This is a genomic window from Williamsia sp. Y853, assembly GCF_056786495.1.
The window spans coordinates 688,127-918,812 of the sequence record NZ_JBXCJC010000003.1 but is presented as its reverse complement, the minus strand read 5'-3'; the positions used below and the strand labels follow the sequence as shown (position 1 = coordinate 918,812).

206 protein-coding genes, 1 tRNA gene, 3 pseudogenes and 1 riboswitch are annotated in these 230,686 nt (G+C 63.3%); of the genes and pseudogenes, 124 read left to right on the top strand and 86 right to left on the bottom strand.

Annotated elements, in window-relative coordinates:
• Positions 1–282 precede the first annotated feature (282 nt).
• From AC1TPF_RS20435 to AC1TPF_RS20425, 3 genes are all read left to right on the top strand, one after another.
• Complete coding sequence (locus AC1TPF_RS20435) at positions 283–438, top strand: hypothetical protein (RefSeq protein WP_482139850.1); 156 nt, start codon at positions 283–285, stop codon at positions 436–438.
• Between the two features lie 117 nt (positions 439–555).
• A complete protein-coding gene (locus AC1TPF_RS20430) occupies positions 556–2,088 on the top strand; it encodes a flavin monoamine oxidase family protein (protein ID WP_482139848.1) in 1,533 nt (510 codons plus the stop codon).
• Positions 2,089–2,235: 147 nt separating this feature from the next.
• Entirely contained in the window at positions 2,236–4,242 is a 2,007-nt protein-coding gene (locus tag AC1TPF_RS20425; RefSeq protein WP_482145126.1) for an HAD-IIA family hydrolase, read from the top strand.
• Between the two features lie 31 nt (positions 4,243–4,273).
• Here AC1TPF_RS20425 and AC1TPF_RS20420 read toward each other — a convergent pair whose 3' ends face one another.
• Positions 4,274–5,128 (bottom strand): shikimate 5-dehydrogenase, encoded by an 855-nt coding sequence (locus AC1TPF_RS20420; protein WP_482145125.1) that lies wholly within the window; start codon positions 5,126–5,128, stop codon positions 4,274–4,276.
• Between the two features lie 51 nt (positions 5,129–5,179).
• Between AC1TPF_RS20420 and AC1TPF_RS20415 the strand changes: the two genes are divergently transcribed.
• The 15 genes and pseudogenes from AC1TPF_RS20415 (at position 5,180) to der (ending at position 21,811) form a co-directional block, all read left to right on the top strand.
• The gene (locus AC1TPF_RS20415; RefSeq protein ID WP_482145124.1) at positions 5,180–5,464 is read left to right on the top strand and encodes a hypothetical protein; all 285 of its coding nucleotides are present in this window, start codon (positions 5,180–5,182) and stop codon (positions 5,462–5,464) included.
• 11 nt (positions 5,465–5,475) lie between these two features.
• Positions 5,476–6,294 (top strand): TlyA family RNA methyltransferase, encoded by an 819-nt coding sequence (locus AC1TPF_RS20410; RefSeq protein WP_482145123.1) that lies wholly within the window; start codon positions 5,476–5,478, stop codon positions 6,292–6,294.
• A gap of 5 nt (positions 6,295–6,299) precedes the next feature.
• Positions 6,300–7,295, top strand: a complete 996-nt coding sequence (locus AC1TPF_RS20405) for an NAD kinase (RefSeq protein WP_482139963.1) — start codon at positions 6,300–6,302, stop codon at positions 7,293–7,295.
• Positions 7,295–9,070, top strand: coding sequence for a DNA repair protein RecN (gene recN / locus AC1TPF_RS20400; RefSeq protein WP_482145122.1), 1,776 nt, complete (start codon positions 7,295–7,297; stop codon positions 9,068–9,070). The genes AC1TPF_RS20405 and recN overlap by 1 nt, the downstream gene beginning before the upstream one ends.
• A gap of 92 nt (positions 9,071–9,162) precedes the next feature.
• Positions 9,163–10,350 (top strand): putative cytokinetic ring protein SteA, encoded by a 1,188-nt coding sequence (gene steA / locus AC1TPF_RS20395; protein WP_482139837.1) that lies wholly within the window; start codon positions 9,163–9,165, stop codon positions 10,348–10,350.
• Positions 10,351–10,436: 86 nt separating this feature from the next.
• The gene (locus AC1TPF_RS20390) at positions 10,437–11,360 is read left to right on the top strand and encodes a copper transporter (protein ID WP_482139835.1); all 924 of its coding nucleotides are present in this window, start codon (positions 10,437–10,439) and stop codon (positions 11,358–11,360) included.
• Positions 11,361–11,593: 233 nt separating this feature from the next.
• Positions 11,594–13,360 carry a CTP synthase gene (locus AC1TPF_RS20385; protein WP_482145121.1) on the top strand — a complete coding sequence of 589 codons (1,767 nt, stop codon included), beginning with the start codon at positions 11,594–11,596 and terminating at the stop codon, positions 13,358–13,360.
• Positions 13,357–14,004 carry an NUDIX domain-containing protein gene (locus AC1TPF_RS20380; RefSeq protein WP_482145120.1) on the top strand — a complete coding sequence of 216 codons (648 nt, stop codon included), beginning with the start codon at positions 13,357–13,359 and terminating at the stop codon, positions 14,002–14,004. The genes AC1TPF_RS20385 and AC1TPF_RS20380 overlap by 4 nt, the downstream gene beginning before the upstream one ends.
• 16 nt (positions 14,005–14,020) lie before the next feature.
• Positions 14,021–14,947 carry a site-specific tyrosine recombinase XerD gene (gene xerD, locus AC1TPF_RS20375; protein WP_482145119.1) on the top strand — a complete coding sequence of 309 codons (927 nt, stop codon included), beginning with the start codon at positions 14,021–14,023 and terminating at the stop codon, positions 14,945–14,947.
• A 138-nt stretch (positions 14,948–15,085) separates the two neighbouring features.
• On the top strand, positions 15,086–15,982 hold the full coding sequence (locus AC1TPF_RS20370) for a ParA family protein (protein ID WP_482139961.1): 897 nt from the start codon (positions 15,086–15,088) through the stop codon (positions 15,980–15,982).
• Positions 15,983–15,984: 2 nt separating this feature from the next.
• Positions 15,985–16,947: a segregation and condensation protein A gene (locus AC1TPF_RS20365; RefSeq protein ID WP_482145118.1), complete on the top strand. Its 963-nt coding sequence runs from the start codon at positions 15,985–15,987 to the stop codon at positions 16,945–16,947.
• Positions 16,940–17,743: an SMC-Scp complex subunit ScpB gene (scpB, locus tag AC1TPF_RS20360; RefSeq protein WP_482145117.1), complete on the top strand. Its 804-nt coding sequence runs from the start codon at positions 16,940–16,942 to the stop codon at positions 17,741–17,743. The genes AC1TPF_RS20365 and scpB overlap by 8 nt, the downstream gene beginning before the upstream one ends.
• 902 nt (positions 17,744–18,645) lie before the next feature.
• Positions 18,646–19,692: pseudogene (locus AC1TPF_RS20355) on the top strand (pseudouridine synthase); the annotation flags it as partial.
• A gap of 26 nt (positions 19,693–19,718) precedes the next feature.
• The gene (gene cmk, locus AC1TPF_RS20350) at positions 19,719–20,387 is read left to right on the top strand and encodes a (d)CMP kinase (protein WP_482139959.1); all 669 of its coding nucleotides are present in this window, start codon (positions 19,719–19,721) and stop codon (positions 20,385–20,387) included.
• A complete protein-coding gene (der, locus tag AC1TPF_RS20345) occupies positions 20,384–21,811 on the top strand; it encodes a ribosome biogenesis GTPase Der (protein ID WP_482139824.1) in 1,428 nt (475 codons plus the stop codon). The genes cmk and der overlap by 4 nt, the downstream gene beginning before the upstream one ends.
• A gap of 58 nt (positions 21,812–21,869) precedes the next feature.
• Here the strand turns inward: der and AC1TPF_RS20340 are convergent, their stop codons facing one another.
• The 3 genes from AC1TPF_RS20340 to AC1TPF_RS20330 all read right to left on the bottom strand — a co-directional run bounded on the left by AC1TPF_RS20340 (position 21,870) and on the right by AC1TPF_RS20330 (position 24,308).
• Positions 21,870–23,441 (bottom strand): HNH endonuclease signature motif containing protein, encoded by a 1,572-nt coding sequence (locus tag AC1TPF_RS20340; protein ID WP_482145116.1) that lies wholly within the window; start codon positions 23,439–23,441, stop codon positions 21,870–21,872.
• A 64-nt stretch (positions 23,442–23,505) separates the two neighbouring features.
• Positions 23,506–23,856, bottom strand: coding sequence for a DUF4180 domain-containing protein (locus AC1TPF_RS20335; RefSeq protein WP_482139820.1), 351 nt, complete (start codon positions 23,854–23,856; stop codon positions 23,506–23,508).
• Entirely contained in the window at positions 23,853–24,308 is a 456-nt protein-coding gene (locus AC1TPF_RS20330) for a helix-turn-helix domain-containing protein (protein WP_482139818.1), read from the bottom strand. Before AC1TPF_RS20330 ends, AC1TPF_RS20335 begins: the two co-directional genes overlap by 4 nt.
• Positions 24,309–24,498: 190 nt before the next feature.
• On the opposite strand from AC1TPF_RS20330, the gene AC1TPF_RS20325 reads away from it, so the two are divergent.
• Positions 24,499–24,572: transfer RNA gene (locus tag AC1TPF_RS20325), tRNA-Pro, on the top strand.
• 64 nt (positions 24,573–24,636) lie between these two features.
• On the opposite strand, the gene AC1TPF_RS20320 is transcribed toward AC1TPF_RS20325, so the two are convergent.
• From AC1TPF_RS20320 to AC1TPF_RS20305, 4 genes are all read right to left on the bottom strand, one after another.
• Positions 24,637–25,959, bottom strand: a complete 1,323-nt coding sequence (locus AC1TPF_RS20320) for a flavin monoamine oxidase family protein (RefSeq protein ID WP_482145115.1) — start codon at positions 25,957–25,959, stop codon at positions 24,637–24,639.
• 73 nt (positions 25,960–26,032) lie between these two features.
• Positions 26,033–26,851 carry an Fpg/Nei family DNA glycosylase gene (locus tag AC1TPF_RS20315; RefSeq protein ID WP_482145114.1) on the bottom strand — a complete coding sequence of 273 codons (819 nt, stop codon included), beginning with the start codon at positions 26,849–26,851 and terminating at the stop codon, positions 26,033–26,035.
• A 120-nt stretch (positions 26,852–26,971) separates the two neighbouring features.
• Positions 26,972–27,493: a methylated-DNA--[protein]-cysteine S-methyltransferase gene (locus AC1TPF_RS20310; protein ID WP_482145113.1), complete on the bottom strand. Its 522-nt coding sequence runs from the start codon at positions 27,491–27,493 to the stop codon at positions 26,972–26,974.
• 215 nt (positions 27,494–27,708) lie between these two features.
• Positions 27,709–28,158 (bottom strand): DJ-1/PfpI family protein, encoded by a 450-nt coding sequence (locus AC1TPF_RS20305; protein ID WP_482145112.1) that lies wholly within the window; start codon positions 28,156–28,158, stop codon positions 27,709–27,711.
• Between the two features lie 368 nt (positions 28,159–28,526).
• Between AC1TPF_RS20305 and AC1TPF_RS20300 the strand changes: the two genes are divergently transcribed.
• From AC1TPF_RS20300 to crtI, 5 genes are all read left to right on the top strand, one after another.
• A complete protein-coding gene (locus AC1TPF_RS20300) occupies positions 28,527–29,729 on the top strand; it encodes a M23 family metallopeptidase (RefSeq protein ID WP_482145111.1) in 1,203 nt (400 codons plus the stop codon).
• 178 nt (positions 29,730–29,907) lie between these two features.
• A complete protein-coding gene (locus tag AC1TPF_RS20295) occupies positions 29,908–30,678 on the top strand; it encodes a class I SAM-dependent methyltransferase (RefSeq protein WP_482145110.1) in 771 nt (256 codons plus the stop codon).
• A gap of 100 nt (positions 30,679–30,778) precedes the next feature.
• Positions 30,779–31,357 carry an isopentenyl-diphosphate Delta-isomerase gene (idi, locus tag AC1TPF_RS20290; RefSeq protein WP_482145109.1) on the top strand — a complete coding sequence of 193 codons (579 nt, stop codon included), beginning with the start codon at positions 30,779–30,781 and terminating at the stop codon, positions 31,355–31,357.
• A gap of 42 nt (positions 31,358–31,399) precedes the next feature.
• A complete protein-coding gene (locus AC1TPF_RS20285; RefSeq protein WP_482139804.1) occupies positions 31,400–32,320 on the top strand; it encodes a phytoene/squalene synthase family protein in 921 nt (306 codons plus the stop codon).
• Entirely contained in the window at positions 32,317–33,900 is a 1,584-nt protein-coding gene (gene crtI / locus AC1TPF_RS20280; protein WP_482145108.1) for a phytoene desaturase family protein, read from the top strand. The genes AC1TPF_RS20285 and crtI overlap by 4 nt, the downstream gene beginning before the upstream one ends.
• A 43-nt stretch (positions 33,901–33,943) precedes the next feature.
• Here crtI and AC1TPF_RS20275 read toward each other — a convergent pair whose 3' ends face one another.
• The 6 genes and pseudogenes from AC1TPF_RS20275 to AC1TPF_RS20250 all read right to left on the bottom strand — a co-directional run bounded on the left by AC1TPF_RS20275 (position 33,944) and on the right by AC1TPF_RS20250 (position 42,474).
• The gene (locus AC1TPF_RS20275) at positions 33,944–35,449 is read right to left on the bottom strand and encodes a phytoene desaturase family protein (protein ID WP_482145107.1); all 1,506 of its coding nucleotides are present in this window, start codon (positions 35,447–35,449) and stop codon (positions 33,944–33,946) included.
• Positions 35,446–36,594: a glycosyltransferase family 2 protein gene (locus AC1TPF_RS20270; RefSeq protein ID WP_482145106.1), complete on the bottom strand. Its 1,149-nt coding sequence runs from the start codon at positions 36,592–36,594 to the stop codon at positions 35,446–35,448. The genes AC1TPF_RS20275 and AC1TPF_RS20270 overlap by 4 nt, the downstream gene beginning before the upstream one ends.
• Before the next feature lie 78 nt (positions 36,595–36,672).
• Entirely contained in the window at positions 36,673–37,791 is a 1,119-nt protein-coding gene (locus AC1TPF_RS20265; RefSeq protein WP_482139797.1) for a polyprenyl synthetase family protein, read from the bottom strand.
• 146 nt (positions 37,792–37,937) lie between these two features.
• The gene (gene rox, locus AC1TPF_RS20260; RefSeq protein ID WP_482145105.1) at positions 37,938–39,365 is read right to left on the bottom strand and encodes a rifampin monooxygenase; all 1,428 of its coding nucleotides are present in this window, start codon (positions 39,363–39,365) and stop codon (positions 37,938–37,940) included.
• A 170-nt stretch (positions 39,366–39,535) separates the two neighbouring features.
• Positions 39,536–40,680 (bottom strand): annotated as a pseudogene (locus AC1TPF_RS20255) (LLM class flavin-dependent oxidoreductase).
• A 192-nt stretch (positions 40,681–40,872) separates the two neighbouring features.
• Positions 40,873–42,474 (bottom strand): alkaline phosphatase D family protein, encoded by a 1,602-nt coding sequence (locus AC1TPF_RS20250; RefSeq protein ID WP_482145104.1) that lies wholly within the window; start codon positions 42,472–42,474, stop codon positions 40,873–40,875.
• Between the two features lie 226 nt (positions 42,475–42,700).
• Here AC1TPF_RS20250 and AC1TPF_RS20245 point away from each other — a divergent pair, with 226 nt between their 5' ends.
• Genes AC1TPF_RS20245 through AC1TPF_RS20230 form a run of 4 tightly spaced genes read left to right on the top strand, consistent with a single transcriptional unit; the run spans position 42,701 to position 45,264 of the window.
• Complete coding sequence (locus AC1TPF_RS20245) at positions 42,701–43,966, top strand: MFS transporter (RefSeq protein ID WP_482145103.1); 1,266 nt, start codon at positions 42,701–42,703, stop codon at positions 43,964–43,966.
• Positions 43,967–43,974: 8 nt separating this feature from the next.
• Positions 43,975–44,352 (top strand): ArsR/SmtB family transcription factor, encoded by a 378-nt coding sequence (locus tag AC1TPF_RS20240; RefSeq protein WP_482145102.1) that lies wholly within the window; start codon positions 43,975–43,977, stop codon positions 44,350–44,352.
• A 46-nt stretch (positions 44,353–44,398) separates the two neighbouring features.
• Positions 44,399–44,848, top strand: a complete 450-nt coding sequence (locus AC1TPF_RS20235) for a helix-turn-helix transcriptional regulator (RefSeq protein WP_482145101.1) — start codon at positions 44,399–44,401, stop codon at positions 44,846–44,848.
• A gap of 5 nt (positions 44,849–44,853) precedes the next feature.
• Complete coding sequence (locus tag AC1TPF_RS20230) at positions 44,854–45,264, top strand: VOC family protein (RefSeq protein WP_482145100.1); 411 nt, start codon at positions 44,854–44,856, stop codon at positions 45,262–45,264.
• A gap of 24 nt (positions 45,265–45,288) precedes the next feature.
• Here AC1TPF_RS20230 and AC1TPF_RS20225 read toward each other — a convergent pair whose 3' ends face one another.
• Positions 45,289–46,386: an ATP-binding protein gene (locus tag AC1TPF_RS20225; RefSeq protein ID WP_482145099.1), complete on the bottom strand. Its 1,098-nt coding sequence runs from the start codon at positions 46,384–46,386 to the stop codon at positions 45,289–45,291.
• A 156-nt stretch (positions 46,387–46,542) separates the two neighbouring features.
• Between AC1TPF_RS20225 and AC1TPF_RS20220 the strand changes: the two genes are divergently transcribed.
• Positions 46,543–48,927, top strand: coding sequence for an ATP-binding cassette domain-containing protein (locus tag AC1TPF_RS20220; RefSeq protein WP_482145098.1), 2,385 nt, complete (start codon positions 46,543–46,545; stop codon positions 48,925–48,927).
• A 134-nt stretch (positions 48,928–49,061) separates the two neighbouring features.
• On the top strand, positions 49,062–49,694 hold the full coding sequence (locus AC1TPF_RS20215) for a class I SAM-dependent methyltransferase (RefSeq protein ID WP_482139780.1): 633 nt from the start codon (positions 49,062–49,064) through the stop codon (positions 49,692–49,694).
• Positions 49,695–49,703: 9 nt separating this feature from the next.
• Here AC1TPF_RS20215 and AC1TPF_RS20210 read toward each other — a convergent pair whose 3' ends face one another.
• The 3 genes from AC1TPF_RS20210 to AC1TPF_RS20200 form a co-directional block, all read right to left on the bottom strand.
• The gene (locus AC1TPF_RS20210) at positions 49,704–51,029 is read right to left on the bottom strand and encodes a TerD family protein (RefSeq protein ID WP_482145097.1); all 1,326 of its coding nucleotides are present in this window, start codon (positions 51,027–51,029) and stop codon (positions 49,704–49,706) included.
• Between the two features lie 487 nt (positions 51,030–51,516).
• Positions 51,517–53,193 carry a UvrD-helicase domain-containing protein gene (locus AC1TPF_RS20205; protein WP_482145096.1) on the bottom strand — a complete coding sequence of 559 codons (1,677 nt, stop codon included), beginning with the start codon at positions 53,191–53,193 and terminating at the stop codon, positions 51,517–51,519.
• 1 nt (position 53,194) lies between these two features.
• Entirely contained in the window at positions 53,195–54,832 is a 1,638-nt protein-coding gene (locus AC1TPF_RS20200) for an ATP-dependent nuclease (RefSeq protein WP_482145095.1), read from the bottom strand.
• Positions 54,833–55,148: 316 nt separating this feature from the next.
• On the opposite strand from AC1TPF_RS20200, the gene AC1TPF_RS20195 reads away from it, so the two are divergent.
• On the top strand, positions 55,149–57,545 hold the full coding sequence (locus AC1TPF_RS20195) for a Tex family protein (RefSeq protein WP_482145094.1): 2,397 nt from the start codon (positions 55,149–55,151) through the stop codon (positions 57,543–57,545).
• Between the two features lie 15 nt (positions 57,546–57,560).
• On the opposite strand, the gene AC1TPF_RS20190 is transcribed toward AC1TPF_RS20195, so the two are convergent.
• The gene (locus AC1TPF_RS20190) at positions 57,561–58,352 is read right to left on the bottom strand and encodes an MBL fold metallo-hydrolase (protein ID WP_482145093.1); all 792 of its coding nucleotides are present in this window, start codon (positions 58,350–58,352) and stop codon (positions 57,561–57,563) included.
• A 40-nt stretch (positions 58,353–58,392) separates the two neighbouring features.
• Here AC1TPF_RS20190 and AC1TPF_RS20185 point away from each other — a divergent pair, with 40 nt between their 5' ends.
• Positions 58,393–60,372 carry a phage holin family protein gene (locus AC1TPF_RS20185; RefSeq protein WP_482145092.1) on the top strand — a complete coding sequence of 660 codons (1,980 nt, stop codon included), beginning with the start codon at positions 58,393–58,395 and terminating at the stop codon, positions 60,370–60,372.
• Between the two features lie 16 nt (positions 60,373–60,388).
• On the opposite strand, the pseudogene AC1TPF_RS20180 reads toward AC1TPF_RS20185, so the two are convergent.
• Positions 60,389–61,434 (bottom strand): annotated as a pseudogene (locus tag AC1TPF_RS20180) (aldo/keto reductase).
• A gap of 161 nt (positions 61,435–61,595) precedes the next feature.
• Between AC1TPF_RS20180 and AC1TPF_RS20175 the strand changes: the two are divergent.
• On the top strand, positions 61,596–62,204 hold the full coding sequence (locus AC1TPF_RS20175; RefSeq protein ID WP_482145091.1) for a TetR/AcrR family transcriptional regulator: 609 nt from the start codon (positions 61,596–61,598) through the stop codon (positions 62,202–62,204).
• Positions 62,205–62,229: 25 nt separating this feature from the next.
• On the top strand, positions 62,230–63,390 hold the full coding sequence (locus tag AC1TPF_RS20170; protein ID WP_482145090.1) for an endonuclease/exonuclease/phosphatase family protein: 1,161 nt from the start codon (positions 62,230–62,232) through the stop codon (positions 63,388–63,390).
• Between the two features lie 106 nt (positions 63,391–63,496).
• Here the strand turns inward: AC1TPF_RS20170 and AC1TPF_RS20165 are convergent, their stop codons facing one another.
• A complete protein-coding gene (locus AC1TPF_RS20165) occupies positions 63,497–65,920 on the bottom strand; it encodes an ATP-dependent Clp protease ATP-binding subunit (protein WP_482139765.1) in 2,424 nt (807 codons plus the stop codon).
• A gap of 160 nt (positions 65,921–66,080) precedes the next feature.
• Here AC1TPF_RS20165 and AC1TPF_RS20160 point away from each other — a divergent pair, with 160 nt between their 5' ends.
• Positions 66,081–68,408, top strand: a complete 2,328-nt coding sequence (locus AC1TPF_RS20160) for a galactose oxidase-like domain-containing protein (RefSeq protein ID WP_482139763.1) — start codon at positions 66,081–66,083, stop codon at positions 68,406–68,408.
• A gap of 5 nt (positions 68,409–68,413) precedes the next feature.
• Here the strand turns inward: AC1TPF_RS20160 and AC1TPF_RS20155 are convergent, their stop codons facing one another.
• The gene (locus tag AC1TPF_RS20155) at positions 68,414–69,226 is read right to left on the bottom strand and encodes a hypothetical protein (protein WP_482139761.1); all 813 of its coding nucleotides are present in this window, start codon (positions 69,224–69,226) and stop codon (positions 68,414–68,416) included.
• Between the two features lie 164 nt (positions 69,227–69,390).
• On the opposite strand from AC1TPF_RS20155, the gene AC1TPF_RS20150 reads away from it, so the two are divergent.
• From AC1TPF_RS20150 to AC1TPF_RS20140, 3 genes are all read left to right on the top strand, one after another.
• Positions 69,391–69,741 carry a cupin domain-containing protein gene (locus AC1TPF_RS20150; protein WP_482139760.1) on the top strand — a complete coding sequence of 117 codons (351 nt, stop codon included), beginning with the start codon at positions 69,391–69,393 and terminating at the stop codon, positions 69,739–69,741.
• A gap of 79 nt (positions 69,742–69,820) precedes the next feature.
• Complete coding sequence (locus AC1TPF_RS20145; protein WP_482139759.1) at positions 69,821–70,201, top strand: ArsR/SmtB family transcription factor; 381 nt, start codon at positions 69,821–69,823, stop codon at positions 70,199–70,201.
• A complete protein-coding gene (locus tag AC1TPF_RS20140; protein ID WP_482139757.1) occupies positions 70,198–70,671 on the top strand; it encodes an SRPBCC family protein in 474 nt (157 codons plus the stop codon). Before AC1TPF_RS20145 ends, AC1TPF_RS20140 begins: the two co-directional genes overlap by 4 nt.
• Before the next feature lie 49 nt (positions 70,672–70,720).
• On the opposite strand, the gene AC1TPF_RS20135 is transcribed toward AC1TPF_RS20140, so the two are convergent.
• On the bottom strand, positions 70,721–72,268 hold the full coding sequence (locus AC1TPF_RS20135; protein WP_482145089.1) for a hypothetical protein: 1,548 nt from the start codon (positions 72,266–72,268) through the stop codon (positions 70,721–70,723).
• A gap of 100 nt (positions 72,269–72,368) precedes the next feature.
• Positions 72,369–72,773: an NTP pyrophosphohydrolase gene (locus AC1TPF_RS20130; RefSeq protein WP_482139754.1), complete on the bottom strand. Its 405-nt coding sequence runs from the start codon at positions 72,771–72,773 to the stop codon at positions 72,369–72,371.
• Between the two features lie 79 nt (positions 72,774–72,852).
• Here AC1TPF_RS20130 and AC1TPF_RS20125 point away from each other — a divergent pair, with 79 nt between their 5' ends.
• Positions 72,853–73,839, top strand: coding sequence for an LLM class F420-dependent oxidoreductase (locus AC1TPF_RS20125; protein WP_482139752.1), 987 nt, complete (start codon positions 72,853–72,855; stop codon positions 73,837–73,839).
• Positions 73,840–73,858: 19 nt separating this feature from the next.
• On the opposite strand, the gene AC1TPF_RS20120 is transcribed toward AC1TPF_RS20125, so the two are convergent.
• Positions 73,859–74,518, bottom strand: coding sequence for an SRPBCC domain-containing protein (locus AC1TPF_RS20120; RefSeq protein ID WP_482145088.1), 660 nt, complete (start codon positions 74,516–74,518; stop codon positions 73,859–73,861).
• Between the two features lie 103 nt (positions 74,519–74,621).
• On the opposite strand from AC1TPF_RS20120, the gene AC1TPF_RS20115 reads away from it, so the two are divergent.
• Positions 74,622–75,116: a DsbA family protein gene (locus tag AC1TPF_RS20115; protein ID WP_482145087.1), complete on the top strand. Its 495-nt coding sequence runs from the start codon at positions 74,622–74,624 to the stop codon at positions 75,114–75,116.
• A 22-nt stretch (positions 75,117–75,138) separates the two neighbouring features.
• Here the strand turns inward: AC1TPF_RS20115 and nhaA are convergent, their stop codons facing one another.
• Complete coding sequence (gene nhaA, locus AC1TPF_RS20110) at positions 75,139–76,545, bottom strand: Na+/H+ antiporter NhaA (RefSeq protein ID WP_482139748.1); 1,407 nt, start codon at positions 76,543–76,545, stop codon at positions 75,139–75,141.
• A gap of 119 nt (positions 76,546–76,664) precedes the next feature.
• Between nhaA and AC1TPF_RS20105 the strand changes: the two genes are divergently transcribed.
• The 3 genes from AC1TPF_RS20105 (at position 76,665) to AC1TPF_RS20095 (ending at position 80,317) form a co-directional block, all read left to right on the top strand.
• Positions 76,665–78,212 (top strand): carboxylesterase/lipase family protein, encoded by a 1,548-nt coding sequence (locus tag AC1TPF_RS20105; RefSeq protein ID WP_482139746.1) that lies wholly within the window; start codon positions 76,665–76,667, stop codon positions 78,210–78,212.
• A gap of 93 nt (positions 78,213–78,305) precedes the next feature.
• Complete coding sequence (locus tag AC1TPF_RS20100; protein ID WP_482145086.1) at positions 78,306–78,794, top strand: PH domain-containing protein; 489 nt, start codon at positions 78,306–78,308, stop codon at positions 78,792–78,794.
• On the top strand, positions 78,791–80,317 hold the full coding sequence (locus AC1TPF_RS20095; protein ID WP_482145085.1) for a PH domain-containing protein: 1,527 nt from the start codon (positions 78,791–78,793) through the stop codon (positions 80,315–80,317). Before AC1TPF_RS20100 ends, AC1TPF_RS20095 begins: the two co-directional genes overlap by 4 nt.
• On the opposite strand, the gene AC1TPF_RS20090 is transcribed toward AC1TPF_RS20095, so the two are convergent.
• Entirely contained in the window at positions 80,286–81,125 is an 840-nt protein-coding gene (locus tag AC1TPF_RS20090) for an HAD family hydrolase (RefSeq protein WP_482139741.1), read from the bottom strand. The genes AC1TPF_RS20095 and AC1TPF_RS20090 overlap by 32 nt on opposite strands.
• 118 nt (positions 81,126–81,243) lie before the next feature.
• Here AC1TPF_RS20090 and AC1TPF_RS20085 point away from each other — a divergent pair, with 118 nt between their 5' ends.
• Together AC1TPF_RS20085 and AC1TPF_RS20080 are read left to right on the top strand one after the other, a co-directional pair.
• The gene (locus tag AC1TPF_RS20085; RefSeq protein WP_482145084.1) at positions 81,244–82,188 is read left to right on the top strand and encodes a sterol desaturase family protein; all 945 of its coding nucleotides are present in this window, start codon (positions 81,244–81,246) and stop codon (positions 82,186–82,188) included.
• A 45-nt stretch (positions 82,189–82,233) separates the two neighbouring features.
• Positions 82,234–83,748, top strand: a complete 1,515-nt coding sequence (locus AC1TPF_RS20080) for an ATP-dependent DNA ligase (RefSeq protein ID WP_482145083.1) — start codon at positions 82,234–82,236, stop codon at positions 83,746–83,748.
• A gap of 28 nt (positions 83,749–83,776) precedes the next feature.
• Here the strand turns inward: AC1TPF_RS20080 and AC1TPF_RS20075 are convergent, their stop codons facing one another.
• The 3 genes from AC1TPF_RS20075 to AC1TPF_RS20065 form a co-directional block, all read right to left on the bottom strand.
• Complete coding sequence (locus AC1TPF_RS20075) at positions 83,777–84,694, bottom strand: SDR family NAD(P)-dependent oxidoreductase (protein ID WP_482145082.1); 918 nt, start codon at positions 84,692–84,694, stop codon at positions 83,777–83,779.
• Between the two features lie 104 nt (positions 84,695–84,798).
• Positions 84,799–86,217 carry an acyl-CoA reductase gene (locus tag AC1TPF_RS20070; protein WP_482139735.1) on the bottom strand — a complete coding sequence of 473 codons (1,419 nt, stop codon included), beginning with the start codon at positions 86,215–86,217 and terminating at the stop codon, positions 84,799–84,801.
• Positions 86,214–87,578: a hypothetical protein gene (locus AC1TPF_RS20065; RefSeq protein ID WP_482145081.1), complete on the bottom strand. Its 1,365-nt coding sequence runs from the start codon at positions 87,576–87,578 to the stop codon at positions 86,214–86,216. Before AC1TPF_RS20065 ends, AC1TPF_RS20070 begins: the two co-directional genes overlap by 4 nt.
• A gap of 155 nt (positions 87,579–87,733) precedes the next feature.
• Here AC1TPF_RS20065 and AC1TPF_RS20060 point away from each other — a divergent pair, with 155 nt between their 5' ends.
• The 3 genes from AC1TPF_RS20060 (at position 87,734) to AC1TPF_RS20050 (ending at position 91,401) form a co-directional block, all read left to right on the top strand.
• Positions 87,734–88,357: a TetR/AcrR family transcriptional regulator gene (locus AC1TPF_RS20060; RefSeq protein WP_482139731.1), complete on the top strand. Its 624-nt coding sequence runs from the start codon at positions 87,734–87,736 to the stop codon at positions 88,355–88,357.
• 243 nt (positions 88,358–88,600) lie between these two features.
• Positions 88,601–89,878 carry a cytochrome P450 gene (locus AC1TPF_RS20055; protein ID WP_482139729.1) on the top strand — a complete coding sequence of 426 codons (1,278 nt, stop codon included), beginning with the start codon at positions 88,601–88,603 and terminating at the stop codon, positions 89,876–89,878.
• A gap of 131 nt (positions 89,879–90,009) precedes the next feature.
• Positions 90,010–91,401, top strand: a complete 1,392-nt coding sequence (locus AC1TPF_RS20050; RefSeq protein ID WP_482145080.1) for an ABC transporter substrate-binding protein — start codon at positions 90,010–90,012, stop codon at positions 91,399–91,401.
• Positions 91,402–91,505: 104 nt separating this feature from the next.
• Here the strand turns inward: AC1TPF_RS20050 and AC1TPF_RS20045 are convergent, their stop codons facing one another.
• From AC1TPF_RS20045 to AC1TPF_RS20035, 3 genes are all read right to left on the bottom strand, one after another.
• On the bottom strand, positions 91,506–92,144 hold the full coding sequence (locus AC1TPF_RS20045; RefSeq protein WP_482145154.1) for an FMN-dependent NADH-azoreductase: 639 nt from the start codon (positions 92,142–92,144) through the stop codon (positions 91,506–91,508).
• A gap of 99 nt (positions 92,145–92,243) precedes the next feature.
• On the bottom strand, positions 92,244–92,996 hold the full coding sequence (locus tag AC1TPF_RS20040) for a dienelactone hydrolase family protein (RefSeq protein ID WP_482145079.1): 753 nt from the start codon (positions 92,994–92,996) through the stop codon (positions 92,244–92,246).
• A gap of 56 nt (positions 92,997–93,052) precedes the next feature.
• Positions 93,053–93,418 (bottom strand): YybH family protein, encoded by a 366-nt coding sequence (locus AC1TPF_RS20035; protein WP_482139725.1) that lies wholly within the window; start codon positions 93,416–93,418, stop codon positions 93,053–93,055.
• 91 nt (positions 93,419–93,509) lie between these two features.
• On the opposite strand from AC1TPF_RS20035, the gene AC1TPF_RS20030 reads away from it, so the two are divergent.
• From AC1TPF_RS20030 to AC1TPF_RS20015, 4 genes are read left to right on the top strand one after another with little or no spacing between them, the layout of a single operon-like run.
• Positions 93,510–94,388 (top strand): LysR family transcriptional regulator, encoded by an 879-nt coding sequence (locus tag AC1TPF_RS20030; protein WP_482145078.1) that lies wholly within the window; start codon positions 93,510–93,512, stop codon positions 94,386–94,388.
• Entirely contained in the window at positions 94,388–95,029 is a 642-nt protein-coding gene (bluB, locus tag AC1TPF_RS20025; protein WP_482139722.1) for a 5,6-dimethylbenzimidazole synthase, read from the top strand. Before AC1TPF_RS20030 ends, bluB begins: the two co-directional genes overlap by 1 nt.
• Positions 95,030–95,089: 60 nt before the next feature.
• On the top strand, positions 95,090–95,440 hold the full coding sequence (locus AC1TPF_RS20020; RefSeq protein WP_482139720.1) for a GntR family transcriptional regulator: 351 nt from the start codon (positions 95,090–95,092) through the stop codon (positions 95,438–95,440).
• Between the two features lies 1 nt (position 95,441).
• Positions 95,442–96,434 (top strand): DUF1648 domain-containing protein, encoded by a 993-nt coding sequence (locus AC1TPF_RS20015; RefSeq protein ID WP_482139718.1) that lies wholly within the window; start codon positions 95,442–95,444, stop codon positions 96,432–96,434.
• Between the two features lie 116 nt (positions 96,435–96,550).
• Here AC1TPF_RS20015 and AC1TPF_RS20010 read toward each other — a convergent pair whose 3' ends face one another.
• From AC1TPF_RS20010 to AC1TPF_RS19990, 5 genes are all read right to left on the bottom strand, one after another.
• Positions 96,551–97,213, bottom strand: a complete 663-nt coding sequence (locus AC1TPF_RS20010; protein WP_482145153.1) for an isochorismatase family protein — start codon at positions 97,211–97,213, stop codon at positions 96,551–96,553.
• Between the two features lie 14 nt (positions 97,214–97,227).
• Positions 97,228–98,754, bottom strand: a complete 1,527-nt coding sequence (locus tag AC1TPF_RS20005; protein WP_482139716.1) for a sugar ABC transporter ATP-binding protein — start codon at positions 98,752–98,754, stop codon at positions 97,228–97,230.
• Positions 98,751–99,788, bottom strand: a complete 1,038-nt coding sequence (locus AC1TPF_RS20000; protein WP_482139714.1) for an ABC transporter permease — start codon at positions 99,786–99,788, stop codon at positions 98,751–98,753. The genes AC1TPF_RS20005 and AC1TPF_RS20000 overlap by 4 nt, the downstream gene beginning before the upstream one ends.
• Positions 99,789–99,840: 52 nt before the next feature.
• The gene (locus AC1TPF_RS19995; protein ID WP_482139712.1) at positions 99,841–100,971 is read right to left on the bottom strand and encodes a substrate-binding domain-containing protein; all 1,131 of its coding nucleotides are present in this window, start codon (positions 100,969–100,971) and stop codon (positions 99,841–99,843) included.
• A 71-nt stretch (positions 100,972–101,042) separates the two neighbouring features.
• A complete protein-coding gene (locus AC1TPF_RS19990) occupies positions 101,043–101,786 on the bottom strand; it encodes a maleate cis-trans isomerase family protein (protein WP_482145077.1) in 744 nt (247 codons plus the stop codon).
• A 359-nt stretch (positions 101,787–102,145) separates the two neighbouring features.
• Between AC1TPF_RS19990 and AC1TPF_RS19985 the strand changes: the two genes are divergently transcribed.
• Positions 102,146–102,559: a GlcG/HbpS family heme-binding protein gene (locus AC1TPF_RS19985; RefSeq protein ID WP_482139708.1), complete on the top strand. Its 414-nt coding sequence runs from the start codon at positions 102,146–102,148 to the stop codon at positions 102,557–102,559.
• 57 nt (positions 102,560–102,616) lie between these two features.
• Positions 102,617–103,453, top strand: coding sequence for a mycofactocin-coupled SDR family oxidoreductase (locus tag AC1TPF_RS19980; RefSeq protein WP_482139706.1), 837 nt, complete (start codon positions 102,617–102,619; stop codon positions 103,451–103,453).
• Positions 103,454–103,699: 246 nt separating this feature from the next.
• On the opposite strand, the gene AC1TPF_RS19975 is transcribed toward AC1TPF_RS19980, so the two are convergent.
• From AC1TPF_RS19975 to AC1TPF_RS19960, 4 genes are all read right to left on the bottom strand, one after another.
• Complete coding sequence (locus tag AC1TPF_RS19975; RefSeq protein ID WP_482139704.1) at positions 103,700–104,125, bottom strand: cupin domain-containing protein; 426 nt, start codon at positions 104,123–104,125, stop codon at positions 103,700–103,702.
• Between the two features lie 61 nt (positions 104,126–104,186).
• Complete coding sequence (locus AC1TPF_RS19970) at positions 104,187–104,972, bottom strand: 2OG-Fe(II)-dependent halogenase WelO5 family protein (protein WP_482139702.1); 786 nt, start codon at positions 104,970–104,972, stop codon at positions 104,187–104,189.
• Between the two features lie 135 nt (positions 104,973–105,107).
• On the bottom strand, positions 105,108–106,340 hold the full coding sequence (locus AC1TPF_RS19965; RefSeq protein ID WP_482139701.1) for a CaiB/BaiF CoA transferase family protein: 1,233 nt from the start codon (positions 106,338–106,340) through the stop codon (positions 105,108–105,110).
• A gap of 140 nt (positions 106,341–106,480) precedes the next feature.
• On the bottom strand, positions 106,481–107,152 hold the full coding sequence (locus AC1TPF_RS19960) for a GntR family transcriptional regulator (RefSeq protein ID WP_482139700.1): 672 nt from the start codon (positions 107,150–107,152) through the stop codon (positions 106,481–106,483).
• A 166-nt stretch (positions 107,153–107,318) separates the two neighbouring features.
• On the opposite strand from AC1TPF_RS19960, the gene AC1TPF_RS19955 reads away from it, so the two are divergent.
• Together AC1TPF_RS19955 and AC1TPF_RS19950 are read left to right on the top strand one after the other, a co-directional pair.
• Positions 107,319–108,242, top strand: a complete 924-nt coding sequence (locus AC1TPF_RS19955) for a hydroxymethylglutaryl-CoA lyase (protein WP_482145076.1) — start codon at positions 107,319–107,321, stop codon at positions 108,240–108,242.
• Between the two features lie 45 nt (positions 108,243–108,287).
• Positions 108,288–108,611 (top strand): DUF4286 family protein, encoded by a 324-nt coding sequence (locus AC1TPF_RS19950; protein ID WP_482139698.1) that lies wholly within the window; start codon positions 108,288–108,290, stop codon positions 108,609–108,611.
• 113 nt (positions 108,612–108,724) lie between these two features.
• On the opposite strand, the gene AC1TPF_RS19945 is transcribed toward AC1TPF_RS19950, so the two are convergent.
• From AC1TPF_RS19945 to AC1TPF_RS19935, 3 genes are all read right to left on the bottom strand, one after another.
• Complete coding sequence (locus AC1TPF_RS19945) at positions 108,725–110,899, bottom strand: glutamine synthetase III family protein (RefSeq protein ID WP_482139697.1); 2,175 nt, start codon at positions 110,897–110,899, stop codon at positions 108,725–108,727.
• Positions 110,900–111,065: 166 nt separating this feature from the next.
• Entirely contained in the window at positions 111,066–111,605 is a 540-nt protein-coding gene (locus AC1TPF_RS19940; RefSeq protein WP_482139696.1) for a GNAT family N-acetyltransferase, read from the bottom strand.
• Positions 111,606–111,636: 31 nt separating this feature from the next.
• A complete protein-coding gene (locus AC1TPF_RS19935; protein ID WP_482139695.1) occupies positions 111,637–112,074 on the bottom strand; it encodes an NUDIX hydrolase in 438 nt (145 codons plus the stop codon).
• An 83-nt stretch (positions 112,075–112,157) separates the two neighbouring features.
• Here AC1TPF_RS19935 and fadD8 point away from each other — a divergent pair, with 83 nt between their 5' ends.
• The 8 genes from fadD8 (at position 112,158) to AC1TPF_RS19895 (ending at position 122,818) form a co-directional block, all read left to right on the top strand.
• Positions 112,158–113,783, top strand: a complete 1,626-nt coding sequence (gene fadD8 / locus AC1TPF_RS19930) for a fatty-acid--CoA ligase FadD8 (protein WP_482145075.1) — start codon at positions 112,158–112,160, stop codon at positions 113,781–113,783.
• A 123-nt stretch (positions 113,784–113,906) separates the two neighbouring features.
• Complete coding sequence (locus AC1TPF_RS19925) at positions 113,907–117,617, top strand: nitrate reductase subunit alpha (protein WP_482145074.1); 3,711 nt, start codon at positions 113,907–113,909, stop codon at positions 117,615–117,617.
• Positions 117,617–119,281: a nitrate reductase subunit beta gene (gene narH / locus AC1TPF_RS19920; protein WP_482139692.1), complete on the top strand. Its 1,665-nt coding sequence runs from the start codon at positions 117,617–117,619 to the stop codon at positions 119,279–119,281. The genes AC1TPF_RS19925 and narH overlap by 1 nt, the downstream gene beginning before the upstream one ends.
• The gene (gene narJ, locus AC1TPF_RS19915) at positions 119,278–119,922 is read left to right on the top strand and encodes a nitrate reductase molybdenum cofactor assembly chaperone (RefSeq protein ID WP_482139691.1); all 645 of its coding nucleotides are present in this window, start codon (positions 119,278–119,280) and stop codon (positions 119,920–119,922) included. The genes narH and narJ overlap by 4 nt, the downstream gene beginning before the upstream one ends.
• A gap of 5 nt (positions 119,923–119,927) precedes the next feature.
• On the top strand, positions 119,928–120,674 hold the full coding sequence (narI, locus tag AC1TPF_RS19910; RefSeq protein ID WP_482139690.1) for a respiratory nitrate reductase subunit gamma: 747 nt from the start codon (positions 119,928–119,930) through the stop codon (positions 120,672–120,674).
• Positions 120,671–121,885, top strand: a complete 1,215-nt coding sequence (locus AC1TPF_RS19905; RefSeq protein ID WP_482145073.1) for a nitrate/nitrite transporter — start codon at positions 120,671–120,673, stop codon at positions 121,883–121,885. Before narI ends, AC1TPF_RS19905 begins: the two co-directional genes overlap by 4 nt.
• An 8-nt stretch (positions 121,886–121,893) precedes the next feature.
• On the top strand, positions 121,894–122,307 hold the full coding sequence (locus tag AC1TPF_RS19900; protein WP_482145072.1) for a helix-turn-helix transcriptional regulator: 414 nt from the start codon (positions 121,894–121,896) through the stop codon (positions 122,305–122,307).
• Positions 122,308–122,389: 82 nt separating this feature from the next.
• Positions 122,390–122,818: a VOC family protein gene (locus AC1TPF_RS19895; protein WP_482139687.1), complete on the top strand. Its 429-nt coding sequence runs from the start codon at positions 122,390–122,392 to the stop codon at positions 122,816–122,818.
• Between the two features lie 69 nt (positions 122,819–122,887).
• Here AC1TPF_RS19895 and AC1TPF_RS19890 read toward each other — a convergent pair whose 3' ends face one another.
• A complete protein-coding gene (locus tag AC1TPF_RS19890; RefSeq protein WP_482145071.1) occupies positions 122,888–124,087 on the bottom strand; it encodes an RtcB family protein in 1,200 nt (399 codons plus the stop codon).
• A 108-nt stretch (positions 124,088–124,195) separates the two neighbouring features.
• Between AC1TPF_RS19890 and AC1TPF_RS19885 the strand changes: the two genes are divergently transcribed.
• Positions 124,196–124,762, top strand: a complete 567-nt coding sequence (locus AC1TPF_RS19885; RefSeq protein WP_482145070.1) for a DUF1990 family protein — start codon at positions 124,196–124,198, stop codon at positions 124,760–124,762.
• A 91-nt stretch (positions 124,763–124,853) separates the two neighbouring features.
• Here AC1TPF_RS19885 and ppk2 read toward each other — a convergent pair whose 3' ends face one another.
• Both ppk2 and AC1TPF_RS19875 read right to left on the bottom strand, forming a co-directional pair.
• Positions 124,854–125,717 carry a polyphosphate kinase 2 gene (gene ppk2 / locus AC1TPF_RS19880; protein WP_482139684.1) on the bottom strand — a complete coding sequence of 288 codons (864 nt, stop codon included), beginning with the start codon at positions 125,715–125,717 and terminating at the stop codon, positions 124,854–124,856.
• Between the two features lie 17 nt (positions 125,718–125,734).
• Positions 125,735–128,923 (bottom strand): ATP-binding protein, encoded by a 3,189-nt coding sequence (locus AC1TPF_RS19875; RefSeq protein ID WP_482145069.1) that lies wholly within the window; start codon positions 128,921–128,923, stop codon positions 125,735–125,737.
• Positions 128,924–129,011: 88 nt separating this feature from the next.
• Between AC1TPF_RS19875 and AC1TPF_RS19870 the strand changes: the two genes are divergently transcribed.
• Positions 129,012–130,061, top strand: a complete 1,050-nt coding sequence (locus tag AC1TPF_RS19870; protein ID WP_482145068.1) for an LLM class flavin-dependent oxidoreductase — start codon at positions 129,012–129,014, stop codon at positions 130,059–130,061.
• A 61-nt stretch (positions 130,062–130,122) separates the two neighbouring features.
• The gene (locus AC1TPF_RS19865) at positions 130,123–131,283 is read left to right on the top strand and encodes a hypothetical protein (protein WP_482145067.1); all 1,161 of its coding nucleotides are present in this window, start codon (positions 130,123–130,125) and stop codon (positions 131,281–131,283) included.
• Between the two features lie 19 nt (positions 131,284–131,302).
• Here the strand turns inward: AC1TPF_RS19865 and AC1TPF_RS19860 are convergent, their stop codons facing one another.
• The gene (locus AC1TPF_RS19860; RefSeq protein ID WP_482145066.1) at positions 131,303–132,871 is read right to left on the bottom strand and encodes a hypothetical protein; all 1,569 of its coding nucleotides are present in this window, start codon (positions 132,869–132,871) and stop codon (positions 131,303–131,305) included.
• 178 nt (positions 132,872–133,049) lie between these two features.
• Here AC1TPF_RS19860 and secA2 point away from each other — a divergent pair, with 178 nt between their 5' ends.
• The 8 genes from secA2 to gcvP all read left to right on the top strand — a co-directional run bounded on the left by secA2 (position 133,050) and on the right by gcvP (position 142,878).
• Positions 133,050–135,560 (top strand): accessory Sec system translocase SecA2, encoded by a 2,511-nt coding sequence (gene secA2 / locus AC1TPF_RS19855; RefSeq protein ID WP_482145065.1) that lies wholly within the window; start codon positions 133,050–133,052, stop codon positions 135,558–135,560.
• A 46-nt stretch (positions 135,561–135,606) separates the two neighbouring features.
• Complete coding sequence (locus AC1TPF_RS19850; protein WP_482139678.1) at positions 135,607–136,206, top strand: CDP-alcohol phosphatidyltransferase family protein; 600 nt, start codon at positions 135,607–135,609, stop codon at positions 136,204–136,206.
• 51 nt (positions 136,207–136,257) lie between these two features.
• Entirely contained in the window at positions 136,258–136,662 is a 405-nt protein-coding gene (gene gcvH, locus AC1TPF_RS19845; RefSeq protein ID WP_482145064.1) for a glycine cleavage system protein GcvH, read from the top strand.
• 304 nt (positions 136,663–136,966) lie between these two features.
• Positions 136,967–137,425 carry a glycogen accumulation regulator GarA gene (gene garA / locus AC1TPF_RS19840; protein WP_482139676.1) on the top strand — a complete coding sequence of 153 codons (459 nt, stop codon included), beginning with the start codon at positions 136,967–136,969 and terminating at the stop codon, positions 137,423–137,425.
• Between the two features lie 35 nt (positions 137,426–137,460).
• Positions 137,461–138,150 carry a transcriptional regulator FtsR gene (ftsR, locus tag AC1TPF_RS19835; protein WP_482139675.1) on the top strand — a complete coding sequence of 230 codons (690 nt, stop codon included), beginning with the start codon at positions 137,461–137,463 and terminating at the stop codon, positions 138,148–138,150.
• A gap of 112 nt (positions 138,151–138,262) precedes the next feature.
• Positions 138,263–138,781, top strand: a complete 519-nt coding sequence (locus AC1TPF_RS19830; RefSeq protein ID WP_482145063.1) for a bifunctional nuclease family protein — start codon at positions 138,263–138,265, stop codon at positions 138,779–138,781.
• Positions 138,782–139,166: 385 nt separating this feature from the next.
• Complete coding sequence (locus AC1TPF_RS19825) at positions 139,167–139,745, top strand: MerR family transcriptional regulator (RefSeq protein WP_482139951.1); 579 nt, start codon at positions 139,167–139,169, stop codon at positions 139,743–139,745.
• 28 nt (positions 139,746–139,773) lie between these two features.
• Positions 139,774–139,868: riboswitch (glycine riboswitch) on the top strand.
• A gap of 193 nt (positions 139,869–140,061) precedes the next feature.
• Positions 140,062–142,878, top strand: a complete 2,817-nt coding sequence (gcvP, locus tag AC1TPF_RS19820) for an aminomethyl-transferring glycine dehydrogenase (protein WP_482145062.1) — start codon at positions 140,062–140,064, stop codon at positions 142,876–142,878.
• A gap of 43 nt (positions 142,879–142,921) precedes the next feature.
• On the opposite strand, the gene AC1TPF_RS19815 is transcribed toward gcvP, so the two are convergent.
• From AC1TPF_RS19815 to AC1TPF_RS19775, 9 genes are all read right to left on the bottom strand, one after another.
• Entirely contained in the window at positions 142,922–144,133 is a 1,212-nt protein-coding gene (locus AC1TPF_RS19815; protein WP_482145061.1) for a substrate-binding domain-containing protein, read from the bottom strand.
• A gap of 145 nt (positions 144,134–144,278) precedes the next feature.
• Positions 144,279–146,462, bottom strand: a complete 2,184-nt coding sequence (locus AC1TPF_RS19810) for a malate synthase G (protein ID WP_482145060.1) — start codon at positions 146,460–146,462, stop codon at positions 144,279–144,281.
• A gap of 99 nt (positions 146,463–146,561) precedes the next feature.
• On the bottom strand, positions 146,562–147,470 hold the full coding sequence (locus AC1TPF_RS19805; RefSeq protein WP_482145059.1) for a 3-methyladenine DNA glycosylase: 909 nt from the start codon (positions 147,468–147,470) through the stop codon (positions 146,562–146,564).
• Positions 147,467–148,543, bottom strand: coding sequence for a hemolysin family protein (locus tag AC1TPF_RS19800; protein ID WP_482139669.1), 1,077 nt, complete (start codon positions 148,541–148,543; stop codon positions 147,467–147,469). The genes AC1TPF_RS19805 and AC1TPF_RS19800 overlap by 4 nt, the downstream gene beginning before the upstream one ends.
• Complete coding sequence (locus AC1TPF_RS19795) at positions 148,536–149,927, bottom strand: hemolysin family protein (RefSeq protein ID WP_482145058.1); 1,392 nt, start codon at positions 149,925–149,927, stop codon at positions 148,536–148,538. Before AC1TPF_RS19795 ends, AC1TPF_RS19800 begins: the two co-directional genes overlap by 8 nt.
• Positions 149,928–150,043: 116 nt before the next feature.
• Complete coding sequence (gene guaB1 / locus AC1TPF_RS19790; protein WP_482145057.1) at positions 150,044–151,486, bottom strand: GMP reductase; 1,443 nt, start codon at positions 151,484–151,486, stop codon at positions 150,044–150,046.
• Between the two features lie 122 nt (positions 151,487–151,608).
• Entirely contained in the window at positions 151,609–153,051 is a 1,443-nt protein-coding gene (gndA, locus tag AC1TPF_RS19785; RefSeq protein WP_482139666.1) for an NADP-dependent phosphogluconate dehydrogenase, read from the bottom strand.
• Between the two features lie 100 nt (positions 153,052–153,151).
• Positions 153,152–154,099 carry a M56 family metallopeptidase gene (locus AC1TPF_RS19780; RefSeq protein ID WP_482145056.1) on the bottom strand — a complete coding sequence of 316 codons (948 nt, stop codon included), beginning with the start codon at positions 154,097–154,099 and terminating at the stop codon, positions 153,152–153,154.
• 19 nt (positions 154,100–154,118) lie between these two features.
• Positions 154,119–154,520 carry a BlaI/MecI/CopY family transcriptional regulator gene (locus AC1TPF_RS19775; protein ID WP_482139949.1) on the bottom strand — a complete coding sequence of 134 codons (402 nt, stop codon included), beginning with the start codon at positions 154,518–154,520 and terminating at the stop codon, positions 154,119–154,121.
• A gap of 318 nt (positions 154,521–154,838) precedes the next feature.
• Here AC1TPF_RS19775 and AC1TPF_RS19770 point away from each other — a divergent pair, with 318 nt between their 5' ends.
• The 8 genes from AC1TPF_RS19770 (at position 154,839) to AC1TPF_RS19735 (ending at position 161,290) form a co-directional block, all read left to right on the top strand.
• A complete protein-coding gene (locus AC1TPF_RS19770; protein WP_482139664.1) occupies positions 154,839–155,270 on the top strand; it encodes a PaaI family thioesterase in 432 nt (143 codons plus the stop codon).
• An 8-nt stretch (positions 155,271–155,278) separates the two neighbouring features.
• Entirely contained in the window at positions 155,279–156,538 is a 1,260-nt protein-coding gene (locus AC1TPF_RS19765) for a DUF6986 family protein (protein WP_482139663.1), read from the top strand.
• Between the two features lie 295 nt (positions 156,539–156,833).
• Positions 156,834–157,136 carry an urease subunit gamma gene (locus tag AC1TPF_RS19760; RefSeq protein ID WP_482139662.1) on the top strand — a complete coding sequence of 101 codons (303 nt, stop codon included), beginning with the start codon at positions 156,834–156,836 and terminating at the stop codon, positions 157,134–157,136.
• An 8-nt stretch (positions 157,137–157,144) separates the two neighbouring features.
• A complete protein-coding gene (locus AC1TPF_RS19755; protein WP_482139947.1) occupies positions 157,145–157,474 on the top strand; it encodes an urease subunit beta in 330 nt (109 codons plus the stop codon).
• Entirely contained in the window at positions 157,474–159,195 is a 1,722-nt protein-coding gene (locus AC1TPF_RS19750; RefSeq protein ID WP_482139661.1) for an urease subunit alpha, read from the top strand. Before AC1TPF_RS19755 ends, AC1TPF_RS19750 begins: the two co-directional genes overlap by 1 nt.
• Complete coding sequence (locus AC1TPF_RS19745) at positions 159,195–159,857, top strand: urease accessory protein UreF (protein ID WP_482139660.1); 663 nt, start codon at positions 159,195–159,197, stop codon at positions 159,855–159,857. Before AC1TPF_RS19750 ends, AC1TPF_RS19745 begins: the two co-directional genes overlap by 1 nt.
• A gap of 67 nt (positions 159,858–159,924) precedes the next feature.
• Positions 159,925–160,602, top strand: a complete 678-nt coding sequence (gene ureG, locus AC1TPF_RS19740) for an urease accessory protein UreG (RefSeq protein WP_482139659.1) — start codon at positions 159,925–159,927, stop codon at positions 160,600–160,602.
• A gap of 7 nt (positions 160,603–160,609) precedes the next feature.
• Positions 160,610–161,290 carry an urease accessory protein UreD gene (locus AC1TPF_RS19735; protein WP_482145055.1) on the top strand — a complete coding sequence of 227 codons (681 nt, stop codon included), beginning with the start codon at positions 160,610–160,612 and terminating at the stop codon, positions 161,288–161,290.
• A 1-nt stretch (position 161,291) separates the two neighbouring features.
• On the opposite strand, the gene AC1TPF_RS19730 is transcribed toward AC1TPF_RS19735, so the two are convergent.
• Both AC1TPF_RS19730 and AC1TPF_RS19725 read right to left on the bottom strand, forming a co-directional pair.
• Positions 161,292–162,824: an NAD(P)/FAD-dependent oxidoreductase gene (locus AC1TPF_RS19730; protein ID WP_482145054.1), complete on the bottom strand. Its 1,533-nt coding sequence runs from the start codon at positions 162,822–162,824 to the stop codon at positions 161,292–161,294.
• A gap of 134 nt (positions 162,825–162,958) precedes the next feature.
• Entirely contained in the window at positions 162,959–163,630 is a 672-nt protein-coding gene (locus AC1TPF_RS19725) for a GNAT family N-acetyltransferase (RefSeq protein WP_482139656.1), read from the bottom strand.
• 130 nt (positions 163,631–163,760) lie between these two features.
• On the opposite strand from AC1TPF_RS19725, the gene AC1TPF_RS19720 reads away from it, so the two are divergent.
• From AC1TPF_RS19720 to recD, 9 genes are all read left to right on the top strand, one after another.
• Positions 163,761–165,020 (top strand): NAD(P)/FAD-dependent oxidoreductase, encoded by a 1,260-nt coding sequence (locus AC1TPF_RS19720; protein WP_482145053.1) that lies wholly within the window; start codon positions 163,761–163,763, stop codon positions 165,018–165,020.
• Between the two features lie 11 nt (positions 165,021–165,031).
• The gene (locus tag AC1TPF_RS19715) at positions 165,032–165,820 is read left to right on the top strand and encodes a DUF1365 domain-containing protein (protein ID WP_482145052.1); all 789 of its coding nucleotides are present in this window, start codon (positions 165,032–165,034) and stop codon (positions 165,818–165,820) included.
• Positions 165,820–167,082 carry a class I SAM-dependent methyltransferase gene (locus AC1TPF_RS19710; RefSeq protein WP_482139653.1) on the top strand — a complete coding sequence of 421 codons (1,263 nt, stop codon included), beginning with the start codon at positions 165,820–165,822 and terminating at the stop codon, positions 167,080–167,082. The genes AC1TPF_RS19715 and AC1TPF_RS19710 overlap by 1 nt, the downstream gene beginning before the upstream one ends.
• A gap of 7 nt (positions 167,083–167,089) precedes the next feature.
• A complete protein-coding gene (locus AC1TPF_RS19705) occupies positions 167,090–167,842 on the top strand; it encodes an SDR family NAD(P)-dependent oxidoreductase (protein ID WP_482145051.1) in 753 nt (250 codons plus the stop codon).
• Positions 167,843–167,923: 81 nt separating this feature from the next.
• Positions 167,924–168,427 carry a pyridoxamine 5'-phosphate oxidase family protein gene (locus AC1TPF_RS19700; RefSeq protein WP_482139651.1) on the top strand — a complete coding sequence of 168 codons (504 nt, stop codon included), beginning with the start codon at positions 167,924–167,926 and terminating at the stop codon, positions 168,425–168,427.
• Positions 168,428–168,453: 26 nt separating this feature from the next.
• The gene (locus tag AC1TPF_RS19695) at positions 168,454–168,891 is read left to right on the top strand and encodes an acyl-CoA thioesterase (RefSeq protein WP_482139650.1); all 438 of its coding nucleotides are present in this window, start codon (positions 168,454–168,456) and stop codon (positions 168,889–168,891) included.
• A gap of 73 nt (positions 168,892–168,964) precedes the next feature.
• Positions 168,965–172,252 carry an exodeoxyribonuclease V subunit gamma gene (recC, locus tag AC1TPF_RS19690; protein WP_482145050.1) on the top strand — a complete coding sequence of 1,096 codons (3,288 nt, stop codon included), beginning with the start codon at positions 168,965–168,967 and terminating at the stop codon, positions 172,250–172,252.
• A 3-nt stretch (positions 172,253–172,255) separates the two neighbouring features.
• A complete protein-coding gene (locus AC1TPF_RS19685) occupies positions 172,256–175,558 on the top strand; it encodes a UvrD-helicase domain-containing protein (RefSeq protein ID WP_482145049.1) in 3,303 nt (1,100 codons plus the stop codon).
• Positions 175,555–177,396, top strand: a complete 1,842-nt coding sequence (gene recD, locus AC1TPF_RS19680) for an exodeoxyribonuclease V subunit alpha (RefSeq protein WP_482145047.1) — start codon at positions 175,555–175,557, stop codon at positions 177,394–177,396. Before AC1TPF_RS19685 ends, recD begins: the two co-directional genes overlap by 4 nt.
• Here the strand turns inward: recD and AC1TPF_RS19675 are convergent.
• Positions 177,376–178,170, bottom strand: a complete 795-nt coding sequence (locus tag AC1TPF_RS19675; protein WP_482145046.1) for a PIG-L family deacetylase — start codon at positions 178,168–178,170, stop codon at positions 177,376–177,378. The two genes, recD and AC1TPF_RS19675, sit on opposite strands and share 21 nt — an antisense overlap.
• 122 nt (positions 178,171–178,292) lie before the next feature.
• On the opposite strand from AC1TPF_RS19675, the gene AC1TPF_RS19670 reads away from it, so the two are divergent.
• The 5 genes from AC1TPF_RS19670 to AC1TPF_RS19650 all read left to right on the top strand — a co-directional run bounded on the left by AC1TPF_RS19670 (position 178,293) and on the right by AC1TPF_RS19650 (position 182,723).
• Positions 178,293–178,550 (top strand): LapA family protein, encoded by a 258-nt coding sequence (locus AC1TPF_RS19670; RefSeq protein WP_482139645.1) that lies wholly within the window; start codon positions 178,293–178,295, stop codon positions 178,548–178,550.
• 77 nt (positions 178,551–178,627) lie between these two features.
• The gene (locus AC1TPF_RS19665) at positions 178,628–180,298 is read left to right on the top strand and encodes an alpha/beta hydrolase (RefSeq protein WP_482145045.1); all 1,671 of its coding nucleotides are present in this window, start codon (positions 178,628–178,630) and stop codon (positions 180,296–180,298) included.
• A gap of 48 nt (positions 180,299–180,346) precedes the next feature.
• Positions 180,347–180,940 (top strand): sulfite oxidase-like oxidoreductase, encoded by a 594-nt coding sequence (locus AC1TPF_RS19660; RefSeq protein WP_482139643.1) that lies wholly within the window; start codon positions 180,347–180,349, stop codon positions 180,938–180,940.
• Entirely contained in the window at positions 180,937–181,653 is a 717-nt protein-coding gene (locus AC1TPF_RS19655; RefSeq protein ID WP_482139642.1) for a ferredoxin reductase, read from the top strand. Before AC1TPF_RS19660 ends, AC1TPF_RS19655 begins: the two co-directional genes overlap by 4 nt.
• Positions 181,650–182,723 carry a threonine aldolase family protein gene (locus AC1TPF_RS19650; RefSeq protein ID WP_482145044.1) on the top strand — a complete coding sequence of 358 codons (1,074 nt, stop codon included), beginning with the start codon at positions 181,650–181,652 and terminating at the stop codon, positions 182,721–182,723. Before AC1TPF_RS19655 ends, AC1TPF_RS19650 begins: the two co-directional genes overlap by 4 nt.
• Here the strand turns inward: AC1TPF_RS19650 and AC1TPF_RS19645 are convergent.
• Genes AC1TPF_RS19645 through AC1TPF_RS19630 form a run of 4 tightly spaced genes read right to left on the bottom strand, consistent with a single transcriptional unit; the run spans position 182,698 to position 186,032 of the window.
• Complete coding sequence (locus AC1TPF_RS19645; protein ID WP_482139640.1) at positions 182,698–184,068, bottom strand: TIGR01777 family oxidoreductase; 1,371 nt, start codon at positions 184,066–184,068, stop codon at positions 182,698–182,700. The genes AC1TPF_RS19650 and AC1TPF_RS19645 overlap by 26 nt on opposite strands.
• 31 nt (positions 184,069–184,099) lie before the next feature.
• Positions 184,100–184,711 carry a TIGR03086 family metal-binding protein gene (locus tag AC1TPF_RS19640; protein ID WP_482139639.1) on the bottom strand — a complete coding sequence of 204 codons (612 nt, stop codon included), beginning with the start codon at positions 184,709–184,711 and terminating at the stop codon, positions 184,100–184,102.
• A complete protein-coding gene (locus tag AC1TPF_RS19635; protein ID WP_482145043.1) occupies positions 184,708–185,463 on the bottom strand; it encodes a class I SAM-dependent methyltransferase in 756 nt (251 codons plus the stop codon). Before AC1TPF_RS19635 ends, AC1TPF_RS19640 begins: the two co-directional genes overlap by 4 nt.
• 41 nt (positions 185,464–185,504) lie before the next feature.
• Positions 185,505–186,032, bottom strand: a complete 528-nt coding sequence (locus AC1TPF_RS19630) for a VOC family protein (RefSeq protein ID WP_482139637.1) — start codon at positions 186,030–186,032, stop codon at positions 185,505–185,507.
• 26 nt (positions 186,033–186,058) lie between these two features.
• Between AC1TPF_RS19630 and AC1TPF_RS19625 the strand changes: the two genes are divergently transcribed.
• Positions 186,059–186,898, top strand: a complete 840-nt coding sequence (locus tag AC1TPF_RS19625; protein ID WP_482139636.1) for a helix-turn-helix domain-containing protein — start codon at positions 186,059–186,061, stop codon at positions 186,896–186,898.
• A gap of 8 nt (positions 186,899–186,906) precedes the next feature.
• On the opposite strand, the gene AC1TPF_RS19620 is transcribed toward AC1TPF_RS19625, so the two are convergent.
• Complete coding sequence (locus AC1TPF_RS19620; RefSeq protein ID WP_482139635.1) at positions 186,907–187,287, bottom strand: hypothetical protein; 381 nt, start codon at positions 187,285–187,287, stop codon at positions 186,907–186,909.
• Between the two features lie 158 nt (positions 187,288–187,445).
• On the opposite strand from AC1TPF_RS19620, the gene AC1TPF_RS19615 reads away from it, so the two are divergent.
• Positions 187,446–189,107: an FAD-binding dehydrogenase gene (locus AC1TPF_RS19615; protein ID WP_482145042.1), complete on the top strand. Its 1,662-nt coding sequence runs from the start codon at positions 187,446–187,448 to the stop codon at positions 189,105–189,107.
• Between the two features lie 3 nt (positions 189,108–189,110).
• Here the strand turns inward: AC1TPF_RS19615 and AC1TPF_RS19610 are convergent, their stop codons facing one another.
• From AC1TPF_RS19610 to AC1TPF_RS19595, 4 genes are all read right to left on the bottom strand, one after another.
• On the bottom strand, positions 189,111–189,392 hold the full coding sequence (locus AC1TPF_RS19610; RefSeq protein ID WP_482145041.1) for a hypothetical protein: 282 nt from the start codon (positions 189,390–189,392) through the stop codon (positions 189,111–189,113).
• Complete coding sequence (locus AC1TPF_RS19605) at positions 189,389–189,544, bottom strand: hypothetical protein (RefSeq protein WP_482145040.1); 156 nt, start codon at positions 189,542–189,544, stop codon at positions 189,389–189,391. The genes AC1TPF_RS19610 and AC1TPF_RS19605 overlap by 4 nt, the downstream gene beginning before the upstream one ends.
• A 39-nt stretch (positions 189,545–189,583) precedes the next feature.
• The gene (locus AC1TPF_RS19600) at positions 189,584–190,546 is read right to left on the bottom strand and encodes a DUF222 domain-containing protein (RefSeq protein WP_482145039.1); all 963 of its coding nucleotides are present in this window, start codon (positions 190,544–190,546) and stop codon (positions 189,584–189,586) included.
• A 185-nt stretch (positions 190,547–190,731) separates the two neighbouring features.
• Positions 190,732–191,874, bottom strand: coding sequence for a hypothetical protein (locus AC1TPF_RS19595; RefSeq protein ID WP_482145038.1), 1,143 nt, complete (start codon positions 191,872–191,874; stop codon positions 190,732–190,734).
• A gap of 161 nt (positions 191,875–192,035) precedes the next feature.
• Here AC1TPF_RS19595 and AC1TPF_RS19590 point away from each other — a divergent pair, with 161 nt between their 5' ends.
• From AC1TPF_RS19590 to AC1TPF_RS19575, 4 genes are all read left to right on the top strand, one after another.
• The gene (locus AC1TPF_RS19590; protein ID WP_482145037.1) at positions 192,036–192,494 is read left to right on the top strand and encodes a cupin domain-containing protein; all 459 of its coding nucleotides are present in this window, start codon (positions 192,036–192,038) and stop codon (positions 192,492–192,494) included.
• A gap of 203 nt (positions 192,495–192,697) precedes the next feature.
• Entirely contained in the window at positions 192,698–193,519 is an 822-nt protein-coding gene (locus AC1TPF_RS19585) for an SDR family oxidoreductase (RefSeq protein WP_482139631.1), read from the top strand.
• A 38-nt stretch (positions 193,520–193,557) separates the two neighbouring features.
• Positions 193,558–194,781, top strand: coding sequence for an acyl-CoA dehydrogenase family protein (locus AC1TPF_RS19580; protein WP_482139630.1), 1,224 nt, complete (start codon positions 193,558–193,560; stop codon positions 194,779–194,781).
• Positions 194,778–195,809, top strand: a complete 1,032-nt coding sequence (locus AC1TPF_RS19575; RefSeq protein ID WP_482139629.1) for a phosphotransferase family protein — start codon at positions 194,778–194,780, stop codon at positions 195,807–195,809. Before AC1TPF_RS19580 ends, AC1TPF_RS19575 begins: the two co-directional genes overlap by 4 nt.
• A 54-nt stretch (positions 195,810–195,863) precedes the next feature.
• Here the strand turns inward: AC1TPF_RS19575 and AC1TPF_RS19570 are convergent, their stop codons facing one another.
• Positions 195,864–196,538 (bottom strand): winged helix-turn-helix transcriptional regulator, encoded by a 675-nt coding sequence (locus tag AC1TPF_RS19570; RefSeq protein ID WP_482145036.1) that lies wholly within the window; start codon positions 196,536–196,538, stop codon positions 195,864–195,866.
• Between the two features lie 173 nt (positions 196,539–196,711).
• On the opposite strand from AC1TPF_RS19570, the gene AC1TPF_RS19565 reads away from it, so the two are divergent.
• Entirely contained in the window at positions 196,712–197,533 is an 822-nt protein-coding gene (locus AC1TPF_RS19565) for a class I SAM-dependent methyltransferase (protein ID WP_482145035.1), read from the top strand.
• 64 nt (positions 197,534–197,597) lie between these two features.
• Here the strand turns inward: AC1TPF_RS19565 and AC1TPF_RS19560 are convergent, their stop codons facing one another.
• From AC1TPF_RS19560 to AC1TPF_RS19550, 3 genes are all read right to left on the bottom strand, one after another.
• Complete coding sequence (locus tag AC1TPF_RS19560; RefSeq protein WP_482145034.1) at positions 197,598–198,800, bottom strand: polysaccharide deacetylase family protein; 1,203 nt, start codon at positions 198,798–198,800, stop codon at positions 197,598–197,600.
• 131 nt (positions 198,801–198,931) lie between these two features.
• Positions 198,932–199,642 carry a rhomboid-like protein gene (locus AC1TPF_RS19555; protein WP_482145033.1) on the bottom strand — a complete coding sequence of 237 codons (711 nt, stop codon included), beginning with the start codon at positions 199,640–199,642 and terminating at the stop codon, positions 198,932–198,934.
• A gap of 29 nt (positions 199,643–199,671) precedes the next feature.
• A complete protein-coding gene (locus tag AC1TPF_RS19550; RefSeq protein WP_482139623.1) occupies positions 199,672–200,298 on the bottom strand; it encodes a QsdR family transcriptional regulator in 627 nt (208 codons plus the stop codon).
• A gap of 64 nt (positions 200,299–200,362) precedes the next feature.
• On the opposite strand from AC1TPF_RS19550, the gene AC1TPF_RS19545 reads away from it, so the two are divergent.
• Together AC1TPF_RS19545 and AC1TPF_RS19540 are read left to right on the top strand one after the other, a co-directional pair.
• Positions 200,363–201,595, top strand: coding sequence for an acyl-CoA dehydrogenase family protein (locus AC1TPF_RS19545; RefSeq protein ID WP_482145032.1), 1,233 nt, complete (start codon positions 200,363–200,365; stop codon positions 201,593–201,595).
• On the top strand, positions 201,595–202,743 hold the full coding sequence (locus AC1TPF_RS19540; RefSeq protein WP_482145031.1) for an acyl-CoA dehydrogenase family protein: 1,149 nt from the start codon (positions 201,595–201,597) through the stop codon (positions 202,741–202,743). The genes AC1TPF_RS19545 and AC1TPF_RS19540 overlap by 1 nt, the downstream gene beginning before the upstream one ends.
• A gap of 13 nt (positions 202,744–202,756) precedes the next feature.
• Here the strand turns inward: AC1TPF_RS19540 and AC1TPF_RS19535 are convergent, their stop codons facing one another.
• Complete coding sequence (locus AC1TPF_RS19535) at positions 202,757–203,041, bottom strand: 4a-hydroxytetrahydrobiopterin dehydratase (protein WP_482139620.1); 285 nt, start codon at positions 203,039–203,041, stop codon at positions 202,757–202,759.
• A gap of 148 nt (positions 203,042–203,189) precedes the next feature.
• Here AC1TPF_RS19535 and AC1TPF_RS19530 point away from each other — a divergent pair, with 148 nt between their 5' ends.
• The 6 genes from AC1TPF_RS19530 (at position 203,190) to AC1TPF_RS19505 (ending at position 208,863) form a co-directional block, all read left to right on the top strand.
• Positions 203,190–204,317, top strand: coding sequence for a beta-mannosidase (locus AC1TPF_RS19530; protein WP_482139619.1), 1,128 nt, complete (start codon positions 203,190–203,192; stop codon positions 204,315–204,317).
• A 31-nt stretch (positions 204,318–204,348) separates the two neighbouring features.
• The gene (locus AC1TPF_RS19525; protein ID WP_482139618.1) at positions 204,349–204,858 is read left to right on the top strand and encodes an SRPBCC family protein; all 510 of its coding nucleotides are present in this window, start codon (positions 204,349–204,351) and stop codon (positions 204,856–204,858) included.
• 72 nt (positions 204,859–204,930) lie between these two features.
• Positions 204,931–205,452, top strand: a complete 522-nt coding sequence (locus AC1TPF_RS19520; RefSeq protein WP_482145030.1) for a hypothetical protein — start codon at positions 204,931–204,933, stop codon at positions 205,450–205,452.
• Between the two features lie 190 nt (positions 205,453–205,642).
• Positions 205,643–206,134, top strand: coding sequence for a MarR family winged helix-turn-helix transcriptional regulator (locus AC1TPF_RS19515; RefSeq protein ID WP_482145029.1), 492 nt, complete (start codon positions 205,643–205,645; stop codon positions 206,132–206,134).
• Positions 206,127–207,725, top strand: coding sequence for an MDR family MFS transporter (locus AC1TPF_RS19510; protein ID WP_482139615.1), 1,599 nt, complete (start codon positions 206,127–206,129; stop codon positions 207,723–207,725). The genes AC1TPF_RS19515 and AC1TPF_RS19510 overlap by 8 nt, the downstream gene beginning before the upstream one ends.
• A 277-nt stretch (positions 207,726–208,002) precedes the next feature.
• Positions 208,003–208,863, top strand: coding sequence for an alpha/beta fold hydrolase (locus tag AC1TPF_RS19505; protein ID WP_482139614.1), 861 nt, complete (start codon positions 208,003–208,005; stop codon positions 208,861–208,863).
• A 2-nt stretch (positions 208,864–208,865) separates the two neighbouring features.
• Here the strand turns inward: AC1TPF_RS19505 and AC1TPF_RS19500 are convergent, their stop codons facing one another.
• Positions 208,866–209,309 carry a MarR family winged helix-turn-helix transcriptional regulator gene (locus AC1TPF_RS19500; protein ID WP_482139613.1) on the bottom strand — a complete coding sequence of 148 codons (444 nt, stop codon included), beginning with the start codon at positions 209,307–209,309 and terminating at the stop codon, positions 208,866–208,868.
• Positions 209,310–209,387: 78 nt separating this feature from the next.
• Here AC1TPF_RS19500 and AC1TPF_RS19495 point away from each other — a divergent pair, with 78 nt between their 5' ends.
• The 3 genes from AC1TPF_RS19495 (at position 209,388) to AC1TPF_RS19485 (ending at position 213,575) form a co-directional block, all read left to right on the top strand.
• Positions 209,388–209,759, top strand: coding sequence for a cupin domain-containing protein (locus tag AC1TPF_RS19495; protein ID WP_482145028.1), 372 nt, complete (start codon positions 209,388–209,390; stop codon positions 209,757–209,759).
• 112 nt (positions 209,760–209,871) lie between these two features.
• Positions 209,872–211,605, top strand: coding sequence for an ABC transporter ATP-binding protein (locus AC1TPF_RS19490; protein ID WP_482139611.1), 1,734 nt, complete (start codon positions 209,872–209,874; stop codon positions 211,603–211,605).
• Positions 211,602–213,575 (top strand): ABC transporter ATP-binding protein, encoded by a 1,974-nt coding sequence (locus AC1TPF_RS19485; protein ID WP_482145027.1) that lies wholly within the window; start codon positions 211,602–211,604, stop codon positions 213,573–213,575. Before AC1TPF_RS19490 ends, AC1TPF_RS19485 begins: the two co-directional genes overlap by 4 nt.
• A 42-nt stretch (positions 213,576–213,617) precedes the next feature.
• Here AC1TPF_RS19485 and AC1TPF_RS19480 read toward each other — a convergent pair whose 3' ends face one another.
• Positions 213,618–213,764 carry a nuclear transport factor 2 family protein gene (locus tag AC1TPF_RS19480; RefSeq protein ID WP_482145026.1) on the bottom strand — a complete coding sequence of 49 codons (147 nt, stop codon included), beginning with the start codon at positions 213,762–213,764 and terminating at the stop codon, positions 213,618–213,620.
• Between the two features lie 31 nt (positions 213,765–213,795).
• Positions 213,796–214,821, bottom strand: coding sequence for an LLM class flavin-dependent oxidoreductase (locus AC1TPF_RS19475; protein WP_482145025.1), 1,026 nt, complete (start codon positions 214,819–214,821; stop codon positions 213,796–213,798).
• Positions 214,822–215,004: 183 nt separating this feature from the next.
• Here AC1TPF_RS19475 and AC1TPF_RS19470 point away from each other — a divergent pair, with 183 nt between their 5' ends.
• Entirely contained in the window at positions 215,005–216,123 is a 1,119-nt protein-coding gene (locus tag AC1TPF_RS19470) for a phosphotransferase family protein (protein ID WP_482145152.1), read from the top strand.
• The gene (locus tag AC1TPF_RS19465) at positions 216,120–217,235 is read left to right on the top strand and encodes an Rv3169 family protein (protein WP_482145024.1); all 1,116 of its coding nucleotides are present in this window, start codon (positions 216,120–216,122) and stop codon (positions 217,233–217,235) included. The genes AC1TPF_RS19470 and AC1TPF_RS19465 overlap by 4 nt, the downstream gene beginning before the upstream one ends.
• A gap of 27 nt (positions 217,236–217,262) precedes the next feature.
• Here the strand turns inward: AC1TPF_RS19465 and AC1TPF_RS19460 are convergent, their stop codons facing one another.
• Positions 217,263–217,733 carry a MarR family winged helix-turn-helix transcriptional regulator gene (locus AC1TPF_RS19460; protein ID WP_482139606.1) on the bottom strand — a complete coding sequence of 157 codons (471 nt, stop codon included), beginning with the start codon at positions 217,731–217,733 and terminating at the stop codon, positions 217,263–217,265.
• Positions 217,734–217,850: 117 nt separating this feature from the next.
• Between AC1TPF_RS19460 and AC1TPF_RS19455 the strand changes: the two genes are divergently transcribed.
• The 3 genes from AC1TPF_RS19455 (at position 217,851) to AC1TPF_RS19445 (ending at position 219,794) form a co-directional block, all read left to right on the top strand.
• Positions 217,851–218,315 carry a DoxX family protein gene (locus tag AC1TPF_RS19455; protein ID WP_482145023.1) on the top strand — a complete coding sequence of 155 codons (465 nt, stop codon included), beginning with the start codon at positions 217,851–217,853 and terminating at the stop codon, positions 218,313–218,315.
• Between the two features lie 100 nt (positions 218,316–218,415).
• Positions 218,416–218,895, top strand: coding sequence for a nitroreductase family deazaflavin-dependent oxidoreductase (locus AC1TPF_RS19450; protein WP_482139604.1), 480 nt, complete (start codon positions 218,416–218,418; stop codon positions 218,893–218,895).
• A 23-nt stretch (positions 218,896–218,918) separates the two neighbouring features.
• Complete coding sequence (locus AC1TPF_RS19445) at positions 218,919–219,794, top strand: hypothetical protein (protein WP_482145022.1); 876 nt, start codon at positions 218,919–218,921, stop codon at positions 219,792–219,794.
• A gap of 33 nt (positions 219,795–219,827) precedes the next feature.
• On the opposite strand, the gene AC1TPF_RS19440 is transcribed toward AC1TPF_RS19445, so the two are convergent.
• The 3 genes from AC1TPF_RS19440 to AC1TPF_RS19430 form a co-directional block, all read right to left on the bottom strand.
• Positions 219,828–221,045 carry a cation:proton antiporter gene (locus AC1TPF_RS19440; RefSeq protein WP_482139602.1) on the bottom strand — a complete coding sequence of 406 codons (1,218 nt, stop codon included), beginning with the start codon at positions 221,043–221,045 and terminating at the stop codon, positions 219,828–219,830.
• Positions 221,046–221,185: 140 nt separating this feature from the next.
• The gene (locus AC1TPF_RS19435; protein WP_482145021.1) at positions 221,186–221,575 is read right to left on the bottom strand and encodes a DUF732 domain-containing protein; all 390 of its coding nucleotides are present in this window, start codon (positions 221,573–221,575) and stop codon (positions 221,186–221,188) included.
• Between the two features lie 44 nt (positions 221,576–221,619).
• Positions 221,620–223,014 (bottom strand): hypothetical protein, encoded by a 1,395-nt coding sequence (locus AC1TPF_RS19430; protein ID WP_482145020.1) that lies wholly within the window; start codon positions 223,012–223,014, stop codon positions 221,620–221,622.
• A 166-nt stretch (positions 223,015–223,180) separates the two neighbouring features.
• Here AC1TPF_RS19430 and AC1TPF_RS19425 point away from each other — a divergent pair, with 166 nt between their 5' ends.
• Complete coding sequence (locus tag AC1TPF_RS19425; protein ID WP_482145019.1) at positions 223,181–223,612, top strand: DUF309 domain-containing protein; 432 nt, start codon at positions 223,181–223,183, stop codon at positions 223,610–223,612.
• Here the strand turns inward: AC1TPF_RS19425 and AC1TPF_RS19420 are convergent.
• Entirely contained in the window at positions 223,575–225,113 is a 1,539-nt protein-coding gene (locus tag AC1TPF_RS19420; RefSeq protein ID WP_482145018.1) for a flavin-containing monooxygenase, read from the bottom strand. The two genes, AC1TPF_RS19425 and AC1TPF_RS19420, sit on opposite strands and share 38 nt — an antisense overlap.
• A gap of 60 nt (positions 225,114–225,173) precedes the next feature.
• On the opposite strand from AC1TPF_RS19420, the gene AC1TPF_RS19415 reads away from it, so the two are divergent.
• Positions 225,174–226,265 carry an AraC family transcriptional regulator gene (locus AC1TPF_RS19415; RefSeq protein ID WP_482145017.1) on the top strand — a complete coding sequence of 364 codons (1,092 nt, stop codon included), beginning with the start codon at positions 225,174–225,176 and terminating at the stop codon, positions 226,263–226,265.
• On the opposite strand, the gene AC1TPF_RS19410 is transcribed toward AC1TPF_RS19415, so the two are convergent.
• The gene (locus tag AC1TPF_RS19410; RefSeq protein ID WP_482139596.1) at positions 226,168–226,998 is read right to left on the bottom strand and encodes a HugZ family pyridoxamine 5'-phosphate oxidase; all 831 of its coding nucleotides are present in this window, start codon (positions 226,996–226,998) and stop codon (positions 226,168–226,170) included. The two genes, AC1TPF_RS19415 and AC1TPF_RS19410, sit on opposite strands and share 98 nt — an antisense overlap.
• Positions 226,999–227,065: 67 nt before the next feature.
• Here AC1TPF_RS19410 and AC1TPF_RS19405 point away from each other — a divergent pair, with 67 nt between their 5' ends.
• On the top strand, positions 227,066–227,779 hold the full coding sequence (locus AC1TPF_RS19405) for a VOC family protein (protein WP_482145016.1): 714 nt from the start codon (positions 227,066–227,068) through the stop codon (positions 227,777–227,779).
• Between the two features lie 80 nt (positions 227,780–227,859).
• Here the strand turns inward: AC1TPF_RS19405 and AC1TPF_RS19400 are convergent, their stop codons facing one another.
• The gene (locus tag AC1TPF_RS19400) at positions 227,860–229,005 is read right to left on the bottom strand and encodes a thiolase family protein (protein WP_482139594.1); all 1,146 of its coding nucleotides are present in this window, start codon (positions 229,003–229,005) and stop codon (positions 227,860–227,862) included.
• A gap of 16 nt (positions 229,006–229,021) precedes the next feature.
• Positions 229,022–229,450, bottom strand: a complete 429-nt coding sequence (locus tag AC1TPF_RS19395) for a Zn-ribbon domain-containing OB-fold protein (protein ID WP_482139593.1) — start codon at positions 229,448–229,450, stop codon at positions 229,022–229,024.
• A 274-nt stretch (positions 229,451–229,724) separates the two neighbouring features.
• On the opposite strand from AC1TPF_RS19395, the gene AC1TPF_RS19390 reads away from it, so the two are divergent.
• Complete coding sequence (locus tag AC1TPF_RS19390; RefSeq protein WP_482139592.1) at positions 229,725–230,645, top strand: tyrosine-protein phosphatase; 921 nt, start codon at positions 229,725–229,727, stop codon at positions 230,643–230,645.
• Positions 230,646–230,686: the final 41 nt, after the last annotated feature.

Here is a 230,686-nt window from a genome sequence, read left to right as displayed (position 1 = left end):
TCTGAGTGGTGACGGTGACCGGCTGCAATCATGGGTCTGCTGAATCCCGCGTAATCCTCGCTGATACCAGTTTGCCGCTGACAAAACAACAACTGGCACTGGGTTTTTCGGTCTGGTGCCGAAAATGTGAGCCCCAGCACGGGGGGGTTTGAGTCCGTTATGTCTGGGTAAACAGATACAGCGGGTTGCGGCACACAAGTGCTGAAACAGTCAAAGCCCCAGCGAGTGGGAGTAAGGGCCCCGGGCCCTGTCGCCCCCACCGCACCTACGTCTGGAGTTCATTTGATCACCATCGGAGCTATCCTTCTCATCCTCGGCTTCATATTCAGCGTCCCGATTCTCTGGACAATCGGACTGATCTTGGTTGTTGTCGGCGCGGTTCTGTGGGTGCTCGGTGCCACCGGACGCAAGGTCGGAGGTCGAGCTCACTATTACTGAGTCTCGAAGCTGGTGAGCCCAAGTCCTCTGGGGTCTACGGACCCCCGAGGACTTTTCACTGCCTAGACTGGGTCGCTTGACCCACTTTTTTCTCTTCGCCGGGTTACGATTCCGGCCATGTTCACCCACGATGCGAACAGTGCAGGTCAGCGACCACTCACGGCGGCTTCGATGACCAGGCGGCAGCTCCTCGGAGCTGCCGCTCTGGGAACCGTCGGCTTCTCGGTCGGTGCGAGCCTGCTCGGCGCAGGCGCGGCGTCTGCCGGCCCGGGCGGCAGTCCCGGCTCCCAGACGTATGACGTGGTGGTGGTCGGTGGCGGGTTGTCGGGCTTGGCTGCGGCCAAGTCGGTCGCTGCATCCGGTCGGTCGGTGCTGGTTCTCGAGGCGCGCGAACGCGCAGGTGGGCGGGTGCACAACATCTCGACACCCAAGCTGGGTGTGACCCTCGATGCCGGCGCGGAGTTCATCGGACCGACGCAGACGCATATCGCGGCGCTGGCCCGCGAATACGGTGTCGCCACGTTGCCCACGTACAACGAGGGAGACAGCGTCTTCTGGAACAGCGGACAGCGGTCGACCATGCCCAGTGCGCTTGGCCTCCCCATCGATCCGGCCACCCCGGAGGCCGGTCTGGCCTTGGTGGAGCTTGAACTACAAGGACTGCTCAACTTTCCGGTTGGCGAACCGTGGAAGCATCCCGACGCCGGTTATCTGGACTCGGTGACGTGGAAACAGTGGCTGGAAAGCCGGACGATGTCGCCGACCGCACGCATGTTGCTGGGTCTGGCCAGTTCGGCTGCGCTGTCGGCGGAAGCCGATGAGTTCTCTGCGCTCTACTTCTTCAACTACGTGGCAGCTGCGGGCGACGAAGCGAATCCGGGCAGTCTCATCCGACTGCTGAGCACCGCAGGCGGCGCGCAGGAACGACTGTTTGTCGGCGGCGCGGCGCTGATACCACTTCGAATGGCTGCCGAACTCGGTGAGCGGATCGTCTACAACGCGGCAGTCCGTTCGATCGGGTGGGCCGACGATGTTGCCACGTTGTCCACTGATGTTGGAATTATCAAGGCGCGCAAGGTGATTGTTGCCATGTCGCCGGCGATCAGCGGTCAGATCGACTATCTACAGGGCTTGACGGCGCAGCGTGCGGGATTGCACGCCGGCTACCGGATGGGTGCGGTGAGCAAGTTCGCCGCCGTCTACAGCAAGCCGTTCTGGCGGACCAAGGGGTTGTCGGGACAGGTGATCGGAAACGGTGAACCGATCGACGTCTGCTTCGAGAACTACGCCGAAGGCAACCACGTCCTGATGGGCTTCATCTCGGGTGATGCCATGCGTCGGCTGGACCAGGCGCCCGAGGAGCAGATCGTCGCCGAATGCACCGAGAACCTTGTCGACTACTTCGGGCCCGAAGCGCGCGATCACCTCGACCACGGCATCTTCAAATGGGACCTCGAGCCCTGGTCACAAGGGGGACCGGTGGCAGTCAGCAGTCCGGGCACGCTCACGCGGTACGGCCGGGCACTACGGGCGCCCGTCGGTCCGATCCACTGGGCGGGCACCGAGACGGCCGATTACTGGACCGGATACATGGATGGGGCCGTTCGGTCCGGCCAGCGCGCCGCCGGTGAAGTGCTGAGCCGGTTGTGACGGAATGCTTTTCTCGAATTAACTGTTTGACGTAGTAAGCGGCTATCCTGGCTAGCGGCCATTCGGCCATTCCAACCGAACTACATAGCGTGAATCCATCGATTCTGCGGTCTCCGCAGGTGGTGTGATCGTGACGAAAAGGCAGACGTGAACGACAGACGTAACGGCAACGGCAGCAGTCGAGGCAACTCCAACACCGGTCGGCCCACCGATCGCCGCGATGGATCCGACCGCAGTGGATCCGACCGGGGTGGCTTCGTACGCAGTGGTGCTGACCGGGGCGACCGCAACTTCCGAAACGATTCGAACGCTCGTCGTGGCACCGGCTCGGCCAACCGCCCGCCGGAGCCCCCGCTTCCCGAAGATGTTCGCCCGCAAGACCTCGACACCGAGGTACGGCGCGACCTGCTCAGTCTCGACAAAGCAAACTCCGACACGGTTTCACGCCACCTGATCATGACGTTCCGCCTGCTGGACGAAGATCCGCCGCTGGCCCTGGAACATGCCCGTGCCGCCCGGCGCCGTGCCGGTCGTATCGCCATGGTGCGCGAAGCCGCCGGCCTCGCCGCCTACAACGCCCAGGAATGGGCCGAGGCACTGTCCGAACTGCGCGCCGCCAAGCGGATGTCGTCAGGCAGTGCACTGCTGCCGATGATCGCGGACTGCGAGCGCGGCCTGGGCCGTCCCGAGCGTGCGATCGATGTGGCACGCAGCGACGAGGGCCGCACCTTGACCGGTGAGGTCGCTGCTGAGATGCGGATCGTCGAGTCCGGTGCACGGTTGGACCTCGGTGACTTCGAGAAGGCCATCGTCACACTTCAGACCAGTGATCTGGACCCGTCGCGGGTCGGTACCGAAGCTGCCCGCTACTTCTATGCCTACGCTGCGGCACTGCTCGCAGGCGGCCGCCGTGAAGAGGCGATCACCTGGTTCATGAACGCTGCCTCGGCCGACGACGACGACATCACAGACGCCGAAGAGCGCCTGATGGAACTGTCCGAGCCCGAGTCGGAGCCGGAGTCGGTGGACGAGGGGCTGTCCGCACAGGTGCCATCGCAGGTTCGCTCCGAGGCCACGGCAGCCGTTGCCGAACAGGCAACAGCTGTCGAGACGGTCCGGCCCAAGCTCGTCCCGGCCGTGCCCGCCGCAGCCGGTGATCGGTTGCGCGATGCCTACGACGCGCTGCTGCTCGATCTCGACGGCACGGTCTACGCAGGCAAGCTGGAGATCCCGGGAGCCAAGACGGCACTGGACGCCGGAGATCAGAAGAACTACTACGTCACCAACAACGCCAGCCGGTCGCCGGAAACGGTCGCAGAACACCTGCGCGAGTTGGGTTTTGCCGCGGAGCCTGATGAGATCGTCACCAGCGCGCAAACCGCTGCCCGGCTGCTGGCCGAGCGACTGCCGATGGGTTCTCGGGTGCTGGTCGTCGGCACCGAGGCGCTGGTTCACGAGATCCGTTCGGTCGGACTCGGCGTGACCCGCAGCGCCGACGATCGTCCGGCCGCTGTGGTGCAAGGACATTCGACCCAGACCGGGTGGGAGATCCTCTCCGAGGCGGCTCTGGCACTGCGCGCAGGCGCCCTCTGGGTGGCCTGCAATGTCGACGCGACGGTTCCGACCGAACGCGGTCTCCAGGTGGGCAACGGATCGATGGTCGCCGCGGTGGCCCATGCCACCGGCCTGCAGCCACTGGTCGCAGGTAAACCCAACGCTCCGTTGATGATCGACGCCGTGAACCGCAGCGGAGCGAAGACGCCGCTGGTGGTCGGGGACCGTCTGGACACCGACATCGAAGGCGCCAACGCGATCGATGCCGACAGCCTGTTGGTGCTGACCGGTGTCAGCACCGCTGCCGACGCGCTCAACGCACCCGAAGAGCAGCGTCCGACGTTCGTCTCTGCTGATCTGAGCGGACTCAACGCCGCTGCCGACGACGTCATCGTGGGACCTCGCGCGGGCTGGCACGTCAGTGCACTCGACAGCACGCTGACCGTGGTCGCGACCGACGACGACGCCGATCCGGCAGGCGTCCTCTACGCGGTCCTGCATGCCGCCTGGTCGAACGAGCTCACCGCAGCAACGTGGACGGTCGAAGCCGCTGAAGAGAAGGCACAGGATGCGCTGAAGGGCGCAGGCCTACTCGCCTGACCTGATCTGGCCTGAACAGAACTGATCGCGCTCAGCCTCTGGAGAACTCCGAGGCGGCGGTGATCTGTGCGTCGGTGGGTCGCACTCCGGTGTAGAGCACGAACTGCTCTGCGGCCTGGAGTGCGATCACCTGCGCGCCGGTGATCACCGTCTTCCCGCGGGCGGCGGTGATGAACTGTGTCTGTGAGGGCATCGCCACCACGTCGAAGACCGCGTGGGCCGCCTCGACCGCGGCTGCGGTGAACGGCATCCCCTCGGCATCCGGGCCTGCGGCCATCCCGATCGGCGTCGTATTCACCAGCAGCTCGGCGTGTTGCGTACCCAGATCGGGTTTCCAGGTGAAGCCGTATCGCTCCGCCAGCGCGGCTCCTGTCGACTCGTTGCGCGCCACCACAACGGTGTCCGTGAAGCCTTCGTCGCGCAACGCGGCGACCACTGCCTTGGCCATCCCGCCGCTGCCCGCGATCGCAACCGAGCTGCTGGTGGGGATGCCGCTGTTGCGCAACAGATTTGCTGCGGCCTGATAGTCGGTGTTGTAGGCGTGCAATGTGCCGTCCTCGTTGACGATGGTGTTCACCGAATCGATCGCGGCCGCTGAATCATGCATCACGTCAACGAGGTCGATGACCGCTTCCTTGAACGGCATCGAGATCCCGGCGCCGCGTATGTCGAGTCCCCGGATCCCTGCGACCGCCGCCGGTAGATCCGTTGTGTGAAATGCCTTGTAGACGTAGTCGAGATCGAGTGCGTTGTAGAGGTAGTTGTGGAACTTGGTGCCGATGTTGCTCGGCCGTCCCGACAACGAGATGCACAGCCGGGTATCGCGGCGCAGGACTCGAGCGTCGGGTGCGGTCGGATCCGGAGGCGTTCCGGTGTTGGAGGTCATCACTGGACGCTAACAATCAACTGGCCCGAGATCGACTAACCTTGGCAGGCGATGAACCAACCCCTGCCCGGACCCAGACCAACTCCTGGACCAACTCCCGGACCCCGACCGACCCCGGGCCCCATCCCGGCCCCGGTCGCACCCGCTGCTGCCGTCGATCCGGACACGATCAGGCGCGATGTTGCCGCGTTGCTCGAGCAGGCCGACGACGTGGCTGCTACGGCAGACGAGAGCACCGGCGGTGAAGCGCTGGTTCAGCTGGCCAAGCAGGCTCACCTGCTGGAACAAGCACATACGGTGATCACCGACGCCCTGGAGAAGGTCGATCGTGTCTGAGCGTGTGCGCAATGGCGCGTAGGGCACGCCTCGATGCCGAGCTGGTCCGTCGGGGTGAGGCCCGGTCCCGGGACCACGCACGGGACCTGATCGAGGCGGGTCTGGTCAAGGTCAACGGCACGGTGGCCTCCAAACCGGCAACCAATGTGGACCTCGGCGCACCGATCGTGGTGGCAGAGACCAACGATGAGGGCTGGGCCTCGCGTGGTGCCCACAAGTTGCTCGGAGCGCTGGCGGCCTTCGAGCCGCTCGGTGTTTCCGTGACCGGCAAACGATGCCTCGATGCGGGTGCCTCGACCGGCGGGTTCACCGACGTCCTGCTTCGTCGCGGTGCCGCCGAGGTGGTCGCGGTCGATGTCGGTTACGGCCAGCTCATCTGGCGCATCCAGAACGACGAGCGCGTGCATGTGCACGATCGCACCAATGTCCGGAACCTGACCGCCGAGCAGATCGGCGGTCCGGTGGATCTGGTGGTGGCCGACTTGTCGTTCATCTCGCTCAACCTCGTGCTGGCGGCGTTTGCAGATTGCGCCAACGTCGGGGCCGATCTACTGCCCATGGTCAAGCCGCAGTTCGAGGTGGGCAAAGACCGGGTGGGATCCGGGGGAGTGGTCCGCAGTGCCGCACTTCGTGCCGAAGCGGTCACTGCCGTCGCGGAGACCGCCGCGGGCCACGGCCTGCAGACGCTCGGTGTTGTGGCCAGCCCGTTGCCGGGCCCGTCTGGCAATGTTGAATACTTCCTCTGGCTGCGTAAGCAGACCGAACCCGCTGTCGTAGATGACAATGTGCGCATGGCAATTGCCGAGGCGATCGAGAAAGGGCCCCAGTGAGTGATCTGGCGGGTGACCCTGTTGCAGAGGTGTCGGTTGTAGAGGTGGAGACGCCGGAACGCGAGTTCCTGGTTGTCGCCCACACCGGCCGCGACATCGTGCGCGAGACCATGGCGGTCATCGCCAAACGGTGCGCGGACGCCGGTATCGGCTTGCGTGTCATCGATCACGACATCCTGCCCGCACCTCCGGGGCCGCCCTATCTGGGCACCGTCTACCCCCTCGACCTCGAAGAACTGCGCGATATCGGTGCCGATGTCGCCGTGACTCCGGCCGGTGAACAGTCGGCGGCAGGCTGCGAGGTCGTGATCGTGCTCGGCGGTGACGGCACATTCCTGCGGGCCGCCGAACTCGCGCATCCACTGTCCGTGCCGGTGCTCGGAATCAACTTGGGGCACATCGGTTTCCTCGCCGAGGCCGAGGCGAATCGGGTTGATGAGGTGATGACCAAACTCGTCGACCGCGATTATTCGATCGAAGATCGCATGACGCTCGACATCAGCATCCGGGTCGAGGGGCGGGTGATCGCCCAGACCTGGGCTCTCAACGAGGTCAGCATCCAGAACCAGTCACGGCAGGGCGTTCTGGAACTGATCACCGAGGTCGACGGACGTCCGGTCTCCGCATTCGGTGCCGACGGCATCCTGGTGTCGACGCCGACAGGGTCCACGGCTTACGCGTTCTCCGCGGGCGGTCCGGTGATGTGGCCTGATCTCGAGGCCATCCTGCTGGTGCCGTCGAACGCCCATGCTCTGTTCGCGCGGCCGATGGTGACCAGCCCGCGCTCGCTCGTCGCGGTCGAGGTGATGGCACGTGGGCAAGACGCACTTGTCGCCTGCGATGGTCGCCGCAACATCGAAGTACCGGCCGGTGGCCGGATCGAGGTCGTCCGTGGCCGTAAGCCGGTGCGCTGGATCCGTATCGATTCCGATCCATTTGCCGACCGGTTGGTGCGTAAGTTCGAACTGCCGGTCACCGGGTGGAGGGGAAGGCAAATCTAGTGCTCGAAGAAATCTCGATCAGCGGTCTGGGAGTCATCGACAAGGCCAGCGCCGAGTTTCATGAAGGCCTGACAGTGCTGACCGGCGAGACCGGTGCAGGCAAGACCATGGTGGTCACCAGCCTGCATCTGTTGTCCGGTGCGCGGGCTGATCCAGGCCGCGTCCGCACCGGCCAGAGGCGGGCTGTGGTGGAAGGCCGTTTCCGAACAACGGGGACCGATGCCGCAGAGGTCCTTGATTCATCCGGCGCCGAGTTGGACGACGACGGCACGGTGATCGCTGTCCGCACGGTCAATGCCGATGGCCGGTCCCGGGCTCATCTCGGTGGCCGGTCGGTCCCGGTCGGACTGCTCGGTCAGTTCACCAGCGGCCAGTTGGCGATCCACGGCCAGAATGACCAGCTCCGGTTGCTGCGCGCAGAACATCAGCGCGATGCGCTCGACCGTTTTGCCGCCGGCGCGGTGACCAAACCACTCAAGGCGTATCGCGAGGCGCGCGAGCGGTGGGTGACGCTCGCCGATCAGCTCCGTGAGCGACAGGCCAATTCCCGGGAGATCGCACAGGAAGCCGACCGACTCCGGTTCGGCGTGGACGAGATCGACAAGGTGGCGCCGCAGCCCCGGGAAGACGCGGAGCTCGCCGCAACCGTCCGCCGACTCGGCGATCTGGAGACCGTGCGTGCCGCGGCCGCCGCAGCGCTCGTGGCCATCACGGGCACAGACCCGGACGCCGACGGACAACTCGGTGGTTCGGTGCTCGACGGACTGGGTGTGGCCCGAGCCAACGTCAGCACGACCAACGACGACACCCTGCGTGGTCTGCTGCCGCGGATCGAAGAAGCCCTCAGCGTCGTCGGGGACATCGGCGAAGAACTCAGCGGGTTCCTGTCCGGCCTACCCACCGATGCGGCAGAGCTGGAGCAGCTGTTGCAGCGTCAGGCCGAACTGAAGTCGCTGGTCCGCAAATACGCCCCGGACATCGACGGTGTGATCGCCTGGGCCGATGCCGCCCGGTCGCGATTGACCGAGATCGGTGACTCCTCCGAATCCCTGGAAGACCTCGCGGCGCGGGTGACCGCAGCCCGCGACGACGTCGGTGTGGCGGCAGGCAAACTCACCAAGGTGCGCGTGAAGGCCGCGAAGTCATTGGCCACGAAGGTCAGTTCCGAACTGACCGGCCTGGCCATGGGCGACGCTCAACTCGAGGTCAGTGTGTCGCCCGACGATGCGACCGGCAACGATCGCCGGTCCCTCGAGATCGACGGACGTCAGGTCCATGCCGGACCGGACGGCACGGACAAGGTGGAGTTCGGCCTCACCGCACATGCCGGGGCGCCGGTACGACCGATCGCGAAATCGGCATCCGGTGGTGAGCTCTCCCGCGTGATGCTGGCGTTGGAAGTGGTCCTCGCCGGCCCGGGCGGCGGCTCCACGATGGTGTTCGACGAGGTCGACGCCGGTGTCGGTGGCCGCGCGGCCGTCGAGATCGGGCGCAGACTCGCCCGCCTGGCACAGGCACACCAGGTCATTGTGGTCACCCACCTGCCGCAGGTGGCCGCATTTGCCGACAATCACCTGTTGATCGGAAAACAGACCTCGTCGGGGTCAAAATCGGTCAAGGCTTCATCTGTGACGAGTTCGGTGGCTGTCCTGGACCGGGACGAGCGGGTAGCCGAGTTGGCCAGAATGCTTGCCGGACTGGGTGATTCGGATACGGGGCGGGCCCACGCCGAGGAACTTCTCGGTACCGCGGAGCAGGAGAAAGCGGCGTTCTGAACGCGATACACGTGTTGCTCGTGTGACAAAAGTGGCGTGTGTTACGGCGCGCCTCCAACAAAAGTGTCGAGTAGTGGTTCAGTGTTTCCCGCATGAGGATGCCTGCCCTGCTGTCACGCACAACCGAAACTCTGCCTGGGATCAGCGGTATCGCCAGGATCGACAAGAACACCAAACGACTGCTGTCCAGAGTCGGCCCCGGGGACATCGTGATCCTCGACGAGGTCGACCTGGACCGCATCACCGCCGACGCACTCGTCGCCGCTGATGTGCTGGCCGTCGTGAACGCTTCGACGTCCATCTCCGGTCGTTTCCCCAACCTCGGACCCGAGCTGCTGGCAGCTTCGGGCATCACCCTGATCGACGATGTCGGCGTCGAGGTCTTCAAGCGCATCAAGGACGGCGCCAAGATCCGCGTCAACGAAGGTGGCCTGTACTCCGGCGAGCGCAGGCTCGCGAAGGGCACCGAACTCGGCGAACGCGAGATCGCCGACCTGATGATCGACGCCAAGACCGGTCTGGTCGATCACCTCGAGGCCTTCTCCGGCAACACCATCGAGTTCATCCGCAGCGAGTCGCCACTCCTGATCGACGGCGTCGGTGTGCCCGATGTCGACATCCGCATCGAGGGCCGCCACGTCGTGGTCGTCTCCGACGGACCCGATCACGCGGCCGACCTCAAGCGGCTCAAGCCGTTCATCAAGGAGTACCAGCCGATCATGGTCGGTGTTGACGGTGGCGCCGACACGCTCATGGACATGGGCTACCGCCCGGACCTGATCGTGGGCGACCCCGAAGGGATGCGGGCGGCAACACTCAAGTCCGGCGCCCAGGTTGTCCTGCCCGCCGACCCGGACGGCCATGCCCCGGGACTCGAGCGCATCCAGGACCTCGGAATCGGGGCGATGACGTTCCCGGCCGCCGGATCCGCAGCCGACCTCGCGCTGCTGCTCGTCAACCATCACGAAGCCGCGCTGATCGTCACCGTCGGCCACCCCGCCTCGATCGATGAGTTCTTCGACCGCAGCCTTCGGGAGTCGAATCCATCGACCTTCCTCACGCGGCTCAAGGTCGGCGCAAAACTCGTCGACGCAAAAGCTGTCGCCACCCTGTACCGTTCGCGGGTTTCCGGCGCGGCCATCGCGCTGCTGATCCTGGCCGCACTGGTGGCCATGATCGTTGCCGTGATGATGTCGAGCAATGGCTCGGAAGTGACCGACTGGATCGTCGACCAGTGGGACCGTCTCACCGACTGGGTCCAGCGCGTGTGGAATGAATGATCGCCGCCACTGACCTCTGACCTCCACCGAACCCGCAGGGGTTCGCCCTGGCTGGTCCGATCCAATACCCTTGGAATGAGATTTTTGTGATTTCGCTTCGCCAGCACGCTATTTCGCTGGTTGCGGTGTTCCTTGCCCTCGCCGTCGGGGTGGTGCTGGGATCCGGATTTGTTGCTGACACGTTCGGATCGGCCAGTGACACCCAGGACGAGCGGGAGCAGGAGCTGCGCGACGAGAACCAGCAGCTGACCAACAACCTCAACGCCGCCAACAACTTCGACACCGCGATCGCGGGACGATTGTTGGCGGGTTCCCTGACCGATCGTCCGGTGTTGATCATCACCGCGCCGGGCGCCGACGAGGGTGATGTGGCCGCGGTCAAGGACAACCTGAACAAGTCGGGAGCGATCCTCAGTGGACAGGTGGCACTGACGGACACGTTCGTGAGTGATCAGAGCGCCGAGAAGATGCGTTCGATCGTCGACCAGTCGATACCCGCAGGCAGCACGTTGAACGCCGAATTGACCGACTCTGGTGGTCGCGCCGGTGATCTGCTGGGGCTGTTGCTCAATCTGTCACCGGACGAGGCTGAGCCGCAGGTCGACTCCGTTGCCACCGACGCCGGTCTGGCAGCACTCAAGCAAGGCGGATTCATCGACTACGCCGAAGGTACGGTAGCGCCGGCTCAACTCTCGATCATCGTGACAGGCAACAAGTTTGCCGATGACTCCGGTGCGCGTGGACAGGTGATCGCGCGCTTTGCGGGCGCCTACTCAGAGCGTGGCGCCGGTACTGTCCTGGTGGGCCGGACAGGTTCGGCCGAGGGGTCGTCGCCGATCGCGGTGGTCCGGGCCGACCCGGCGTTGAACGCAGAGGTCTCCACCGTCGACAACGTCAATCAGGCAACGGGGCGGATCACTGCCGTCCTGGCGCTGACCGACGAGCTCGGCAACAAGCACGGCGCCTATGGCACCGGCCCCGGCGCCACCGCAATCGCGCCGGAGAGCTGAGCCGGATCTGAGCTGGATGTGAACGACCTGGAGATCTGACCGAAGGACCTGCAGACGACGCCACGTGTCATCTGCGCCACATTGGGTGCAGGGCACGTGGCGTTCGTGTCTGCATCGCCCGATTCTGGGCAACCGACGCGTCGTGTCAACAGCAAGAAACCCGGCCATTGGTGTTACCGTGGAGTCCCGTAGGTAGGCAAGGATTTCTTGCCGCAGTACTAACGGGAGAAGCGTTGCGTCCATTACGTCATGTGCGGTCAGGCACAAAGCACATCTTCGTGACCGGGGGCGTTGCATCGTCGCTCGGTAAAGGTTTGACGGCTTCGAGCCTCGGCCAGTTGCTCACGGCGCGCGGACTGCGCGTCACGATGCAAAAACTAGATCCTTATCTCAACGTTGATCCGGGAACGATGAATCCGTTCCAGCACGGTGAGGTGTTCGTCACCGAAGACGGCGCGGAGACCGATCTCGATGTCGGCCACTACGAGCGCTTCCTCGACCGGGACCTCTCCGGATTCGCGAATGTGACCACCGGACAGGTGTATTCCACCGTCATCGCAAAAGAGCGTCGCGGTGAATACCTCGGTGACACCGTGCAGGTGATCCCGCACATCACCGACGAGATCAAGCGCCGCATCCTGGCGATGGGCCAGGCCGACAACGACGGCCAGATCCCCGACGTCGTCATCACCGAGATCGGTGGCACGGTCGGCGACATCGAATCACAGCCATTTGTCGAGGCGGCACGTCAGATCCGTCACGACGTGGGCCGGGACAATGTGTTCTTCCTCCACGTGTCGCTGGTCCCGTACCTGGCACCCTCGGGTGAGCTGAAGACCAAACCCACCCAGCACTCGGTCGCCGCGCTGCGCAGCATCGGTATCCAGCCCGACGCGCTGATCCTGCGTTGCGACCGCGACGTCCCCGAGGCGCTGAAGAACAAGATCGCGCTCATGTGTGACGTCGACATCGAAGGCGTCATCTCGACACCGGACGCGCCGTCGATCTACGACATCCCCAAGGTGCTGCACGCCGAGCAGCTCGATGCGTACGTCGTCCGCAAGCTCGGTCTGCCGTTCCGGGACGTCGACTGGACCGTGTGGGGCGAACTGCTCAAGCGGGTCCATGAGCCTCGCGAAGAGGTCACGATCGCGCTGGTCGGCAAGTATGTCGAACTGCCGGACGCGTACCTGTCGGTGACCGAGGCCATCCGCGCCGGCGGTTTCGCACATCGGGCTCGCGTGAACGTCGTCTGGGTGCAGTCGGACGACTGTGCCGACGACGCCGGAGCGCAGGCAGCGCTCGCCGATGTCGACGGCATCCTGATCCCCGGTGGATTCGGAATTCGCGGTATCGAGGGCAAGGTCGGCGCCGTCCGATATGCGCGCACCCACAACGTCCCACTCCTGGGACTGTGCCTGGGCTTGCAGTGCATCGTCATCGAGGCCGCGCGTACCGCAGGGCTTGCTGATGCGAGCTCCACGGAGTTCGATCCCGAGACCCCGTACCCGGTGATCTCGACGATGGCCGATCAGGAAGACGCCGTCGCCGGTGAGGCCGATCTCGGCGGAACAATGCGGCTCGGCGCCTACCCGGCGACGCTGGAGCGCGGTTCGGTTGTGGCCAATGCCTATGGCTCCATAGATGTTTCAGAACGCCACCGGCACCGTTTCGAGGTCAACAACAGCTACCGTGACAAGATCGCCGAAAGCGGTCTGGTGTTTTCGGGCACTTCGCCGGACGGCCACCTCGTGGAGTTCGTCGAGTACCCGCGTGAGGTTCACCCGTTCCTGGTCGGCACACAGGCCCACCCCGAACTGAAGAGCCGCCCGACGCGTCCGCATCCGTTGTTCAGCGCATTCGTGCGGGCCTCGCTGCGGTACAAGATGGCCGAGCGTCTCCCGGTGAATGTCCACGGTGACGAAGAAGTCGATCCCGATCTCGATTCCGTTCTCGACGTGACCGCTGCCGAGGCCGGCGCCAAAGAGGCCGGCATTTGAGCGAGCGTCACGAGTTCCGGACTCTCGGAACCGACGTTCACTACGACGGGGCGATTGTTGCGCTCCGCGTCGACGAGGTCGCGATGCCGGGTGGGACCACCGCCAAGCGTGAGGTCGTCGAACACCACGGTGCGGTGGCGGTGGTCGCGGTGAACGATCAGGACGAGATCGCGATGGTGCTGCAGTACCGCCATCCGATCGGCCGGCGTCTTCTCGAACTCCCTGCGGGCCTGCTCGACGGGGGCCCGCAGGAGAGTCCCGTCGACGCGGCCCGGCGGGAACTGCTCGAGGAGACCGGGCTTGCCGCCGCTGCGTGGCAGGTCCTGGTGGACATCGACGTCTCACCCGGATTCACCGACGAGGCACTGCGGGTGTATCTGGCCACCGGGATAACGGAAGTGCCGCAACCGGATCCGGAGCACGAAGAAGCCGACATGACGCTGCATTGGGTGTCGCTCGATGATGCGGTGCGACAGATCTTGTCGGGCGAGATCGTCAACGCGACGGCCGCGGCCGGGATTCTGGCCCTGTCCGCCACACGGTCACAGTCGATTCCGTTGCGTGATGTCGACGCGCCCTGGACCGACCGTCCGGTGGCGTTCGCCAACCGCAAGGCCGAGCGCGACGGGGCCGGTCGATCGTGAACGCGCGCCGAACCTCATGAGCCTCGCGGATCAGGTGCAGGTATACCTGGACCACCTCGAGGTCGAACGAGGTTCGGCGCGTAACACTTTGCAGTCCTATGCCCGGGATCTGCGGCGGTATCAGGAGTATCTGAGCTCGCGTGGGATCGATGCGCTCACCGACGTCACCGAGGCAGACATCCGAGAGTTTCTGGTTACGCTACGCCGCGGTGATGCCGACAACGGCAAGCCGCCGCTGGCCGACAGCTCGATCGCGCGAACCCTGGTGGCCACGAGAGGTTTTCACAAGTTCGCCGCCGCCGAGGGAATCGTGCCGGACGACGTCGCGCATGGTGTGGCTCCGCCCAAGGCGCCGCGCCGGCTCCCGAAGAGCCTCCCGGTCGACGAGGTGCTCGCGATCCTGGCCGCCAGCGGCGGTGAGGACGTTGCGGACGATCCGAGGTCATTGCGGAACCGGGCGTTGCTCGAACTGCTGTACAGCTGTGGTGCCCGTATCTCGGAGGCGGTCACCCTCGACGTCGACGACATCGATACCGAGTCCCGGTCCGTGGTGTTGCGGGGCAAGGGTGGCAAAGAGCGGAACGTGCCCGTGGGGCGTCCGGCCATCGCCGCACTCGACGCCTACCTCGTGCGCGGCAGGCCCGCGCTCGTCTCCAAGTTCAACCCGGCGCTGTTCCTCAACTCGCGCGGCGGCCGGCTCAGTCGTCAGAGCGCCTGGCAGGTTCTGGTCGATGCATCCGAGCGGGCCGGATTGGACAAGGCGGTATCACCGCACACGTTGCGACACAGTTTCGCCACGCATCTGCTCGACGGTGGCGCGGACGTCCGCGTGGTGCAGGAGTTGCTCGGGCATGCGTCGGTGACCACCACGCAGGTCTACACACTCGTGACCGTCGGAACGATGCGTGAGGTGTACGCCCTCGCGCACCCGCGCGCTCGATGAGTCCGGACCGTCAATATCAGGCTGCGGACCCTCGTAGCGGTGAGCCTCCACAGCGCCGACGCGCCGACCCACTAGGCTCTGGGTGTGACAACGCCGCAGCCACCTGAATACGGGCGCGGGCGTGATGCGAATCAGTTGATGATCTCGGCGCCGCCACGCGGTGTAGAGGAACTTGACCGCGAAAAGCCCAGCGCACCCGGAGAGCTCGGGCCGACCGGTCGCGAACTGCGTCCGGTGCCCGAACCGACGCCGCTTGATCGGCATGGTCCTGCCACGGTGGTCGCTGTCTGCAATCAGAAGGGTGGCGTGGGTAAAACCACGTCGACCATCAACCTGGGTGCTGCGCTGGCCGAATGTGGCCGTCGGGTGCTGCTGGTCGATCTCGACCCCCAGGGCGCGTTGTCTGCGGGCCTCGGCGTGCCGCACCATGAACTCGACCTGACGGTCCACAACATGCTCGTCCCACCGCAGCTCTCGGCCGAGGATGTCCTGATGCGGACCCGGGTCGAAGGCATGGACCTGTTGCCCTCCAACATCGACCTGTCTGCGGCGGAGATCCAGTTGGTCAACGAGGTGGGCCGTGAGCACACACTCGGCCGCGCGCTGCATCCGCTGCTCGACCGCTACGACTACGTGCTCATCGATTGCCAGCCGTCGCTGGGACTGCTCACCGTCAACGCGCTTGCCTGCGCCGACACAGTCCTCATCCCGATGGAGTGCGAGTACTTCAGCCTGCGTGGACTGGCGCTGCTCAACGACACCATCGACAAGGTTCGCGACCGTCTCAACCCGCGGCTCACACTCGGCGGCATCCTGGTGACGATGTTCGACGCCCGCACCCTGCATTCCCGCGAGGTGATGCAGCGCGTGGTCGAGGTGTTCGGCGACAAGGTCTACGACACCGTCATCAGCCGGACCGTGCGATTCCCCGAAACCAGTGTCGCCGGTGAACCCATCACCTCGTGGGCACCGAAATCTGGCGGCGCCAAGGCGTATCGGGCACTGGCCCGCGAAGTCATTCACCGCACGCGCTAGAGATGACCGAACCTTCAGAGACCGAGCCTTCAGAGATCGGGTCCTCTCAGGTTGAGACGCCGGAAGATGACACGCCAGGAGTTGATCCGGCGGCAGCGACGCCTGCGCCCGAGCCCGCGACAGAGCCCCTGGCGGAGCCCGTGACAGAGCCCGTGACAGAGCCCGTGATTACCGGGAAATCGCGGTTTCAGGTCAAGCTGACGAACTTCGAGGGGCCGTTCGATCTGCTCCTCAACCTCATCGGCCAGCACCGCCTCGACGTCACCGAAGTCGCTTTGCATGAGGTGACCGACGATTTCATCGCCTACACCAAGCTCCTCGGCGCCGAGATGGAACTCGACCAGACCACGGAGTTCTTGGTGGTGGCGGCGACGCTGCTCGACCTGAAGGCCGCACGTCTGCTGCCCTCTGGTGAGGTCGAGAACGACGAGGACCTGGCGTTACTCGAAGCCCGCGACCTGCTGTTCGCGCGACTACTCCAGTACCGGGCCTACAAACAGGTCGCGATGCTCTTTTCGGAGCTGGAAGCTGCTGCGCTGCAACGTTACCCGCGCGGTGTCTCGCTCGAAGCCCGATTCGAGTCGTTGCTGCCCGAGGTGACCATCGGTGTCAGTCCGGCGGTGTTTGCCGAGGTGGCGGTGGCCGCGATGACACCCAAACCGGTTCCGAAGGTGGGGCTCGGGCATCTGCACATCGAAAAGGTGTCGGTACCTCAGCACGCGTTGCGGATAGGGGAGATCTTGCGGCACGCCGGTGCCGGGGTGTGGGTGAGCTTCACCGATCTGGTTGTCGAATGCGGTAGCGGCCTCGAGGTGGTGGCCCGATTCTTGGCACTACTGGAGCTGTTCCGCGAGCGGGCCGTGGCGTTCGAACAGCCCGAGGCCCTCGGATCGTTGTTGGTGACCTGGACAGGCGAACTCGTAGACGCTCAAGTGATCGTCGAGAAGGGCGAAGACTATGGCTGAATTACCGGCTGAAGAAGTACCGGCCGAAGAAGTGCCGGCTGAAGAGCCGCAAGAGACTCCTGTGCCCGACGTCGACGAGGTGTCGGATGCGTTGGCCGATGCTCTGTCCGAGGACGATGCTCCCGACACGTCGGATGACGACCTCCCGGTCGAAGACCTCCTCGCCGACGACGAACTCCGGTCGGCACTCGAAGCGATGTTGCTCGTGACAGACACACCGGCGCCCACTGATCAGCTGGCGTCGGTGCTCGAAGAGAAGACTTCGCGGGTTCAGACGATGCTGCGGCAGATGTCGAATGAACTGACCGACCGAAACAGTGGCATGGATCTTCGCTACGCAGGCGACGGCTGGCGGCTCTATACCCGCAACGAGTACGCGCCCTATGTGGAGCGGCTGCTCCTCGACGGCGCGCGGACGAAGCTGACACGCGCGGCGCTCGAAACCCTGGCCGTGGTGGCCTATCGCCAACCTGTCAGCCGGTCGCGGGTCAGTGCGGTGCGCGGGGTCAATGTCGACGGTGTGGTCCGCACGTTGCTCGCGCGCGGACTGCTTGCAGAAGTCGGAACGGACTCCGATTCGGGCGCAGTGACGTACGGCACGACGGAACTATTTTTGGAACGTCTGGGGTTGGCTTCTTTGGACGAGTTACCGGATCTCGCGCCGTTGCTACCTGACGTGGACGTCATCGACGCCCTCGGAGATGAGATCATCAGCGACCCGCGATTCGCCAAACTGGCAGGTAACCCGTCAGACTTGAAGTACAAAACCAACAACATCACCGTCGACGACGATTGAGCTGCGCATTGCAGATCGATCAATACGACGGGAATTAGGGATAGAGAATGGCACCCGCTAGCCGAGACGGCAGACCGGACAGAGACAACAACAAAGGCAAAGGGCGAGCTCCTCGTGAGGGCGGACGGTCGTTCGACGACCGTGACCCCAAGCCTTACTCCGAGCGTGGCAGTCGACCCACCGGAGATCGTGGCGGCAGGCCCACCGGTGAACGCGGTGGTCGGCCTACGGGTGACCGTGGCGGACGCCCCACAGGCGGCGAGCGCGGCGGACGGCCCACTGGCGGCGAGCGCGGTGGACGCCCCACGGGAGATCGTGGCGGACGGCCCAGCTTCGGTGAACGCGGCGGACGGCCAGACGGTGAACGCGGTGGTCGACCTACGGGTGACCGCGGTGATCGCGGCGGACGCCCCACTGGCGGCGAGCGCGGTGGACGGCCCACTGGCGGCGAGCGCGGTGGACGCCCCACAGGAGATCGTGGCGGACGGCCCAGCTTTGGAGATCGCGGCGGTCGGCCTTCGGGCGAGCGTGACGGTCGGTCCAGCGGCGGCGATCGTGGTGGCAGGCCCACCGGAGACCGCGACGGACGGCCCAGCTTCGGTGATCGCGGCGGTCGGCCTTCGGGCGAGCGTGACGGTCGGTCCAGCGGCGGCGATCGTGGTGGCAGGCCCACCGGAGACCGCGACGGACGGTCCAGCTTCGGTGATCGCGGCGGTCGGCCTTCGGGCGAGCGTGACGGTCGGTCCAGCGGCGGCGATCGTGGTGGCAGGCCCACCGGCGATCGTGGCGGGCGGCCGACAGGTGAGCGTTATGGAAACCAATCGCATGATCGTGGCGGCAAGCCGTCGTACGAGCGTGGCGAAAAGCCGTCGTACGAGCGTGGTGGAAAACCGGCATACGAGCGGAGTGAAAAGCCCGCTCACGAGCGTGGCTCGCGGCCCAGCGGCGAAGACTTCGGTCGTCCGACCGGTGACCGGACCGCGAACCCGAGCACTGAGCGCAGCGGCAACGCGACCGGCGGAAGGCCCGCGGGAAAGGCGACCAAGGGTGCCGCCGAAGCACGATTCAAGAAGACTCATCGCAAGGGCTTCAACCCGGAGCGCGGAGCTCGTTCGGCCCCTGACGCGAAGAGCGGCCAGGCTCGGCTGAACAACGCAAAACCTGCCCGCGACCAGAATCCGCTGGATGCTTCGGAAGATGGCGCCACTTATGTCGAGGGTGGATTGCGTCTGCAGAAGGTGCTCGCGCAGGCCGGAGTCGCCTCACGGCGCGGTGCCGAGGAATTGATCGCGGCTGGTCGTGTCGAGGTCGACGGTGAAATCGTCCTCGAACAGGGTCTGCGTATCAATCCCGAGACTGCGGTGGTCCGCGTTGACGGATCCCGTGTGGTGGTCAACGAGGAACATCAGTACCTCGCGCTCAACAAGCCCAAGGGCTGGCAGTCGACGATGTCCGACGAGTTCGCCCGTCCGTGTATCGGTGACCTGGTGGCCGAGCGCGTCATGTCGGGACAGAGGCTGTTCCACGTCGGACGCCTCGACGCCGAAACCGAAGGACTCATCCTGCTCACCAATGATGGTGAGCTGGCGCATCGTTTGATGCACCCGTCGTTCGAGGTTCCCAAGACCTACATGGTGACCGTGCGCGGAGAGGTGCATCGCAACCTCGGTCGCACCCTGCGCGACGGTATCGAGCTCGACGACGGCCCGGCCAAGATCGACAAGTTCGCGTTGCTCGATGTGAACCAGGGCATTTCGCTGCTCCGTCTGACGCTGCACGAAGGCCGTAAGCACATCGTCCGTCGAATCCTTGACGCTTCCGGCTTCCCGGTTATTCGACTGGTGCGCACCGACATCGGTGCAGTCAACATCGGCGAACAGCGTCCGGGCACCTTGCGGGTCATGGGCAACGATGAGATCGGCGCGCTCTACAAGGCGGTGGGATTGTGACCAGCCCAGGGGCGATCACGTCCGGTGTGATCGCCATCGATGGTCCGGCCGGAACCGGTAAATCGAGTGTGGCGCGCCGCGTGGCAATCGCGTTGGACGCAAACTACATCGACACCGGAGCCATGTATCGGGTCGCGACCCTGCGCGCACTGCGGGCGGGTGTGGCACTGGACGATCCGGACGCGATCGACAAAGCGACTGAGGGTGTGCGCATTTCCGTCACCAGTAGTCCGACCGAGCAGGTCGTGTTGATGGACGACGAGGATGTCTCTGATGAGATTCGTCGCGACGAGGTGACTCGCGCGGTGTCGGCCGTCTCGGCCGTGCCCGCGGTGCGTACTCGTTTGGTTCAGGCGCAGCGTGATCTGGCACAGAACGGACTCAGCGTGCTCGAGGGCCGAGACATCGGGACCGTTGTGTTCCCCGATGCCACGCTCAAGGTGTACCTGACCGCAACGCCTGAGGTTCGTGCGCAACGGCGGCATGATCAGAACCTCGCCGCAGGAATTGACAGTGATTACCAGACGGTGCTCGCGGACGTGATCCGTCGGGACCATCTGGATTCGACACGGCCGACGTCGCCATTGCGGCCGGCCGATGATGCCGTACAGGTCGACACCACCGACATGGGCATCGAAGAGGTGATCGCCAAGCTGGTTGAGTTGGCGCGCAACCGGATTGGGGTAGAAGCATGAGTGACAATTTTGACGGGGCAGCAATCTCGTCTGACGGAATGTGGTCGGATGAATCCGACTTCGAGCTCGTAGAGCTCTCCGATCTCGGCGTCGACGGCGCACCCTTGGCGGTGCCCGTTGTCGCAATCGTCGGTCGCCCGAACGTGGGCAAGTCGTCGCTGGTGAACCGCATCCTGGGGCGCCGTGAAGCGGTGGTCGAGGATATCCCCGGTGTGACCCGCGACCGTGTCTCCTACGAGGCATCGTGGGCCGGACGGCGGTTCATGGTGCAGGACACCGGCGGTTGGGAACCCGACGCCAAGGGTCTGCAGCAGTCCGTGGCTCGCCAGGCCGAGATCGCGATGAAGACGGCCGACGCAATCGTTCTGGTTGTCGACACCACCGTGGGCGCCACCGCCACCGATGAGGCTGTGGCCAAGGTGCTGCGGCGCTCGAAGACTCCGGTGTTGTTGGCGGCCAACAAGGTTGATGACGAGCGGCTGGAATCGGAAGCGGCTGCCCTGTGGTCGCTGGGACTGGGGGAGCCGTTCACGGTGTCCGCCGCCCACGGTCGCGGTACCGGTGACCTGCTCGACCGGATCCTCGAAGCCCTTCCTGAAACGCCCCGCGAATCCACCACGATGGGTGGCCCGCGCCGAGTTGCGTTGGTGGGCAAGCCCAACGTGGGCAAGAGCTCGCTGATGAACAAGCTCACCGGTGAAGAGCGTGCAGTGGTCGACAATGTCGCCGGAACCACGGTCGACCCCGTTGACGAACTGGTCGAACTCGGTGGACGGGTCTGGAACTTCGTCGACACCGCCGGCTTGCGCAAGAAGGTGACGCAGTCGAGCGGACATGAGTTCTACGCGTCGCTGCGTACCCGGTCGGCCATCGAGGCCGCCGAGGTCGCGGTGCTGCTGATCGACGCGTCGGAGCCGATCACCGAGCAGGACCAGCGTGTTCTGACGATGATCATCGAAGCCGGTCGCGCACTGGTGATCGCGTTCAACAAGTGGGATCTGGTTGACGAGGATCGCCGACTGCAGTTGGCCAAGGAGGTCGACCGCGACCTGTCCCGCGTGCCCTGGGCCCGGACGGTCAACATCTCAGCCCACACCGGTCGGTCGGTGGCAAAGCTGGTGCCGGCACTGGATACGGCGTTGGCGTCATGGGACAAGCGGATCTCGACCGGGCAGCTCAACAACTGGCTCAAGGATGTCATCGCGGAGACGCCGCCACCGATGCGTGGTGGTCGTCTGCCTCGCGTGATGTTCGCGACCCAGGCTGCCACCCGGCCGCCGACGTTTGTCTTCTTCACCACGGGCTTCCTGGAGGCCGGCTACCGCCGGTTCCTGGAGCGAAAGCTGCGTGAGGCCTTCAACTTCGACGGTTCACCCGTTCGGGTGAACGTCCGAGTTCGCGAGAAGCGCGAGCGCACGAAGTAGGACGAGACAGCTTGCACCCCTGCCCCGATCAACATTGTTGGTCGGGGCAGGGTTATGTTCAGGCAACTTTGAGCCACTTGAAGTTTCGCCATCCGTAGTCGATGTTGAACACCTGCGCCTCGGCAGATTCCTTATCGAACACGGTGCGGGCGCGTTGCAGGAACCATTCGGCGTCCGCGTCGCTGTTCGGATTCCACATCTCCGGGTTTGTGAAGTATTTGTCCGGGAAATGAGTGTTGTTGGGCTGCGGCAGATCCAGGCTTCCGCGTTGACGCCAACCGACCCGGCCCTGCCAACCCGGAGGGCCGTTATCTGCGTTGATGATTTCGGTGATCCATCCGGTATCACCGTCGTTGACCTGGGCATGATCGGGCCCGCAGACCAGGGTCAGCACGGTGATATCGGTACGACCACCTTTGGCCCACTCCCGAATGTGGTGGACCGCGCATTCGGAGGCCGGGGCATCACAGCCCGGACGAGAACAGCCCCGCTCCGAGGCGATCAGAGCGAGTCTCTGATCAGCGGTGGCCAGGCGTTCTTCACGACCCAAATACAGCGGACGATGCTTGTCGTCGAGCAACGCCAGGAACTTGCGGCTCACTCCGGCCAACTTCAGGGCGTCCTTGACGGCCAACACCCCACCGGATGCGGTGGTGGCCAGACCGGTTTCTTGTTCAAGTTGTTCCAACGTCATCGTCACGATGACCTGCGCCGGCAGACCCCGGTGAGTACCGAGTTTGCCCTGCCCGACAACCATTTCCATCAACTTCTTGAACGCATCATGATTGCGTTGTCCCGGAGTGCGGGTATCGCGCTCGGCTGCCGCGCGGAGTGCGTCTTTGTCTGCCTTGTCGGCGTTGCCGGTCGGTGAGTCCGGATCGTTGGGGTTGTTCATGCCCTTGGCTGCCCACTTCGCCGCCACCACATCCCACAATGCTTTGGTCGCCGGGTCGAGAGTGCCTTTGATCCCGGCCAAGTGATCCGCGCCTTGCTTGGATACCGACAACTCCCGCTTCTGCGCGCGGTCGCTGTCGTCGAACTCGCCGTCCGGGTTCAGATGGGCATGTAGGTGCAGACCAACCTTTTTCAGTTCGTCCGGATCCATCGTGCGGGCGGCCTCGGCCATCAGCCTTTCTCCGTCGGACCACAATTCGAGGTTGCTGCGAATACTGCCGGGCAGGTTACGCAAGGTGTCGTCGATGACGTTGTAGTGCGCCACTCCGATCGCACCATCACGCAACGCCGACCACGTGTTCGGGTACACCGGTGCAACCACCTCGCCGGATGGGGTGTGCCATTCACCCAGCCGTTCAGCCCTTTTCGACCGGGCACTGGCCTGGGCCGCCGAAACGCGCAAGTGCTGCCGCAGAAACTTGTTGTGCTTGAGCCCTTGTTTTGCCGCCACCGATCGTTCGCGCAACTCGACCGCCACGCGGATTTTGATGGCTTCATCACGGCGGGTTTGGGTTTCGATCGCTTGGGCGAGTTCGACGGTCTCTTTGTCCGACAGGTTCGCGATCGATACGTCAACAAGCCTGCGGGACAACATCTCACGGACAGCAACGATCTCTTCCGTATCAAGGGCCATGCCCTCGATACGGTTGATGAGATTTGCCACCCCCGCGGTCATGGAACAGTTCTATCAGCACCCACCGACAAGTCCTTGACCAGGGGTTTTTCCAAAGGTGGTGCAGTCAGGCAAGTCTGGCTTGTATGTCGCCGATCGAGTCGACAAACCACACATGACGACCGCGGTTGGATTCGCGCACAAACGCGGCCAGCGACTCACTGCGTGAGACCTCCGTGGAGATGTCGCCGACGATGGCGATCACAACGCGGTACTGAACCATCTTCTGGAGGTACTCACCTGCGACGCCCGTACTGAGGTCCAGGAAGCCTTCTGGCAAACGATTGATGGGTATCGCGACCGCTGCCACCTTGTGTCCCCACGTTGCGCCGATGGCGTCGAGAGCTGCCACGGTTTCACCGGTGGCGGGATAGACCATCAGCTCATCGCCGTTTTGGGTCTGCTGGAACATCGTCATGAGAAGTTGCCTCCTTCAGTCAGGTCGCGGAGCAGGATCAGGACGTCTGCGGTGTCGCTGATGCTGCCTTGCGCAATCACTTTCAGTGAGCGGCCGTCGGGGCCGGGGGCCGTGGTCAGGCGTAGTGGGTGACCGCGGTCCCGGCCGCCCGCCGCGGCGGTGAGCACTGTGGCGATGCGGTCCCAGTCGCCTGGTTTGAGGTTCTCGAGGTCGACAACAACCGTGCTGTGCTCGGTGACCCCCGCTTCTGCAGGTGACTCGGCCGTTGGTCCCGGGACGGTGTTACCTGCACCTGCGACGAACGCGGCCAGATCCGTTCGGGTGATCCGATACTGCTTGCCCACGCGGGCGGCACGGAGCCGCCCATCACGGATGTATGCGCGGATGGTTCGCACATGCAGTCCGAGCTCATCGGCCACCTCGTCGGCGGACAGGTAATTCGACGGTGTCACAGTAGGTCAATATACAGACAGATAGGGATGTTTAGGTAATTCGTCGGAGGAGCTGATGTGGGTGATTGTCGGACCTGCTGGATTTCCCGGCGCGCTGACGACTGAGGCTCGACAGGGCTTCTACCAGGCGACTTTCGCTGCGGGTGGTGCCTGAGGTAATCTCATTCAGCGCCCTTAACGGGGAGTGCCACGGGCTGTGGCGCAGCTTGGTAGCGTACTTGACTGGGGGTCAAGTGGTCGCAGGTTCAAATCCTGTCAGCCCGACAGAAGTCAGAGCAGGTCAGAGGCGGTTTCGGAGAAATCCGGAGCCGCCTTTTTCGTGCACGGATCAGCTCCAGATCTCCGTGAACGACACAACGCGACCCAGGATCTGTTCTGCTGCCCGATGTCCCGACTTCAGCGCGCCGGTCACCGTCGCGGGGTCGTCGGTCCAGGTGGCCTCGCCGGCAAGGTGCAACACGCCGTCTATCGGCGTGGACAGGACATTGTGATCCTGCCGGTCCGAGCCGACCGTCATGTACGCATACGAACCGCGCGCGTAGGGATCGTCCTGCCAGCGAGTGACGTGAACCCGGTCCGGTTGCACAACGCGGTCGCCGTATAGCCCTCGCAATGCATCGAGAACAGAGTCGGCGATGCGCGTATCCGACCATTCGCGAGTCGCTCTGGCGCAGGGGCCTGCCGCGAACGTCAGGAGCGTCGGTGAACCGTTCAGGGCGGTCATGTCGTACCAGGAATGCCACCACCGACCGGCCTCGCCCTGTCGGCGAATCGCATAGACGTCGTCGTCCCAGAATTTCTGCGGAAACCGCAGGACCACCTTCTCGAATGCGTTCATCTCCAGCCGATTCAAAGCACCTGAGAGCGGTTCGGGCAGTGGCGGATCGAACACGAACTCGGGCGACTTCAGCACTCCGATCGGAGCCGTGATTACAACCCGGCCGGCCGAGAAACGTCCCCGGCCGGTCTCGATGGTGACACCGGTCGGCGACCACCGCACGCAGGTGACAACGTGGTCCAGTCGCACATCGAGGCCCTTCGCCAGCTGTACGGCGAGTTCGTCGTAGCCGTCGGGGAACACCACTTCGTCGCCCTCGATCGCATCGTCGTCGAGACCGTGCGCGTCGAGGTCGTCGATCCACACACCCAGTTGTTCCTCGGCCCGGTGTTGCAGGAACTCGCGGACTCGCATCGAACGGTCCTCGTCCCACTTCAGTTGCGCCAAGGTGCTTTCCACCGCCTCGCCGAAGGAGGTGTGCAGCTCCGCGGAAGAGATGGTGGTCGCCAGCTGATCGCTGAACAAATGGATGTCCGCCGAGAAACGCTGGGCGGCTTCGTCACCCAATCGCGAGCCGGCGGGGGAGTAGTAGGCGATGGGCCGCCCATCGGGCTGATAGCTGCCGACGGTGAACTCAAGCGTGCGCATACCGAAGGCCTTGACGGCATCGGCAACCGGATTCCCATCGACCCCGTGGATCCAGGACGCGCCGTAGTCGACGACCTCACCGTCAGCGCGGGAGGTCCACACGCGCCCTCCGAGGCGGTCTCGGGCCTCCAGGATCGCCACCCGTTGGCCGTTGTCGGCGAGGATTCGCCCGACGGTCAGTCCGGCGATACCGGCGCCGACGATCAGTGTGTCGAAGTCTGTCAACGGAGTTCCGATCTGTCGGTGCGTGAATGCGATACCAGCCGCGGTGCCGGCTGCTGCCTTTCTGATGAGTTGCTCACGATTGCTCCCGCGAACACCACCATGTCGTGCGCCCGCCGACGGTGCCGCGTGACATCGGCGCCCCACACCGGGGGCACACGGCGCCGGTCTTCCGATACGGGATGATCTCCCCGGTGTGGACGCCGCCCTTCTTGGTAGCGGATCGGATGGCACGGCGCAGGGCAACACGTAGGTTGTCGAGGTCGTCGGTGCTCAGGGTCTTGGCGCGGCGTGTCGGCGACAGCTCGCACTGCCACAGGACCTCGTCGGCGAGCAGGTTCCCGATCCCGGCGATGGCCGCCTGGTCGAGCAGCCTGGCCTTGAGAGGCGCTCCGCTGGAACCGATCCGATGCCGAAAGTCCTCGCGCGAGATCTCCGCGGCATCCGGGCCGAGTGCGTCGATATCGGGTTCCAGGCGCACGCGGCCGAGGCGGCGTTTGTCGAAGAGTCGGAGTTGGCCTCCGTCATCGAACGTCATGGCGAAGCGCGTCCACTCGGGTTTGTCGGTGTCCCGCTCACCGACGTGCGGATCGCCGCCGCCGTAGATCGAGGTCTGCTCACCGTCGGGCGCCGTGACGATGATGCGCCCGCCCATACCGAGGTGGATGCCGAGCCTGGGACCCGCTGACCCGTCCGCGGTCTCGGTCTCGCACCACATGGCTTTGCCGCGACGACGGGCTTCGGTGAGCCTGCCGCCCTTCAGCGCCCGGGCGATCTCACCCGGGCGGTGCGGTCGACACTCGAACGTGTCGGTGTCATCGATATCGACGATGACCCGGTTCAGCGCCTTCTCTACGACCTGTCTGGCGTTCTCGACCTCGGGAAGTTCCGGCATTCGTCCGGTATACCCGGCGCGGCGCACTCATGTGCGGAAGTCGCGGGTGCTCAGCATGGCGCTATCACGATCGGTGAGCGCGCGTTCCAAGTCTGGTCCTCGGGCTGTGGCTGTTCGTGGTCAGAACAGCGTGGGCGGAGTCGCGCCCTCGAAGTCGAGTAGCCATCGTTTTGTCTGCAGGCCTTGCCCGGTGTCGCCGCCCGAGTAGCCGCCCAGGCCATCGGCGGCGACCACTCGGTGGCACGGGATGAGCAGTGGCACAGGGTTGACGCCCATGATGGTGCCGATGCTTCGCGCGGAGACGCCGGTACTGCTCCGCGCTGCGAGTTCGCCGTAGGTGATCGTCGCTCCTCGCTTCGCGGTCTTCTCGAGTGTGGTGAGGACGGCTCGGGCGACGTCGGACATGTCGTGCATGTCGATCGGAAGATCGAACTCGGTCAAGTTCCCGTCGAAGTAGGCCTGGAGCTGGGCAAGCCCCTCGACAAGTAGATGATCATCGGGCGCATTTCTCGATGGCGGAGGAGTCCACCGCCACGCCACCCGCACGATCGCCTCGCCGCTACTGGCAAGGGTGATCGAGCCGATGGGCGTTGACAGCGAGCCCGAGGTGATCCCGTCAACCCGCTCATCTTCGTGCGTCATGTGGGCCGAGGATAGTCTCGAAAGTTCGTGACGAGACGCCAGCTATTTCAAATCAGAGTCCGTTTACGTCCGCGAATCGATCGTGCGTCGGGTCGGTTTGGATTTCGAGTTCGATCAGATCGGCGGCTCGTTGAGCCGTCTCCGCGCCGCAAAGCGAGCCGATCAAAGCTGCGGTCATGTCCATGCCCGCCGCGACACCGGACGAGGTCCAGCGATCACGGTCCTGCACCCAGCGGGCACGGGGGAGCCACGTCACCGTGTTCCCGTGTTCCTGTGCCCATCGGAACGCCACCTTGTTTCGAGGTGGCTTGGTACCCGTCGAGGAGCCCGGCAGCCGCAAGCACCGCAGAGCCCGTACATACCGACGTCACCAGTCGGCATTGCGCCGCGTACTGGCGCAACCAGTCGAGGAAATCGTTGTCCGACACCAGTGATCGGGTTCCGATCCCTCCGGGGATGAGCATGATGTCGGCAGGTGGCGCGTGGTCGTATGTACGACTCGCATTGACAGTCACGCCCTGGGAGCTGGCAATCGGCCGCGTCGCGGGCCCGAGGAAGCTGACGTCGAATTCGTCCGGCAGAACACTGAGCAACTCGACCGGACCGAATACGTCGAGCAGTTCAAAGCCGTCGAACAAAACAATGGACACTGTGCGTTGGGGCATGCGACGACATTACCGCCCGATTCTGGGAACAACGGACCTATTAGATCTCTTTGATTGACTGGCGTGAAAGCGAGGCTTGACCGCATTTACCCGAACCGCGTCAGACGAGATCGACTGTGCAACAAGGAATCTAGTTCCATGGGTTAAACGGGCGTAGGTCTGAATCCCGTCAGTGGGACAGAATTGTGCCAGATAAGCTGTTCTTGTCCGGAATGCGGCTTCTTTGCTGTTACGCTCCACGCATTCGCGACGTTGCATGCTTCGAGCGTCGATGTTCAATCGACCTGAAAGTGGCCGTCGACATGCCGGAAATAACGACGTCAGCCCGATGGACTGTGCTGATGCTCTCCGTGGCAAGCCTTTTGATCGTGACAGCGTGCACGGAGGCGGATAGCGCATCAACCGCGGGCCCGTCGTCCTCCGCTGCCGGCTCGGGGATGCTTCCCGGTTATCAGGATCAGACCACGTTGGAGTTCTCGCCGTTGATCATCAGCGTGCTCTCTCCGGAGGTCATTCCGGTGAAGGGGTCGGACGGGCAGTATTACGTCGCATATGAACTCAGCGTCTTCAACGCCGCGCCGCGCGATGCGACGATGACGACGATCGAGACCCTTGCCGAGAACGAAGGTGGGGAGGTCCTCGCAACGTCGGACCAGCAGGAGATCGCCGCCAATACGATGCTGGTGGCCAGTACCGCGGTCGGAACGTCTGATATCCCGGCGGGCCGGACCGCGATCGTCGTCGCTCGCGCGGTTTACCCGACGGCAGAGGCGATTCCGGCAGCGTTCACCCATCGAATCGCCGCCACCTTTGCTCCCGCGGCACCCGACGCGCCGCGACTGGCCTCGAAGTACCCCGACGAGGTCGAGCAGATCGGGGGCGCGGTGACAACGAGTTCGGAATCACCGTTGGTGATCGGGTCGCCGGTGGCGGGCGACAACTGGTTCGCGAACAACGGATTGGATGCGGCGGCGCTGAACGCTCACAGTGACGTGGTGATCCCCGTGGGTGGACGGGTCGCTGCTGCAGAGAGATTCGCGATCGACTTCATGGGGATTGATCCGACAACGATGACGTCGTACCGCGGTGATCCCACCTTGAACGAGAGCTACCTCGCGTTCGACCAGCCGCTCCTCGCGGTGGCGGATGCGACGGTCGTGCGCGTGGTTTCCGGGCTGCCCGATGTCGCACCGAAGACCCTTACACCGGTCGACGTGATCGATGATGCCACTGGAAATCAGGTCGTCCTCGACCTTGGCGATGGCGTGTACGCCCTGTACGCACACATGAAAGACGGCCCTGCGATGGTGAAGGTCGGCGACAAGGTGACGAAAGGCCAGGAGATCGGACGCCTTGGCAATTCGGGTAACACCAGCGAAGCGCACCTGCATGTTCAACTCCAGCGAGGCAGCGTGCTGTCGGCGGAGAACGTGGCATGGGTGATCGACAGCTTCACTGTCACAGGCGTACTGGGACCTGATGGCGACAGTGTCGTCGCACCTGCGGTGGCGGGTGTGCGAACCAACGAAGTTCCTGTGATGGGCACCATCTCCCAGTTTCCCGCACTCTGAGGATAGGAACTTCTCGTGAGCCGCGGGATGAACGCCGACCGCGACGTCATCTTCGTCGACCAGCGCGGGACCATGCACAGCGAGCCGCAGATGAGCCCACCGGATTCTACGGTGTCGTGACGTCGGCAATCGCAGGCAATCCCTCGTGGGCGGAACACCTGCGGACTACTCTCGGGCCATGTCGTTCGAGGTTCCGCCGGATGCTTACGCCCGGTTCATGGGTCGCTACTCCGAACCTCTGGGCGCCGTATTCGCTGATGCCGCCGGGGTCGGGGGAGAGCAGCGCGCACTCGATGTCGGGTGTGGTCCGGGAGCACTCACCGCGCATCTGGTGTCGCGACTCGGGGTCGATCACGTGTGCGCCGTCGATCCGTCGTCGTCCTTCGTCGACGCCACTCACGCCAGATTTCCCGGGATCGATGTTCGCCCGGCGGTAGCAGAGGACCTACCGTTCGAGGCGAACTCATTCGACGTGACGCTCGCGCAGTTGGTCGTGCATTTCATGACCGATCCCGCACTCGGACTCACCGAGATGGCCCGCGTGACACGGCCGGGCGGGACGGTCGGAGCCTGCGTCTGGGACTTAGGCCCGAACGAGCGAGGCCCGATCTCGCTGTTGTGGAGGATGGTTCGCGAACTGGACCCGGATGCTCAAGATGAGTCCGACCTCGCAGGCGTCCGGCAGGACCAATTGGCGTCACTGTTCAGTAGCGCCGGAATCCGCGATATCGAGCCCAGCGAACTCACTGTCTGTGTGACATACGACAGTTTCGACGAATGGTGGGAACCCAACACCTACGGGATCGGGCCCGCGGGTATCTACGTCGCCGGACTTTCGCCGGAGCGGCGAGACGCTTTGCGCGAGCGATGCGCCGCTGCCCTGCCGGATGCGCCTTTTGATTTGGAGGCCACTGCCTGGTGTGCGGTCGGCAGGTCGCGGAACGCCTGACCACCGTCATTCGGGCTGGTCCTCACGTGAGACATCCACGGCATTGTCGGTTCCGAATATGGGGTGAGAAACTTCAGATACCCGAGTGAACGAGGTATGCATGACCGACGACCTGGTCGTCCTGGCCGACGCCGACGGACAACCGTGTGGGACCGCCGACCGGACGACCGTGCACACCACGGATACGCCGTTGCATTTTGCCTTTTCTTGCCATCTGGTGGACGAAGGTCATCTCCTGATGACCCGACGCGCGTTGAGTAAGCGCACCTGGCCGGGTGTGTGGACGAACTCATTCTGCGGACATCCGCGACCCGGTGAGTCGGTCGAGGACGCAATCCACCGATATGCGCAGCGCGAGTTGGGTATCGACGTCGAGGGGTTACGGTGCGTGCTGCCGGACTTCCGCTACCGGGCGGTCGACGCCAGTGGTGTGGTGGAGAACGAGATATGCCCGGTCTTCGTCGCGAGTCCGGTGGGAGAACTCCGCCCGGACCCCGTCGAGGTCGCGGAGTACGCCTGGTCCGCCATCTCCGACGTGTGGACGCTCGCCGAACGCACCCCTTGGGCGGTGAGTCCGTGGTTCGTCGAACAGGTCCGCTCATTGCCGGGACCGGACCCGTACGGTCGCGTTGCCGAAAGCCCATCCGGATTGCCCGCCGGCCCGAATAGAGGGCAGTAGGTGAGTACGAGAGCAAGCGATCCGAGGGCAAGGACAGGTCTGATGGTTCAAACACGGAGGCGAAACGTAGACGCGTTGCAGCCCTATCTGCGGTACGACGCAGCCGCTGACGCCAGTGCCGCGCTGGTGATTCGCCGGTACTCGTCGTCTTTCGGGCTCGCGACGCGGTTGCTCGGCGGGCAGGTCCGACAGGATGTGTGCAACATCTATGCGCTGGTACGGGTGGCCGACGAGGTCGTGGACGCGCCGCGGCCGGGTCAGGGCAGCGTTGATCGGCTGATCGAACTCGACAAGCTCGAGCAGGAAACGTACGCGACGTTGGAGACCGGGTCGAGCACCAATCTTGTTGTCCACGCGTTCGCGCGCAGTGCCCGGCGGGTCGGCATCGGACAAGAGTTGATCGCCCCCTTCTTCGCGGCGATGCGCTCGGATCTCCAGCACGTGGACCACGATTTCGCGAGCCTCGCGACTTACATCTACGGCTCGGCAGAAGTGGTCGGCTTGATGTGCCTGCGGGCCTTCGTCGCCGGTGAACCGAACCCGGCGCCGCTCTACGACGAGCTCGCTCCCGGTGCCAGGAGACTTGGCGCGGCCTTCCAGAAGATCAATTTCTTGCGAGATTTCGGCGACGACACCGACGGGCTCGGACGGCGTTACCTCGTCGGACTCCAGCCTGACGAACTCGACGAGGAAATCTGGCACAACTGGATCGACGACGTCGAACTGGATCTGTCTGCGGCCGCAGAGGTCATTCCCTGGCTACCGCGCGGCTGCCGTGTGGCGGTGTGCACCGCCCACGATCTGTTCGCTGAATTGACCCGCCGCCTGCGGGCGACGTCACCGGCCGAGGTGCGGCGCCGCAGAGTGCGCGTGCCCACGCCGGAGAAGATGCGCATCGCTGCCTCGGCCGCGCTTCACCGCGGTCGACCTGTCATTTTCGAGAAAGAGAGCAGTCTTTCGTGACCGCCACACCGAAAAAGGTAGTCATCATCGGCGGTGGTGTTGCCGGGTTGGCGACTGCCGCCCTGCTCGCGCGAGACGGACACGACGTCGACCTGGTCGAAAAGAACGATGAACTCGGCGGCCGTGCCGGGTCATGGGAGCACGAGGGTTTCCGCTTCGACACCGGCCCCTCCTGGTGGCTGATGCCGGAGGTGTTCGACCACTTCTTCGAACTGCTGGGCACCTCGACCTCAGAGCAGGTCAAGCTGGTGCGTCTCGACCCCGGGTATCGCGTGTTCTTCGAGGGCTTCGACGAACAGATCGACGTCGAGGGCGACGAATCGAGCAATCTCTCGATGTTCGAAACCATCGAACCGGGCGCAGGCGTAGCACTGAGCCGTTACCTCGACTCCGCCCGCAACGCATACGACATCGCCGTGAAGCGCTTCCTGTACACCAGTTTCGACTCTCCGCGCGCTTTCCTCAGTCGCGAGGTACTGCGAAACCTTCCGACGCTGGCGGTGCTGCTCACCAAGTCTCTTGAGTCGTTTGTCTCGCAACGGTTTTCCGATCGGCGGTTGCAGCAGGTGCTCGGCTATCCCGCGGTGTTCCTCGGATCATCACCCGAGCGCACGCCGGCGATCTATCACCTGATGAGCTGGCTCGATCTGGCCGATGGTGTCCGCTATCCCGATGGCGGCTTCACAACGTTTGTCGATGCGCTCTCCAGGCTCGCCACTGAGCAGGGGGTGCGGGTGCACACCGGTACGTCGGCGACCGCGATCCTTACGCGGCCGCGAAAAGGCCGAGCGCGCACGGGACGCCGCCGACATGAGGTTGTCGGGGTTCGGGTGCAGGATCGCCGCGGTGGTGAACGTGAAATCGCAGCAGACATCGTGGTCGGTGCCGCGGATCTGCACCACGTCGAGACCAAACTCCTGCCGACCAACCTGCAGACATTTCCCCAACGATGGTGGGACAAGGCGACATCGGGGCCCGGAGCGGTGCTGGCCTATCTCGGTGTGCGTGGCGATTTGCCTGAGCTGGCACATCATTCGCTGTTTTTCACCGATGACTGGACGACGAACTTCGACGCGATTTTCGAGCAGCCCACCCATATGCCGGATCCTGCGTCCCTGTACGTGTGTCGGCCGTCCGCGACGGACGACTCGGTGGCGCCTGCCGACCACGAGAACGTCTTCATCCTGGTTCCGTCGCCCCCGGACCCGAGTCTTGGGCACGGCGGTATCGACGGTAACGGTGATCCCGACATCGAAAAGGTCGTCGACCAGGCGATCGCGACGGTGGCGCAATGGGCGGGGATCCCTGATCTTGCCGAGCGGATCGTGGTGCGCCGCACCGTTGGACCGGCCGACTTCGTCGACGACGTCAACTCGTGGTCGGGCAGTGCGCTCGGACCGGCACATACGTTGCGCCAGAGCGCATTCCTGCGCGCAACCAACCGATCGCGCAAGGTTGAGGGTCTGTTTTACGCGGGTTCGAGTACGCGTCCGGGGATCGGCTTGCCGATGTGCCTGATCAGCGCCGAACTCATCCGCAAGCGACTGCGGGGCGACCGGTCGGTCGGGCCGTCCAGCTGAACCTCGCTCGGTGAATCCCCGCCTTCCACGAGGGCATCGGGATTCACCGGACCGGCGGCCGGTCGGCCGGACCGATGAGGTCTGAGACGATTCGCGCCGACATCATGACCAGCGGGAGTCCGCCTCCGGGATGAGCCGAGCCGCCCACCAGGTAGAGGCCGGGTACCGGTGAGGTGTTCGGCGGCCGAAGGAATGCCGCGCGCGCCCCGTTCGACGACGACCCGTAGATCGAACCGCCCGGAGTCAGTGTGCGCCGCTCCAGATCGGCGGGTGACACCACGATCCGGTGGCGTACTTGCGATCGCACATCGAGGCCGCGGTCGGCCATCACCTGCATCACGTGATCGGCGTGCGCGTCGACGACTCCCGGTGCATCCCAATCCATTCCGTGCTCGGGATCATGGCGGGCCGCGTTCACCAGCACAAACCATGCACCCGTCCCGGGACCGGGAACGATGGCGGGGTCGTCGGGTGCCGAGATGTACACCGTCGGACGATCCACTGGCCGCGGGGGTCCCTTGAACCCGAAGACCGCATCGAACTCGGCGTCGTAGTCCTCGGCGAACAGCACCGTGTGGTGGGCCACCTCGGGTGGATCGTCGAGCGCGAGCAGGATCGCAAACCCCGACAACGACGGCGTGGCGCTGCGCAGGCGCGCTGCCACCCGGCGGGTGGTGCGCGAGGGGATGAGATGTTCATACACCTGTGTGGCATCGGCGTTCGCGACCACAAGATCCGAGCTCCGGACGGTCTCATCCGCGAGCTGTACTCCGGTGATATGTCCGCTCGAATCCGTGGTGAGGCGGGTGACCTCGGTATTGCATTCGATGGTCCCGCCGAGAGCAATGAACCGATCGCGGATCGCGGTGGCGATCACGCCAAGGCCGCCTGCGATGTACCACGACCCCCACGCCTGCTCCGACCACGGAACCGACGCGAGGGCCGCGGGCGCGCGCCGGGGATCGGATCCGGTGTAGGTGGCGTACCGGTCGAGCAACTGCACAAGACGTGGGTCCTGCACGTAGCGGCGACCGAGTCCGCGCAGAGAACGCCACGGTGCGATGGTGGCGAGGTCAGACCATGCCCGGAACCCGCCGAGTAGCCGCCGGATCTCCAAGGGAGACTCCAGGAATGGTTCATGCGTGACGTCCCAGATAGCCTCCGACCGCTTGAGCAACGCCGACCACTGCGCCCCACGGCCAGGGCCCAGCATCGCATCCATGGCGGCAGGGATCTCCTCGAGCGAGCCCGGCATGTCCAGCTCTGTGCCATCGGGGAACCGGTATCGAGCGGCCGTCGAAAGCCGTTGCAGCGACAGCGCATCGTGCACTGATGCGCCGGTGGAGGTGAACAATTCTTCGAGCACATGCGGCATCGTCACCAAGGACGGACCGGTGTCGAAACGAAAACCGCCGTGTTCGATGACCCCGAGCTTGCCGCCGATGTCGGCAGCCTGCTCGAGCACGGTGACGTCATGTCCGCCGGCCTGTAACCGCAATGCGGCAGCCAGACCGCCGACTCCGGCACCGACAACGATGACCCGGCTCATCTCTTCACCACGATCGATCGACCTTTCCACTGTAGGAGCCCCCTGCGGCGCGCGACCGCGGAATCCGCTGTGAGGGCGGCAAACGTGAGGACCGAGACCGGATGGGCCAACGCGTCCGGCCAAGCTCGTCCACCGGTGGTACGCGCGGCGACCACCCGTGAGGTAACACCGGCGACGTATCCGACTGCGCCAGTGCGTGATCCGGTCAGTGCGCCCAGAAACGGGACCACATACATCAGCACGAGCAACGCCATGACCGCAAGTGAGCCCGGTGCCGAACCGAACGCGTTCCACAACGACTTGCCATATCCCGCGCGCACAGCGCGCCACCCCTCGTACATTCGACAGGTCGCGATCTGGCTGCCGTCCGCCGCGACTCCGCGACCGCCGGCCCGCTTCACTGCCCGCAAGAGTGCGATGTCCTCGAGTATTTCGTCGCGCACGGCGGCGTGTCCGCCTGCGCGTCGGTATGCGTCGGTGTCGACAACGATCAGCTGCCCATTCGCAGCCGACATGGACGGACGGGGCGATCGTTCGGCGATACCCAGGGGGAGGGTGCTCATCCAAGACCATTGCAGCAGTGGTTGCACCAGGCGCTCGCCGACCCCGACGGCAATCTGCCGGGGATAGGGGCTCAGCAGATCGAGTCCGGTTCGCCGCAACAACGCCACCGAGGACGTGAAAGCGCACGATTCGAGCACGACGTCCGCATCCACGAACACAAGAACGCCACTGGGCGGTGCCGATTGGGATTGGGCCAATTCGGAGAGCTGGTGGCAGGCCCATGGCTTGCCCAGCCACCCGGGCGGAAGGGGCGCCCCGTCGACGATCTCGAGCCGGGCATCGCGCCGCGCAAGCGCCGCGAGGACGGTACCGGTGCCGTCGGTGGATCCGTCGTCAAGCACGATGACCCGCGCCTTTCCGGGCCACTGGTCGACTGCGGCCAGGACGCCGGTCACGCAACGCTCCGCCACCGCCACTTCGTCTCTCATGGGGATGAGGACGGTCAAGGGTTCGGCATCCGCAGAGTCGGTGGGTACCGGTCGCCGGATCCGGATCGCGTTGTCGACGGTCAACGCCAGTGATGCCGCTGCCAACGCGGTGCCGATCGTCACCAATCGCTGCGCAATGTCATTGCGTCGCATCGAAGCTCTTCTGCAGCAAGTTTCTCCGCGGGTGTTGTCGAGTGTGAGGTCCTTCCTCCGACCATATCGACTCGGCCATCAGGATTGGCGCCACACACACCGCTCGACCAGACCGGTCAATGCTGTCCGGGTCAGATCATCGACCGGCAGCGACTCCACGATGCGCATCGCGTCGTCGGTCAGCTCGGTGATCTTCTGCTCGATTGCAGAGTCAGCTCCGGTTGCGACGAGCACGGACCGGATCGCTTCGAGATCGTCGTCGTCGACGTTCGGGTTGCCCAGACAATCGTGGAGTAGCTCCCTTTGCGACCAGTTACCTCGCGATTCGGCCACGGCCATCAGTAGCGTGCGCTTGCCCTCGCGGATGTCGTCGATCGCCGGTTTGCCGGTGACCTCGGGATCGCCGAAGACACCCAGCAGATCGTCGCGAAGCTGAAACGCTTTGCCCGCTGTCAGTCCGATCTGGTCGTAGAGATGCAGGAGAAGCTCGTCCGCTCCGGCCAGGGAGCCGCCGAGGCGGAGCGGATGGCTGATTGTGTATTTGGCGCTCTTCAACCGAAGGATGAGGTCGGTGCGAGACCGGGAGATGTCCGCTTCGGTCTGACTGAGCATGTCCAGATACTGGCCTGCGTAGGCCTCGTCACGCATCTGCGACCACATGGCCCGGACCGCGCGACGCGAATGGACGTCCAGGGAATCGGTGGCCATCACGGCCAGATCGTCGGACCATGACAGGCACATGTCGCCGACGAGGATTGCGACGGCCGAACCGTGATTGTCGCTGTCACCCAGACGATGCTGTCGGGCGTGGTCGTCGGTGAACTGTCGATGCATGGTCGGGAGTCCGCGACGGGTGTCGCTGTTGTCCATCAAGTCGTCGTGGATCAGTGCCGCGAGATGGAACAGTTCGATTGCCGCGGCCATCTCCGGAATCCCCGTGACCTGATCGCCGCCGGTCGCACCGTATGCACCCCACATACAGAACTGTGCCCGGATCCGCTTGCCCCGGGCCAGCGTGTCCGTGATCGCGGTGGTCAGCGGCGCGACTTCTGCACTCAGGCCGCGTAAGAAGTTGGAGTGATCGAACACGTGAGTGCTCAGGGCCTCGTTCGCGAGTGCCGTGATCTCACGGTGCCGGTCGCGGACGAGCTCATCGATGGTCGGCGTGATGGTCGTCTGGTGCTTCATCGACTGCATATCTCGTTCTCCGTGTCCGGGCGTCAGTTCGGCAAAAACTTGGTGCACTGACCGTTCGGAACAGATGGCGGTATCGGATGGGTGCTGATCACGATGACGATGGTGATTGTGACGTTGAAGCCGATCTCTGAAGCCGCCGTCAAAAGCTAGGTGGCGGCAGCGCCAAACCATCGGGGCAGGTGATCGAGGAGTTCTTGCTGGTCGTCGCCGATCCAGGCCACATGACCGTCCGGGCGCAGCAATACCGCGGGCACGTCCAACTCTTCGCTTGTGTCGACGACGTGGTCGACCCGATCTGCCCAACCCGCTGCCGACAGTCGGCCGGCCTGGTCGAGGAGTAGCCCGCGACCGTCATGCATCAGCCCGTAGAGGCGACCGTTCTTCAGCTCCAGGTCGCGCAAACGCCGGCCGACGAGCTCATGGCCCCCACCGAAGTCGTAGCGGATCCCGATGGCTGTGATGATCTCGGTGATGAACGTGTTCGCATCGTCGAAGTCCATCAGTGACGAGAACAGTTCCCGCAGCGCGGTCGCGCCGGGATCAGTTGCCATCAGCGCCATCTGGGCCCGGGTGTTCTTCAACACGGCCGCGCCCACGGGATGTCGTTCGGATTCGTAGGTGTCCAGCAGGTCTTGTGGTGCCCAGCCGTTGATCTCGGCGGACAACTTCCAGCCGAGATTGAATGAGTCCTGAATACCGAGGTTCAGTCCCTGGCCGCCGACCGGCGGGTGGATGTGCGCCGCGTCGCCCGCCAGAAACACCCTGCCGACCCGATACCGGTCGGCCTGCCGGGTGGCGTCACTGAATCGGGACAACCATCGCGGAGAATGCACACCGAAGTCGGTGCCTGCAGTCGCCCGCAGCTGTTGTCTGAGTTCGTCCAGAGTGGTTGGAGTGGTGCGGTTCTCGGCCACCGCCGCCGCGGGTACGACGACCCGGTACAGACCGTCACCCAGCGGTCCGACGCCGAACCGCAGCTGAGTTTTACGGATTTCGGTCATCACAGCGACGAGAGTCTCTGGATCCGCCGTCAGCTCAACCTCACCCAACAGTGTGTCGACGCTGGAGTTTTCGCCGGGAAATGCCACGTCAAGGAGTTTGCGCACCGCGCTCCGGCCGCCGTCGCAGCCGACGACGTAACGCGAGCGCAGTGTTGTCCCGTCGGCCAATTCGACGCTCACTCCGTGGTCGTCCTGGTCCAGTCCGACCAGTTCACGGCCGCGCTGGATCTCGGCCCCGAGTCCGATGGCGCGCTGCGCCAGTAGTCGGTCGGTGACAGGTTGCGGGATTCCGAGAACATAGCCATGCGCGGTGTTCAGATGGTTGGGCGGTGGCTTGGCAATGCCCGCGAAGAATCCGCCGACCGGGTACTTTTTGCCCGCTTCGAGAAACTGTTCCAGCACACCGCGCTGATCCAGCACCTCGATGCTGCGCGCGTGCAGACCGAGCGCGCGGACGATCTTCGTCGGCTCGGTGTCTTTCTCCAGGACCACGGTGTGCACGCCGTGTAATCGCAGTTCGGCCGCCAACATCAAGCCGGTCGGGCCACCGCCGGCAACGATCACATCAATCATCGAATTCCCATCAGCAGAGCCATATTTCACGACTTCGCAAATCCTGAGCACAGTGTGTTCTGGCTACGACGAGAGATTCTGCAGCACCACCGGGGTCTTGCGGCAAGCCCCCGGTTGCGCTATATCTTGGAAGAGGCAGGGATCGGGCAACCGACCTGCTTTTGTGCTTGTCAGAGCTTCTTCAGGGTGCGCACAACCTTTAGGAAAGGCAAGTTCGACTCGGCGGTTTTGCGCAGGCTCGGCTGCAAGAGGCTGATATTGATCACGACGATGTACTGCATTCCGCAGTCGCGCAACTGCGCGACTTGTTCGGCAATCTCACTCGGCGTTCCGGTCAAAAAGATCTCCCGAATGAGTGATGCCGGGACCCGTGCCGCATGGGACAGTGCTGTTTGCTTGTCCAGCGTGAACGGCAGGTGATCCTGAGGGCCGGTGAAATCGGCTCCTAGTGGATGTTGCACACCGTGGCGCGCAAAGACCTCGCTCGGTGCGTACAGAGCGAGTGCCTTCAATGCCGTCGAGTCCAGTGCGCCATCGATGGACGCTCGATTTCGGCCGGTGACTACGGGCATCCACAATGCCGGCGTGATTCCCATCGGGTCGCGACCGGCATCAGAAGCGGCGGCGCGAACGACATCGAGGTGCTCCGCATAGTCCTTGGGCCGTGTGAACAAACTGGGGAACCATGCATCGGCGTAGCGTCCAACTGCTCTGAGCATTCGTGGACCGTGTGCTGCGATCCACACTTCAGGCCATCTTCCCCGGTAGGGAGGCAGTTCGAACAGCGCATCGTGGAGCGGGAAGAACGGCGAGTCCCTGTTGACGAGTTCGCCCTTGGAGTCCCAGAGTGCCCGAATGGTCGCGAGCGCTTCCTCGAACCGTGCGACAGGTTTCGACCACTCCACGCCATAGGGCTCGTTACCTTCGCGTTCGCCTGTCCCTATGCCGAGTATCGTGCGGCCGCGGGTCAGATGATGCAACGTGGCGGCCGCTGTGCGGTGACAGCCGGATTGCGACGTCCGGCATCAGTTACTCCAACTCCCAAGTTCAGGCGGCCAATTCGATTCCTCGCGGCGAGGTATCCGAGCGCAGTCCACGGTTCCATGAACGCGTCGGGCTTGGGGACGATTTTTGCCGCGCCGACGTACGCCGGCACCCATAACGACCGGGGGAACAGTCCATTGAGGTGATCGGGGACCCAGAACGAATCAGCACCGCTCGCAGCGGCCCCGACGTAGCTTGCTCGCGTCAGTAATTCGGCCCGCGATCTTGAGGCCACGATCATGTCCATAACGCCAACTCGAAGTCGCGACATCAGACGTCCCCTTGCAGTTTTCAGCTGTCCGGGTTTTGTGGCAATCAGCCAGTTGTATTCGTTGTTGTTTCGCCGATCGGGGCGACGTACTTCAGCTCATGAGTATGCCTGAGTGCGACGCTCTCACATTGCCCGATCGGGCAGACATTGCCGGCGCGATATCCGTGCGGTCGACTGTGCTGTGTACTGGGGTTACGACGCGGTGAGTACCTTGGAGAACAGGCTGGCGCCCTGCTTATCACGCAGATTCACCGTGAATGTCCGGTTCTCTGGGTCGATGGTCACCTCGCCGAAATGCTGAAAGCCCTCCGCAGGAGAGATGTTTGATTCTTTGGGGGCGTGTACGAACTCGTACTGGGCACCGAATGTGCCGTCCAATGGACTTTCGGGAAACGCGCCGGCGTTGAGTGGGCCGGACACGAATTCCCAGAAGGGGGCGAAATCGGAGTATCCGGCGCGACTCGGATCGTAGGAAATTGCCGCGGTGTAGTGCACGTCGGCAGTCAGGTACACGATATTCGGGACGTTCTTGGTCTCCGACAAGATCTTCGCGAACGCGATCTCGCGACCCAACGGTGCACCTGGATCGCCCTGGGCCACCGCCTCCATCGATTTTGGTCCGTTGCCGGGGTCGGTTGCCTTATCGGGCACCACAATGGAGATGGGCAGGTCGTTGGCGACGACCTTCCACCTCGCTTTCGACGTCTTCAGCCCGTCGATGAGCCACCGGGTCTGCTTCGCGCCCAACACCCCTTCTGGGCTGTTGGTACTCCAGGCATTGGGATTCGGGTCCTTGTAGCTGCGCATGTCCAGCACAAAGACGTCCAACTCGGGACCGTACGAGATCTTTCGGTACAACCGCCCGTCGACTGCCTCGCTTGGCAGCACCGGCTGCCACTCCTGCCAGGCCTGTGCGGCGAAACCGGCCAGCTTGTCCACATCGTTTTCGGTGTATCCCTTGCGGTCTTGTCCGGCCAATGATTCGCCGGGGAACCAGTTGTTCACCACTTCGTGATCGTCCCACTGCACCACCTGTGGCACGTGCGCGGCGAAACGGCGGTAGTTGCTGTCGGTCATGTTGTAGGCGTAGTTACCGCGGAAGTCGTCGAGTGTCTGTGCCACATGCGATTTCGCCTCCGATGTGACGTTGACATAGGTTCCGCCATCACTCTGCTGCTGAGTGCCGGGCACCGGCCCGTCTGCGTAGATCGCATCACCGGAGTGGATGAAGAAGTCCGGTTCCAGATCGGCCATCGCGCCGAAAATCGTCATACCGCCGAGGCTTTCGTTGATGCCCCAGCCCTGTCCGACAACGTCGCCAGACCAGAGGAAATGAACTGGTGCCGACTTCTGGGGGACGGTGCGGAATACGCCGGTCGCGGCCTCGGATTTCGCGCCGTCCTCGCCCTCCAAAGTGACGCGGTAGTGCACGGTTTGCCCTGGCTCGAGGCCGGTCAACCGAATCCGGCCGGTGCCGTCGGAGGTCGGGGACAGCACAGGTCCGGTGAATCGTTGTGTGTTGGCGAAGGACTCGGTCGCCGACGTCTCGACGATCATCGTCGATTGAGCGTCTGACCGTGCCCAGATCAGTGCGCCGTCCGTGCGTGGATCGCCAGAGGCGATGCCGTGGGTCAGGCGTGGACGCGCGACCACCAATCCGGTCGACAGCGGCGCCGCCGACGAACCTGAGTTTCCGCAGGCGGCAAGTGCGCCTCCGGCGGGAACAAGAAGGGCGCCGATGGCGGACGCGCGGAGCAGGGTTCGGCGGTTCATCACCGGAGTTTTCTGACGCATCGCTAAAGGTTGTCTTGGGTAGGAAGCGCATGACCGAACTCCAGGCACCCGGGCAGCGAACGGGAGATTTCGGACAGATGAAGCTTGCCGGCTCAGCCGAGACTGCCCTGATCAGCCGAGACTGCTTTGCGCGTGTCAGACCCACTGTCGTCGACCCCCGATAGGTTGTATAGTTGCGCAAGTATGCACGTATTAGACACGACGAGCCCAGGTGGGATGGGGGATCGTGCTTGAAGTTCTGGCTGTGCGAACGTTCCGCAGGCTGTTCGCTGCGCAGCTTGTCGCGTTGGTGGGCACGGGGTTACTGACAGTTGCACTTGGTTTGCTCGCGTTCGACATTGCAGGTAGCGATGCAGGCGCGGTGTTGGGTACGGCGTTGGCGATCAAGATGGTTGCGTATGTTGTTGTGGCGCCGGTGATGTCGGCGGTGGTCGATAGGATTCCCCGCAAAGTCGTGTTGGTTTCTGCGGATGGCGTGCGCGCGATGATCGCGATGCTGCTGCCGTTTGTGGATCAGGCCTGGCAGATCTATGGACTCATCTTTGTGTTGCAGGCGGCGTCGGCGACGTTCACCCCGGCATTTCAGTCACTCATCCCGTCGGTGCTCCCCAAGGAGGACGACTACACGCGGGCGTTGTCATTGTCGCGGTTGGCGTACGACCTGGAATCGTTGGCGAGTCCGGTGATCGCGGCGGGATTGTTGACGTTGATCACCTACAACTCACTGTTTGTCGGCACCGCACTCGGGTTCGTGCTGTCCGCAATATTGGTGGCCACCACCGTTCTGCCGTGTGTGCAACCGGGGGATCGGTCAGGACCGTTGATGCGTAGAGTTACCTTCGGATCTCGAATCATGGTGGCAGATCCTGTCTTACGCTCCCTGCTTGCGCTCAACATGGTGGTTGCCTGCGCGTCGGCGATTGTTCTCGTGAACACCGTTGTCTACGTGCGCGGAATGCTCGGCGGCTCCAACGCGGGCGTGGCCTTGGCGTTGGCCTGCTTCGGGATCGGTTCGATGGCAGCGGCCATCGGTGTGCCACTTCTGCTGCACGTGCTCGGGGTGCGCCGCGTGATGATCTGTGGCGCAGCCATTTTGCCGGTTGGCCTGGCTGTGACCGTGGTGATGCTGTACTCATCACCGCCACCCGCGGTGGGATGGACGGTGCTCGGCACGGTGTGGGTGGTGTTGGGTGTCGGAACCTCGCTGGTCAACACGCCGGCGGCGCGATTGATTCGGGATGGGTCCACGCAGCAGAACTGGGCTCAGGTATTCGCAGCCCAGTTCTCGTTGTCCCACGCGTGCTTTTTGCTGACCTACCTGATCGCGGGCTGGGTTGGATCGCAGGTGAGTCAGTCGGCGGCCGCGATCGTGTTGGCCCTGATGGCTACACTTGCCACCACTGGCGCGGCGCTGATCTGGCCGGCACGTCCGGTACATCCGGCGCACAGACCGGTAGGGGACAAACAGGATGCCCGGAGTGGCGCGACGTGAAAAGGGCGATGACTGCGATGGCAAAGAAGTCACCAGCAGTGCAGGACGTCCCGACAAGTCTGGCGCACCCAGCCGCGCCTGGTCAGGCACATCTGGACGCCGCGACAAGCACCTTTCGCATGCTCTCGGATCCAACTCGCCTGCATATCTTGTGGTTGCTCACCCACGGCGAGGCCGATGTCTCCGCTCTCATCGAGTCTTCTGGAGCATCGCGGACGGCTGTCAGCCAGCATCTGGCGAAGCTGCGATTGACCGGTTTGGTCGACACTCGTAAGGAAGGCAGACGTGTCATCTACCGGATCCGTGATGGCCATCTGGCACGCCTGGTCGCTGAGGGTATGAACCATGCTGATCACGTCGTCACCGGCGAACCCCCGCACGAGTAGGGCTTTGCCCTCGACCCAGCAGTGAACGCGTGGCACGATTGGACGCGTGACCAGCGCGCCCACTCATACGCAGAAGCTGACTGATCTCGCATTGCTGCGCCGCGTGCGCGACCGCATCGACAGGGAACACGCGCAGCCATTGAACGTGGAAGAACTCGCGCGTGGCGTGAACATCTCCGCCGGCCACCTGAGTCGTGAGTTCAAGCGTGCTTACGGTGAATCGCCCTACTCCTATCTGATGACCCGGCGCATCGAGCGCTCGATGGCCTTGCTTCGTCGCGGTGATCTGAGTGTCACCGAAGTCTGCTTCGAAGTCGGCTGCTCATCGCTCGGCACCTTCAGCACCCGTTTCACCGAGCTCGTCGGAGTGCCGCCGAGTGTCTATCGCCGTGAGTCGGCCGGCGGGTCCGCCGGGATTCCGTCATGTGTGGAGAAGCAGGTGAGCAGACCGGTCAGGAATCGAGAAGCGCGCACCGCCGACCCACAGCTAGCGTGAAACCCATGGAAATCACAATTCATTCAAGCTTCCTTCCGCACAATGATGCTGAGGCCGCGTTGGGCTTCTACCGCGACACGCTCGGCTTCGAATTGCGCAACGACGTCGGCTACAACGGGCTGCGCTGGCTCACGGTTGGTCCGGTCGGCCAGCCCGACGTGAACATCGTCCTGTCCCCGCCGGGTGCCGACCCCGGAACCACCGACGAAGAACGCCGGACCATCGAAGAGATGATGGCCAAAGGCACGTACGCGAGTCTGTTGCTGGCGACCAAGGATCTCGATGCCACCTTCGAGAAGGTGCAGGCCGGCGGCACCGAGATCGTTCAAGAGCCGACCGAACAGCCATACGGAGTCCGCGACTGCGCTTTGCGTGATCCGTCGGGCAACATGGTGCGGATCCAAGAACTGCGCTGAACTCCTGCGGCCGGGTCGCCGATGTCAGCCGACGGCGGCCGACATCGGGACCTGGACGTCGGCCCCGCCTTCCTCTGTGATGCGTGCACCCATTTGTGTGAAGGTCGGGGAGGTGATGAAACCACCCGCGAACAGTGCTTGACCTTGGCGGAACTCCGGGGATTCGGCGAGCATGTGTTCGGGCACGAACCCGAACACGTCGGCCAATTCTGCGAGATCACGCGGCGCGTTCATCCGCATCAGGCACAGGTTGTCGCACTGGGACAGCACGTTCGGGTGGATCTTCGTTGGGCGCTGTGTCGACAGGAGCAGCCACAGTCCGAACTTGCGTCCTTCGGCGGCGATCTGGACCAACTGATCGATCAGAGCCTTTTCGACAGCGGATGTCGCGACAGGCGGACAGATATTGTGCGCTTCGTCGATGACGATCAGGATCGGACGGCGTTCTTCCCGTTGTGCCCACAGTTGTTCGAGCACACTGAGTGCGGCCACTTTGGGTTCAGCTGCGTGCGAGAATCCGCCGAGGTCGAGAACGGTGGCGCGGGGCCGCGAGGCAACGATGTCGGTGACCGGCACGGCACCGCGAGACCAGAGGTCCCAGTCGAGCACCTGCAGGTTCTCGATGCGGGTGGCGAGTCGCTGCTTGCCGGGATCGTCGGAGTCACGTAATGAGGCCAGGAAGGTCTGCTCGTCAAACCCTCCGGCGGTATTCGCGTCGGCATGTAGGAGCACGTTGTACTCGTCGGCGTCCGCAATCGGATCGATCTGGAGCACAGCCGCTTTGGCCGCCATTGACAGGGCCAGGAACCGTGTTCGAAGCTGTTCGCTATTGTGGTTGGTGGAGTGCAGAACCCGGATATCGGATTCTGAGATCTTGCGGGCGACATCGGGGTCGGCGCCGTCGCGGATGTCCTGCAGCCGAGTGAAATCCGCATTCGGGTCGAGGATGAGCAGCGGCAACTCGGTGTGGAGGATCAGTTGTTCGAGAATCACTCCGAGGGCGTAGGTCTTACCTGAGCCGCTTTGTCCGCACCAGAACGTGTGCCGGTTGAACTTTGCGGCCGAGATCGTCACCTCGACATCGGGGTCATTCTTATCGGTTCCGACCTTCATGGTCACCATCGTTGCGCCTTTCTCCAGACTGTGCGGATCACAATATCCCGCAGGGGCTTCATGGAGATTTTCATAGGCCATGCCTGTTCGACTGAGTAAACGTCGGGCAACATGGTCGTAGTCCGGAAACGACGCTTGTCCGCAGATATGGAGACTTGACCAAACATGGCCACCAAGAAGCAGACCCAGTCGTCAGAAGTGCATGTGGCCGACAGTCACGACATGATTCGGGTGCAGGGTGCCCGCGTCAACAATCTGAAAGACATCAGCGTCGAGATTCCGAAGCGCCGGCTGACGGTGTTCACCGGGGTGTCCGGCTCGGGTAAGAGCTCGCTCGTGTTCGGCACCATCGCCGCGGAGTCGCAGCGGATGATCAACGAGACCTACAGCGCGTTTGTGCAGGGGTTCATGCCCACCCTCGCGCGGCCCGAGGTCGACGTCCTCGACGGTCTCACCACCGCGATCATCGTCGATCAACAACGGATGGGTGCTGATCCGCGGTCGACGGTCGGTACGGCCACCGATGCCAACGCGATGCTGCGCATCCTCTTCAGCCGAATCGGCAAGCCGCATATCGGCTCACCCCAGGCGTTCTCGTTCAACGTCGCGTCGATCTCCGGAGCGGGCGCGGTCACCATCGAAAAGGGTGGTCGAGAGACCAAAGAGCGTCGGAGCTTTTCGATCACCGGTGGTATGTGCCCGCGATGCGAGGGCCGCGGATCGGTCTCCGACATCGACCTGACCGCGCTGTACGACGAGACCAAGTCGCTCAACGAAAGTGCCATCACGATCCCGGGTTACAGCATGGATGGCTGGTACGGCCGCATCTATCGCGGCTGCGGCTATTTCGATCCCGACAAGCCGATCAGCAAGTTCACCAAGAAGCAGTTGAACGATCTGCTCTACCGCGAGCCGACCAAGATCAAGGTCGACGGGATCAACCTCACCTATGCGGGACTCGTCCCGCAGATCCAGAAGTCGTTCCTGTCCAAGGACGTTGACGCGATGCAACCGCACATCCGCGCGTTTGTGGAGCGTGCGGTCACGTTCACCACCTGTCCCGACTGCGACGGCACCCGGCTCAACGAAGGAGCCCGATCGTCGAAGATCAACAAGGTCAACATCGCTGACGCCTGTGCGATGCAAATCAGCGACCTTGCCGACTGGGTGCGCGGACTCAAAGAACCGTCCGTCGCGCCGCTGCTCACAACATTGCAGCGGACTCTCGACTCGTTTGTCGAGATCGGCCTCGGCTATCTCTCGCTGGACCGCTCGTCGGGCACGTTGTCGGGCGGTGAAGCCCAGCGCACCAAAATGATTCGACACCTCGGATCGTCGCTGACCGACACCACCTACGTCTTCGACGAACCATCCATCGGGTTGCATCCCCATGACATCGAGCGGATGAACACGCTACTGCTGCGTCTGCGGGACAAAGGAAATACGGTGCTGGTCGTCGAGCACAAGCCGGAGACCATCGCGATCGGTGACCATGTGATCGACCTCGGTCCGCGGGCAGGCAGCGACGGTGGCCAGGTGATGTACGAGGGCACGGTCGAGGGGCTGCGGGCCAGCGACACGATCACCGGCCATCACCTCGACGACCGGGCCTCGCTCAAGACCGAGGTGCGCACCGGCTCCGGTGTTTTGGAAGTCCGCGGCGCGTCCACCCACAACCTGCGCGACGTGGATGTCGACATCCCGCTCGGTGTGGTGGTTGTCGTCACCGGTGTGGCGGGCTCGGGCAAGAGTTCATTGATCCACGGTTCAGTGGCAGGCAACGAAGGCGTGGTCACCGTCGACCAGTCCGAGATCCGCGGCTCACGCCGCAGCAACCCGGCGACGTACACCGGCCTCCTCGAACCCATCCGTAAGGCGTTTGCCAAGGCCAACAACGTGAAACCGGCTCTGTTCAGCGCCAACTCCGAAGGCGCCTGCCCGACCTGCAAGGGCGCCGGCGTGATCTACTCAGACCTCGCGATTATGGCCGGTGTGGCCACTCCCTGCGAAGAGTGTGAAGGCAAGCGTTTCCAGGCCGCGGTACTCGATTATTTCCTCGGGGGACGCGACATCAGCCAGGTGTTGGAGATGTCGGTGGCTGAAGCCGAGACGTTCTTCGGTGATGGCGAGGCGAAAATACCGGCCGCGCACAAGATTCTGGAGCGACTGGTTGACGTTGGTCTGGGATACATCAAACTCGGCCAACCGCTTCCGACGTTGTCCGGTGGTGAACGGCAACGGCTCAAGCTGGCGACCCAGATGGCAGGCAAGGGCGGGGTCTATGTGCTCGACGAGCCGACCACCGGTCTGCACCTCGCCGACGTCGAGAACTTGCTCGGGCTGCTCGACCGGTTGGTCGACTCCGGCAAGTCCGTCATCGTCATCGAGCACCATCAGGCTGTGATGGCGCATGCCGACTGGATCATCGACCTCGGTCCCGGTGCGGGGCACGATGGCGGACAAATCGTCTTCGAAGGTTCACCGGCCGACCTCATTGCCGATCGGTCGACGCTGACCGGTGAACACCTCGCTGCCTACGTGGGGAGTTGAGCGACTTGCGCCGCGGACCCTCGGTAGCAGCTGACCGGGCTCACATGGCACTAGGGTTGTAGGGGAGTGGCAACGTCGTCCTACTTGGGCCGACGTTGTTGGAGCACCGGTCTGATCCCAGGGAGTTACGAAAAGTGAGCGACGACGTGCCACGTGATCGTGTGCCGACCAAGTGGGAAGAGATCACTGCGGCTGATCCCACACATTCGACTCGGTACGCCGAGCGGTTTCGGTCGATGGCTGCCAAAGGCCAAGACATCGTGGGTGAAGCGCGGTTGATCGATGCGATGCTGGTCCGCGGTGGGCGGATCCTCGATGCAGGTTGTGGACCGGGCCGTCTCGGTGGGCACCTGTATGCGACCGGGCATCAGGTGGTCGGGGTTGATGTCGATCCGGTGCTCATCGCTGAGGCCGAAGCGGATTATCCGGGCCCGACGTGGATTGTCGGTGATCTGGCCGAACTCGATCTGCCGGGCCAGGGGATAGCCGCAGACTTCGACGTCATCCTGTGCGCGGGCAACGTGGTCACGTTTGTTGCGCCGTCAACCCGACGCGATGTACTCAGCGGATTCGCGCGGCATCTGGCTCCAAATGGTCGGGTGGTCATCGGATTCGGTGCCGGCCGGGACTACGAGTTCTCCGACTTCTTCGCCGACGCCGAGGCGAGTGGTCTGGTGGTCGACCTGTTGATGTCCACGTGGGACCTACGTCCGTTCTCCGACAACTCCGACTTCCTGGTGGCGGTGTTCTCGAAGCCGCAGCAGTGACGAGTGCGTCTACGTGGGGCACTTCCCGCTGTATTTGTTGAGGCCAAGGCCCTTGTTGGCTTTCTTGCTGCGGCCTTTCGGTCCGTCGGCGGGTGAACGCACCCAGTTGCTCTTCGAGTCCAGGCCGGGCATCTTCTCGCTACCGACCCGGCTGTAGCGGGTTTCCCCGTCGACGGTCAAAACGCCGTCCTGGACATCGATGTGGGCAACAGTCGCCCAGAACGAGTTCTTGCTGTTGCCGACGTAGACCAGGATCTCGTCGGCATCAGCGTCAGGCAGACCACCTTTGCCGGCGCGACCGTAGCGGATCGCCACCCGTGGTCGACCGAACTTGTCGATGGCGCCACCGCCGTTGTCAACGCTCTGATAGATGTTGACGAGCAGGTCGCCATTCTCATTCGGGATGACCCGAACCTGTTCTGTGGCAGGCTTATTGCCTTTACCCGGACCTTTGCTGTCTCCGTAGTGGTGCATGAACGGCCACTTCTTCAGGTTTCCCTGATGGCCTTTGTCGCCGCTGATGACGACGTAGTCGTTGGTGACTTCGTTCCGGCAGAAGAAATACACATCAAGGTCGCCGGTGCCGTATTTCGTGACATTGCCGTTGTCGTCGTAGGTCGCGCCGCGGCCATCCCATTCCAGCCCGACGGTCAACACCCAGTTGGTGTCGCCCTGGGACTTTCGGAGATCGATCTTCGCGATCTGGCTTGGAGAGTCCTTGGTGAGAGCGACCTTCACCTTGTCGAATGAAATCGTGGACGATGCCGCCGGCTGCTGCGATTCTGTCGCCGCGACAGATTCCACGGGCGGAACCACGTCAGACGGGGTCAGATCGGGCGCTGCGGGTTCCTCGACATCGATGCCGTGCTCGATCGCGAGTGCAGCAAGACCTTGGCTGTATCCCTGGCCGATGGCGTCGATCCGCCAGCCGGCACCGCGACGGTACAGCGCAACAGCCTGAAGGACGGTCTCGGTTGTCAGGTTCGCAGGAGCGAAGCGAAACTGTTCGGAGCTACCTGCAATCTCGATCGAAAGTCCCGGTACCGCACCGAAATCGATGTTCTGGGCCTCGGTGCTCGCGGTGATGAGTATGCGGTGAATGTCGCTCGGAATCGCGGCGAGATCGACTGTGATGCTGTCGTCCGACGTCAATGTAACGCCGAAGGCCTTCGGGTTGTTGAAGAAGACGAAGTCGCCATCGGAACGTACTTTGCCGTCATCGGCGAGCAACACCGCAGCGATGTCGACCAGCCCGGATTGCCCGGTCGTGGATATGCGGACGACGTAACGATCATCGGACAGATCCGTTCTCGAGCCCTTGGCTATCTCCAGCACAGATCAGTCCCGTTCTGTAGTACCTGGTCAACGGTTCGTCGGTTTCGTTCATGTTGGCATACGGTCTAACCGCGCGAAGATAGCGTCGTTCGTGCAGCGTCGGATGTGAATGCTGTGAAGTCCGCGAATGCGCGTATCGCCGAAGGACTGGATTCGCAAGACGAACCGGCGGCAGCGGTCAGGCTGCGGGATGAAGGTTCGAGGGCACGTTCGTTGAATTGCGCGCAGCGCTCCACACGACGGTCGGAGTGTGCAAGACATCTCGATGAAACGCGGTCGACCGACTATATTGATCCGCGGTGGATTGGTGGTGACCTGGCCGAGCGCAGTGCCGGGCGAGGGGATAGCCGCGGACCTCGGTTTCCATCGGCTCGACCGGAGTAGGCGGGATGGCTTCTCGTCCACAATGAAACATGGCGAGATGCTTCGGCAGTGTTGGCGAATTTGGGCATGCGTCGACTTTCGTTCCGCGTTAGATAGTTGCGTCTCACCGCTCTCTGATGCGCTTCCAATCCGCGGTATCTAGCCACTTCTTACCCTGATTTCTATTGACATATGCGCCGTCTAGTAGTTGCCAAAATCGGGACGGACTTCTGATCCAGGTTTCATTCTGGTTGTTGGGTACATCTTTCGCTACTGTCAGAAATGATCCGTGGCGCGCCCGGGAGAGGATGACGGACAAGATGCGGGCTTCTTCCGTGATCTCTTCGGAAGTCTTAGCGTCGTAATAGGGGATATGATCATCTTCTAAGCCCAGAGCTATTACCCAATCAAACTCCTGACCTTTCCCTGCGTGTGCAGTTAGGAGATGAACTCCGTTGGTGTCGATCAGGTTCGTATCGGCAACGCGGATTCGTTTTTGAATATTGGCTGGATCTTCACCTGAGCAGAGGAGGTCGTGGCACCAGTCAATAGCGTCAGCAAGCGCCTTTTTGGTATCTGGATCATCGATCGTTTCGAAGCCCGTTCGCAGGCGAAGTTCAGCGCGCAGATTTTCATGTTTCTTGAGGTCCGTCGGATCGAGAGAGGTCAGGGTGGATCTGACAAGTCTTGCGACCTCTTGATCCAAGACACCATCATCCCAGCGGTAGAACGGAATGTCGCTTGCGGAGAGTCTGGCATCAACGAATCGGCGCCTACTTGTGATCCTAGCTATCACGGCAATACGGCACCCTGGTGCTCTCTTTAGAATGTAACGACACAAGTTGGCAAGCCCTTCAGCTTCGCTAGTAGCGTCTTGATAGTCGAGTTTGGCGACGAGGCCGCCACCCGGCCATGATTCAGGGCGGGCCGCACTCAGTTCGGTTCCTCCGGTGACTTCAGCTAACGCGTTGACGGCGCGAAGTACCGCTGGCGAGGAACGGTGGGATTTGGAGAATATGATCGGCTGTCCGCATTCAGCCTGAACTGCAGCGTAGACCCTATTTGGTTCGGCGCCGACGAAGCTGTAGATGCCTTGCGCTAGGTCGCCCGCGTAGGTGGTCATGCCCCCGCCAATGCGGTTGATGATTCGCAACTGTTGTGGTGTAAGGTCCTGAAATTCGTCGACAATTACCGCCGCGAAGTGGTTTCGATAGAGTTCGGCGACGGCATCATTGGCTAGAATTAGTGATGCCATACGTGGTAGGTCTTCATATGTGAGACGGTTTTCATTGATTCGTGTTCGTTCGAGATCTATTGCGACATTTTCTCTTAGTTCATAGAGGTGGGCTTGGACTTCTTTGTCAGTGATGTCCTCAAGTTTGACGGCCTGCAAGACCTTTTGTATCCTTTGCGCATTCTTATATGGAATCTTTCTTTGTCGACACTGCTCGGCGACCCAATTCGAGTCGGGGATGACTGCATCAGGGTTCATGTCAATGACGTTTGCGTGCGCGCGGAATACTCGTGCAGCGAGGCCGTGAAAATTGGAAACTGTTACTGATTGTTTAATCGAAGAATCTGGAAGATAGTCGAGAAGCCGTTCCGTGATGTTCTCCTTCGATCTATTGGTGAAGGTGGTGACTAGGATACGTCGATGTTTCTGGGCCGTTCCGCGTGCCACTAGATCAGCGATCCGCAGCGCTAATGCCTCGGTCTTTCCGCAGCCAGCAGGTGCGATAGCAAGCAATGACAGGCTAGCGTGGTCACGTATCGCGATCTGTTCTTTTGTGGGATCGATCACGTCAATTCCCGTCGATGGCAACGCAAAGGAGTTGCTCAATACTTGAAATCTTTCGTGCAGTTTGCTCGTCCAGAAGTGGTGCGATCACCATTGCAGCTTTTACCTTGGTGCCGGACTTCTTTCTTCGGCAGAAGGCTGCTACGTCGTCATCTGTACGGGAGTTTTCCGGTCCGGTAGTAGCGCAATTCTTGCGATCGGCATTGGTAAAGAGATGGGAGGCTAAGATCGCTTCCCAAACAGTCTGCGCGCCGAGCGCTGATACGTATTCGGCTTCGAGATCGGGGTCGGAAATCCAGACCGAATGCGCGTTAAGGTCGAATTCGGTCACCCCGAGTGTATTTGCAGTATCGCTTTTGGCGTCATCGTCGATGAGGAGTGCAATTGGAATCTTGAACCCAGTCTCGCCGAATAGTTTCAAGACGGGGCCCATGTCTCCGCATCCACCGGTTTCGATTACCGATACACCGAGACGATCAAGCTCGCGACCGGTGAGCTCGCAGACCCGCTCGAGGATTATCCGGTCGGAGATCCCTTCCACTGCGATCACGGTGTTCGAGGTGAGTGGTTCGAGTTTGTCTCTCACCCACCACCGGACCGCCATGCGCTCATCGTCAGTCAAAAAGCCGGCGTCGGGCTGAACCACATTGCCCCCTGTTCGAATACTGACGATGCAATCTGGAGGGAATGCGCCGACTATATCCGCTGAATGAGTCGACAACACTTTCTGATTGCCACTGTTCTGGAGTAGTTTCGCGAGGCTCCGCTGGCTGGTGGGGTGGAGATGGATCTCGGGTTCGTCGATAGCGACAACATTTGCAGCGGCGCTAACAAGGTCGTACAGCGCGATTGCGTAAAGAGCCCGCGTACCGTCAGATTGTTCGACAAGACTCCTTGGCTGGCCGTCGTTCAGGATCATCAGGCGAACGTCGCTGAGCACATCGTTGTCGATACTGGCCCCGGGGGACAGCACTAGATCGTCTCGGTCCACGGTCTGCGGCAGAGCTTTTGATAGCTGGTTCGCTAAATTTAGACGCAACTCACGTAGGATTGCGGAGGATTCAAGCAGCGTTACCTGCTGTTTTGTCAGGCGATCAAAGCCGTCTTTTTCAATGCCGAGGTCGACCGCCTGGAGTATGTCGGTGATGGAACTATGGCGATCGTCGCGCAAGTCGCGCGAGTTAGCGGTCGCGCTTAGTAGCTTCCAACCCATGCTGGCGACTTGAGCTCGAGTGAGCTGACGTCCAGTTCCTGATGCCGGTGCGGTTCTCTGGATCGAGAGTGTCTCGGTATCGTCGACGGTGACTCGCAGCTGTACGATTAGGCTAATTTCGCCAGTTCTCGGATCGACGGTGGCTTCGTCGGGAAATAATGCCAACTCGTCGGCCGTGAGATCTACAACCGTCACACGTATCACTAGTGGCTGGTCCCGCGATCGAAAGTCTTCGAGGGATATGCGTTGGTACAGCTGCGCGGTGCTGCAACCCAGCAGGAGATCGACGCATCGTAGTAGCGATGATTTGCCAACGTCGTTGGGTCCAACTACCACGAGGTGGGCGCGTAGTCCTATATCGAAGTTGACCAAGCGTGAATGATTGCTCACAGCAAGTTGCTGTATACGCAATGGAATGAACCTCCTCATGAGACGCCTAAATCGACGATGTGGCTTCACTGCGGACCGTATCGCTTGCTGGGCCGTTCCAATGGGTGTGACACCCGGCGTCCGTGTGCCGAAACGTATGGAGTGTGGGTCTCTTCCAGTGAATTTCGGCCTGACATGGTGTTCGGTCAGCGCTGCTCAAATGAGGTTCAAGGCCAATAGGAGGCCAGCGTGAATACTCTGGGCGATCGCTAACCAAGAGTCGGTCTCGGCGCGATGCTGAGAAGACTCACGCCGCCGGTGTCTGGCAGTGTCTGTTTGCTTCGGTAGGGTTCACGGGGTGATATCGACCCCAGCTGTGAAGTCCGTGAATGCTCGTATCGCCGAAGAACTCAATGTTCGGGAAGAACAGGTGGCGGCAGCGGTAAAGCTGCTGGATGAGGGCTCGACGGTGCCATTCATCGCCCGGTACCGCAAAGAGGCCACCGGCAGTCTGGACGACATCCAGCTCCGTACCCTCGATGAACGCCTGCGGTACCTTCGTGAGCTCGACGAGCGACGCGCAGCAGTGCTGGCGTCGATCGAGGAGCAGGGCAAGCTCACCGACGAACTCAAGGCTGCGTTGAACGCTGCCGAGACCAAGTCGCGCGTCGAAGACATCTACCTGCCGTACAAGCCCAAGCGGCGCACCAAGGCGCAGATCGCTCGCGAGAACGGGCTGGCCCCGCTGGCCGAGCAGCTATTGACCGATCCGTCGCTGGTTCCGGAAGATGTCGCCACCAGGTTTGTGTCAGAGAATGTCGCGGATGCGGCAGCTGCGCTGGAGGGCGCGCGCCACATCCTGATCGAGCAGGTCTCAGAAGATGCCGAGCTTGTCGGCGCGGTGCGGGAGAAGTTCTGGAAGGAGGGGTCGCTGCGGACCGCTGCCAAGTCGGAGTCGGTGGCGAATACCCCTGCGGCACAGAAGTTCCGCGACTACTTCGAGTACGGCGAGCCCCTCGACAAGATGCCGTCGCACCGGGTGCTTGCTGTCATGCGCGGTGAGAAGGAAGAAATGCTGTCGCTGACACTCGACGGCGGTGAAGACGACGGCTACCAGGCGATGGCGGCCGCGTCGCTGGGTGTGGACGTCGCGAACTCCGGCCCGGCAACGCCATGGCTCATCGGAACCGCTCGTCTGGCCTGGCGCACCAAGCTGATGATCACCGCAATGGTGGACGCCCGCGTCCGGTTGCGTCGCGCCGCCGAAGAAGACGCGGTGGCGGTGTTTGCCCGCAACCTCGGCGACCTGCTCCTGGCCGCACCCGCCGGTGCTCGCACGACCCTGGGCCTGGACCCCGGATTCCGGTCCGGTGTGAAGGTGGCGGTGGTCGACGGCACCGGCAAGGTCCTCGACACCTGCGCGATCTTCCCGCACCAGCCGCAGAACCAGTGGGACAAGTCCAAGGCGACACTGGCCGCGCTGGTGGCCCGGCATGGCGTCGAACTGATCGCGGTTGGCAACGGCACCGCCTCTCGCGAGACCGACGCGCTGGCCGGTGAGCTGATCGCCGAGATCGGCAAGGCCACCAGCAAGGCCCCGGCCAAGGCGATGGTGAGCGAGGCCGGCGCCTCGGTGTACTCGGCCTCCGAATACGCTTCAAATGAGTTCCCCGACATGGACGTCTCACTGCGTGGCGCGGTATCCATCGCCCGGCGTCTGCAAGACCCGCTGGCCGAGCTCGTGAAGATCGAGCCGAAGTCGATCGGTGTCGGGCAGTACCAGCACGACATCACCCCGGGCATCCTCGCCCGCAGCCTCAACGCGGTCGTCGAAGACGCCGTGAACGCCGTCGGTGTCGATCTCAACACCGCATCGGTACCGCTGCTCTCGCGGGTGTCCGGCGTGACAAATACGTTGGCGGAATCCATTGTGGCTCACCGTGATGCGACCGGACCGTTCCAGAGTCGCAAGGCATTGCTCAAGGTTCCGCGTCTGGGACCCAAGGCTTTTGAGCAGTGTGCCGGCTTCCTTCGGATCCGTGAGGGCGACGACCCGCTCGATGCGTCGGGTGTGCATCCCGAGGCGTACCCCGTGGTCCGCAAGATCCTTGATCGATCCGGTGTCACCCTCGCGGAACTGATCGGCAATGAGCGGGCACTGCGCGCGCTGCGTCCGGCAGAGTTCGCCGACGACCGGTTCGGCGTCCCGACGGTCACCGACATCCTCGCCGAACTCGAAAAGCCCGGCCGTGACCCGCGTCCGGCGTTCACCACCGCAACATTCGCAGCCGGCGTCGAGAAGGTCGCCGACCTCAAGCCCGGCATGGTGCTCGAAGGCGTTGTGACCAACGTGGCCGCCTTCGGTGCCTTCGTCGACGTGGGCGTCCACCAGGACGGACTGGTTCACGTTTCCGCGATGGCCGACAAGTTCATCTCCGACCCGCACGAAGTGGTCAAGTCGGGACAGGTTGTCCGCGTCAAGGTGATGGAGGTCGATGTCGACCGGCAGCGGATCGGGTTGTCGCTACGCCTGAACGACGAGCCCGGTGCCGGTAAGGCCAAGCCCGAGCGCGGCAGCAATCAGGGTGGTGGCAATCAGGGCGGCGGAAACCAGGGCGGTGCCAATCAGGGTGGTCAGCGCCGTGGGCCGCGCCCCGATCAGCGAGGGAATCCCAAGCGCGACAACAACTCCGGTCGGAAGTCCGCCACCCCGGTGCCGGCGAACGGTTCACTCGCCCAGGCTCTTCGCGACGCGGGGTTCGGGAACAAGTAACAGCCCTCGCCGGGTCTACTCGGGCAGCGATCCGCCGGGTTCCAGCTCGGTCGCAGGCAATCCGGTCTCGGTGGCGAGCTGTACGAACTCGCCACCGGGACCGAAGAACCGCTCGGGCCGGACCCTGCCCATCCCGACCGGCCACAACGTGCCGAAGTGAATGGGCACCACATGACGGGCCGAGATGATCTCCGCAGCGCGCACCGCGCGTGATGGATCCATATGTCCGGCACCCAACGTCGGCCCCCACCCGCCGACCGGAAGCAAGGCCAGATCGATGTCGGACACCCAGTCGGCCAGAGCCGGATAGAGATCGGTGTCGCCGGCAAAATAGGTGCGGTTGTCGCCGGTGATCACGTACCCCAACGCCGGAGTGGTCTGCGGTCCGCGACGCCACCTGCGGCCGTCGTGGTCGGCGGGCACCGCCTGGATCGACAATTCGCCGATCGACACGGCGTCGCCCGGTCGCACCTCGATCAGCCGGTCACCGACATCGCGTAGCGCGGGCAGCGAATCGGGAGCGCCCGACGGCACCACGATCGGCACGTCCTCCGACAGGAGCCGAAGCGACGGTAGATGCGTGTGATCGGCGTGCAGGTGTGACAACAGGACGACGTCTGGATTCTGAACCGCGGGGCCCGAGGGGACAGGGCCTCGTCGGCGGCGTAGATGTCCGACCCGCGAGGTGAGAACCGGATCGGTCATCACGGTGGTGCCGCGGTCTTCGATCACTGTGCTCGCGTGCCCGAGCCAGCGCAGCGCCACGCCGACACGGTCCTCGTCGTCTGCGCCCGGCGTCGCCCCCACACGCACTACGATCCCAGAGATCAGGCGAAAGGGATGCCCTATGCGCACCACAGCCCGGCTGGTCGGCCTTCTCATCGAGTTCGTCGTGCTGTGGCTGTCGTCTGCGGTGGCGATCCTGCTGCTGGATGCGGTCTTCGACGGAATATCGCTGGAATCGGTGAACATCGGGATCCCGGCGTTGTCCAAGTTGCCGTCGGCGTTGGTGGTGGCGCTCGTCTTCGGTGTGCTCAGCGCCGTGCTGTGGCCTCTGTTCGTCCGGCTGATGTCGTGGGTCGGGCCCGCGGTGCTCTTCCTGTTGGTCTTCTTCGCCAGTGGCGCAATCATGTTGTTGACGCTGAACATCGTCCCGGTCGCCTCGGTCGAAAGAGCTTGGGACGCAGTGTTCATGGCGACGTTACTGTCACTGTTCACCTCCGTTGTCGGTGGCGCGATCGCGTCTCACTCGAATACTGCCTATCGGCTGATGCAGGTGCGCAGGCAGAGACTTCGTCGCAATCACCCGCCCGTTTCCAGCGAACCCGGACTGCTGTGTATTCAGATCGACGGCCTCGGCCACGATGTGCTGCGTCGTGCCATCGCGGACGGTGTCACCCCTGGGCTGGCTGCGATGGTCAGACAGACGCACAGCCTGATCCCGTGGCACACCGATTGGAGCAGCCAGACGGGGGCAAGCCAGCTCGGTATCTTGCACGGTTCGAACCACAACGTGCCCGCATTTCGCTGGTACGACAAGAGCAACGGCAAGATCGACGTCTTCAGCAATCCGCGCGACAACGAGGACCGCGAACTCGAACGCGCCGACCACCCCGGCCTTTTGGCGGTTGACGGCGCCAGTCGCGGCAACCTGTTCACCGGAGGTGCGGAAGACAATGTCCTTGTCGTGAGCCGGATGCGCGGGGCACGGCTCGGCGGTGGTGCAGGTTACTCGTCGTATTTCGTCGATCCTTCAAGTGCGTTGCGCACGCTGATCCGGATGGTCGCCGAGGTGCAACGGGAGTTGCGGCAGTCGTGGCATCAGCGCCGCGCCGACATCCGGCCGCGTGTACCCCGCGGCGGTGTCTATCCGCTCGTGCGGGCGTTCACCACGGTGCTGGCCACGGATGTCACTGTGGCAGCGGTTGTCCGCGACCTGATCCAAGGTCGGAGCATCATCTATGCGGACCTCATCGGCTACGACGAGGTGTCACACCACTCGGGGATCTCGCGACCCGAAACGCTGAAGGTGCTGACCAAGGTCGATGAGGAGATCCGGATGCTCGTCGCCGTACTGGAGCACGCGGATCGGCCGTACAACGTCGCCATCCTGTCCGATCATGGACAGAGTCAGGGTGCGACATTCATGCAGCGCTACGGAGTGAGCCTGGAACAGCTTGTCCTGCGACTGTGTGGTGAATCGGCTGAAGTCAGCACATCTGGCGACCAGCAAATCGGAGCCGAAGGCGTCGAGTACGCCGCGGCCAGCGTGCGCTCACCGAAAACGCCCGAGCCGCCGGTTCCGGACCATGGGAGACCGGTGGTACTCGGATCGGGCAATCTCGGATTGATCAGCTTCCCGGCGATATCCGGGCGAGCCGACATGGACGCCATCGAGGCCGCCTACCCGGGACTTCTCGATGCGCTGCGTGCACACCCCGGTATCGGATTTCTTCTTGTTGCCCGGGCATCGGGCGGCTCTGTTGTCCTCGGTGCCGATGGCACGGTGGATGTCGCCTGCGGCAGCGTCCAGGGGATCGACCCACTGGTGGATTTCGGCCCGGACGCACTCGAAAAGATCCGCCGGACCGACACATTCGAGAACGTTGCCGACATCATGGTCGGGGGAGCGTACTGGCCCGAGACCGATGAGGTCGCCGCGTTCGAGGAGCAGGTGGGCTCACACGGCGGGATGGGTGGCCCACAGAGCACGCCATTTCTGCTGTGCCCCAGCGTGTTGCCCGCGCCGCCCGACAACCTGCACGGTGCCGAGGCGGTTCATGCGGTGCTCGCCGGCTGGCGGGACCAGGAAGATACCCGGCGGTGACGAGAACTACTCGGGTTCAGCCTGTTTGGGCGGCACCACGCTCAACGAGGGGCCGCCGCCGGAGCGTTTTGAGTTGCAGTGCGGGAGGTACGTAGGCCTGGTCGAGCGTGCCGATATCGGTGCCCGGCGGGACGATCTCGTCGATGCGGTCGAGGATGTCGTCGGAGAGCGTCACCTCGAGGCCGGCGAGAAGATCGTCGAGTTGCGTCATGGTGCGTGCTCCGATCAGCGCGCTGGTGACGCCGGGGTGGGCGATCGCGAACGCCATCGCGAGATGCGTCATCGGCAGGCCTGCCTCGGCGGACAGCGGTATGAGCGCTTCGACGGCGTCGAGGCGACGTTCATCGCTGAAGGCTTTGAAGAAACTCGCGCGGACCAGGTCGGACTGTTGGCCCTTGCGGGCGCGACCGGTGAGCATTCCTTGCCCGAGCGGACCCCAGACGAGCACGCCCATTCCGAAGCGTTGAGCTGTCGGCAGTACCTCGGCTTCGATGCCGCGGTTGAGGATCGAGTACGGCGGCTGTTCGGTGCGCAGCCGCTCGAGTCCTCTGTGTTCGGCCACCCATTGAGCGTCGATGATGTTGGAGACGGGCGTATTCGACGAACCGATCGCCCGGACCTTACCGCTGCGGACCAGGTCGGTCAGTGCCGACAGGGTTTCCTCGATGTCGGTCTGCGGGTCGAGGCGATGGATCTGATACAGGTCGATGTAGTCGGTCTGCAACCGGCGCAGGGATTCCTCCACCGCGGTGATGATCCAACGTCGGGACGTTCCCTGCCGGTTTGGATCCTCGCCCATCGGTCGACCGAATTTGGTTGCCAGGACGACGTTTTCGCGACGCCCCTTGAGTGCTTTGCCGACGACCACCTCGGATGCGCCCTGCGGGGGTAACGAGTAGGCGTCCGCGGTGTCGATGAAGTTGATGCCGGCGTCGAGTGCCTTGTGGATGATGCGAACCGAGTCGTCGTGGTCGGGATTGCCCATCGATGCGCCGAGCATCAATGTGCCGAGAGCGTAGGGGCTGACCTTGATGCCGGTCGGCCGAGGGTGCGGTACTGCATGGGATGCCTCCGATGGAGTGGATGTGATGGCGATCCGTGCTTCGGGCGGTAGGCTTACACCCATAACCGGAAAGCTCTTCCACAACTATATGGAATAGCTTTCCGGTATGGCAACACCTAAGCGGAATATCTTTCCGAAATAGCTGAAGGGGGTGAGGACCATGGACACCGTGGAGTCGGACGAATCGCCGCAGCAGCCTCGTCGCAAGCGGGCCGATGCGCAGCGCAATGTCGATGCCCTGCTCGACGCCGCGAAGACTGTCTTCGCGCGCTCGGGGGTGGACGCGCCCGCCAAGGAGATCACCGACCTGGCCGGCGTTGGCGTCGGGACGCTGTACCGGCACTTTCCGCGACGCGCCGACCTCGTCGCGGCGGTGCTGGAACATGGGATAGACGCCTGCGTCGACGCTGCGGTGGCACTCCGAGACGCATATGAGCCGACCGAGGCGCTCGCCAAGTGGGTACATCGGTACACCGAGTTCGTCGGGACCAAGCGCGGGCTCGCCTCGGCGCTGCACTCGGGTGATCCGGCATTCGACTCGCTGCCGGACTACTTCATGCAGCGTCTCGAACCGGTTGTCACATCCTTGCTCGATGCCGCGGGCGGGGAGGTCCGTTCTGATGTCAACGCGACGACCGTGCTGCATGCCGTTGCCCTGCTGTGCCAACCGGTTCCCGGCGAGGACCTTGCGTACAACCAGCGCATGGTCGCCGTATTCGTGGATGGATTGCGTCCGACCGCCGATAGTCTGTCTTCCCAGAGAGACTAATTCGTAGCAACGGGAGGGCGGCGGCATGGCGCTTTCGGTGGATCAGAACGTACATGCGGTCAAGGACTGCCCGATGGGGATCGGGGCGGCACTGCCCGCGCTGGCCGAACCTGCTCATGTTCGCAGTTCAATCGACAGCGTCGGAACACAATTGCGTGATCAGGCGCCTTTTGTTGTCGGCGGCTCGGGTATTGGTGCGGCCGTGGGTGCGGCGACGGGTCTCGGGATGGGTCGGGGTCTGTTGTTCGGCGCGACGACTGGTGCCCTGCTCGGGGTGCGCATAGGTCGCGTCCGTCTGCGCTCGGCAGTGGGATCAGGTGCGGTGCCTGCCGTGTCGCCCGTCGCGACCGAGACGTTGCGGGTCATGGAGTTCAACGTGCACGGCGGGATGGGTGCACCCGGAAAGTTCTTCGCCACTGCGGCCAAACTCGATCTCCTCGCCGAGACGATCAAACAGGAACGACCCGACATCGTCTTGCTCCAGGAACTCGACAACTATGCGGTGCGGTCGAATTTCGTCGACACCCTGGGCGCGCTCGTCAAGCGTTTGCGGCCCACCGGGGCCGTGATGACGGCGGCGATCGACAAGGTCACCGGGCGACGGGAAGGCACCGGCGTCATGACGTTCAACGGTGCCACGATCACCGATGCGCGAGGTCTGCGAATAGGCGATGCGCTCGGCGACAACACCGGCCGACGGTTCCGGGCAACCGCAGATGCCTGGGCCGCGGTGGTGAGCACCAAGCTGGGCCAGACCTGGCTACCGTTCGGGGGTATGAAGGAATACCAGCCGAGGGTGGCCACCGATGCGATGGTGCGCACCGTTGGCGGCAACAGCATCAGGGTGCTGTCGGGGCATTTCAGTCCACCGCAACATGGGATCGACGAGCCGAAACGGCAAGTCGATCCGGTGGTGGCAACGATCGGAACATGGCAGGGGCCAACGATATTCGGTGCCGACTTCAACATTCGTGATGGATCACCCGAGTTCACAAGAGAGCAGGAGATATTCGCTGCGGCGGGACTGGCCGAATCGACTGCCGGGGCACCATCCAACAGCGATCGGGTATACGCGTCGGCCCACTTCTCGGCCGCGGATCCTCGCAAGTTGGTGACCCCGGAGAGTGTGACGCGAGCAAGTGATCACTATCCGGTTGTGGTCGAGCTGACCCTCCGGGCCGACTGACCGAGAAAATCCGCTCCATATACAACGATCCGCTCCACCTGCAGCGCACTGCAAGTGGAGCGGATCGTGTTATGTGGAGCGGATCGAAGGGGTTACCTGGATCAGGTCAGCTGACGTTCAGTTCCAGCTCACCGTCGTTGACCTCCACCGAGACCTTGCCGCCGTCGATGAGGACCTCGTCGAGCAGCAGATCGGCGATGCGATCGTCGACCTCCCGCTGGATCGAACGCCGCAGCGGGCGCGCACCGAACTCGGGCTGATGCCCGCGCTCGGCAATCCAATCAACTGCAGCATCGGTGAAGTCGATCTCGATGCCCTTGGCGCCGAGCCGTTTCCGGCTGTCCTCCAACAACAGATCGGTGATCTCGTGCAGCTGTTCGTCGTCGAGCTTGCGGAAGATGACGATCTCATCGATCCGGTTGAGGAACTCCGGCCGCATCGATTCCCGCAACCGACTCATGATCCGGTCGCGAATCGGCTTGTCCGAGGCCACGGTGTCGCCGGTCGTGAATCCGAGTCCACCGGACTTGCTCGAGATGATGTCCGACCCGAGGTTGCTGGTCATGATCAGCACGGTGTTCTTGAAGTCGACGGTGCGGCCCTGACTGTCGGTCAGGCGTCCGTCGTCGAGAACCTGGAGCAACGTGTTGAAGATGTCCGGGTGGGCCTTCTCGATCTCGTCGAGCAGGATCACCGAATACGGATTTCGACGGACCTGCTCGGTGAGCTGCCCGGCCTCGCCGTATCCGACGTAGCCCGGAGGTGCCCCGATGAGCCGGCTGACGGTGTGACGCTCGCCGTACTCGCTCATGTCCAGCCGAAGCATCTTCGACTCGTCTCCGAACAGCGAGGCGGACAACGCCTTTGCCAGCTCGGTCTTGCCGACGCCGGTGGGTCCCAGGAACAGGAAGCTGCCGACCGGACGATCGGGATCACTCATTCCCGTCCGGTTCCGACGCACCGCCCGGGCGATCGCCTTGACGGCGTCGTCCTGCCCGACGACCCGCTCGTGCAGTTCGTCTTCGAGCCGGCGGAGCCGTTCTTTCTCCTGCTCGGTCATCTGAGCTGCCGGAATTCCGGTGGCCCGCGACACCACATCCGCGATGTCCTCGGCGGTCACGTCGAGTACGACCGCCGGTTTGTCGCTGCCGTCCTCGAGTCGCGACTTGAGCCGGGCGGTCTGGTCTCGGAGCGCAGACGCCTTCTCGTAGTCTTCGTCCGCCACCGCCTTTTCTTTCGCGGATTCGAGTGCAGCGAGCTGCTTGCGAATCGCCTCGCTGTCACCGCTCGGTGTGGTCAGCTGCATGCGAGCACCGGCCTGGTCGATCAGGTCGATTGCCTTGTCCGGCAGGAACCGATCGCCGATGTAGCGGGCAGACAACTCGACCGCGGCCGTGATCGCCTCGTCGGAGTAGCGCACACCGTGGTGCTCCTCGTACCGGCCACGCAGACCGGTGAGGATCTCGATGGCATCGGCGATGCTGGGTTCGGGAACCGTCACGGGCTGGAACCGGCGTTCGAGCGCCGGATCCTTCTCGATGTTCTTCCGGTACTCGTCGAGTGTGGTGGCACCGACGATGTGCAGTTCACCGCGAGCCAGCTTGGGCTTGAGGATGTTTCCGGCATCCATCGAACCGTCGGCTCCGGCACCTGCGCCTGCGATGGTGTGAACCTCGTCGATGAAGACGATCAATTCGTCGGAGTGCGCGACGATCTCGTCGATCACGCCGTTGAGTCGTTCCTCGAAGTCGCCGCGGTACCGCGTACCCGACACCATGCTCGAGAGATCGAGCTGGACGATCCGTTTGCCGACCAACCGGTCGGGGACATCGCCGTCCACGATCCGCTGGGCGAGACCTTCGACGATCGCGGTCTTGCCGACACCGGCCTCGCCGACCAGCACCGGGTTGTTCTTGGTGCGCCGAGACAGGATCTCGATGGTCTGCTGGATTTCCTCGGCGCGTCCGATCACCGGATCAACGCCGCCCGAGCGCGCGCGTTCGGTCAGGTCGAAACCGTATTTGTCGAGACCTGGGGTGGCGCTGTCAGAGGTTTCGGTCGCTGCTGAACCGCCCTGTACGGCGGCCTGCAGGCGCTCGGGTGTGACCCCGGCAGATGCCAACAGTCGTCCCGCTGCGCGATCCTGATCCCCGGCGAGTGCCAGGAACAGGTGCTCCGGGTCGATGAAGGCCGAACCAAATGCCTGGGCAAGTTGATGGGCCTCGAAGACGGCGGTCCTCACCGCGGCGCTCAGGGTGGTGGTGCCGATACCGGTCGCGGGACCGTGGTTGGGCAAACCCTTGTCGACGGCGGCGATGACGGTCGCAGGTGCAGCGCCCGCACGTTCCATGAAGTTGCGGATCGGTTCCTGGTCGGCCATGACCCGCAGGATGTGAAGGGCGTCGAGCTCAGAGTCGCCGCGACCTGCGGCAAACTTGGCCGCGTCTGCAACGAGGGCCTGGGTGGATTTGCTCATCAATCGGCTGATGTCGATGCGGCGCGGGCCTTCGGGCCCGAAGAATGCTGCCATTCGGAAGCCTCCCTTAAAGAGTTGAGTGCATACGACTCAATTAACATGAGCGTGGTCCAATCAATTCCCGTACGCCGGTGCCATTCGGCTGAACGACATGATGTGCGTCACAGCCCGCTTAAACTTCGAGGAACGTGCATCGCTGTCGAGGGGGCTCGTCATGGCCGGAGTTGCAGTACCCGTTCCGGGGTGGTTCTCGCCCATCAATCAGGACTGTGGGGTCGCGGTCGGTGATGTCGACGGCGACGGCACAGACGACGTCGTCGTGTTGTTGGTCGACAACCCGCCAGGCCAGAATGGGGCCTCCTATCGAGTCGGTCATGCGGTCGCCGGTGATGGCACCGCGGCCAACTGGAGTCCTTGGCATGCGATCCCGGATTGGTTCGGCTGGGAGAATCAGGGCGCGTCCATCGCGCTCGCGGACCTCGACGGCTCGGGACAACTGGATTTGGTTGTACTGGTCGTCGACAATCCGGCCGGGCAGAACCAGGGATACCTGAAAATCGGGAGGAACCTCGCGGACGATGGCGCGGTGACCGGCGCCTGGACCGGATGGCAGCAGATCCCGGACTGGTTCGGTTGGGAGAACCAGGGCGCGGACATTGCGCTGACCACGCTCGACGGGGCACACGCGATCGTGGTGCTCGTCGTCGACAACCCGAACGGTCAGAACAGCGGTCAGTTCCGGGTCGGGGGAGGCTTGCGTGCGGACGGCACCCTCGACGGCGGCTGGGGCGACTGGATCGGGGTACCTGATTGGTACGGCTGGGAAAACCAGGGCGCCGGCCTCGCGGTGGCCGATCTCGACGGCGACGGTCGTCCGGAGTTGATCGTGCTGGCAGTCGACAACCCGAACGGGCCCAATACCGGGCAGGTCACTGTCGGTTGGGGTTTGACCGCCTCCGGGCACTGCGTCGATGGATGGAGTGTGTGGGATGAGCTGCCGGGCTGGGGTTTCGACGACAACCAGGGTGCATCCCTGGCGTTGTTGCCACATCCGGGAGCACGGCCGGAGCTGGCCGTGCTCACCGTCGCCGGACCTACGGGTACCGGGTCGTTGCGGATCGCCCCGCTGGTCCTGGACATCGACGAGGGTCACCACCACGGCGCGTGGCGGATCCTGGACTTCGGCACCGAGATCAACCCGGTGCACGCGGCCTTGCTGAACACCGGAGACGTCCTCTTCTTCGCCGGTTCCGGCAACGACGAGATCGCCCATGCCGCACACGCATTCCGCACCAGGCTGTGGCACTACCCGGCCCCGGATCTCGATGCGCCGGGCACCCCGATCGATCTGTTCTGCGCTGGGCAATGCGCGCTTCCGGACGGCCGGATCCTCGCTGCGGGTGGCACCGACCGCTACGACCCGTTCTATGGACTGACCGACGCGCTGATATTCGATCCGGCGGCCGGGCAGTGGGTGCGGACGGCCGATATGGAGTTCGGACGGTGGTACCCGGCGCTGGTGACCCTGCCGGATGGACGCGCACTCGCGGTGTCCGGCCTCGGAGACAACCAACTGTCGGTGATTCCCGAGGTCTACGACCCGGCGGCCGGCACGTGGTCGAAGTTGCCGAACCCGGGGCCGATACCCATGTACGCGAATCTGGTGGTGCTCATCGGCGGCAAGATCTTCTATACCGGTGCTCAATACGGCGGCAACAACGGGATGCGGCCGAGTGTGTGGGATCCGGCAACCGGGCATGTCACAGAGGTGCAGGGTTTGATGGACCCAGGCTTGCGCAACCAGGCGTCAAGCGTCCTGCTGCCGCCGGCCCAGGATCAAAAGGTGATGATCGTCGGTGGCGGCGGATTCGATATGCACAGTCCCGCACCAGCTCTGGCCGATACGCGCATTGCGGATCTATCGGAGGCGGAGCCGAAGTACATCGCCGGACCGCCGCTCATGCATGCCCGGATGCACGTCTGTGCGGTGTTGTTGCCCGACCGGTCGGTACTCGCGACGGGCGGTTCGGGGATGGAGGAGATGGCACACGACGCGCCGCCTTTTGCCGAACTCTTGAAGTCTGGAGCGGGTGTCTGGGAGCACACGGCCACCTCGCGGGTTCCACGGCTGTACCACTCGGTGGCCTTGCTGGCACCGGACGGGAAAGTCATCACGGCGGGGTCGAATCCGCAGCGCCGCACCGTGGAGACGCGTATCGAGATGTTCTTGCCGCCGTATCTCTTCCACGCCGAGCGGCCCTCATTCGATCTCGCGGTCGATCATGTCGACTACGGGGACACGCTCACCGTGACAGTGCAGGGACAACGGGCACCCCGCGAATTCTCGCTGATGCGACCGGGGGCGACCACGCACTCGTCAGACAACGAACAACGCCTCGTCGACATCCCGTTCACCGGCGCGGCCACCGCGACTCTGCACTTGCCGAGTGATCCATCGCTCGTTCCGCCGGGCTGGTATCTGTTGTACGTGGTTGACACCCACGGTGTTCCGTCGATCGGGAGGTGGCTGAAGATCTCCTGACCGCCTCAGTCGGCTGCTTGTTGAACGCCGGCTTGTTGAAGTATTGATTCGGCCTGATCGACCCAGTAGGCGACATGCGCATCGCCGGTGGCCAGTGCGGCGTTGACATCCCCGGTGGTCGCCAACACGTCCGCCGTTGTGTTCGCGGTCTCGGTCGCTCCGAGCAGCAGTAGTTCCGGCGCCTGGAACAGCACAGCGGATGCCGCTTCGATACCGTCGACCGCGGCGGCTTGCTGCTCGGTGGTGACGATGGCCGTCGATGGCGGGTTCGGCGTGATCGGTTGATTGAGAGCATCGAGTACACGGGTGCGTCCGGTGTCGATGTCTTGTCCGCCTGCGATCTTCATCGATTCGACAACCGCGACGGTGAGCGCGTTCTGCGCCCGGGGGAGTACCAGTGTCAGATCGTTCACGATGATTCCCGTCATCGCCGAATGTGCCGGTTCGGTCACCCAATGTGCCGCAATACCAGTCGATGTCGGCCCCGACCCGGTGGTCGCATACGCCGCGGCGAAGACTCCGGGCGATTGGAAAGCAGCGATCGGCACGGTGGTCACCCCCTGGATGAGGTACGGGCAGATGAGACTGCAATACAGTGACTGATTGCGGATCACCGTTGCCGGTATCTCGCCGGTGACTACCGCGGCCGGCCGGACCCGATGCGATACCGAGTCAGCGGACCCGGGGTTGTCGGGCGACGTGGCGCCGAACACGAGGGCCCCGACGGCTGTGGCCGAGGCAATGAGACCAGTAAATGCACGAACAGTCGGGTGCAATGTCCGACCCCCGATGAGTTGACGGCGGATGACGGTATCCACTGAAATCTACGCTCGTCGTCGCACCATCACCCATGGATCACGCGGATGAGGACGAATCGAAGAACCGATTGCCGTTTTTGTGCCTGTCGATCGGATCGTGCAGCGCTCAGGGTCCGATAGCGTGTTCGTTGAGGCTCCGCCGCCACATGTGAAAGAGGTCGAGTATGAACGAAACTGATTCCACCCTGGACGTGCTCGCCGCCGAGCGCCTGGATCTGGCCCGCGACGACGCTCGCGGACGGAGCGCCGACATACTTGTGCACGACGGTCCGCTCAGACAGAGTTTGGTGGCCATGATTGCTGGTTCCGAACTCCGAGAACATAATTCACCGCCTGCAGCCAGCCTGCTGGTCCTTCGTGGGTCGCTCAGGGTCTCGAGTGGGGAAGGGGACGTTGTTGTCGGTGCCGGCGAACTTCGTGGACTGCCGCATCACCGACACAGCGTCAAGGCAATCGATGACACCGTCTTCATCCTGACCGCGGTCACCGGCACCGGTGAACCCTCTCGTCGTTGATCCGCGGTCGCGGATATATCGGCGACCTCGATAACACTTAGCCCTTGCGCTTACTGTTCGATTCTTGATAGTTTGCCTTATGGCTCAGTATCAACAGGATTTGAACGGCGTATTTCAAGCCCTTGCCGACCCGACCCGTCGGGCGGTGCTGGGGCGACTGGGTCAGGGGCCGGCCAGTATCACCGAGCTGGCCAAGCCGTTCGACATGGCGCTGCCGTCATTCATGAAGCACATCCGCCTGCTCGAGAGCAGTGGCTGGATTCGTACGCACAAGGCCGGACGGGTGAGAACCTGCGCGCTCGAGAAGAAACAGTTCACAGTCGCCGAAAGCTGGCTGGCGGAGCAACGCGCGGTCTGGGAAGGCCGCACCGACCGACTCGAACAATTTGTCATGTCGAATCAGAGCGGCATTTCCGATCAAACAGACACGTCCGACGACAAAGAGGAGACCACACCATGACCACCACCGATTCTGCCCTCGACCTCACCGTGTCCCGAATCATCAAGGCACCGCGCGACGCCGTGTGGTCGGCATGGACCGACCCCGCAAAATTTGCGCAATGGTGGCTGCCGGCGCCCGCCACCTGCAAGGTTGTGCAGATGGATTTGCGTCCGGGCGGCGCGTTCGAAACCGAGATGAGCGAGGATGGCGTCGACTTCTCGCCACATATCAACGGCTGTTTTCTCGCGGTCGACAACCTCGAGCGCATTGTGTTCACCACCGCGCTGGTCACTGGGTGGCGGCCGGCGCGTGACCCCTTCATCACCGCGGTCATCACCTTCGCGGATCATCCAGAGGGCACCGAGTATGTGGCCACTGCGATGCACAAGGATGGCGCGGATCGAGAGATGCACGACTCGATGGGCTTTCACGACGGATGGGGGACCGTTACGCGGCAACTCGCAGAACTCGTCGAGCGTGGGGCCTGACGACTCAACAGGTGCTCAGGGGTAGGCGACATCGATTCCAAGGTAGTGCTCACTCGTCCCCCTCGATGATCTGAAAGACTGGCGTCGATGTCTTTGTCGGCAGCGCAACAGCATTCGAAAACGCTGTTGCCCAATCGTCAGGGAGATTCGCTTCGATACCCTGCCTGCGACCGCGGGATTTCAGCTCCTTCATCAGTAGCCCGCCGCTGAAACCGAAGAAGGTCTGGGCAGTCAGAATTGTCAGGATCCTTGAGTCGTCCGGTCGTCGCGGAACATGTTTTGACTGTCGTCGGACGATGTCGAACACCGTTGGTTGCGCGGCGCTGTTCCATTGATCCCAGCGCAACCCACCCCAGTGCACGCAGTGCGCGACGAACACGATGACCGGTACGTCGGGCCAGTTCGTGATGACCTGCTCGGGCACCGCGGCCGCGCCGCTGGCGCCTTTCATGGCTTTCCATTCGGCTTCCATCCACTGACGACGCATTTCGGGGTCATTCGCGGTGTCGAGGAATGCCTTGATCAATCCGGTGTCCTGCGACAGCAGGGTGAGGGCAGCGTCGCCGGACTTCACCATTTTACTCGTCGGGTCGACGACATACCAGGTATTCGACTCAAAACTCACGCCCGCTTTGCGGAGGGCGTCGGTGACTTCGGGTCCCTCTTTGGCGAGGTTGTCCATGACCTTGCGCAGCAGGCCCGGTGCGGCAAATCCCGGACCGAAGCTGAACTTCGCCGAGTCCCAGGTGTTGATCGAGGCCTGAGAACCCTCGCCGACCCCGAGTTCGTGCCAGATCGCCTGGTTCACCGCCTGGCGTTTTGCCGAGTCGGATGCCAGTCCGGAGGGTTTGTCGCCGGCATGGCTGGGGCCGACGTAGATGTAGCCGCCGGGGACTCTGTCGGCCGGGCGGGGTTTCACGGTGCGAAGCAGGTAGTTCCCGGTCAGCAATCGATTTCGTCGGATCGCGTCGTACAGGGCGTCGATGTATCTCGGATCGTCACGTGGATCGGAGCGCGCTGAGTCGGAGTTCGGTACGCCGGTCGATCCTGTCGAGGCTCTGGGACCGATGATGGTCGGCCAGTTCGCGGCGTCGTGCATCGCCCGGAACTCGAGTGCTTGATCAACCGGAACGCCGCCGGTTCCGGGCGCTCGACCTTCCACCACATCGACGGCCGCCGCCAACCGCGGGTCCTGCTTGATCCGTGGGATGGCGACGATGGCAGCCCATGCGGCGGGGTCGAGTTTGAGTACCCGCATGGTGTCGACCATGCCTCTGACCCAAAGCATTCCGAGCGAGATGGCGAGCCTGTCCGTGTCACCGCGGAGCAGTAGATCGCGCATGGCGACAGACATGCTGACCGGATCGCCGGTCCACGGGACGTGTCCGAGCGGAGCCTTTGATTGCAACCCCGAACTCTGGTCGTCGCGCTGCAGAAAAGTCTGGACGGCCCGGTTGCCTGCGTGGCGTTGCAGGTTTGCGAGATGTCGGCCGGCGGTCGGTGATGCCCGCTCCGGTGATGCCCGCTGTGGTGAAGCCGGATGTGCGGCAGAGGTACTGGCCACCTTGTCGTCGGTCGCCGCTCGGTGCGATCCCATATCTCGAGTCAATCCTGCGAATCGCGTATTCGAGAATCGTTCGCAGTCAGCCTTCAGGGCACAGAGTATGGCGCCAAAGGGCATCCGATCGCGTGGCCACTCAATCTCGGACGCTGCGCGGGCCGAGGACCTGTGCACCGAGTGCGATCACCCGGGTTCGCAATTCGCGGTCGGCGGTGACCACGGCGCAGGGCCGGTCTGATTGGGCGGCAACGAGTTCGACGATCTGATCGTCGCCCGATCCTGGTGCGTTCACCACTTCCACGGTCGGTGACGATTCGATGCCGCGGGCCTGTCCTTCGACCACGAGGACGACTTGTGGGTGGTCGGCGCCGGTGAATCCATGCTCGCCGAGTCCGCGCTCGGCAAGATCTGCCAGGCTGTCGCGAAGTCGCTCCGTCGCGGCTTTTCGATCGCGCCACCACCCGTCGGGTTTGGATCCCACCACGTTGGCGGCGTCGATCACGATGATCGGTCGCTGGTCCACGTTGTTGTTCTCCGGCATCGGACCATTGTGGGCGCATGTTCGTCGTCCGGGCCAGTTGTGCGCCGCGGCGGTCGTCTTCGCTGGCTAGGATCAGGGGATGCGATTCGGAATGTTTGTTCCCCAGGGTTGGCGTTTGGATCTGGTCGGTATCGACCCCTCAGAGCAATGGGCGGTGATGCGCGACCTCGCGGTACGCGCCGACCAGGGCGATTGGGATTCGCTATGGGTCTATGACCACTTCCACACCGTTCCGGCTCCCACCGAGGAGGCGACGCACGAGGCGTGGACGCTGATGGCGGCTTTTGCCGCATCGACCTCGCGGATCCGGCTCGGTCAGATGTGCACGGCGATGAGCTACCGCAATCCGGCATACCTGGCCAAGGTGGCGGCCACCACCGATCTCATCTCCGGTGGCCGTGTGGAAATGGGTATCGGCGGCGGCTGGTACGAACACGAATGGCGCGCGTACGGCTACGGATTCCCTTCGGCCGGAGAGCGTTTGGGTCGCCTCGATGAGGGCGTGCAGATCATGACGCAGGCGTGGACCACCGGGTCGGCCACGCTCGACGGCAAGCACTATCAGGTTGATGGCGCCATCTGTCGCCCACTTCCGTTGCAGGACGGCGGTATTCCGCTGTGGATCGCCGGTGGTGGCGAGAAGGTGACGTTGAAGATCGCTGCCAAGTACGCGCAGTACACCAACTTCGACGGCACCCCGGAAGGGTTTGCGCACAAATCGGCCATTCTGCGCACGCACTGCGACAACGTCGGAACCGACTTCGACGCGATCGTGCGTTCGGCCAACTACAACATCGCAATCGGTAGCACCGAGGCCGAGGTGCAGCAACGATTGGACACTCTGGTCGAGCGCCTGACCCCGTACGTCGGCCCCGAGAAGGCCGAAGCGTCGCTGGGTGCGTTCCGTGACATGCCGGGTGTCGGCACGCCCGAACAGATCATCGAAAAGCTGGGCGCGCTCAAAGACCAGGGCCTGGCGTACGGCATCTGCTACTTCCCGGAAGCCGCCTACGATCTCTCGGGCATCGAACTCTTCGAAAAGGAAGTGGTCCCCGCGCTCCGGTAGTCCCGCCGACCGACAGCGGCTAGGCGTCGGGGGTTCCGGTGCCGAGATAGAAAGCGGTGGTACGCATCTCGGCGGCGCGAGCAATCTCCTCCGGGGTCCCCGATGCGATCGAGGCGTCGGCCCAACGCCGGCTGCTGTCGGACAGGAACGCCTGGGCCTGCTCGGTCTGCGCCCAGCCGGTGTCCTGGGCGGGTGCAGCGCCGCTGTTGGCGAGATGGTGTGCCAGGCCGAGCAGGCCCAGGTCCCATCCGATACCGACGGCGCCTGGGCCGAACGCCTGCCACCGAAGGGGTTCGACGTCGGCGCTGTGCTCGAGGACAAGCCGCGAGCTGTCTGTGTTCAATGATTCGAGGCGGACGGACAGCTCGCTGATCTCGCCGCCGAACTCCCAACTGACGGTGAAGCCCCGCGGTGCCTCGCAGCTCTTGATGGTGCCGCCGGCGTTCCCCTCGATCTGGTAGGTGCCACCCAGACGTAAATCACCACTGACCGGGGCGAACCACCGCGCCAGACGCTCGGGGCTGGTGCAGGCATCCCACAGGTCATCGATTCCGGTGGCGTAATCCTGCCGCAGTGACGCGACCGTCCGGACCGCCGATCCGTTGTCGGTGGTGCTGACGGTGCGCGTCACGGCGTCGATCTGTCCCTGCGCGGTGGTGGCGAGATCCGGGTCCGTCATGTCTGCTCCCTCGATGTTGGTGCGATCGTGTCCATTCTCCGTTGTGGGCGCAGGCGGCCACAAATGTGGTCGAGCACGCAGTTTCTCTGTGAGAATGTTCCGGGTGATCGATTTCAATCCCGACCGGCATCGCTACGGGGACGCCGACGCTCCGGTTCGCATCGTCGAATACGGAGACTTCCAATGCCCGGGTTGCAAGATGCTGGCACCCATTCTCAAACAGTTGGTCGATGAGTCCGACGGCCGTATCTGCTTGGTGTTCCGGCATTTTCCGGTGTTCGAGGTGCACCCCTTCGCCCTGACTGCGGCTCTTGCCGCGGAAGCCTCGGGTAGCCGTTTCTGGGAGATGCACGAACAGCTCTACGCCCACCAGAACCATCTCGACGACGACAGTCTGTCCGAGTACGCCGCTCGCGCGGGTGTTGCCGGTGCGGTAACCGGTCTGCAGGCGCAGCAGTACAAGGCGGGCGTCTCAGCTGACTACACGCGCGGAATCGACGAAGGCGTCCGCGCGACACCTGCGCTGTTCATCAACGGTTCCCGGTACGAGGGGGACTTCGATCTCGACGCCCTTCGTGCGGCAACAGCCGACCACTGATGGGTCGGACTCTGGGGCCGGGTCAGCGGAGCGTGGGTTCGAGCCACGGACCGTCGGGAAGACTCGGCGGATTGTCGACGTCGTCGACGCTGCACAGCGGAAGTCGCTCACCGAGATAGCGGAGCAGGAGCGACCCGAGGATTGCGGCGATGGCGGAGCCCGCGAGGACGCCGATCTTGGCGTCCTGCCGCAGCACGGGGTCGGTGAAGGCGAGATCGGTGATGAACAGCGAGATCGTGAATCCGATGCCGGCCAGCACTGCTCCGCCGATCAGATGTCCGTACCGCACCTGGCCTGGTAGGCGCCCCCAGCCCAGTTTGAGTGCGATGCCGGCGGCCACCGAGATACCCACGCCGTTGCCCACCACCAGCGCCACGATGATGCCGATGGTCACCGACGATGAGGCGGCTGCGGAGATTGCGTCCGCGTTGAGCAATACTCCGGCGTTCGCCAGTCCGAACAGCGGCACCACCACCAGCGCGCTCACCGGGTGCAGGGCGTCTTGCAACCGTTCGTTGGCAGGGACGGTGGCCCGCAGCGCTGTTGCGGCCAGTCTGGCCCGCCGCGCGTCGACCCGCTGTAATGCCAGCCGTCCATAGACCCGGACGCGGACCTGCTGTTCGGGTTCGACCGCGGCCGTCGGGATCAGGACACCCAGGATGACTCCGGCCAGCGTGGGATGAAGCCCCGACTCGTAGACCGCCGCCCACAGCACGATCCCCACCAAGATGTACGGGCGCAACATCCAGACACCGGCCCACCGCATCAAAGCCAGCGCGGCGACCGCCACGACGACCACGGCCAGTGCGACGAACGAGACGTCATCGGTGTAGAACACCGCCAACACCGTGATGGCACCGATGTCGTCGACGATGGCCAGCGTGAGCAGGAAGAGCCGGATCTGATCGGGACAACGCGGACCGAACAGTGCGAGGATTCCGAGTAGGAACGCGGTATCCGTGGAGATCGGGATACCCCAGCCGGCCGCCGCCGGGCCGGTCGGCTGGAAGGCCAGATAGATCAATGCCGGGAGAATCAGCCCGCCGAGCGCACCGAGCACCGGGATGATGACGGTGCTGCGATCACGGAGATCGCCGACGGTCACCTCGCGGCTGATCTCCAGACCGACAACCAGGAAGAAGATCGCCATCGCCGCATCGTTGATGATGTGTTGCAGATCCAGCTCTGTGGACCAGCTACCCACTTGCAGCACGACTTCGGTGTGCCAGAACGTGAAGTAGCTTTCGCCGGGCACGTTGGCCCACACCAGTGCGAGGAGGGTGGCGGCGAGCAGAAGCCCCGCGCTACCTGACTCCTTGGACAGAAACTGCAGCGTGCGGGGAGAGATCGGACGCCGCGTCGAGTTCAGCCGTGTGGTCGGACCCGGACCGATCGGCAGTGCCTTGGTCTCGTGGTTGTCGCTGGGCATGGTGGATATTGTGCGCCAGTGGATCGACTTGTACCGGCTACGGCCCCCCGAAACGCTTACTGTGGAACACCTACTGTGACCAGAGCGCGCACCGTGGCGCCGAGCGGAAGACAACCGAGATGACTGATGATCGCACCGTGGTGAAGACCACGAATGGCCCGGTTCGCGGACTCGATGACGGAACCACCACGTCGTGGCGTGGAATCCGTTACGCCGCACCGCCGGTGGGTCATCTACGGTGGCGTGCGCCCGTGCCTCCCCAGCCGTGGACAGATGTTGCCGACGCGACGGTGTTCGGCGCGGTGGCACCACAACCCAGCAACCCCGTGATCAGACTCGGGGAGGACGTCATCCAGGACGAGGATTGTCTGAGTCTCAACGTCTGGTCGGCGTCGACCGTCGGGCATGCAGACCGGCGGCCGGTGATGGTCTGGCTCCACGGCGGCGCGTACATTTTCGGATCGTCAAGCCAGCCGCTCTATGACGGTCGAGCACTGGTGTCCGGCGGTGATGTGGTGCTGGTGACGGTGAACTACCGGCTCGGCGCCCTGGGATTCCTGGACTTGTCGTCGTGCAGTACCGACGATCGGACGTTCGACTCGAATCTGGCTCTGCGCGACATCATCCTGGCGCTGGAGTGGGTCCGCGACAACATCGCGGAGTTCGGCGGCGATCCCGATCGGGTGACGCTGTTCGGCGAATCGGCCGGTGGCTCTTTGGTGACCACCCTGTTGACGGTCCCGGCGGCGCGTGGACTCTTCTCACGGGCGATCGCACAGAGCGCTCCGGCGACGTCGGTCTATGACAGCGCCCGCGCGGCGCGGGTGGCAGGGATGTTTTTGCGGGACGTGGGGGTCGAGGGGGACGACGTCGGGGCGCTGGACGACCTCGAGGTGGGCACAATCGTCGCAGCCGGTCAGGCACTGTTCAGCGACGTACCGGCCAGTACGCCGGGCACGCTGGCGTTTGCGCCGACAGTCGATCGAGACCTCCTGCCGGACTACCCGTTGGCGGCCTACCGCGGGGGAAAGTCCCACCCGGTTCCCCTGATCATCGGCACCAACAAAGATGAAGCATCCCTGTTCAAGTGGATGAAATCGCCGCTGATGCCGATCACACCGGATGCGATCCGGTCGATGTTCGCCGAGATCGCCAGTGAGCAGCCAGGGTTGACCCTGCCGACCGAAGCCGAGATCGGCTCGGCCTACACCGGTATGAAACTCAAGGCCACCGGCCTCGCGGTGGCGCGCGACATCGGGTTTCGGATGCCGACGCTGTGGCTGGCCGACGGGCACAGCGCGGTGGCCCCGGTGTATCTGTACCGATTCGACTGGGCCACACCGATGTTGCGTGCGCTTCGAGTCGGAGCCACACACGCAACCGAGTTGCCGTATACGTGGGGAAATCTGGTGGTCGGCAGTAAAGACATCACTTTCAAACTCGGTGGGATGAAGGTGGGAAAGGCGTTGTCTGCCCGCATGCTGAAGCGATGGGTGTCGTTCGCCGTCGAGGGAGTTCCGAAAGGGCTGCCCGGAGATCCGGATTGGCCGGCGTACGAACCCGAACAGCGAGCGACGCTCGTGATCGATCGAGAGGATTCGATCGTCGACGACCTCGACAAAGACCTGCGCGAAGCCTGGGGCGACGACGTCCTGAACTTCCTGTAACAGCTCACCCTTTCAGATCTGTCGCGATAACCCCGTGATCGCGTGAGCGTCTCCTGAATTTTCCTTGGCGCCAGAACGAATAGGCTGTGCGGCATGGACCGCGCGCCACGAGCACCACGACATCGCATCGATCCGCGGGCCCGGTTGTACTGGCTGATCGAGTGCGCTCTCTGGTTGGTCGTGAGTGCGATCACACTGTTGCTGCCTGCGATCATCTGGACCGCTGTGCGTCCCGGCTTCCTGATCGCCTTCGCTGTCGTCGGGACGGTGCTCCTGTGCTGGTCGGCGACGATGCCGATCTTGCGGTACCGGGTCCACCGGTGGGAGGCGACGAGCACAGCGGTCTACGCAAAGACGGGATGGCTCTCACGGGAGTGGAAGGTCGCACCGCTGTCAAGGGTCCAGTCGGTGGAGGCCAAACGCAACCCGCTGCACCAGCTCATGGGATTGGCGCAGGTCTCGGTGACAACGGCATCTGCGCACGGCGACATCATCATTCAGGGTCTCGACAAGGATGTTGCCGACGACCTGGTCGCCGAGCTGACCGTGGCAACGGAGGGAACCGTCGGAGATGCCACATGAGTGAAGTTCCAGTCCAGGAGATTCCGGCAGAAGGGGACTGGCAGCGCCTCGACAGCGGGATGATCGGCGCGGCGTTGATCCGGATGGCCATCCTCATCGCTCCGGTGGCGTTCGGGTGGGTGTTTCTGGGACAACGTGATCCATCCGTCGCAGGCACGCTTGTCGTATTGACTGTCATGGCGGTGCTGGTGCCGACCTTTTACATCTTGCAGTACCTGCGGTTTCGATATCGGCTGACCGCCACGGAACTGCAGATCACCTCAGGTCTGTTCGTCCGTCGTACACAGCGGATCCCGCTGCACCGGATCCGGACCGTGGACATCATTGCGAAACCCGTTCTGCGGCTGCTGTCGCTGGCGATTGTGACGATCGGAACGGGGGAGCAGGTCACGGCGCGGAACACGGCACTGCGCTTGGATGCGGTGAGTACGACTGTTGCGGCCGCGCTCCGTGCCGATCTGCTGGCTGCAGCCGGAATGCACCGCGCCGGACCACATGGCGCCGGGACGGAGACGGTTGATTCTGTACCGGTGGTCCTGCGGTTGCGGTGGGTGTGGATGGTCTACGCAATAGTCGGGGTGTGGTCGCTGGTCGCTCCGGCTGCCATTTTCGGATTCGCGTACCAGGGCCTGCAGATTTTGGGTCGCAGTCCCGATACCGTTGTGGGCTGGTACTTTTCGGAGTACCTCGAGCAGGTGTCGTTCGCGCAGTGGTTTCTCACCACCGTCGGGCTCTTTGTGCTGATCGGCGTCGTCGGTGCGGCGGCGCTGTTTGTCGAAGCCTGGTGGAACTACATGCTGGTGTATGAACAGCACGGACGGTTCGTGGCCACCCGAGGGTTGCTGACCACGCGTTCTTTCACCGTCGATCAGTCCAGGCTGCGTGGCGTGACGGTGTCCGAGGCGCTGACGACCCGACTTCTGGGAGGGGCTCGGCTCGTCCCGATTCTCACCGGTGTCAGCGCGGATCAGCAGAACACCAAATCAGGGGTATTGGTGCCGACCACCACCCGCGACGTGCCGATCGTGTTGGCCAACACCTTGTTGTCGCAGGAGGTGCTCAGTGCCGAGCGACTCGGAAGTCATTGGCTTCACCGGCATCCGCCTGCAGCGCAGCGGCGCATCATGTTCCGCTACCTCGTGCCCGTGGTTGTCACCACGGCGGTGCTGGCCGTGGCCGTCTACCTGTGGTCCTGGCCGCCCGCGCTGTTCGTCCTTCCGGTTGCGGCCGCTGCGGGGCTCTATTCGGCGGCCATCGGAAACTATCGAGGCCTGGGCCATCGGATCGAGGACGGCTACCTGTTCAGCAGGCGGGGATACTTCTTTCGGAGGTTCGACGCTGTGCAATTGCGTGGCGTGAGCGGCGTTGCGGTGTGTCAGACGATCTTTCAACGACGGCTCGGTGTGGCATCGGTCATTGCAACCACCGCCTCGGGTGAGAAGGCCTATCACGTGGTCGATGTCGATCTGACGACCGCGACGGATCTTGCGGTCAGGCTCGGTGGTCATTCATTTGTGAGCTGAGCGCGACCAGTGACTCAAGGTACGTGGCGACACCGTCGTCGTCGTTGCTCGGCAAGACCGTGTCGGCAACTGCCAGTGTGTCGGGTGCCGCGTTGGCCGGACACAGTGCGACCCCGGCCCACAGCAGCATCGGTAGGTCGTTGATCGCGTCACCACAGGCGGCGACTTCGGACGGATCGATACCCCACTGGGTGCACAGTCGCGACAGCCCGGTGGCCTTGGAGACACCGTCGGCCGCCATCTCGAGATACGGAGCGCCGGAATGGGTGGGCGTCACTTGCGGCATGCCTGCCGCGGCGACCGTGCGGAACAAGTGTTCACTGGTCACCTCGGGATGCCTGGCGACTATTTTCACGATCGGTTCGGTGTCGAGTACGGACGAATCAGACAGCTCCATCGTCGCCGGGTCGCGATGATGATCGGTGAACTCGCACAGCGCCGCGTAGTCGGGATCGGCAACAAATCTCGTGGGTCCGACAGAAGCGAAGACCGTTCCGGGGACCAGCGCACGCACCCGTGACATCGTGTCGTGCGCGATGTGTACCGGTAACGGTTGTACGTCAATGACTTTCGGAGTGCCGTCGGCGAGGTCGAGGAGGACAGCACCGTTGGCCGCGACCGCGAATCCGCGGAAGCCGCAGGAGGCCGCCAACGTGTGGACCGAGTGCTGTGCCCGGGCGGTCGCCCACACCACGACTATGCCCGCCTCGGCTGCCGCGGCCATCGCCGCCGCTGTTCTTGCGCTCACCGCTCGGTCGGAGTTGAGAAGTGTTCCATCGAGGTCGGTTGCCACCAGGCGAATGCTCACTCGTACATGATGCCAACACGGCTCAGTGGTCCTGTACGCTCACGTACCAATCAAGAGTTACATCCTGGATCACAGTGTAACGTGAATCTGGGTCTGACCAGCTGAGAAGGGGACCAGTATGGACACCGCAGTGCCGGTGTTGACGGCATTACCTGAGCCGTTGCGTGATCCGGTGGCCCTGGCGATCCCGTTCTTCATCCTGTTTCTGTTGATCGAGATCGCGGCAGCCCGCGTTCTCGAACATCGGGAGGCCGATGATCTCGAGAAGTCGACTGGTGGGGGGCGACCGGGTCCCGGTGCCTATCTGAGGGCCGATGCGCGAGCCAGTATTTCGATGGGGCTGGTCTCCATCGTCACCACCGCGCTGTGGAAGGCACTTGCACTTCTGGTCTACGCCGCGCTGTTCGCCTATGTGGCGCCATGGCAGTTGTCCGCCGACCAGTGGTACACGTGGGTCATCGCCCTGGTCGGCGTTGATCTGCTCTATTACGCCTATCACCGGTGCGCCCATCGGATTCGCCTGATCTGGGCCACGCACCAGGCACACCACTCCAGCGAGTACTACAACCTTTCGACGGCCCTGCGGCAGAAGTGGAACAACAGCGGCGAGATCGTCATGTGGTTGCCGTTGCCGCTCTTGGGTGTGCCGCCGTGGATGGTCTTCTTCGCGTTCTCGGTGAGTCTGGTGTACCAGTTCTGGATTCACACCGAACGCATCGGGCACCTGCCACGTCCGGTTGAATTCGTCTTCAACACCCCGTCACATCATCGCGTGCACCACGGCCGCGATCAGGAGTACCTCGACAAGAATTACGGCGGCATCCTGATCATCTGGGATCGCATATTCGGGACTTTCCAGAAGGAACTGCATCGGCCGCACTACGGGCTCACCATGCCGGTGGACACCTACAACATCTGGCGACTGGAGACGCGCGAGTATGTCGCGATCGCCGGCGATGTCCGGCGGGCGGCGCGGTGGCGGGACAAACTCGGGTTCATCTTCGGCCCGCCGGGATGGCAGCCGCGACAGTCCGCCGCCACTGAGGTCATGTCGGCGAGCTGAGCAACCGACGTCCCCGGTGTCGGTGCCGATCGCTACCGTGGGTGAGTGTTGCTCGCAGAGGTTGTATCCACGAGTGCGGCTGTGGCCGGCACCCGGTCGCGGAAAATCAAGTCGGCCGCACTTGCTGCGCTGATCAAGGCGTGTGCGCCCGACGAGGTCGCTGTTGTGGTGTCGTGGCTGTCGGGCGAAGTGCCGCAGGGGCGTCTGGGTATCGGATGGCGGACCCTGGCCGACGCGCGAACCGAGCCTGCGGCGGATGCCACGTGGACCGTCGCCGAGGTGGACCAGCTCTTGACCGAACTGGCCCAGACATCCGGTGCGGGGTCTGTGGCCCGTCGAAAAGAACTGCTCACGAGGCTGATGTCCGCGGCCACGGACGATGAACAGACTTTTCTCATCCGTCTACTCACCGGCGATATGAGGCAGGGCGCGGGCGAAGGGGTGATGACCGACGCAATTGCGGTCACAGCCGACCTATCTGTTGACGTGGTCCGGCGTGCTTTCATGCTGTCCGGGGATCTGGCGGTGACAGCTGTCGCCGCGATCAGCGGTGGGTCGAAAGCGCTGGGGGAGTTCGCCCTGAGCGTGGGTCGTCCGATACGCCCCATGCTGGCGTCTCCGGCCACCTCACTCGCCGATGCCCACACCGCGCTCGGCGGTGCGGTGAGTGTCGAATACAAGCTCGACGGTGCCCGCATTCAAGTGCATCGCAAGGGTGATGAGGTCGCCATCTACACCCGCACACTCAACGACATCACCGGCCGAGTACCTGAACTTGTTGATCTGATACGCGAATTGCCCTGCGAATCCGTGGTTCTCGACGGTGAGACGCTGGCTTTGAACGACTCGGGACGTCCACGCCCTTTTCAGGAGACGATGAGCCGGTTCGGTGCCACGTCCAAACGTGAACTCCTGCTGCACCCGTATTTCTTCGACTGTCTGCACCTCGACGGCGTCGACCTGCTCGATGAGCCCTTGTCCGATCGGCTGGATGCTCTGGACCGCGTTGCGTCCCGGCATCGCATCCCGTCACTCGTCGCCCCGGACCTCGCGGCGACCGAGATGCACCTCGACGCCGCGCTCGCTGCCGGCCACGAGGGCATCATGATCAAGGCCCTCGACTCGGTGTACGCGGCCGGACGACGCGGCAAGACCTGGCAGAAGGTCAAGCCTGAGCACACGTTGGACCTGGTGGTGCTCGGTGCGGAATGGGGATATGGCCGTCGCACAGGCTTTCTGTCCAACCTGCATCTGGGTGCGAGGGATCCCGACGGCGGCGACCCGATCATGGTCGGCAAGACGTTCAAGGGTTTGACCGACGAACTGTTGCGTTGGCAGACAGACGAATTCCCGAAACACGAACGCAACCGCGACGACCACACGGTGTACCTGACGCCGGCACTGGTTGTCGAGATCGAACTCGATGGTGTGCAGGTCAGTTCGCGCTACCCGGGTGGGGTGGCGCTCAGATTCGCCAGAGTTCTCCGCTATCGACCGGACAAGACTGCGGCGCAGGCCGATTCGATCGATGCGGTCCGTTCCCTGTTACCCGGCCGGTGACCGGCAGTGTTCTGAGCTGGGGAGTATCTCAGATCGGAAAGGCGACCCCGGTCAACTCCTCCGAGACTGTCCATAGCCGCTGCTGGACGTCCACTTGATGAGACTTCGGGCTGGACGTGACCAGCACAGGATTGCCGCGTTGTTCCATGAAGCCACCGGGTCCGTAGTACTGGGCTCCCAGCACGCCAGGGTCGCTCGAGGCGCGCAGGATCGGTAAGGCCCCCATGTCTGCGGACTGGAAAAGGAACTTCGCGGCCAGGTCCTGAGCCCAGCGGAGCTTCGCGGGAGTGTGTCGGGTCAAATCGGTATTCGCGCCGCCAGGGTGGGCCGCGACGGCGATGGTGGTGGTGTCCGCGGCCGCGAGTCGTTTGTCGAGTTCGTAGGTGAACAAGAGGTTGGCCAATTTCGACTGTGCGTAGGCTGCTGCCGGGGAGTAGCTGTGTTCGGAGTGCAGGTCTGCGAAATTGACGCCGGCCCGGACCTTATGGCCCAGGCTGCTGACCGTTATGACTCGTGATCCCTCGACAGGTAGCAGGTGGTCGAGGAGGAGCCCGGTCAGCGCGAAATGTCCGAGATGGTTGGTGGCGAATTGCAATTCGTAGCCATCTTCGGTGACGGTCTTGGGAGTGAACATCACCCCGGCATTGTTGATCAACAGATCGATGCGGGGGTGCATGGATCCGAGCACGGTTGCGGCGTCTCTGACTGATTGCTGTGATGCCAGATCCATTTCCTGGACAGAGACTTTCGCGTGGGGGTGGGATGTGAGGATCCGTTCGGCGGCTTCCTTGCCCTTGGTCGTATCGCGCACGGCGAGGACCACGTGTGCTCCGCTGCCCGCGAGTACGAGTGCGGTCTGGTATCCGAGACCCCCGCCGCCGCCGGTGATGATCGCGACGCGGCCGCTTTGGTCAGGTACTTCGGTCGCGGTCCATCGACTACTCATTGGATGCTTCTTCTTTCAGATCTGGCGGTAGAGGAGTGCCCAGCTCGACTGAGGGACGAGCTGAGCGCTCTACCTGGGAGGCCCCAGCAACTGCTGATCTTTGCTCAGGCGTCTTCGTCGGACATCCAGTGCACGAAGCGCTGAAGCGAGTACATGGCGTCGTGGGGGCTTCCGAGGACGTGTTTGGCCGCGGACCCCAGACGGACGACGCGTTGCGCGCCGGCGCAGGCGAGTCGATCGCGCAGCGCGGTTTTGCGTTCGTAGGGGTAGATACCGATCGTCTGTGTCGCGACATTGACGAACGGAACTGCAGCATCGAGTGATTCGACGTGGACGACGTTAATGGTCTTGCCGCTGGGGTGAAAGGAGACTCGTTCATCGGAGAGCACGACCATGCCGGCTCCGTCGAAGGTGCCCCACACTTTGTATTCGCCGCCCATCATCTGAAGCATTTCGATCTCTTCGCGCATCTCGGAAGGGATTGGTGGTGCTGTGGCGGAGGCGGTCTCGCGATCGACACCCAGGCGTTCAACGAGCTTCGCGCAGTATTCTTCGATGCCTTTGCGGTCGCCTTCGGCATACACGAATCGGCTCGCGAGGCAGGCTTCCTGGTTGAACAGTGTGGCGTCTTCGGCAGTCTGTTCGGCCACCGCTTCGATGGTCGCCTGGTCGGTGAAGGCTTCTTTGCCGAGCATCGAGATCGACGTCTTGGGGTCGAACGACACGAGTTGCAGACCTGGTCCGAGGTAGCGGATGACGTTGTCGATGGCCGGTCCGCCGCCCCAGGCTGCGATCTTGTCGAAGTACTGCGGGCGGTACAGGGTTCGTTCGATGGTTTCGTCGCCACCGCGCCAGTAGATGGCTGACATCGAGCGCACAACCGGGTGGTCGGGATCAATGTCGGCCATGGTGCGCAGTACGGCGACGGTGGTGAACGGGTCGCTCGATGGCATCTTGAAGAGGTTGACCGCCTTGACCAACGCGCCCTGGGCAATCGAGGAGACGCAGCCCGCCGGCGAATTACCTGCCAGCATGTGGACCATGCGTGGTGGGAACGCGCGGATCGCTCCGGAGTTGCCGTGGATGTCGGTCCGTGAAACCCAGCCGTCGAGGGCGGCGGGGTTTGCGAAGTTCGACTCGATCATCGAGGTGAGCATGCCCCGTTCGAGTAGATACGGCGCACCGCGGTACAGGTTTTCGACCACGCGACGTGGTAGTGGATTGGTCTCCACGACGCGTTCGAGTGCTTCCTGCATATACGGGTTACGGTCCAACGCAAGTTGTTCGCCGGTCTCGACCAGGAAATCGATGATGTCGTCGACCTTCACGTCGAGCAGGGGCGGAAGTTCCGAACGCGGTTGGATCAGCTGGTCCAAATCGATTTCGGGCGTGGTGAAGTCGACGCCGAGGTCGCGTGACCGGTGCCGGACCGAGGCTTCGGTGACGAGTTTGCCGCGAATAAAGAAGTGTGCGGCGACAGCAGGTTCTTGATCGGTCGGTTGAGAATTGAGGTCGATACTCATGAAATGCCCCGAACGTAGGCGTCGGTGGTGCCGGAGCAGCTGATCTTGTCGCCGCCGGGCAGATCGGAGTATCGGCTGATGTTGTCGCGGATGGAGGGGCTGCGGTTCCCGCAGGCGCAGGGGTTGTAGTCTGCGACGATCTTGTCGCCTGAGATGACACCGTTCCAACGGCCATCGAGGGACAGGTCGAAAAACGCTGCGCGCCCCTCGATTTCTCCGGTCGACGACGGAAGGAGATTTTCACCCGTCTCGTCAAGGAGTAGCAGCATCAACCATGGCGGGACGTGATAGCGCTTGGCGCTGCATCGTGGCATGGCAGCGTTGATCTCCTGCATGCCGTACATCTGGAACACGCGCTCATCTGCGAGGTTGAAGGTCTCCATGATGTATTCGAAGTAGTCGGGTGGGAGGTCTGCCCCTTTGAGCCCGCCGCCGATGTAGATGGTGTTCTCTGGATGAAAGTCGTTGCCGCCGAATCCCATTTCGCGTACTGCTGCTGCGATCGGATAGAGCGAGGCAAACATTCCTGACAGCAGCATCTTCTCGTTGCGGCCGTTCACAAGGGCTTCGGCGGAGATCGTCAACGCCTGTTCCATGATCTGCTGACGCGCGGCGGAGGTTGCCTCGAACTTGGCCATGTCCGCGGGCCGTGCGGTGCCGTCGGCCATGGCTTTGCGCAAGGTCACCATGCTGGTGATCTGGCCGATCGTGATCGGCGGGACCGGATACAGGAAGGGTTCGGAGTCCGGGGACGTGAAGCCCTCGATGAGGGCATCACGGATCGTGAGATTGCGCGGCGCCGTCGCTGTCGGAGCCAGGCCATACAGCTTGCGGCCGTCGCCCGGCGTTGATCCCGAACCCCAGGCGAACGAGCGAATCAACTCACGCCGATTCCATTCGAGGTCCGCTTGTGAGGAGTTCATCATCGCCGACTTGCCGGTGGTACCACTGGAACAGGACAGAAAATGCCCGGCACGTTCCAACCTGCCGAGCCATTCGTCGATATCGGAAACGTCTTCTAGATCAACATTTTCCACCGGGTTGGTGGATATTGTTTCGAGCCATCTGCCGAGCCTGTCCCACTTCTGTTCGACAAGCCACCCCTCGGGATAGCTCTTGTAAGCGGTGTGTGCGAACAGTAGCGGGACGAGGTCTTCCTGCGTCTTCACCTCAGTGATGCCGGCCTCGTCAGCGCGGTTCTGCAGCAGTCGGATTCGTCCGAGCCGATCCTGAAACAACTCGTTCGCCGCCTCCAGCTGAAGAGGTAGCAACTCGGCTGCGGGAACGTCGTAACATTCGTTCGCATCCACCATACTGGTCAACCTCGTGAGGGCCGACCCCGTATCGAGCGATGTGGCCATCTGATTTCCCCTTAAGTTATGGACTGTCGGTGGACTGCACTTAACCGTATTGGCACCATCGACGTATACTTATTGAGGAAATCGGGTGTCCGGTCCTGCCAGAGGTAGACGTGTCGATGCACGTCGAAGCCGCAATCCGCGCTATTTTTGGACGGATGACAACACGTCGAGGACGGCCGACCCATGCCGAGGCCAAGGAGTTGGACCAGCAGTTACGCGAAGCTGCGGTTGCGACCTTCCTTCACCACGGCTACGACGGCACCACGATGGAAGCGATCGCGCGCGCTGCGGGGATCACGAAGCGGACGCTCTACGCCCGTTATGCGGACAAGCACGAACTCTTTGTCACGGTTATTCCATGGGCGCTTTCGCGTCTTGATGAGCAAGACGTGGTCCACGAACCCGAGGGTGACGACGTGGCCGCATCGCTCATCGCGATCGGTCGCGCGGCGATTGCCCGCGCCGTGGATCCCCGGACTACGCAACTCATGCGGCTGGCGATGTACGAGACTTCCCGGTTTCCCGAGTTCGATGTCAAACCAGAATCCATGGCGTGGTCAGCCCAACATCGGGCTGTCGCCGACGCTCTGCGCCGTCACCAGAGTCGACAGGGTCTCGTGATCGCCGATGTCGAACTGGCGGCGGAGCAGTTTCTTGCCATCGTCGTCGTCCTGCCCGGTCGGCTGGCCGACTTCGGGGTCTTCCGCTCACCCGAGGAAGAGGAACTGCGCCTTCAGCACGCGGTCACGCTGTTTCTGTATGGCATGCTGCCCCGCTGAGCACTCGCGGGGCTTGGTCACTACGAATGTCGAGCCGGCGGGACCGGCTGATCGATGCTGAAATTTTAATATCCGGTTTCGTGTACATAATCGATTTCGGGGGTTATGCTCGTCACACCTTGCGCCATATGCCCAGGTCAGGCGAGCGGAGTCTTCTTCGCGACGCGATCTGCCGGCGTCGGCAATGCACTCCACCGCAGGGGATAGTGCCATCAGGCGAGCCCAATGATCCCGGGAGATTCCATGTCCGACTTCGATTCGATCGATTACTTCACCAACGCGTCGATTGTCGATGATCCGTACCCCTACTACGACCACTTGCGGTCGAAATGCCCCGTTCAGCGCGAACCGGTTCACGATGTGATCACGGTGACCGGCCTCGAGGAAGTGGTCGAGGTCTACCGGGATACGGAAACCTACTCGGCCTGCAACTCGGTGTCGGGACCCTTTCCTCCACTTCCTTTTGTACCGGAAGGTGATGACATCGGCGCTCAGATCTTGGAGTTCCGTGACCAGATGCCGCTGAGCGAACACATGGTCACGATGGACGCTCCGGAGCACACGCGCGCTCGAGGGCTCCTCAATCGTCTGTTGACTCCCAAGCGACTCAAGGAAAATGAGGAGTTCATGTGGCGCCTTGCGGATAGTCAACTCGACGAGATTGTTGACAAGGGTAAATGCGAGTTGATCGAGGAGTACGCAAAGCCGTTCTCGCTGTTGGTGATCGCTGACCTGCTCGGTGTTCCGTCGGAGGACCATGAGATCTTCCGTGATGTGCTCGGCGCACCCCGAAAAGGTTCGCGCCCAGGCACGTTGGAAAACGAACCATTGATGCACAACCCGCTCGCGTTTCTCGATGACCGGTTCACAACGTACATCGAAGATCGCCGCCGCGAGCCTCGCGATGACGTACTCACCGGCCTCGCCAACGCCAAATATCCAGACGGTTCAACTCCCGATGTCATCGACGTCGTGCGTTCGGCGACCTTTCTGTTCGCCGCCGGTCAGGAAACCACCGTCAAGCTGATCAGCGCCGCGCTCAAATTTGCCGCCGAGCGTCCAGACCTGCAGCAGTTGCTCCGCGAGGACCGGAGCCGCATCACGCTGTTCCTCGAAGAGACCCTCCGGTTGGAAAGCCCGGTCAAGAGTGATTTTCGGCTTGCTCGCACCAGCACGACACTCGGTGACGTCGAGATTGCCGCCGGGACCACGGTGATGTCCGTACTGGGCGCGGCCAACCGCGATCCGCGTCGTTTCGAAGACCCCGATCAGTTCAAGATCGATCGCCCGAATGTTCGCGAGCACGTCGCGTTCGGGCGTGGAGTCCACTCGTGCCCTGGTGGACCGCTCGCTCGCGCCGAGGGCCGAATCAGCCTCGAGCGCATGCTTTCACGGATGGGTGACATCACGATCTCCGAGACCGAGCATGGTCCGGTGGACGACCGCCGCTTTTCCTATGAGCCGACCTACATCCTGCGCGGACTGACCGAGTTGCACCTCGAGTTCACACCTATCTCATGAGCGGGTCACGACGGTAGTCGCCGCAGGTTCCGACTGATCCACTGGCGGCGCGGCGCAGGAACTCCGCGGTCGGTATGCAAGTTCAGTGGCACAGCCTTGCGCATGTGCCCTTTCGAAATAGGAGGAGCAAGTTGAAACCACACCACTCGGTCATCGCTTTGATGGCCGTTACGCTGATCGTCGCCGGCTGTAGTAGCCGTAGCGACGACAGTGGTGACAAGAACGACGGCGGCGGCGGTACGTCCGCGGCTGGAGAGGCCTCAGCAACCGCATTCGGTGACCTGGGTGAGATCTGCGGCACCGGATCGCCGAAAGGTTCTCCCGCACAAGGGGTTACCGGCACCGAGATCCATGTCGGTGTAGCATCGGACATCGGCTTCACCAAGGTTTCCGAATTTCCGGATGCGGCGAAGGTCTTCACGTCGTGGTGCAACGAGCAGGGCGGAATCAACGGTCGCAAGATCGTCGCGACCACCCGCGATTCGAATCTGCTGCAAGTGCGTCAGCAGATGGTGACGGCTTGCCGTGAGGACTTCGCCCTGGTCGGCGGAGGCCATGCGTTCGATGGACTGGGCGTCAAGGAACGTCTTGGGTGCGGGTTGCCGAGCTTCCCGGCTCAGGTGGCTCAACCACAGTCCGTGGGCTCAGACCTGGAGGTCAGCGCATCGCCGAGCCGGGTCGCCGGCTATGACCCGTTCTACGGCATGGGGGAGTGGCTCATCCGAGATGCCTATCCTGAATCTGCTGGTGCGATCGGGATCATCAGCGGCGATTCACCGGTTGTGAAGACCACTGGCGATCAGTCGGAAGAAGCCCTGACGGCGGCGGGGGGCACCGTGATCTATCGCGATTCATATCCCCCGACGGGGATCGCCGACTGGACGCCCTATGCGCAGACCATCAAGAACAAGGGTGTGAAGGGTCTGTTCTTCTACGGGACGCCGGAGCAGTTGGCGAAGCTCGAAAGTGCGCTCACCGACATGGATTACAAGCTCGATTGGATCAATCCGGGAAACAACGCGTACAACGACTCGTTCATCGAGGCATTGGGCACGTCTGCCGGCGAGCAGAACAATGTGGTCGAACTCGGCGGAGTTGCGCCGTTGGAGAGTTCGGATGAGGTGCCGGCGATGCAGCAGCTCCATGACCTCTACAAGCAATATGCGCCGGATGCAGAATTGACGTTGCCGTCGATCCGAGCATTCTCTGCGTGGCTGCTGTTCGCCAAGTCGGCGGCAAGTTGCGGGGATGCTCTGACGCGGACGTGCACCTACGACGCCGCTATTCAGGAATCAGCGTGGACAGGTGGTGGCCTCACGGCGCCGGTCGATCTGACACCGGGTGCCGCACCGTCACCCTGCTTCAACGTCGAGCAGGTGACGCCGGACGGCTGGATAGCCGCCGACTTCCAACCTGACAACGGTCCGTATCGCTGCAACATTCCGGCCTACAAGTACCAGAAAGACTATGGCAAGGCGATGACACTCGCTGATGTCGGCAAAACCATGGCCGACATCAACTAGAGGCCGTCACCGGGTAGCGACTCTGCGAGTCGCTACCCGGTGACGAAGATCGCATCAAGACGGCGATGCGCGGGCTCCATGAACGATTCCTGGGTCGCCGCCGCTCAAATCTGTTGTGCGAGTTCGACAACCCTGTCACGCGCGGTCTTCGCGGAATCAGTGGCCTGCTCGGTGAACGGGTCCAGAGCAGGGATCCGTCCGACGAGAGTCAGGTCTGAGGTCACCACGTCGACTTTCATACCCAGAGCTGCACCGAGGACCTGCACCAGCGGGGGCACGGTGTGGTCGAGGCCTTCGTCTTTTGCGCCGGGCCCATATGTCAGGCCACGTGAGGAGATGATGACCACCGGGATTCCGGCGAATGGCTGATCGGGTGTGTCGTACGGGGCGGTGGTTCCCAGGACGTGGATGTGGTCGATCCAGGCTTTGAGCGTCGAGGGAATCGACCAGTTGTACATCGGAGCGCCGATGACGACTGCATCGGCTGCAGATACCTCGGCGATCAGTTCGGCCTGCAGCGCTTCGGCTTCCGGCGCCACATCCTCGGCATCAACCCGGAGTCGCGGCGCGTAATGCAGGCCGGCATCGGAGATATGCGGTACCGGATCGGCGTGCAGATCCCGATACGTCACGGTGCGGCCCTCGCCGCTCCCGAGCCAGGTGGTGGCAAAGAGTTCGGTCAGCTCGCGGGAGGTCGATGTCTTCGGGTTGGCGGATGAATCGATGTGCAGCAGCGTTGGCATCTGTTCATTCTCGTTGTTGCCGGCGACAAAAGCACAAACTGCAGTCATAAGCACACGTTGCAACGTGTGTTTATGACTGCAACGTGTGCTTTTGCGGGGTCAGGGGGTGAGGTTCTCCCGGAAGATGCTCTCGAGGGTGTTGAAGTGGCGTTCGTCCGCGTCGGCGCGGTATGCCGGGATGTCGGACATCGTGAAGCCGTGTGGCGCATCCGGATACACCTCAGAGGTGTACAGCAGACCTGCTGCGTCGAAAGCCCGTTCCAGGATCTCGATCTTCTCGGCCGGCATCGACCGGTCATTGTCGGCGTGCCCGAGGTACAGGCGCGCCCGCGCGTTCTTGGCGACGATATGGGGGCTGTCGACGGCGTCGGTCACGAGATTGCCTCCGTGGAACCCGGCAGCTGCCTTGACTTGATCCGGTCGGGTACCGGCGGTACGCAACGCCAAGGCCGCACCCATGCAATATCCGGTGACACCTATCCCGTCGCCGCTGACCTCCGGGAGCCCGAGCAGTCGATCAACGTATTCGCCGACGTCCGCGGTGGCCAGGCCCGAGCCCAAGGAACGTACTCGGCCCATCGCGCCGGACATGAACTCATCGCGGTAGGCGGGATCGTTCAGATCCCCCTGCACCGCGAGGTCCTCGATGGTGCCGTGGCGGTAGAAGGCGTTGGGGGCCATGACGACAAAACCCCAGCCGGCAATCCGGTCGGCCATCTCATAGATGCGCGGGCGAAGACCGAAGGCATCCATATACAAGAGGACGCCGGGATGAGAATTCTCATCCGGTCGGGTTACATAGGCTTCCGCAACGCCGTGTCCGGCCTCGATCTCGATGGTGGTGCGCAACATGGACACAACGCTACCGGGGCCTCCCGGGCCGGTTTCGACGGGTCAACCCTGCGCTCTCACGAAGTCGGGCTGACGAACTCGGGTTGGTCGAGCAGTCGCAGCCAGCTTCCGTCGGCTTGTTTACGCGCCACCTGGGCGCGGGCACCGGCGCCGTCTCGCGGCGGGGTCGAAGTCAGTGCGATATTGCCGCTGACCAGCGTCGGCAGTGGTTCTTCGGGTCGGAATTGTGGACGGTGGGACAAGACTTTCGACCACAGTTCTTGGATCGCTGCGCGTCCCACAGTCTGCTCGCCGGGCGGATACGCCATCACCGCATCCTCTTCATAAAGCATGGCAACACCCTCGGCGTCACCGGCATTGGATCGCTCCACGAACAGCCGAGTCAGGTCTTCGGGACGCTGCGCGGTCTCTCGAGGTGACATTGTTCATCCTTTCGTAGGTGTGATTCCAGCCTCGCTCGACAATTGCGAGAAGTCCAATAGATTGTTCTGACACATACTAGAATCTGGAGTTATGGAACTGAGGCAGTTGGAATACTTCATCGCGGTGGCCGAGGAGGCAAACTTCACGCGTGCGGCCGAGCGGGTTCGGATCAGCCAGTCCGGTGTGAGTGCCCAGATCCGGCAACTCGAACGAGAACTCGGCGCACAGTTGTTCGATCGATCGAGCCGGGTCGCCCGGCTAACCCCCGCGGGTGAGGCCGCGCTCGGCCCAGCACGAACGGCACTCGCGGCGGTCGGCACAGTGGGTCAGGCGGTCGATGACGTGAGCGGGCTGTTGCGGGGCCGGTTGTCGATCGGGATGGTTGTCGGCTGCACGATCACACCGCTCTTTGCCGCGATCGAGAAGTTCCGCAGTTCGTACTCGGGCATCGAAATCGCGGTCCAAGAGGCGAATTCGGACCAATTGACCGACGACGTCCGAAGTGGCAGGTTGGACGTCGCGATTGTCGGCACCGCGGGTCCGGTCGGCGATGATTTGCAGGCATCCGTGATCGTCAGTGAGGGACTTGTGGCCCTGGTGCCGCCTGGTCATCACCTGGCAGATCGAAAACGCATCGCGGTGACCGATCTGGCGGGCGAAGCGTTGGTGGCGATGCCGGTGGGGACCGGCCTGCGATCGGTGCTCGACATCGCTTGCACTGCGGCCGCTTTCTCGCCCATGGTGGTGATCGAGGCCAGCGCTGGGGACGCGGTGCTGGAGTGTGCTGCCAGGGGACTGGGGATCGGAATCCTGAGCGAGTCGATGGGCGCGGACCATCGAGGGCGTGTTCAGGTGGTCCCGATCGTGGATGTCGGTGTCCCGGCACAATTGTCCGCGGTCTGGTCTACGCCGACGAGCCCCGCGGTGCAGGCATTCATACCGATTCTCCGAGAGGTATTCGACCTGTGATGGAAGATCATTCGTTCACCGAGCCCGAGCGCTCCGCGGTCTATCGCGTCATCGCCGAGCGTCGTGACATGCGCACCTTTGTCCCGGGCGCAACCGTCCCCTCAGATGTCCTCGAGCGGTTGCTTCAGGCTGCGCATGCCGCGCCCAACGTCGGCTTGATGCAGCCCTGGCGATTCATCCGGATCACCGATCCGCTGTTGCGGAAGCAGATTCACAGCCATGTGGATGACGAACGCCGACGCACGGCACACGCCCTCGGCGAGAGGGCTGATGAGTTCATGGCACTCAAAGTCGAAGGCATCCTCGAGTGCGCAGAACTATTTCTTGTTGCGCTGCGTGATGGCCGCGAGCGTCACGTGTTCGGTCGTCGAACCATGCCGCAGATGGATTTGGCCTCGGTGTCTTGCGCAATCCAAAATCTGTGGCTTGCAGCACGTTCCGAAGGACTCGGCATGGGTTGGGTGTCGTTGTTCGAACCGGGAGTGCTTGCCGAGATCGTGTCACTGCCTGCCGGCGCCGAACCGGTTGCGGTGTTGTGTCTCGGGCCCGTTCCCGAGTTCCCGGCGCGCCCGGTGCTCGAGATCGAGGGGTGGGCCACAGGTCGCCCGCTGAGCGAGTTCGTCGGCGAAAACGGATGGTGATCGCCCGTCGGTTCATGAATGCACTTGTTCTAGTCTAACTAGAACTATAGTATTGAGTATGTGCTGATACGTGTGGATCCGACAGCGCCGCAGGCGCTCTATGAGCAACTCGCTGCCGCGATCAGGGGTGCCATCGTCCGCGGCGAAATTACTGCGGGGGAGCGACTTCCAGGAGCGCGCGATCTGGCCGAGTCTCTCGGGGTGAATGTGCACACCGTGCTGCGCGGCTACCAGGAGTTACGCGACCAGGGTTTGGTCGAGCTCCGTCGGGGCAGGGGCGCGGTCGTCACGCACACCGCGGTACCGGACGAAGCCGATCTGAGATCGGCAATCGGAGCCGTACATGCCGCCGCTCGGAAACTGGGACTCGGTGGCGAGGATCTTGCTGCGATGGTTCGGGAAGGATACTGAAATGGGTTCGTCTACAGATGAAACGAAGCGTCCGCTGGCTTGGCTGCTGGGCGTGGCGGTGATGATTCCGATCATCTCAACGCTGGTCTCGGCGATTCTGTTGAACAGCTGGCGAGATGATTTGCCCGAACATGTCGCGACCCACTGGGGTTCCGGCGGCGAGCCGGATGGCTACACCTCTGTGACCGGCCTGATGTGGACGCTGATTTTTGTGGGGATCGCGCTGATGGTGCTCGCAGCGGTGGCGGCCGCGGCTTTTCGGGAATACACATTGTGCGCGCAAGTCGTCAGTGGTGTTGCCGCACTGGCAGCTTTCATCGCAGCGTTGGCGCTGTCCGCCACCGGCGTCCAGCGTGGCAAGGTCGACGTATCGGCGGTCGAACTGCCCTGGTGGTCACTGGTTCTCGCGCTGGCCGTGGGTGCTGCGTGTGCGACTCTGGTGCATAGATTGGTGCCGAGGTGGACCACACCGGTGGACCTGGAGCGCTCCACCGTTCCGATGATGATCGAGCCGACCGAACGGGTGGTCTGGACCAGGACGGTACTCAGTGGCGGAATCCCGCTGGTGCTCATGGTTTCCGGCGTGGTGATGTGCCTGGTGGCCGCGGTGTTGTCCGGGCAGTGGTTGTTTGCCGTCCTGGCGGTGGCCGTGGCAACCGTTGCAGTGTTGATGTACGGGATGCGGGTGACGGTCGACCCGGCGGGCCTGCATGTCAGAAGTGTTGTCGGCTGGCCCAAGATCATCATCCCCGCTTCGGAGGTCGCCGCAGTTCGCGCTGTGAAGGTCAGCGCGATCAAGGACTTCGGCGGATATGGCTATCGATTGGGATTTCGTGGGGAGCTGAAGGGCGCCAAGGGTTTTGTTCTCAAGTCCGGTGATGGAATCCTCGTAGACCGGATTGATGGTGGTCGTCAGATCGTTGTGGTCGACGATGCGGATACCGGAGTCCGTTTGCTCGAGGCGTACCGAATGCGTGCCCGAGATCCGGCTTGAGGGTGCGCCCGATGAACGCAGTGACGCCCGGGTTTCCCGCGCAGGATATGCGCGGGAAACCCGGGCGTTGACCGTTCGCGACCCATTGTGCAGACTGAAACCGGACCTCCGAGAGCTCAGGACCTCGGCGAACCCAGGATCGTGGTCGCTGTGTTCAGATCGATGACGTCGGCGTACTTCGCGCCGACGTCAAAGAGGTTGGAGTCATGGATTTCCTGGCTCCGGTCGCCGCAGGCCTCGTTGACCACCTTGGGGATGAATCCGTGTTGCATGGCGTCGGTGGCGCTTGCGCGTACACAACCGGAGGTCGAGACCCCGGAGAGGAGAACTGTGTCAACACCATTGGCCGTCAGCGTTGACGCCAGCGAGGTGCCGAAAAAGGCCGACGCGTACTGCTTGACAACAACGATCTCGCCCGCGATCGGTATCAGTTGCGGCACAAAGGCGCCCAACCCGTCTGGATGATCGGCTTCGAGGAACCTCAGGGCCGAGACCTTCTTGGTGAACAGTCCTCCGTCCGCGAGCCAGGGGGCATACTCGACCCGGGTGTGGACAACGAGGATGCCGGCAGCTCTGGCGGCTTCCAACAATGTCAATGCCCGCTCGATGACGGTCGGATCAGGCAGGCACAGTGGTGATCCCGGCCGGAAATAGGCTTCCAGCATGTCGATCATCACCAGTGCCGGACGGCGGCCCCAACCGAGTGAGCCGCCGAATCCTGCCTGCTCGTAGTCCTTTTCTTTGTCGACACCCGGCTTGTCGACACCCGGCCTTTCAATAGCACCGGTTCCGGTCACGCCGAAACCTCCACTGCCCGCTCGCATGCTTCGAGTAGGGACTGTTCGCTCAGCTCGGTTTGCGGAAGTTCCGCAACGATCTGTCCGTCGTGGAGGACCAACACGCGGTGACAGATCGCCGCAAGTTGTTCGTGGTCACCGGAGAAGACCACAACCGATGCTCCGTCGGCAGCCAGATCGGCGACCCGATCGAGCAACTGACGGGAGGCTCCGGCGTCCACGCCCTGGGTGGGTTCATCGAGCAGCAGTACCGATGGTGCCATCTGCAGCCACTTCGACAGGACCAGCTTCTGCTGGTTGCCGCCACTGAATTGCCGGATCGGCCAATATGGTTGCGCGGGAACTGCACCCGAGGACTCAACCAGTTCCAGTGCTTTGGCGCGTTCCTTGCGCCAATTGGTGGCGATGCCGAACTTGGTGAACTTGTCCAACGCAGGCAGCGTCACGTTCTCGACGGCGGAGGCGTCAAGCCACACCCCGTCGCGATGACGGTTTCCGGGTACCAATGCCAGACCCGCGGCAATGGCTGCCCGCGGTTTGTTCGCCTCCACCTCGGTCCCGTTGACGGTCACCGTACCCGCAGTGCGCGCCAACTTGCCGGCGAGCAGCAGCGGGAGTTCTTCGTGACCCATTCCCGCCAGGCCGGTGAACCCGACGATCTCACCGGCCTCGATGCTGACCGAAAGATTGCGCACGACACCGCCACTGACGCCATCGAGTACCAACTGGGCCGTGCTGACCGATGCTCGGGCAGGAGGATCCGGATAGTACTCAGTCAGTCGGCGACCGAGAATATCGGCAACCAGATCCGACCGGGTCAGACCTTCGGTCGAGCGGGTGAGCACCCGCTCGCCGTCTCGGAGCACGGTGACGTTGTCGCAGTCGTCGAGAACCTCGCCGAGGCGGTGACTGACGAAGATCACACTTGATCCGAGGTCGGCAACGCTGCGCATCATCGAGGTGACCTGCGCCGCCTCACTGTGTGAGAGCGATGCCGTCGGTTCGTCGAGGATGAACAGGTGACCTTCGTGACCGTCACCGAGCGCGCGGACCGCGCGAACCAACGCGACGAGCGCACGTTGTGCCGGGCTGAGGTCGGAGACCATTGCTCGCAGCGGCAACTCGATGCCGAGTCGATCTGCGATCTCGGTACAGGCCTTGCCTTCTTTGCGGTCTTGCACCCAGCCAAGGCTGCGCGCACCGTAACCGGTTGCAACTCCGATGTTCTCGAGCACTGTCATCTCCGGTGCAAGACCGAGGTCCTGATGGATGACGGCGATGCCGTGGTCGGCGGGGTTGTGGACCGGGAGGTCCAACTCCTTACCGAACAGCTTCACCCGGCCGGTCTCGGGCCGGTAGTAGCCTGCCAGGCACTTGATCAAAGTGGACTTGCCGCTTCCATTTTGACCAACTAGCGCGTGCACCTCGCCACGCTGCACCTGCCAGGTCAGAGGGTGCAACGCGTAGTTTCCGTCGAACTGCTTTGACAGATCCTCGATCTCGAGTGCCGGGCCCGTGCTCATTTCGCTGCGCCCCGCCGCTTGCCGACCAGCTTGGCAAGTGCGACCGCGATCATCAGAGCCAGGCCGTTGAACAGCGGGCTGACCCAGGATGCCGCGCCGGCGAGCTGCAGGCCGGTGATGCCCACGACCAGCAGGTACACCGCCACCATCGTGCCGATCGGGTTGAAACGACCGACCGTGATCGCGGTGGCGCCGAGGAATGTTGCAGCAAATGGCGCCAGCAGATACTGGTTGCCGATGCCCGGATCGATGGCGCCCAAGTTGCCCACCAGGATGATTCCGATGATCGCGCCGACCAGACCCGACACCACATAGGTGACAGTGCGGATGCGGGCGACAGAGATACCGGCAAGCAGTGCGGCGTCCCGGTTGCCTCCGATGAACAGCATGTAGCGGCCGACCGGCGTGCGCTGGTAGACGAACCACAACACCACCACGAAGATCCACGCGTACCAGGTGGTCATCGGCAGGCCCATCAGTTTTGCCCGCGAGAGCTCCACATAGAAGTCCGGGACGCCGGTGACGATCTTGGAATCGGTGATGGCATAGCCGATTCCGGACAGAGCGGTGAACATTCCGAGGGTCGTGATGAACGAGTCGACGCCGATCTTGACGACAAGTAGGGCGTTGATCAAACCCACCACCACGCCGACGGCGAGGGCGACCAGGATGACGACCGCGGGTGAGTATCCGTTGGTCGACATGACCGCGACCACACACGCACTGGTCACCATCACGCCGGGGATCGCGAGGTCGAAGTCCCCGGTCCGTAGTGCGAGGGTGGCGGCCAGTGCCAACAGCAGGATGATGGCCTGCGAGTTGATCATCGCCGAGACGATGCCGGTCGACCTGAACTCGGGCAGGAACAGCGCGCAGATCGCAAACGCCAGCACCAACAGACCGACCAGCGCATAACGCTCGACGATCGACGTACTTTGACGGGCTTTGTGGGTGGTGGCCGGCTTTTCCGGCTTGTTGGGAGTTGCCGCGTTGCCCGTAGACGGGGCGACTACGGCGCCAAGGTCATTACTCATGATTTCTCCGGTGTGTGTGGCCGCGGACATGTCCATGCCCGCAGGGCGACGGTTACTTCGCCCAGGCCTCGGTGAAGGCGGCCTGGAAATCGGTGTAGTTGGGGTTCACTGCATCGTTTGAGTCACCGACGTTGGTGCTGTCGATGAGCCGGGTCGGGATGACAACTCCGGACGGCTGCGCGCCGGTGATCGCCCGAATCGCGTCGTCGAGCATCGTCCAGCCGAGCCATGCCTCCGGCGGTGCGGCCACGGTCACGTCTTGGCCCTTGCCCGAGCGGATGGCGTCGAGGCTCGAGGCGATCCCGTCACGGCCGAGGATCTTTGCATTCGGGTTCTTCATCGCAACGGTCGGCTCGACGAAGGTGACGCCGGAGTCCCATGCGGTGAAGACGTAGTCGGTGTTCGAATCACGGGTCATCTCGGTCTGCACCTTCTGCGGCAGATCGGTTGCAGCGTTTGCCAGGTCGATGTCCAGGGCGGTTAGCTTGCAGTCGTCGGGGCAGTACTCGTCGTAGACGCCCTTCGCTCCATTGGTCATGTTCTCGTAGATCTCGATGGCGGTCGGCTGTGCGAGAACCGTCGTTGCGGTGCAACTCGAGTCGGCCAGCGTCCAGGCGGCAAGCGAGGCGCCATCTGCGGTGTAGTCGGCACTGATGTTGGAGAACACGCCATTTGCGAGCGGTGCACTGGCGTCACCGGAGAGTGCGTTGATCACCGGGATCCCGGCGTTCTTGGCATCGGACAGAGCGCCGGCCAGCAGAGCAGGCTCGACACCGAGCAGAACGATTGCGTCTGCCTTCTGAGCGATTGCCTGCGACACACCCTCGTTGAACTTGTTGGTCTGACCCTGACCGTCGAAGATCGTGGTCTTGACGCCGGCTGCTGCTGCTGCCTCGTTGAAGCCATTGGTGGCGGCGGTGGTGAACTCGTTGGTCACCACGTTGATCATCCAGATGCTCTTACCCTTGGCGGCGGCGAGATCCAGGGGAGCCTGGGGGGCAACCAGCGGCGCGGGCTCTTTGGCGGCCGCAACCAAGTCGGTTGTGGCGGTCGTGCATTCAGCATTGCCGGCTGCCTTGTTCGACGAGCCACTGTTGCTGCTGTCGTCGGTGGCGCTGGAACATCCGGCAAGTAGGGATCCCACAGCGACAGCTGTGATCATCCACGACGCGGTCTTCTTCACGAAGTCCTCCTCATTGGTATTCGGGTTTGGGGGGTTGATGCGTTTTCGGGCTGTGGAACAGGGGTGTGGAATCAGTGCTCGCGGAGCAGGGTGCCGGAGCCGCGGACCTGATCGGTGATCCCATTGGTGCGCAGCGCATGCCACCAGGTGGCGGCGTTGATGGCGATGACCGGTTTGCCCAGCCAACGCTCGGCCTCGTCGGCGAGGCCAACCATCGACAGGTTGGTGCCGACCTGCACGATTGCGTCGATATCGGGGCCGTCGACTTCAAGGATGCTCTGCCGCAATGTATCTTCGGAGACTCTCGCGATGTCAACCGCGGACGGGCATTTCAGGCCCTTGAGATTGACGACATCGTATCCGGCTTCGGTGAGGAACAGGCGCACCATGTCATCGGCGATCGGCTGGTACGGAGTGATGACACCGAGTCTCCGGGCACCGAAGAGGTCGAGCGCACGGCGAACGGCATCGGCGCCGGTGGCCAGCTTCTTGCCGGAGAAGGTTTCGATCTGTTCGGCGAACAGTCGGTTGCCTTCGATTCCGCCCCAGAAGGTTTCAGCCGACATGCCCATCACCAGGTAGTCGGGATCGCATGTCAGCACACGCTCGCATGCCGCATTGATCTCCTCGCGGATCTGGTCGAGCAGTCCCTCGAAGTCTTCGTTGTTCGTCAAAGTTTGATTCCGGATGTGGATCCGTGCGACATGGGGGGTCACACCGGGCACCGTCATGCGGTAGTAGTCCGGCTCCACGACCGTATTCGTCGAAGGTGCGAGAACGCCGAAGACGTTGCGCCAGCCGAGCACGTCAACCATGGGACTCCTTTGGGGATTGCACACAACCTGTGGTGTGCAAAAACTGATTCTGTGTACATCGTGAGATGCGGTGTTGCCGCACGTTAACGAAAGCTACGGCAGTACCGTCTCGAAACAATAGCGGTAGAGCCGCGTGTTTACAGGGAGTTTACTAGAAGAAACCCGAGAATCCTGACCTCTGGATGGGCATTTGTACTCCTGAGCTGCGCTAATGATCCAAACGCGGTTGTATACATAATGGTTGACCTTGGACGATCATGCAGTCATAATTGTGTGCAGTTCGATCACATGAAGCAGAGCAAGCGGTGCATGACCACCTCAGGTGGATCGTCGACCCCCCGCGAGGAGAAGGAGCAGCCATGGCCACTCAACGAACGGTCTTGACCTTGGATGATGCGGAGGCCGTCTTGGCGGCAGCTCGTGCCAAGGCCATTGAGATCACTGTCCCGATGGCTGTGACCGTCATCGATCATGCAGGTCAGATGATTGCGTACATCAAGATGGACGGCAGTCCATTGATGGCCGAACCGATGGCAAAAGGCAAGGCTTACACGGCTGTTGGCATGGGACAGCCCACGTCGATGTGGGAAGACGCCGGAGCGGCGAGTCCGTCGTTTGCGGGATCGATCACGGCCATCCCGGGCTTCACGCCTTTCGGTGGCGGACTTCCGCTCCTGGTCGACGGAACGCTCGTCGGGGCCATCGGAGTGAGCGGTGGAACGACCGAAGATGACATCAAGGTGGCGACCGCGGGCGTGGAAGCAATCAAGTAACCAGCACGGCCCCAACGTTTTTGACGGTAACAATCATCAATGAGAACAGGATTGAACATGGGTAAGTTTGACGGACAGGTCGCTTTCATCACCGGTGGCGCACGCGGACAGGGCCGCTCGCATGCGGTTCATCTCGCCGAACAGGGTGCTGACATCGTCATCATCGATTCGCTCAAAGACAACGCAACCACCCCGTACGGAATGGCCACGCAGGCTGATCTGGACGAGACGGTCCGCCTCATCGAAGGACTGGGCCGTAAGGTTCTGGCACGCCAGATCGACGTGCGAGACCTGGACGGGCTCATCGCATTCGCCGACGAGGTCGTCGAAAAGTGGGGCAAGATCGACATCCTGCTCGCCAACGCCGGCATCATGACCGCTGTACCGGTTTCCGAGATGAGCGCCGAGGTCTGGGGCGAGACCGTCGACATCAACCTGACGGGCGTCTTCAACTCCTTCCGCGCTGTATTGCCGCACATGGCGAAGGCCGGCTACGGACGTGTCGTCGCAACCTCCTCGGGTGGCGGACACATCGGATTCAACAACCTCGGCCATTACTGCGCCGCCAAGTGGGGCGTCATCGGCTTGGTCAAGTCTGCCGCAATGGAATTGGCCCAGTCCGGCGTGACGGTCAACGCTGTCACCCCGACCAACGTCAACACGGACATGATCCGCAACGCGTCGTGTGAGGCGCTGTTCCTGCCGGGTATCGAGAACCCGACCATCGAGCAGATCGAATCCGCATACGTCATCAACCCGATGGGTGTGCCGTGGATCGAGCCGATCGACGTCTCGCGCACCATCGCATTCCTCGTCTCGCCGGATTCGAAGTACATCACCGGTGAGACCATCGGCCCCCTGGCCGGTTCGGGTGCCACCAACGGCGCTGCATAACAACAGATAACGCGCACCATCTCGCGCGGCGGGGTCTTTCGAATGTTCACGCATTCGAAAGGCCCCGCTTTTGTGTCGCCTTGTCATCGGCAGCGCCATACGTAGATGCACCTGGCGGGTTGGCGTCAGATGACGCGGGCGAATTGCGGCAGGTCCTGATACACAACAACGCCCCGGCCGAAGCTGGGGCGCTGCTGGTCTGCCGGAATCACCTGGGGGGGAGGCTTTTCCGGCGAGTCGAGATGGTCACCGCTTGGCGCGCTCTTCGAGCTCGGCGTCGGTGTACCAGGTCTTACGGGGCGGGGACTTGATCTCGAGCTGGATTGTGTCCTCGAGAGCTTCGCTCATGTGCGGCACTCCGCGCGGGTGCAGCCAGGTGTCGCCGGCCTCTGCGATGAACTCTTCGCCGCCGATGACAAGCCGAAGCTTGCCGCTCAGGCAGTATCCGATGGACTCGTGATCGTCGTGCTGATGCATCGGGTCGACCATGCCCTTGCCCTTGAAAGCCTCGACGAAGATCATGTCCTGGCCGACCATCAGGGCGCGAACGGTCAGTTCACCGTCTTCGACGGTGTCCTCGATCAAGCTAACCGGATCCGACGGGATGTCCGAGTTCTTGGTGAACAAGCGTCCGCTGGGCTTGATCATCCGATCTTCGATGTCAATCGCCATGGTTTCTCCTTCAATATTGTTGGGCTGTAGAACTTTTGGGCTACAAACTGTGTTGGTGGGGTCAGGACCACATCAGGAGGTCGTTGTCCCTGGTGCCGAGGAACGATCCGATCGACACCCGACCCTCACCGGCGGTTTCGCCTGCAGAGATCTTGTGGGGGTTGCGGGGGTTGAACAGCACAACCTCGCCGACCTTCGGTGCAAAGGTGAAGCTCTCGATCGAACTGTCGGATTCGATGTCGCCACTGGGCAATCCGCGCGCGGGATCTTCACCTTCGGCGGGAATCCACGGGCTGTTGTAGACGGTGGTCTCGCCGCCTGCGGAGGGGCACTGGGTGTAGAGGTTCCAGGTGATCTGGTCCTCGATCTCGCCAATTGCCCAGTCAGGCGAGTTGTACGGGGCATAGTCGGCGTGCAAGTGCACGCCGTTGGAGGCGATGCGCACGACAACAGGGCAGTAGTCGCCAAAACCTGGCTCGCTGGGTACGCGGATCTCGCCGTTCGGGTGGTACTCGCCGAGCATCGCACGGAATCGCTCCGGGACGTCGACCGACTGCGCGTAGAGCTTTTCCTGTGCGGCAACGGCAGCAGGTACGGCGTCGAAGAATTCGGCTTTGCGGCCGCCGTCCTGGCGGTACTCGTACATGACCAATCCGAGGTAGTGGGTCGGTGTGGCAACGCTGTACGACTTGAGGTCAGGGGAGGTGTGTACGGCCTCGGAGAATGCGGCGCATTCGTCGGCGGTGGCGAAGTTTTCGATACGGATCGCGGGGATCTCGTTGCGTATCAGGGCCGCCAGCGATTCGGCACTCAATTCAGCTGCGGTGGTCTGCTTCCATGCAGGCATGTAAATCGGTCCTCTCTACAATCCCGTGTTGCGGACTTCTTGCGGTGAAATGTCGCAGCGGGACTACTTGGTTAGTTAGTCTTGCATACAAAATAGAGACGTGGTTGCGCTTGCGTTACATCTGTACGAAAGGGTTCAGATCGCGCCTGAACTGCGCAGATCCGTGATTTCCTGCGGTGTCCGATCCAGCACGGAGGTCAGGATTTCGGCGGTGTGCTCGCCGAGTTCCGGTCCAAGCCACCTGATCGACCCTGGCGTCGACGAAAGTTTCGGTGCCACGTTCTGCACCGGGAACTCGCCGAACAGCTTGTGCTGCACCTTGACAATCGCCTCGCGGGCGATGAAATGTGGATCGTTCATCATGTCCCGGGCCTGGTAGATCCGTCCGGCGGGCACACCCTTTTCCTCGAGCAGAACCAGCAGTTTCTCGGACGCTTGTGTGCGCGTCCACTCTGCGATCAAGTCGTCGAGTTCGGTCTGCCGGATACCACGTTCGGTGTGGTTGTGGTACCGGGGATCGGATGCCAGTTCGGGACGGCCCATGGCATCAACCAGGCGTCCGAAGACGGTGTCCTGGTTGGCGGCGATCAAGATGCTGCTGTCGTCGGCGGTCGGATAAACGTTGCTTGGCGCGACATTCGGGAGAATCGACCCGGTGCGCTCGCGCTGGTAACCGGTCAATTCGTACTCGGGCACAGTGGATTCCATCATGGCGAGCACGGCTTCGTAGATGGCCGAATCGACCACCTGTCCACGGCCGGTGCGCTGCACGCCGTGCAGGGCAACCAACGCGCCGATCGTGGCGAACACCGCTGCCAGCGAGTCGCCGATCGAGATTCCGGTGCGGCTCGGCAGGCTGTCCGGGTCGCCCGTGATGTGACGCAATCCGCCCATGGCCTCGCCGATCGAGCCGTAGCCCGCACGCGGCGAATATGGGCCGGTCTGGCCGTAGCCGGTGACACGCACCATGATCAGCTTGGGGTTGACGGCACTGAGTTCTTCGTAGCTCAGGCCCCATCGTTCCAGGGTTCCCGGTCGGAAGTTCTCGATCAGGATGTCCGCCGAGGCGATGAGATCGCGGGCGATCTGCTGTCCTTCAGGGGTGCGGAGGTTGCAGGTCACCGACTTCTTGTTGCGTGCGACAACGGGCCACCACAGCGACTGGCCCTGCGAGCTTTCCCGGCCCCACTGCCGCATCGGGTCGCCCTTGCCCGGATCTTCTAGTTTGATGACCTCGGCGCCGAAATCGGCGAGCAGCTGGCCGCAGAACGGGCCGGCCAGTAGCTGGCCCATCTCGATGACCCTGAGGTTGGAGAGCGGACCTGCCTGGTCCTGGCTCTCGTTTCCTTTGATGTGTGAGGTGGACATATCAACTTCCTCTGCGGTTGGAGCCCGATCGAGAACGAGCCGTGGTGTGCGTCTATCGGCATTTCAAAATCAACCCCGGTCACATGTCCCGGGATCTGGATTGTGGTGGCGACCTGATGGTCGCCGTCAGATATGACCGGTCAGTCCAAAACGGCGCCAATGCCTTTGAAGATCCCGACCCCCGATGTCTGTCCGGTCTCCGGACGGAGCATTCCGGCGCGAGCATTGTGTATGTGACAGCGCATCACGGACTCTGCCCACTCGTGGTTCACGGCTCGGATCGCGGCAACGATCTCAAAGTGGTGAGACAGGCTGCGGGACAGCGCGTCTTCGTCGAAGTGTTTGTAGTTCACGGTTGCCAGATTGATATGTCTGACGGAGGTGAGCGTCGCTGCGAGTTGGCTGCTTTGTGTCTTTTCGGTCAGGATCGCGTGGAACTCGCGGTTCAGCTGCGCGATTGCCGGAAAGTCCCGGTCGCCGGCAGCCTTGCCGAGGCGCTGCATGCGGCCGGCCAGTTCTTCGAGGTTGTCGATCTCCTTGTCCGACAGCCGCCCGACGGCCATGCCGGTGGCGGCCGGCTCCAAAAGGAGCCGCAGATCGAAGATCTCGGTCAGCCGCTCCGCAGTCCATGTCGCAACTCGGGCGCCCTTGTTGGGCGACATCACGACCAAGCCTTCTGCAGCAAGTCGTGCCAACGCCTCGCGTATCGGAGTGCGGCTGACGTTGAGCAGGGCTGCCAGTTCCACTTCGCCCAGCCGGTCGCCTGCGTTCCACTGACCCTCCACGATTTTGGCGCGTAGAAGATCAGTCACGCTTTGCGATGCTTGAGACACCAAGTACCTCCCTCGATTGCATACATCCTATCTCGGGTGTTGGATCGAGACAACCAAAACGAGGCAGTTTGCGCCGATTTCTGCCGATTTACACACCCGCAACATTCAACTTGCATACATTCGAAGCCTGCGAGAAAATCTGAGAATGGGAACTGAAGTGTCGCGCGAAACGAAAGAGCCCCAGTCGGTGACGATCGTCGAGGTGTCACCTCGTGATGGACTGCAAAACGAGGCAACACTGTTGCCGACGGCGGCCAAGCTCGAACTCATCAACAACCTGGTCGGCGCCGGTCTGCGTCGCATCGAGGCAACCAGCTTTGTACACCCGGGGCGCGTCCCGCAGATGGCGGATGCCGAGGCTGTCGCCGACGCGCTCCCGCGCGGGGAGGTCTCCTGGATCGGATTGGTGTTGAACGAGCGTGGCCTCGATCGGGCCATCGCTGCCGGCCTCGACGAGGCCAATATCGTTGTGGTTGCCTCCGATACGTTCAGTGCTCGCAATCAGGGCACCACCACCGCCGAAGGTGTTGCGCTCTGGTCGCGTCTGGCCAGGCGTGCGCAAGGCGCCGGCCTCAAGACGACGGTGACCATTGCGGCCGCATTCGGCTGTCCGTTCGAGGGTGAGGTCCCGGCGGCCCGGGTCGGTGAACTCATCAAGCAATGCGTGGACGCCCAGCCCGACGAGGTGGCGCTGGCCGATACGATCGGTGTCGGCGTTCCGGCGCAGGTGCTCGAACTCGCGGACCATGCAGCGAAAGAGGCGGCAGGCCTGCCGGTTCGGTGGCACTTCCACAACACCCGAAACACGGGGTATGCCAACGCCCTGGTTGCGTTGCAGTCCGGGGCGTCGGCGCTCGATGCCAGCCTCGGCGGGGTCGGTGGATGTCCCTTCGCGCCCGCAGCGACGGGAAATATTGCCACCGAGGATCTTTGGTATCTCCTAGAACGTAGTGGAGTGCGAACCGGCCTCGCCATCGACTTGCTGATGTCGGGGGCCATACGGCTCGGTGAGATGCTGAACAAGACGGTCCCGGGCCAACTGTCACGTGCAGGCACCTTCCCGGCCTGACACATTCACTTCACCGCAGCACATCGAGATGATATGGGAGACAACATGGCCAAAGGTTTGTACATTGCCTTCACGCACCCACGCGACGACGAGTCGGACGAGGAGATGAATCGCTGGTACAGCGATCATCATCTTCCCGAGATCCTGTCGCTGGACGGGGTTCAGAGCGCAACACGGTACCGCTCGCGGGACGAGGACCCGAAGTACCGATACATGGCGGCCTACACCCTCGAGGGCGACGACCTGGACGAGATCGTGGCGCGCATCCACGCCGATGCCCCGAACCGGACGCCGACCACCGCGACTCGTACCGATCCCGGCTCCGAGTTCCAGCTCTTCGATCTCGTGGAGCATCAGGAGAGCAAGTAACCAACAGCAGTGCATTTAGCCAACGGCAGAGCGACCAGCACCGACAATCGAGCCGCCGTACACGAGGGTGTACGGCGGCTCGATTGTTCTCGGTGGTTGATCAGACCTGTAGATCAGAGGATGTAGAGCATCTCCTGGTAGGTCGGGAGGGGCCAGAGGTCATCGGCGACAACACTTTCGAGGGTGTCTGCCGCGAGTCGGACCGCGGCCATCGCGGGCAGCAAGGTGTCCCGTGCATACTTGGCTTCTTCGAGGCTGCCTTCGACGTGTACACCGAGCGCTGACTTCAGAGCCGCCAAAGCTGCGGTCAGCTCTCTCATCGGCTCGGTGACCATGTTCAGCAATGTGATGTCTGGTTCGATACCGGCGGCCTTGAGAGCGCCCACGTTGGTGGCGATCTCGGTCTGGTACCGGATGGCGGCAGGCATGACCAGCGTCGACCCGATCTCCAGGGTCAGCTTGGCCTCGACAGCGATGGTCAGGATGTACTGTTCCAGACCGATCTCGTAGCGGCTGTACATCTCGCGATCGTTGAAAACGCCGTACTTGGCGAACAATTCGATCGACGACTCCGAGATCAACTCGGGCAGCGCGTCGACTGTTGTCTTCAGGTTCGGGAGACCACGCGAGGCGGCCTCGATCGGCCAGTTGTCGGAGTAACCATCACCGTTGAACACGACCGCGCCGTGCTCGGTGATGATGTCGGTGAGGAGTGTCTGTACGGCGGAGTCGAATTCGACACCTTCGGCGAGGGCTGTCTCGAGCACCGTGGCGCAGTAGTCGAGTGAATCGGCCATGATCGTGTTGAGTACAACCATGGGCTCGCTGACGGTTTGCATCGATCCCGGAGCGCGGAACTCGAATCGGTTGCCGGTGAACGCAAATGAGCTTGTCCGGTTCCGATCGCCGGGGTCGGTGGGCAGTACCGGCAATGTGTCGACACCGATGAGCATGGTGCCCTTGCCCTTTGACGATGTTGCCGCACCCTTGGCGATCTGATCGAAGACGTCGGCCAGTTGCTCGCCGAGGAAGATCGAGACGATTGCCGGTGGTGCCTCATTGGCGCCGAGGCGGTGATCGTTGGTCGCCGATGCGACCGACACCCGAAGCAGCCCGGCATGCAGATGCACCGCCCGGATGACGGCTGCGCAGAACACGAGGAACTGTGCGTTCTCATGCGGGGTGTCGCCGGGTACCAGAAGGCTGCCGAACTTGTCGTTGCCGAACGAGAAGTTGACGTGCTTGCCGGAACCGTTGACACCGTCAAAAGGCTTCTCGTGGAAGAGACATTCCATGCCGTGCTTCTTGGCGACCGTTTTGAACGTCGTCATCAGGAGCTGCTGGTGGTCGGCCGCGATGTTGCCGCGTTCGAACATCGGCGCGATCTCGAACTGACCGGGTGCGACCTCGTTGTGACGGGTCTTGGCGGGGATGCCGAGCTTGAAGAGCTCGCGTTCGGTGTCCATCATGAAGCCGAGTACGCGTTCGGGGATCGCGCCGAAGTAGTGGTCGTCGAACTCCTGCCCCTTGGGGGGTTTCGTGCCGAACAGGGTGCGCCCGGCATTGAGCAGATCGGGACGTGCCAGGAAGAAGTGGCGATCGACCAGGAAGTATTCCTGCTCCGGTCCACAGAAGGCGACGACATTGCCGGGATTGGCGTGCCCGAACAGCTTCAGTACGCGCTCGGCATGTTTACCCATGGCCTGCTGAGAGCGCAGTATCGGGGTTTTGTGGTCGAGTGCTTCACCGGTCATCGACACGAATACGGTCGGGATGCACAGGGTGTTGCCGTTGGGATTCTCGAGCACATACGCCGGACTGGTGACATCCCAGCCGGTGTAGCCGCGGGCCTCGAATGTGTTGCGCAGGCCGCCGTTCGGGAAGCTTGAGGCATCCGGTTCACCCTGGATCAGGGTTTTGCCCTGGAACTCGGCGAGAGTTGATCCGTCGCTCGACGGTTCGAGGAAGCTGTCGTGCTTCTCTGCGGTCAGTCCGGTGAGCGGATAGAAGACGTGGGCGTAGTGGGTGGCGCCCTTCTCGAGCGCCCAGTCCTTCATCGCGGATGCGACGGCGTCGGCGACGGCCGGGTCGAGTTTGCTGCCCTTTTCGATCGTGGAGATCACCGACTTGTAGACGTTCTTCGGCAGCCGCTTCATCATGACCGACTTGTTGAAGACGTTTGCGCCGAAGATGTCTCCCGGCGCCTCGGTGATATCGAAACTGACCGGAGGAGGCTGGTACGCCTCGACTGCAGTGATGGCGGCAAGCCGGATATTGTTTCCGCTCATTCGTTCTTTACCCTTCTCGCGGGTCTCAATGGTGCTGAAAGCCCTGACCTGCGAACTCTACGAACGATCGGTAACGGACTCGTTTCATCGCAGTGACGATGGAAAGCAGAGTTGAACGGGTGTTACGGATTGGTTGCCCTCGGCCGAAACCTGTCCGGTTTTGCGGTCAGCGTCCGGACGGCCGGTCGATACGGAAGGCATGGTGCTGGCCGTCGTCGATCGGATTGTCCGGTTTGAGGTAGCCGGTGGCGACCTGGGTGAAACCCGCCGACAGCAGAGCCCGCCACGACGCGGGATTGGTGACTGCCACCGGGACGATGATTGCTGTGGTCTTCGGCCGATCAACCCAGCAGATCTCTACCATCCGGCGGATCATCAGCGTTCCGTAGCCGCGTCCGGTCATCTCGGCTTCGCCGATGAAGTAGTCGATCGACATGGCGGACTCGGGGACCCTGAGCAGTGTTTCCAGTTCGGCGAGATCATCGGGATAGTCGGCAAAGAAGTACCGCTGGATCAGTCCGATCGGCAGATCGTCGTAGAGAACGATGAAGTCCTCGGTCGGTTCGGTCCCGTCGATGCTTCCACCGAAATCGCGCTCGACCGCTTCATCAGAGGTGTCGTGATTCCAGAAGCGAGCGACATGAGGATTGCCGAGCCACTTTTGGATCAGAACGAGATCGTCGCGCTCGGTATGCCGAAACCGCATCCCTTCACTGTCCGCGCCGAGGTCGCGGAGGTCAATCTTTCTCCACGGATGGTTTGTCGGCGATGAGTGCGGGGAAGATGTGATCGCGCAGCAGGGGCGCGAGCTGCGGCGATGTGTCCGTACGGTCGTACCAGCGCAGTTCCGCGATCTCGCCGGCCGGCTCCGGCTCACCGGTGAGCTCGGCGCAGAAGATGTGGCCGTACACCAGGGTGTCGGCTTCGTTTGCTGCCGCGGCGGTGAAGGTTCCGAGCTCGGTCAGGTCCTGCGGCGCGATCTCGATGCCGATCTCTTCGAGCACTTCGCGTACCGCTGCCTCGACCGGGCTTTCGCCGGCTTCGAGCTTGCCTCCGGGCAGCATGAAAGAGGTGGTACCGGACTTCCTGACGGTCAGCACCTGTGACGCGCTGTTGTGGAAACAGACAGCGGAGACGATCAGGGTGGGTGACGTGCGTTCGGTATCCGTGCTCATGGGACAAATCATGCCGGGTGGACTCGCCGGGCACACCACCGGAATGCTTCCGCAAATCTAGAACACGTTCTAGTGTGTTCGACATGACTGATTCTGCGGACGCGACCACCGAATTCGATCACCTACGCGGCGGCACGCACCTCGGCCACTTGATGGTGGCGGCACTCAAGCGACATCACAACGATCCGGTTCTGTTTCTGGGGGACACCACGCTGACCGGCGGTGAGATGGCTGCGCAGGTCAGTACCTACGCGCAGGCCTTCGAGTCTCTCGGCGCCGGTTCCGGCACCGCGGTCGGACTGCTGGCACTGAACCGGCCGGAGGTGCTGTTCGTCATCGGCGCGGGTCAGACCCAGGGATGGCGCCGGACCGCGCTGCATCCGCTGGGCTCGCTCGATGATCACGCGTACGTTCTCGGCGACGCGCAGATCGCGACGTTGGTCATCGACCCGGTGCCGATGTTCGTCGAACGCGCGGTGGCGTTGCTGCAGCGGGTCGACAGCCTCAAGCAGGTCCTGACACTCGGACCGGTGCCCACCGAGCTCGCCGACGTCGCACGAGACGTGACCGCCGAAGCCCGGCGATTCGAGCCACAGCCGCTGGTTGCCGCGGATCTGGCGCCGGATCACATCGTCTCGATCACCTATACCGGCGGTACCACCGGGAAACCGAAGGGCGTCATCGGGACTGCGTCGGCCATGGCGACGATGACCCAGATCCAGCTGGCCGAATGGGAGTGGCCCGAACATCCTCGCTTTCTCATGTGCACACCGTTGTCGCATGCGGGTGCGGCCTTTTTTGTGCCCACCCTGATGAAGGGTGGCTCGATGGTGGTGCTGGCCAAGTTCGATCCGGCCGAGGTGCTCCGGACGATCGAGGAACAGAAGATCACGGCCACCATGCTGGTCCCGTCGATGTTGTATGCCCTGCTCGACCATCCGGATTCACGCACCCGTGATCTGTCGTCGTTGCAGACCGTGTACTACGGCGCCTCGGCGATCAATCCGGTGCGACTGGCTGAGGCCATCGAGCGGTTCGGACCGATCTTTGCGCAGTACTACGGGCAATCCGAGGCGCCGATGGTGATCAGCTATCTGCCCAAGGACGCCCACGACGAGAAGCGACTGTCGAGTTGTGGTCGACCCTCGGCATTCCTGCGGACCGCTCTACTCGGTGACGACGGCAAACCGGTTCCGGTGGGGGAGCCGGGTGAGATCTGTGTTGCCGGTCCGCTCCTCGCCGGTGGTTACTGGGGACTTCCGGAGGCGACCGCCGAAGCGTTCCGGGATGGCTGGTTGCGAACCGGCGATGTGGCCCGGGAGGACGAGGACGGATTCTGGTTCATCGTCGATCGCACCAAGGACATGATCGTCACCGGCGGTTTCAACGTCTTCCCCCGTGAGGTCGAAGACGTTGTGGCCGAGCACCCTTCGGTTGCGCAGGTCGGTGTCATCGGCGTTCCTGACGAGAAGTGGGGTGAGGCCGTGACCGCGATTGTGGTGCTGCGCAGCGATGCATTGACCGACAACGTCTCGATCGCGACGATGATCGCGGAGATCCAGGACGCGGTGAAGGACCGGAAGGGTGCTGTGCAATCACCGAAACGCGTCATCGTTGCGCAATCACTGCCACTGACTGCATTGGGCAAACCGGACAAAAAGGCGCTGCGCAAGCAGTATTGGAGTGAGAGCGAGCGGGCTGTCGGCTGAGCGTTGTCGCTGTTGGACCGGTAGCGGGCGGTGCGAATCGGACAAAAGAATATTGTCCGATTCGCACTTCTCTTCTCTTCCATAAACACTCTTGCGGACCGTGAACTTTCGTACCATGTTTCCATGGCCCGGTCTTCTGACGTTCAGGGTGCGGCTGCGCAAGCCCTTCTCGACATCGGCAAGTTCTTCACGCGGTGGGACGAGACCGATGATGCGCGTGCGGTTTTTCGTCAGGGTGGACGTGCCGGCGACGTCTTCTATCGCGACCGGTGGAGTCACGACAAGATCGTCCGTTCCACCCACGGTGTCAACTGCACCGGTTCGTGCTCATGGAAGGTCTACGTCAAAGACGGCATCATCAGCTGGGAGACGCAGGAGACCGACTATCCGTCGGTGGGACCTGACAGTCCGGAATATGAGCCACGCGGTTGTCCGCGCGGTGCCGCATTCTCTTGGTACACGTATTCGCCTACGCGAGTTCGTCATCCGTATGCCCGCGGTGTACTCGTCGAGATGTTCCGGGACGCCAAGTCCCGCCTCGGTGACCCCGTGCTCGCCTGGGCCGACGTCGTCGGCGACCCGATCCGCCGCCGGTCCTATCAGCGCGCGCGGGGCAAGGGCGGTCTGGTTCGGGTGTCCTGGGACGAGGCCATCGAGATCGCTGCCGCAGCGCACGTCCACACCATCAAGGCCTACGGGCCGGATCGCTGTGCCGGATTCTCGCCGATTCCGGCGATGTCGATCGTTTCGCACTGCGTGGGGAACCGATTCGTCCAGCTGATCGGCGGTGTGATGACGTCGTTCTACGACTGGTACGCCGACCTTCCGGTGGCCAGTCCGCAGGTCTTCGGGGATCAGACCGACGTCCCGGAGTCGGGCGACTGGTGGGACGCCACATATCTGATGATGTGGGGCTCGAACGTGCCGGTGACCCGCACCCCCGACGCGCACTGGATGGCCGAGGTCCGGTATCGCGGCACCAAGGTGGTCACGGTCAGTCCCGACTACGCCGACAACTCCAAGTTCGCCGACGAATGGCTACCCGCACAGGCCGGGACGGACGGCGCGCTGGCGATGGCGATGGGCCACGTCATCCTCACCGAGTTCTTCGTCCGGCGCTCGGTGCCCTTCTTCATCGACTATGTCCGGACCTACAGCGACCTACCGTTCTTGATCCATATCGACGAACACGAAGGTGGGTATGTGCCCGGAAAGTTCCTGACCGCAGACGAATTGGGCGGTCCGCCGGGCGACCCCGCCGACAACGGCGTCTGGAAGACGGTGATCCTGGACGACACCACGGGTGAGCCGGTTGTTCCCAACGGCTCCATCGGATTTCGCCACGGGCAGGCCGGTGAGGGCCGGTGGAACCTCGACCTCGGAACAGTCGATCCGGCGTTGACTTTGCATGGCCGCACCGACAGCGGCAACGTCGAGATCATGATGCCTGCGTTCGATGCCCCCGATGGTTCGGGCTCGGTCCTGCGGCGCGGCGTTCCGGCGATCCGGGTGAACGGACATCTTGTCACCACGGTCTTCGACCTGATGCTCGCGCAATACGGGGTGGGCCGGGGCGGTCTGCCCGGGCAGTGGGCGAGTGGATACGACGATGTCAGCACTCCGTACACGCCCGCGTGGCAGGCCGAGATCACCGGTGTGCCCGCGGAGGCGGCCATCAGGGTGGCCCGTGAGTTCGCCACCAACTCGGTCGAGTCCGGCGGTCGGTCGATGATCATCATGGGAGCAGGTATCTGCCAGTGGTTCCACGGCGACGCCACCTACCGCGCGATCCTGTCGATGTTGATCCTCACCGGCTGTATGGGTCGAAACGGGGGCGGCTGGGCGCATTACGTCGGCCAGGAGAAGTGCCGGCCGCTCACCGGTTGGATCTCGCTTGCCAACGCGCTCGACTGGTCGCGGCCGCCGCGCACGATGGCCGGAACGTCGTACTGGTACATGCATACCGATCAATGGCGCAACGACGGGTATTCCACGACGTCACTGGCGTCACCGTTGTCCCGGGGCACTCTCACCCATGAGCACACCGCCGACGCGATCGCGCAGTCGGCGCGTCTGGGCTGGATGCCGTTCTATCCGCAGTTCGATCGCAGTCCCCTCGACATCGCCGACGAAGCCGACGCCGCGGTCGAGGGTGGCGTTGACGAGAGTGTTGCCGATCATGTGGCCCGCCGACTCGCCAACGGCGAACTGACTTCGGCCATCACCGATGTCGATGCCCCGCAGAACTGGCCTCGCACACTCGTGTTGTGGCGGTCGAACCTGATGGGGTCGTCGGCGAAAGGCAACGAGTACTTCCTGCGGCATCTGCTCGGCACCCACCACAACGTGATGGGCAGCGAGGATCCCGCGACACCTCGGCCTCGAGATGTGTTGTGGCGCAGTCAAGCACCCGAAGGCAAGCTAGATCTACTTCTGTCCGCAGACTTTCGGATGACATCGACGACCCTGCTCTCGGACGTGGTGTTGCCCGCCGCCACCTGGTATGAGAAACACGACCTGTCCGCGACCGACATGCACCCGTTTGTGCACGCCTTCTCACCTGCCATCGATCCTCCGTGGGAGGCCAAAACGGACTTCGATCTGTTTCACCTTCTTGCCCAGAGGTTTTCGGAGCTGGCCAAGACCCATCTGGGGGTGCGGCGAGATCTGGTCAGTGTGCCGATGCAGCACGACACACCGGGGGAGACCGCTGCGCCCCACGGACGGGTGGATGACTGGCAGGAGGCGGGCATACGGGGGACACCCGGGCGCAATATGCCCACGTTCACGGTCGTCGAACGCGACTACACCGCAATTGCCGACAAACTGGCCTCCGTGGGCCCCTTGGTCGAGCGCCTGGGATTCACCGTGAAGAACATCACCTACGACCTCGGGGAGCAGAGCGACCGGCTTGCCGTCTCCCATGGCGTCATGGCGGGCGGGGCCGCGGAAGGACGTCCGGCCATCGACACCGACGTCAAACTCGCCGACGCGATCCTGACCTTTTCGGGCACCACGAACGGTTCCGTGGCCGTCGACGGATTCCGGAAGCTGCAACGACGGGTGGGCAGGCGGCTCGAGGATCTTGCCATCGGGTCGGAGGAGAGGCGCATCACCTTCGCCGACACCCAGAAGGGGCCGGTCCCGGTACTGACGTCCCCGGAGTGGTCCGGATCGGAGACCGGGGGCAGGCGCTACGCCCCGTTCACGCAGAACATCGAACGGCTCAAGCCATTTCACACACTCACCGGGCGCATGCACTTCTACCTGGACCACGACTGGATGATCGACATCGGTGAGTCGTTGCCGATCTATCGGCCACCGCTGGACATGCACCGGCTGTTCGGTGAACCCCGGCTGGGACCTGACGGGGCCCAGCAGATCACCGTCCGATACCTGACACCCCACTCGAAGTGGTCGATCCATTCCGAGTACCAGGACAACCTCCTCATGCTGTCGCTGTCCCGTGGCGGGCCCACCGCATGGATCAGCCCGCAGGACGCAGCAGCCATCGAAGTGGCCGACAACGACTGGATCGAATGCGTCAACGCCAACGGGGTGATGGTGTGCCGCGCGATCGTCAGCCACCGGATGCCGGTGGGGGTGGCCTTTGTCCACCACGCACAGGACCGCACGATCGACGTGCCGAAATCGGAGGCCACCGGGAGGCGCGGCGGCATGCACAACTCGGCAACCCGGCTGCTGGTCAAACCCACACACCTGATCGGCGGATACGCCCAATTGTCCTACGCCTTCAACTATCTGGGGCCGGCGGGCAACCAACGCGACATGGTGGCAACCATTCGCAAGCGCAGTCAGGAGGTGAAGTACTGATGCGTGTGATGGCCCAGGTGGGCATGGTCATGAATCTCGACAAGTGCATCGGATGCCATACCTGTTCGGTGACGTGCAAGCAGGCCTGGACAAACCGGGCCGGCACCGAATATGTGTGGTTCAACAATGTCGAAACCCGTCCGGGACAAGGGTATCCGCGTCGCTACGAAGACCAGGAGAAATGGCGGGGTGGGTGGCACCTGAACTCCAGGGGCAAACTGCGATTGCGCACCGGCGGTCGACTGCAGAAGCTGTTCACGCTGTTCGCCAGTCCGGTCCAGCCGACCATTGCCGACTACTACGAGCCCTGGACCTACGACTACCAGACCCTGATCGACGCGCCGCTCGGCGACGACTTCCCGGTTGCCCGGCCCAAATCGTTGTTGACCGGTGAGAACACCGAAATCAAGTGGTCGGCCAACTGGGACGACAACCTCGGCGGCGCAACAGAACACGGCGATCAGGACCCGATCGTGGCCAAACTCCGTCGGGACTGTGAGGATGCGGTCAAGTTCAGTTTCGAACAGACCTTCATGTTCTACCTGCCCAGGATCTGCGAGCACTGCCTCAACCCGTCGTGCATGGCGTCGTGTCCGTCTGGTGCCATCTACAAGCGCAGTGAAGACGGGATCGTGCTCGTTGACCAGGACCGATGCCGGGGATGGCGGCAGTGCATCACCGGGTGTCCGTACAAAAAGATCTATTTCAATCACAAGTCGGGCAAAGCCGAGAAGTGCACGCTGTGCTATCCGCGGATCGAGGTCGGTCAGCCGACGGTGTGCTCGGAGACGTGTGTCGGCCGGCTGCGCTACCTCGGGATCTTTCTCTACGACGCCGACGCGGTGACAGACGCCGCGTCCACACCCGACGATCAAGACCTGTACGAGGCACAACTCGATCTGCTCCTCGACCCGAACGATCCCGCTGTCGAGAGAGCCGCGCGCGCCGATGGCATCCCGGATGACTGGCTCGACGCCGCCCGTCGCTCTCCGATCTACGCGCTGGCCAAGAAGTTTCGGGTGGCACTGCCACTGCATCCGGAATACCGCACCATGCCGATGGTCTGGTACGTGCCGCCGCTGTCGCCGATCGTCGACCTGTTGGCGGAACAGGGGCACGACGCCGAGAACCGGGGCACACTGTTCGGTGCCATCGACGCGCTGCGGATTCCGGTGGAGTACCTCGCCGAATTGTTCACCGCCGGTGACTCCGACCTCATCGACTCCGTACTCAAACGCCTCGCCGCGATGCGCGCTTACATGCGGGACATCACCCTCGGACGTGAACCCGATGCCGACATCCCGGCATCGGTGGGAATGTCCGAAGAGGAGGTCTACGAGATGTATCGCCTCATGGCCATCGCCAAATACGAAGACCGCTACGTGATTCCGACGGCGCACCTCGAACAGGCCGAGAAGCTGGAGGAGACGGCATGCTCGCTGGACCACGACGGCGGCCCGGGAATGTTCGAATCGTCCGCGTTCGGTGAGGCCAGTGGTCGCGCGGTGCCTGTGTCGGTGGAGACGTTCCACGCGCTCAAGCAGCGTCAGACCAGCGACACCGCAGCCGGTGCGGGCAGCATGGCGGATCGCGTGAACCTGTTGAACTGGGACGGAAACGGCAGTCCCGCAGGCCTGTTCCCCGATCGGACGAAGGCGCCATGAGGTGGCCGGGGGATCGCCGCGCCGACCATCGGGTGGTTCACCAGATCGCGTCGCTGTGCCTGTCCTATCCCGATGCCGCATTGCTATCGAAGGTCGGGTTGGTCAGGGCGGCACTGAATGAGATCGAGTGCGAGGCCACCACCGGGCCGCTGCGACGCTTCGTCGACCATCTGGCGGCCACGGATCAGGCCGCGCTGGGCCGCGAGTACGCCGAGGTCTTCGACCTGTCGAGCAAACGTACGCTGTACCTCTCGTATTGGACCGACGGCGATACCCGGCGACGTGGCGCGGCGCTCGGCGAGTTCAAACAGCTCTATCGAGACAGCGGTTTTCTCGTGGATCTGGGTGGCGAATTGCCTGACCACTTACCCATCGTGCTCGAGTTCTGTGCGCGCGCCGATCCGGTGGTCGGCGCCGGGGTGCTCACCAGATATCGGGTCGCGATCGAACTGATCCGGTTCGGGTTGCTCGACCGCGGCACGCCGTACGCCGACGTGCTCGAGTCGGTGTGCGCAACCCTGCCAGGTGCGTCACCCGCGGACAGAGCGGCGGCGCTGGCGATGCGTCCTCCGATACCGGTGGAGACTGTCGGCCTCGAGCCGTTCGACCCGAGACTTCTGCCCATCGCCGGGACGAGGTGAGTGCGGTGGACATCGTGCTGTGGGGCGCGATCCCGTATCTGGTTCTGCTGCTCCTGATCGGCGGCACCATCTGGCGTTACCGGTACGACAAGTTCGGCTGGACGACACGATCGTCAGAGCTCTACGAATCGCGGCTGCTGCGAATTGGTTCGCCGCTCTTCCACTTCGGCATCCTGGTGGTGATCATCGGTCATGCGATCGGTCTGGTCATCCCTGAATCCTTCACCGACTCGCTGGGCATCTCCGAAGACCTGTACCACCTGAATTCCGCGTTCTTCGGCTTCATCGCCGGTATCTGCACCTTGGCCGGACTGGTGATCCTCATCTACCGCAGGCGGCACACCGGTCCGGTGTTCATGGCGACCACCCGCAACGACAAGGTCATGTACCTCGTCCTGACGTCGGCGCTGCTGCTCGGTCTGTACTGCACCCTGCTCGGCGTCCTACCAGATCAGAAAGGTGTGAACTACCGGGAAACGGTCTCTCCCTGGTTCCGCTCGATCTTCTTGCTGCAGCCGGACATCGACGCGATGAACAACGCTCCGCTGCGTTTTCACATCCACGTCCTGGTCGGGATGCTGTTGTTCGCGATGGTGCCGTTCACCCGACTGGTACACATGCTGACCGCTCCCGTGCACTATCTGTTCCGGCCCTACATCGTCTATCGCAGCCGTGACAAGGTTTCGGCTTCCGGCGGCCATTCGTACGGGCGGGCCTGGGCTCCGGTGGGGACGAAAGACCGCGACCGATGAGCACGTCGACGGAGCCGTCGATCGACCGTGGCGCACAGACCCTCAACCTCGTCCTGGCGACGGTTGCGTTCGGGATCAGCTTCTGGGCGTGGAACCTGATCGGCCCGCTCGGAGTGCGGTACGCCGATGACCTGGATTTGTCGTCGACACAGAAGTCGGTACTGGTCGCGATTCCAATTCTGGTGGGTTCGCTGGGACGCATTCTGACGGGAGCACTCACCGATCGCTTCGGGGGCCGGTCGATGTTCACCGTGCTGCTGCTCTCGTCGGTCCCGTTTGTGGTGTTGCTGGCCATCGGTGGACATTTCGACAGCTACGCGACGTTGATCGTCGCGGGATTCTTCCTCGGTGTCGCCGGAACCACTTTTGCGGTGGGCATCCCGTTCGTCAACGCCTGGTATGACAAGTCCCGCAGAGGTTTTGCCACGGGAATCTTCGGTATGGGGATGGGCGGCACGGCCTTCTCCGCGTTCTTCACACCCCGCTTTGTCGAGTGGTTCGGTTATGTGACAACGCATCTGATCATTGTCGTCTCCCTCGTGGTGATGGCGGCGGTCTGCTGGATGTTCATGCGCGATTCCCCTCTGTGGTCGTCAAACCACGACGCCGTGGTCCCCAAACTCATCGGTGCCGCAAAGCTGCCGATCACCTGGGAGATGAGCTTTCTCTATGCCGCGACGTTCGGTGGCTTCGTTGCGTTCTCGACATACCTGCCCACCTACCTCAATGAGGTCTACGACTTCGACCTGGAAGGCGCCGGTACCAGGACCGCCGGATTCGCGGTCGCGGCAGTGATCGCGCGGCCCGCAGGCGGCATTTTGTCCGACCGTTTCGGTGCGCGTCTGATCACGGTGATTGCCACCATCGGAGCGGCGGGCCTTGCGATCTGGATGATCACCAAGCCTCCGGTCGAGATCCCGGCCGGGATCAACTTCGTTCTGATGGCGGTGTGCATGGGTCTGGGTTCGGGAGCGGTGTTCAGTTGGGTGGCCAAGGAGGCGCCCGCGAAAAGGGTCGGAGCGGTCACCGGAATCGTCGGCGCCGCAGGCGGACTCGGCGGCTTCTTCCCGCCGCTGGTCATGGGAGCCACATACAACGAGGCCGATCACAGCTACACCTTCGGCCTCACGTTGCTGGTGATCGTTGCCGCACTCGCCGCAGTGTTCACGGTGTTCGGTATCCGTGGCCGCCGCGCCGAAAATCCGCCATAGTGGTGGCCGTGGCGAGTGTTTCGACAACCCGGCATCTGTTGCGGGCCAGGGATCTGATCGATGCGGAGTATTCGACGGCATTGACCGTCGAGGAAATGGCGGCCGCGGCGCGGTTGTCGCGTGCCCACTTCACCCGGTCGTTCGCCAAGACTTTCGGGCAGTCGCCGCACACATATCTGCAGACCCGCCGGCTCGAGCGGGCTGCGGCATTGTTGCGGAACACCGACTATTCGGTGGCCGATGTCTGTGTGGCAGTGGGTCTTCGCAGTGTTGGTTCGTTCACCACGAGTTTCAAGAGGACTTTTGGTGAGACCCCCGCGCAGTATCGCGCGAGTCGCCCGCCCGCAGCGCAACGGATCATGGTTCCGACCTGTGTGGTGCGTGCCTTCGGCCGGCCATACCCGGATAGTCGGCTCGGATAGAGCACATGGGGAGAAGACCGGGACGGTTGCGCGGGGTTACGTTCGAATCACCGATTCGAACAACCAACCACGGGAGGTCACGATGTTGAAAATTGCCAGCGCACAGGTGTGGGTCCATGACCAGGATGAGGCCCTGAAGTTCTACACCGACAAGCTCGGGATGGAGGTCCGGGCGGACGTGTCTTTGCCCGAGATGGACGGATTCCGGTGGCTGACGGTATCCCCGCCGGGACAGGATGACGTCAGCATCGTGTTGATGGACGTCCCCGGTCCGCCGATGCTCACCGAATCGGCCAGGGGCGAAGTCCTGGAACTGGTCTCCAAGGGCTTGGCCACCGCCGTATTCCTGACGACCGAAGATTGTCAGGCCGAGTACGAGCGGCTTTCCGCGCGCGGTGTCGAGTTCACCGATCTGCCCGAACAGCGCCCGTACGGGATCGACGCCGGCTTCCGCGATCCCTCGGGCAACAGTTTCCGGTTGACCCAGACGATCGATATTGCTGCCGTCTAACCGATGATGACGTTGTGGGGCCCTCCATGTGGATTGCCCCACAACGTATCTGCGATGCCGGCCGCCCGCTCAACCCTTGACGCAGACCACCTGCTTGAGGTGTGCAACCACCTCGACAAGGTCCGTCTGCGCGGCGATCACCGAATCGATGTCCTTGTAGGCGGCCGGTATCTCGTCGACAACCCCGGCATCCTTGCGTGACTCGACGCCTTCGGTCTGTGCCACCAGATCTTCTGTAGTGAACATCTTGCGCGCCTTGGACCGGCTCATCTTCCGCCCCGCCCCATGTGAGGCGGAGTAGAAGGACGTCTCCGACCCCAGGCCACGCACGACGTAGGAGCCCGTTCCCATCGATCCGGGGATCAAACCCTGCTCGCCCGACCCGGCCCGGATCGCACCCTTCCTGGTCACCAACAGTTCCAGACCGTCGATCACCTCGGTCGTCACGTAGTTGTGGTGACAAGAGATCGGCTGCTCGAACTGCACCGGCCGCGTCGGAAATGACTCCCGCACAGCCGAACACACCAGTTCGAGCATCACCAGGCGATTCCTGGCCGCGTACTCCTGGGCCCAGGTCAGATCGCGACGGTACGCATCCATCTCCGGGGTTCCGGTGAGGAACACCGCAAGATCGCGGTCGGGGAGGTCGGCGTTGTGCGGCAGACCTGCGGCAACTTGCATGTGCTGATCGGCCAGCGACTTCCCGATGTTCCGGGATCCGGAATGGAGCATGACCCAGACCGACGAGTCACCATCGGCAACGCAGACCTCGATGAAATGGTTACCGCCACCGAGCGTCCCGAGCTGCTTGTGGGCGCGGGTGTCCAGGTTCTGTACGCCCCGATCGAGGTCGCCGAACCGGGACCAGAAATCACCCCAGCCGCCCCCGACATCCATCCCTCGCAGGTTCACCGGCCGCGTGTGGGCACGGAATCCCACGGGGACCTTCGCCTCGATGGCCGACCTCATTCCGGAAAGGTCATCGGGAAGATCGGAGGCGACCAGATCTGTTCGCACAGCGGCCATTCCGCATCCGATGTCGACGCCGACCGCGGCCGGGCAGACTGCGTCGCGCATCGCGATGACCGAACCGACCGTCGCGCCCTTGCCGACATGGACATCGGGCATCACCCGAACACCGTGCACCCACGGGAGAGTCGACACCCGGCGCAGCTGCTCGCGGGCCTGCACCTCAACAGACGCTTCGTCGACCCACAGAAGGGTTGGGGCGACTGCGCCGGAAAGCGGAACGGGGTAGCGGGTGTTCATGATGGTTCCTTGATTGCGTTGTCGGCCATCGGTCGACGGCCCGGGCAACCGTAGGCTTCTGTTGTGGGTACCGTCCACCGATTATGTCGACGTCGGTAACCTCATGAGATGACCGGTCGCAGCGTCAGACCGCTGAAGTCTCACATCGCCACCCGGTTGCGCGGCGTGGCGTACAGCTATCCGGAGATCGGTGCGACCCGCGATGAGCTCCCGGACGGCTATCACCACCTGCACCGGGAAGTGGTCATCGGAACCGGGCAGCAGTGTTTCACCGAGATCGCAGAAGCGATCGAAACCTGGCAGGTGCAGCTCGGTGCCGGCCTGCGCGTGTTCGCGTCGGAGGAGACCATCGAGGCAGGTACCGTCGCCCGGGTCGCGGTCGGTGTGGGACCGCTACGACTCAAGGCGCCGGTCAGGGTTGTGTATGTCATCGACGAGCCCGTCCGCCGCGGATTTGCCTACGGCACGCTCGTCGGTCACCCGGAATCGGGGGAAGAGCTCTTCTGTGTTGAATTGCGGGACAACAACTCTGTGGTGTTTGTGGTGACGGCCTTCTCGCGTCCGCAGACTCTGTCTGCCCGGATCGCCGGCCCGTTCGGCAGATATGGCCAGAGTTTTATCACCGACAGATACCTCGGGGCGATGCGTGTGTGGGCAGCGCGCAACCGCGGTTGACGACAGATGCACACGGTTCAGTCAAAAGCACACGTTGCAACGTGTGCTTTTGACCGAACCGTGTGCTTCTGTGGAGGCCTTCGGCGGCCTATCAGGCCTCTTTGTCACCGATCAGTTCGGCCACATGGTTCGGGACGTATGTGCTGATCTCCCGGGAGGGTCGTTGGTAGGTGCCGGTGTCGATGGGATGTTCTGGCAGTTCGACTTTCGGCTTCACGACTTCGTGGTACTCGATCGTTGACAAAAGGTGCGACATCATGTTGATCCGGGCGTGCTTCTTGATATCGGATTCGACGATGTACCAGGGGCTGTTGGGGGTATCGGTGTGCACCATCATCTCGTCCTTCGCGCGGGAATAGTCTTCCCAGCGATAGACCGACTCGAGGTCCATGGGACTCAGTTTCCATTGGCGCACCGGATCATCGAGGCGTGACCGGAAGCGCCGTAGTTGTTCGGCGTCAGACACCGAGAACCAGTACTTACGCAAGATGATCCCGTCATCGAGGAGCATCTGCTCGAATATCGGTGTCTGGCGTAGGAACAGCGAATGTTCTTGTGGGGTACAGAATCCCATGACCTTCTCCACACCGGCCCGGTTGTACCAGGAGCGGTCGAAGAGGGTGATCTCACCGGGAGCCGGAAGATGCGCGATATAGCGCTGGTAGTACCACTGGCCTCGTTCCCGATCGGTGGGTGCGGGCAGTGCGGCGACCCGGACCACGCGAGGGGAGAGATATTCGGTGATCCGCTTGATCGTGCCGCCCTTGCCTGCGGCATCGCGGCCCTCGAAGACGACAACCACACGGGCCCCGGTCTCCTTGGCCCACTCCTGCAGTTTGACGAACTCCGTTTGCAGACGGAAGAGCTCGGCCTCGTAGATGTCGTTGGGTATCTTCTTCGGCTTGGTGCTCTTCTTCTTGCCGCTGCTCTTGCTCCCGGATCCAGTCTTTCCCATTGATGAAGCCTACTGGCTCACGGAACGAACTTCGGGCCGAAACTCTCGATACGTTGCAGCAGGGTCGTCGATTCCTGGTTGCGCGCGAGATGGCGAGCTTTCGCGTATGCGGAGTGCGCGGATTCGAGGTCTCCGATCGCCAATCGATACCGAGCGGTGGTGAGGTGCAGATGCGGTTCGGCATACCGCTGGCCGAAAGTCCGCAGGTGCTGCTCTGCGGCCGCGAGCAACTCGGCGACCTCGTCGAGGCGACCCGCGGCCAGCGTGGCCTCGGCATAAAGGCCGTAGTAGGCGGAGCCACCCGTGTTCGGGCCGGCCTCGACGGCGGGGCGCAGATCGCGCAGGCGTTGCAGGCCCTGCTCGCGGTTGCCGAGGATGACTTCGGCCCACCAATACATCGACTCGCTGAACGCACGCAGGAAGTCGAACGGCCCGTCCGCCACCGAGGCCATCCACGCGCGACCGGTATCGGCCGTCCACTGCGGATCGGCGGCCAACGCGCCTGCCAGCATCGCGAAACTGCCTGCGGCGTTGCGGCCGTATGCGTCCGGTGTCTGGTGGATCAAACGTCGGAAGTTCTCTCGTCCGGGTTCGACACCGACGTGCATCGTGGTCATCCAGGCGAAGAACGCATAACCGAGCAGATCCCAATCATGCTGTAGCCCGTGCATCGCGGTCTGGTCCAACCGTTTGCGGATCTCCTGGGCGTGGGCCAAGGATCGGTATGAACTCCCGATCTTGCCCCGGTCCCACTCGTTCACGCCCCACGCCTGGTATCCGATGATCCCGATCGCCGGGTCGTCGGATTCCATTGCCGCGTGGTACATCTCGGTCGCGAGCTCATGCGCGCGATCGAGAGCCAGTGACTGTGAACAGGATGCCCACCGGGAGTATCTGAAGTCGGCCACATTGCGTAGATCCCCGATGGACGCCGCGAGTTCTTCACCACGATCGAGATATTCGGTGGCGGCGGCGAGATAACCGCCCCTGGCACCGATGACCGCGACCAGGAGACCGACTGCTTCGAGCTCGAGGCGCTGATCACCATCGTCGCGAGCAAGTGAACTGCACGCCCCCAACTGCCATTCGGCGGATTCGTACGAGAACCGCATCAACGACTCTTGCGCTGCGGCCAACAGGGCCCGCGCGGTGACCTGACGTTCCGACAGCGGGCCTGCCGACCACAGATGATGGGCAAGTTCTCCGAGTCGGGTGCCTCCGGACTCGGTGAGGTGGCCTGCGATCTTCATGTGCAGACGCCGGGCCCGCAGTGGTGGAATGCTCTCGATGATCGCCTCGCGCACCAGATCGTGGGCGAAGAAGACGGTGTACGGATCGTCGGGGCCGGTTTCGATCACCGAGCGTTCCTCCGCCGGTTCGAGAGTGTCCAGGACGGTTTCGATGGGCATGGACGCCGCACCGGCGAGCAGTTCGAGGTCGACCCGCTTACCGATGAGCGCGGCGACCTCCAGCAGTTCCATCGTTGCAGCGGGCATGTGGTCCAACCGGCCTCGGACAACGTCTCGTACGCCGGCAGGCACACCGCCGGGTACCACGGCTACCGCCGAGAGTTCGCCGCCGTCGGACAGGGTGCGTGCGAGTTCCCGGGCGAAGAAGGCGTTGCCTTTGGTGCGCCGTCTCACCGATTCGACGACCTCGGGGTCCGGACGGCTGCCGGTTTCACGGTGGATCAGCTCACTGATGGCGTTGCTGTCGAGCGGGCCGACGGAAATACGGAACTGCGACGGCAGACGACTGAGCTCGGCCAGTGTGTTGCGCACGGTTTCGCGACGGACCCCGTCGCCGGTACGGATCGCGCAGATCAGCACCAACTGCGAGAGCTGAGCCTTGGCCACGTGGGTGACGAGTTCGAGTGATGCGCTATCGGCCCATTGGATGTCGTCGAGGACAACGATGAGCGCGGTACGCCCGGACAGTTGCGCGAGCAGAGTCGCCACCTGCGTGTGGAGTCTGAATCTGGCTGCCGCATCGGGTATCTCGAGCTGCGGTGACATCGTGCCCCGGCCATCGATCAATTCGCCGAGTTCGTTGCCGGACACCATGTTCCGTTCGGAGTCTGTCAGGTGCGGCACGAGATCGCTCAGGATCTTGACCCAGGGCCACATCGCCGGTGCTGCGCCGCCCTCCAGGCAATGTCCCCACACGGTCAACGGACTGCCGGGATGATGCGTGCGGTGGGCGCATGCGGCGACCAGCGTGGTCTTGCCTGCACCGGCCTCGCCTTCCACGATGATCACCGCCCCGGCACCGCCGGACGCGGCGGTCATCGCGTTGTCGATACGCGTGCGCTCATCAGCTCTGCCGATGAGCGGCAACGCGTTGTCCGGCCTCGGCGGGGTGTTCTGGGCGTCCGCTGTCGTCGGCTGCTCCCCGGATACCGTGCCTGCCGCTGGGACCCTCGCGAGTCGGATGCGTGGGGTGAGGTGCGGGGCGTGAGCGAGGATGTCTTTTTCGAGTTCGCGCAGTGTGGGCCCCGGGTCGACGCCGATCTGCTCGGACAGGATCCGTCTGGCATCAGCAAGCGCCGCAAGAGCATCGGACTGCCGACCCATCCGGTAGCGGGATATGGCCAGTAGTGCCCAGAGTCCTTCGTTGAGGGGCTGAGCTCCCAGTGCCTGTTCGACGTCGGTTGCCAGGAGCTGGGTCTCGCCGAGTTCGAGGCGGATCTCATAGGACAGTTCGAGTGCGGCACCGTGGAGTCGGGCGACGTGTTCGGCGGCCCCGTCGCGAAACGAGAAGCCTTCGAATTCGGGGAGCAGCGGCGCATACATGTCCAGAGCCGACCGCAATGTGGCTGCAGCCGAGTCGGATTCATGGCGAGAGTGCAGATCCCTGGCCAGTGCGACGTCGCGGTTGAAGCGGTGTAGGTCGACATCGTCGGCGTCAGTGATCAAGGCATATCCGGCACCCCTGGTGATCAGTACGCTCGGTTGGGCGCGCGGGGCACGGTCGGGTTCGAGGATCCGGCGCAGGCCTGAGATGTAGGCCTGTAGAGAGGCGTCGGCGCGATCAGGTGCGGCATCGCCCCAAATTCCGTCGATGAGCCGATCGCTTGTGACCGCATGTCCGTCGGCGAGGATCAGCTGTGCCAGAACAGCGCGTTGCTTCCGGGTACCGATGGCCGCGTCGACGCCGTCCATGGTGGCCGACAGGCCTCCGAACAGCGAATACCGGCGCACGCTCACCCGAGTAGTTTAAGCACCAGCAGATGCATTCTCCGAGGTTCGGAGGTTATGACGATGTAAGCATTTGTCAGGAGAAGGGTGAGCGGCGATGAGCAGTTCGGTACAGGGTTTTCCCATCGAGTTGGGACTGGACACGTTCGGTGACCGGACCGCAGGCCCCGACGGTGAACTCGTGCCATACGACCGGGTGATCCGCGAGGTGGTTGCCGAAGGCGTTCTCGCCGATCAGTTGGGTCTCGACTTCTTCGGAGTGGGGGAGCATCATCGCGCGGATTTTGCGGTGTCGGCCCCCGAAGTGGTGCTGGCCGCGATTGCCGCACAAACATCCCGCATCGCGCTGGGAACCGCGGTCACCGTACTCAGTTCAGACGACCCGATCCGGGTCTACCAGCGGTTTGCCACGCTCGACGCGATCTCTGGAGGCCGTGCCGAAGTGATTCTGGGCCGGGGCTCGTTCACCGAATCGTTTCCGCTGTTCGGCCTCGACCTGAGCCAGTACGAAGAACTGTTCTCCGAGAAACTCGACCTCTTTGCGGCCCTCCGCGATGAGGGTCCGATCGTCTGGTCCGGTGAGACGCGCGCGCCGCTGACGGGCCAAGAGGTGTATCCCAAGACCGCAGCAGGCGGCGTCCGGACCTGGATCGGTGTCGGTGGTTCGCCGGAGTCGGTCGTCCGGGCCGCTCGGTACGGTATTCCCTTGGTGCTGGCTATCATTGGTGGCGAACCACTCCGGTTCAAACCTTTTGTCGATCTCTATCACCGCGCATTGAAGGAGTTCGACAAGCCGTTGCTTCCGGTCGCGATGCACTCGCCGGGGCATCTCGCCGACACCGACGAGGCCGCACGAGATGAGCTGTGGCCGCACTATCGCGATCAGATGGCCCGAATCGGCGCCGAACGAGGCTGGCCGCCGCCCACCCGTGACCAGTTCGAGCAGTCGGCCGGGCCGGAAGGTTCGGTATACGTGGGCTCACCCGAGACGGTGGCGGCCAAGATCATTCGCAATGTGAACGCCATGGGCATCACCAGGTTCGACCTCAAATACAGCAACGGGACACTGTCACACGAGGCCAAGATGCGCAGCATCGGACTGTATGGCACCAAGGTCGCCCCGATCGTCCGGAATGCGCTGGCCTGAGAGGGTAAAGTCCGACCAACCGTTGCCCGCCGTGCGCATCGGACCTGGGGGAGGACGCAACGTGGCCAGCAGCTCAGGTCCGGTATCGGTCACGTGTCGGACCGAATACCGGCGATCGGTGCACAACCGGCTCGCGACCATCGCCAGTGCGTTGGCGATCACCGCGATGATCGAACTGGTTGTGCTGACCATCGCCGATGTCGATCCGGCGGTCACCGGTGCCGCGGTCATCGCAACGCTGGGCCTGGGTTTGCTGATTGCCGCGATCGGCAGGGTGATCGACCTACCCGCCGTCAGCGTGACGGTCGACGATGCGATGGTGCACCTCGGCAACGCAGGCGTGGCGATCAACTCGTTTCCGCTGGACGATCTGCTGTCGGTCAAGCAAAGTGCCGAGTTGTCCGCCGACACATCGATGTCGCGGTCGAGTCGCACCGATCAGTTCCGCGTCCAGGGGTGCCGCTATCTGCAGCTCCGGTTCGCGAGCAGCCCGGATCAGGAGTGGCAGGTTGCCGTCATCGAATCAGATCCGGCGGCGGCCGAGGTGCTCGCCCGGTTGCGTGCGCACCAGCCTGCCAAACGGAAGGTACTGATCGGGATCGGAGGTGACGGCCGCGTTTCCGGCCGCCTTGTGAAGCCGGCTGCCGCACAGCCCGGCTATCGTCCGGCCGACCCCGAGGCGGGTCGACCGGTTCCCCGGATTGCCAATGCCGGCAGCAAGGAAGCGGCGCAACGACTGTGGCAGGCCGCCTGCCGACAACATGATGCGATTCTGGTCGACTACGCCCAATACGAACTCGAACCCGAACTGGTGCTGCGGTATCCGGCCGTCACCGACGTCTCGGTCGAATCGGTGGCCAATTTCCACACCGCACTGGCCCGGGCGCAAGACCTGCGGAGTGACGAGTTCCCGATGAGTCTGGATCGTGCCGACGAGTACCAGCAAGCGGTGACCGAGGCAGGTAAGACGTGGGCGGAGTGCGAGAGATACGGTCGCGCAATCGGATCCGATCTACTCGATGCGGGTGATCAGCAGGAACTCTCTACCGCGCTGTCGTTGTTGGAGAATGCCCGAGCATCTGAGGGCAGCAAGCAGGCCGACTATCTCGACCGGATCCACCGGATCGTCACCGACCTGGCAGACCGAGGGAGTGTGCATCCGCAGCAGCAGGCGTTCGACGAGATCGAGGCAGGCAGGCGGCGGGCGCTGGAGGCCGAGTAGCGTTCCACCGGTGGGTATCTCAGTCTTCGGGGATGAACTGTCCGTCAAGACTGTAGTAGGCCACCTCGTCGTCCGGTCCGATCTGCACCGAGATGATCGTCCGGTAGTCCTGCAGCACGTACTGATGTGACGTCTGGATGTCGACGGCGGCACGGTCGAAGGCCTCGACCTGGTTGCGGCTCATGTAGTCGTCCCGGACTGCATCGAAGGTGTCGGCCGACAGGCTGTCGAACGTGACGGAACCTTCCCTGAGTTGACCGGAGTTGTTCTCCGACCACCTCATTGCCGCGAAGAACCCCGGGACGATACTCACCGAACCGGTGCGGTCCGGGGCGGTGAAGTCGACCAGCACACCACCCGAGTTCTGGATCGTGCCTGCCCCGATGATGGGTGTGCCGGTCACCGTTCCGCGGATCTCGAACCGGTCGATGATCGGAACGTCGGTCGGCAGAGCGGCTTTGGTCATCGCCAGTTGTGCCTGGGTCATCGCGGCCACGAAGTCGGCAGGATCGAACCAGGTTGCGATGGTCCCGTCGGTATCGGCCTGGATCTGGGCCTCGATCCGGAAGTCCTCGCCAAATGTTGCGGTGGCCAGAACCGGGAGATCGTCGCCGGACCGTGCGATCGTCATGGATTGGAAATCGCGGGATCGTTCGGGCAGCGTAGCGGCCATCTGCTCGACGATCGTCGTGAACTGCATCCCGGAGAGATCGGTGGCCCGGAATGTGCGCGGTGATCGCAGCGGTGTGCTCGACCGGTCCGGGCCGTACCACTTGTCGCTGCTCGGCGAGTAACTCATGCCGACGCTCTCGCCTGCGGCCGGGTCGTACACCTGGACCCGGTCGCTGCCGCTGGTGCCCAGATCCAGCGTCAAGATATTGCTCGACGCCGTCGGGCCCAGGGTTTCGACCTCGGCCAGCATCGCATCCATCCGTTCCTGCGGAGCCCCGAGCGACTCGTCGTCGCTCATCGATGAGCTGAATCCGTTGTCGGGCAACGAAACCGAGACATGCCAACCAGTGCCGACCCCGAAGAACAGGGCGGCGGCGACTGCGATGGTGATCACCGGAAGAAACATTGTTCGTTTGGCGGGATGATCGCCGAACTCGATGTCGTCGGCCGGATGTTGGTCACTTTCAGACGGCGGGTCCGTGCTCGGCCGCGGCGGGAGAAAACTCTCCGGCAGACGATTGTCGGCGTTGTGCAACAGATTCGCGGACATGCCCTTGGGCATCGCCGAAAGCCAGCGCGCTCGGTAGTCGGTGTCGTTGGGCGGCGAGATGGTCGCCGTTACCAGCGTCGGCTGGATGTTCGAGGCGTCCAGGCTCGACCGGGTCAGCGCCTCGACGGAGATCGGGACGCTGAGCGTGGAGTGACCGCCCGCGACCAGACCGTCGATGCGTCGTGGTCGCGGCGCTGCGACGACCGCGGCGATGGCCAGGGGAACACCGACCGCCAAGGCCACCGCCCAGTGGTTGTAGGCGCCGAGGCCGACCCCAGATCCCAGGAGAGCACCGGCGACAATCGCCCGACCCGTCTGACGAAATGCCAACGACCCCACTGCACCGCTACGCAGACCTGCGCCCATGGGAGACCCTCCGCCTCGAATTCCGCCAGCGCTCGCATCCTAAGGCCACTGTGACCAGCGGGGAAGTGGAAGAAGCCCGGACCCGCGCCGCAGCCTGCCGCGTACGGTTACTGCGATAGCGCTTCCGCGTACGGTGGAGCACGGCAGTTTTGTCAGATGGACTAAGGAGTACGGCTCGGTGGGAAAGCTCACGAACAACATGTGGCGGCTGCTGGGGGCACAATCCTCGCGCAATCAGTCGAAGTCCCTGACGCTCATCAAGAAGGCAGACTCGTACGACAAATGGGCTGCCGACCTCGATGACAAGGAATTCGCCGCCGCTGCGGAGAAACTCGACATCACCGACCCCGAAGGCGAAGACCGGGCCCGTTTCCTGGCACTGGCTCGTGAGGCAGGCGATCGCACGCTGGACATGCGGCCCTTCGACGTCCAACTCCAGGGCGCGCTGCGTCTACTCGAGGGCGACGTCATCGAAATGGCGACCGGTGAGGGCAAAACCCTGGCCGGCGCCATCGCGGCGATCGGGTTTGTGCTGCAAGGCCATCGGATCCACATCATCTCCGTCAACGACTACCTGGCGACCCGCGACGCCGAGTGGATGAAGCCGCTCTTCGATCTCTTCGACATCGTCTCGGATTCGGTGTCGGAGAACTCCAGCCGCGACGAGCGCAAGACCGCCTACGACTCCGACATCGTCTACGGCTCGGTCAACGAGATCGGGTTCGACGTGCTGCGCGACCAACTCGTCACCCGGCCCGACGATCTCGTGTCGCCGAAGCCTGACGTAGCGATCATCGACGAAGCCGACTCGGTGCTCGTCGACGAAGCGCTGGTGCCCCTGATCCTGGCCGGTTCGGCGATCGGCGAAGTGCCGGACAAGCCGATCCACGACGCCGTCACCAAACTCAAGAAGACGCACTACGAGGTCGACGCCGAGGGTCGCAACGTCTACCTGACCGACGAGGGTGCCGCCTTCATCGAAGGTGAGCTCGGCGGTATCAACCTGTACGACGAAGAGCACGTCGGCACCACACTGGTGCACGTCAACGTTGCGATGCACGCCCACATCCTCATCGAGCGCGACGTGCATTACATCGTTCGCGACGGCGGCGTCCACCTGATCAACGCCTCCCGCGGCCGCGTGGCGCAACTCCAGCGCTGGCCGGACGGCCTGCAGGCCGCGGTCGAGCTGAAAGAAGGCCTCGCACAGACAGATTCCGGTGAGGTCATCGACACGATCACGGTGCAGGCATTGATCGGCCGTTATCCGAAGGTCTGCGGAATGACCGGTACCGCGGTTGCCGCCGGCGAGCAGCTGCGGCAGTTCTATCAGCTCGCTGTCTCGCAGATCCCTCCGAACACCAAGAACATCCGCGTCGACGAGGTCGACCGCGTGTACGACAACAAGTCGAACAAGGCCGACGCCGTCGTCGAGTTTGTCAAAGAGATCCACGAGACCGGACAACCGGTTCTCATCGGCACCCACGACGTTGCCGAATCCGAAGAACTTGCCCATCTACTCGGCCGCGCGGGCGTGCAGTCGGTTGTACTCAATGCCAAGAACGACGCACAAGAAGCGAAGATCATCGCCGAGGCGGGTGCCAAAGGTGCGGTCACCGTGTCCACCCAGATGGCCGGACGCGGTACCGACATCAAGCTCGGTGGCTCCGCAGGCCAGAAGGATGTCGGGGAGTCGAGCCCGGAGCGCGACGAGGTCGTCGAACTCGGTGGCCTGTGTGTCGTCGGGACGGGTCGGCACGACACCGAGCGGCTCGACAACCAGCTCCGTGGTCGCGCGGGACGACAGGGCGATCCCGGTCGATCGGTGTTCTTCTCGAGCGTCGAAGATCCGCTTGTCACCCGAAACCTGACCCTCAAGCGCGATCCGGTCAGTTCATCGGAAGACGGATCGCTCGGGTCGAAGGGCGTGGACATCATCGAGCAGGCCCAGCGAATCGCCGAGGGTGTGATGCTCGAACTGCACGCAAACACCTGGCGGTACAACCAGTTGGTGAACCAGCAGCGCGAGATCATCGTCAAACGCCGCACGAGCCTGCTGACCACCGATGCCGCGCTGCAAGAGTTCAAGGAAACCGAGCCGGAGCGCTACCGCGAACTGACCGGTGAGGCCGTCAAGGGCGAGAAGGCAGAGAAGGCCGAGAAGGCCGAGAAGGTCGACACTGCCGAGAAAGTTGGCACTGCCGGGGAATCCGATACGGCCGAGGAGGCCAAGACGGATGCTGCTGCCGTGGACTCCGAAGGCGAGTCGGTCGAAGCCACTGACGACAGCGCCCAGACCCCGGTGCCGGTGACCGAGCCCGTCCCGCACGACGTTCTCGAGCAGGCGGCGCGCGAGATCATGCTGTTCCACCTGGACCGGGCATGGGCGGATCATCTGGCCTATGTCTCTGATGTGCGCGCCAGCATCCACCTGCGTTCCATCGGTCGCGAATCTCCACTGGATGAGTTCCACAAACTGATCCTCGGCGAGTTCAGCAGGTTGCCGGGCGAAGCCGTCGAAAATGCGCGCAAGACATTCCGGGAGGCCGTCATCACCGCGGACGGGATCGATCTGGATCAGGCCGATTTGCGGCGTTCGACCACCACCTGGACCTACATGGTCCACGACAGTCCGTTCTCGTCCGGCGGTGCCAAGGCGCTGCAGGGCATCGTCGGTATCTTCCGGTAGCGCGGGCCGCAAAGCCCTCGCACCCGGGTATGACAGGCTGTTCGACATGGAAGAGACCGATCCGCATCCGGTCGTAGAGTCGGATCGGGTGTTCACTGTGCCCAATCTGCTCAGTGGACTGCGGCTGATACTCATACCGGTCTTCTTATGGGTATTGCTGGCCGAAGAGGCCGACGGTTGGGCGTTCGCGATCCTGTTCTTCGCGGGTCTGTCGGACTGGGCGGACGGCAAGATCGCGCGGCTGATGAACCAGTCGTCGCGGTTGGGTGCACTGCTCGATCCGGCAGCGGACCGCCTGTACATGATCGCGATACCCATCGGACTCGCGATCCGCGGCATCATCCCGTGGTGGCTGGTCGCGATCTTGTTCGGCCGCGACCTGTTGTTGCTGGCGACGGCGCCGTTGCTGCGGAGTCGGGGGATCACCGCGCTCCCGACCATCTACATCGGCAAGGCCGCGACGTTTGCGTTGATGTACGGATTCCCGATGATCATTGCCGGGCAATTGGATTCGATCATCGGCGACATCGTCTACCCCTGCGGTTGGGCTTTCCTGATCTGGGGTACCGGGATGTATGTGTGGTCGTTTGTTCTGTACTGGGTGCAAGCCGTGCTGGTTGTTCGTGCACTGCCCCCGGTGCGCTAGATTCTCACAACAGTCGATGTTCGATGTGTAGAGGCGAAAGGCAGCACAGACGTGACCCAGAAGCAGGCTCCTGACGATCTGCACTACACCGCCGAACACGAGTGGGTGCAGAAGGTGTCCGACCGGACGGTTCGGATCGGGATCACCGACTACGCACAAGATCAGTTGGGTGACGTGGTATTCGTCCAGTTGCCGGCGATCGACGTCGTCGTCGAGGTCGGAGAATCGTTTGCCGAGGTCGAATCGACCAAAAGTGTGTCCGATATTTTCGGGCCCCTCAATGGCGTGATCTCGGCGATCAACGAAGATCTGGAGGCGAGCCCCGATCTCGTCAATTCCGCGCCCTACGAGCGCGGCTGGTTGGTCGAGATCACCGTCGGTGCCGACGACGACCTGGATGAATTGGTGAGTGAAATGCTCGATGCGGCCGGCTACGCCGCGATCACGTCCGGATAAGCACTCCGGCGAAGCGCAGCGGAGCTCGAGAAGACAAGTGTGGAGACGAAGCGCAGCGGAGCTCGACAAGATTAGTGTGGAGACGAAGCGCTGTGGAGCTCGATTCACACGCACAGTATGCAGCGGGTTTATGTATGTGTGGCCCGTGGCAGGGTACGGTCTAAGTCACGGGTAATGCCCCAATCCACTCGATGAGACCGGATTCGGCGGGTGACTAGTTGGACCGCCGAACGCCGCCGCAATCACCGTGGAAAAACAAGGCTCGAATCCGGGCCACGGGGACAATTACGAAGAAGGAGAATTGGTGAGCGACAACGAGAAGGACATCGAAGCTCCGGTAGAGACCACATCGGTCTTCCGGGCCGATTTCATCAAAGAGATGGAGTCGACCGGTGGTTCTGCAACCACATCCGCGGACAGCGGTGTGGAACGGCTGTCTGCGGGCACCGCGTTGCTCGTGGTCAAGCGCGGCCCCAACGCCGGCTCTCGTTTTCTGCTCGACCAGGCGACCACCTCGGCCGGTCGGCACCCTGACAGTGACATTTTCCTCGATGACGTCACCGTGAGCCGTCGACATGCTGAGTTCCGCCTGGGCGACAACGAGTTCCAGGTTGTTGACGTCGGCAGCCTGAACGGCACGTACGTCAATCGTGAGCCGGTGGATTCCGCCGTGCTCGCCAACGGCGACGAGGTGCAGATCGGCAAGTTCCGTCTGGTGTTCCTGACCGGTCCCAGTAGTGACGAAGGTTCCGCGGACGCGTGACCTCACCGGCGGCGGGGCAGCATTCTGAAGGATCGATGTCTATCGGCTCGGTCCTCGATCAGCTGCGCGGAGAATTCCCCGACGTGACGATTTCGAAGATCAGATTCCTCGAATCCGAAGGTCTGGTCACCCCGCAGCGGTCACCCTCCGGATACCGCCGGTTCAGTCGAGCCGACTGTGAACGGCTCCGGTTTGTCCTGACCGCGCAGCGTGATCGTTACCTGCCGCTCAAAGTCATCAAAGAACAACTCGACGAGATCGACCGCGGTACCCGTCCGGAATCCCCGGCGGGTACCCGGTTGTTGTCGTCGGCAAAGAACTGGGTGGCTCCGGCCACCGATTTCTCGCAGAACGGTGGCGGCCGTCTGAGCCGCGACTCCCTGCTCGAACGCACCGGCGTCGATTCCGCGTTTGTGACCGAACTCGTCGACAACGGGTTGCTGGTTCCAGGGCCGCGGGGATTCTTCGACGAAGACGCGGTACGTCTGGTGACGGCCGCATCGGCACTCGCAAACTTCGGTGTGGGGGCGCGGCATCTGCGCGCGTTCAAGGTCTCTGCCGATCGCGAGGCAGGCCTCGTCGCGCAGATCGCCAACCCGATCGCGAAGGGCAAAGGGACCGGCGCGCGTGATCGCGCCGAGGAGATGGTGCGCGAAATCGCGGCACTGTCCGTCACCCTCCACACCCAGCTCGTCAAGCAAGCGGTACGCGAAGTTCTCGACTGAAGACCCGATCTTCCGGACCGGTCCGGGGTTTCTCGGTCGTCGCGCGGGCATCCTTGCCATAGGATTAGGGCGGTGAAGCATTCGCCCACACAAGCTTGGGAGGGCCGACCGCATGAGTGAAATGCGCGTAGTAGGTATCCGAGTGGAACCGCCACAAAGTCAACCGGTGCTGCTCCTACAGGAAACCGCCGGAGAACGTTACCTGCCGATCTGGATCGGTCAGAGTGAAGCGGCGTCAATTGCCCTGCGGCAAAAGGGCGTTGAACCTCCCCGTCCCTTGACCCACGACCTGATCGTCAACCTGATCAGTGCTCTGGGCCACGAACTTCTCGAGGTTCGGATCGTGGACATGCAAGAGGGCACGTTCTACGCAGACCTGGTGTTCGCCGGAGACCTGCGGATCTCCGCCCGGCCGTCGGATTCGGTGGCCATCGCCATTCGCGCCGAGGTCCCGATCTTCGCCGAAGAATCGGTGCTTGCCGAGGCCGGTCTGCTGATGCCATCGGACGATCCGGAAGAAGCGGCCGACGAAGAGCCCACGGCCGAGGTCAAAGAAGACGAGGTCGAGAAGTTCAAGGAGTTCCTCGACTCGGTGTCGCCGGACGATTTCAAAGCCTCTGGTGGGGCATAGCCAACGTGCTCTGGTTGGCACAACCGGCGGATCGCAGCAAGGCACGGATCCGCTCGAGTTGCCCGCATTTGGGTCTGGCGAGTTTGGTCACGGAACGGAAACTGCGGGGTCACAAAACGCCTAAAGCTCAACTTTAGGTTAAGGGTTACAGCGAGTCGCGTTGATCCGGACCCGCTGCGGCCATACGGTCTTCACATACCCGCGAAAGTTGCGGAGATGTGATTTTGACCAGTCAGTGCGCGTAAACTTGGCCCGTCGGAGCCAGGTAACACACACCGGCGGTCACCGACCAGCACGCGAGGAGAACCCAGTGGGCGATCAGCCACACGACGGTGAGAACGGCGACCGCAGGACGCACGATGCGTCCCCCGAGGCAGACACTGCGATCGGCGGCTCGAACAAGCCAGGTCAGGGCTCTCTGGCAGACATCGCACCGGGGCTGTTCCCGAACGACACCGTTCCCGACGAACTCGTTGGCTACCGGGTTCCCAGTGCCTGCCAGATCGCCGGCATCACGTACCGACAGCTCGACTACTGGGCCCGCACCTCACTGGTTGTACCCTCGATCCGCAGCGCCGCCGGTTCGGGCAGCCAGCGCCTCTATTCGTTCAAGGACATTCTTGTCCTGAAGATCGTCAAGCGTCTCCTCGATACCGGTATCTCGCTCCAGAACATCAGGGTTGCCGTCGACCACCTGCGCAAGCGCGGCGTCGAGGATCTGGCCCGTATCACGCTGTTCTCGGACGGCACCACGGTCTACGAGTGCACCTCGGCCGAAGAAGTTGTCGACCTGCTCCAGGGTGGCCAGGGCGTGTTCGGTATCGCCGTCAGTGGCGCGATGCGCGAGCTCACCGGAACCATCGCCGACTTCCCGGCAGAACGCGCCGATGGCGGCGTGACCGAAACTGCGCCCGAGGACGAATTGGCGTCGCGCCGCAAGAGCCGCGCCCGTCGCACCGGCTAGGACATCTGCCCGTACACTGGGTCTGCGTCGCAGCGACACGGGAGAGAGCCATCTTCGAGATGGCCGCCGAAGGAGCAATACCTCTCCGTCAAACTCTCAGGCATCAAGGACCGTGTCGACGTCGGCGTCTCTGGAGAGTGACGGCAGCATCCGTCCGCCCATGGTGAAAGGCCGCGCCTGCCGCGGCTGAATCTCTCAGGCGTTCTGCGGGCACGGGCCCAGCAGGATAGGACAGAGGGGGAGGACCGGCGTCCGGCTAACAGTCGGCACTACACGTGGTCGGCTCTCGTGGCGGACCACCGCGGAGGTCCTATCCATGACCGGCACACCCTTCACAGACCGCCACATCGGCCCCGACGCAGGCGAACTCGACCGCATTCTCACACTCGTCGGCGCGACCTCACTCGATGACCTCGCTCGCCAGGTGGTGCCATCAGGGATTCTCGACACCCCGGACGACAACGGTCTGGGCATCCTGCCGCCCGCGGTTTCCGAACACGAGGTCCTGGCCGAACTGGCCGGGCTGGCCGGTGAGAACACCGTTGCGACCTCGATGATCGGACTCGGCTATTACGACACGCTGACGCCACCGGTGCTGACCCGCAACATCATCGAGAACCCGGCCTGGTACACCGCGTACACGCCGTATCAGCCCGAGATCAGCCAAGGCCGTCTCGAGGCACTGCTGAACTTCCAGACGATGGTCTCCGACCTGACCGGCATGGAGGTCGCCAACGCTTCGATGCTCGACGAGTCGACGGCAGCCGCCGAGGCCATGACGCTCCTCCGTCGAGCAGGCAAGAGCAAGTCGCCGCGTTTCCTTGTCGACTCCGATCTCTTCCCGCAGACCGCCGCGGTGATCGCCACCCGCGCAGAGCCACTCGGAATCGAGGTCGTGACCGCTGATCTGACCGAGGGACTGCCCGAGGGTGAGTTCTTCGGTGTCCTGGCCCAGACACCCACCGCCTCCGGTCGGGTGATCGACAGTGCGGCGCTCATCGATGCCGGGCATGAACGCGGTGCCCTGGTCGCGGTCGGAGCCGATCTGCTGGCCATGACCCTGATCACCCCGCCCGGTGAGCTCGGTGCCGACGTCTGTTTCGGCACCACGCAGCGCTTCGGGGTGCCGATGGGATTCGGCGGCCCACACGCGGGATACCTTGCGGTGCACTCCAAGCACGCTCGTCAGCTTCCCGGTCGCCTCGTCGGGGTCTCGAAGGATGCCGACGGCAACCTCGCCTACCGGTTGTCGCTGCAGACTCGCGAGCAGCACATCCGCCGGGAGAAGGCGACAAGCAACATCTGTACGGCGCAGGTCCTGTTGGCGATCCTTGCGGCGATGTATGCCAGCTATCACGGCGCCGACGGACTCCGGGCGATCGCCCGGCGGGTCCACGGCCATGCGGAATCAATCGCATCCGCGCTCGGCGACAAAGTGGTCCATGCCAAGTACTTCGACACCGTGCTGGCCCATGTCCCGGGGCAGGCCGAATCGGTTGTTGCCGCCGCCGGTGCACGCGGAATCAATCTACGTCTGGTCGACTCCGATCACGTGTCCGTCTCCTGCGATGAGGCAACCACCGACGCACACGTGGCAACCGTGCTCGATGCTTTCGGTGTGACCGCAACCGAGTCGGTCTGCGCCGGGGTTGTCGATCGGACCTCGGACTTCCTCACGCACCCGGCGTTCAACCGCTACCGCACCGAAACCGCGATGATGCGTTACCTGCGGACCCTCGCCGACAAAGACATCGCACTGGACCGCAGCATGATTCCGCTGGGGTCGTGCACCATGAAGCTCAACGCGGCCGCCGAGATGGAGGCCATCACCTGGCCGACCATTGCCCGTCTTCATCCGTTTGCGCCCGCCGATCAGGTGAGCGGGATGCGCAAGATCATTGCATCGCTCGAGGAGTGGCTGGTCGCGATCACCGGCTACGACCGCGTCAGCCTGCAGCCCAATGCCGGCTCGCAGGGTGAATACGCCGGACTGCTCGCGATCCGCGAGTACCACCGCAGTCGTGGCGACGATGCCCGCACGGTGTGCCTGATCCCGTCGAGTGCCCACGGCACCAACGCCGCATCCGCGGTCATGGCCGGGATGCGGGTCGTGGTGGTCGCCTGCCGTGAGAACGGCGACGTCGATGTCGACGATCTGCGCGCCAAGATCGATGCGAACGCCGCGGAATTGTCGGCGATCATGATCACCTACCCGTCCACCCACGGGGTCTTCGAGCACGAGATCGGTGACATCTGCGCCGCGGTCCATGACGCCGGAGGTCAGGTCTACGTCGACGGTGCCAACCTCAATGCTCTTGTCGGAGTGGCGCGGCCGGGCCGGTTCGGCGGTGACGTAAGCCACCTCAACCTGCACAAGACCTTCTGCATCCCGCACGGTGGCGGTGGCCCGGGTGTCGGACCGATCGGTGTGCGCGAGCACCTCGCACCGTTCCTGCCCGGACATCCGCTGGCCGACGAATTGCCCGGCGAACTGACGATCTCGGCCGCGCCGTACGGGTCCGCGTCGATCCTGCCGATCACCTACGCCTACATCCGGCTGATGGGTGCCGAAGGACTGCGGCAGGCCACCCTCACCGCCATCGCGTCGGCGAACTACATCGCCGCTCGCCTGCGTGATCATTACCCGGTGCTGTACACCGGCGCCGGTGACCGGGTTGCACACGAATGCATCATCGACCTACGTCCCCTGACCAAGAGCAGTGGCGTGACCGTCGACGACGTCGCAAAACGCTTGGCAGACTACGGCTTCCATGCGCCGACCATGAGCTTCCCGGTGGCAGGCACCCTGATGATCGAACCCACCGAAAGCGAGAATCTAGACGAGATCGATGCCTTCTGCGATGCGATGATCTCGATCCGCGGCGAGATCAGCAAGGTCGAAGACGGCCAGTGGTCAGTGGACGACAACCCGCTGCGCGGGGCACCCCACACCGCTGAATGCCTGGTCGGGGAGTGGGAGCACGGTTACGACCGTCTGGTCGCCGTCTATCCGAACGGTCTGCCGTCCGCAGGTGGGCGCGCCAAGGTGTGGCCGGGTGTGCGTCGGATCGACGGCGCGTTCGGAGACCGGAACCTGGTGTGCAGCTGCCCGCCGGTGGAGGCTTTCGCCTGACAGAGGTGTCGCCTGGTCGATCAGTTGACTGGTCGACCAGGCATCAGCTGCGACGCGTGAGCGTGTCGGTGATGGCGTTCTGAGCCTCTGCCGGAGGCGGGGGCATCGGGGACGGTGTCTCCGGGAAGTCCACGGCCGCCGTCGGCGCCGGTAGCGCACCGCCACCACGGAAGCCCGACCGGGTGAGCGCGGTGATGTGTTCCGGTGATTGGACGTAGCTGATGAACGCGTCGACGGCATCACGCTGTGCGACGTCGACCTGTTCGCCGGTCAACTTGATCACCGGGAAGTCGGCCATCGGAGTCGGGCCGGTCGGTAGCAACGACACGACGTCCTTGTTGCTGCCGTCCTTGGTGAGCGCGTAGAGCTGCTGTTCGGTGATCGGCACCGCATGGATCGCTCCGGTTACCGGGTTCGCTTCCTGCGCGATCATCTGCACGCCGCTCTCGGACGAGCCGAGGTCGGTGGGGGGTGCTTCGGATTGCATCGTCTGCAGGGTCGACGTCACCAGCGACGAGGTCGCATCTTCCACGGTCAAGGCCCCCCTCGGGGTCCGGGAGACCTCCATCGCGATGGCCTGGGCAGCGAGCGCGGTGGCATCGGATTGTGGACCCGTCGGCATCGCCATCTTCAAGGTTCCCCAGTCGGACAGCCCCAGCTGTGCCATCGCGGCCCCTGACCGCTGCAAGGTGGGGACTTCGAGCCAGCTGACCTTGCCCTGCATGGCTTCCTTCGCCGCGGAAGGGATGGCCAGCACCACCGGCGATGTCACCAGCGACTCCGGCGTCCCGTCGACGATCTCGGGCTTGGCGACGGACAGCTGTGAACTCCACACCGACGACTGCGGGATCCAGGCCGCCGGATACTGTCCGCGCGATGCCTGATCCCAGGTGCCGGTCAAACCCTCGAGAGTCACTTTTGCATCGGCCGGACGCACATCGATGGTCACGCACCAGTCGCGGTTGATCGGTTTTGTCGCGTTGTACTCGGCGGCGACGGACTTCAGAGGTTCGGTCAGCCCCGGATCGCTGATGATCGCGACCGTGAGATCGCCTTCCACGCAGCGTTTTGCGGCATCTTGGCCCTGCTTGGTGATCCGGTCACCCAACATCGACCAGAGAACGCCGCCGGCCACGAGCACCACAACAAAGGCGACCAGAACCAGAAGACCGCGGCTGACACCTCTGCTGCCGCCGGCTCTGCGATGCTCGCCCACACACACCCCGATCCACGAATGACATGACAACCCGGACACGCGCACTTCCGGACCGGTGATTCGTCACCGGTCCGGAAGGCGGGAGCTGTCGTTGGGGCAGTCTATGCGCTGCGCTGTATTTCGTCCGACAGGTCACACAACTGCACGGGTCTGCAGATGACCTGGTTGGTGATCAGTCGAACCGTCAGGCGCCCGCAGCCTTGAACTCGCGGCGACGGCGATGCAGGATCGGCTCGGTGTAGCCGTTCGGCTGCGAGCCGCCTTCGAGGATGAGCTCTTTGGCGGCACCGAACGCGATGTTCGAGGCGAAATCCGGAGCCATCGGCCGGTACGTCGGATCCCCGGCGTTCTGCTGATCGACCACCGGTGCCATCCGCTCGAGCGCGGCGACAACATCGGACTCGGTGACGATGCCGTGGTGCAGCCAGTTCGCCAGTAGCTGGCTGGAGATCCGCAGTGTCGCGCGGTCTTCCATCAGTGCGATGTCGTGGATGTCCGGGACCTTCGAGCAACCGACACCGGCATCGATCCAGCGGACGACGTAGCCCAGGATCGACTGGCAGTTGTTGTCGAGCTCTTCGAGCTTCTCTTCGTCCGACCAGTTGGTGTTCGGGGCGAGCGGGATCGTCAGGATGTCGTCCACCGACGCCGGATCACGCTTGGCGAGCTCGTTCTGACGCTTGAACACATCGACCTGGTGGTAGTGCAAGGCGTGCAGGGTGGCTGCGGTCGGGGACGGCACCCATGCGGTGTTGGCCCCGGCCTTCGGATGACCGATCTTCTGTTCGAGCATGTCGGCCATCAGATCGGGCATGGCCCACATGCCTTTGCCGATCTGCGCCTTGTGTTGCAGACCTGCATGCAGACCGGTGTCGACGTTGAAGTCCTCGTAGGCCTTGATCCACTTCTGCGACTTCATCTCTGCCTTGCGCACCACGGCGCCGGCTTCCATCGAGGTGTGGATCTCGTCGCCGGTGCGGTCGAGGAATCCGGTGTTGATGAAGACCACGCGGTCGGAGGCGGCCTTGATGCAGGCCTTCAGGTTCACGGTGGTGCGACGCTCTTCGTCCATGATGCCGACCTTCAGTGTGCCGGTGGGCAGGCCGAGAACCTCTTCGACGCGGCCGAAGAGTTCGACCGTGAACGCGACCTCATCGGGGCCGTGCATCTTGGGCTTGACGATGTAGATCGACCCGGTCCGCGAGTTCTGCAGTGGGTGGGTCTGCATGCCATGGGTGCCGATGAGTCCGGTGAACAGGGCGTCGAGAATGCCTTCGGGAACCTCGGAACCGTCGGCGGTGATGACGGCATCGTTGGTCATCAGGTGACCGACGTTGCGCACGAACAACAGTGACCGTCCGTGCAGGAGAAGGCCGGAACCGTCGGGCGCGGTGTACGCGCGATCCTGGTTGAGGACGCGGTTGAACGTCTTGCCGCCCTTGGTGACCGCTTCGGACAGGTCGCCCTTGTTGAGGCCGAGCCAGTTGCGGTAGCCGGTCACCTTATCGTCGGCGTCGACTGCGGCAACCGAATCCTCGAAGTCCATGATGGTGGTGATGGCCGATTCGACCAGCACGTCCTTGACGCCGGCAGCATCGGTCGAGCCGATCGGGGAGTCGGCGTCGATCTGGATCTCCAGGTGTAGGCCGTTGTGGCGCAGCAAGATTCCGGACGGCTTCTCTTTGTCGCCGGTGTAACCGACAAACGCCGACTGGTCGGCGAATCCGGTGGTCGTACCGCCTGCGAGGGTGACCACGACAGTCTCCCCGTCGACGACGTACGAGGTGGCGTCGGCGTGCTTGCCGTTTTCCAGCGGCACGGCCTCGTCGAGGAAGTTCTTGGCAAACGCGATGACCTTGTCGCCACGGACCTTGTTGTACGAGCTGCCCTTCTCCGCGCCATCGGCCTCGGAGATGGCGTCCGTGCCATACAGGGCGTCGTAGAGCGAACCCCAACGTGCGTTGGATGCGTTCAGCGCAAACCGGGCGTTGAGGATCGGGACAACGAGCTGAGGTCCGGCGGTGGTGGTGATCTCGGTGTCGACGCCGGTGGTGGTGATCTGGAAATCGGCGGGAACCGTTGTGAGGTAACCGATGTCGGTCAGGAACGCCTTGTATGCGGCGAAGTCGAAGTCGGCCGGGGTGGCTGCCTTGTTATCGCGGTGCCACTGATCGATCTTGGTCTGGAGGTCGTCGCGGATCGCCAGGAGTTCGGCGTTGCGCGGGCTCAGGTCGTTGATCACTGCCGCTGCGCCCGACCAGAACGCATCCGGATCTACTCCGGTGCCTGGCAGCGCCTCGTTGTTGATGAAGTCGTACAGAACCGATGCAACCTGCAAGCCGCCGTCGACGGTGATGCGCTGAGCCATAACCGGCCTCACTCTCTTTCGATCAAGGGCACTGATGCCGCATATGTTACTCGTTGGTAAGTAGTGGATCGAGGCGGGGAGAATCATCTGCCCCGCAGATCAGTTGTGACTGGGCCGCCCGGTCAGGCTGCGGCACCGCTCGATCAGATCGGCGCGTAGTCCCTGGGCCCGACGCGCGAGCTCAGACTGCACCCGGACGTACTCCGCGCGTCCCGCCGGTTCCTCGATCGGAATCGGCGCGATGCCGAACTCTGAAAGGTCGTACGGGCTTGCCCGCATGTCGATCTCACGATGCTGCAGCGATAAGTCGAATGCGTCGGCGACGATTTCCGACGGGAGCAGAGGTGCCAGTTTGTACGACCACTTGTAGAGGTCCATGCCGGCGTGCAGGCAGCCTGGTTGTTCGAACTCGGGCTGTGTATGACGATTTAACACTGTGAGGTTCAGCGGCCTTGCAGGCGGGGTGAAGAACCGGAAGGCATCGAAGTGGGTGCAGCGAGGCGGCTGCGACCGGACCACGTCATCGGTCTCGGCAGGGCTCAACCGCAGCGGAACCCCGGCATGTCGGATCTGTTCGGGTGACGCCTGATAGACCATCGCCCACTCGTGCATGCCGAAGCAGTTCAGGCGAGGCGTCCGGTCGGCGGTGGCCGAGAGCAGATCGACGATGTACTCGAGCGTCTCGCGACGTTTCTCGAGGAAGTCGCGGCCGACGGTGACGAGGTCTCCACTTCGGCCGTAACCCCGGTAATCGAGGTATCGCCGCGAGGTCCGGCCGTCCAGTCCGATCCCATAACCGGGGTGCCAACGACGTAGCTGCGCAGGCCGGAAGCTGTAGTACGTGAACATGAAACCCCACACCGGATGCACCACATCGCCGGCGTCGGGGTCGGTGTACCGGGGTGGATGGCTCCGCAGGAGATCATCGATCCGGCCGCGGTGCTCGGCGGCCGTGGCATGCCATTGCGGCTCGAGGAGTCGATCCACGAGCACTCCAGGGGATGTCATACCCGGTGCGTTTCGTCGCGCACCGTTCCGACGAACTCCTCGACGAGGTCTTCGAGCGCAACCACCGCGACCGTGCGGCCGTTGTCGTCGACAACCGCGGCCAGATGCGAGCTCGTGCGGCGCATGGCGTTGGTGGCCTCGTCGAGGGCGGTCTTGTCGGCCAGAACCGGCAACGGATGGATCTTGTCGACACCGATGATGCTGTCGGGGCCGACGGACTCGTCGAGGATCTCGTCGAGCACGTCCTTCAGATGTAGATATCCGGTGTAGGTGCCATCGGTCCCGCGGACCGGGTACCGGCTGAACCCGGTGTCGATGACGGCCTGCTCGATCGAACCGAGGGTTGGCCCGACGCGACCGGTTTTCGGATCTGCGGTGACCTGCACGCTGCGAAGCTCGGTGAGCGGGATCGCGACCTCCAGTACGGTGCGGCCCGATGTCTGGAGTGCACGGGTGAGCCGGGCGTGTTCCTCTTCGTCGATCAGACCTTCACGGCGGGATTCGCCGAGCATCTGCGCCAGTTCATTCGCCGAGACCGTGGAGTCGAGTTCGTCCTTCGGCTCGACCCGCATCAGGCGCAGCGACAGGTTGGCCAGCCAGTTGTAGAACGCGATCAAGGGCCGGGCGAGCTTGATGAACATGAGATGGGCGGGGACCAGGAGCATTGCCGATCGCTCGGGGCCTGCCAGTGCGAGGTTCTTCGGGACCATCTCGCCGAGCAGGATGTGCAGGACAACGACCAGCGCCAGCGCCAGGGTGAACGAGATCGGGTGCAGGAGTTCGTCCGGGACGTGGACGAGCTCCATCGGCTTCTCGATCAGGTGCGCAATCGCGGGCTCGCCGATCCGGCCGAGCAAGATCGAGCAGATGGTGATGCCCAATTGCGCCGCGGCGAGCATCAGCGAAAGGTGCTCGCCGGCTTCGATAACTGTGCGGGCACGACGTTTACCCTGCTCTTCCAGGGCTTCGAGACGGTCACGCCGCGCTGAGATCAACGAGAACTCCGCGCCGACGAAGAAGGCGTTGCCTGCCAGCAACAACACGGTGAGCAGGACGCCCCACAGATCATTCATCGGTCGCCTCCGGTTCATCGGATTCCGGGTGCGGGGTGACGGCCACGGTGTCGATGCGGCGACCGTCCATCCGCACCACGCGGGCACGCCAGCGCTGTTCGGGTTCGTGCTCGGAGGAGTCGTCGTCATCGTCGGTTCCGGTCGAGCGGACCGGGAGGTCGACGATGTCGCCTTCGCGCGCGATCCGGCCGAGCTCGAACATCAACAGGCCGCCGAGGGTGTCGTACTGGCCCTCGGGGGCGCGATAGCCGATCGCGTCGACGAGTTCGTCGATGCGGAGCAAACCGTTGAGGAGATACCCGTCGCCGTGTCGCTGGACGTCGGCCTCTTCGTCGTCGTGTTCGTCGGTGACGTCACCGACGATCTCCTCGATGAGGTCCTCGGTGGTGACGATGCCGGCCGTCCCGCCGTACTCGTCGACGACGACGACAACCTGGAGGCCGTCGGCACGGATCTGATCCATGAGCGAGTCTCCGTCGAGACTCGCCGGGACAACGGAGACCGCGCGGGCCAGCGTGTGCAATTCGGTGGTGCTGCGCTGGGACATCGGCACGGTGAACGCCTGTTTGACGTGGACGACGCCGCTGATGTTGTCGAGGTCGCCGCCGTCGAGAACCGGGAAGCGGGAGTAGCCCGTCCGTGACGACGCAAGGATCAGATCGCGAACGGTGTCGTGGATGTCGAGTGTCTCGACGGTGACACGTGGTGTCATCAGGTCTTCCGCGGTGAGGGTGCCGAACTGCAGCGATCGATCGACCAGGGCTGCGGTACCGGGGTCGAGTGCACCCTGACGAGCCGAATTGCGAACCAGCGATCCGAGCTCCTGCGGTGATCGTGCCGACCGCAATTCCTCCGCGGGCTCGACGCCCAACCGGCGGACCAACGTGTTGGCGGTGCCGTTGAGGGTGTTGATCAACCACCGGAACGTCGACGAGAACAAGCTCATCGGCCCGGCGGTGGCGCGTGCGGTGGGCAGCGGCTTGGAGATCGCCAGGTTTTTGGGGATGAGCTCACCCAGCACCATCGACAGTGACGTCGCGATGAGCAGCGCCAGGATCAGTGAGGTCGCCGCCGCCGCGCTGTCGGGGATTCCGATCAGTTCGAACAGCGGCTCGAAGAGTTGCGCGAGAACCGGTTCGGCGATGTAGCCGGTGATCAGGGTCGTGATGGTGATACCGAGTTGAGCACCCGAGAGTTGGAACGACAGCGTTTTGTGTGCCCGGCTGACCTGCCGGGAACGAAGGTCGCCCCTGGTCCGGACGTCGTTCTCGACCGTGGACCGCTCGAGCGCCGTGAGCGAGAACTCAGCCGCGACGAACAGCGCGGTGCCAAGGGTGAGGGCGATGAAGCCGAGCAGACTGCCTATCAGGATCAGCGCTTGCATCAGCGATCACCGCTGTGGGTGACGCCTCGAGGTGCCATGGGCACCAATCCAGCCTCCAAACTCAGGGGGATCAGGCGAGTAACGATCGCCTGGGATGTCGATTCGATCCTATCGGGTCACCAGCCCGCGGGTAGGGGCCGTCCTTCTGCGAAGCCCGCCGGGGACTGAACACCAAGGATCGCTTTCTCGTGCAGTTCCTCGAGTGAGCGTGCGCCCACATAGGTTGCCGTCGACCGGATGCCTGAGCAGATGTGGTCGATCAGGTCCTCGACGCCAGGCCGTTCGGGGTCCAGCGCGATTCGCGAAGTGGAGATCCCTTCGTCGAACAACGCCTTGCGGGCGCGGTCGAAGGAACTGTTGATCGCGGTGCGCGCGGCGACCGCACGCTTGGACGCCATGCCGAAGCTCTCCTTGTACGGCAGTCCGGTCTGATCCACCTTCAATTCGCCAGGGCTCTCGTGGGTTCCGGCAAACCATGAGCCGACCATCGCATTCGATGCTCCGGCGGCCACCGCCAACGCCACATCCCGCGGATGTCGAACACCACCGTCAGCCCACACGTGGGCACCGGATTCTCTTGCAGCAGCGGCACATTCGGCGACCGCCGAGAACTGCGGTCGGCCGACGCCGGTCATCATGCGGGTGGTGCACATCGCGCCGGGACCGACCCCGACCTTGACGATGTCCGCACCTGCGGAGATCAGGTCACGGGTGCCTTGCGCCGTCACCACGTTGCCCGCGCAGATGGGTACTCCGAGGTTGGCGTCCGCGATCTGTTCGAGCACGGCGAGCATCTTCTCCTGATGGCCGTGTGCGGTGTCGACGACGATGAGATCGGCGCCGGCCTGCACCAGCGAGATCGCCTTGCCGCGGGCGTCGCCGTTGACGCCGACCGCGGCGGCAACCCGTAGGCGACCGTAAGCGTCTAGGTTCGGCTCGTAGATGCCTGCGCGTACGGCTCCGATACGCGTCAGAATGCCCGCAAGCGAACCGTCTGCCTCTGTGAGTACCACCAGGTCGGAATGCGTGCCATCGAGCAGTTCGAACAGTTCACGGGGCGGCGTGCCCACCAGCGCGGACAAGAAGTTGGGGTCGAGGACCTCGGTCAGGCGAGCGAAACGGTCGACGTCGGCACAGGATGCCTCGGTGACCACGCCGATCGGGGTCGCGGCGTCGGCGCCGAGTACCACCACGGCGCCGTGGGCGCGCTTGGGCAGCAGTGCCACCGCATCGGAGATGGCAGCATCGGCGCCCAGAACAACCGGGGTGTCCGCGACGAGGTGGCGCCCTTTGACAAAGGAGATCATGTCGGCGGCCGCGGTGATGGGCAGATCCTGTGGCAGCACCACCAGGCCACCTCGGCGGGCGACGGTCTCGGCCATCCGGCGTCCGGCCACGGCCGTCATATTGGCGACAACCAGCGGAATGGTGGTGCCGGAACCATCGACGGAAGAAAGGTCGACGTCGAAACGCGAGGCGATGTCGGAGCGACCGGGCACCAGGAACACGTCGTCGTACGTCAGGTCGTGGCTCGGGAGATGATCATCGAGGAATCGCACGTATATCGACTTTACGCAAGATCAGGCGCTACCACCGCAAACGAGCCACCTGTACGAAGACGAGCCACATATTTGTGGCTCGTCTTCGTATTTCCGGCTCGTTTGGCTCAGGCCAGGTGAGATCAGGCCTGGATCTCGGTGCGGCCTTCGCTCCAGAGGGTGTGGAATGCGCCCTCTTTGTCGACACGCTGGTAGGTGTGCGCACCGAAGAAGTCACGCAGTCCCTGTGTCAGGGCAGCGGGCAGCCGCTCGGCGCGCAGCGCGTCGTAGTACGACAGCGACGATGAGAAGGCCGGGACCGGGATGCCCATGGTGGTCGCGGTGGCAACCACCTCGCGCCAGCTGTCGACGGCGTTCTCGACCGCTTCGCGGAAGTACGGCGCCAGCAGCAGGCTCGGGAGTTCGGGGTTCTCGGCGTAGGCCTCGCGGATGCGATTGAGGAACTTGGCCCGGATGATGCAGCCGCCCCGCCAGATGGTGGCCAGGTCGCCGGGGTGGACGTTCCAGCCGTATTCGTTGCTGCCTGCTTTGATCTGGTCGAAGCCCTGGGCGTAGGCGACGACCTTGGAGGCGTACAGCGCGCGGTTGATGGCGTCGACGAATGCCTTTTTGTCGGTCGGGGCGGCCGAGAGGGTGCCCGACGCCAGTCCTTGGGCCTGCTTGCGCTGGTCGGTGGCGCTCGACAGCGCGCGGGCGAAGACGGCCTCGGCGATGCCGGTGGTCGGGATACCCAGATCGAGCGCGGATTTCACGGTCCAACGGCCGGTGCCCTTCTGGCCTGCGGCATCGACGATGACATCGACGAGCGGCTTGCCGGTCTCGGCGTCGACCTGGCTGAGTACCTCTGCAGTGATCTCGACGAGGTAGCTGTCGAGGTCGCCCGAGTTCCACTCGCGGAATACGTCGGCGATTTCGCTGACCGGCATGTCGAGTGCTTTGCGCATGAGGTCGTACGCCTCGCCGATGAGCTGCATGTCGGCGTATTCGATGCCGTTGTGGACCATCTTCACGAAGTGGCCGGACCCGTCCGGGCCGATGTGGGTGCAGCAGGGCTCGCCGTCGACGTGCGCGGAGATCGACTCGAGGAGCGGTCCGAGTGACTTGTACGACTCGACGGGGCCGCCGGGCATGATCGAGGGACCGTTGAGTGCGCCTTCTTCACCGCCCGAGATGCCGGCTCCGACGAAGTTCAGGCCACGTGCTGACATGGCGGCTTCGCGGCGAATCGTGTCGGTGTAGAGCGAGTTTCCACCATCGATGATGATGTCGCCCTTTTCCATCAGGCCCGCAAGCTCTTCGATCACAGCATCGGTGGGGTCGCCGGCCTTGACCATGATCAGCACGCGCCGCGGTTTCTGCAGCGCACCGACGAACTCGGCCATCGTCTCGGTGCGAACGAAATCACCCTCGGTGCCGTACTTCTCGACGAGGGCATCGGTTTTCGCGATGCTGCGGTTGTGAAGAGCCACGGTATGACCGTGACGGGCGAAGTTGCGGGCGATGTTGGAACCCATCACCGCAAGGCCTGTGACCCCGATTTGGGCGCGAGCAGCTGAATCAGTCATTGCTACACCATATGACGAAGGAATCGATGGCGAAGGTCGGAGGTCCCGGCAGTGTCCGGATCACCGCATTTCCACCGCATTCGCCCACTTGTGTGGTGTGTCAGCTCTCGATGAGGCGGCGTAGTTCGTTGAGCCAGGGGATCGCGACGGCGAGGGTGGGCAGGACCAGAATCGCAGCCGCCACGACGTACGCAACGACTGAGATCAACATCGTCGGGCGGGTGTCGGAGAGGCGTTTGACCCGTGTGAGTGTGGTCGGACCGCCGATTGCCATGGCGCCGCTGGGCGCGACCGAATCTGCACAGGCCACCAGGGCCCGGCCGAGCTGTTTGCGACCGGTGGTTCGGACGGCGGAGTCGTCCGCGAGCAGTTCGACCAGAAGTTGGACCGCACCGAGGGCCGACCGGCTACGGACAAAACGCGGGAAGGCGTCGTGGACGGCGATGAACGCTTCGAGGATCAGGTCGTGGCGGGTGCGCAGATGTGCACGTTCGTGACTGATCACGGCTTCGAGTTCGTCGCGGGTCAGACGTGCGACCGTGCCCTCGCTGAGGACAACACGCTGTCGGAGGCCGGGCAGGCAATAGGCCATCGGTTGATCGACCTCGAGCATGCGGACGTCGCGAGCGCTCAGCGGACTGTCGGGTGCGGACCGATCCATCCGGTCGAGCAGATCGATCAGCTGGCGATGGGCGGACCGGCGGGCGCGAGTGCGCATCGAAACGCGGATGAGGCTGTAGATCAGGCGTGCGCCGACGAGGAGGGTGAGCAGGAAAACCGTGACATAGATGGTCCAGAGAACGATGCCCAGACTCGCCACTTCTTCGATCGGGTTGGCGATGGGCCGACCCTGTTTATCGAGGGTCAGCATGTTGGAGGCAATGGCCAGACCGCAACTGAACGCGGACAGCACGGCCGCGAGCGCGATCGACTGCCACAAAGCCATGGCAGCGCGCGGTGCACGAAGAGGCCACTGGGCAGCGGCGAGCCAGCTCGGAGCCGGCCACACCAGGATCACAGCGACGATCCCGAACACTAACGCGTTCACAACAAGGCGTTCCTACTGGTCAGTGAGGCTCGCGGTTGGTTCCACGTGCCGATTCCAATTCGTCGAGGGCGCGTCGCAATGCATCTGCCTCGTCTGCGCCGACTCGTCCCACAAAGGATACAAGCGCGGCCTGACGTGAACCTGCTTCGTCGGCTTCACTGAGCGCGTCGACCATCAGGCTGGCCACGAGGTGCTCCCGAGGATGCGTCGCGGAGTAGCGGTGCGCGCGGTCGTCGCGGAGCTGTGTGACCAGATGCTTCTTCGCCAGTCGCTGCAGCACCGTCATCACCGTGGTGTAGGCCAGCTCGCGATCGGCGGAGAGCGCCGCGTGTACCTGTCGCACCGTTTGCGGCTCGTCCGACGACCACAAATTGTCCATGATGACTCGCTCGAGTTCACCCAACCCGTTCATTCTTCTCACTTTACTTTTCTTCTCATCAAACAGCTCAACGCCCATCACCATAATTTTTCTCCCGAGACGCTTGACACATTGGTAAGGCTAGCCTACATTCTTATTTACGAGGACCGCGCGAGTGTCCTGAGGGCTGCAGAGACCCCCGGTCCACGCCACAGCAGGCCCCACCGACAAGGTGGGGCCTGCTGTGTTTTCCGGGACAGCCGTTGAGCATCGGAATCGAGGCGGCGAACCCTCTGGGGCGGTCGCGGCGAAACTTTGACAAACTCGAGGGTGCATCGCTGCGTTCTCGAAGCGCGGCCCGTCGTAGAGGAGATCTGTTCCGTGACAGATACAACCGATCCGAGCTCGTTCGATCCGACCACCTGGACGGCCCGAGGGTTCGACGCCGAACTGGGAGTCCACTACGTCGAGGCGAACGCCGACGGGGTTTCGGCGGAGTTCACGATCACCGACAAGCTCCTGCAGCCGTTCGGCATCGTCCACGGCGGTGTCTATTGCTCGGTGATCGAATCGGTGGCGAGCATGTCTGGCCAGGTGTGGTTGAACGCCAACGTCTCCGCGCAGGGTCATGTGGTGGGCGTCAACAACAGCACGGACTTCTTGCGTGCGGTGACAACCGGGGCGATGACCGCGAAGTCGAAGCCCATCCACCGGGGCCGGCGCCAGCAGTTGTGGGAGGTCGACATCTCCGACGAGAACGGAAAGCTGATCGCTCAGGGACGTGTCCGGCTCCAGAACATCACCGAAGGCTGAGGCAACCCATGACCGAGGGGAGTCGACCGACCCACATCGGTATGTCGCAACCGGCACGGGCACGTATCGATGCGGTGCTCGGCGCCGTCGATGCCGAACTGGATAGGGATTTCGCCGGCGACCGCCTACTGCAGCAGCAGCCGGCCCATACCGTCTACGTCGGTGCCGGGGATGTGGAGGTCGACACCCCGGCGGCCTGGGGCGCTGAAGCGCTTCGGATCGCCGATGGTGCGCAGGAGGTCCTGGCCGATCTGGATGTGCACGCCGTGATGCCCCTTGTCCGGGACCGCCTGGCAACCCGGCCCATCGAGGATCTGCGGATCGACCTCGAGGACGGCTACGGATGGCGACCCGACGAGGTCGAGGACCAACATGCCCGCGCTGCGGGACGAACCCTCGCGCGCTGGGCGGTTGCGGGCGACGCCGCACCTCGCGTTTTCGGTGTTCGATGCAAGGGCCTAGGTGTCGCCGAGCGGCCCCGCGGACTCCGGTCGCTGGAGATGGTGCTGGACGGCGCCGGGGGAGTTCCGGCCGGTTTTGTGTTCACCGTGCCGAAGTTGCGGCACGCGGCGCAGGTCGATGCGGTGCTCATGATCTGTGAGGAACTCGAACGGGCGCACGGGTTGCCGACGGGGGTACTCCGGTTCGAATTGCAGATCGAGAGCCCTCAGGCGGTCCTGGGTGCCGATGGCCGGGCGACCATTGCGGACGCGATCCATCGCGGTGGCGAGCGGTTGACCGGATTGCACTACGGCACCTACGACTACAGCGCGGCGTGCGGCATCGTCTCGGCGCAGCAGTCGCTCGAACATCCTGTTGCCGACCATGCCAAGGCGGTCATGTTGGTGGCGGCGGCGCAGACGGGCGTGTGGGTTTCCGATGGCTCGACCCAGATCGCGCCGGTGGGCGCACCCGAGGTGGTCGACGCGGCGCTACGTCGGCATCACCGGCTTGTGACCCGTGGACTTGAACACGGCATCTATCAGGGCTGGGACATGCACCCCGGTCACCTGGTGACGCGTTGGCTCGCGGTGTTCGCGTTCTTCCGCCAGGCGATGCCGCCCGCGACGACGCGGTTGCAGGCGTATTTCGACCGGCAGAGTTCGGAGTTCATCGACGAGCCGGCAACTGCGCAGTCGCTGGCCCTGGTGATCCTGCGTGGACTCGCGGCCGGTGCTTTCACCGAAGCCGATGTTCTCGCAGTCGGTCCGCGATGTTCGGCCGATGCACTGGCGGCACTGCGCCAAAGTGGTGGCGTGCTGCGCTGATCGGTGGGCCCGGCGGCCTCACCCGCCGAACACGCCTTTGGCAGCGACTTCCGGAATCCGGAAGGGCTGGAACATGAATCATGGCCGGACCCTGCCTGACAGCGGTCGTCAAGAAGGCCACCCCCGAGTTCGCGATGTTGTGGCGAGGACATCCCGGTGCGCGGATAGCCTTCGCGGCCGGCGTCGCCGGTCCCGAAAACCGGTTCGTGAAATGCTCGCCGCGCCGCCCAAAGGTCTGCGTGGCAGTATGTGTCGGACATACTTGTCCGTCGGCTGTGCCATCGAGGAGGAAACCGTGCGTCTGTCGCCGCATGAACAAGAGCGACTGATGATCTCGTACGCAGCCGAACTCGCCCGCAGGCGACAGGGACGCGGCCTGCTCCTCAACCACCCCGAGTCGGTTGCAGTCATCACCGATCACATCCTCGAAGGTGCCCGCGACGGTCGCTCGGTTGCCGAGTTGATGTCATCGGGTCGCGAGGTCCTCTCGCGCGCGCAGGTCATGGACGGTATCCCCGAGATGCTGCATGACGTCCAGGTCGAGGCCACATTCCCGGATGGCACCAAACTCGTCACCGTGCACAATCCGATTTCGTGACAGGACCGATGATGGCTGAGCAAAACCTGATACCAGGTGAAATACTCTGTGCCCCAGGTGAGATCATCCTCAATGAGGGTGCTGACGTTCTCGAGGTCGTGGTGGTCAACAGCGGCGATCGTCCGGTGCAGATCGGCAGTCATGTGCATTTTGTGCAGTCCAATGCCGCACTCGATTTCGATCGTGAACTCGCGTTCGGCCGACGGCTGAACATCCCCGCCGGAACCGCTGTGCGGTTCGAGCCGGGACTGTCGGCAACTGTTGAGCTGGTCCCGATCGCCGGTACGCGCGAAGTACATGGAATCTCGTCGAACCCGCCAGGAAGGCTGGACGCCTGATGGCATCGTTGAGTCGTGAGCGCTACGCCGAGCTGTACGGCCCCACGGTCGGTGACCGGATTCGGCTGGCCGACACCAACCTGCTGATCGAGGTCACCGAGGACCGCTCGGGTGGTCCGGGGCGTGCGGGTGAAGAAGCGGTCTTCGGTGGCGGCAAGGTCATCCGCGAGTCGATGGGGCAAGGCCGCGCGACGCGTGCTGATGGTGCCCCCGACACGGTGATCACCGGAGTGGTCATCCTCGATCACTGGGGAATCATCAAGGCAGACCTGGGAATTCGTGACGGACGGATCGTCGCACTCGGCAAGGCGGGCAACCCCGACACGATGGACGGCGTACACCCCGACCTCGTGATCGGCCCGTCCACCGAGATCATCGCAGGCAACGGCAAGATCATCACCGCAGGCGGTATCGACTGCCACGTGCACTTCATCTGCCCGCAGATCATGGACGAGGCACTCGGCAACGGCATCACCACCCTGATCGGTGGTGGCACCGGGCCGGCAGAGGGCAGCAAGGCGACCACTGTCACGCCGGGTGCCTGGCACCTGGCCTCGATGTTGTCGGCCACCGATCATTGGCCGCTCAACATCGTGCTGCTCGGCAAGGGCAACACCGTCAGCCTTGAGTCGATGCGCGAGCAATTGCGCGCCGGCGCTTCGGGTTTCAAACTCCACGAGGACTGGGGCAGCACCCCGGCGGCCATCGATGCCTGCCTGCGCATCGCCGATGAATCCGGTGTCCAGGTGGCGCTGCACTCCGATACCCTCAACGAGGCCGGGTTCGTCGAGGAGACCCTCGCAGCGATCGCCGGACGCGGGATCCACGCCTACCACACCGAAGGTGCCGGCGGCGGCCATGCGCCGGACATCATCACGGTGGCGTCCTACGCGAACGTCCTGCCCAGTTCCACGAATCCGACGCGGCCGCACACGATCAACACCCTCGATGAACACCTCGACATGCTGATGGTCTGCCACCATCTCAATCCCAGTGTCCCGGAGGATCTTGCGTTCGCGGAGAGTCGGATCCGGCCATCGACCATCGCCGCCGAGGATCTGCTGCACGACATGGGTGCGATCTCGATGATCGGTTCCGATGCGCAGGCGATGGGCCGGATCGGTGAGGTGGTCCTGCGTACATGGCAGAGCGCGCACGTCATGAAGGCGCGGCGCGGTTCGTTGCCGGGGGACGGGGCCGCGGACAATCAGCGAGCCCAGCGGTACGTGGCCAAATACACGATCTGTCCTGCCATCGCGCACGGTCTGGACGACGAAATCGGTTCTGTCGAGGTAGGTAAGCTCGCCGATCTGGTCCTGTGGGAACCGGCGTTCTTCGGTGTCCGGCCGCATGCGGTGATCAAGGGTGGTGCGATCGCGTGGGCCGCCATGGGTGATGCCAACGCATCGATCCCGACGCCGCAGCCGGTGTTGCCCCGGGCCATGTTCGGTGCCTCCGCGCGTGTTGCGGCTGCCACATCGTTGAGTTTTGTTGCGCCACAGGCGATCGAGGACGGGCTTCCGGATCGACTGGGGCTCGACCGCCGACTTGTGCCGGTGAAGAATGTGCGTCACATCGGTAAGGCCGATATGCCCCGCAACAGTGCGCAACCCGAAATCCGCGTCGACCCCGACACATTCACCGTCACCATCGACGGCGAGGTCTGGGATCAGCAACCCGCGAGCGCTCTGCCGATGGCTCAGCGATATTTCATGTTCTGATGACCTCACCCGAGAGTCTTTCAGCCACCAGGCATCTGGGAATGCTGTTGACCCTGGCCGACTCACGCCTGCCGGTGGGTGGTCACGTTCACTCCGGAGGACTCGAAGAGGCGATCAGTTCCGGTTCGGTTCGCGACCTCGACACCCTCCGTGACTTCCTGGTGCGCCGGGTCGGTACCGCCGGTCTGGTTGCGGCATCGATCACCGCTGCAGTGGTCGCAGGCACCATCGACGTTGCGCAGGCCGAGGTGGAAGCTGATGCGCGCACGCCGTCGGCTGCGGCCAGGCGTGCCTCCCGGGCTCAAGGACGCGGCATGCTGCGCTTGGGCAAAAAGATATGGCCCCAGCATGATTGGGGCCTGCACCCGGCGCGACCGCATCTACCGGTGGTGACCGGTCAGGTGGCGCGGGCAGCCGGTTTGAACCCGCATGAGAGTGCGATGGTGCTCATTTACACAACCATGACCGGATCTGCGACGGCTGGTCAGCGGTTGCTGGCGCTCGATCCCGGCGACGTCGCCCTGTTGGGTGTGCAGCTGACGGATTTGTGTGAGCAGACGGCGGCAGAGGCGGCGCAGGGGCTGGCCGACCTGTCCGATCCATTTCTTGATGTACTTGCCCAGCGGCACGAACTCCGGCCGATGCCGCTTTTCGCGTCATGACCGCCACCGATGGACCGAGCCATCACGCAGCAGACAACCATCACGCAGACGAAAAGGGAGACAGCTCTTGCCACCGCATCTGATCGACGGAGCGCCGCATACGCACGACCATGCCCGGCCGAAACGGGATCGGGTGCCGGGCGAGGCGCTGCGCATCGGCATCGGCGGCCCCGTCGGCTCCGGTAAGACCGCACTGGTTGCCGCACTGTGCAGGCAGTTGCGAGACGAGTTGTCGCTGGCCGTGTTGACCAACGACATCTACACCACCGAGGACGCCGATTTCTTGCGTCGCAACGCCGTGCTGCCGGACGAGCGGATCACCGCGGTCCAGACCGGCGGGTGCCCGCACACCGCCATCCGCGACGACATCACCGCAAACCTCGACGCCATCGACGACCTGGTCGAGGCCAACCCGCCGCTCGATCTCATCCTCGTCGAATCCGGCGGCGACAACCTCACCGCGACATTCTCGACCGGTCTGATCGACGCCCAGATCTTTGTGGTGGATGTGGCAGGCGGAGACAAGGTGCCACGCAAAGGTGGTCCCGGCGTGACGTTCTCGGATCTGTTGGTAGTCAACAAGACCGACCTCGCACCGATGGTCGGGGCAAACCTCCAGGTGATGCGCGATGACGCCGAGCGGGTGCGGGAAGGTCGGCCGACGGTGCTGATCTCGCTGACCGACGATCCGGCCGCGACCGATGTACTGCGCTGGGTCCGGGAGCAGTTGGCCGCGGCACTCTGACCTGTCGATGCATACCGAGGTATATCTCGAGACGGCGAAGGGGCGATCTCCGCGCATCCGGAGCAGGGGCGGCCTGGCCGCGCGTCAGACCGGGGTCGACGTGTTGCACCTGATCTCGACGGCTGCGACCCCGCTCGGCGGTGACACCATCGACATCCATGTGGATGTCGGGTGCGGGTCGCGGTTGACGTTGTTCAGCGTGGCTGCCACGTTGGCACTACCGAGTCGCGGGGAGCCGCGGTCGCAGCTGAACTGGCACATCTGCGTAGCCGACGGCGCCGAGCTGGTGATCGATCCGCTACCGACGATCGTCGCGGCGCATGCCGTCCATCACAGCAACACGACGGTGTCGGTCGCAGGGTCCGGGTCGGTCCGGATCTGTGAGCGTGTGCAGATCGGCCGGTTCGGTGAGGACGACGGTGCCTGGGCGGGGCGATTGAGCGTCGATGTCGACGGCACTACGGCCGTTCGGCACCAGCTTCGACTCGGCAAGGCCACCCACGATCGACTGGGGGCACCGACCGTGCTGATCAGTGAATTCTGTTATCCGGACGATCGCGCAGACGTGGTCCATCCCACCGCGGCGGCCACCCGGTTGCGGCCGGCGGCGGGCGGAAGTCTGACCACGGTGCTCGCCGACACGATGCCCCAGGCGGAGCGTCTTGCCGGCGAGCTGGCGGTCGGCTGAATCAGCTGGCGGCTGGTTTGGCGTCGCCTTCGGGCGTGCCTGAAGCCTTTGTGCCTTCGGGCGTGCCCGATGTTTTTGTATCTGTCAGCTCTTTGTCGGTGGCGGGCACCGGATCGGACAGAACAGGCTTGCTGTTGGGCGGTCCGGCGGCGGCGTCGCTCTTGTTCTGAGCCTTTTCGAGTTGGGCCAGGCGGTCGAGCGCGTTGCGGGCAAGTGTCTGCTGCTCGGTGATGGTGAGTTGCGACCGGCCGCGGGTCATGAAGGCGAACGACCAGTCGACGATGGTGTTCAGTCGACTGCGGAATCCGACGATGTACACCAGGTGCAGCAGCAGCCAGCCGAGCCAGGCGAAGAAACCCTCGGTCTCGATGTTCTTCTTGAATCCTGGTACCGGGACGGATGCGACGGCACTGAACTTCGAGATCGTGGCCATCGATCCCTTGTCCCAGTACTTGAACGGTTCGCGTTCTTCGGGCGTCTTGCCTGCGAGCCCGGCCTTGATGGCGTCGGCGGCGTACTTGCCGCCCTGGATGGCGCCCTGCGCCATACCCGGAACGTCTTCGACCGACATCATGTCACCGACGACGAAGACGTTCGGGTTGCCCGGAATCGAGAGGTCGGGCAGCACCTTGACGCGGCCCGCGCGGTCGAGTTCGACACCACTTTGCTCGGCGAGCTGCTTGCCGAGCGGGCTGGCCGCGACACCGGCCGACCACACCTTGCACTGCGATTCGATGCGTCGGGTGGTGCCGTCTTTCTCCTTGACCAGCAAACCGTCGTAGTCGAGGTCGACGACCATCGCGTTGAGCTGGATTTCCACACCCATGCTCTCCAGGCGTTTGGCGGCCTTGTTGCCCAGATTGGCGCCCATCGGCGGGAGGACGGCAGGCGCCGCGTCGAGCAGGATCACCCGGGATTCGGTGGGGTCGATGTTGCGGAAGGCGCCCTTGAGTGTCTTGTTGCTCATCTCGGAGATCTGCCCGGCCAATTCGACACCGGTCGGCCCCGCCCCGATGACGACGAACGTCAGCAGCCGGGCACGTTCCTCGTGGTTGTCGGACAGTTCCGCCTGTTCAAAGGCGCCCAGGATGCGACCGCGCAGTTCGAGGGCGTCGTCGATGGTCTTCATGCCCGGTGCGAACTGCGAGAAGTGATCGTTGCCGAAGTACGACTGATCAGCACCGGCCGCGATGATCAGACTGTCGAACGGGGTTTCGGTGATGCGCTCGAGGAGGCGTGAGGTGACCACCTTGTTCTCGAGGTCGATCTTCTCGACGTTGCCCATCAGAACCTTGGCGTTCGCCTGTTTGCGCAGGATGACGCGGGTGGCGGGAGCGATCTCACCTTCGGAGATGATGCCGGTCGCGACCTGATAGAGCATCGGCTGGAAGAGGTGGTGGGTGGTGCGCGCGATCAAGGTGACGTCGACATCGGCCTTCTTCAGGTGCTGAGTCGAGAACAATCCACCGAAGCCGGAGCCGATGACCACCACCTTGTGGCGGGTCGAAACTGCAGTCTCCTTGCTCATGACCATCTCCTGTCAATTGGCGAATTGCGGCCGGGATCTCTGGGGAGTGGTGGGATCCGCACCATGCCTACGGTAGTTGGTGGCCGGTGTTTGGTCGCGCCAAGGTGTACCCGACCGCATCGTCGGGTGAAGACAGCCGGTCAGGCAATCAGATGCGTGCTGGTGCGCGCTGCCTGCGCCCACGCGAAGTTGTTTGATTCCCAATCGGTGCGGAGGATCTCGTACTCGACCTCGCCGCGTTCGGACCCGGCGATCGAGGTGTCGGCGCAGTCGTGCAGACGGACCAGGCGCAGGCCGCAGTTCTCCATCACCCGCCTGGACGCGATGTTGACCGCCATCGTGCCTGCGAAGAGTCTGCTGACCTTCAAATCGTCGAACGCCAGTCGGACGAGGGCGCGGGCACCTTCGGTTGCCAACCCCTTACCCCACATACTTCGGCGCAGTCGGTAACTGAGCTCGAACTCTGATTCGGGTGAGTGGCGAGGTGCGCGGACGGCGAACCAGCCGACGAAACTGCTGGCGGGCTCGGGGTGGCCCACCGAACGCGCCGCCACCAGGTCGAGCCGGTCGAGGGCGACCCACAGTCCGGCACCGCTGCGATGTGTCGCCTCGGCCACAGCTCGGGGGATCGTCCATTCCTCGATCACCTCGCGAGGGGTCGGCGTACCACCGGTCACGTATCGCATCACCGCTGGATCGCGGTCGAGTTCCACAAGCTGGTCGGTGTCGCGGTGCGACACCGGCCGCAACACCAGGCGGTCGGTCTCGATGATCAACAATTTCCCCGTTTCGAAAGCGCGCTTGCGTGGCACCCTACATTCTCCGAGGCGGTTGGTGGGAGGCATTGGGTGAGAGCGGCGTACCGGTGACCGATTGAAGCCGAGCTTGTGTGATAGGTGGAGCACCTACACTGACGTGGTGCGGCGTTCGAAGAGTCCTCATATGACGACGGTGGCTGTAGTCGGGTCCGGTGTGTCCGGACTCACCGCCGCATATCTGCTCCGCACGGACCATGAAGTGACGCTCTATGAGAGCGATCACCGCCTCGGTGGTCATGCCCACACCCATACGCTGGGCTCCGGGCATGCGGCCGTACGTGTCGATTCGGGATTCATCGTCCACAACCACGACACCTACCCGCTGCTCCGAAAGCTCTTTTCGGAGTTGGGAGTTGATGTGGCGCCGACCGAGATGAGCATGAGCATCAACGACCGGCCCTCTGGTGTCCAGTACGCCGGTGGTCGCGGGTTGCCGGGGATCTTCGCCCAGAAGCGCCGGATCCTCGATCCTCGGTTTGTGGGGATGTTGTTGCAGATCAAGCGTTTTCATCGAGTCGCCGCAACACACCTCGCGGACGCCGATGACGACGACCTCAGTACCTACGGCGAATTCCTGACCCGGCACGGATTCTCTGACCACTTCATCCGGATGTTCGCGATCCCGCTGGTGTCGTGTGTGTGGTCGACCGGTTCGGCGAGGTCCCTCGACTACCCGGCGCGCTATCTGTTCGCCTTCCTCGACAACCACGGGATGCTCACCGTCAAGGGTTCGCCGCAGTGGTACACCGTGCGTGGGGGTTCCGGCACGTATGTCGACCGCATCGCAGCGACCCTCGACGACATCACGACAGGCGCCCCTGTCACGCGTATCGAGCGCGGCGACGACGGTGTGCGAATCAGTGCGACAGGTCGCCCCGACCGGGTTTTCGACCGGGTGGTGATCGCGACGCATGCCGATCAGGCCCTCGACCTGCTGGCAGATGCGTCGGGAGCCGAGAAGCGAGTCCTCGGGACCTTCGGTTACGCGGCCAACGACACGATCCTGCACACCGATGCTTCCCTGATGCCCACCGTCACAGGGGCCGGCGCCAGCTGGAACTACCTCACACCGGAGGTGGCCGGCGCCGACGCACCGCCGGTGGTGACCTATTGGATGAACCGTCTGCAGGGTCTACCCGGACCCACCCAGTACTACGTGACACTCAACGGCCGGGATCGGATCAAACCGGACTCGATCATCGCGACCATGGCGTACACACATCCCGTTTACACGCCGGAAGCTGTTGCCGCACAGAAGCAGTTGCCGGAATTGTCCACCCCGCAAACGGTGTTCGCCGGCGCCTATCACGGCTGGGGCTTCCACGAGGACGGTGTTCGCTCGGGTGTCGCGGCCGCAGCGCATTTCGGGGCTGATTGGGAATGAGGGCCGAGGCGGTGCTGCCACCCACGCCGGCGCTGGTGCCGGGGCGGGTGCGGCACGTGCGGCGAACACCTCTGCGGCACGGTTTCGATCACCGGGTATACCAATGGCTGGTCGACCTGGATGAGCCACCGCTGATTCCCGCTGGGTTGCGCCCCTTTGCCCGCATCTATGCCAAGGACCACCTCGGAGATCCGGGACCGATTGCCGAAATGTCCGATCCGACTGCCCAACTACTCCGAATCAAACGCAATGTGGCGAACTACCTGGCAGTGCGCGGTGTCGACCTCGGTCCGGATGGGCGGGTGCTGATGTTGGCGAACGCTCGGGTGCTCGGGTACGTCTTCGATCCGTTGACCGTGTTCTGGTGCTATTCGGGAGACACTCTGCGAGGTGTCGTCGCCGAGGTGCACAACACCTACGGCGAGCGCACCGCCTATCTGCTCGAACCTCAATCCCCGCCAGAATCGAGAGCCGGCGACCTGCGAACGCAGGTGCCGAAGCATTTCTACGTCTCACCGTTCAACGACGTCTCCGGCGACTACGACATAAATGTCCGGCTCGATTCGGAGTCTGTCGGCGTCTCGATCAGCCTGCTGCGCGAAGGCACGTCGATGTTCACCGCGAGCTTCGACGGTCGCCCGGCCGCGTACACGCCGCGTCTACTGATCCGCACCCTGATCACCAATCCGTTCATGCCGCAGCGTGTTTCTGCGCTCATCGCGATGCATGGCTTGTGGCTGTGGCTTCGCCGCCTCCCGGTCCGCGCCCGGCCCGCGCACACCCCGCCCGAAGGAGTTTGATGTCCGAACTGGCGCAGCCGGCGCAGTTACCCGAACTCGCCGAGCCTTTCTGTTTACGGCGACCGATCCTCGGCGGGGTCTGTTTCCTGGCGAGTTTTGCCCAGCTGTTCGTCAACCAGGCCGTCCGGCGCACGCCGGTGCAGGTCAGCTATCCCGACGGCACCATCCGCGGCGGTGGCGATGCGTCCAGCCCGCGCCTGGAGGTCGTTCGCCCCAAGGCCTTGCACGAACGGATGGGCCACAACCCCAAGATCGGGCTGGGCGAGGCGTACATGGCGGGCGATTGGCGGGTCGCCGACGGCAGCGACCTGGGGGAGGCGCTGACGCCGTTCGCGGCGCGCCTGACGTCGCTGGTCCCGGAACCCTGGTGGAAGCTGCGGATCTTCGTCGATACCAAGATCCCGCACCGTCACAAGAACACCCCCGAGGGTTCGCGCCGCAACATCGGCGCCCACTACGACCTCAGCAACGACCTCTTTGCCACGTTCCTCGATCCGACCATGACCTACAGCTCTGCGATGTTCGACCCGGCAGGTCCACCGGCCTCACAGGACCTCGAGCAGGCCCAGTACCGCAAACTCGACGCGATTCTCGATCAGGCCGGTGTGAAGGCCGGTAGTCGGGTTCTGGAGATCGGGACCGGTTGGGGAGCGCTGGCGATCAGGGCCGCCGGACGTGGCGCGCATGTCACCACGGTGACGTTGTCGAGGGAACAGCTCGAAATGGCCGAGGAGCGGGTCAGCGCCGAAGGTGTGATGGACATGGTCGATATTCGGCTGCAGGACTATCGGGCGGTGACCGGCGAGTTCGACGCCATCGTCTCGGTCGAGATGATCGAGGCGGTGGGCGAGGAGTTCTGGCCGACGTACTTCGGCAAGATCGATTCGCTGTTGGCGCCAGGCGGCACGGTTGCCATCCAGGCAATTCTGATGCCTCATCAACGAATGTTGGCCACCCGCAGGTCGTTTGGATGGATTCAGAAGTACATCTTCCCCGGCGGGCTGATCCCATCGTTCGAGGCGATCGAGAAGACGCTGGCGCAGCACACGACCTTGCGGGTCACGGAGCATCACGATTTCGGTCAGGACTACGCCGAGACACTCCGCCGGTGGCGGTCGTCGTTCACACAGCACCGGCAGGCCGTGATGCAGCTGGGTTTCGACGAAACCTTCATGCGGATGTGGGAGTACTACCTGGCGTACTGCGAGGCCGGATTTGCCTCGAACTACCTCCAGGTCAGCCAGATACGGATGCAGAGGTGATCTGAACATGACAACAGACCTGGCCGAAAAAAGGGTCTGGGTGATCGGTGCGTCGAGCGGTATCGGCGCGGCAACCGCCCGGGCGCTGGTCAAACGAGGTGCCCACGTTGCCATTTCGGCGCGCCGTGACACCGAACTGCGTGAGGTGGCCGGATCGGCGATGACCGTCGCGGTTGCCGACGTCACCAACCGTGACTCGGTCGATTCGGCGGCCGCGCACGTGCGCGAGGCCCTGGGCGATATCGACGTGGTGATCATCAATGCCGGGTTCTGGGAACAGATGGACGCCGCCGAGTGGGACCGCGACCTGTTCGAGCGCCATGTGCAGGTGAATCTGCTCGGCATGAACAACTGCGTCGGGGCGGTACTTCCGCAGATGGTGGAGAAGGGCGCAGGCACGATCGTCGGTGTCGCATCGGTGGCCGGTTATCGCGGACTGGGCGGCGCCGAGGCCTACGGCGCCACCAAGGCCGCGCAGATCAACATGCTCGAAGGCATGCGTGTTGCGCTTCGCCGGAAGGGTGTCCGTGTCGTGACGGTCTGCCCGGGTTTTGTGAAGACGAGTCTGACGGAGTCGAACACATTTCCCATGCCGTTTCTCATCGAAGCGGACGAAGCCGCCGAATCGATCTGCCGGGGTCTGGAGCGTGGTCGGATGGAGATCGTCTTCCCGGTTCCGATGGCCGCGTTGATGAAGGTGGCGCGTCTGCTTCCGGTCCGGTTGTGGGCACGGGTCTTCTCGGTGCGCGGCGCGACGTAGGGCGAGCGGAGTAGACCAACGATTAATTTTCGGTGTGGCCATGGTCGGTATGTCAGAGGGATGTCCGACTGAGGAGACACCATGGGAGCTCACCCGACTGCACGATTCGACGATCGTTTCAGTCGTTCGGGGGCTGTTGCCGCCGACTGGGAACAGATATCGGGGATCCTGGAGCGGGCCGAGTTGTATTGGGTGACAACGGTCCGCCGCGACGGCCGACCGCATGGCACGCCGTTGGTCGGGGTGTGGTCCGGCGACCGTTTCTACTTCTGTAGCGGACCCGATGAGCAGAAGGTTCACAATCTCGCGGTCAACGATCAGGTCAGTGTGACGACCGGGGTGAACACCTGGCAGTGCGGCTGCGATGTGGTGATCGAGGGCACCTCGCAGCAGGTCACCGATCAGGCGGAGCTGATTGCGATTGCCAAGGCCTACTTCGACAAATACGGGGACGCGTGGGCGTTTGAACCCTCTGAGGGTGGTTTCGGAACCGGCGACGATTTTGCTCTGGTGTACCGCGTCACACCACTGAAAGTATTCGCGTTCGAGAAGGATCCACACGGGCAGACCCGCTTCGACTTCTGAGGATTGTCACCACTACTGTGGCACCGGTGAGTGACACGACAGGCGTTACCGAGGTCTCGTTGCAACTGCGGTGGGGCGATATGGACCTCAACCGCCACGTGAACAACGTGCAATACGCCCGGCTCTTCGAAGAGGCCCGCGTGCGCGCGGTGTCGGGCTGGATCCGCGACGGTTACGGCGCGGTCGCCATTCACATCGCACGTCAGGAAATCGAGTTCGTGAAGCCGCTGATCTACACCCCCGAGCCGGTTACGGCGCGGGTGTGGGTGAGTCGGCTCGGCGGCTCGTCCTTCGACTTCGGAAGTTCGCTCAGCGATGTAGACGGCAAGGTTGTCGCCCTCTGTGAGACAACCGTGGTGGCAGTGCATTCCGAAACCGGCGACGTTTTGCCGATCTCCGATGAGATGCGGGTGTTCCTGAAATCGAAGTCCGCCGATCCCGTTCCACTGCGCCGCCGATCCTGATCACCGTCTCGTGGTCACCTCGGGTGTCGGGCATCCGTGATACACCGGGGATGACAATCGGAAGGGGCCCTGCGTGCTGAGACTGCACCGCGCCGAGCGCACCAGCACGTTGGTGGCCGCGCTCGCCGACATCTTGACGACCGCGCCGTCGGATCCATTCGCTCGAGAGCTGGTTGCGGTACCTGCGCAAGGTGTCGAACGGTGGCTGACGCAGCAGTTGTCGACCCGGCTGGGTGCAACCGGCCCCGGCGGCGCCGACGGTATCGCGGCAAACATACTCTTTCCGCATCCGGCCTCGCTGGTCGATGACGTCATGGCGCAGGTCAGTGGTGTCGAATCCGGGCAGTTCGACAACGACCCGTGGTCGACGGGGCGGATGCTCTGGACGTTGCTGTCGGTGATCGACGATGCCGTCGATGATCCGGCCTGCGCGATCCTGGCCCGGCACCTGGGTCACAGTGCCGAAGCGGGCACCAGGGCCCCCGGGTTCCGGATCGGGCGCCGATACGGAACGGCCGAGCACCTCACCGCCTTGTTCCGGGGATACGGAACCCACCGACCGCAGATGATCATCGACTGGCACAACGGAAACGACACCGACGGTGCCGGTGCACGACTTGATCCCGATCAACGGTGGCAGGCGCATCTGTGGCGACTTCTTCGCGAGCGCATCGATTCACCGAGTCCGCCCGAACGTCTCGAACAGGTCTGTGCGGTACTTCTCGAGCGGTCCGATGCGGTGGATCTGCCGGAGCGGCTGGCGTTGTTCGGTGTCACCCGTCTCAGTACCGAGCAGTTGCAGGTCCTGGCCGCCCTCGGTGCGCATCGCGACATCAATCTCTTTCTGCCACATGCCAGTCCGGTGATGTGGCAGAAACTGCAGTTGAAGTCTGCGCCGATCCGGCGCAGCGAGGTTGTGGTGCGCGACATCCAACATCCATTGCTGGCGTCGTTGTCCCGTGAGGTTCGCGAACTCCAGATCAACCTCTCCGCCGTTGCCGCAGACGATGTTCATCACGCCGATGAACACGCCCGTGGTGGTACGCATCTCGAGCGTCTGCAGGATGCGCTTCGCGCCGACCGGATCGCGGAACCCGACGGGCAGGCAGATGGCAGTGTTCAGGTCCATTCCTGTCACGGTGCCGCGCGCCAGGTCGAGGTGTTGCGCGAACTCGTGCTGCGGTTGTTCCAAGACGATCCGACACTTGATCCGCGCGACGTGATCGTCATGTGCCCCGACGTCGAAACCCACGCACCGCTGATCCGGGCCGCATTCGGCCAGGTCAGTCATGCGCATCCCGGTCATGAACTGCGCGTTCGCCTGGCCGACCGCGCACTGCGTCAGACCAACCCGCTCCTGGATGTGATGACCGAACTGCTGTTGCTGGCCGGTGGCCGGGTCAAGGCAAGTGAAGTACTCGACCTCCTCGACACGCCGCCGGTGCGGACCCGATTCGGGTTCGGCGACGACGACCTCGAACGCCTGCGGCAATGGACCGCCGAATCCGGAGCCCGCTGGGGTATCAACGACAACCAGCGAAAACCGTTCGGGCTGGGAGGGTTTCGGCAAAACACCTTCGACGCCGGACTCGACCGGATCCTGTTGGGTGTGGCCGCCGACGAGACCGAACTGGGCTGGCTCGACACCGCGCTACCGCTTGATGACGTGGACAGTGCCGACGTCGAGTTGGCAGGCAGATTCGCCGAGTTCATCAGCCGGCTCGATACCGCGCTGACCAGTTTGCGTGGTCCACGTCCGGCAACGCAGTGGGCCGAAAATCTGGCCACTGCACTGGATCTGCTCACCGCGGTGCGTCCCGCCGATGCGTGGCAGCGGAGTCAGGCACTTCGCGAACTGTCGTCGGCCACCGAACACGGTGGCGATACGACAGTGCGGCTCGCCGACATCCGGGCCATGCTGTCGCATCGGCTGGCCGGGCGTCCGACTCGGGCCAACTTCCGGACCGGCGAACTGACGGTGTGCACGATGGTCCCGATGCGGGCCGTGCCGCATCGGGTTGTCATCTTGCTCGGTCTCGACGACGAGAGTTATCCCCGTGTCGGCGGTATCAACGGCGACGACATCCTGGCGCGCAATCCCTGTGTCGGAGAACGGGATATCCGTAGCGAGGACCGTCAGCTGCTACTCGATGCGACCATGTCGGCGATCGACAAGCTCATCATCTTGTATACCGGCACCGATCCGGTGACCGGTCTGCGCAGGCCGCCTGCGGTCCCGGTGGGCGAACTGCTCGACACCGCAGACGCGATGCTGGCCGATGGCTCGACAGTGTCGACGTCACATCCATTGCATGGCTTCGACCCGGCGAACTTCGCTGCCGAGAACCCCCTCAGCTTCGATCGAACGGCGCTTGCCGGGGCCGTGGCCACCCAATCGGTTCAGGTCTGCGAACCCGGATTTTTGCCGAAGCCACTGCCGCAGACCTCCGGTGATGTGGAGTTGTCCGACCTGATCGCCTTTGTCGAGCACCCGATGCGAGCATTCTGCCGCCAACGGCTGGGCATGTACCTGCCAGGCGACGACGAAGAGCTCAACGACGTGCTCAGCGCGGACATCGACGGTCTCGGCAAGTGGGCGATCGGCGATCGGATGCTGCAGGCCCGGCTCGGTGGAGCAGACGCGGATGCGTTGCGCGGTGCCGAACTTCGGCGCGGAACCCTGCCGCCGTTTCTCTTGGGCGCGAAGGTGTTCGGAGAGATCTCCGGTCTGGTCGAGTCGCTCGTGACTGTGGCGGCACCCCTCTATGAGGCGCATCCCGACGTGATCGACGTGACCATCGATCTGGGCGACAACCGGCGGCTGACCGGGACCGTCCCGTCGGTCCATCGCGGCACGCTGGTCCGGACCATCTACTCCCGGCTGGCGGCTAAACACCGACTGGCCGCGTGGGTCGGCTTGTTGGCGCTGGCGGCGTCCGGGTCCGACGTCACCAGCTCCGTTGTCGTCGGCCGCGGATCGTACGGCCGCGTCCGGCGATCGACACTGGCTGCGCCGCCGAATCCGATTGCGGTGCTGCGTCAGATCGTCGACCTGCGCGATCGGGGCCTGCAGTCGCCACTTCCGTTGCCGACGGCCGCTGCTGCCGAATACGCCGACCGTCGCCACCGGGGCGACGACACCGCTCTGGCCATGGACGCAGCCGACAAGAACTTCATGAACAAGTTCGGCGGCGACGCACAGGACGTCTATGTCCGGTACCTGCATGAGGGGGAGTTCTCGGCAGTGATCGCCGAACGGGCGGTCGCAGAGGAAAAGGACTGGGATGAGCAGGGGTCTCGTTTCGCGGCAGGCGCGATGCGCTTGTGGACGCCCTTGCTGGATTCGGAACAGGTGCGCTGAGACATGATCCAAAGCCCTATCGCGCCGGTCACGTTCGACATCACCGGACCGCTGCCATCCGGCACCACCGTCCTCGAAGCCAGTGCCGGTACCGGAAAGACCTATGCCATCGTCGGTTTGGCTGCTCGGTATGTCGCCGACGGTGTTCCGCTGTCCGACCTTCTGCTGGTCACATTCAGCCGCTTCGCGACCGCCGAACTCCGTGAGCGCACACGACTGCGGCTGACCGGACTCGCTGCGGCCCTGACCGATCCCGTGGCCGCGCGGGATTCGGACGACCCGCTGGCCGCGATGCTCTCCGCGGGATCGCCGGGCGAGGTCGAGATTCGCCGTAGGCGCCTGGCAGATGCGGTATCGGACTTCGACGCGGCCACCATCGCCACCACTCACACATTCTGCAGTCGCATGCTCGACGGACTCGGTGTGGCCGGGGATTTCGAGAACGACATCACCCTGGTCGAAGATGTCAGTGACCTGATCACCGAGGTCACCGACGACCTGTACCTGCATCGGTTCAGCGGAAACGGCGCAGCGCCGTTCAGTCTGGTCGAGGCCCACTCCTTCTGTCGGCAGGCGGTCTTCCAGCGGCAGGCGAAGCTGTCTCCGATCACCGACCCCGACACCGACGAGTATCAGCGGATCGACTTCGCGAAGACGGTGATCGTCGAGGTGGAACGCCGTAAGCGGCAGACGAACATTCGCGACTACGACGACCTGCAGATCCTGCTGCGTGATGCGCTCGAAGACCCCGAGCACGGGGAGCAGGCATGTCGTCGGGTGCGGAGCCGATTCCAGGTGGTTCTGGTCGACGAGTTCCAGGACACCGACCCGGTGCAGTGGGCCATCTTCCGGTTGGCCTTTCACGGGCACACCACCCTGGTGCTGGTGGGCGATCCCAAACAGTCGATCTACGCGTTCCGCGGGGCCGAGGTGTTCAGCTACCTCGAAGCCGTTCGGGCCGCCGACAACCATCAGGCACTGCCAACCAACTGGCGCAGTGATGCCGACCTCGTCGAGGCGCTCGACCGCGTCTATGGCGGTGCGGCACTCGGTAGTCCGGAGATCGTGGTCCACGAGGTCGGGGCCACACATACCGAGTCGAGATTGCCCGGTCAGGTCCCATTGCGACTGCGATACCTGAACCGCAGAGGCCACGGACCGCTGGGCAAGAGCGGGTTCCCGGTGCTCGATCGCCTGCGACGTTCGGTGGCCGACGATGTCGCCGCCGACCTGACCCGACTCCTGAATTCCCGGACACCGTTGTGTGGCACCGGAGGTGAACGTGCGGTGGCACCCGGCGACATCGCCGTCCTGGTCCGAAATCACCGGCACCTCACCATGATCCAGGCAGCGCTGGACAGCAGGGGAGTGCCGTCTGTGCTGGCGGGTGGTACCAGTGTCTACAGCACGCAGGGCGCGCTCGACTGGTTGTGGCTGTTGCAGGCGATGGAACAACCCAGCCGAACCGCGCGCATCCGTTTGGCTGCACTCACGCCACTGCTCGGATGGACTGCCGCAGAACTGGATTCCGGTGCCGACGGGCTGACCGCCGACATCAGTGCGCTGATCCGTGAACTGGTTGCGGTGTATCACGAGTCGGGTTTTGCGGCCGTATACGAACATCTCTCGGGAGTCCGCGATGTGCCCGGCCGGGTGCTGTCCGTGGTGGGTGGGGAGCGTCGGCTCACCGATCTGACCCATGTGGCCCAGCTCTGCAACCGCGCTGTGGTGGAAGAGGGTTTGGGTCTGACCGCGCTGGTGCGCAGGCTCGGGCAGTTGATCAACGACCCGACGTCGGGCAATCAGGGTGAACAGAGCCGGCGCCTCGACAGCGACGCCGCGGCCGTACAGCTCCTGACGGTGCACCGGAGCAAAGGGCTCGAGTTCCCGATCGTCTATGTGCCCTATGGCTGGGACGGCGCGCAACATCCTTCACCGGATACGTTCTTGCTCCACGACGAGGCAGGCAAACGACTGCTCGACATCGGTGGCAAGGATGCACCCGGCTACCGCGATCGCCGGGAGGCCTCCGCGACCGAGGACAACGGTGAAGAGCTACGACTGCTGTACGTTGCGTTGACCCGTGCGGCGTCGGCGGTCGTGTTGTGGTGGGCGCCGGGCACATCGGCACGGTCGTCGCCGCTGCACCGCTTGCTCTTCAGTCGCGATCGGTCGAATCCCGACCCGCGACCGGTGGTGCCGGATGACGCGAAGGTCGGCCAATTCCTGACGGCCTGGGGCGAGACCGCGGGTAACCGGGTGCGGGTGGAACCGGCCGACTACGGAACAGAGGGGCAGCTCCCGTGGGTGCCGCAACGGCCCGAAACCGGCGAGCTGGCGGTGGCGAGCTTCACCCGCCATATCGACCACACCTGGCGGCGCACGTCGTATTCGGCGTTGGTCGCCGGTACGCATCATGAACCGGCGGTGGCCAGTGAACCGGAGTCGGAGGTCAAGACCGACGAGCAGGTCGCCGAACCGCTGGACGTCCCGGTTGCCGACGGGTCCGCTGACCTACCGCATGCTTCTTTGATGAACACCCTGCCTTTTGGTGCGGCATTCGGAACCCTGGTCCACGAGGTGCTCGAGGTCATCGACACCGATGCCGACGACCTGGCGACCGAGGTGGCAACGCGCTGCCGAGAAGCGGTGGCCATGTGGATGGCCGAGGCTGATCCCGAGGTGTTGGCGACCGCACTGTTGGCAGTCCTGCGGACACCCCTCGGGCTGCAGCCGGAGACAACCCTGGGGCGGCTGGCGACCAGGGATCGGTTGGCAGAGCTCGACTTCGAGTTCCCGCTCGGTGGCGACGAATCGACCACGCTGCGCGAGATCAGCGATCTGATGGACACCCATCTTGCTGCCGACGACCTGCTCGCCGACTATCCACAGCACCTTCGTGGCGTGCAGGCGCCACCGCTGCGCGGATATCTCGTCGGCAGTATCGACGCTGTCCTGAGACTGCCCGGCAACCGGTTTGTCATCGTCGACTACAAGACCAACCGGACCGCACGCGGAGATCTCAGTGCCCTCGACTACACGCCCGAGCGGATGGCCCGCGAGATGATCAACTCGCACTATCCGTTACAGGCGTTGCTCTATTCGGTTGCCCTGCACCGATATCTGCGGTGGCGGCTGCCCGCGTACGACCCTGAAGTCCACCTCGCCGGCGCCCAGTACCACTTTGTGCGGGGCATGATCGGGCCCGATACCCCGGCCGGATGTGGTGTCTTCCAATGGCATCCACCGGCATCCCTGATCGTCGCGGTCTCAGACCTGATCGCCGGAAGGACAGTGCAGCTGTGACGGTGCAGTACGACGCGCGGATTGCGGTCAATGCCCATCCCACACTGGTGCCGTTCAACACCGCCGGTGTGCTCAGTGCAGCAGATGTGCATGTGGCGCAGCGGTTGGCGGGTCTGAGCAAGGCGGATATCGATCCGAATGTCCTGCTCGCAACAGCACTTGCGGTCCGGGCCGTGCGATTGGGTTCGGTCTGTGTCGAGGTCAACAGGCTGTCCGAGGTCGCCATCGATGAGGACGAGTTCGGTGTCGACCCGGATTCGCTGCCGTGGCCGGATGCGGCAGCGGTCGTCGCTGCACTCGAGGTCAGTCCACTGGTCACCGGTTCGGCGTCCGGGCCGCTGCGTCCACTGCACCTGGCACAGACGCCCGAGGGCCCGTTGTTGTATCTGCGGCGATACTTCCTGCAGGAGCAGCGGATCCGTGAACTCCTCGACGACCGATCACACAGCCATCCGGAGGTGAATGCCGATCGGCTGCTCACCGGTCTGCGGAGGCACTTTCCCGATGAGGGACCCGATCGGCAAAGAATTGCTGCCGCCTTGGCCAGTGCCGGTTGGACCACCGTGATCGCCGGTGGGCCAGGTACGGGCAAAACCCACACGGTTGCACGGGTATTGGCGTTGATGTTCGACGAATACGGCCCCTCGTTGCGGGTGGCGCTGGCAGCGCCGACCGGGCGGGCCGCGGCTCAGCTGGAAGAATCGGTGCGGTCGCAGGCCGATGAACTGGGCTTGCCCACCGACCTCTCCGCGACGACCCTGCATCGTCTACTTGGTTGGAAACCGGGGAGCCGCAGCCGATTTGCGCATGATTCGGGCAATCGGCTGCCACATGAACTGGTGGTTGTCGATGAGACGTCGATGGTCTCACTGACCATGATGGCGAGGCTGCTCGACGCGTTGCGACCTCAGGCCCGGTTGGTCCTGGTCGGTGATCCCGATCAGCTCGCCTCGGTTGATGCCGGTGCCGTGCTGGCCGATCTGGTCTATCGGCCGGTCACCGAACAGATCAACCCGATACTCAAGACACTTATCGAACCGGATCTGGTGGACGACCGCGGCGATCCCGATGCCCTTGACGCCGACGAGAGGTCGCGGTTGGCCGGAGGGGTCATCAGGCTGACTAAGGTGCGCCGGTTCGGCGAGCAGATCAAACGCCTCGCCGCTGCGGTTCGTGACGGCGACGCCGATTCGGTGATCGATCTGCTTGCGGCCGGGCACAGCCAGTTCGAGTTGGTCGATCCCGGTGATCTGGCGTCGGTGCGTGATGACATCGTCACCACGGCCGAACAGATGCGACGTGCGGGTGCCCGCGGTGACGCGCAGACCGCCCTTGCCGGCCTGCATACCCACCGTCTTCTGTGTGCGCACCGGGAGGGCACATCGGGCGTCGAACACTGGTCTCGCCAGGCGATGGAATGGATCGGGACGACTGCGGGTGCGCAGGACTGGTACCCGGGTCAGCCATTGTTGGTCACGGCCAACGACTACGACACCGGCATCTTCAACGGAGATACCGGCGTGGTGGTGAGCAGCGGTGGACGGTTGATGGTCGCGTTCCGGCGAGGAACGGAGGTGAAGATGCTGCATCCTTCGCAACTGGTGGCAGCGGTCCCGGTGTATGCGATGACAATTCACCGAAGCCAGGGATCGCAGTACGAGTCGGTGTCGGTGGTCATACCGCCGGATCGCTCTGCATTGCTGACGCGGGAACTGCTGTACACGGCGATCACCCGGGCCAGCGGCCACGTGCGGCTGATCGGTACGGAAGAGTCCATTCGCGCCGGTGTTGAACGAAAAGTGTTGCGGGCCAGCGGACTACGGACGTCCGTCGACTGAATCGGCCGGCCCGGAGAAATCCAGGGCATCAAGGGGGTCTGCGGCCAACGGCATTCGCAGGAAATGCTCGTTGCGAAGCACCTCGCGCCGGTCCTTTTCGGGCAGGTCCTCCAGCATCGTCAATGCGCCGCCCCGGTCCATCTCGGTGCGATGAGCCTGAAGCGCTTTCCATTTCGTGTCGAGCCAATCCGAGACATCGATGGTGGTGTCCACCGTGTGGTCGGGAACCCCCGGCAATGCCTCTGCCGGACTTGTGCCCTTTCGGATCGCAGGCCACAGCACACTTGCCAGTGAGTGGGGCATCGTGGAGAGATAGAGGAGTCGGGTACGCCAGGGCGGTCCTGCTTCTGGATACAGCTGCCCGAACGCGGCCGCGCCGATCGCGGCGACGGTCACCCGGTGCGCCTGCACGTGGTCGGGATGCCCGTAGACGCCGAATGGGTCATACGTTGCGATGGTGTCCGGCCGGAATCGGCGGATATGTGCGACAACCTCTCCGACCACTTTGTCGAAGGGCACATCGCAGAATGCCGGTTGATCGGGTGCTGATTCGGGAAACGGCCTGTCGGCATAGCCGAGAAACAGGGGAGGGTCGGCTTTCAACAGCTTCATGGAGGCTTCGAGCTCGAGGCCACGAGATGTGCCCTGCGCCCACGTACACGTGATCACCGCGGTGCGTCCGCCCAGCTGCGCGCATCGGGCCAGCACCCCGCCGGTCCACAGCGCCTCGTCGTCGGGGTGCGCATGGACACAGAGCAAACTGGGATGGGGCACTCCGCCACCCTAACCCGGTGCCTGCGCGAAACAACCTCGACAGGACTTGGGCAACGACAAGTCCGGGACTTCTTTGTTCTTAGCAGTACCGAATGGTCGGGTATGGCGACTATTGTCGAAATATGTCCAAAAGTGCAGGCACGTCGTCTTCCAACATCTTCTCCAAGGTCTCGCCGGCGGGCTGGGCTGCCCTGATTCTTGCGATTATCGCGGTTATCTTTGTGCTCCAGAATCGTGATTCGACATCCATCACCCTTTTCTGGATCGATGTCACCTCGCCGCTCTGGTTCACCCTGCTGATGATCTTTGTGGTCGGCTGGGTGGTCGGCATCCTGATGATGCGCGGCCGCAGCAAGAAGAAAGAAGTAGTGACCCAGTAGCCGGTTCTGCTTGAGCGCAGATGTCCCTGCTAACTTCTGAGGATTCACCACTCGGGTGAGTTCAAAACGGAGGCACAGTGACACTGCGCTGGTCGAAAGTTGTGCCACAACGATATGTTTTCGGCGGGCTGGTCGTTGCATTGGTTGCGATCTGGTTCTCGTTGACCCCTTCGCTGCTTCCCCGGAGCGCGCTGTTCCAAGGTGTCATCAGCGGTGCGTCCGGTGCTCTCGGTTATGGACTCGGCGTGCTTGTTTCGATGTTGATCCGCTACCTCGGTGTGCGCGAAGTCCCGGAGAAGTACAAACGAATCGGTTGGTTTGCCCTGGCGGTCATCGCGCCGATCGGCACGATTCTGATGCTCGTCTCATTTGGTCTTTGGCAGCACGACCTTCGGGAACTGATGGACGTCGAGTCGTTTCCGGCGAGTGGCTATCCGCTGCTGGTGGTGCTCGCAGCGGTGGTGTTCGTGCTGTTTGTTGCCATCGGGCGTGCATTTATGCGGTTGACGCGATGGGTGTCCGCGAAGGTCAGTCGTGTTGTGCCGCCACGGATCGCGGGATTCGTCGCTGCGGCCCTGGTAGTCGTGATCACTGTCGGTGTGCTCAATGGTGTGGTCACACGCGTGGTGATGTCGAGTCTCAACGACAGCTTTGCGGCGATCAACAACGAAACCGACCCCGACACCGAACCTCCCTCGTCGAGGTATCGCTCGGGTGGACCTGACTCGCTGGTGACGTGGGATTCGCTCGGACGCCAGGGCCGGATCTTCGTCTCGAACGGCCCGTCTGTTGAAGATCTGTCGGCGTTCAACAATGCGCAGGCGACGGAACCGATCCGCGCCTACTCCGGACTGGCCTCAGCTGACGGGTTTCGGCCCGAAGCCGAACTCGCTGCCGACGAACTCGTGCGTGCCGGTGGTCTGGAGCGTGGCGTGATCGCGGTCGGAACCACCACCGGCACCGGGTGGATCAACGAAAGTACCGTCAGCGCACTGGAATACCTGTACAACGGCAACACCGCGGTGGTGTCGATGCAGTATTCGTACCTGCCGAGTCCGATCTCGTTCCTCGTCGACCAGGAACGGGCTCGCCAGGCCGGACGTGCCTTGTTCGAGGCGGTGTACGCGAAGTGGAATGCGCTTCCCGAGGATTCACGTCCGAAACTGGTGGTCTTCGGCGAGAGCCTCGGTTCGTTCGGTGGTGAAAGTGCATTCAGCGGAGTCGAGGACATCGCCGCTCGCACTGACGGTGCACTGTTCATCGGCCCCACCTACACCAACGAGATCTGGGAGCAGACGACCGACAACCGGGAGCCCGGTTCACCGCAGTGGTTGCCGGTGTACGGCGATGGGGAGACGGCGCGGTTCGTTGCCCGGGCCTCCGATCTCGAGTCTCCGGGGGCGTCGTGGCCGGGGCCGCGGGTCGTGTACCTGCAGCATCCGTCGGACCCGATCACCTGGTGGTCGCCGAGCCTGGCGCTTCGCAAGCCGGACTGGCTCCGCGAGTCGCGTGGGTACGACGTACTCGACAGTGTTCGCTGGATTCCGTTGGTGACCTTTTTGCAGGTGTCGGCCGACATGGCCGACTCCAACAGCGTGCCGGACGGCCATGGACACACTTTCCACGCCGATATCGCGAACTCGTGGGCAGCCATACTCGATCCGGAAGGTTGGACCGCCGACGACACGCAGCGCCTGCGTCAGGTCCTCACCGACCAACGTGAAAACTCGGCCCAGCACGAGGACTGAGTCGACGATGGGCTGCGGCAGGCGGCACCGCAGCGCACACTTGCAGTCATGGCCATCATCAACAAGGGTTTCGGGGCCCGTCGCCGACAAAAGGACGAACGGCTCCCACCGGGGCAGTATCTGACGAGTGACTTCCCGGTTCTGTCGGCCGGTCCGACACCGCTGATCGACCGGATGGAATGGAATTTCGAGGTCAGGCTGCTCGGCGGTCAACGCAAGAGCTGGTCGTGGGACGAGTTCATGTCGCTTCCGCAGCAAGACATCACGGTTGACATCCACTGTGTGACGGCATGGTCGAAGCTGGCGACGATGTGGCGGGGTGTGTCGCTCGACGTCCTCCTCGGCGACGAGGTCGATCCCGACGGCTACCTGATGGCCCACTGCCATGGCGGATACACCACCAACGTCCCGTTGGAGGATGTGCTCGACGGGCAGGCGTGGATTGCGCACACCTTTGAGGGCGAGCCGCTCGAAGCCGAACACGGTGGGCCGGCGCGACTGCTGATCCCGCACCTGTACTTCTGGAAGTCCGCGAAGTGGATCAGTGGGCTCACCGAGATGGCGCAGGACGTTCCGGGTTTCTGGGAGAGCAATGGCTATCACAACCATGGGGACCCGTGGAAAGAGGAACGGTATTGGTGAACGGCTGGCGGCCGGCGATGCTTGTCGCGGCGTCGATGGAGACGCCGACCGCCCGGACCCTCCGACTACAGGTGCCCGGCCGTGGTCGGGTGTTACCGGGCCAGCACATCGACATCCGGTTGACCGCGGAGGATGGTTACCAGGCAGTGCGGTCCTATTCGGTGGCGGGGGTGTTCGGTGATGATTTCCTCGAGACGACGGTGCAAGAACTCATCGACGGCGAGGTGTCGCCCTACCTCATCGGAGATCTCGAAGTCGGTGATCAGGTGGAGATTCGCGGACCAATCGGTCGCTGGTTCGTCTGGCGCTCCGCGGACCCAGCACCGGTGCAATTGATCGCCGGCGGTTCGGGTGTGGTGCCGTTGATGTCGATGATCCGGGAGCGCGAAACGGCCGGCACGACGGTGCCGTTTCGTCTCCTGTACTCGGTGCGCAGCCCGGAAAACGATTACTACCGGGCCGAACTCGACCAGCTGAGCTCGGCCGGACGTCTGCAGGTCGACTATGTGTACACCCGTCATGCGCCGGCGGATGCCCGCCGGCGACCGGGACGACTGACACCGGAAGAACTGGCATCGTTGGTGATCCCGGTGGATCAGCAGCCGGAGTTCCGGGTGTGCGGACCGACAGCGTTTGTCGAACAATGTGCCCGGTGGTTGCTGGACCTGGAATACCCGGCGAACACGATCAGGACGGAAAGGTTTGGTGGATGACATCCATGTCGGAACCGGCGGATCAGCTACACGATCCGCAGTGGCGGGCGTTCGCGTCGGACAACTACGCCGGAATGCTGCCCGAGGTGCTTGCCGCACTCGCGGCGGCCAACGGCGGACATCAGCCCTCATACGGTGACGATGTCTACACCGAGCAGTTGAGGCGTGTGGTCCGCCACGAGTTCGGTGCTCGGGCGGAGGTCTTCCCGGTGTTCAACGGAACCGCCGCCAACGTGGTGAGCCTGACGGCGATGCTGCCCCGATGGGGTGCGGCGATCGTGTCGGAGTCCGCACACGTCCACAACGACGAGGGTGGTGCGCCGGAACGGGTCAGTGGCATCAAACTTCTCACGGTGCCGACGACCGACGGAAAGCTGACACCGGAATCCATTGCGACGCAGGCATATGGGTTCGGTGATGTGCATCGGGCGCAGCCGCTGGCGGTCAGTCTGACCCAATCGACCGAACTCGGTACCTTGTATTCGCGCGATGAGATCGCGGCCATCTGCGACTACGCCCACGGGCAGCGGATGGTGGTCCACATCGACGGGGCCAGACTATGGAATGCTGCTGCGGCGCTGGGGCTTTCGCTCGGCGACTTCACCGCTGCCGCGGGTGTTGATGTGGTGAGCCTCGGCGGGACCAAGGTAGGTGCATTGGGCGCGGAAGCTGTGGTTGTCATCAACCCCGACTCGGTAACCGGCACCGACTACATCCGCAAGCTCAGCATGCAGTTGGCGAGCAAGATGCGTTTTGTCTCGGCGCAGTTGCTGGCGCTGTTCGACGACGGCACGGCGTTGCGGGCCGCCGCACACGCCAATGCCATGGCCGCCCGGCTCCGTGGCCTGCTCGACGGGACACCCGGGCTCACGATCACCCAGCCCACCGAGGCGAACGCGGTATTTGCCGCGCTCGATCCGATGGCTGCAGAGCGCGTGCGTTCGGTGTGGAAGTTCTACACCTGGAACGAGGCCACCGCCGAGTTTCGGTGGATGTGTTCGTTCGACACCACACCCGAGGACGTCGACGGGTTTGCCGAGTTGATCAAGTCTGAACTCGCGGCTCGGTGAGGGGCTGGTCGGGGTCGCCACCGAGTTGGTGACGTAACACCTCGTCGATCTCGGTCATCCGGAACCGGTGGCCCACTGCCATGAGACGTGCGGCGCTCACGCGCTGATTGGCAAACGCCAGTTCCTTGGCGCCCTCTGATCCGAGGATGACCTGTGGGCCCAGGCTCGGGACCGGGATGATCGCAGGCCGGTGTACCGCTCCGGCCAGCGCGGAGGTGTATTCGGAGTTGCGGACCGGATTCGGCGCCACCGCATTGACCGGACCGGACAGTCGTTCGTCGACGATCGCGCGGTAGTAGATGTCGATGAGATCGTCGATGCCGATCCAGGACAGCCACTGGTTTCCATCGCCGAGCCGCCCGCCGAGTCCGAGGGTGAACAGCGGCCGCATCAACTTCAAGGTTCCGCCCGCGGCTGCCTGGACGATCCCGGTCCGGACGTTCACCACCCGCGCTCCGGCGGCGGCCGCCGGTGAGGTGGCATCTTCCCAATCGGATACGACGTCGGCGAGGAAACCGTCTCCGCGCGAGGAGCTCTCATCGAGTACGGAATCTCCGCGGTCGTAGCCGTAGAACCCGATGGCCGACGCGCATACAAAAGTCGGGCTGGGTTCGGTGATGCCGGCTATACGTGCAAGTGCTGCTGTCGGCTCGATCCTGCTGTCCCGGATCGCAGACTTGTGTCCGTCGCCAAACCGCCCTGCTATCGACGCGCCGGCGAGATGCACCACGGCATCGACACCTGCCAAGAGATCCTCGGCGGGATCGCCGGGGTTCCAACGACGTTCGTCGGGACCCTCGGGGATGTGCCGCACCAGGGAGATGACGCGGTGACCTCCGGTGGTCAGCAATGCGCGCAAGGCGGATCCGACAAGTCCCGACGCGCCGGTGATGGCAATGGTCAAGGGTTTACCGGCCAACGGCATCGCCCAGGCGTGGGTGGCCAGATCGTCGGCCAGTTGCCGATGCCGGTAACGAAACATCGGGCGCAGCAGTGCCGTCGGCACGGCGGTTTCCACGGTGTCGGTGACCTTGGTGGTCTGCGGATCGAGCTCCGAGAAACCATGATGGTGCGTCCACGTCATCACCAATCGCAGGGGCCACGAATCGAGTTGGTCGACAAACTGATTCGGTGGATGGAAGCGCGTCGGCTGATGCCGGGCCACCCATTTCAGTCCGCATCCGAACGACAGCACGGCGGTGCCGTCCTCCAGTGAATCGGCTTCCTTTACCAGTGAGGGCGGTGCCCATGGCGGTGACAGGCGGGCGAAAGCTCCTGGCCTGCCGTGCCAGGCGAACACTTCGTCGATGGGTGTGGAGACCGTGCTCGTATGCGTGATACCCATATGGCCCAGGCTACGCAGGGATTCGATCCGGTTACGGTGATTTCCAGTGCGGGTCCCTGCCGAGCAGTCCGAGGAGTCGGTCGTGCAGGGGTGCGGTGTCCGGTACGTCCACGATCGGTCCGAACACGACGATTCCGGGGCCGAAAGCCTCCGGGACCCGCATTATGTCGGGCATCTCTTGGACGCCCGGCCACGCCGCCTCGACCTCGGCAGGATCAATTCGGTGTTCGAGCCCGAGTGCACGTGCCAGATCCCATCCATGGACCACCAGGTCGGCGCTTGCGACTCCATCGACGTGTTCGGCGAACGTGGAAGGACCCATGGGTGTCTGCACCGTGGCCTCGGCGACTGCGGTATCGGCAAGGGCTCGTTCGATGTTTGTGCGGGCGTGGTTGAACGCACCGAGCGGATCGGCGTCCACGGTCGGTGCCGGTGGCCCAGTCTGTTCCGGGGGCACTGTCTGTTCCGGGGCGGAGAACATCGCGGACTGCATGTCCACGATGTGCTGCAACACGTCGGCTGCGGTCCACTCGGCGCACGGGGATGGCGATGACCAGCGATCCGGCGGGGCTGCGGCGATCACCGCGGCAAATGTTGTGGCGCGGCGGGTGTATCTGTCGGCAATGGATTCGGGACTGCTCATCGTTCGACCTCCCTTGGCAGTAGGACGTACCCGGTGTAACCGTAATGGGAGCCGTGGTCCCTTCGGACGTTTATCTCTTGACCGACCAGGTCGAGATCTGCCGACGCATCGGGAAACTCCAGCCTGAGCTCGTCAATCCGAAAGCTCAGGGGGATGTAGTACTCATCCCAGTCGGTCTCGGGCAGCAGGTAGGTGGCCGCGACCGTCCAGCCGAGTTCGATTGCCGCGGAAATATTTTGGCCGGTCGTTCGCATTTCCGGATAAGCGGAGTCCCAGAATTCGGTGGCGCCGGCCGAAGGCTCCCCAGTGAGCCAATCCGCCTCGGTCAGCACCAACGCGCCGCCCGGTGCCAACAGGTGGCGCCATGACGTCAATGCGTTGTCGAAGCCGATGATGTAGGCGGCACCTTCGGCCCACACCAGATCAAAGGAATGGTCGGGGTAGTTCAGGTCTTCCATGGAGACGTTCGAGATCGTCACCTGGTTGCGTACGCCGGCGGCCTTGGTTTTCGAGACCAGTTCGTCCAGAAACGGCTGATGGGTGTCGATGGCGGTGACCTGCGCACCGAGGCCTGCCAGCACCATCGTGGCAGGTCCGGTACCGGCGCCGATGTCCAGGATTCGTAGTGGGCGTTTTCCGCGCGACCCGGTGTGCAGCCCTGCGAGACGAAACAGTAGTTCCGTCGTTGTCTCGGAACCCGGGGCCTCGCGGGGCAAGCCCTCATGTGCGGCGAAGAACAGATCTTCGATCATGAGGCGGATGCTGCCACCTTGCCCGGACAGGGGCAACGCTTTTACGCTCCTGCGCCCTGTTGGGCCGCCCATTCGGACACCCGTGCGGCACTCTCTTCGTCGGAGAGGTCCTCGACCCGTGTCATCACCGACCATCTGATTCCAAATGGGTCACGTAGTGATGCAAAGCGGTCGCCGGAGACGAACGTCTGTGCCGGCTCGCGCACGGTCGCGCCCAGTTCGATGGCCCGAGCCAGCACCGCATCGATATCCGGAACGTAGACCGACAGGGAGTAGCAATCGGAGTCACCTGACTGTCGGGGGATCAGTCCATACTGGGGATCGGGATCGCCCAGCTGTAACTTGCCGTTGTCGAAGTCGAGTACGGCATGGGCGACGATCTGCTCGCCGTCCGGTCCGGGGAACTCGGTGCTCTGGGTGAGCGTGGCAGAGAAGACGTCCTGGTAGAACGCGATGGCGTCTTTGGCAGGAGTGACGACGATGAACGGGGTCAGGGAGGTGAAGCCATGTGGCACACCGTGTTCTGTGTGTTGTCCGTGAGCTGCGGTTGTAATTGTCATGGCTTCCATGCTGACCGTGGGTGCAGGGGGCAGGCTTGAACAAACGCGACAAGATGGGCCAAGTCAGTAAACCGCCGAGGGGCCAGCTGAATCCCGGGCGCGACGGCGTGCGACTACACCGAATACCGTTTCCGCCCGGCGAGCTGTTGCGGCACGTGTGGATAGCGGTCTGGGACCTCGAGATGCCGGTATTGCAGCCGGTGCTCGAACATCCAGGCGGCAATGTGGTGATCGAACCTGATCGGGCCGCATTGTATTGCGTGAGCCAGGGGACCAGCGAACAGAAGTTGCAGGGCCGCGGGTGGGCTGCCGGGGTGTTGCTCCGTCCGGCCGCGATCACGGTGATGACCGGCCGGTCGATGGCGCCGGGATCACGATCGAGCCCGCCGTTGCCGATCGGGATGCCCTTGCCCATCCCCGGCGACGACGACCTCACCGTTTCGGTCCGAGCGGCCATGACCGCAGAAGATCGCAGTCCGGAGGACAGATATCAGCAGGTGGCGCAGTTGTACGAGCGGTGGGCTCAACGATGGTCGATTGATGAGGAAGGCATTCTGATCAATCGGGTGATCGACCTTGTCGAGGACGATGGCGGCCCACGACGGGTGGCCGACCTCGCTGCGGAGGTCGCCATGTCGACCCGCGCGCTGCAACGCCTGACAGTGCATCGCACCGGGCTGAGTCCGAAATGGCTGATCCAACGGCGTCGACTGCAGGATGCGGCGATGGTTTTGCGCAGAGGTGACGCGACGATCGCTGAAGTGGCGGCTGAACTGGGGTACTCCGATCAAGCCCATCTGGCGCGCGAGTTCAAGGCGGTCATCGGGCGCACGCCCAGCGACTACCTCCGCGACGCGATCTCCGAGACGTCCTGATTGTTCGGTCAGGCGCCGCGCCGCAGGCCCAGCAGGCCGCGCACCATGGATTCAGCGGACGACACCGGGGCCATCAGCTTTTCGGCGATGTCGACAATGGACTCGACCCGGCCTGCGATTTTCTCCATCCTTTCGACGACGCCGACCATGTTCGTCACCATCGCATCCACCCGGGACAGCGTCGCCGAGAAGTCGTCGAGGGCACCACTCAAACTATTCAGCGTTGTGTCGAATCCGGTCATCGCCCGGTCGAAGTCGACCAGTGCCGACCCTAGGCCTTCGATGAGCGAATCCATTTGTCCGACAGTTCGATCGGCATTGAGGGCGGCCTGGGCCAGCGTGCGGAATCGTTGTCGGTCGGGGTCGTCCGGGGAGTCCTTGGTTGCCACCGGTCCAGTATCGTATGCGTAGCGGCTCGGCGAGGGCTGGATGGACGCAAAGGGCTCGTGTTCACGACACACTCGAACTCCTTCCCTATGCTCACAGGGGGCGTGGAGGAACTCCGAAGCGCGTTCAGTGTTGAACCATGGCAGGCAGGGGTGTATGGGTGTCCGAGCAATTTGATGTGATCGTTGTCGGTGCGGGTCTGGCGGGTCTGGTCGCGGCTCACGAGTTGGTCAAGGCCGGCAAACGGGTGGCCATCGTCGATCAGGAGAACGAACAAAACCTCGGTGGGCAGGCGTTCTGGTCGCTCGGCGGCCTGTTCATGGTGAACACGCCGGAGCAGCGCCGGCTCGGGATCAAGGACTCGCTGGAACTCGCGCGGGCAGACTGGCTGGGGTCGGCCGGGTTCGATCGAGACCGAGAAGACCATTGGCCACGCCAGTGGGCCGAGGCGTACGTCAATTTTGCTGCCGGTGAGAAGCGTTCATACCTTCACGAACTGGGCCTGAAGGTGATGCCCACCGTCGGATGGGCCGAACGCGGTTCCGGATCGGCGACCGGACACGGGAACTCGGTTCCGCGCTTCCACATCACCTGGGGTACCGGTCCCGAGGTGGTCCGGGTCTTCCGGGAGCCCGTCCTCGCCGGTGCGGCCAAGGGCCTGGTCACTTTCAAATACCGTCATCAGGTCGACGCGATCATTGTCGAGGACGGACGGGCAGTGGGTGTCCGCGGGACGGTGCTGGTCCCGTCTACCGAACCACGCGGGGTGTCGTCGAGTCGGGAACGAGAATCAGACTTCGAGCTTCGAGCGCGGGCGGTTGTCGTCACCTCCGGCGGAATCGGCGGCAACTTCGAACTGGTCAAGAAGAACTGGCCCACAGATCGATTGGGTCCGGCACCCGAGCACATGATCACTGGTGTCCCCGCCCATGTCGATGGCCGGATGCTGCAGATCACCGAAGATGCGGGCGGCAGCGTGGTCAACCGCGACCGGATGTGGCACTACACCGAGGGGATCCAGAACTGGGATCCGATCTGGCCCAATCACGCGATCCGCATCATCCCGGGTCCGTCTTCGCTGTGGCTCGATGCGACCGGAAAACGATTGCCGGTACCGAACTTCCCCGGATTCGACTCATTGGGCACGCTTGGGACGATCACCCGGGGCGGCCACGATTTCACCTGGTTCATCCTTACCCAGGCGATCATCGAGAAGGAGTTTGCGCTCTCGGGTTCGGAGCAGAACCCTGACTTTACCGACAAAGATTTCAAACTCCTTCTGCAGCGGGTCAAAAAGGGAGCCACCGGTCCTGTCGAGGCATTCAAGGAACACGGTGCCGACTTTGTGGTTCGCGACAATCTTCGAGATCTGGTGGCGGGCATGAACGAGATCACCCCCGGACCACAGCTGGACTACGACCAGGTTGCTGCGGAGGTGCGCGCCCGCGACAGCCAGATCGACAACAACTACACCAAAGACATGCAGATCATGGCGATTCGCAATGCGCGTAACTACCTCAGCGACAAGCTGGTTCGAGTGGCCACGCCGCACCGCCTGGAAGACCCCAAATATGGTCCGATGATCGCGGTCCGCCTGCATCTTGTGACACGCAAGACCCTGGGTGGTCTGGAGACAAATCTCGACTCGCAGGTGATCCGCCACGACGGCAGTGCCTTCGAGGGTCTCTATGCCGCCGGCGAGGTCGCCGGATTCGGTGGCGGCGGGGTACATGGCTACAACGCATTGGAGGGCACCTTCCTGGGTGGTTGCATCTTCTCCGGTCGCGCGGCGGGTCGAGCGTTGGCGCGGGATCTCGGCTAGTCGCTAATCGATCTGTTCGGGATTGTCGATGTCGATGTCGATGTCGGGTTCGTGGTTGCCACGATTTCGGGTGAGTTTCTCTAGGTGTTGCGTCAGCGCTACCTGGCGGTCGGCCAGCGTCTTCTGCCAGGCCGCTGCGACGGTTTCGTTGGCGTGATGGGCGCGGTTGACCCGCGGTTTGCGTTCCGGGTCCACCGATACCGGCGGTATCCACCCCACCCGTCCTTTGTCGGGGCCCTCGGTGATCATGATGGTCTGCCACTGATCAGGACCATCACCGATCATTTTGTGATGCGGCGGGCCAGGCGTTGACCTTTCTGCGCGGTCCGTTTGGCCCGGCCCAGATACAGGACTTCAGCGGAGTGGTCGGCGAATACCGCGAGATATTTGTCGGAGCGGGTCGCCAACTCCAGTGCGTCCCCGATCGGGATATCCACCCCGGAAGCGGTTTTCGCGATCCCGGCGCACTCTTCGAGTTATTGTTTGGTCATTGTGATGATGATCTGCGCCGGCAATCCCCGATGGGACTTGCCGAGCAGGTTGCATTCCAAAATGGTCTTCAGGATTGCCTTGAGCCCGTCGTGACGCATCTGGCCCCGCGAACGGGTGTCACGTTCGGCGGCTGCCTTCATCAACTCTTGATCTTGCTTCGGATCATCTGACGCGCCGGTGGGCGAGTAGGGGTCGGCCGGATTATTCATCCCCGGTGCGGCCCACACATCCATCACGGTGGTCAGCAACGCCAATGTTTCTGGATCGAGGGTGCCCGAGATTTTGGCCATCAGATCCACACCTTGATCGCCGATACTCACCGAGCGTCTGCGGGCCCGATCACTGTCGTCGGTCAACCGGCCATCGGGATCGACCCGGGCCAACACCTGACTGCCCGCAGCAGCCAGGCGGGTCGGATCGGACTCGACGGCTTCTTCGGTCATCCACTGATCGACCACGTCATACACGGCCGGATCAGCAGCTGAGGGGATCTGTTTGCGCACATCCAGCATCACATCCATATGCGAGGCGCCGATCAACCCTTGGGACCAGGCCTCTTCGGCGGCAGGGCATTTCGGTGCCAGCTCTTCGCCCTGCATCGTGTGGAATCGGCCGACAGCTTCCAGGCCGCGGATCCTGGACATGGTTTGGCCTTTGGTCAGCCGCAACTCGCCACGGGTGAAACCAAACAGCGATGAATACCCGGCCTTCGAAAACGACGACCGATCCGAGACCACCAACAAGTGTCGCAACCCGGCGAGCTCGAGCTTACGAGCGATCCGTTCATGCACCCGCACAAGCTCATTGACTTCCGCATCAGACATATCGGAATCAGTGCAGTCCGCGATATCGGCAACCAGCAACTCCAACTCGAGATATTTGCGCACCAACACCGGAACCGAAGAAGAACCAACCGCAACCTCATCAGACGGATCGTCAGTCATCATGCCCCCCAGCACATCTGATCGCCAGCTTTCAACCAGGATACCCCGGAGAACGCGATGTGTCGAATGTTTGTTCGATTGGAGAGGTTCGCAACGCCCTACTCTGCGGTCGAGAGTTTCGGGAAACATCCGGTGAGACAACGCGTTGCGCATCAGATGCATTGGCCAACCAAATTGACGGTTGCGGGCTAGCCGACCCGTTCTGGCGGTGCGGACTTCACCTCGGCGGCGTCGTCGGCGGGATCGTCGGCCGCGGCGACCGCTTCGGCGTGCGCTCTCGGGTTCGCGGCGCGCGCCCGCAGATCGAGGTGGTAGGAGATGATCGCCAGCGTGAACAGCCCGACCCCCAGGCCCACAAGTGCCCCGAACCCCTCGACGGCAAAGTCGACCAGCGCGTTGAGCAAGGTGGAGATCAGTGCGGCATAACGCAGGAACTGCAGTGGCCAGAGTTTGTCGGTGCGATTGCGGGCGATCATCGCCGGTACCGCAAGTGCCAATGTGGCGGTGGCGCTCACCAGGGAGATGACGCCGGCCGCGTCCCTTCCGTCGAGGTCGAGTACCAGGTTGTCGCTCTCGTAGTAGCCGTCGATGGTCAGCCCGATGACAGTGAAGACCAGGGCGACGAATGCCGAGAAGATCAGTAACCAACACATGATGGGAAGCCACCGGGGATTGAGTAGGAATCTCGGAATCAACCGAGGTGCCCACTGCTGCAATGCGTGGAGTCGGGCCGATGCGACGGGGGCGCTGATGAGCAGTTCTCGGATGTTCTGTGCGGTTTCCGGGTCCGCGTCGAGTTCCTCCGCTTGCTCCACCATGCGTAGAGCGAGTTCGCGGCGATGTGTCTGGAGGCCGCGGGCCACACCGTCGGCGGCGATGGCTGCCGCCGACGCGAGATTCTCGTTTGCGCTCAGTGGCCTGATCTCCCTCATGATCCGACCGATGATGATCACGACAACCACCAGCACGTACATGATCTCGGCCGACGGCCCATAGAAATAGTCGTTGTTCTTGGTGACGAACTTGCCGACCTCGTCGAGGAAGAGCCCGAACCCGATGCCGCCGAACAGGACCGTGGCCACCCGCGCCCCGTAACCGATAAACCACCAATTCACCAGCAGCGCAAGCATCATCAATCCGCCGCCGTACAGAGCGTGAGCGATGTGGAGGGTACCGCCACCGACCTGCGGGTAGTCGGTCAACCAGAGATATGCCCTGGTGACCAGGATGGTGGCGATCGCGATGATCAGGAATGCCTCGGCCGAGGAGGTTCCCGTCGCATTACGGGTGAACAACCCGATTTTGGGCGCCTGGCGGACAGTCGATGTCACAGCATTCCTCGGCTCGTCGAAATATGTAGGCGGACAGTGGTGGATCGAATTGTAGGCGTGCACCCCGCGCGGTATGTCGCCTTCATAAGGGATACAAGGGGAGATGTCCGTTTTTCTTTCGAAGTCGGGTGAGCTGCGGTAATCACGCATACGCTGTACTGATGATGAAACTAATCCGGTCGGTAACTGCGGTGGCGGCCTTGTCCTGTGCCGCACTGATGGTGCCGACCACCGCGAATGCAACACCCGGTGAGGGCATTTCTGCGGTGACGTACGCCGATATCGAGATCCCCGCCGATCTCTTGCCCTTCATTCCCGATGGTTTGCATGCGGTGGCCAAGCAGATCACCATTGCGCCTGGTGGAACTACCGGTTGGCACTACCATGACGGTCCTGTCGTGGGAATCGTGCAGGCGGGCACATTGACTCACCCCGGGCCGGACTGTAAGCCGGTGATTTACAAGACCGGAGAATTGATCAACGAACCTGCCGGCGACGACAACGTCCATCAAGGGCATAACCTCGGCAAGGTGCCGGTCATTCTTGATGTTGTGTACCTCGAACCTCTGGGCGTTCCGCTGTTCGAAGATGCGGCTGCACCGCCCTGCGCCGCCAAATAACAACCCGCAATTCCGCCGATCGTGCCGATTAAACCGCTGAACGTGCCGAAATAACAATCGAGCGGATGAAAGTAGCAATCATGAGGCCGCGAACCTTCGGTGTTTCCAGCGCCTGATTGTATGTTCGCCCGGTCGGCGGCAATTAGGGCACGTTCGACGGCGTTTTGGGCCCTTGCGCGGGTGGGACCTCTAGCATCGGTTGAGTGAAGATCGCAGGAAAAGTTGCCGTTGTAACCGGAGGTGGCGCCGGAATCGGTGCGGCCCTGGCTCAGGCGTTGGCCGCCGCCGATGTGAGTGTGTTGGTCGCCGACCTCAACGCTCCGGCGGCCGACGCTGTGGCCGCGCAGATCGTCGCGACATATCCGGGCCGGGCGATCGCGATGGGCGGTGACGTCTCCGACCCTGAGGTTCTGGAGGCGATGATCGGTCGAGCCGCGGCAGAGCTGGGGCCGGTCGAGATCTTTTTCGCCAACGCCGGAACCACCGCAGGGCTGGGTCTGGACACCTCCGACGCACTGTGGGAAGTGGCTCTCGACGTGAATGTCATGGCGCACGTGCGGGCCGCCCGGATCCTGGTTCCGCTGTGGCTGGAGAACGGCGGCGGCTATTTTGTGTCGACGGCATCGGCGGCGGGCCTGCTGACCCAGATCGGTTCGGCGCCGTACTCGGTGACCAAGCATGCGGTGGTCGGGTTTGCCGAATGGTTGTCGGTGACTTACGGCGACCAGGGGATCGCGGTCAGTTGTCTGTGCCCGATGGGGGTGGAAACCGCCTTGCTGCGCGAGGGCTTTGAGACGGACACACCGGGTGCTTCGGTGGCCGCGCGGGCGGTGACCGAATCCGGTGTGGTGCTCAGTCCGGCGGATGTGGCCGATCAGGTACTGGCGGCGATGGAAGATGAGAGATTCTTGATTCTGCCGCATCCCGAGGTCCTGGACTTCTACCGTAACAAGGGCTCCGACTACGACCGGTGGATCGCAGGCATGCGGCGCTTTCAACGCCATCTGGTCGCAGACGGAGATTGACCGGGTCACCCGACGACAACGAATGTAGGTATGTGGCAATGGATTTTGGGTACTCCGACCGCTGCGCCGACTATCGTGGGCGCCTGCTGGCTTTTATGGACGAACACATCTATCCGGCTGAGGAGGTCTATGCCCAGCAGATGCGTGCATCCGGCGATCCGCATTTTGATCCACCGATCGTCGAAGAACTCAAAACCGAGGCCAAAGCGCGTGGGCTGTGGAACCTCTTTCATCCCGACCCCCGGTTCGGGCCGGGTCTGAGCAACTCCGAGTACGCGCCGCTGGCCGAGATCATGGGTCACAGTGCGGTGCTGGCCCCCGAAGCCTGCAACTGCTCGGCACCGGATACCGGGAACATGGAAGTGCTCAGTCTGTTCGGTACCGACGAGCACAAAGAGAAATGGCTCGCTCCACTCCTGGACGGGACGATTCGTTCGGCGTTCGCGATGACCGAACCCGGTGTGGCCAGTTCGGATGCCACCAACATTCAGATGAGCATGCAGTCCGACGGTGACCACTGGATCCTCAACGGCCGCAAATGGTGGACCTCCAATGCCCTGCACCCCAACTGCAAGGTGCTGATCGTGATGGGCAAGACCGATCCCTATGCGGCCGTGCACGCGCAGCAGTCGATGATGGTGGTGCCGATCGATGCGCCGGGAATCACTGTGCTGCGCAATCTTCCGGTCTTCGGCTATCACGATCGCGAAGGCCACGCCGAGGTCCTGTTCGAGAACGTTCGGGTGCCGGACAAGGATGTGCTCGCGGGCCCCGGCGCCGGGTTCATGATCGGGCAGGCCAGGCTCGGCCCGGGCCGTATCCATCACTGCATGCGCGCCATCGGTATGGCTGAACGCGCTCTGGAACTCATGTGCACCCGAGCCTCCCTGCGCATCGCCTTCGGGAAACCGCTTGCTGCACAATCGAATATCCAGGACTGGATCGCCGAGGCCAGAATCGAGATCGAGATGGCGCGTCTGCTCACGCTGAAGGCGGCGTGGATGATGGACACCGTCGGCAACAAAGCGGCACGGACCGAGATCGCCGCGATCAAGGTGGCTGCACCGAACATGGCGCTCAAGATCGTCGACCGGGCGATACAGGTCCACGGCGGTGGCGGCGTCTCCGACGACTTCCCGCTGGCCAGCATGTACGCCCATCTGCGGGCGTTGCGCTTGGCGGACGGTCCCGACGAGGTGCACAAACGGACGATCGCGCGTCAGGAACTCGGTCGGTACCGAAAGATCGGGGCACAGCCGTGAGTGGTGCGGTCGGGATCGATACCGACGCCGTCTCGTCCTGGATCACCGGTCTGGGAATCGGCGCCGAAGAACCCATCACGTTCGACCGCGTCGGCAACGGTCAGTCGAATCTGACGTTTCGGGTCCAGGATGGAGCCGGCTCCCGGTGGATCCTGCGCCGTCCGCCGCTGGGCACGTTGCTCGCATCGGCCCATGACGTACTACGTGAGCACCGGATCATGTCGGCGCTGCACGACACCGCGGTTCCGGTGCCGGAGATGATCGCCGCCACCTCTGATCCCGCGATCACCGATGCGCCGCTGGTTCTGATGAGCTTCATCGATGGAGCCGTCATCGACAATCCGGGGGCCGCGGAAGCTTTGTCATTGGATCAGCGTCGCCAGATCGGACTGAGCCTGCCGCGTGCACTCGGAACGATCCACGCAGTGGATCTGGACGCCACCGGACTGTCCGATCTGGCCAGTCACAAACCATACGCGGCGCGTCTGCTGAAGCGATGGAGTGCGCAATGGGACCATTCGAAAACCCGGGAGGTCGCCGAGATCGCCGATGTGGCACAGGCTTTGGCAGAACACACACCCGAGCAGGACGAGTTGACGCTGGTGCACGGCGACTACCACCTCAGCAACGTCATCACATCACCGCAAGATGGTCGGGTGGTCGGCGTCGTCGACTGGGAACTGTGCACGCTGGGGGAGCCGCTGGCGGACCTCGGCAACCTGCTCGCTTTCTGGCCCGAATCCGGTGACGGATTGACCGGACATTTCACGGTGCCCACCGCACCGGGCTTTCCCAAACGTGCCGAATTGATCGACGCTTACGCCGAGGCCACAGGACGGGACGTCAGCCAGATCGGGTACTGGCACACGATGGCGCTCTGGCGGCTGACGATCATCGCCGAAGGGATCCTTCGGCGGTTGCTCAATGATCCCCGGAACGCGTCGCGGGATGGGGGGCCGACCAGGCAGGTTGTCGACGACCTGGTCGCGCTCACCGTTCAGGTGGGCAAAGACGCATCGATTATCTGACCCCCTGACCCTCCGACCCCTGACCCTCTGGCGGCGCTGACCAGTGCGTGCTGTTCAGGCCGGTCGCGGGATCTGCGACATCTGTCCCTGGCCGATCCAGGCAGGTACCGCGCTACGGATGTCGCGGGCGGCAGTGATCTCGACGTCGCCGCACTTCAGTGCAGAGTTCCAGGAGCGATCGCCACGCCAGATCGCGGTCAGGTCCCGCAGGGTCGCGTCCACGGTGGCGTCGATGTCGAAACCGGGGTCGTAGTCGCAGACATCGACGTCGCCCCCGGATACCACCAGCCACCACCGGGACGCCTTGGCCGGGACTCCGGCGAGGTGGAAGGCCACCACCGTCCGCGAACGCGGCCACTGATCGATGGGGACGGTCCGGCGAATATCCCACAACAACAGGTGCGGATCGAGGTCGGCTTCGCCGAGTTCACCTATCCAGCGCATGCCCCACGAATTGAGCGCCTGGACGACTGTCGACAACTCTTTTCCGCTCTCGGTGAGCGTATATTCTGTTCTGCCGCCATCGATCTCGCGAGTGATGATCCCGGCGCGTTCGAGCGTCCGCAGTCGCTTCGACAGCAGCGCCGGGGACATCTTCGGGACCCCGCGCCGTAGTTCGTTGAAATGACTACTGCCGGCGAGCAGTTCACGCACCACCAGTAGGGTCCACCGCTCGTCGAGAACCTCCATGGCCTTGGCGACGGGGCAGAACTGACCGTATCCAGACATCGGGACTCCTTGCGTTGTCCTTGCCAGTACACACCCCGTCCGTTCGGCGCACCAGTACAGATTCGAAACCGGGTTCGGTACAGATCTGGAACTGGATGACGCGGTGAGGTGGTTGCAACATCGAAGACGTCAGAAATCCGCAAACCGGTTACGCCACACGAAGGAGTCCGGCGATGGCAACACGAACAACGACCCCCGACCCGATCAAGATCAAGCACCGAGCGTTGTGGGCGTCCGGTGACTATCCCGCCGTGGCCACCGAGGTGATCGCAAACCTCGGTCCGACGCTGGTCGACGCGGTCAAGATCCACGAAAACGACCGCGTACTGGACGTCGCCGCGGGTTCGGGTAACGCAGCCATCCCCGCTGCCGAGACCGGTGCCACGGTGGTCGCCAGCGACCTGACCCCCGAATTGTTCACGGCCGGGCGACAACTGGCCACCGAACGGCAGGTCCAACTCACGTGGCAGGAAGCAGATGTAGAAGCACTTCCATTCGACGACAACAGCTTTGACGTCGTGATCTCGTGTGTGGGTGCGATGTTCGCGCCGCACCACCAGGAGACTGCCGATGAGATTGTCCGGGTCTGCCGCTCGGGCGGACGGATCGGTCTGATCAATTGGACTCCGCAGGGGTTCATCGGCCAGATGTTCGCGACGATGAAGCCTTATGCACCTCCACCGCCTCCCGGTGCACAGCCGCCGCCGTTGTGGGGTCAGGAGGACCATGTGCGGACGCTCTTCGGCGACCGGATTGCCGAAGTCGCCGCAGTCAGGCAGACGTTGAAGGTGGACCGGTTCGAGACCCCCGAAGAGTTCCGGGAGTTCTTGAAGGCGACCTACGGTCCCACGATCGCGGTCTACAAGGCCAACGCCGAAAACCCCGAGGCGACAGCGACTCTGGACACCGGGCTGGCCGACCTCGCACGCAATGCCCTCGATGACGACGGTGTGATGGAGTGGGAGTACCTGCTTGTCACCGCAGTCGTGAGGTGACAGGCAGATCGCTCACTCGACGACATGGGTCGGCACTTTTGCCCGCCGCATTTTGAAAATGGGGTCAATTGTTGGCGTCCACCGCGACAGCCGGCATGGCGATCCACGGTTCCAAAGCACCTGGATCCTGCAATTCGATCCAGGCGATGACGTCCTGGTATGTCGCGCAGAGTGTTTCGGGTTTGCCGCAAACCTCGCTCATGAAGTCCGCGGTGGCGGGATTGAAGGCGTTCCCGCTCCAGTCGTTGAAGTGATTGGCGATCACCAGCGGGGCACGATTTCCCTCGTATGCCCGTTTGTACATGTAGTCGTACGACTCTTTGACGATCTTGCGTATCTTCGGGGCGTCGCCGGGTTGGTTTTTTGCCTTGTTGAAGGTGTACCAGTAGTTGTAGTCGAGCGCGGTCTGCCGATGATTGAGCGGCGGCGACCACGTGTACGGAACCGGGAATTCCCAGACACTGCCCACCTTGGTCGGCCAATAGACGCCCGGTTGGCGTGCCGCCTTGGACGAATCCCAGGTCATGTCGTGTGCGCCGAGAGCCGGAAACAATTGACCCATACCGCCTTCGAGGCAAGGTGTGCGCCCGCCCTTGACGACATCGGATCCGAATGCGAGGTCGGGCGCGTTCGGCAGGTTGTTGATGGTCTTCCAGTCACTCATCAGGTGGAAGAACTCATCGAGTTCGTGGTTCCATTCCGCGGTCGACCAGTCCTTACCGGGATTCTTTGTGCCTGCGCACCAGTGTCCTACGTAGTGGGTGCCCATTTCGTGACCGTCGTACCAGGTCTTGTTCAAGTATTCGACCTGTTCGATGACTTCTTCTTCGGTGCCACCGAATGCCAGGGCCGATTCACCGGGTTTGTATCCAGGGCCCTGATATTCGGATTTATTGTCGTCGGTGAGGAAGTACAGGCCGGTCATCAGCGCGGTGAATCGTGCGTCGACCTCCTTGGAGGTCTCGAGGAACAGGTCCCAGTTCTCCGACACCCCGACTCCGTCGAATGAGAAGAGGATGAATTGCGGTGGCTTTTCTCCCGCCGCCAATTTCTTCATCGGCACATTGCTTGCGGTTCGCACCGGTCCACCATCGTTGGAAGTGCCCGTGTCCGAACCGGATCCGTCGACGACTGCTTTCGGATCAGCAGGTTGTATATAGCCCAGAAGGACGTCGGGTCGTTCGGCGCCACAGGCCGTGAGGATCAGAGCAGTCAAAGCAATGTTGAGCGTCCACAGCTTCGCCGGTCTGCGGTGGTATTTCTGCACCCTGGTTCGCCTTTCGCCAGGGGAGCCGTCAGGTATCGGGCTTAGGCCTGGATCAGAGCGAGCCTAACACCGAAAATGTCCGATTTGGCCGAATGGCACTGCCTGGACCAGGCATTATTCGTTTGGTATCGCTAGCTGCCGGTCAGTGGTCGGCGACTCTTCCACCACCGTGCCGGTGCTTCGAGGGGATTCCACGGCCGGTTTGTGCGGCGACGGGTCAGCGGATAGCAGGCCATGCCGATCAGCAGGGCGCTGAAGTGGCCGATTTCGGTGAATGTGATGTGTGACAGGAGCGGACTGCCGATCAGTGCGATCACCCCGACTGCGTAAATCCATCGCCATGGGTAGGCGAGACGGTAGGTGAGCACGCCGACGATCCCGGCGAGGAAGTAGCTGACCCCGATATCGCGCACATTGATCAACGATTCGGGCGCATGTCCGTGCTGGATTGCCCAATAGAGCACGCCCTCACTGAGCAGGGTGGCGAGGATATGGGCGACCAATCCGATACACAGCCAGAGTTGTTGGCCGAGCCAGCGTTCCGCGGGTGCGAGGAAGATGCAGAACAGGAAGAAGTAGGGGAGCCAGTAATAGCCGTCGAGCCAGAACAGGCTGGTGATCATCACGCGTATCGGGTCTTCGGACAAATGTGCGATGTTGGTGGATCCGTTGCCGAGGATTATCTCCAGGCGTTCGGGTGCCACGGAATGTTGAATGATCGTGGTCGCGAGCAGGACAGCGAGCCACGTGAAAGTCAGTGGTGCGCTACGTAGGTATCGGGCCACCCGGGAGTCCTGGATTCGACGGGCGACCTCGGCAACGGACCTCGCCCGTGTGGTCATACCCACCCTTTCTCGGACGTATGTGCTCTTCAGGTTGCCCCGCCCGGCCAAATCTGGCAACGCTGAGCGGAACAGGCGCCGGCCAGAAGTAACGCCACCATCGCCGTTGCCTGCTTCGGGGCGGGCGGTTCGCCGGTGATCATGTCGCTCCAGATGAACGATTCCCCGACGCGCACGATCGCATATGCCAGTGCGGTGATGTCGACGTCCGGTCCGATCTCAGGAATGGCCTGAAGCCGCACCACATTCCATTCGATGAGCCGGCCCTGAACAACGCTGTACCGAGTGCTGAGTACGCGCAGCGCATATTCGGGATCGTCGGAGACAAAACGCGAGAGTGGACGGTAACCACGCACGGCCGTGGCCATCTCGCCGAAATTGTGCACAAATCGTTCTGCTGTCGCGGGGTAACCCTCGCGGTCCTCCACTCGGCGCAATGCCTCGGCCACGATGCGCCACACGACCTCACCGATGATCACCTCACGGCCCGCGTACCACCGGTAGATGGTCGCGCGGCCGATGCCGAGTTCGCGGGACAGTTGCTGGACGTCGACCCGCCGGCCATTGCGGAACCAGCTGTGGGCGAGATCGATGACGTCGTCTCGGGTCGGGCGTGAAGACACCGCGGCGTGACCGTTGACGGCTCCCTGAGACATAAGTAGATTTTGTCTCTGGTGGCCTCGGTGGTCAACTGTGGCGGAGCAATGCGGGGGAGCACAGATGGATTTGGATTGGTCAGAAGCTGACGCGACCTTCCGCGACGAGGTGGTCGCCTTCCTCGACGAGAAACTCACGCCGGACCTGCGTCAGGCAGGTCGCCTCATGACGAGTGTCTACTCCGAGCACGAGGCGAGTGTGGAGTGGCAGCGCATCCTGAACGAGCGTGGATGGGCGGCGCCGGCGTGGGCCGTCGAACACGGAGGGTGTGACTGGAGTCTGACCCAGCACTACATCTTCAGTCGCGAATCTGTGCTGGCGGGTGCGCCCTCGTTGTCGCCCATGGGTATTCGGATGGTCTCGCATGCGATCGCCGCGTTCGGGACGCAGGAGCAGAAAGATTTCTTCCTGCCGGGCATCCTCACCGGCGAGGTGTTCTTTTGCCAGGGGTACTCGGAGCCAGAGGCGGGTTCGGATCTGGCGTCGCTGACGATGGCCGCTGTCGACGAGGGTGACGATCTGGTCTGTACCGGAAGCAAGATTTGGACAACTCATGCGGCCGAGGCGAATTGGATGTTCTGCCTGGTCCGGACATCCAAGCATGAGAAGAAGCAGCAGGGCATCACCTTCCTGCTGATCGACATGACCTCGCCCGGCATTGAAATCCGCCCGTTGGTGATGACCTCGGGCGAACAGGTTCAGAACCAGGTCTTCTTCGATGGCGTGCGCGTGCCGAAGTCGAATGTCATCGGCACGATCGACGACGGCTGGACCGTCGCGAAGTACCTGCTGGTCTTTGAGCGTGGTGGGGCAGCGGCAGCCCCCGCGCTGCAGGTCATGGCCGAGTCGGCGGCCAAGGCGGCAGCCGGGGTGCCCGGTCCCGATGGCCGTCCTCTCATCGAGGACCCAGCCTTCTCCTCAAAACTCGCCGAGGCCAAGATCCGGACGAAGGTCCTCGAGATCCTCGAATACCGAACGCTGTCGGCGATGGCTTCGGGTAAGGATCCCGGGCCGGCGTCGTCGATGCTGAAGGTCCTCGCGACCGAACTCAGCCAGAAACTCACCGAGATCACCCTCGAGGCCGCCGGACCACGCGGGCGGGTGTATCAGCCGCATGCTGCCCGACCGGGTGGCCCGATCGCGGAGTTCTCCGAACCTGCGGGCGGATATGTCAGTGGTGAGCAGTGGCAAGCGGTGGCGCCACTGCGCTACTTCAACGACCGGGCGGGTTCGATTTACGCCGGTAGCAACGAAATACAGCGAAACATTCTGGCAAAAGCAGCATTGGGGCTCTGATGGACTTCAGCCTGACAAAAGAGCAGGAACTACTTCGCGACGGACTCACCAAGTTCCTGGCCACGCGATATGGCCTGGAAAGCAGTAGAGCGGCGGCCAAGACCGGCGCCGGCTGGCAACCAGCGATCTGGGCCGGCTTCGCCGACGACCTCGGAATCCTCGGCGCCACCCTGCCCGAAGAGGACGGCGGACTCGGCGGTGGTCCCGTCGAGCTCATGATCGTCACCGAGGCTCTCGGATTTGCGCTGGTTGTCGAACCGTTTGTCGACACCGTGGTGATCGGATCCGGATTGCTCCGGCGGGCCGGTGGTGATCGGGCCGCAAAGATCGTCGGGAACATTGTTGCCGGTACCGCGATCACCGCGTTTGCCGCGACCGAGCCGACGTCGGGTCACAGCTACAGCGATGTGGCCACCACGGCACGCCGTGACGGTGACGAGTGGGTGATCAACGGGGTCAAGACTGTGGTGACCAGCGCGCCGCTGGCCAACCATCTCCTGGTCACCGCCCGCACCTCCGGATCGCAGCGGGACACCGACGGCATCTCCCTGTTCGTGGTCGACGTCGACCCGGACGATCTGCCTGCGGGCATCGACTCTCACGCCTACCGCACAATCGACGATCGTCAGGCCGCAGACTTGACGTTCACCGACCTGCGACTGCCCGCCAACGCCCTGCTGGGGGCAGAAGGCGGTGCCTGGGCGTCGATCGACAAGGCAGTCGACGAGGCCACCGCGGCAGTTACGTCCGAAGCCGTGGGTCTGATGCGAAAGGTACTGGCGGACACCGTGGAATATGCAAAGCAGCGACGTCAGTTCGGGCAGGCGATCGGCAGCTTCCAGGCGTTGCAGCACCGGATGGTCGACATGTACATGGAGCTCGAGCAGTCCATCGCCGCGGTCTACCTTGCCGTACTCAATCTCGAGGCTGAGCCGGTGGAGCGTTCATTGGCGGTTTCGGCGGCCAAGGCGACCATCGGACGTTCGGCGCGGTTCATCGGCCAGAATGCGGTCCAGTTGCACGGCGGCATGGGCATGACCGAAGAACTGGCGATCGGGGACTACTTCAAGCGACTCACCGCGATCGAGTACGAGTTCGGTCCGGCCGATCAGCACATCGCCCGATACGCCGCGCTCTCCGCGCGCTGAGCAGGAGTCTGGATCAGTGGGTGAGATCGTCGATCTGGTGGGCGAGCACGGTGTCCTTGCCGGTGATCCCGCCCTCTGAATGCGTGCTCAGGGTGAATGTGACGTTGCGCCAACGGATATCAATATCCGGATGATGATTGGCGGCTTCGGCTGCCTCGGCAACGCGATCGACCAACGCGATCGCTGCCGGAAAATCCGCGCATTCGATCGTGCGTGTCAAGGAATCGCCGGAACGCGACCAGAAAGTCAGGTCGGCGAGGGCCTTGGTGATGTCGGATTCGCTCAGTAGACCTGCCATCACCTGATGCTGCCAGTCGCTCGCGGATCGGGCAATACCCGAATTGTGGTTCGGTCGCGCCATCGGGCGCAATCGGCGTCTGACGGGCGGCGCAGCTTCAGCTATGCAAATATGACTGTGACGCTCACAAATCCGCATAGGTTGGTTGATGAAACACAACGTCCCACGAAGGTGCTCGCTACTGACGGTCATCGCGCTTGTATTCGGTGTGTGCGCATTGCAGCTATCCGCGGCGCCGGGAGCCGGAGCTGCACCCGGGTCGCCGCATCGCGTGCAGTCCACGAGCACGGGCTTGACCCTGGACGGAAACCCCTGGTGGCCCAGTGGATTCAACGCCTATCAGCTGGCGACCGATTGGTCGGTGAACGCCGGATGCGGCGCGATGGTCGACCTCGACTCCTACTTCTCCGCACTCGAACCCGGGTCTCTGACGCGGTTCAACGCGTTTGAGCGGCTGGCGGTGAACAAATACACCGGACAACTCGATTTCGGTCCGATGGATGCGGTGTTCGAAGCGGCGGCCGACCATGACCAGTTGGTGGTCCCGGTGCTGGCGGCCGGTGACGGTGCATGCGAGGACGAGCTCTTCAAGGGATACGACTGGTACGACGACGACTGGGACACCGTGGTCCCGGCCGGGTCGCCGCTGCGGTTTGATCAGTGGGTGTCGACCGCGGTCAACCGGTGGAAATCGTCACCGGCGCTGGCCGGGTGGGAGCTGGTGGGTGAGCCCGAGACCAGCCTGTGCGCGAACACCGCCTGCCACTGGCAAACCCGGACGTGCCCGGCAGACGCCGGAGAGGTGCTGCGCGATTTCTTCGACGACGCCGGCGCGCTTGTTCGAACGGCCGACCCCAATACGCCGATCTGGGCGGGTCTCCTCGGAGGCGGGCAGTGCGGATCGGCGGGCGACGACTATCGACTCGTCAACGCGTCGAGCAATGTCGATGTTCTGGAGTACCACGACTATGGCGCCGATGGGGTACCGCTGCCGGGCGACACCTGGAACGGGCTGGCCACGCACCTCGTTCAGGCGCAACTACTCGGAAAACCCTTGGTGGTGGCCGAAATCGGGCAGAACGCCGGGTCGTGTGGATCGCTGCCCGACCGGGTGGACGACTTCGACACCAAGGTGTCGGGACAGAAGCTGGCCGGCACCGCCGGTGCACTGTTCTGGGCGTTCGTGCCGGATCCGCGGCCCACATCCTGCACCTTCGACATCGGACCCGACGATCCGGTCTTCGATCTCGTGGAGGAACTGAACACGATCGGGTGAGCTTCGTCGCGCGGCATGGCTAGCCTGTTGTATGACCGTTGAACAGAAGCAATCTGAACGTCTCGAATCCGAACGCCTGATCCGCGCGAGCGCAGCCGACATCTTCGCGGTGCTCACCGATCCTCAGGGGCACGTGGCCATCGACGCGTCGGGGATGTTGATGGATGCAACCGGGGAGCGCGTCAAAGCTGTCGGCGATACGTTTGTGGTCCACATGGACCGGGAAGCGTTGGGCGACTTTCCACTGGGGGAGTACGACGTGACGGTGACCATCAAGACTCTTATCCCCGATGTCGAGGTCTCTTGGACGATTCTCGGTCGTCTGCGACCGCAGATCGGTCACGTCTACGGGTATCGGCTCGAGCCGGCGGCTGATGGTGCGACAAAGGTCATCTCGTTCTACGACTGGTCCGACATCCATCCGGAATGGCGAGAAAAGAACATCTTCCCGGTCATCCACACCAACTCGTTGGCAAGCACGCTGGGGATTCTCGACAGAACCGTGCGCCGCGGCTATCCGCGCCAGGCCGCGCGCGACTAGTTCGACCGAGGCGTGGGATCGTCGATTGTGGATAGTAGGTGAATCGATCGACGAGAATGTGAGAACTGCACCATGACGAAATCCCTCGAAGTGATCGACCGGGGCGCCATGCTCGAGTTCGGATTCGACGACGCGCTGCGCTACCACGGCCCACTTGCGCCAGGTGGTGTTGCCCACGCCTTCAAAGTTCTCGAAAGAGCACTGCCGGCGCTGGCGAAGGACGGGCCGGTCGAACGGCGGGAGATCGTGGTCACCACCTCACACGGTGGTCCCGGCGTGCGGGACACCTTCGAGCTCGTGACCCGGGCGGTCACCGAGGGCCGATACACGGTCGACGGCACCCTGAAGCGTCCGGAACGCGGAACGACGATGGAGATCTACGTCTTCCAACTCGACTATCGCGGCGTGAGTGTCACGCTCGTGATCCGGGAAGGATTCGTCGTCGACGAGTACATCACCCTCTCGCGCATGGCCGCCCGTAGCGCCGAGGAGGAAGCGCGTCTGGTCGTGGTCAAGCAGGAGATGGCCGATCGCGTGATGGCGGTTCCGGCGGAGGCGGTCTACGACATCGTTCCAAGTGTGGTTTCCGGTTGATCATCGTCGGCCGCCTCTGAACAAACGCGTGGTGAGCGGGACCGCGGACCGGGGTGATCGGTCGCGGTCGCGGTCTCGTTCTGCGTTGGGTGTCAGGAATATCCCCCGCGGGCACTTAGTTGATTTCTACATGCAACCAACATATAGTTGCGTAGTGCAATCAATTAATTAAGGGGGGAGTCACATGGCCATGTCCACTGAGGCAGCCCGTGCGTTGATAGTCGATCTGCACCTACTCGGCCGGATTATGCGCAGAACGCTTGCGACCGAAGACGACGGCGACATTCACCAGGGTGGTCTCGGGGTGCTGGCGGCACTGGCCGCCGGCGAACCCTGCCGGCAGACGGAACTCGCCACAGACCTGTGCCTGAGTCAATCTGCGCTCAGTCGTCACATCACCGAACTTGTCAACGGCGGTTTCGTTGTCAGGCAATCCGATCCCGAAGACGGCCGTGCGACCCAGATATCGCTGACCTCGGCCGGTCGGGAAGCGTTGCACCGTAAGCGCGATACACGCGCTCGCGAACTCCAGAAGGTGCTCTCCGACTGGCCTGAAGCCGACGCCGAAGCCGCAGGGGTCGCGGTGCAAAGACTCAAACAATCGATGAACGAATACATGCATCGGACCGGACGGTCGGAGCCCACGTCCCATCGCAAGGAAAGCCAGGAAATCTATGTCTAGCTCGACGACGGCGGCTGTGAAGCACGATCCGCTGGCGATGACACACCAACAAATTCTCAAGACGATGATCGGGCTCCTCGCGGGTCTGTTCACCGCATTGCTCAGTACCACGATCGTCGCGACCGCCCTGCCGACCATCATCGGCGACCTCAAAGGCTCACAGACGGCGTATGCCTGGGTCATCACCACCGCACTGTTGGCCAATGCGGCCTCGACCCCGATCTGGGGCAAGCTTTCCGACATCTTCAACAAGAAAGTGCTCGTCCAGAGCTCGCTGGTGATCTTCGTCGTCGGGTCGATCATCGCCGGATTTGCGCATACCGTCCCGATTCTGTTGGCAGCGCGTGTGATCCAGGGTGTTGGCATGGGTGGTCTGACCGCTCTGGTCGTCGCCATCATCGGCAGCATCGTCTCGCCACGTGAACGTGGCCGCTACTCCGGATACATGGGTGCAGTGATGGCCGTGTCGATGTCGGGTGGTCCGATCCTCGGTGGTGTCATCGTCGACAGTCCACTCGGATGGCGCTGGTGCTTCTTCGTGTGCGTGCCGCTCGCAGTGATCGCACTGTTCTTGCTGCAGAGGACGCTGCACATCAAGACCGACCGCAAGGAAGACGTCTCGATCGACTGGCTCGGCGCCACGTTGCTGACCGCCGGGATCTCCGTCCTGCTGATCTGGGTCTCGTTTGCGGGCAAGGCCGGCTACTACGACTGGCTCTCCAAGGAGTCCGCGATGTACGTCGCCGGAGGTGTACTGCTGCTGTTGGCGACAGTCATGGTCGAATCCAAGGTGAAGTCGCCGATCATTCCGCTCAAGATCGTCGTCGAGCGGACCACCGGCCTGGCCATCATCGCCTCGATCGCCGTCGGTTTGGGAATGTTCGGCGCGACAACCTTCCTCGGCCAGTACTTCCAGACCGCACGCGGTTTCTCGCCGACACTCGCGGGCGTCCTGTCCATACCCATGGTGGCGGGCATGCTGATCGGATCGGTCGGCTCAGGGCAGCTGATCAGCCGCTTCGGTAAGTGGAAGCCGTACATGCTCGTCGGTGCGACGTTGTTGATCATCGGCTTCGGCCTGTTGGGGACCATCGATCACGCGACCAGCCTGTGGCTCGTCGGAGGGTTCACGATGGTCGTCGGACTCGGCACCGGAATGCTGATGCAAAACCTGGTCCTCGTAGTCCAGAACACCGTCAGTGTTCACAACATCGGCGCCGCCTCGAGCAACGTCGCGTTCTTCCGAACATTCGGTGGCGCGGTCGGTGTATCGGTTCTCGGTTCGGTGTTGGCCACCCGGGTCGCCGATCTGTCGGCGTCGGGTTTGTCCAAACTGGGCATCCCGGGCGGTTCGTCGGGAGGCAACCTCGACATCGGTGCGTTGCCCGATCCGGTTCAAACGATTGTGCGAGCGGCCTATGGCGACGCCACCAGTGCGATCTTCCTGATCGCCGCGGCCGCAGCCGTGGTCGCGTTGATCGCAGTGGCGTTCCTTCCGAATCGCCCATTGCGCCAGACCATCGACATCGCGGCCGACGAAGATCCGATGCGCGAGGGTGGCAAACCGCCGCGCGATCTGATCGACGCCTGATCCACCTCCATCACAAACGAGCCGGTTGTACGAATTCGAGCCACAAATAGGTGACTCGTCTTCGTATGACCGGCTCGTTTGCTGATGGGCCTGGAACTGGCGACGGCAGGTCGATGAGCTGATGATCGGTATTGCGCCCATACTGGTGGGTGACGGTGTCAGGCTGTTCGATGCGCCGGGGGTCATACCCGGTCAAGCTGGAACGAACCGGGCTCACTCACGCCACTGCCGACTAATGTCTGGTTCCGGGTCACGCAGTAACCCAATGGGAGGCGACATGAACGAACTCCAACACATAGACCTGCACGGCGAGCGAATTGCGTATCAAGACGAGGGGAGTGGCGACGTACTCCTGCTGATCCACGGGATGGCAGGCAGTTCGACGACATGGCGCGCGGTGGCGCCCCTCCTGGCCCGCACGCACCGCGTGATCGCGCCCGATCTGCCCGGCCACGGAGAGTCCGGCAAACCGCGCGGTGACTACTCACTCGGTGCGTTCGCGGCGACCCTTCGGGATCTGCTGCGTGAACTCGGCATCGACAAGGTCACGGTCATCGGCCAGTCGCTCGGTGGCGGTGTCGCCATGCAATTCACCTACCAGCACCCTGAGTATTGCGAACGCCTCGTCCTGATCGGTAGCGGCGGACTCGGTCCGGACGTCAACTGGACCCTGCGGCTCCTGGCGGCTCCCGGAACCGAACTCGTGTTGCCGATCATCGCGCCGAAGCCGGTCCTGGCCGTGGGGAACAAGATCGGATCATGGATGGGCTCGATCGGAATCCAGTCACCGCGAACCGCTGAGACGTGGCGGTCCTATTCGTCGCTCGCCGACCGCGAGACACGGCAGGCATTCTTGCGGACGCTGCGTTCGGTGGTCGACCATCGCGGCCAGGCGGTCAGCGCGATGAATCGGCTGTACCTGAACTCGGAGCTGCCAACGCTGCTCATCTGGGGCGACGCAGACAAGATCATCCCGGTCGCGCACGGTTACGCCGCACATGAGGCCATCCCGGGTAGCCGGCTCGAGGTCCTGCCCGGTGTCGGACACTATCCGCATGCCGAGGCTCCGCTGACGGTTGTGGACATCCTCGAGGACTTCCTGGGGGTCGCACCCGCACGGACCCGCACCACCAGCTGAGATCACCAGCTCGGGCGGAGCCGTCCGGGACCGGCGAGAACATTCAACGCCCTGACGAACGTGTCGAAATCCTTACGCGGCAGCCGTCCATGCCACGAATCGACGCATTCCTCAGCTGACTCCTGTGCCGCCTGCGTACAGGCATGTCCACGCGGGGTGAGCTCGACCAGTTGGATGCGGCGGTCGGCGTCACTGACCTTCTTCGTCAGATAGCCCCGTTCGATCAGGTATGCGATGAGTTGTGCAGCAGCCTGTTTGGTCACCTGTAGCTGCTCGGCGATGTCCGTTGCCGTGGTCGGCCCCGATGATGCCGCGGCGAAGAGGAATCCATGGACCGGCCGGACGTCGGTGAAACCGCGCCGGGCCATGCCGTCCTGTATCCCGTCGACCAATTGCGCCGACAGCCTCAGTAGTGCCGAGGCGGAATTCCAGTCATTGTCAGTCATGTGGAGCAGTATGCCATCGACAGACAAGCCTCTTGTCTATATGGTCAAGTGACTTGTCTATTACGTCTGGAGGCTCCCATGCCGATCATCTCGTCCACCGATGCCACGGTTTTCTCCGTGCACGGAAGCACCTTTCACGCCTATGTGAATCCGTCCCGGGGCAGTGAGCAACTCTGTGCCTGGCGCCTAGAGGTTCCGACCCGCCAGATCGGTGTCGCGCACCGCCCCGATCGGGAGGAGGTCCTGCTGGTCCTGCAAGGGGATCTGGAGGTAACGCTCGACGGTGTGTGCGCGCAGGCGCGGACCGGAGATGTCGTCGTGATCGGCGCGAACAGTGAGGTCAGGATCGATGGTGGAGGCGAGGATGCATCGGTGTGGGTGAGCACCACTGCGGGACTGCAGGCCACCACCGCCGATGGCGAGGTGATCGCGCCGCCCTGGGCTCGGTGAGCCGTACGGGGTGAACCGCATGGGTGGTCTGAAACGGACATCGGTGGACTCACGAATAATCCAGGTGAGGATGGATCTGCAGGCTTGCTAACGTCAAACATGTGACTGCCCCATGTTGACCCGTTTGTTACGCACCTACATGGGTGCCTATCGGTCCCAGCTGATGTGTGTCGTCGTACTGCAATTGGTGGCAACTGCCGCGATGCTGTACCTGCCCACACTGAACGCCGACATCATCGATTACGGCGTGGCCAAGGGCGATTCGGGCTACATCCTGCGGATCGGTGGATGGATGTTGGCGGTCTCGCTGGTCCAGGTCTGCGCCTCGATCGCGGCGACGTACTTCGGCGCCCGCGCGGCGCTCGGAGCCGGCCGCGACATCCGCCACGACCTCCTGCATCGGGTGGACAGTTTTTCGGCCCGCGAGGTCGGCACGTTCGGGGCGCCATCGCTCATCACCCGGACGACCAACGACGTCCAGCAGGTCCAGATGGTCGGAGTGATGGCCTGTTCGATGCTCGTGACGGCACCCATCATGTGTATCGGGGGCATCGTGCTGGGTATCGGCGTCGGCGGCAAGCTGGCCTGGGTTCTGGTGGTGGCAGTGCCCTTCCTCGGCGTGAGCATGGCCTACATCATCTATCGGATGGTGCCGGGCTATCGCGCCATGCAGACCCGCATCGATGTGGTCAACCGGGTCCTGCGCGAGCAGATCACCGGCATTCGGGTGGTTCGCGCCTTCGTCCGGGAACCACATGAACGCGCCCGCTTCTCCCGGGCCAACGATGACCTCACGAACGCGTCGCTCTACGTCGGCCGGCTGATGGCGCTGATGTTCCCGTCGGTCCTGCTGATCACCAACGTGACCATCGTGGTCATTATCTGGTTCGGTGGACATCTCATCGAGGACGGGAGCGTTCAGATCGGCGCCCTGACCGCGATGATCGCCTACGTCACCCAGATCCTGATGGCCGTCATGATGGCGTCGTTCCTGGCGATGATGGCGCCGCGGGCGGCGGTGTGCGCCGAACGGATCTACGAGGTGCTGGAGACCGAATCGTCGGTGGTTCCGCGGGCCGACCCGACACCGATGCGCGCGCATGCCGGGTTTGTCGAATTGCGCTCGGCGCGTTTTCAATATCCGGGCGCCGACGAACCGGTTCTACGCGACATCACTTTCACCGCGCGGCCGGGAACGACCACCGCCATCGTCGGATCGACGGGTTCGGGTAAGACCACGTTGCTGTCACTGGTGCCGCGCCTGATCGATGTCACCGACGGCGCGGTGTTCGTCGGCGGCACCGACATCCGCGACCTCGACCCAGCGGTGCTGCGGGCGGAAATCGGATTGGTCCCGCAGCGGCCCTATCTGTTCTCCGGGACCGTCGCGTCCAACCTGCGGTACGGCAAGGAGGACGCAACAGAGGAAGAGATGTGGGAAGCGTTGACCGTCGCCCAGGCAGCCGATTTCGTCCGGGACATGCCCGATCAACTCGAGACCAAGGTCGCCCAGGGCGGCACCACGGTGTCCGGCGGTCAGCGGCAGCGGCTGGCGATCGCCCGCGCGCTGATCCGAAAACCCAAGATCTATCTCTTCGACGACTCGTTCTCCGCACTCGACCTCAGCACCGATGCGCGCCTGCGGGCGGCTCTGCGTCCGGCAACCCGTGAGGCCTGCGTTCTCATCGTGGCGCAGCGGATCACCACGATCGCCGACGCCGATCAGATCGTCGTCCTCGATTGTGGGGCGGTCGTGGGGATCGGCACGCACGACGAATTGATCGAGACCTGCCCGACCTACGCGGAGATCGTGCAATCGCAGCTGTCCGTGGAGGGACGGGCATGACGCGGCCGGGAGGTGGCGGCGGACCGTCGATGGGCGCCGTACCGGTGGAGAAGCCCAAGTCCTTCGGCCCGTCCGTCAAGAGGGTGCTGCGCATGCTGGTCGCGCGCCGGCTGGCGGTGGGTGTGATGGCGCTCTTCGCGGTCACCTCGGTGGTCCTGACCGCCGTCGGGCCGTTGTTGCTCGGGCATGCCACCGACCTGATCTTCGCCGGGGTCATCGGCGACCAGTTGCCTGCAGGCCAGAGCAAGGCGCAGGCGGTCGCGACGCTCCGGGAGCGAGGCGACGACACATTTGCCGACATGGTGTCGTCGATGGATCTCGTACCGGGCGTGGGCATCGACTTCGGTGACGTCGCTCGGGTCCTGATCCTGGTTCTTGTCCTGTATTTCGTGTCCGCGGTGTTGAGCTGGCTGATGGGCCGAGTGCTCAACGTGCTCACCCAGCGCACGGTGAGGGAGCTGCGCGCCGAAGTGGAGGCGAAGATCCACCGGCTGCCGTTGCGATACTTTGACGGCAATCAGCGTGGAGACATGTTGAGTCGGGTGACCAACGACCTCGACAACGTCTCGCAGAGCTTGCAGCAGACGATCGCCCAGGTGCTCAACTCCGTTCTGACGGTCCTCGCGATCCTGGTGATGATGGTCTGGATCTCGCCGCTGCTCTCGCTCATCGCGATCGTCACGATTCCCTTGGCGGTCGTGGTCACCGCGATGGTGGCCAAAAGGTCCAAACCGCACTTCATGGCGCAGTGGTCCAACACCGGCCGGCTCAACGGTCAGGTGGAAGAGGCCTTCTCGGGCCACGAACTGATCAAGGCGTTCGGTCGGCAGGACGATGTCGAGCGGCGGTTCGACGATCGCAACGAAAAGTTGTACAGCGCCAGCTGGAAAGCGCAGTTCGTCTCCGGAATCATCATGCCCGCCATCATGTTCCTCGGAAACCTCAACTACGTGGCCATCGCCGTCGTCGGTGGGCTGCGGGTGGCAGCGGGTTCGCTGAGTCTGGGCGATGTGCAGGCATTCATCCAGTACTCGCGGCAATTCACCCAGCCGCTGACCCAGATCGGGTCGATGGTCAACCTGATGCAGAGTGGGGTGGCCTCCGCCGAGCGGATCTTCGACATCCTCGATGCCGAAGAACAGAGCCCGGATCCGGTGATGCCCGAGTCGCCGGCGACCAGCAAGGGGCTCATCACTTTTGACGACGTGTCATTCCGATACGTGCCCGATCGCCCACTGATCGAAAACCTGTCGCTGGTGGCCAAACCCGGACACATGGTGGCCATCGTCGGTCCGACGGGTGCAGGCAAGACCACCCTGGTGAACCTGATCATGCGCTTCTATGACGTGGATTCCGGGACGATCAAACTCGACGGTGTGGACACCTCGCACATGACCCGTGACGATCTGCGTGAGCGGACCGGCATGGTTCTGCAGGACTCGTGGTTGTTCGGCGGATCCATCCGCGACAACATCGCCTACGGTGATCCGGACGCCGACGACGAGGCGATCATGGAGGCCGCCCACGTCAGCCACGTCGATCACTTCGTGCGGGTTCTGCCCCAGGGATACGACACCGTCATCGATGAAGAGGGTGGCGGCGTCAGCGCCGGCGAGAAGCAACTCATCACGATCGCCAGGGCGTTCCTGGCGAAGCCGACCTTGCTCATCCTCGATGAGGCAACCAGTTCCGTCGACACCCGCACCGAACTCCTGATCCAAAAGGCGATGGCCGCACTTCGATCCGACCGCACGAGCTTTGTCATCGCCCACCGGTTGTCGACGGTGCGGGATGCCGACACGATCCTGGTGATGGAGCAGGGCCGGATCGTCGAGCAGGGTTCGCACGATGAACTCCTCGTTGCCCGCGGTGCCTACTACCGCTTGTACAACAGCCAGTTCACCGGCCCCATCGAGACCGACGAAGACGAGGCAGGCGAGTTCGAAACCCCGGAATTGTCGAAGAGCTGACCGCAGAAGCGTGACCCGCCGTCGCGCTGCTCGATGTCGCGATCATTCGATGTCCAGGGGAAATGAGTGGTGCTCGTGGGTCACCGTCCAGCGCCCGTTCTCTTTGCGCAACCCGACGGTGAGCCGTAGTCGCCGATGGGGATCCTCGACGAAATCTTGGGTCTGACCGCCCCGATGCCGAAAACTCATCGGTCTGCCGCGGCGTGATGGCGGTGGCTCATCAACCGGATGTGGGTGTCCACCCCAGCTTCGGGCCGAGGTGCACGGCCATGTCGGTGAGGATCTGCAGGTAGTCGGGATCGTCGAACGAGAACGGCAACGCAAAGGTTGTCTCCTGCGTTCTCTGGAATCCCGCATGGGAGAACAACACATCGGCGATCTCGTCCGAGGTGCCGACGATGTCAGGGGCGAAGAGCATTTTGCGCGGGCCTTGCGGGGACAGCGTCCGGTCGAAGCGGGCCGCGGCATAGGCCCGGTACCTCCGAATCTGCTCGGGTGTGGCCGAGTCGGTTGGGATCACCACCAAACCCTGTGACACCCGGGCTTTTTCGGGGCGTCGATGGTGTGCGCGGTAGGCATCGATGTGCTGCGCCTGAATGGTTGCGAAGTCCAGTGAGTCCGATCCTTCGGCGGTGACCACCGAACTGGTCAGATAGTTCAGACCCTGTTGCCCGGCCCAGATCGCCGACGACAACATCCCGCCGTACCAGAGTCGGTCGATCAATCCAGGGGAGTGAGGCTGGACGATGCGTGAGAACTCTTCTATCCCAACGGTTCCCTCGAAGTCGCTGACCGGGACACCTCGTATGTTGTCCATGAGCCTGCGGACCCGGTCTTTGCTGAAGTTCTCGATCGCGTGCGTCTCGGGGTAAAGGCTGGTCTTGAAGTTGTCGTAGCGCATCGGAGTACCGACGGAGACGCCGGGATTGAGTCGTCCGCCGGAGAGGATGTCGACCGTGGCGAGATCTTCGGCCAGGCGCAGGGGGTTCTCGAGACCGAGTGGGATGACAGCGGTGCCGAGATCGATTCGGCTGGTCCGCTGAGTGGCGGCAGCAAGGACCGCAACAGGTGACGAGATCCCGAACTGCAGATGACGATGCCGCAGCCAGACACTGTCGAATCCCAGGTCCTCGGCGAGCTCGATGATTCTCAGGGTCGACTCATGGCCGTCGGCCGGGTTGGCTGGATCGAATCGCCCGATCGTGAGAAATCCGAGTTTGTCCAGTGGTTCACCGGGTAGTGGCACCGTTACCGTCCTTCGAGTTGGGATGCTGCGGATGCAATGCCGGAAAGCAGCAAATCCTTGTCATCACGTGGGCGCTCTGCTTTCATTACGCAACCAGCGGTATCGTAATCTGCGTCACATTTTTGGTGAGGCGCGCAAGCTTCCGGAGGGAAATCGGTGGCAGCTGAACAACCACTTGCTGACATGAAGTTGACGCGTTCCAGTAGGGACGCGGCCACACTTCCCCGGCGGCTCGCCGCCTGGTTGTCGACGGTCCTGCCCGATGGGGTCACACCCTCGGTTGCCGTCGACAGTGGCATAAACAGCAACGGGATGTCCTCGGAGACAATTGTGCTCACCGCCACCTGGGACGAGGGGGGTGAAACGACATCACGCCGGTACGTGGCACGTGTGACCCCGGCCGACGAGGATGTACCTGTCTTTCCCGAGTATCGGCTCGACCACCAATTCGAGGTCATGCGCCTGGTGGGGGAGCTGACCGACATCCCGGTACCGCAGGTGCGCTGGATGGAACCCACCGGCGACGTCCTGGGCACACCGTTCTTTCTGATGGACCACGTCGACGGGACCGTTCCACCTGATGTGATGCCATATACATTCGGAGACAACTGGTTCCATGACGCCTCGGCACTGCAGCAGCGAGCCGTGCAAGATGCCACGGTGGCCGTCATCGCCAAATTGCACTCGATACCGGACGCAGAAAACACATTCGGCTTTCTCGATGAGGGAACTGCAGGTGACAGCGCCCTGCGGCGCAACGTCAACTGGTGCAGATCCTGGTATGAGTTCGCTGCCCGTGACCTCGGCAGATCGCCGCTGCTGGACCGGGCATTCGACTGGCTCGAAGAGCACTGGCCCACGGACGCCGAGGCGGCGCAGCCGGTCCTGCTGTGGGGTGACGCGCGATTGGGCAACACGCTATATCGCGACTTCGCACCGGTGGCGGTACTCGACTGGGAGATGACGACCGTCGGTCCGCGTGAGCTCGACATCGCGTGGATGATTTTTGCACACAACGTATTTCAGCACATTGCCACCACGCTGGGACTTCCCGGGATGCCGGATACCTTGACCGAACATGATGTGGTCTCCACGTACACAGAACTGACCGGCGTGGCTGTTGGCGACCTCGACTGGTTCTACGCGTACGCCGCAGTGATCTGGGGTTGTGTATTCATGCGAACCGGGGCCCGGCAGGTGCACTTCGGCGAAATCGAGATGCCCGACGAGGTGGATGGACTGTTCCATCATCGGGCGCTCCTCGAACAACTCATCGGTACCGGCAAAGGGGAAGCACAGTGATCGAACCGCTCGACGAGTACCCCATTCATCAAACGCCGCTACCCATCGGACTCGTCGACTCGAGTGATCGAAACTTCTACGACCGCAGCTACTTTAATGCCCACGACCGCACCGGCGACATATTTGTGATCACCGGTGCGGGCTATTACCCGAATCTGGGCACCAAGGATGCTTTTGTGTTAGTGCGGCGAGGTGACGTGCAGACCGCGGTTCACCTCGGTGACGCCATCGACTCCGACCGACTCAACCAGCACGTCAACGGTTATCGGATCGAGGTGGTCGAACCGCTGCGGACCCTGCGTCTGATCCTCGAACCCACCGAGGGCATCGCCATGGACATGACGTGGCAGGGCTCGTTCGACGTCCTGCAGGAACAACCGCACATCATGCGCACCGGCAGCCGAATCACTTTGCAGGCGCAACGGTTTGCCCAGGTGGGTACATGGAGTGGCACATTGTCGATCGACGGCACCGACATCGCCGTCGATCCGTCGACGTGGGTGGGCACTCGCGATCGGTCCTGGGGTATCCGTCCGGTCGGAGAGCCCGAACCGGCGGGCCGGCCTGCTGATCCGCCATTTGAGGGCATGTGGTGGCTGTACGTTCCGATGCGCTTCGACGACTTCGCGGTCATTCTGATCATCCAGGAAGATCCGACCGGATTCCGGACCCTCAACGATTGCACCCGGGTGTGGTCCGACGGCCGCACCGAACAACTCGGCTGGCCGCGGGTGGCGATCCGATACGCCTCCGGCACCCGGATCCCGATCGGGGCAACCATCGAATGCACCACGCCCGACGGATCCCCGCTGGTACTCGAGATCGAATCCCGGCTGGCGGTACCGATACATGTCGGCGGTGGATACGGCGGTGACCCCGACTGGATTCACGGCAGCTGGCACGGAGAGAAGTTCGTCGAACGGGTCAGCTACGACATCACCGACGCCGCGGTTGCCGGCCGGATGATGTTCGGAGTCATCGACCATGTCGGAAGGGCGGTCTGTACCGGTCCCGGCGCTGACGGCGTGGAGGGATTCGGGCTGTTCGAACATGGTGCGCTGGGGCGGCACGATCCCTCGGGGTTCACCGACTGGCTGACCCTGGCGCCCTGATCATCTCGCTGTGCAGGTTGGCGCTGTTCACCGTAGTGGAGGCGAACCGGCGTTGATCCGTTTGCCGATCGCCGTGAGTTGGCGGAGCTGAGCGCGACTGAGTCGATCGATGACCAGGGATCGAACGTTGGCGGCGTACCCGGGAGCGGTTTCGACCACTTTGTCCCAACCTGCTTCCGTCAGAACGGCATTGGTGAATCGACCGTCGTCCGGGCAGGGAAACCGCCTGACCCATTCGCGCTTTTCCAGGCGGGTGACCACGTGGGACAAACGGGACAGTGAGCCATAGGACATCTCGGCCAGTGTGCTCATGCGAAGTGTGCGATCGGGGGCCTCGGACAAGGCCGCGAGCACCTCGTACTCGAAGTGGGTGAGCTGAGCGTCGCGCAGCAGCTGTGCATCGAGCGCGTGAGGCAGGCGCGCCAACGCGGTCGCCACCTGGATCCAGGCGTCCATTTCTTCGTCGTCGAGCCACTTCGGCTCCGGCCCGCTCTGCATTGTCGAAGTGTATTACGACTGGGAGCTCCTGCCGCATTACTTGACGCATCAAGTTGAATTTACGTACTATTTACTTGATACATCAAGTCAACTTCGCACATTAAGGCAGTTCAGAGAATGAATAACCCCATCATTCGTAGCGTAGGCATCCTCGTTGCGCGCATCGGTCTCGGCATCGTCTTCTTGGCGCATGGACTTCAGAAGTTCCAGCAGAACGGATGGGCCGGACCGAAAGCCGGCTTCGAGATGATGGATGTGCCGCTGGCCCCGGTGTCGGCCTTCCTGGTCACCTGGCTCGAGATCCTCGGTGGCATCGCCCTGATTGCCGGCGTCCTGACCCCGATCGTCGGTGCTCTGCTGTTCCTCGACATGCTTGGCGCGCTTTTCATCACGCATATCGACAACGGCATCTGGGCGTCCGACGGCGGATACGAGCTGGTCTTGTCGCTCGGGATGGGCGCGCTGCTGCTCGCCGTCGTGGGTGCCGGAAAGTTCAGCGTCGATGCGGCCCTGGGTACGAAAGTGGGTTGGCTTGCCGCCGACAACAAGCGTTCGAACGATCTGGTCGGTGCCAACAGCTGACATCACCATTGAAATCGCCGCGGACCGGTGCGCTCACCAGCGCGCCGGTCCGCGGCGGATTGATGCGGTGGGTAGACGTCGGAGTGGGTAGCCTGTGCCGGTGGGGATTCTGACGCCGCTGGCGGTAAAGATTGGCGCGCTCTCGTGGATGCCGAAAATGCTTCCACTCATCGAGAAGACCGACGTGCGCCTGCAGCGCCTCACCAGGGGGCGAGTGAGTGTGCTCGACATCGCCGGACTTCCTAATATCGTTCTGCGGGTACCCGGACGCAAGACCGGAAACATCCGGTCGACACCTCTGCTCTGTGCCTTGAAGGACGACGGCTGGCTGATTGCCGGTTCATACTTCGGAAACCCGGAGATGCCCAGCTGGGTGCTCAACATCAGGGCCTGCGAGACGGCCGAGGTCGTGCATCGCGGAAAAACGTTGAAGGTCAACTGGCGGGAGATCACCGGACCCGAGCGTGACGAGGTCTGGAAGATCCTGCTCGACACCTGGCCGAACTTTGCGATCTACGAAGAGCGGACCGATCGATTGATCCCGGTGTTCTTCCTGAGTAAGGTGACCGCCGACTCTTAGGTCAGTGGGCAGGGGCGATCGCAGTGGACATCAACGAGGTGGCCGACGAGCTGTACGGTCTGGAACCGGCCGATTTTGTCGAGACCCGCACGGCCCGGGCCAAAGAAGCACGCGCCGCGGGGGATAAGGCGCTCGCCAACAAGATCGCCGGCCTGCGACGGCCGACCACCGTCGCGTGGATGGTCAACATCCTGTCCCGAGAGAACTCCGATGACATCGAGAATCTGCTCGACCTCGGTGAGGCGATGCGCGACGCTCAGCGCCACCTGGCCGGCGACGAACTGCGGACTCTGACGACCCAGCGCCAGCAGGTGGTTCGCGCATTGGCCAGGCAAGCCGGTGCACTGGCCGCAGGCAATGGGCATCAGGCGAGTGAGACCGCGCTCCGGGAGGTCGGTCAGTCCTTGCATGCGGCCCTGGCCGATCCCGAGATCGGAGAACTGGTCCGGGCCGGTCGATTGCTCTCCGCGGTCAGTTACAGCGGAATGGGTCCGGCCGGACTGACATTGGTTGGCGGAAGCGAACGCAAGCGCACGTCCACGCGCGCGCCCCGTGATGAGGCATCGGACGACGCCGTCAAGGCGACTCGGGCGCAGCTTGCCGAGGCGGAGGAAGCCGAGCGCACCGCGGTGTCGACGACCCGAGAAGCAAAAAAGGAGGTCGCCCTGGCCGAGTCAGCCGTCGAAGACGCGTCGGTTCGGGTGGAGGAACTGCGCGGGCAACTGACGCAGGCTGAGCAAGAACTTCAATTCGCCCGCCGCGCCGAACGGGTCGCAACCGAACATGCCGCGGAGTCGGAGCAGGAGACGAAGCAGGCCCGCGAACGAGTGGTGCAGTTCCGCGAGCGACTCGAATCGCTCGCGGCAGACCCCGATGGGAGCGGCCGGCCGCCGCGTTGAACCATAGGACTGTCGAATATGTTCTGCCGCTGGTCAGTTGGGCTCGCCGATGTCGATGCGGTGTGCCCGACGCTCGAGCCACTGAGCAAGCACACTTGACCCGACGCCGTGTATCACCACGCTGGCCATCACCGTGACCGTCATCGCATACAGGGTGTCGTCGGCGATCGTGCCGTCCAGCGCATTGAACGCCAGGAGCCCGAAAACGATCGACGCCGTACCGCGTGGGCCGAGCATTCCGATCACCAGTCGGTCGACGCGGCTCAGATCGGTGCCCATCAGCGACAGATACACCGGTCCGATACGCAGGACGGTCAGCGCAGCGATGCCGAGAATGATGATCTGCCAGACGAATCCGAACTCGAACACCAGGACCGACGCGCAGCCGAACACGAACCACATGGTGAGCGCAGCGAGCGCACCCACGTCGTCGACCAGGCTGAGTTCTTCGTCGCGGGGTCCGTCCCTACGTGCCGCTTTGTAGGCGATACCGCAGATGAACGCGGCCACAAAGCCATTGCCGTCCACTTGCTGTGCGCAACCGTAGGCGAAGAGCGGAAAGATGACGAGACTGATCCGGATCGACTGCTCGGTGGCGAACCCTCGTCTCAAGGACTGGTTGGTCAACCAGGCGGCGACGATGCCGACAGCGGCGCCGACAACAACCGCCGACAGCGCCGCGGGCAGCGCGGTCTCGAGTGCATCAGCCGGAGACTGTGCGTGCGAGTGGTCACCGGCAAGGGTGAGGGCAAAGATGAAGAGCGGCGCCACGATTCCGTCGTTGTAGCCACTCTCGACATTCAGGAGGTGACGTACCCGCGGTGAGATGCGTTGGTCACGGACGATTGATGACGCGGGAGCCAGGTCGATCGGGATGATGATGCATGCGATGAGCAGAAGGACACCGATGGACAGACTCGGTAGCAGTGCAACACCCAACAGCATGGCCGCTGCGATCGACAACGGCATCGCGATGAGCAACAACCGAAACGAGATTCGGCGTTCGCCTGCGAAGTAGCCGCCCTTGACCTCGGAGGCGTCGACGAACAGCAGCACCGCCAGGATCAACTCGACAATTCGTTCGGCCACGACTGTGTCGAGTGCGTTGCCGATGTCGTTGTTTGTGGTCAGTCCGATGGTGATGCCGGCCATGACCATCAGGAATGGCCCGGAGATCCGGAATCGTGCCAAGCGGCCGGCGATCAGGGACCAGCTGACGATCACCAGCATGGCGATCAGAATCGACGTCATCCTGTTGTCAGCTGTTGGCCGAAGTCCCCGAACACCCGGTGATCGTATACGTGGCCGTGGCGCGCTGCGACCGGACGTGGCCGGTCGCAGCGCTCGGCATTTGTTGTGCCGGTGAGTTGTTGGGCGTTCAGCTCATGTACTCAGTTGCCGGCGAGTTTGCCGACGTTGCCCGGGCAGTAGATCGGGACCGCGATGTTGATCAAGGTGCGCGACTTCGAGTCGCTCAGACCGGTGTCGTCGGCGGTCAAGGTAATCGTGTCGTTCAGACTTGTCCCGTTTGTCAGTTCATCGCACACCGTCCGCGCGGCGGCGATCTGCTCATCGCTGTTACCGAATGTTGCGTCCTGAGATTTCAGGGCCTCGGTATACGTCTTGTCCTGGACGTTTCCGGCGGCAGTGGAAGCACTGTCGATGGCCCGCTCAGCGCTGCTACGCACCTGTTCGGTTGTATCCTGGACCTCTTCGCTGCTGCAGGCCGAAGCAAACAGCAAGCAGCTGACAAAGGAAACCAGTGCCACAAGCTTTTTCATATCGTCTCCGTTTCGTTGACGCTCATGGAAGAAACGATAAGCGATCAGTCGACGGGCTTGTCGATCCCGACCGAACTTGTCGGCGGGATCGGGTCTGAGGGTTCGGGGCCCGACTCGGGCGGGGCGTAGCCGATGGCGGGGCGGGCGAGGAGTTCGACCGCCAGTAGCGCGAGTACGGCGATCAGAATGGTCATGATGACGACCAGTCCCGACGGGTAGTCCCAGAAGACCAGGACGATGATCGCGATCGCAATGATCCCGATGCGTAGCGGCAACCGGAACTTCGCCGCGTACACCTCGGCCTGGTGCGGGACGCGGCCACTGCCGTTGCCGCGCGTAGCGTTCAGCGCCTTGCCGAACCCGCGCCGGATCGCCGCTGCCGAGGCGGATGCGCCGGTGAGGTAGCCGATCAAGGCGATCGCAATACCCAAGACGGCCACCGCACGCAGACTGGTGCGCAAGGGGACCACGAGGGTGTCGAGGAGGACCGCCGCAGCATCGCTGGACATGACGTCGGGTGGAACCGCGTCGAGGTAGACGGCGCGCCCGATGCTGATCGAAATGGCGAGCAGTGCCATCGCGATGGCAATCACCACGCCGACCAAGGAGAACGCGCGTCGTCGGGATCCGCTGGGCGCGGCCCAGATCGCGGCGGCGACGACGAGCAGGGTGACCCACGGCAAGATGGATGCGGCCTTGTCCAACGCGGAGACCGCACGCTGGGCCTTGACCAGGTCGGGGGACTGGAAGATCACAAAGGACTTGTTGATATCGGGGATGTTCGCGGCGAACGAGAATCCACGGTCGACCAGCGCGCCGCGGACGTTGTCGATGATCGGTTTCAGCTCGATGCTGACGGTGCCTTCATCGTCGATCTGTACGGCCTTGGCCGTGTCCCCGGTCAAGACCGCCACCAGATTCTCGTGGGCCCGCCGGTTGGCGGCGGTCCACAGGGTCTTGAATTGATCTGAGGCAAGTAGGCGCTGGACCGTTTCATCGATGAACGATCGTGCTTGCTGGGTGAGCACCGGGGCAAGACCGGTCACCGCGGGTGGAACGTTGGGAGCGTTCGCGGTCAGTGCGTTCAGAGCGTCGGTCGTGACCTGCTCGATGTTGGCGCGGGTCATGATCGCGTCGGTGATCTGCGCGGCCAATTCGTCGTGCAGAACGGTGTTTTCGGCCAGTGGCGCCACCGTTTGGATGTATCGGTCGGTGTCGAGTACCTCGGCGCGGGCGAACCGTGCGAGCACGGCTGAGTACGCCAGAATCGCCACCAGCACCAGAAGTATCGCGGCGGCGGTCCAGCGCAAGCCCCGGTGTCCGCGCCGGGCCGTCGCGACACCGGTTGGTGCGGTCGATGGCTCGGCGAGTTCGCGGCGCAACCTGAGAAGTTCGGCGCGCTCTGAATCGTCGAGCGGTTCGGTGGTATTCGAGTCCATGATCGCGCCTCGTATCGTTGGTGACTGCACGGTGGCGCACGCAGATCATGCGCCGATCATCGACGCGCCGGCCATCAGCGTAAACCGACCAGCCTTTGCCGGAGTGCGTCACGATGGAAGTTCACCCGTGGAAGGTGAGAACGATTGTGGGCAAGGCAGTGAACACATGAATGACGACCGTGACCGCGACTCGGCAGGGCGCGCGCGGCAAGCGCGTCCGCGCGATGCACTTGGCCGGCCACTGGCCTACGGCGCTGCCGGTGTGGAACCGGTGTCGGAGGAGCCGATGCCGCCGGCAGATACCATCGCCGTGGCCACCGCACTACTCGAACAGGGACGTCCGTTCTCGGCACATGAGGTGTACGAGGTCCGATGGAAGACGGGCCCCGATGCCGAAAACGACCTGTGGCAGGGGCTCGCGCAAATCTGTGTGGCGCTGACCCATCAGGCCAGAGGTAACCACCGCGGAGCGATGCGACTACTCGAACGGGCGATCGCGCGGTTGTCGGCGTACGCGGACACCTCCGGACCGACGTACGGCCTCGACCTCGACGATGTGATCAGCGGTGCACGGCAGGAGATCGTCGGGACGCAGTGATCTGAAATCTCGGTGTGCCCTGCAGAGTTTTGCCCAGGTTTGCCCGCAATGTTGTCGCGGAGTCGAGCAGGTAGTTCTGCCGGACCTTCCAGGGGCTGCGGTCGCCCTGGCGGGGGAACGCATCGATCGACCGCTGGACGTAGCCCGATGCCAGGTCGAGCAGGGGGAGTTCCTTGAGTGAGGGGTCGCGTTTGGGGACCACCGCGGCGAAGTTGTTGCGGTCCATGAAGTTCAGGACCTTGCAGACCAGTCGCGACGTCAGGTCGGCGCGCAAGGTCCACGATGCGTTGGTGTACCCGATGCAGATGGCGAAGTTGGGTACGCCGGTGATCATCGCGCCCTGCCAGACGAATTGCTTCGACAGTTCGACCTCCTCGCCGTCGACGCGGAGTTCAAGACCACCGAAAGCCAGGAGTTCGAGGCCGGTGGCTGTGACGATCACATCGGCGGGCAGAAACCGGCCGGACTCGAGGCGGATGCCTTCGGGCAGAACCGAATCGATGCGGTCGGTGACGATCTCGGCGTCGCCCTTCTTCATCGCCTTGAACAGATCCGCGTTGGGGATGGCGCACAGGCGCTGATCCCACGGGTCATACGACGGAGTCAGGTGCTCGGCCACCACCGCGGCATCGCCGAGGATCTTGGTACTGAGCTTGGTCAGCAGTGCGCGGGCAGCTTGTGGTCGCCGCTGGCAGAACTGATAGACACCGATGGCGAACAGGATGTTCTTGGTGCGGATCAGTCGGTGGGCAACGCGCGGGGGCAGGACGGCCCGGAGCTTGTCGGCGATCTTGTCGCGGCTGGGCACCGCGCTGATCCAGGTCGGTGAGCGCTGCAGCATCGTCACGTGGGCGGCAGTCGGGGTCATCGAGGGGACGAGGGTCACCGCGGTGGCTCCGCTGCCGATGATGACGACCTGCTTGTCGGCGTAGTCGAGATCTTCGGGCCAGAACTGCGGGTGGACAACGGTTCCGGAGAAAGTGTCGAGACCGGGAATGTCCGGTGAGTAGCCCTTGTCGTAGTTGTAGTAACCGGCGCAGGAGTACAGGAACCGGCAGCGCAGGGTCTGCTCGACGACGGCACCGACCGCGTTGGTCTCGTGTGTGGTCAGCGTCCACAGCGCGTCGGCGGTCGAAAAGTCGGCGGCCACGATCTTTGTGCGGTAACGAATCTTGTCGTCGATCCCGAACTCGTCAGCCGTCTCCTGGATATATCGCAGGATCGAGCTTCCGTCGGCGATCGATTTCGCATCGCGCCACGGGCGGAATTGGTATCCGAGGGTGAACATGTCGGAGTCCGAACGCACGCCCGGATACCGGAACAGGTCCCAGGTGCCGCCCATGACATCGCGTGCTTCGAGGATCGCGTACGACAATCCGGGGCATTCGGTCTGCAGGCGATACGCCGCACCGATCCCGGACAGCCCCGCTCCCATGATCACCACGTCGAGATCCGCTTCTGGCGCGGCTGTAGTGGAATCGCCATTTCGTGAGATCGACATGTATCCAGTCTCCGTACTACCGACATGCGGTACTTGATTCTGTGCGACAACTATTTGATCATGGACGACATGTCCGTGATCCGATCGGCCGGTCTGCGAGGCTTTCGGGCTCTGGCTGCCGAACTCGGCGGCGACGCCGAACAGATCGCACGACTCGCCGGGCTCCCGCCTGCGGCCCTCGACAGCGACGACTTGTTGGTTTCGGACCTCGCGATGGCCCGCACTCTCGAGATCGCAGCTCAGCAGTTGGCCTGTCCCGATCTCGGCCTCCGGCTGGCCGCGCGGCAGGATCTGGGAATGCTCGGACCGCTGGCGCTGGCGATCGTGAACTCGTCGACGCTGGCAGACGCTCTCGAATGCACGTCGAGGTACCTATTCGTGCACGCCCAGTCGCTGAGTCTGGCGCTCGAGACCGATCCCTACGGAGTCGCCGGGGTGGTCGCGCTGCGATACGGGCCCGGCGCCGGGGTCGAGACGACCATTCAGGGCACCGACCTCGGGCTCGGCTTCCTTCATCGCTCGATCGAGCGACTGCTCGGTGGCAGCTATGGGCTTCGGACGGTGGAACTGCCTTATCAGCCCCTTGCGCCACTCGCTCGCTACGAGGACTTCTTCGGAGTGCCGGTCCGGACCAACCGGCAGTCGGCGATGCTGCGTGTGCCCCGCAGCATCGCATCTCGGCCACTTGCCGGAGCCGACGAGAACCTGCGGATGTTGTCGCGGGCGTTCCTTGCAGAGCAGGTCTCCGATGCCGGCGCGGCCACGGCCCCGCGGGTGCGGGCGGCGGTGCAACAGGTCCTGGGGACCGCGCCACCCGAGATCGGTTCTGTGGCAGGGCTACTCGCAACACATCCGCGAACGTTGCAGCGTCGGTTGGCCGCTGAGGGCACGTCGTTCTCCGCGATACTCGATTCGGTGCGCCGCACAGAGGCGCGCCGGTACCTCACCACCACCGACATGCCCATGGGGCAGTTGGCCGCCATGATCGGGTTGACCGAGCAGGCAACATTCACCCGCTGCGCTCAGAGATGGTGGGGGAGTACGCCCACCGGTGTCAGGAAGGCCGGCCTTCGGCAGTCGGATCCGTCAGGGCCGCCTTCGCCCGCTTGGCCAGATCGACCGTCGCCATCCGCAGATCGGCTGCTGCGGTGATCGGTGTGGAGTAACCGACCCGCGTGTACGCGATTCCGCGAGGTGTGACCACCCGGAGATCGAGACCGTAGCGGTCGGCGCCGGTGCAGGTGGCCTCGGTGGTGTCGGGGAATCCACCGAGTCCCTGCGCCATCTCGACGAGGGAACCGGCGTGGTCGTTGTTGAGATGTTCGATGGCGCGCGCGGAACCCGGGGTCACCGGATCGGGTGTCGCAGCCAGATAGGCCTGTGCAGTCGCCGAATCCATCCGCCCGTAACCGCCGACCCACCGAACGCGCTCGACCCGCAGAATCCAGAGTGCGAAATCGCTGTAGTCCACGTAGTACTTCGCGGCGGGAACCGCGGCCAGGTGCGCTTCGCGAGCGGCGGCGAACTCGTCACCGGTCGGTCGTTCGACGTGGCCGGCCAGGGTGATCCGCGCGCTCGCCAACGGATCGGACACAGCGTTGGGCGCGACGATCGCGATACTCGCCCGCGGGTTGCCTGCCAGGTTCCGGCCGTGCTCGGCCATATTCGACACGCACAGGACGGGCGCACCACCGAGTAGTCCGTAGGTGATAAATGACGCCCAGGGGTCACCCTCGGCGGTCAGACTGGCGAGCGTGCCGGCATTCGTAGAAGCGGCAATCGTCTGGGCCTCTTCAGCAGCCGACGGACGCGTCGAGTCGGCAACCTCGGTCAAGGGTGCTGGAACGGAGGGAGCATCGCCGGGATCGCCGTGATCGAGAGTCATGTGCGAATCCTACGTGTCGAACGCGTGGCCACATGGGCGCTCGAGTCGCGGGTGGTAGGAATGATCGATGAGCTCAGAGCAGGCGCGTCGGTCGCTGTCATCGGCCATCGTCGTTACGACCGAGGACGTCGATGCGAGCCGGCGGGCCTATGAGCGACTGCTGGGAATCGACGAAGGCGCGCCGTTGACGGTCGACAACGCATTGATCGAATTGTGTGTCGGCAGTTCAGAGACGACACCACATCGGGCATTGTTCGGCACCGCTGATTTCGCTGCGACCACCCGCTTGCTTCGCAGGCGCGGGCTGGCGCTCACCGAGACCGCCCCGGGACGAGCCGAGGCCGACGGCGAATCATCCGTCGGCGTGATCGAGGCCGCACAGCTTGCACCGACGGCTGGTTCGGAGCTGACCGCCGTCGACCACCTCGTGTTCAATGCCGCGAGTCGTGACGGCGCCGTGGCGCTGTTCGGTGCGACCCTCGGCATGGATTTCCGGCTGGAGCAGTCGATCCACGAAAAGATCCACCAGCTGTTCTTCCGCGCCCCGAAGATGGTCGTGGAGGTTGTTGTCGGACAAGGTGATCCGGGTTCGGCGACGACGGCCGCCTCGACGACCCTGTGGGGTATCGCATGGCGATCGACCGACATCGATCTGACTCATCGCCGTCTTGTTGCCGCCGATGTGGAGGTCAGTGAGATGCGTACCGGCCGCAAACCCGGCACCCAGGTGTTCTCGGTGCGCGACCGCGCGCTGGGATTGCCGACCCTGGTCATCGACTGACCCGCAAACGCTCCACAAATACAAAGACGCTCCACAAATATGTGGAGCGTCTTCGTAGAGGTGGAGCGTTTGCGGACTGGTTACAGCGACAGGACCGACGCGGCAGCCGTTCCGGGCGCGCCGTACACCTGGGCGTAGCCGACCTTCGGGTTGCCGGGCACCTGACGGTCGCCGGCCTGTCCGCGAAGCTGGAGAACCAGTTCGTGGACCTGACGGATACCGGAAGCACCGATGGGCTCACCGTTGGCGATCAGGCCGCCGTCGGTGTTGACCGGCATCGAACCACCGATTTCGGTGGCGCCCTCGGCAATCAGCTTCTCCTGATCACCATCGGCACAGAAGCCGTTCTCTGCCATGTGGATGACCTCGGCTCCGGCGTCGGTGTCCTGCAACTGCATGACGTCGACGTCTTCGGGTCCGATGCCGGCCATCTCGTAGGCGGCCTTGGACGCGTACACGGTCGGCGACACATCCTCATCAACCGCGGCCCAGGTGGCGTGCACCTCGTACGCACCGTAAGTACGGGTGCGGATTGCGGTGGACTTGAGGAACACCGGCTTCTGGGTGAATCGCGCAGCAAGATCGCCGCGGCACATGATGACGGCAGCGGCGCCCTCGTCGGGTGCGCAGAACATGTAGTGCGTCAACGGGTAGTTGAGCATCTGGGCGCCGAGGATCTCTTCCTCGCTGATCGGCTTGCGGCGGAAGGCCTTTGGATTGAGCCCACCGTTGCGGTAGTTCTTGGCCGCAACCTTTGCCAGGGTCTCGACGGAGATGTCGTGATCGCGGATGTACCGGCTGATCTTCATCCCGAAGAACTGGGTGGTGACGAACTGGCCGTTTTCGGCGTACCAGGCGGGCAGTCCGAGCATTGCGGGATCTGCGGTGAAGGCTCCGCGGGGGTGCTTGTCGGTGCCGACGGCGATACCGATGTCGTACTTGCCCGAGCGGATTCCGTCAGCGGTCTGCTCGATCGCGCTGGCTGAGGTGGCGCAGGCGTTGAACACGTTGGTGAAGGGGATGCCGGTCAGGCCAACGAGCCTGGTGACCGCGTCAGTGTTGTCGACCTCGTAACTACCGCCGATGCCGAACTGGATGTCTTTCCACTCTGCGCCGGCATCAGCCAGTGCGAGTTGGATTGCGTCGGCAGCCATTTCGATGGCTGACTTGGCGCCGAATCGGCCAAATGGGTGCAAACCCACGCCGATGATCGCAACGTCGTTCATATTCGCCTCTCCTCGCTCAGCTGTTCTCTGCCACCGGCGCAAACGCCCAGGTGATGATCTCGGTGCCGTCTTCTTCGGTGTAGAAGGGGATGAAGGTGAGTTCGACGTCCGTGATGGCCGCCAGCTTCTCCGGATCCGCTTCGGTCAGACGTGCTTCGACGCGAACCACGTCGTCGAGCTGGATGAGACCGACACCGAAGGTTTCGAACGTCGCTGCCGTCTCGCCACCGGCGTACGGAAGCTTCGGTACAAATCCCTGGGTGGTGAAGGCGATCAGTTTGCCGCGCCGGGGCAATAGGAGATCCGACATGTCCGGGCCGCTGCAGCGCGGGCAACGATTCTGGCGCGGCCAGGTCGTCGCACTGCAGGCATCGCATTTGCTGCCGATGAGCTGCGGATTTTCCGCAGGCCAAGTTGAAACGTCGGGCGCGAGCGCCTTCGTCATGAGCCGTCCTCCATGGTCTGGGGCCCCACCTGAGTCCGGAGGGACCGGGGCTATCCATTCACACTATACGGAAATGACATTCTCGTCTACGAAAGTGCGATGCTCCGCGTGTCGGGCTGGGCCGGTGCTCAGTCCGATGGGACACCCTGCCTCAGGGTGATCCACCAGGCGCTGTGCGTGAGAATAAAATTGTCTTTGTCTGCAATTCGAATTCTCAAACGGTGAACCCAGATATGTTCCGCTCGTACTTCTTCGACTACGTAAGGAACCTGAGTTGTCTCGAATTCTCGCCGGTGCGCATCGCCGGAATGCTGGACTCGCCGTCACCCTCACAGTGGCAGGTTCGCTCCTGCTGTTCAGTTCGCCGGTTGCGCTCGCAGCCCCGGTCGCTGATCCGGTCGGTGGGCTCGGCTTCGGCTCATCGGAATCGCCATCGATCCCGGCGACCCCAGTCCTGACCTCCGTCGACAATTTCCGTGACATTGCGGGATCTGTTGCCGGTTACCAGGGCATCGGGGGGCTCGATCTCAATCGTGGCACCATCTATCGTTCGAATGCGTTGCTTGCCAACGACATCGATTTGGCGACGCTCAACACGCTCGGCATCACCAGGGTCTATGACCTGCGGACGGCTCCGGAAATCGAGGGCAAAGCGGACCGCCTGCCAGACGGGGCGACCCGGACCTGGCTCCCGACCCTGGCCGGCGACATGCTGAGCCAGGTGAGCCAGCTGAAGACTCCTGCGGACTCGGTCGCCTTCATGGAGGACATGAATCGACGGTTCGTGACCGACGCCGAGGTGAGGAAGAGTTTCACCACGCTTTTCAACGATCTGGCATCTACGCGTGGTGCGCAGGTCATTCATTGCACCGCGGGCAAGGATCGCACCGGTTGGGCCACCGCTGTCCTCCAGAGCCTCGCGGGCGTCTCGCCGCAAACGATCATGTCGGACTACCTGCTGACGAACGAGTATTCGGCAGTCTCGATCGAGCGTCAGCTCGCTGGGGTCGGGGCCGCGCGCGGGCCCGAGGCAGTGGCGCTCTATTCGCCGCTCCTCCACGTGAATGAGAGCTACCTGCAAGCGGGACTGACACAATTGCAGGCCGACTACGGCTCGGTGTACAACTACCTGCTCTCCGGATTGGGCTTGAGTCCGCAGACAATTGCCGCTCTGCTCGCCAAGCTCATCGGCTGACCCGACCTGACTGAGGAGTGATGTGCCGGGGTGGCGCGGTG

Bases quoted from the DNA above. Each gene is read 5' to 3' on its own strand.
- AC1TPF_RS20225 (WP_482145099.1), bottom strand. From the start codon at position 46,386: ATGGTGACCATGAAGGTCGGAACCGATAAGAATGACCCCGATGTCGAG.
- AC1TPF_RS20160 (WP_482139763.1), top strand. From the start codon at position 66,081: ATGGCCGGAGTTGCAGTACCCGTTCCGGGGTGGTTCTCGCCCATCAAT.
- AC1TPF_RS20365 (WP_482145118.1), top strand. From the start codon at position 15,985: ATGACCGAACCTTCAGAGACCGAGCCTTCAGAGATCGGGTCCTCTCAG.
- rox (WP_482145105.1), bottom strand. From the start codon at position 39,365: ATGATTGATGTGATCGTTGCCGGCGGTGGCCCGACCGGCTTGATGTTG.
- AC1TPF_RS19400 (WP_482139594.1), bottom strand. From the start codon at position 229,005: ATGAACGACGTTGCGATCATCGGCGTGGGTTTGCACCCATTTGGCCGA.
- AC1TPF_RS19870 (WP_482145068.1), top strand. From the start codon at position 129,012: ATGAGCAGTTCGGTACAGGGTTTTCCCATCGAGTTGGGACTGGACACG.
- AC1TPF_RS19425 (WP_482145019.1), top strand. From the start codon at position 223,181: ATGAATGACGACCGTGACCGCGACTCGGCAGGGCGCGCGCGGCAAGCG.
- AC1TPF_RS19460 (WP_482139606.1), bottom strand. From the start codon at position 217,733: ATGCAGAGCGGGCCGGAGCCGAAGTGGCTCGACGACGAAGAAATGGAC.
- AC1TPF_RS20220 (WP_482145098.1), top strand. From the start codon at position 46,543: ATGGCCACCAAGAAGCAGACCCAGTCGTCAGAAGTGCATGTGGCCGAC.
- AC1TPF_RS19795 (WP_482145058.1), bottom strand. From the start codon at position 149,927: ATGCAAGCGCTGATCCTGATAGGCAGTCTGCTCGGCTTCATCGCCCTC.
- AC1TPF_RS19580 (WP_482139630.1), top strand. From the start codon at position 193,558: ATGGATTTTGGGTACTCCGACCGCTGCGCCGACTATCGTGGGCGCCTG.
- AC1TPF_RS20135 (WP_482145089.1), bottom strand. From the start codon at position 72,268: ATGGGATCGCACCGAGCGGCGACCGACGACAAGGTGGCCAGTACCTCT.
- AC1TPF_RS20140 (WP_482139757.1), top strand. From the start codon at position 70,198: ATGACCACCACCGATTCTGCCCTCGACCTCACCGTGTCCCGAATCATC.
- AC1TPF_RS20230 (WP_482145100.1), top strand. From the start codon at position 44,854: ATGGAAATCACAATTCATTCAAGCTTCCTTCCGCACAATGATGCTGAG.
- AC1TPF_RS19405 (WP_482145016.1), top strand. From the start codon at position 227,066: ATGAGCTCAGAGCAGGCGCGTCGGTCGCTGTCATCGGCCATCGTCGTT.
- AC1TPF_RS19415 (WP_482145017.1), top strand. From the start codon at position 225,174: ATGGACGACATGTCCGTGATCCGATCGGCCGGTCTGCGAGGCTTTCGG.
- AC1TPF_RS19440 (WP_482139602.1), bottom strand. From the start codon at position 221,045: ATGACGTCGATTCTGATCGCCATGCTGGTGATCGTCAGCTGGTCCCTG.
- AC1TPF_RS19610 (WP_482145041.1), bottom strand. From the start codon at position 189,392: ATGATCGGTGATGGTCCTGATCAGTGGCAGACCATCATGATCACCGAG.
- gcvP (WP_482145062.1), top strand. From the start codon at position 140,062: ATGACCGGCACACCCTTCACAGACCGCCACATCGGCCCCGACGCAGGC.
- idi (WP_482145109.1), top strand. From the start codon at position 30,779: ATGACCGACGACCTGGTCGTCCTGGCCGACGCCGACGGACAACCGTGT.
- AC1TPF_RS19565 (WP_482145035.1), top strand. From the start codon at position 196,712: ATGGCAACACGAACAACGACCCCCGACCCGATCAAGATCAAGCACCGA.
- AC1TPF_RS19420 (WP_482145018.1), bottom strand. From the start codon at position 225,113: ATGTCGATCTCACGAAATGGCGATTCCACTACAGCCGCGCCAGAAGCG.
- AC1TPF_RS19630 (WP_482139637.1), bottom strand. From the start codon at position 186,032: ATGGAAGCCATGACAATTACAACCGCAGCTCACGGACAACACACAGAA.
- AC1TPF_RS19755 (WP_482139947.1), top strand. From the start codon at position 157,145: ATGATGGCTGAGCAAAACCTGATACCAGGTGAAATACTCTGTGCCCCA.
- AC1TPF_RS20060 (WP_482139731.1), top strand. From the start codon at position 87,734: ATGACAACACGTCGAGGACGGCCGACCCATGCCGAGGCCAAGGAGTTG.
- AC1TPF_RS20085 (WP_482145084.1), top strand. From the start codon at position 81,244: ATGGACACCGCAGTGCCGGTGTTGACGGCATTACCTGAGCCGTTGCGT.
- AC1TPF_RS20105 (WP_482139746.1), top strand. From the start codon at position 76,665: ATGACTGATGATCGCACCGTGGTGAAGACCACGAATGGCCCGGTTCGC.
- AC1TPF_RS19525 (WP_482139618.1), top strand. From the start codon at position 204,349: ATGACCGTTGAACAGAAGCAATCTGAACGTCTCGAATCCGAACGCCTG.
- AC1TPF_RS20125 (WP_482139752.1), top strand. From the start codon at position 72,853: ATGCGATTCGGAATGTTTGTTCCCCAGGGTTGGCGTTTGGATCTGGTC.
- AC1TPF_RS19850 (WP_482139678.1), top strand. From the start codon at position 135,607: ATGGAAGAGACCGATCCGCATCCGGTCGTAGAGTCGGATCGGGTGTTC.
- AC1TPF_RS19945 (WP_482139697.1), bottom strand. From the start codon at position 110,899: ATGAGCGGAAACAATATCCGGCTTGCCGCCATCACTGCAGTCGAGGCG.
- AC1TPF_RS19925 (WP_482145074.1), top strand. From the start codon at position 113,907: ATGGCCCGGTCTTCTGACGTTCAGGGTGCGGCTGCGCAAGCCCTTCTC.
- AC1TPF_RS19495 (WP_482145028.1), top strand. From the start codon at position 209,388: ATGCCGATCATCTCGTCCACCGATGCCACGGTTTTCTCCGTGCACGGA.
- AC1TPF_RS19730 (WP_482145054.1), bottom strand. From the start codon at position 162,824: ATGGTCATGAGCAAGGAGACTGCAGTTTCGACCCGCCACAAGGTGGTG.
- AC1TPF_RS20070 (WP_482139735.1), bottom strand. From the start codon at position 86,217: ATGAGTATCGACCTCAATTCTCAACCGACCGATCAAGAACCTGCTGTC.
- AC1TPF_RS19890 (WP_482145071.1), bottom strand. From the start codon at position 124,087: ATGAACACCCGCTACCCCGTTCCGCTTTCCGGCGCAGTCGCCCCAACC.
- AC1TPF_RS19800 (WP_482139669.1), bottom strand. From the start codon at position 148,543: ATGAATGATCTGTGGGGCGTCCTGCTCACCGTGTTGTTGCTGGCAGGC.
- AC1TPF_RS19535 (WP_482139620.1), bottom strand. From the start codon at position 203,041: ATGGCAGGTCTACTGAGCGAATCCGACATCACCAAGGCCCTCGCCGAC.
- AC1TPF_RS20370 (WP_482139961.1), top strand. From the start codon at position 15,086: ATGATCTCGGCGCCGCCACGCGGTGTAGAGGAACTTGACCGCGAAAAG.
- xerD (WP_482145119.1), top strand. From the start codon at position 14,021: ATGAGCCTCGCGGATCAGGTGCAGGTATACCTGGACCACCTCGAGGTC.
- narH (WP_482139692.1), top strand. From the start codon at position 117,617: ATGCGTGTGATGGCCCAGGTGGGCATGGTCATGAATCTCGACAAGTGC.
- AC1TPF_RS19720 (WP_482145053.1), top strand. From the start codon at position 163,761: ATGACGACGGTGGCTGTAGTCGGGTCCGGTGTGTCCGGACTCACCGCC.
- AC1TPF_RS19430 (WP_482145020.1), bottom strand. From the start codon at position 223,014: ATGGACTCGAATACCACCGAACCGCTCGACGATTCAGAGCGCGCCGAA.
- AC1TPF_RS20250 (WP_482145104.1), bottom strand. From the start codon at position 42,474: ATGCGTCAGAAAACTCCGGTGATGAACCGCCGAACCCTGCTCCGCGCG.
- AC1TPF_RS19955 (WP_482145076.1), top strand. From the start codon at position 107,319: ATGGGAACTGAAGTGTCGCGCGAAACGAAAGAGCCCCAGTCGGTGACG.
- AC1TPF_RS20150 (WP_482139760.1), top strand. From the start codon at position 69,391: ATGAACGAAACTGATTCCACCCTGGACGTGCTCGCCGCCGAGCGCCTG.
- AC1TPF_RS20075 (WP_482145082.1), bottom strand. From the start codon at position 84,694: ATGAGTAGTCGATGGACCGCGACCGAAGTACCTGACCAAAGCGGCCGC.
- AC1TPF_RS19505 (WP_482139614.1), top strand. From the start codon at position 208,003: ATGAACGAACTCCAACACATAGACCTGCACGGCGAGCGAATTGCGTAT.
- AC1TPF_RS19640 (WP_482139639.1), bottom strand. From the start codon at position 184,711: ATGAGCAGTCCCGAATCCATTGCCGACAGATACACCCGCCGCGCCACA.
- AC1TPF_RS20015 (WP_482139718.1), top strand. From the start codon at position 95,442: ATGGGTTCGTCTACAGATGAAACGAAGCGTCCGCTGGCTTGGCTGCTG.
- AC1TPF_RS19635 (WP_482145043.1), bottom strand. From the start codon at position 185,463: ATGATCGAAGATCTGTTCTTCGCCGCACATGAGGGCTTGCCCCGCGAG.
- AC1TPF_RS19970 (WP_482139702.1), bottom strand. From the start codon at position 104,972: ATGCCTGCATGGAAGCAGACCACCGCAGCTGAATTGAGTGCCGAATCG.
- AC1TPF_RS20335 (WP_482139820.1), bottom strand. From the start codon at position 23,856: ATGACGATGTTCCAGCAGACCCAAAACGGCGATGAGCTGATGGTCTAT.
- AC1TPF_RS20430 (WP_482139848.1), top strand. From the start codon at position 556: ATGTTCACCCACGATGCGAACAGTGCAGGTCAGCGACCACTCACGGCG.
- AC1TPF_RS19500 (WP_482139613.1), bottom strand. From the start codon at position 209,309: ATGACTGACAATGACTGGAATTCCGCCTCGGCACTACTGAGGCTGTCG.
- AC1TPF_RS19570 (WP_482145036.1), bottom strand. From the start codon at position 196,538: ATGTCTGGATACGGTCAGTTCTGCCCCGTCGCCAAGGCCATGGAGGTT.
- AC1TPF_RS19480 (WP_482145026.1), bottom strand. From the start codon at position 213,764: ATGAGTTTTCGGCATCGGGGCGGTCAGACCCAAGATTTCGTCGAGGAT.
- AC1TPF_RS20055 (WP_482139729.1), top strand. From the start codon at position 88,601: ATGTCCGACTTCGATTCGATCGATTACTTCACCAACGCGTCGATTGTC.
- AC1TPF_RS19645 (WP_482139640.1), bottom strand. From the start codon at position 184,068: ATGGGTATCACGCATACGAGCACGGTCTCCACACCCATCGACGAAGTG.
- AC1TPF_RS20130 (WP_482139754.1), bottom strand. From the start codon at position 72,773: ATGCCGGAGAACAACAACGTGGACCAGCGACCGATCATCGTGATCGAC.
- AC1TPF_RS19745 (WP_482139660.1), top strand. From the start codon at position 159,195: ATGACCTCACCCGAGAGTCTTTCAGCCACCAGGCATCTGGGAATGCTG.
- AC1TPF_RS19670 (WP_482139645.1), top strand. From the start codon at position 178,293: ATGTCCAAAAGTGCAGGCACGTCGTCTTCCAACATCTTCTCCAAGGTC.
- ppk2 (WP_482139684.1), bottom strand. From the start codon at position 125,717: ATGGGAAAGACTGGATCCGGGAGCAAGAGCAGCGGCAAGAAGAAGAGC.
- bluB (WP_482139722.1), top strand. From the start codon at position 94,388: ATGGAAGATCATTCGTTCACCGAGCCCGAGCGCTCCGCGGTCTATCGC.
- AC1TPF_RS19810 (WP_482145060.1), bottom strand. From the start codon at position 146,462: ATGGCTCAGCGCATCACCGTCGACGGCGGCTTGCAGGTTGCATCGGTT.
- AC1TPF_RS20275 (WP_482145107.1), bottom strand. From the start codon at position 35,449: ATGAGCCGGGTCATCGTTGTCGGTGCCGGAGTCGGCGGTCTGGCTGCC.
- AC1TPF_RS19555 (WP_482145033.1), bottom strand. From the start codon at position 199,642: ATGACCACACGGGCGAGGTCCGTTGCCGAGGTCGCCCGTCGAATCCAG.
- AC1TPF_RS19710 (WP_482139653.1), top strand. From the start codon at position 165,820: ATGTCCGAACTGGCGCAGCCGGCGCAGTTACCCGAACTCGCCGAGCCT.
- AC1TPF_RS19830 (WP_482145063.1), top strand. From the start codon at position 138,263: ATGAGTGAAATGCGCGTAGTAGGTATCCGAGTGGAACCGCCACAAAGT.
- AC1TPF_RS19895 (WP_482139687.1), top strand. From the start codon at position 122,390: ATGTTGAAAATTGCCAGCGCACAGGTGTGGGTCCATGACCAGGATGAG.
- AC1TPF_RS19975 (WP_482139704.1), bottom strand. From the start codon at position 104,125: ATGGCGATTGACATCGAAGATCGGATGATCAAGCCCAGCGGACGCTTG.
- AC1TPF_RS20265 (WP_482139797.1), bottom strand. From the start codon at position 37,791: ATGCAGTCGATGAAGCACCAGACGACCATCACGCCGACCATCGATGAG.
- AC1TPF_RS19705 (WP_482145051.1), top strand. From the start codon at position 167,090: ATGACAACAGACCTGGCCGAAAAAAGGGTCTGGGTGATCGGTGCGTCG.
- AC1TPF_RS19410 (WP_482139596.1), bottom strand. From the start codon at position 226,998: ATGACTCTCGATCACGGCGATCCCGGCGATGCTCCCTCCGTTCCAGCA.
- AC1TPF_RS19455 (WP_482145023.1), top strand. From the start codon at position 217,851: ATGAATAACCCCATCATTCGTAGCGTAGGCATCCTCGTTGCGCGCATC.
- AC1TPF_RS19515 (WP_482145029.1), top strand. From the start codon at position 205,643: ATGTCCACTGAGGCAGCCCGTGCGTTGATAGTCGATCTGCACCTACTC.
- AC1TPF_RS20415 (WP_482145124.1), top strand. From the start codon at position 5,180: ATGAACCAACCCCTGCCCGGACCCAGACCAACTCCTGGACCAACTCCC.
- AC1TPF_RS20100 (WP_482145086.1), top strand. From the start codon at position 78,306: ATGGACCGCGCGCCACGAGCACCACGACATCGCATCGATCCGCGGGCC.
- AC1TPF_RS19470 (WP_482145152.1), top strand. From the start codon at position 215,005: ATGAAGTTGACGCGTTCCAGTAGGGACGCGGCCACACTTCCCCGGCGG.
- steA (WP_482139837.1), top strand. From the start codon at position 9,163: ATGAGGATGCCTGCCCTGCTGTCACGCACAACCGAAACTCTGCCTGGG.
- AC1TPF_RS19940 (WP_482139696.1), bottom strand. From the start codon at position 111,605: ATGCGGTTTCGGCATACCGAGCGCGACGATCTCGTTCTGATCCAAAAG.
- AC1TPF_RS20295 (WP_482145110.1), top strand. From the start codon at position 29,908: ATGTCGTTCGAGGTTCCGCCGGATGCTTACGCCCGGTTCATGGGTCGC.
- AC1TPF_RS19885 (WP_482145070.1), top strand. From the start codon at position 124,196: ATGACCGGTCGCAGCGTCAGACCGCTGAAGTCTCACATCGCCACCCGG.
- AC1TPF_RS19510 (WP_482139615.1), top strand. From the start codon at position 206,127: ATGTCTAGCTCGACGACGGCGGCTGTGAAGCACGATCCGCTGGCGATG.
- AC1TPF_RS19590 (WP_482145037.1), top strand. From the start codon at position 192,036: ATGATGAAACTAATCCGGTCGGTAACTGCGGTGGCGGCCTTGTCCTGT.
- AC1TPF_RS20065 (WP_482145081.1), bottom strand. From the start codon at position 87,578: ATGGCCACATCGCTCGATACGGGGTCGGCCCTCACGAGGTTGACCAGT.
- AC1TPF_RS19965 (WP_482139701.1), bottom strand. From the start codon at position 106,340: ATGTCCACCTCACACATCAAAGGAAACGAGAGCCAGGACCAGGCAGGT.
- AC1TPF_RS19950 (WP_482139698.1), top strand. From the start codon at position 108,288: ATGGCCAAAGGTTTGTACATTGCCTTCACGCACCCACGCGACGACGAG.
- der (WP_482139824.1), top strand. From the start codon at position 20,384: ATGAGTGACAATTTTGACGGGGCAGCAATCTCGTCTGACGGAATGTGG.
- AC1TPF_RS19700 (WP_482139651.1), top strand. From the start codon at position 167,924: ATGGGAGCTCACCCGACTGCACGATTCGACGATCGTTTCAGTCGTTCG.
- AC1TPF_RS19540 (WP_482145031.1), top strand. From the start codon at position 201,595: ATGGACTTCAGCCTGACAAAAGAGCAGGAACTACTTCGCGACGGACTC.
- AC1TPF_RS20035 (WP_482139725.1), bottom strand. From the start codon at position 93,418: ATGTCACCTCGAGAGACCGCGCAGCGTCCCGAAGACCTGACTCGGCTG.
- AC1TPF_RS20095 (WP_482145085.1), top strand. From the start codon at position 78,791: ATGAGTGAAGTTCCAGTCCAGGAGATTCCGGCAGAAGGGGACTGGCAG.
- AC1TPF_RS20270 (WP_482145106.1), bottom strand. From the start codon at position 36,594: ATGCGACGCAATGACATTGCGCAGCGATTGGTGACGATCGGCACCGCG.
- AC1TPF_RS19990 (WP_482145077.1), bottom strand. From the start codon at position 101,786: ATGGTTGACGTGCTCGGCTGGCGCAACGTCTTCGGCGTTCTCGCACCT.
- AC1TPF_RS19765 (WP_482139663.1), top strand. From the start codon at position 155,279: ATGACCGAGGGGAGTCGACCGACCCACATCGGTATGTCGCAACCGGCA.
- AC1TPF_RS19805 (WP_482145059.1), bottom strand. From the start codon at position 147,470: ATGACATCCCCTGGAGTGCTCGTGGATCGACTCCTCGAGCCGCAATGG.
- narJ (WP_482139691.1), top strand. From the start codon at position 119,278: ATGAGGTGGCCGGGGGATCGCCGCGCCGACCATCGGGTGGTTCACCAG.
- AC1TPF_RS19485 (WP_482145027.1), top strand. From the start codon at position 211,602: ATGACGCGGCCGGGAGGTGGCGGCGGACCGTCGATGGGCGCCGTACCG.
- AC1TPF_RS19545 (WP_482145032.1), top strand. From the start codon at position 200,363: ATGGATTTGGATTGGTCAGAAGCTGACGCGACCTTCCGCGACGAGGTG.
- AC1TPF_RS19905 (WP_482145073.1), top strand. From the start codon at position 120,671: ATGAGCACGTCGACGGAGCCGTCGATCGACCGTGGCGCACAGACCCTC.
- AC1TPF_RS20175 (WP_482145091.1), top strand. From the start codon at position 61,596: ATGGACACCGTGGAGTCGGACGAATCGCCGCAGCAGCCTCGTCGCAAG.
- AC1TPF_RS19860 (WP_482145066.1), bottom strand. From the start codon at position 132,871: ATGGGCGCAGGTCTGCGTAGCGGTGCAGTGGGGTCGTTGGCATTTCGT.
- AC1TPF_RS20315 (WP_482145114.1), bottom strand. From the start codon at position 26,851: ATGCCGGAACTTCCCGAGGTCGAGAACGCCAGACAGGTCGTAGAGAAG.
- AC1TPF_RS20305 (WP_482145112.1), bottom strand. From the start codon at position 28,158: ATGCCCCAACGCACAGTGTCCATTGTTTTGTTCGACGGCTTTGAACTG.
- AC1TPF_RS20340 (WP_482145116.1), bottom strand. From the start codon at position 23,441: ATGACCGCGGGGGTGGCAAATCTCATCAACCGTATCGAGGGCATGGCC.
- AC1TPF_RS19650 (WP_482145044.1), top strand. From the start codon at position 181,650: ATGACATCCATGTCGGAACCGGCGGATCAGCTACACGATCCGCAGTGG.
- AC1TPF_RS20185 (WP_482145092.1), top strand. From the start codon at position 58,393: ATGCGCACCACAGCCCGGCTGGTCGGCCTTCTCATCGAGTTCGTCGTG.
- AC1TPF_RS20030 (WP_482145078.1), top strand. From the start codon at position 93,510: ATGGAACTGAGGCAGTTGGAATACTTCATCGCGGTGGCCGAGGAGGCA.
- AC1TPF_RS20240 (WP_482145102.1), top strand. From the start codon at position 43,975: ATGACTGCGATGGCAAAGAAGTCACCAGCAGTGCAGGACGTCCCGACA.
- AC1TPF_RS19735 (WP_482145055.1), top strand. From the start codon at position 160,610: ATGCATACCGAGGTATATCTCGAGACGGCGAAGGGGCGATCTCCGCGC.
- AC1TPF_RS20040 (WP_482145079.1), bottom strand. From the start codon at position 92,996: ATGTTGCGCACCACCATCGAGATCGAGGCCGGACACGGCGTTGCGGAA.
- AC1TPF_RS19435 (WP_482145021.1), bottom strand. From the start codon at position 221,575: ATGAAAAAGCTTGTGGCACTGGTTTCCTTTGTCAGCTGCTTGCTGTTT.
- AC1TPF_RS19520 (WP_482145030.1), top strand. From the start codon at position 204,931: ATGACGAAATCCCTCGAAGTGATCGACCGGGGCGCCATGCTCGAGTTC.
- AC1TPF_RS20200 (WP_482145095.1), bottom strand. From the start codon at position 54,832: ATGAGGAGGTTCATTCCATTGCGTATACAGCAACTTGCTGTGAGCAAT.
- AC1TPF_RS19395 (WP_482139593.1), bottom strand. From the start codon at position 229,450: ATGACGAAGGCGCTCGCGCCCGACGTTTCAACTTGGCCTGCGGAAAAT.
- AC1TPF_RS20165 (WP_482139765.1), bottom strand. From the start codon at position 65,920: ATGGCAGCATTCTTCGGGCCCGAAGGCCCGCGCCGCATCGACATCAGC.
- AC1TPF_RS20005 (WP_482139716.1), bottom strand. From the start codon at position 98,754: ATGAGCACGGGCCCGGCACTCGAGATCGAGGATCTGTCAAAGCAGTTC.
- AC1TPF_RS19750 (WP_482139661.1), top strand. From the start codon at position 157,474: ATGGCATCGTTGAGTCGTGAGCGCTACGCCGAGCTGTACGGCCCCACG.
- fadD8 (WP_482145075.1), top strand. From the start codon at position 112,158: ATGACTGATTCTGCGGACGCGACCACCGAATTCGATCACCTACGCGGC.
- AC1TPF_RS19490 (WP_482139611.1), top strand. From the start codon at position 209,872: ATGTTGACCCGTTTGTTACGCACCTACATGGGTGCCTATCGGTCCCAG.
- AC1TPF_RS20410 (WP_482145123.1), top strand. From the start codon at position 5,476: ATGGCGCGTAGGGCACGCCTCGATGCCGAGCTGGTCCGTCGGGGTGAG.
- AC1TPF_RS20120 (WP_482145088.1), bottom strand. From the start codon at position 74,518: ATGACGGACCCGGATCTCGCCACCACCGCGCAGGGACAGATCGACGCC.
- AC1TPF_RS20145 (WP_482139759.1), top strand. From the start codon at position 69,821: ATGGCTCAGTATCAACAGGATTTGAACGGCGTATTTCAAGCCCTTGCC.
- AC1TPF_RS20420 (WP_482145125.1), bottom strand. From the start codon at position 5,128: ATGACCTCCAACACCGGAACGCCTCCGGATCCGACCGCACCCGACGCT.
- ftsR (WP_482139675.1), top strand. From the start codon at position 137,461: ATGTCTATCGGCTCGGTCCTCGATCAGCTGCGCGGAGAATTCCCCGAC.
- AC1TPF_RS19935 (WP_482139695.1), bottom strand. From the start codon at position 112,074: ATGAGCACGGATACCGAACGCACGTCACCCACCCTGATCGTCTCCGCT.
- nhaA (WP_482139748.1), bottom strand. From the start codon at position 76,545: ATGCCCAGCGACAACCACGAGACCAAGGCACTGCCGATCGGTCCGGGT.
- AC1TPF_RS19660 (WP_482139643.1), top strand. From the start codon at position 180,347: ATGGCCATCATCAACAAGGGTTTCGGGGCCCGTCGCCGACAAAAGGAC.
- AC1TPF_RS20000 (WP_482139714.1), bottom strand. From the start codon at position 99,788: ATGAGTAATGACCTTGGCGCCGTAGTCGCCCCGTCTACGGGCAACGCG.
- AC1TPF_RS20045 (WP_482145154.1), bottom strand. From the start codon at position 92,144: ATGCCAACGCTGCTGCACATCGATTCATCCGCCAACCCGAAGACATCG.
- AC1TPF_RS20310 (WP_482145113.1), bottom strand. From the start codon at position 27,493: ATGACGCACGAAGATGAGCGGGTTGACGGGATCACCTCGGGCTCGCTG.
- AC1TPF_RS19530 (WP_482139619.1), top strand. From the start codon at position 203,190: ATGAAACACAACGTCCCACGAAGGTGCTCGCTACTGACGGTCATCGCG.
- AC1TPF_RS19550 (WP_482139623.1), bottom strand. From the start codon at position 200,298: ATGTCTCAGGGAGCCGTCAACGGTCACGCCGCGGTGTCTTCACGCCCG.
- AC1TPF_RS19685 (WP_482145049.1), top strand. From the start codon at position 172,256: ATGATCCAAAGCCCTATCGCGCCGGTCACGTTCGACATCACCGGACCG.
- scpB (WP_482145117.1), top strand. From the start codon at position 16,940: ATGGCTGAATTACCGGCTGAAGAAGTACCGGCCGAAGAAGTGCCGGCT.
- AC1TPF_RS20285 (WP_482139804.1), top strand. From the start codon at position 31,400: ATGGTTCAAACACGGAGGCGAAACGTAGACGCGTTGCAGCCCTATCTG.
- AC1TPF_RS19985 (WP_482139708.1), top strand. From the start codon at position 102,146: ATGGCCACTCAACGAACGGTCTTGACCTTGGATGATGCGGAGGCCGTC.
- AC1TPF_RS20170 (WP_482145090.1), top strand. From the start codon at position 62,230: ATGGCGCTTTCGGTGGATCAGAACGTACATGCGGTCAAGGACTGCCCG.
- AC1TPF_RS19980 (WP_482139706.1), top strand. From the start codon at position 102,617: ATGGGTAAGTTTGACGGACAGGTCGCTTTCATCACCGGTGGCGCACGC.
- gndA (WP_482139666.1), bottom strand. From the start codon at position 153,051: ATGACTGATTCAGCTGCTCGCGCCCAAATCGGGGTCACAGGCCTTGCG.
- AC1TPF_RS19600 (WP_482145039.1), bottom strand. From the start codon at position 190,546: ATGATGACTGACGATCCGTCTGATGAGGTTGCGGTTGGTTCTTCTTCG.